Annotated in this window: 212 protein-coding genes, 4 tRNA genes, 3 rRNA genes and 1 pseudogene (2 of these 220 running past the window's edge); 139 read left to right on the top strand and 81 right to left on the bottom strand. The window is 57.8% G+C overall.

Translation table 11 applies throughout. The annotated features are described in order from the left end of the window. Window positions 1–542, bottom strand: partial view of a 5'-methylthioadenosine/S-adenosylhomocysteine nucleosidase gene (mtnN, locus tag C1N56_RS15645; protein ID WP_136546859.1) — the 5' portion only. The gene continues 157 nt to the left of window position 1, outside the view; only the first 542 of its 699 coding nucleotides appear in the window; its start codon is at window positions 540–542; its stop codon lies off the left edge, out of view. A 98-nt stretch (window positions 543–640) separates the two neighbouring features. Between mtnN and dgt the strand changes: the two genes are divergently transcribed. From dgt to C1N56_RS15630, 3 genes are all read left to right on the top strand, one after another. Beyond that, window positions 641–2,134 (top strand): dGTPase, encoded by a 1,494-nt coding sequence (dgt, locus tag C1N56_RS15640; protein ID WP_150360720.1) that lies wholly within the window; start codon window positions 641–643, stop codon window positions 2,132–2,134. A 136-nt stretch (window positions 2,135–2,270) separates the two neighbouring features. Then, entirely contained in the window at window positions 2,271–3,710 is a 1,440-nt protein-coding gene (gene degP / locus C1N56_RS15635) for a serine endoprotease DegP (protein ID WP_058759526.1), read from the top strand. Window positions 3,711–3,910: 200 nt separating this feature from the next. Next, on the top strand, window positions 3,911–5,068 hold the full coding sequence (locus C1N56_RS15630; RefSeq protein WP_394516848.1) for a CdaR family transcriptional regulator: 1,158 nt from the start codon (window positions 3,911–3,913) through the stop codon (window positions 5,066–5,068). Between the two features lie 38 nt (window positions 5,069–5,106). Here the strand turns inward: C1N56_RS15630 and C1N56_RS15625 are convergent, their stop codons facing one another. From C1N56_RS15625 to map, 4 genes are all read right to left on the bottom strand, one after another. After that, on the bottom strand, window positions 5,107–5,499 hold the full coding sequence (locus C1N56_RS15625) for a DUF3461 family protein (RefSeq protein ID WP_010616197.1): 393 nt from the start codon (window positions 5,497–5,499) through the stop codon (window positions 5,107–5,109). 294 nt (window positions 5,500–5,793) lie between these two features. Continuing rightward, entirely contained in the window at window positions 5,794–6,618 is an 825-nt protein-coding gene (gene dapD, locus C1N56_RS15620; RefSeq protein WP_021507493.1) for a 2,3,4,5-tetrahydropyridine-2,6-dicarboxylate N-succinyltransferase, read from the bottom strand. A 172-nt stretch (window positions 6,619–6,790) separates the two neighbouring features. Further along, window positions 6,791–9,445 (bottom strand): bifunctional uridylyltransferase/uridylyl-removing protein GlnD, encoded by a 2,655-nt coding sequence (glnD, locus tag C1N56_RS15615; protein ID WP_021507492.1) that lies wholly within the window; start codon window positions 9,443–9,445, stop codon window positions 6,791–6,793. A gap of 197 nt (window positions 9,446–9,642) precedes the next feature. Then, window positions 9,643–10,437, bottom strand: a complete 795-nt coding sequence (gene map / locus C1N56_RS15610) for a type I methionyl aminopeptidase (protein WP_021507491.1) — start codon at window positions 10,435–10,437, stop codon at window positions 9,643–9,645. 319 nt (window positions 10,438–10,756) lie between these two features. On the opposite strand from map, the gene rpsB reads away from it, so the two are divergent. The 21 genes from rpsB to C1N56_RS15505 all read left to right on the top strand — a co-directional run bounded on the left by rpsB (window position 10,757) and on the right by C1N56_RS15505 (window position 34,893). Beyond that, window positions 10,757–11,476, top strand: a complete 720-nt coding sequence (rpsB, locus tag C1N56_RS15605) for a 30S ribosomal protein S2 (protein ID WP_031279692.1) — start codon at window positions 10,757–10,759, stop codon at window positions 11,474–11,476. A gap of 180 nt (window positions 11,477–11,656) precedes the next feature. Beyond that, window positions 11,657–12,508 (top strand): translation elongation factor Ts, encoded by an 852-nt coding sequence (gene tsf / locus C1N56_RS15600; RefSeq protein ID WP_058780470.1) that lies wholly within the window; start codon window positions 11,657–11,659, stop codon window positions 12,506–12,508. A 153-nt stretch (window positions 12,509–12,661) separates the two neighbouring features. Continuing rightward, window positions 12,662–13,387 (top strand): UMP kinase, encoded by a 726-nt coding sequence (pyrH, locus tag C1N56_RS15595; protein WP_010616191.1) that lies wholly within the window; start codon window positions 12,662–12,664, stop codon window positions 13,385–13,387. A gap of 148 nt (window positions 13,388–13,535) precedes the next feature. Next, complete coding sequence (gene frr, locus C1N56_RS15590; RefSeq protein WP_021507488.1) at window positions 13,536–14,093, top strand: ribosome recycling factor; 558 nt, start codon at window positions 13,536–13,538, stop codon at window positions 14,091–14,093. Window positions 14,094–14,208: 115 nt separating this feature from the next. Continuing rightward, window positions 14,209–15,411, top strand: a complete 1,203-nt coding sequence (gene ispC / locus C1N56_RS15585) for a 1-deoxy-D-xylulose-5-phosphate reductoisomerase (RefSeq protein WP_127833703.1) — start codon at window positions 14,209–14,211, stop codon at window positions 15,409–15,411. Between the two features lie 165 nt (window positions 15,412–15,576). Beyond that, window positions 15,577–16,329, top strand: a complete 753-nt coding sequence (gene ispU, locus C1N56_RS15580) for a (2E,6E)-farnesyl-diphosphate-specific ditrans,polycis-undecaprenyl-diphosphate synthase (protein WP_021507486.1) — start codon at window positions 15,577–15,579, stop codon at window positions 16,327–16,329. A gap of 18 nt (window positions 16,330–16,347) precedes the next feature. After that, window positions 16,348–17,205: a phosphatidate cytidylyltransferase gene (cdsA, locus tag C1N56_RS15575; protein ID WP_010616187.1), complete on the top strand. Its 858-nt coding sequence runs from the start codon at window positions 16,348–16,350 to the stop codon at window positions 17,203–17,205. A 12-nt stretch (window positions 17,206–17,217) separates the two neighbouring features. Next, window positions 17,218–18,567, top strand: a complete 1,350-nt coding sequence (rseP, locus tag C1N56_RS15570; protein WP_058759530.1) for a sigma E protease regulator RseP — start codon at window positions 17,218–17,220, stop codon at window positions 18,565–18,567. Between the two features lie 51 nt (window positions 18,568–18,618). Then, on the top strand, window positions 18,619–21,030 hold the full coding sequence (gene bamA, locus C1N56_RS15565; protein WP_021507483.1) for an outer membrane protein assembly factor BamA: 2,412 nt from the start codon (window positions 18,619–18,621) through the stop codon (window positions 21,028–21,030). Window positions 21,031–21,143: 113 nt separating this feature from the next. Beyond that, entirely contained in the window at window positions 21,144–21,641 is a 498-nt protein-coding gene (gene skp, locus C1N56_RS15560) for a molecular chaperone Skp (RefSeq protein ID WP_021507482.1), read from the top strand. Window positions 21,642–21,644: 3 nt separating this feature from the next. Further along, window positions 21,645–22,670 (top strand): UDP-3-O-(3-hydroxymyristoyl)glucosamine N-acyltransferase, encoded by a 1,026-nt coding sequence (gene lpxD, locus C1N56_RS15555; protein WP_021507481.1) that lies wholly within the window; start codon window positions 21,645–21,647, stop codon window positions 22,668–22,670. 194 nt (window positions 22,671–22,864) lie between these two features. After that, a complete protein-coding gene (gene fabZ, locus C1N56_RS15550) occupies window positions 22,865–23,320 on the top strand; it encodes a 3-hydroxyacyl-ACP dehydratase FabZ (protein ID WP_013507953.1) in 456 nt (151 codons plus the stop codon). A 3-nt stretch (window positions 23,321–23,323) separates the two neighbouring features. After that, window positions 23,324–24,112 carry an acyl-ACP--UDP-N-acetylglucosamine O-acyltransferase gene (gene lpxA / locus C1N56_RS15545; RefSeq protein ID WP_021507480.1) on the top strand — a complete coding sequence of 263 codons (789 nt, stop codon included), beginning with the start codon at window positions 23,324–23,326 and terminating at the stop codon, window positions 24,110–24,112. A 3-nt stretch (window positions 24,113–24,115) separates the two neighbouring features. Next, window positions 24,116–25,264 (top strand): lipid-A-disaccharide synthase, encoded by a 1,149-nt coding sequence (gene lpxB, locus C1N56_RS15540; RefSeq protein ID WP_058759532.1) that lies wholly within the window; start codon window positions 24,116–24,118, stop codon window positions 25,262–25,264. After that, window positions 25,257–25,883: a ribonuclease HII gene (gene rnhB, locus C1N56_RS15535; protein ID WP_058759533.1), complete on the top strand. Its 627-nt coding sequence runs from the start codon at window positions 25,257–25,259 to the stop codon at window positions 25,881–25,883. Before lpxB ends, rnhB begins: the two co-directional genes overlap by 8 nt. 31 nt (window positions 25,884–25,914) lie before the next feature. Then, on the top strand, window positions 25,915–29,397 hold the full coding sequence (gene dnaE / locus C1N56_RS15530) for a DNA polymerase III subunit alpha (RefSeq protein ID WP_058759534.1): 3,483 nt from the start codon (window positions 25,915–25,917) through the stop codon (window positions 29,395–29,397). A 12-nt stretch (window positions 29,398–29,409) separates the two neighbouring features. Further along, window positions 29,410–30,369, top strand: a complete 960-nt coding sequence (accA, locus tag C1N56_RS15525; RefSeq protein ID WP_021507476.1) for an acetyl-CoA carboxylase carboxyl transferase subunit alpha — start codon at window positions 29,410–29,412, stop codon at window positions 30,367–30,369. 231 nt (window positions 30,370–30,600) lie between these two features. After that, window positions 30,601–32,751 (top strand): lysine decarboxylase LdcC, encoded by a 2,151-nt coding sequence (locus tag C1N56_RS15520; protein WP_058770580.1) that lies wholly within the window; start codon window positions 30,601–30,603, stop codon window positions 32,749–32,751. 75 nt (window positions 32,752–32,826) lie between these two features. Further along, window positions 32,827–33,216: a VOC family protein gene (locus C1N56_RS15515; protein WP_058770579.1), complete on the top strand. Its 390-nt coding sequence runs from the start codon at window positions 32,827–32,829 to the stop codon at window positions 33,214–33,216. A gap of 54 nt (window positions 33,217–33,270) precedes the next feature. After that, the gene (gene tilS, locus C1N56_RS15510; RefSeq protein ID WP_104094479.1) at window positions 33,271–34,569 is read left to right on the top strand and encodes a tRNA lysidine(34) synthetase TilS; all 1,299 of its coding nucleotides are present in this window, start codon (window positions 33,271–33,273) and stop codon (window positions 34,567–34,569) included. Window positions 34,570–34,584: 15 nt separating this feature from the next. Next, window positions 34,585–34,893, top strand: a complete 309-nt coding sequence (locus C1N56_RS15505) for a c-type cytochrome (protein ID WP_031279691.1) — start codon at window positions 34,585–34,587, stop codon at window positions 34,891–34,893. A gap of 39 nt (window positions 34,894–34,932) precedes the next feature. Here the strand turns inward: C1N56_RS15505 and rof are convergent, their stop codons facing one another. Then, window positions 34,933–35,196 carry a Rho-binding antiterminator gene (gene rof, locus C1N56_RS15500; RefSeq protein ID WP_021507471.1) on the bottom strand — a complete coding sequence of 88 codons (264 nt, stop codon included), beginning with the start codon at window positions 35,194–35,196 and terminating at the stop codon, window positions 34,933–34,935. Then, entirely contained in the window at window positions 35,183–35,383 is a 201-nt protein-coding gene (locus C1N56_RS15495; protein WP_021507470.1) for a YaeP family protein, read from the bottom strand. Before C1N56_RS15495 ends, rof begins: the two co-directional genes overlap by 14 nt. A gap of 216 nt (window positions 35,384–35,599) precedes the next feature. Between C1N56_RS15495 and arfB the strand changes: the two genes are divergently transcribed. Beyond that, window positions 35,600–36,010: an alternative ribosome rescue aminoacyl-tRNA hydrolase ArfB gene (gene arfB / locus C1N56_RS15490; RefSeq protein WP_021507469.1), complete on the top strand. Its 411-nt coding sequence runs from the start codon at window positions 35,600–35,602 to the stop codon at window positions 36,008–36,010. Window positions 36,011–36,042: 32 nt separating this feature from the next. Here the strand turns inward: arfB and proS are convergent, their stop codons facing one another. From proS to metN, 6 genes are all read right to left on the bottom strand, one after another. Beyond that, complete coding sequence (proS, locus tag C1N56_RS15485) at window positions 36,043–37,761, bottom strand: proline--tRNA ligase (protein WP_394516847.1); 1,719 nt, start codon at window positions 37,759–37,761, stop codon at window positions 36,043–36,045. Between the two features lie 91 nt (window positions 37,762–37,852). Continuing rightward, entirely contained in the window at window positions 37,853–38,560 is a 708-nt protein-coding gene (gene tsaA, locus C1N56_RS15480; protein ID WP_282954705.1) for a tRNA (N6-threonylcarbamoyladenosine(37)-N6)-methyltransferase TrmO, read from the bottom strand. Further along, window positions 38,557–38,958 (bottom strand): Rcs stress response system protein RcsF, encoded by a 402-nt coding sequence (gene rcsF / locus C1N56_RS15475; RefSeq protein ID WP_021507466.1) that lies wholly within the window; start codon window positions 38,956–38,958, stop codon window positions 38,557–38,559. Before rcsF ends, tsaA begins: the two co-directional genes overlap by 4 nt. A gap of 127 nt (window positions 38,959–39,085) precedes the next feature. Next, entirely contained in the window at window positions 39,086–39,901 is an 816-nt protein-coding gene (locus C1N56_RS15470) for a MetQ/NlpA family lipoprotein (protein WP_021507465.1), read from the bottom strand. Window positions 39,902–39,938: 37 nt separating this feature from the next. Next, window positions 39,939–40,592, bottom strand: a complete 654-nt coding sequence (locus C1N56_RS15465; protein ID WP_021507464.1) for a methionine ABC transporter permease MetI — start codon at window positions 40,590–40,592, stop codon at window positions 39,939–39,941. Then, window positions 40,585–41,616, bottom strand: coding sequence for a methionine ABC transporter ATP-binding protein MetN (gene metN, locus C1N56_RS15460; protein ID WP_058759540.1), 1,032 nt, complete (start codon window positions 41,614–41,616; stop codon window positions 40,585–40,587). The genes C1N56_RS15465 and metN overlap by 8 nt, the downstream gene beginning before the upstream one ends. Before the next feature lie 200 nt (window positions 41,617–41,816). Between metN and gmhB the strand changes: the two genes are divergently transcribed. The 7 genes from gmhB to dkgB all read left to right on the top strand — a co-directional run bounded on the left by gmhB (window position 41,817) and on the right by dkgB (window position 49,096). Further along, window positions 41,817–42,377 (top strand): D-glycero-beta-D-manno-heptose 1,7-bisphosphate 7-phosphatase, encoded by a 561-nt coding sequence (gene gmhB, locus C1N56_RS15455; RefSeq protein ID WP_021507462.1) that lies wholly within the window; start codon window positions 41,817–41,819, stop codon window positions 42,375–42,377. A gap of 405 nt (window positions 42,378–42,782) precedes the next feature. After that, window positions 42,783–44,324, top strand: a 16S ribosomal RNA gene (locus tag C1N56_RS15450). Between the two features lie 88 nt (window positions 44,325–44,412). Then, window positions 44,413–44,487 (top strand) — tRNA-Glu (locus C1N56_RS15445). 214 nt (window positions 44,488–44,701) lie between these two features. Further along, window positions 44,702–47,605: ribosomal RNA gene (locus C1N56_RS15440) — 23S ribosomal RNA — on the top strand. A 224-nt stretch (window positions 47,606–47,829) separates the two neighbouring features. Further along, window positions 47,830–47,945, top strand: a 5S ribosomal RNA gene (gene rrf / locus C1N56_RS15435). Together the 16S, 23S and 5S rRNA genes with 2 tRNA genes alongside form the textbook arrangement of a ribosomal RNA operon. A gap of 100 nt (window positions 47,946–48,045) precedes the next feature. After that, window positions 48,046–48,122 (top strand) — tRNA-Asp (locus C1N56_RS15430). 170 nt (window positions 48,123–48,292) lie between these two features. Beyond that, on the top strand, window positions 48,293–49,096 hold the full coding sequence (gene dkgB / locus C1N56_RS15425; RefSeq protein ID WP_394516846.1) for a 2,5-didehydrogluconate reductase DkgB: 804 nt from the start codon (window positions 48,293–48,295) through the stop codon (window positions 49,094–49,096). Window positions 49,097–49,108: 12 nt separating this feature from the next. Here the strand turns inward: dkgB and yafC are convergent, their stop codons facing one another. Continuing rightward, window positions 49,109–50,017: a DNA-binding transcriptional regulator YafC gene (gene yafC, locus C1N56_RS15420; protein WP_125310440.1), complete on the bottom strand. Its 909-nt coding sequence runs from the start codon at window positions 50,015–50,017 to the stop codon at window positions 49,109–49,111. 100 nt (window positions 50,018–50,117) lie between these two features. Between yafC and C1N56_RS15415 the strand changes: the two genes are divergently transcribed. Both C1N56_RS15415 and C1N56_RS15410 read left to right on the top strand, forming a co-directional pair. Continuing rightward, window positions 50,118–51,296 carry an MFS transporter gene (locus C1N56_RS15415; protein ID WP_058758033.1) on the top strand — a complete coding sequence of 393 codons (1,179 nt, stop codon included), beginning with the start codon at window positions 50,118–50,120 and terminating at the stop codon, window positions 51,294–51,296. A gap of 148 nt (window positions 51,297–51,444) precedes the next feature. Continuing rightward, the gene (locus tag C1N56_RS15410; RefSeq protein WP_394516845.1) at window positions 51,445–52,245 is read left to right on the top strand and encodes an endonuclease/exonuclease/phosphatase family protein; all 801 of its coding nucleotides are present in this window, start codon (window positions 51,445–51,447) and stop codon (window positions 52,243–52,245) included. A gap of 193 nt (window positions 52,246–52,438) precedes the next feature. On the opposite strand, the gene mltD is transcribed toward C1N56_RS15410, so the two are convergent. After that, complete coding sequence (gene mltD, locus C1N56_RS15405; protein WP_031279674.1) at window positions 52,439–53,815, bottom strand: murein transglycosylase D; 1,377 nt, start codon at window positions 53,813–53,815, stop codon at window positions 52,439–52,441. A gap of 71 nt (window positions 53,816–53,886) precedes the next feature. After that, window positions 53,887–54,642: a hydroxyacylglutathione hydrolase gene (gene gloB, locus C1N56_RS15400; RefSeq protein WP_211726394.1), complete on the bottom strand. Its 756-nt coding sequence runs from the start codon at window positions 54,640–54,642 to the stop codon at window positions 53,887–53,889. Between the two features lie 40 nt (window positions 54,643–54,682). On the opposite strand from gloB, the gene C1N56_RS15395 reads away from it, so the two are divergent. Next, window positions 54,683–55,417, top strand: a complete 735-nt coding sequence (locus tag C1N56_RS15395; RefSeq protein WP_021507307.1) for a class I SAM-dependent methyltransferase — start codon at window positions 54,683–54,685, stop codon at window positions 55,415–55,417. Here C1N56_RS15395 and rnhA read toward each other — a convergent pair. Further along, window positions 55,402–55,969: pseudogene (gene rnhA, locus C1N56_RS15390) on the bottom strand (ribonuclease HI). The gene C1N56_RS15395 and the pseudogene rnhA sit on opposite strands and share 16 nt — an antisense overlap. On the opposite strand from rnhA, the gene dnaQ reads away from it, so the two are divergent. After that, on the top strand, window positions 55,923–56,654 hold the full coding sequence (gene dnaQ, locus C1N56_RS15385) for a DNA polymerase III subunit epsilon (protein ID WP_211726393.1): 732 nt from the start codon (window positions 55,923–55,925) through the stop codon (window positions 56,652–56,654). The pseudogene rnhA and the gene dnaQ sit on opposite strands and share 47 nt — an antisense overlap. A gap of 134 nt (window positions 56,655–56,788) precedes the next feature. Further along, window positions 56,789–56,865, top strand: a tRNA-Asp gene (locus tag C1N56_RS15380). Window positions 56,866–56,965: 100 nt separating this feature from the next. Here C1N56_RS15380 and C1N56_RS15375 read toward each other — a convergent pair. After that, entirely contained in the window at window positions 56,966–58,459 is a 1,494-nt protein-coding gene (locus C1N56_RS15375) for an NCS1 family nucleobase:cation symporter-1 (RefSeq protein ID WP_021507305.1), read from the bottom strand. Window positions 58,460–58,603: 144 nt separating this feature from the next. On the opposite strand from C1N56_RS15375, the gene C1N56_RS15370 reads away from it, so the two are divergent. From C1N56_RS15370 to puuE, 3 genes are read left to right on the top strand one after another with little or no spacing between them, the layout of a single operon-like run. Continuing rightward, window positions 58,604–59,326, top strand: a complete 723-nt coding sequence (locus C1N56_RS15370; RefSeq protein WP_058769324.1) for a GntR family transcriptional regulator — start codon at window positions 58,604–58,606, stop codon at window positions 59,324–59,326. Further along, window positions 59,323–60,054, top strand: coding sequence for an allantoin racemase (gene hpxA, locus C1N56_RS15365; protein ID WP_021507303.1), 732 nt, complete (start codon window positions 59,323–59,325; stop codon window positions 60,052–60,054). Before C1N56_RS15370 ends, hpxA begins: the two co-directional genes overlap by 4 nt. 35 nt (window positions 60,055–60,089) lie before the next feature. Beyond that, a complete protein-coding gene (gene puuE / locus C1N56_RS15360; protein WP_021507302.1) occupies window positions 60,090–61,043 on the top strand; it encodes an allantoinase PuuE in 954 nt (317 codons plus the stop codon). Window positions 61,044–61,117: 74 nt separating this feature from the next. Here the strand turns inward: puuE and hpxZ are convergent, their stop codons facing one another. The 4 genes from hpxZ to C1N56_RS15340 are packed head-to-tail and all read right to left on the bottom strand — an operon-like array spanning window position 61,118 to window position 64,681. After that, window positions 61,118–61,501: an oxalurate catabolism protein HpxZ gene (gene hpxZ / locus C1N56_RS15355; RefSeq protein ID WP_058758028.1), complete on the bottom strand. Its 384-nt coding sequence runs from the start codon at window positions 61,499–61,501 to the stop codon at window positions 61,118–61,120. Window positions 61,502–61,503: 2 nt separating this feature from the next. Beyond that, window positions 61,504–62,901 (bottom strand): AtzE family amidohydrolase, encoded by a 1,398-nt coding sequence (locus tag C1N56_RS15350; RefSeq protein ID WP_058776025.1) that lies wholly within the window; start codon window positions 62,899–62,901, stop codon window positions 61,504–61,506. Continuing rightward, window positions 62,898–63,083, bottom strand: a complete 186-nt coding sequence (gene hpxX / locus C1N56_RS15345; protein WP_010616983.1) for an oxalurate catabolism protein HpxX — start codon at window positions 63,081–63,083, stop codon at window positions 62,898–62,900. Before hpxX ends, C1N56_RS15350 begins: the two co-directional genes overlap by 4 nt. An 11-nt stretch (window positions 63,084–63,094) precedes the next feature. Next, window positions 63,095–64,681, bottom strand: a complete 1,587-nt coding sequence (locus C1N56_RS15340) for a gamma-glutamyltransferase family protein (protein WP_141496655.1) — start codon at window positions 64,679–64,681, stop codon at window positions 63,095–63,097. 192 nt (window positions 64,682–64,873) lie between these two features. Between C1N56_RS15340 and hpxU the strand changes: the two genes are divergently transcribed. The 10 genes from hpxU (at window position 64,874) to katG (ending at window position 74,638) form a co-directional block, all read left to right on the top strand. Further along, a complete protein-coding gene (gene hpxU / locus C1N56_RS15335) occupies window positions 64,874–65,713 on the top strand; it encodes a MurR/RpiR family transcriptional regulator HpxU (protein ID WP_058758024.1) in 840 nt (279 codons plus the stop codon). A gap of 194 nt (window positions 65,714–65,907) precedes the next feature. After that, a complete protein-coding gene (locus C1N56_RS15330) occupies window positions 65,908–66,693 on the top strand; it encodes a transporter substrate-binding domain-containing protein (RefSeq protein WP_031279673.1) in 786 nt (261 codons plus the stop codon). Window positions 66,694–66,705: 12 nt separating this feature from the next. Next, complete coding sequence (locus C1N56_RS15325) at window positions 66,706–67,374, top strand: amino acid ABC transporter permease (protein ID WP_021507296.1); 669 nt, start codon at window positions 66,706–66,708, stop codon at window positions 67,372–67,374. After that, window positions 67,371–68,027: an amino acid ABC transporter permease gene (locus C1N56_RS15320; protein ID WP_394516844.1), complete on the top strand. Its 657-nt coding sequence runs from the start codon at window positions 67,371–67,373 to the stop codon at window positions 68,025–68,027. Before C1N56_RS15325 ends, C1N56_RS15320 begins: the two co-directional genes overlap by 4 nt. Further along, window positions 68,008–68,739, top strand: coding sequence for an amino acid ABC transporter ATP-binding protein (locus C1N56_RS15315; protein WP_215786505.1), 732 nt, complete (start codon window positions 68,008–68,010; stop codon window positions 68,737–68,739). The genes C1N56_RS15320 and C1N56_RS15315 overlap by 20 nt, the downstream gene beginning before the upstream one ends. A 21-nt stretch (window positions 68,740–68,760) precedes the next feature. Next, window positions 68,761–69,996 (top strand): pyridoxal-phosphate-dependent aminotransferase family protein, encoded by a 1,236-nt coding sequence (locus C1N56_RS15310; protein ID WP_058781166.1) that lies wholly within the window; start codon window positions 68,761–68,763, stop codon window positions 69,994–69,996. Next, entirely contained in the window at window positions 69,993–71,252 is a 1,260-nt protein-coding gene (hpxK, locus tag C1N56_RS15305) for an allantoate amidohydrolase (protein ID WP_394516843.1), read from the top strand. Before C1N56_RS15310 ends, hpxK begins: the two co-directional genes overlap by 4 nt. 12 nt (window positions 71,253–71,264) lie before the next feature. Then, on the top strand, window positions 71,265–71,759 hold the full coding sequence (gene uraD, locus C1N56_RS15300; RefSeq protein ID WP_021507291.1) for a 2-oxo-4-hydroxy-4-carboxy-5-ureidoimidazoline decarboxylase: 495 nt from the start codon (window positions 71,265–71,267) through the stop codon (window positions 71,757–71,759). Then, complete coding sequence (gene uraH, locus C1N56_RS15295) at window positions 71,756–72,091, top strand: hydroxyisourate hydrolase (RefSeq protein WP_021507290.1); 336 nt, start codon at window positions 71,756–71,758, stop codon at window positions 72,089–72,091. The genes uraD and uraH overlap by 4 nt, the downstream gene beginning before the upstream one ends. Before the next feature lie 348 nt (window positions 72,092–72,439). Next, complete coding sequence (gene katG, locus C1N56_RS15290; RefSeq protein ID WP_394516842.1) at window positions 72,440–74,638, top strand: catalase/peroxidase HPI; 2,199 nt, start codon at window positions 72,440–72,442, stop codon at window positions 74,636–74,638. 41 nt (window positions 74,639–74,679) lie between these two features. On the opposite strand, the gene C1N56_RS15285 is transcribed toward katG, so the two are convergent. The 4 genes from C1N56_RS15285 to fadE form a co-directional block, all read right to left on the bottom strand. Continuing rightward, window positions 74,680–75,120 carry a helix-turn-helix domain-containing protein gene (locus C1N56_RS15285; protein WP_230201085.1) on the bottom strand — a complete coding sequence of 147 codons (441 nt, stop codon included), beginning with the start codon at window positions 75,118–75,120 and terminating at the stop codon, window positions 74,680–74,682. 118 nt (window positions 75,121–75,238) lie between these two features. Further along, entirely contained in the window at window positions 75,239–76,009 is a 771-nt protein-coding gene (locus C1N56_RS15280) for an amidohydrolase (protein ID WP_132466332.1), read from the bottom strand. Further along, complete coding sequence (locus C1N56_RS15275; protein ID WP_394517484.1) at window positions 75,997–77,157, bottom strand: pyridoxal phosphate-dependent aminotransferase; 1,161 nt, start codon at window positions 77,155–77,157, stop codon at window positions 75,997–75,999. Before C1N56_RS15275 ends, C1N56_RS15280 begins: the two co-directional genes overlap by 13 nt. 183 nt (window positions 77,158–77,340) lie before the next feature. Further along, window positions 77,341–79,791 (bottom strand): acyl-CoA dehydrogenase FadE, encoded by a 2,451-nt coding sequence (gene fadE / locus C1N56_RS15270; RefSeq protein WP_058776018.1) that lies wholly within the window; start codon window positions 79,789–79,791, stop codon window positions 77,341–77,343. Window positions 79,792–80,020: 229 nt separating this feature from the next. On the opposite strand from fadE, the gene lpcA reads away from it, so the two are divergent. After that, window positions 80,021–80,599, top strand: coding sequence for a D-sedoheptulose 7-phosphate isomerase (lpcA, locus tag C1N56_RS15265; protein WP_021507284.1), 579 nt, complete (start codon window positions 80,021–80,023; stop codon window positions 80,597–80,599). A 48-nt stretch (window positions 80,600–80,647) separates the two neighbouring features. Continuing rightward, entirely contained in the window at window positions 80,648–81,415 is a 768-nt protein-coding gene (locus C1N56_RS15260) for a class II glutamine amidotransferase (RefSeq protein WP_127833720.1), read from the top strand. Here the strand turns inward: C1N56_RS15260 and dpaA are convergent. Further along, window positions 81,386–82,129: a peptidoglycan meso-diaminopimelic acid protein amidase gene (gene dpaA, locus C1N56_RS15255; RefSeq protein WP_021507282.1), complete on the bottom strand. Its 744-nt coding sequence runs from the start codon at window positions 82,127–82,129 to the stop codon at window positions 81,386–81,388. The two genes, C1N56_RS15260 and dpaA, sit on opposite strands and share 30 nt — an antisense overlap. Window positions 82,130–82,373: 244 nt before the next feature. Between dpaA and dinB the strand changes: the two genes are divergently transcribed. Then, on the top strand, window positions 82,374–83,429 hold the full coding sequence (gene dinB, locus C1N56_RS15250) for a DNA polymerase IV (protein WP_058758014.1): 1,056 nt from the start codon (window positions 82,374–82,376) through the stop codon (window positions 83,427–83,429). A 109-nt stretch (window positions 83,430–83,538) separates the two neighbouring features. Here dinB and pepD read toward each other — a convergent pair whose 3' ends face one another. Then, the gene (pepD, locus tag C1N56_RS15245; protein ID WP_394516841.1) at window positions 83,539–84,999 is read right to left on the bottom strand and encodes a beta-Ala-His dipeptidase; all 1,461 of its coding nucleotides are present in this window, start codon (window positions 84,997–84,999) and stop codon (window positions 83,539–83,541) included. Between the two features lie 254 nt (window positions 85,000–85,253). On the opposite strand from pepD, the gene gpt reads away from it, so the two are divergent. The 3 genes from gpt to crl all read left to right on the top strand — a co-directional run bounded on the left by gpt (window position 85,254) and on the right by crl (window position 87,591). Beyond that, a complete protein-coding gene (gpt, locus tag C1N56_RS15240) occupies window positions 85,254–85,712 on the top strand; it encodes a xanthine phosphoribosyltransferase (RefSeq protein WP_021507279.1) in 459 nt (152 codons plus the stop codon). 120 nt (window positions 85,713–85,832) lie between these two features. Next, the gene (gene frsA / locus C1N56_RS15235) at window positions 85,833–87,080 is read left to right on the top strand and encodes an esterase FrsA (protein WP_394516840.1); all 1,248 of its coding nucleotides are present in this window, start codon (window positions 85,833–85,835) and stop codon (window positions 87,078–87,080) included. A gap of 109 nt (window positions 87,081–87,189) precedes the next feature. Beyond that, the gene (crl, locus tag C1N56_RS15230) at window positions 87,190–87,591 is read left to right on the top strand and encodes a sigma factor-binding protein Crl (RefSeq protein ID WP_021313042.1); all 402 of its coding nucleotides are present in this window, start codon (window positions 87,190–87,192) and stop codon (window positions 87,589–87,591) included. 81 nt (window positions 87,592–87,672) lie between these two features. On the opposite strand, the gene ompC is transcribed toward crl, so the two are convergent. Then, the gene (gene ompC, locus C1N56_RS15225) at window positions 87,673–88,755 is read right to left on the bottom strand and encodes a porin OmpC (protein ID WP_021507277.1); all 1,083 of its coding nucleotides are present in this window, start codon (window positions 88,753–88,755) and stop codon (window positions 87,673–87,675) included. A 246-nt stretch (window positions 88,756–89,001) separates the two neighbouring features. Between ompC and proB the strand changes: the two genes are divergently transcribed. The 10 genes from proB to C1N56_RS15175 all read left to right on the top strand — a co-directional run bounded on the left by proB (window position 89,002) and on the right by C1N56_RS15175 (window position 96,649). Further along, the gene (gene proB / locus C1N56_RS15220) at window positions 89,002–90,105 is read left to right on the top strand and encodes a glutamate 5-kinase (protein WP_021507276.1); all 1,104 of its coding nucleotides are present in this window, start codon (window positions 89,002–89,004) and stop codon (window positions 90,103–90,105) included. 10 nt (window positions 90,106–90,115) lie between these two features. Continuing rightward, complete coding sequence (gene proA / locus C1N56_RS15215; protein WP_394516839.1) at window positions 90,116–91,369, top strand: glutamate-5-semialdehyde dehydrogenase; 1,254 nt, start codon at window positions 90,116–90,118, stop codon at window positions 91,367–91,369. Window positions 91,370–91,722: 353 nt separating this feature from the next. After that, on the top strand, window positions 91,723–92,454 hold the full coding sequence (locus C1N56_RS15210) for a S24 family peptidase (RefSeq protein ID WP_031279669.1): 732 nt from the start codon (window positions 91,723–91,725) through the stop codon (window positions 92,452–92,454). 412 nt (window positions 92,455–92,866) lie between these two features. Next, window positions 92,867–93,145, top strand: a complete 279-nt coding sequence (locus C1N56_RS15205) for a transcriptional antitermination N peptide (RefSeq protein WP_021507273.1) — start codon at window positions 92,867–92,869, stop codon at window positions 93,143–93,145. A gap of 178 nt (window positions 93,146–93,323) precedes the next feature. Further along, on the top strand, window positions 93,324–93,791 hold the full coding sequence (locus C1N56_RS15200) for a lysozyme family protein (RefSeq protein ID WP_059011010.1): 468 nt from the start codon (window positions 93,324–93,326) through the stop codon (window positions 93,789–93,791). A 2-nt stretch (window positions 93,792–93,793) separates the two neighbouring features. Further along, the gene (locus tag C1N56_RS15195) at window positions 93,794–94,138 is read left to right on the top strand and encodes a DUF7940 domain-containing protein (RefSeq protein WP_031279668.1); all 345 of its coding nucleotides are present in this window, start codon (window positions 93,794–93,796) and stop codon (window positions 94,136–94,138) included. Next, window positions 94,135–94,428, top strand: coding sequence for a hypothetical protein (locus C1N56_RS15190; RefSeq protein WP_136547604.1), 294 nt, complete (start codon window positions 94,135–94,137; stop codon window positions 94,426–94,428). Before C1N56_RS15195 ends, C1N56_RS15190 begins: the two co-directional genes overlap by 4 nt. After that, the gene (locus tag C1N56_RS15185; protein WP_125310414.1) at window positions 94,376–94,579 is read left to right on the top strand and encodes a hypothetical protein; all 204 of its coding nucleotides are present in this window, start codon (window positions 94,376–94,378) and stop codon (window positions 94,577–94,579) included. Before C1N56_RS15190 ends, C1N56_RS15185 begins: the two co-directional genes overlap by 53 nt. A gap of 50 nt (window positions 94,580–94,629) precedes the next feature. After that, the gene (locus C1N56_RS15180; protein WP_394516838.1) at window positions 94,630–96,375 is read left to right on the top strand and encodes an amylovoran biosynthesis protein AmsF; all 1,746 of its coding nucleotides are present in this window, start codon (window positions 94,630–94,632) and stop codon (window positions 96,373–96,375) included. Window positions 96,376–96,573: 198 nt separating this feature from the next. Then, window positions 96,574–96,649: transfer RNA gene (locus tag C1N56_RS15175), tRNA-Thr, on the top strand. A gap of 193 nt (window positions 96,650–96,842) precedes the next feature. Here C1N56_RS15175 and C1N56_RS15170 read toward each other — a convergent pair. The 4 genes from C1N56_RS15170 to C1N56_RS15155 all read right to left on the bottom strand — a co-directional run bounded on the left by C1N56_RS15170 (window position 96,843) and on the right by C1N56_RS15155 (window position 101,445). Beyond that, window positions 96,843–97,490: a hypothetical protein gene (locus tag C1N56_RS15170; RefSeq protein WP_127833723.1), complete on the bottom strand. Its 648-nt coding sequence runs from the start codon at window positions 97,488–97,490 to the stop codon at window positions 96,843–96,845. A gap of 385 nt (window positions 97,491–97,875) precedes the next feature. Next, window positions 97,876–98,346: a hypothetical protein gene (locus tag C1N56_RS15165; protein ID WP_394516837.1), complete on the bottom strand. Its 471-nt coding sequence runs from the start codon at window positions 98,344–98,346 to the stop codon at window positions 97,876–97,878. Window positions 98,347–98,451: 105 nt separating this feature from the next. Beyond that, the gene (locus C1N56_RS15160; RefSeq protein ID WP_394516836.1) at window positions 98,452–99,522 is read right to left on the bottom strand and encodes an acyltransferase family protein; all 1,071 of its coding nucleotides are present in this window, start codon (window positions 99,520–99,522) and stop codon (window positions 98,452–98,454) included. Between the two features lie 504 nt (window positions 99,523–100,026). Then, window positions 100,027–101,445 carry an aldehyde dehydrogenase family protein gene (locus C1N56_RS15155; protein WP_394516835.1) on the bottom strand — a complete coding sequence of 473 codons (1,419 nt, stop codon included), beginning with the start codon at window positions 101,443–101,445 and terminating at the stop codon, window positions 100,027–100,029. Between the two features lie 104 nt (window positions 101,446–101,549). Between C1N56_RS15155 and C1N56_RS15150 the strand changes: the two genes are divergently transcribed. Further along, complete coding sequence (locus tag C1N56_RS15150) at window positions 101,550–102,467, top strand: LysR family transcriptional regulator (protein ID WP_336701387.1); 918 nt, start codon at window positions 101,550–101,552, stop codon at window positions 102,465–102,467. Between the two features lie 9 nt (window positions 102,468–102,476). On the opposite strand, the gene C1N56_RS15145 is transcribed toward C1N56_RS15150, so the two are convergent. Further along, complete coding sequence (locus tag C1N56_RS15145; protein ID WP_394516834.1) at window positions 102,477–104,375, bottom strand: flagellin N-terminal helical domain-containing protein; 1,899 nt, start codon at window positions 104,373–104,375, stop codon at window positions 102,477–102,479. A 1,202-nt stretch (window positions 104,376–105,577) separates the two neighbouring features. On the opposite strand from C1N56_RS15145, the gene C1N56_RS15140 reads away from it, so the two are divergent. From C1N56_RS15140 to C1N56_RS15125, 4 genes are all read left to right on the top strand, one after another. Then, window positions 105,578–106,555, top strand: coding sequence for a glycosyltransferase family 2 protein (locus tag C1N56_RS15140; protein WP_059011021.1), 978 nt, complete (start codon window positions 105,578–105,580; stop codon window positions 106,553–106,555). 16 nt (window positions 106,556–106,571) lie between these two features. After that, window positions 106,572–107,879 (top strand): oligosaccharide flippase family protein, encoded by a 1,308-nt coding sequence (locus C1N56_RS15135; RefSeq protein ID WP_394516833.1) that lies wholly within the window; start codon window positions 106,572–106,574, stop codon window positions 107,877–107,879. Next, on the top strand, window positions 107,876–108,871 hold the full coding sequence (locus tag C1N56_RS15130) for a glycosyltransferase family 2 protein (RefSeq protein WP_394516832.1): 996 nt from the start codon (window positions 107,876–107,878) through the stop codon (window positions 108,869–108,871). The genes C1N56_RS15135 and C1N56_RS15130 overlap by 4 nt, the downstream gene beginning before the upstream one ends. Window positions 108,872–109,270: 399 nt before the next feature. Beyond that, entirely contained in the window at window positions 109,271–110,560 is a 1,290-nt protein-coding gene (locus C1N56_RS15125; RefSeq protein WP_394516831.1) for an HAAAP family serine/threonine permease, read from the top strand. A gap of 99 nt (window positions 110,561–110,659) precedes the next feature. On the opposite strand, the gene C1N56_RS15120 is transcribed toward C1N56_RS15125, so the two are convergent. Beyond that, on the bottom strand, window positions 110,660–112,216 hold the full coding sequence (locus tag C1N56_RS15120) for a methyl-accepting chemotaxis protein (RefSeq protein ID WP_136547420.1): 1,557 nt from the start codon (window positions 112,214–112,216) through the stop codon (window positions 110,660–110,662). 525 nt (window positions 112,217–112,741) lie between these two features. Here C1N56_RS15120 and C1N56_RS15115 point away from each other — a divergent pair. Next, a complete protein-coding gene (locus tag C1N56_RS15115) occupies window positions 112,742–113,071 on the top strand; it encodes a hypothetical protein (protein ID WP_394516830.1) in 330 nt (109 codons plus the stop codon). A 121-nt stretch (window positions 113,072–113,192) separates the two neighbouring features. Here C1N56_RS15115 and C1N56_RS15110 read toward each other — a convergent pair whose 3' ends face one another. Together C1N56_RS15110 and dbpA are read right to left on the bottom strand one after the other, a co-directional pair. Further along, window positions 113,193–114,155, bottom strand: a complete 963-nt coding sequence (locus C1N56_RS15110) for a chemotaxis protein (RefSeq protein WP_021507259.1) — start codon at window positions 114,153–114,155, stop codon at window positions 113,193–113,195. Window positions 114,156–114,296: 141 nt separating this feature from the next. Further along, window positions 114,297–115,676, bottom strand: a complete 1,380-nt coding sequence (dbpA, locus tag C1N56_RS15105) for an ATP-dependent RNA helicase DbpA (RefSeq protein ID WP_394516829.1) — start codon at window positions 115,674–115,676, stop codon at window positions 114,297–114,299. Between the two features lie 391 nt (window positions 115,677–116,067). Here dbpA and C1N56_RS15100 point away from each other — a divergent pair, with 391 nt between their 5' ends. After that, the gene (locus C1N56_RS15100; protein WP_010618157.1) at window positions 116,068–116,265 is read left to right on the top strand and encodes a hypothetical protein; all 198 of its coding nucleotides are present in this window, start codon (window positions 116,068–116,070) and stop codon (window positions 116,263–116,265) included. 109 nt (window positions 116,266–116,374) lie between these two features. Here the strand turns inward: C1N56_RS15100 and C1N56_RS15095 are convergent, their stop codons facing one another. Further along, a complete protein-coding gene (locus C1N56_RS15095) occupies window positions 116,375–117,736 on the bottom strand; it encodes an amidohydrolase family protein (protein WP_394516828.1) in 1,362 nt (453 codons plus the stop codon). Window positions 117,737–117,825: 89 nt separating this feature from the next. Continuing rightward, entirely contained in the window at window positions 117,826–118,686 is an 861-nt protein-coding gene (locus C1N56_RS15090) for a LysR family transcriptional regulator (protein ID WP_031279666.1), read from the bottom strand. 87 nt (window positions 118,687–118,773) lie between these two features. Here C1N56_RS15090 and C1N56_RS15085 point away from each other — a divergent pair, with 87 nt between their 5' ends. The 6 genes from C1N56_RS15085 to yniD all read left to right on the top strand — a co-directional run bounded on the left by C1N56_RS15085 (window position 118,774) and on the right by yniD (window position 124,473). Continuing rightward, window positions 118,774–119,946 carry a cyanate transporter gene (locus tag C1N56_RS15085; protein ID WP_394516827.1) on the top strand — a complete coding sequence of 391 codons (1,173 nt, stop codon included), beginning with the start codon at window positions 118,774–118,776 and terminating at the stop codon, window positions 119,944–119,946. A gap of 227 nt (window positions 119,947–120,173) precedes the next feature. Next, window positions 120,174–121,823, top strand: coding sequence for an L-lactate permease (gene lldP, locus C1N56_RS15080; RefSeq protein ID WP_394516826.1), 1,650 nt, complete (start codon window positions 120,174–120,176; stop codon window positions 121,821–121,823). Next, on the top strand, window positions 121,820–122,605 hold the full coding sequence (gene lldR, locus C1N56_RS15075) for a transcriptional regulator LldR (RefSeq protein ID WP_058757996.1): 786 nt from the start codon (window positions 121,820–121,822) through the stop codon (window positions 122,603–122,605). The genes lldP and lldR overlap by 4 nt, the downstream gene beginning before the upstream one ends. Then, on the top strand, window positions 122,605–123,795 hold the full coding sequence (gene lldD / locus C1N56_RS15070) for an FMN-dependent L-lactate dehydrogenase LldD (protein WP_394516825.1): 1,191 nt from the start codon (window positions 122,605–122,607) through the stop codon (window positions 123,793–123,795). The genes lldR and lldD overlap by 1 nt, the downstream gene beginning before the upstream one ends. 62 nt (window positions 123,796–123,857) lie before the next feature. Continuing rightward, the gene (locus C1N56_RS15065) at window positions 123,858–124,286 is read left to right on the top strand and encodes an OsmC family protein (RefSeq protein ID WP_021313986.1); all 429 of its coding nucleotides are present in this window, start codon (window positions 123,858–123,860) and stop codon (window positions 124,284–124,286) included. 79 nt (window positions 124,287–124,365) lie between these two features. After that, window positions 124,366–124,473, top strand: coding sequence for a small membrane protein YniD (gene yniD, locus C1N56_RS15060; protein ID WP_021507251.1), 108 nt, complete (start codon window positions 124,366–124,368; stop codon window positions 124,471–124,473). A gap of 111 nt (window positions 124,474–124,584) precedes the next feature. Here yniD and C1N56_RS15055 read toward each other — a convergent pair whose 3' ends face one another. Both C1N56_RS15055 and C1N56_RS15050 read right to left on the bottom strand, forming a co-directional pair. Continuing rightward, on the bottom strand, window positions 124,585–124,824 hold the full coding sequence (locus C1N56_RS15055; RefSeq protein WP_021507249.1) for a hypothetical protein: 240 nt from the start codon (window positions 124,822–124,824) through the stop codon (window positions 124,585–124,587). Window positions 124,825–124,935: 111 nt separating this feature from the next. Next, window positions 124,936–125,259, bottom strand: a complete 324-nt coding sequence (locus C1N56_RS15050; protein ID WP_125310664.1) for a hypothetical protein — start codon at window positions 125,257–125,259, stop codon at window positions 124,936–124,938. 58 nt (window positions 125,260–125,317) lie between these two features. Between C1N56_RS15050 and C1N56_RS15045 the strand changes: the two genes are divergently transcribed. The 5 genes from C1N56_RS15045 to C1N56_RS15025 all read left to right on the top strand — a co-directional run bounded on the left by C1N56_RS15045 (window position 125,318) and on the right by C1N56_RS15025 (window position 129,190). Continuing rightward, window positions 125,318–125,503 carry a hypothetical protein gene (locus C1N56_RS15045; RefSeq protein ID WP_021507248.1) on the top strand — a complete coding sequence of 62 codons (186 nt, stop codon included), beginning with the start codon at window positions 125,318–125,320 and terminating at the stop codon, window positions 125,501–125,503. Window positions 125,504–125,710: 207 nt separating this feature from the next. Beyond that, entirely contained in the window at window positions 125,711–126,019 is a 309-nt protein-coding gene (locus C1N56_RS15040; RefSeq protein ID WP_031279665.1) for a PTS sugar transporter subunit IIB, read from the top strand. Window positions 126,020–126,107: 88 nt separating this feature from the next. Next, window positions 126,108–127,424, top strand: a complete 1,317-nt coding sequence (locus C1N56_RS15035) for a PTS sugar transporter subunit IIC (protein ID WP_394516824.1) — start codon at window positions 126,108–126,110, stop codon at window positions 127,422–127,424. Then, window positions 127,424–127,738 carry a PTS lactose/cellobiose transporter subunit IIA gene (locus tag C1N56_RS15030; RefSeq protein WP_010618140.1) on the top strand — a complete coding sequence of 105 codons (315 nt, stop codon included), beginning with the start codon at window positions 127,424–127,426 and terminating at the stop codon, window positions 127,736–127,738. The genes C1N56_RS15035 and C1N56_RS15030 overlap by 1 nt, the downstream gene beginning before the upstream one ends. A gap of 12 nt (window positions 127,739–127,750) precedes the next feature. Next, window positions 127,751–129,190 (top strand): glycoside hydrolase family 1 protein, encoded by a 1,440-nt coding sequence (locus C1N56_RS15025; RefSeq protein WP_394516823.1) that lies wholly within the window; start codon window positions 127,751–127,753, stop codon window positions 129,188–129,190. 51 nt (window positions 129,191–129,241) lie between these two features. Here C1N56_RS15025 and C1N56_RS15020 read toward each other — a convergent pair whose 3' ends face one another. Next, window positions 129,242–130,621, bottom strand: a complete 1,380-nt coding sequence (locus C1N56_RS15020) for an NAD-dependent succinate-semialdehyde dehydrogenase (RefSeq protein ID WP_394516822.1) — start codon at window positions 130,619–130,621, stop codon at window positions 129,242–129,244. 152 nt (window positions 130,622–130,773) lie between these two features. Between C1N56_RS15020 and C1N56_RS15015 the strand changes: the two genes are divergently transcribed. After that, window positions 130,774–131,661, top strand: coding sequence for a LysR substrate-binding domain-containing protein (locus C1N56_RS15015; RefSeq protein ID WP_394516821.1), 888 nt, complete (start codon window positions 130,774–130,776; stop codon window positions 131,659–131,661). Here C1N56_RS15015 and C1N56_RS15010 read toward each other — a convergent pair. Both C1N56_RS15010 and C1N56_RS15005 read right to left on the bottom strand, forming a co-directional pair. Further along, the gene (locus tag C1N56_RS15010; RefSeq protein WP_146068673.1) at window positions 131,656–132,675 is read right to left on the bottom strand and encodes a LacI family DNA-binding transcriptional regulator; all 1,020 of its coding nucleotides are present in this window, start codon (window positions 132,673–132,675) and stop codon (window positions 131,656–131,658) included. The two genes, C1N56_RS15015 and C1N56_RS15010, sit on opposite strands and share 6 nt — an antisense overlap. A 93-nt stretch (window positions 132,676–132,768) precedes the next feature. Further along, window positions 132,769–133,416, bottom strand: coding sequence for a CPBP family intramembrane glutamic endopeptidase (locus tag C1N56_RS15005; protein ID WP_021507241.1), 648 nt, complete (start codon window positions 133,414–133,416; stop codon window positions 132,769–132,771). A gap of 532 nt (window positions 133,417–133,948) precedes the next feature. Between C1N56_RS15005 and C1N56_RS15000 the strand changes: the two genes are divergently transcribed. Then, on the top strand, window positions 133,949–134,248 hold the full coding sequence (locus C1N56_RS15000; protein WP_058758053.1) for an I78 family peptidase inhibitor: 300 nt from the start codon (window positions 133,949–133,951) through the stop codon (window positions 134,246–134,248). 250 nt (window positions 134,249–134,498) lie between these two features. Then, complete coding sequence (locus C1N56_RS14995; protein ID WP_021507239.1) at window positions 134,499–134,816, top strand: hypothetical protein; 318 nt, start codon at window positions 134,499–134,501, stop codon at window positions 134,814–134,816. Between the two features lie 12 nt (window positions 134,817–134,828). On the opposite strand, the gene C1N56_RS14990 is transcribed toward C1N56_RS14995, so the two are convergent. Then, a complete protein-coding gene (locus C1N56_RS14990) occupies window positions 134,829–135,080 on the bottom strand; it encodes a biofilm development regulator YmgB/AriR family protein (RefSeq protein ID WP_021313231.1) in 252 nt (83 codons plus the stop codon). 393 nt (window positions 135,081–135,473) lie between these two features. Here C1N56_RS14990 and C1N56_RS14985 point away from each other — a divergent pair, with 393 nt between their 5' ends. Beyond that, a complete protein-coding gene (locus C1N56_RS14985) occupies window positions 135,474–136,772 on the top strand; it encodes a multidrug efflux MFS transporter (protein WP_394516820.1) in 1,299 nt (432 codons plus the stop codon). On the opposite strand, the gene C1N56_RS14980 is transcribed toward C1N56_RS14985, so the two are convergent. Both C1N56_RS14980 and C1N56_RS14975 read right to left on the bottom strand, forming a co-directional pair. Further along, window positions 136,705–139,797 (bottom strand): beta-galactosidase, encoded by a 3,093-nt coding sequence (locus tag C1N56_RS14980; protein WP_394516819.1) that lies wholly within the window; start codon window positions 139,795–139,797, stop codon window positions 136,705–136,707. The two genes, C1N56_RS14985 and C1N56_RS14980, sit on opposite strands and share 68 nt — an antisense overlap. 489 nt (window positions 139,798–140,286) lie before the next feature. Then, on the bottom strand, window positions 140,287–140,439 hold the full coding sequence (locus C1N56_RS14975) for a hypothetical protein (protein ID WP_155519908.1): 153 nt from the start codon (window positions 140,437–140,439) through the stop codon (window positions 140,287–140,289). A gap of 18 nt (window positions 140,440–140,457) precedes the next feature. On the opposite strand from C1N56_RS14975, the gene iraP reads away from it, so the two are divergent. The 4 genes from iraP to C1N56_RS14955 all read left to right on the top strand — a co-directional run bounded on the left by iraP (window position 140,458) and on the right by C1N56_RS14955 (window position 143,887). Continuing rightward, window positions 140,458–140,712 carry an anti-adapter protein IraP gene (iraP, locus tag C1N56_RS14970; RefSeq protein ID WP_021507236.1) on the top strand — a complete coding sequence of 85 codons (255 nt, stop codon included), beginning with the start codon at window positions 140,458–140,460 and terminating at the stop codon, window positions 140,710–140,712. Between the two features lie 85 nt (window positions 140,713–140,797). After that, window positions 140,798–141,103, top strand: coding sequence for a PsiF family protein (locus C1N56_RS14965; RefSeq protein WP_058757988.1), 306 nt, complete (start codon window positions 140,798–140,800; stop codon window positions 141,101–141,103). Between the two features lie 199 nt (window positions 141,104–141,302). After that, window positions 141,303–142,214 (top strand): lipid A hydroxylase LpxO, encoded by a 912-nt coding sequence (lpxO, locus tag C1N56_RS14960; RefSeq protein WP_021507234.1) that lies wholly within the window; start codon window positions 141,303–141,305, stop codon window positions 142,212–142,214. A gap of 146 nt (window positions 142,215–142,360) precedes the next feature. Next, window positions 142,361–143,887, top strand: coding sequence for an FAD-dependent oxidoreductase (locus C1N56_RS14955; RefSeq protein WP_394516818.1), 1,527 nt, complete (start codon window positions 142,361–142,363; stop codon window positions 143,885–143,887). A 116-nt stretch (window positions 143,888–144,003) separates the two neighbouring features. Here C1N56_RS14955 and proC read toward each other — a convergent pair whose 3' ends face one another. Next, a complete protein-coding gene (proC, locus tag C1N56_RS14950; protein WP_021507232.1) occupies window positions 144,004–144,816 on the bottom strand; it encodes a pyrroline-5-carboxylate reductase in 813 nt (270 codons plus the stop codon). 144 nt (window positions 144,817–144,960) lie between these two features. On the opposite strand from proC, the gene C1N56_RS14945 reads away from it, so the two are divergent. Beyond that, window positions 144,961–145,404 carry a YaiI/YqxD family protein gene (locus C1N56_RS14945; RefSeq protein ID WP_010616571.1) on the top strand — a complete coding sequence of 148 codons (444 nt, stop codon included), beginning with the start codon at window positions 144,961–144,963 and terminating at the stop codon, window positions 145,402–145,404. Here C1N56_RS14945 and C1N56_RS14940 read toward each other — a convergent pair whose 3' ends face one another. Then, a complete protein-coding gene (locus C1N56_RS14940) occupies window positions 145,405–146,091 on the bottom strand; it encodes a DUF2076 domain-containing protein (RefSeq protein ID WP_058775202.1) in 687 nt (228 codons plus the stop codon). Window positions 146,092–146,423: 332 nt separating this feature from the next. Between C1N56_RS14940 and aroL the strand changes: the two genes are divergently transcribed. Both aroL and C1N56_RS14930 read left to right on the top strand, forming a co-directional pair. Next, window positions 146,424–146,948: a shikimate kinase AroL gene (gene aroL / locus C1N56_RS14935; protein ID WP_021507230.1), complete on the top strand. Its 525-nt coding sequence runs from the start codon at window positions 146,424–146,426 to the stop codon at window positions 146,946–146,948. 110 nt (window positions 146,949–147,058) lie between these two features. Then, on the top strand, window positions 147,059–147,250 hold the full coding sequence (locus C1N56_RS14930; RefSeq protein ID WP_021507229.1) for a YaiA family protein: 192 nt from the start codon (window positions 147,059–147,061) through the stop codon (window positions 147,248–147,250). Between the two features lie 76 nt (window positions 147,251–147,326). On the opposite strand, the gene C1N56_RS14925 is transcribed toward C1N56_RS14930, so the two are convergent. After that, on the bottom strand, window positions 147,327–147,521 hold the full coding sequence (locus C1N56_RS14925; protein ID WP_132466392.1) for a hypothetical protein: 195 nt from the start codon (window positions 147,519–147,521) through the stop codon (window positions 147,327–147,329). A gap of 17 nt (window positions 147,522–147,538) precedes the next feature. On the opposite strand from C1N56_RS14925, the gene C1N56_RS14920 reads away from it, so the two are divergent. From C1N56_RS14920 to ppnP, 5 genes are all read left to right on the top strand, one after another. Then, window positions 147,539–148,297, top strand: coding sequence for an IclR family transcriptional regulator (locus tag C1N56_RS14920; RefSeq protein WP_058757986.1), 759 nt, complete (start codon window positions 147,539–147,541; stop codon window positions 148,295–148,297). 182 nt (window positions 148,298–148,479) lie between these two features. Continuing rightward, entirely contained in the window at window positions 148,480–150,039 is a 1,560-nt protein-coding gene (locus C1N56_RS14915; RefSeq protein WP_394516817.1) for an OPT/YSL family transporter, read from the top strand. 15 nt (window positions 150,040–150,054) lie between these two features. Next, the gene (locus tag C1N56_RS14910; protein ID WP_058775205.1) at window positions 150,055–150,987 is read left to right on the top strand and encodes a DUF1177 domain-containing protein; all 933 of its coding nucleotides are present in this window, start codon (window positions 150,055–150,057) and stop codon (window positions 150,985–150,987) included. Window positions 150,988–150,989: 2 nt separating this feature from the next. Then, the gene (locus tag C1N56_RS14905; protein ID WP_152391567.1) at window positions 150,990–151,667 is read left to right on the top strand and encodes an AroM family protein; all 678 of its coding nucleotides are present in this window, start codon (window positions 150,990–150,992) and stop codon (window positions 151,665–151,667) included. A 104-nt stretch (window positions 151,668–151,771) separates the two neighbouring features. After that, entirely contained in the window at window positions 151,772–152,056 is a 285-nt protein-coding gene (ppnP, locus tag C1N56_RS14900; RefSeq protein ID WP_010616577.1) for a pyrimidine/purine nucleoside phosphorylase, read from the top strand. A gap of 195 nt (window positions 152,057–152,251) precedes the next feature. Here the strand turns inward: ppnP and rdgC are convergent, their stop codons facing one another. Next, the gene (rdgC, locus tag C1N56_RS14895; protein WP_394516816.1) at window positions 152,252–153,163 is read right to left on the bottom strand and encodes a recombination-associated protein RdgC; all 912 of its coding nucleotides are present in this window, start codon (window positions 153,161–153,163) and stop codon (window positions 152,252–152,254) included. A 147-nt stretch (window positions 153,164–153,310) separates the two neighbouring features. Between rdgC and mak the strand changes: the two genes are divergently transcribed. Beyond that, window positions 153,311–154,222 carry a fructokinase gene (mak, locus tag C1N56_RS14890; RefSeq protein ID WP_021507130.1) on the top strand — a complete coding sequence of 304 codons (912 nt, stop codon included), beginning with the start codon at window positions 153,311–153,313 and terminating at the stop codon, window positions 154,220–154,222. Between the two features lie 61 nt (window positions 154,223–154,283). Here mak and C1N56_RS14885 read toward each other — a convergent pair whose 3' ends face one another. The 3 genes from C1N56_RS14885 to eat form a co-directional block, all read right to left on the bottom strand. Continuing rightward, window positions 154,284–155,216, bottom strand: a complete 933-nt coding sequence (locus C1N56_RS14885; RefSeq protein ID WP_278707836.1) for a LysR family transcriptional regulator — start codon at window positions 155,214–155,216, stop codon at window positions 154,284–154,286. Between the two features lie 122 nt (window positions 155,217–155,338). Then, window positions 155,339–156,337, bottom strand: a complete 999-nt coding sequence (locus C1N56_RS14880; protein ID WP_260641410.1) for an aldo/keto reductase — start codon at window positions 156,335–156,337, stop codon at window positions 155,339–155,341. 209 nt (window positions 156,338–156,546) lie between these two features. Beyond that, on the bottom strand, window positions 156,547–157,911 hold the full coding sequence (gene eat, locus C1N56_RS14875; RefSeq protein ID WP_031279644.1) for an ethanolamine permease: 1,365 nt from the start codon (window positions 157,909–157,911) through the stop codon (window positions 156,547–156,549). Window positions 157,912–158,178: 267 nt separating this feature from the next. Here eat and C1N56_RS14870 point away from each other — a divergent pair, with 267 nt between their 5' ends. Further along, window positions 158,179–159,183, top strand: a complete 1,005-nt coding sequence (locus tag C1N56_RS14870; protein WP_058757981.1) for a phosphotransferase enzyme family protein — start codon at window positions 158,179–158,181, stop codon at window positions 159,181–159,183. A 164-nt stretch (window positions 159,184–159,347) separates the two neighbouring features. Beyond that, complete coding sequence (locus C1N56_RS14865) at window positions 159,348–160,487, top strand: AraC-like transcriptional regulator QhpR (RefSeq protein ID WP_058757980.1); 1,140 nt, start codon at window positions 159,348–159,350, stop codon at window positions 160,485–160,487. Here the strand turns inward: C1N56_RS14865 and C1N56_RS14860 are convergent. Beyond that, complete coding sequence (locus C1N56_RS14860) at window positions 160,369–160,749, bottom strand: cell envelope integrity TolA C-terminal domain-containing protein (protein ID WP_233210676.1); 381 nt, start codon at window positions 160,747–160,749, stop codon at window positions 160,369–160,371. The two genes, C1N56_RS14865 and C1N56_RS14860, sit on opposite strands and share 119 nt — an antisense overlap. A gap of 200 nt (window positions 160,750–160,949) precedes the next feature. On the opposite strand from C1N56_RS14860, the gene C1N56_RS14855 reads away from it, so the two are divergent. From C1N56_RS14855 to C1N56_RS14845, 3 genes are read left to right on the top strand one after another with little or no spacing between them, the layout of a single operon-like run. After that, entirely contained in the window at window positions 160,950–161,627 is a 678-nt protein-coding gene (locus tag C1N56_RS14855; RefSeq protein WP_021507138.1) for a CsgG/HfaB family protein, read from the top strand. Window positions 161,628–161,638: 11 nt separating this feature from the next. After that, window positions 161,639–161,995 (top strand): DUF4810 domain-containing protein, encoded by a 357-nt coding sequence (locus tag C1N56_RS14850; protein ID WP_021507139.1) that lies wholly within the window; start codon window positions 161,639–161,641, stop codon window positions 161,993–161,995. After that, window positions 161,992–162,648, top strand: a complete 657-nt coding sequence (locus C1N56_RS14845; RefSeq protein ID WP_021507140.1) for a DUF799 domain-containing protein — start codon at window positions 161,992–161,994, stop codon at window positions 162,646–162,648. The genes C1N56_RS14850 and C1N56_RS14845 overlap by 4 nt, the downstream gene beginning before the upstream one ends. Before the next feature lie 45 nt (window positions 162,649–162,693). On the opposite strand, the gene C1N56_RS14840 is transcribed toward C1N56_RS14845, so the two are convergent. Beyond that, window positions 162,694–166,371 (bottom strand): AAA family ATPase, encoded by a 3,678-nt coding sequence (locus C1N56_RS14840; RefSeq protein ID WP_394516815.1) that lies wholly within the window; start codon window positions 166,369–166,371, stop codon window positions 162,694–162,696. Further along, window positions 166,368–167,585: an exonuclease subunit SbcD gene (gene sbcD, locus C1N56_RS14835; RefSeq protein WP_136547694.1), complete on the bottom strand. Its 1,218-nt coding sequence runs from the start codon at window positions 167,583–167,585 to the stop codon at window positions 166,368–166,370. Before sbcD ends, C1N56_RS14840 begins: the two co-directional genes overlap by 4 nt. A 197-nt stretch (window positions 167,586–167,782) precedes the next feature. On the opposite strand from sbcD, the gene phoB reads away from it, so the two are divergent. The 6 genes from phoB to proY all read left to right on the top strand — a co-directional run bounded on the left by phoB (window position 167,783) and on the right by proY (window position 175,165). Next, a complete protein-coding gene (gene phoB, locus C1N56_RS14830) occupies window positions 167,783–168,472 on the top strand; it encodes a phosphate response regulator transcription factor PhoB (protein ID WP_021507143.1) in 690 nt (229 codons plus the stop codon). Window positions 168,473–168,487: 15 nt separating this feature from the next. Beyond that, entirely contained in the window at window positions 168,488–169,801 is a 1,314-nt protein-coding gene (phoR, locus tag C1N56_RS14825; protein WP_021507144.1) for a phosphate regulon sensor histidine kinase PhoR, read from the top strand. 18 nt (window positions 169,802–169,819) lie between these two features. Then, window positions 169,820–170,746 (top strand): PstS family phosphate ABC transporter substrate-binding protein, encoded by a 927-nt coding sequence (locus C1N56_RS14820; protein WP_132466411.1) that lies wholly within the window; start codon window positions 169,820–169,822, stop codon window positions 170,744–170,746. Between the two features lie 165 nt (window positions 170,747–170,911). Then, window positions 170,912–172,018: a cobalamin-independent methionine synthase II family protein gene (locus C1N56_RS14815; protein ID WP_394516814.1), complete on the top strand. Its 1,107-nt coding sequence runs from the start codon at window positions 170,912–170,914 to the stop codon at window positions 172,016–172,018. Window positions 172,019–172,420: 402 nt separating this feature from the next. Next, window positions 172,421–173,740, top strand: a complete 1,320-nt coding sequence (gene brnQ / locus C1N56_RS14810; RefSeq protein ID WP_021507147.1) for a branched-chain amino acid transporter carrier protein BrnQ — start codon at window positions 172,421–172,423, stop codon at window positions 173,738–173,740. Window positions 173,741–173,809: 69 nt separating this feature from the next. Further along, on the top strand, window positions 173,810–175,165 hold the full coding sequence (gene proY, locus C1N56_RS14805; RefSeq protein ID WP_058775216.1) for a proline-specific permease ProY: 1,356 nt from the start codon (window positions 173,810–173,812) through the stop codon (window positions 175,163–175,165). Window positions 175,166–175,207: 42 nt separating this feature from the next. Here the strand turns inward: proY and C1N56_RS14800 are convergent, their stop codons facing one another. The 4 genes from C1N56_RS14800 to C1N56_RS14785 all read right to left on the bottom strand — a co-directional run bounded on the left by C1N56_RS14800 (window position 175,208) and on the right by C1N56_RS14785 (window position 180,222). Next, entirely contained in the window at window positions 175,208–177,160 is a 1,953-nt protein-coding gene (locus tag C1N56_RS14800) for an acyltransferase family protein (RefSeq protein ID WP_394516813.1), read from the bottom strand. Window positions 177,161–177,436: 276 nt separating this feature from the next. Beyond that, a complete protein-coding gene (locus C1N56_RS14795; protein WP_394516812.1) occupies window positions 177,437–178,672 on the bottom strand; it encodes a histidine-type phosphatase in 1,236 nt (411 codons plus the stop codon). After that, window positions 178,669–179,478: an inositol monophosphatase family protein gene (locus C1N56_RS14790; protein WP_021507151.1), complete on the bottom strand. Its 810-nt coding sequence runs from the start codon at window positions 179,476–179,478 to the stop codon at window positions 178,669–178,671. Before C1N56_RS14790 ends, C1N56_RS14795 begins: the two co-directional genes overlap by 4 nt. Before the next feature lie 162 nt (window positions 179,479–179,640). Continuing rightward, window positions 179,641–180,222 (bottom strand): ACP phosphodiesterase, encoded by a 582-nt coding sequence (locus C1N56_RS14785; protein ID WP_394516811.1) that lies wholly within the window; start codon window positions 180,220–180,222, stop codon window positions 179,641–179,643. 104 nt (window positions 180,223–180,326) lie between these two features. Here C1N56_RS14785 and queA point away from each other — a divergent pair, with 104 nt between their 5' ends. The 5 genes from queA to secF are packed head-to-tail and all read left to right on the top strand — an operon-like array spanning window position 180,327 to window position 185,771. Beyond that, window positions 180,327–181,397 (top strand): tRNA preQ1(34) S-adenosylmethionine ribosyltransferase-isomerase QueA, encoded by a 1,071-nt coding sequence (queA, locus tag C1N56_RS14780; RefSeq protein ID WP_211725163.1) that lies wholly within the window; start codon window positions 180,327–180,329, stop codon window positions 181,395–181,397. Window positions 181,398–181,436: 39 nt separating this feature from the next. After that, on the top strand, window positions 181,437–182,561 hold the full coding sequence (gene tgt / locus C1N56_RS14775; protein WP_021507154.1) for a tRNA guanosine(34) transglycosylase Tgt: 1,125 nt from the start codon (window positions 181,437–181,439) through the stop codon (window positions 182,559–182,561). Between the two features lie 25 nt (window positions 182,562–182,586). Continuing rightward, entirely contained in the window at window positions 182,587–182,919 is a 333-nt protein-coding gene (yajC, locus tag C1N56_RS14770; protein ID WP_021507155.1) for a preprotein translocase subunit YajC, read from the top strand. Window positions 182,920–182,944: 25 nt separating this feature from the next. Continuing rightward, the gene (gene secD, locus C1N56_RS14765; protein WP_071813591.1) at window positions 182,945–184,792 is read left to right on the top strand and encodes a protein translocase subunit SecD; all 1,848 of its coding nucleotides are present in this window, start codon (window positions 182,945–182,947) and stop codon (window positions 184,790–184,792) included. A 10-nt stretch (window positions 184,793–184,802) separates the two neighbouring features. After that, the gene (secF, locus tag C1N56_RS14760) at window positions 184,803–185,771 is read left to right on the top strand and encodes a protein translocase subunit SecF (protein ID WP_058769379.1); all 969 of its coding nucleotides are present in this window, start codon (window positions 184,803–184,805) and stop codon (window positions 185,769–185,771) included. 64 nt (window positions 185,772–185,835) lie between these two features. Here secF and C1N56_RS14755 read toward each other — a convergent pair whose 3' ends face one another. Both C1N56_RS14755 and lysM read right to left on the bottom strand, forming a co-directional pair. After that, on the bottom strand, window positions 185,836–186,408 hold the full coding sequence (locus tag C1N56_RS14755) for a SadB/YajI family lipoprotein (RefSeq protein ID WP_394516810.1): 573 nt from the start codon (window positions 186,406–186,408) through the stop codon (window positions 185,836–185,838). Window positions 186,409–186,423: 15 nt separating this feature from the next. Further along, window positions 186,424–186,861, bottom strand: a complete 438-nt coding sequence (gene lysM, locus C1N56_RS14750; protein ID WP_058769381.1) for a peptidoglycan-binding protein LysM — start codon at window positions 186,859–186,861, stop codon at window positions 186,424–186,426. A 171-nt stretch (window positions 186,862–187,032) separates the two neighbouring features. Between lysM and nrdR the strand changes: the two genes are divergently transcribed. From nrdR to pgpA, 6 genes are all read left to right on the top strand, one after another. Beyond that, window positions 187,033–187,482, top strand: a complete 450-nt coding sequence (nrdR, locus tag C1N56_RS14745) for a transcriptional regulator NrdR (protein ID WP_031279647.1) — start codon at window positions 187,033–187,035, stop codon at window positions 187,480–187,482. Window positions 187,483–187,485: 3 nt separating this feature from the next. Beyond that, window positions 187,486–188,589, top strand: coding sequence for a bifunctional diaminohydroxyphosphoribosylaminopyrimidine deaminase/5-amino-6-(5-phosphoribosylamino)uracil reductase RibD (gene ribD, locus C1N56_RS14740; protein ID WP_394516809.1), 1,104 nt, complete (start codon window positions 187,486–187,488; stop codon window positions 188,587–188,589). Window positions 188,590–188,682: 93 nt separating this feature from the next. Then, on the top strand, window positions 188,683–189,153 hold the full coding sequence (gene ribE, locus C1N56_RS14735) for a 6,7-dimethyl-8-ribityllumazine synthase (protein ID WP_021507162.1): 471 nt from the start codon (window positions 188,683–188,685) through the stop codon (window positions 189,151–189,153). Window positions 189,154–189,172: 19 nt separating this feature from the next. Continuing rightward, window positions 189,173–189,592 carry a transcription antitermination factor NusB gene (gene nusB, locus C1N56_RS14730; RefSeq protein WP_031279648.1) on the top strand — a complete coding sequence of 140 codons (420 nt, stop codon included), beginning with the start codon at window positions 189,173–189,175 and terminating at the stop codon, window positions 189,590–189,592. 46 nt (window positions 189,593–189,638) lie between these two features. Continuing rightward, a complete protein-coding gene (gene thiL / locus C1N56_RS14725; protein ID WP_021507164.1) occupies window positions 189,639–190,616 on the top strand; it encodes a thiamine-phosphate kinase in 978 nt (325 codons plus the stop codon). Window positions 190,617–190,641: 25 nt separating this feature from the next. After that, window positions 190,642–191,094 (top strand): phosphatidylglycerophosphatase A, encoded by a 453-nt coding sequence (gene pgpA, locus C1N56_RS14720; RefSeq protein ID WP_370586268.1) that lies wholly within the window; start codon window positions 190,642–190,644, stop codon window positions 191,092–191,094. A 183-nt stretch (window positions 191,095–191,277) separates the two neighbouring features. Here the strand turns inward: pgpA and C1N56_RS14715 are convergent, their stop codons facing one another. The 4 genes from C1N56_RS14715 to xseB form a co-directional block, all read right to left on the bottom strand. Then, entirely contained in the window at window positions 191,278–192,252 is a 975-nt protein-coding gene (locus tag C1N56_RS14715; RefSeq protein WP_021507166.1) for an aldo/keto reductase, read from the bottom strand. Window positions 192,253–192,319: 67 nt separating this feature from the next. Next, window positions 192,320–194,185 (bottom strand): 1-deoxy-D-xylulose-5-phosphate synthase, encoded by a 1,866-nt coding sequence (gene dxs / locus C1N56_RS14710; protein ID WP_021507167.1) that lies wholly within the window; start codon window positions 194,183–194,185, stop codon window positions 192,320–192,322. A 19-nt stretch (window positions 194,186–194,204) separates the two neighbouring features. Continuing rightward, window positions 194,205–195,104 (bottom strand): (2E,6E)-farnesyl diphosphate synthase, encoded by a 900-nt coding sequence (ispA, locus tag C1N56_RS14705; protein WP_260641422.1) that lies wholly within the window; start codon window positions 195,102–195,104, stop codon window positions 194,205–194,207. Further along, complete coding sequence (gene xseB, locus C1N56_RS14700) at window positions 195,104–195,346, bottom strand: exodeoxyribonuclease VII small subunit (protein WP_058757966.1); 243 nt, start codon at window positions 195,344–195,346, stop codon at window positions 195,104–195,106. The genes ispA and xseB overlap by 1 nt, the downstream gene beginning before the upstream one ends. 234 nt (window positions 195,347–195,580) lie before the next feature. On the opposite strand from xseB, the gene thiI reads away from it, so the two are divergent. Further along, a complete protein-coding gene (gene thiI, locus C1N56_RS14695) occupies window positions 195,581–197,029 on the top strand; it encodes a tRNA uracil 4-sulfurtransferase ThiI (RefSeq protein WP_021507170.1) in 1,449 nt (482 codons plus the stop codon). Between the two features lie 140 nt (window positions 197,030–197,169). Here the strand turns inward: thiI and yajL are convergent, their stop codons facing one another. Together yajL and panE are read right to left on the bottom strand one after the other, a co-directional pair. Further along, on the bottom strand, window positions 197,170–197,781 hold the full coding sequence (yajL, locus tag C1N56_RS14690; protein ID WP_058757964.1) for a protein deglycase YajL: 612 nt from the start codon (window positions 197,779–197,781) through the stop codon (window positions 197,170–197,172). Next, window positions 197,735–198,655, bottom strand: a complete 921-nt coding sequence (gene panE / locus C1N56_RS14685) for a 2-dehydropantoate 2-reductase (protein WP_058757963.1) — start codon at window positions 198,653–198,655, stop codon at window positions 197,735–197,737. The genes yajL and panE overlap by 47 nt, the downstream gene beginning before the upstream one ends. Before the next feature lie 127 nt (window positions 198,656–198,782). On the opposite strand from panE, the gene C1N56_RS14680 reads away from it, so the two are divergent. After that, on the top strand, window positions 198,783–199,274 hold the full coding sequence (locus C1N56_RS14680; protein WP_021507173.1) for a YajQ family cyclic di-GMP-binding protein: 492 nt from the start codon (window positions 198,783–198,785) through the stop codon (window positions 199,272–199,274). Here C1N56_RS14680 and C1N56_RS14675 read toward each other — a convergent pair. Beyond that, on the bottom strand, window positions 199,271–201,037 hold the full coding sequence (locus C1N56_RS14675; RefSeq protein ID WP_394516808.1) for a sigma-54-dependent Fis family transcriptional regulator: 1,767 nt from the start codon (window positions 201,035–201,037) through the stop codon (window positions 199,271–199,273). The two genes, C1N56_RS14680 and C1N56_RS14675, sit on opposite strands and share 4 nt — an antisense overlap. A 262-nt stretch (window positions 201,038–201,299) precedes the next feature. Here C1N56_RS14675 and C1N56_RS14670 point away from each other — a divergent pair, with 262 nt between their 5' ends. Both C1N56_RS14670 and adhP read left to right on the top strand, forming a co-directional pair. Continuing rightward, on the top strand, window positions 201,300–202,820 hold the full coding sequence (locus C1N56_RS14670) for an acetaldehyde dehydrogenase ExaC (protein ID WP_021507175.1): 1,521 nt from the start codon (window positions 201,300–201,302) through the stop codon (window positions 202,818–202,820). Between the two features lie 30 nt (window positions 202,821–202,850). Next, window positions 202,851–203,891, top strand: a complete 1,041-nt coding sequence (adhP, locus tag C1N56_RS14665) for an alcohol dehydrogenase AdhP (RefSeq protein WP_058757960.1) — start codon at window positions 202,851–202,853, stop codon at window positions 203,889–203,891. A 56-nt stretch (window positions 203,892–203,947) separates the two neighbouring features. On the opposite strand, the gene C1N56_RS14660 is transcribed toward adhP, so the two are convergent. From C1N56_RS14660 to C1N56_RS14625, 8 genes are all read right to left on the bottom strand, one after another. Beyond that, window positions 203,948–205,312 (bottom strand): MFS transporter, encoded by a 1,365-nt coding sequence (locus C1N56_RS14660; protein ID WP_031279651.1) that lies wholly within the window; start codon window positions 205,310–205,312, stop codon window positions 203,948–203,950. A gap of 203 nt (window positions 205,313–205,515) precedes the next feature. Continuing rightward, the gene (gene cyoE, locus C1N56_RS14655) at window positions 205,516–206,403 is read right to left on the bottom strand and encodes a heme o synthase (RefSeq protein ID WP_021507178.1); all 888 of its coding nucleotides are present in this window, start codon (window positions 206,401–206,403) and stop codon (window positions 205,516–205,518) included. A gap of 13 nt (window positions 206,404–206,416) precedes the next feature. Next, on the bottom strand, window positions 206,417–206,746 hold the full coding sequence (locus C1N56_RS14650) for a cytochrome o ubiquinol oxidase subunit IV (RefSeq protein WP_022549333.1): 330 nt from the start codon (window positions 206,744–206,746) through the stop codon (window positions 206,417–206,419). Continuing rightward, complete coding sequence (locus tag C1N56_RS14645) at window positions 206,746–207,360, bottom strand: cytochrome o ubiquinol oxidase subunit III (RefSeq protein WP_021507179.1); 615 nt, start codon at window positions 207,358–207,360, stop codon at window positions 206,746–206,748. The genes C1N56_RS14650 and C1N56_RS14645 overlap by 1 nt, the downstream gene beginning before the upstream one ends. Beyond that, window positions 207,360–209,342 carry a cytochrome o ubiquinol oxidase subunit I gene (cyoB, locus tag C1N56_RS14640; RefSeq protein WP_021507180.1) on the bottom strand — a complete coding sequence of 661 codons (1,983 nt, stop codon included), beginning with the start codon at window positions 209,340–209,342 and terminating at the stop codon, window positions 207,360–207,362. The genes C1N56_RS14645 and cyoB overlap by 1 nt, the downstream gene beginning before the upstream one ends. A gap of 4 nt (window positions 209,343–209,346) precedes the next feature. After that, window positions 209,347–210,270 carry a cytochrome o ubiquinol oxidase subunit II gene (gene cyoA / locus C1N56_RS14635; RefSeq protein ID WP_031279652.1) on the bottom strand — a complete coding sequence of 308 codons (924 nt, stop codon included), beginning with the start codon at window positions 210,268–210,270 and terminating at the stop codon, window positions 209,347–209,349. 438 nt (window positions 210,271–210,708) lie between these two features. After that, a complete protein-coding gene (gene ampG, locus C1N56_RS14630; RefSeq protein WP_394516807.1) occupies window positions 210,709–212,196 on the bottom strand; it encodes a muropeptide MFS transporter AmpG in 1,488 nt (495 codons plus the stop codon). A 55-nt stretch (window positions 212,197–212,251) separates the two neighbouring features. Continuing rightward, window positions 212,252–212,830, bottom strand: coding sequence for a lipoprotein (locus C1N56_RS14625; RefSeq protein ID WP_021507183.1), 579 nt, complete (start codon window positions 212,828–212,830; stop codon window positions 212,252–212,254). A gap of 269 nt (window positions 212,831–213,099) precedes the next feature. On the opposite strand from C1N56_RS14625, the gene bolA reads away from it, so the two are divergent. The 9 genes from bolA (at window position 213,100) to C1N56_RS14580 (ending at window position 223,488) form a co-directional block, all read left to right on the top strand. Further along, the gene (bolA, locus tag C1N56_RS14620) at window positions 213,100–213,414 is read left to right on the top strand and encodes a transcriptional regulator BolA (RefSeq protein WP_058757958.1); all 315 of its coding nucleotides are present in this window, start codon (window positions 213,100–213,102) and stop codon (window positions 213,412–213,414) included. A 303-nt stretch (window positions 213,415–213,717) separates the two neighbouring features. Then, window positions 213,718–215,022 carry a trigger factor gene (gene tig, locus C1N56_RS14615; protein WP_021507185.1) on the top strand — a complete coding sequence of 435 codons (1,305 nt, stop codon included), beginning with the start codon at window positions 213,718–213,720 and terminating at the stop codon, window positions 215,020–215,022. Window positions 215,023–215,358: 336 nt separating this feature from the next. Further along, window positions 215,359–215,982 carry an ATP-dependent Clp endopeptidase proteolytic subunit ClpP gene (clpP, locus tag C1N56_RS14610; protein ID WP_010616837.1) on the top strand — a complete coding sequence of 208 codons (624 nt, stop codon included), beginning with the start codon at window positions 215,359–215,361 and terminating at the stop codon, window positions 215,980–215,982. A 127-nt stretch (window positions 215,983–216,109) separates the two neighbouring features. Continuing rightward, entirely contained in the window at window positions 216,110–217,381 is a 1,272-nt protein-coding gene (gene clpX, locus C1N56_RS14605) for an ATP-dependent protease ATP-binding subunit ClpX (RefSeq protein ID WP_021507186.1), read from the top strand. Window positions 217,382–217,570: 189 nt separating this feature from the next. Beyond that, on the top strand, window positions 217,571–219,925 hold the full coding sequence (gene lon, locus C1N56_RS14600; protein WP_021507187.1) for an endopeptidase La: 2,355 nt from the start codon (window positions 217,571–217,573) through the stop codon (window positions 219,923–219,925). Between the two features lie 212 nt (window positions 219,926–220,137). Beyond that, window positions 220,138–220,410 (top strand): nucleoid-associated protein HU-beta, encoded by a 273-nt coding sequence (gene hupB / locus C1N56_RS14595; protein WP_014606441.1) that lies wholly within the window; start codon window positions 220,138–220,140, stop codon window positions 220,408–220,410. 237 nt (window positions 220,411–220,647) lie between these two features. Next, window positions 220,648–222,516, top strand: a complete 1,869-nt coding sequence (ppiD, locus tag C1N56_RS14590) for a peptidylprolyl isomerase (RefSeq protein ID WP_394516806.1) — start codon at window positions 220,648–220,650, stop codon at window positions 222,514–222,516. Between the two features lie 139 nt (window positions 222,517–222,655). Beyond that, window positions 222,656–222,979: a ComEA family DNA-binding protein gene (locus C1N56_RS14585; RefSeq protein WP_021507189.1), complete on the top strand. Its 324-nt coding sequence runs from the start codon at window positions 222,656–222,658 to the stop codon at window positions 222,977–222,979. Between the two features lie 101 nt (window positions 222,980–223,080). Further along, window positions 223,081–223,488 (top strand): acyl-CoA thioesterase, encoded by a 408-nt coding sequence (locus C1N56_RS14580; RefSeq protein WP_058769390.1) that lies wholly within the window; start codon window positions 223,081–223,083, stop codon window positions 223,486–223,488. A gap of 44 nt (window positions 223,489–223,532) precedes the next feature. Here C1N56_RS14580 and queC read toward each other — a convergent pair whose 3' ends face one another. Continuing rightward, complete coding sequence (gene queC, locus C1N56_RS14575) at window positions 223,533–224,228, bottom strand: 7-cyano-7-deazaguanine synthase QueC (RefSeq protein WP_394516805.1); 696 nt, start codon at window positions 224,226–224,228, stop codon at window positions 223,533–223,535. 26 nt (window positions 224,229–224,254) lie between these two features. Further along, window positions 224,255–225,970, bottom strand: a complete 1,716-nt coding sequence (locus tag C1N56_RS14570) for an SgrR family transcriptional regulator (protein WP_238561126.1) — start codon at window positions 225,968–225,970, stop codon at window positions 224,255–224,257. 93 nt (window positions 225,971–226,063) lie between these two features. Between C1N56_RS14570 and cof the strand changes: the two genes are divergently transcribed. Beyond that, window positions 226,064–226,885, top strand: a complete 822-nt coding sequence (cof, locus tag C1N56_RS14565; protein ID WP_058757954.1) for an HMP-PP phosphatase — start codon at window positions 226,064–226,066, stop codon at window positions 226,883–226,885. A 34-nt stretch (window positions 226,886–226,919) separates the two neighbouring features. On the opposite strand, the gene C1N56_RS14560 is transcribed toward cof, so the two are convergent. Next, window positions 226,920–227,954, bottom strand: coding sequence for a PLP-dependent cysteine synthase family protein (locus C1N56_RS14560; RefSeq protein ID WP_058769393.1), 1,035 nt, complete (start codon window positions 227,952–227,954; stop codon window positions 226,920–226,922). A gap of 115 nt (window positions 227,955–228,069) precedes the next feature. On the opposite strand from C1N56_RS14560, the gene C1N56_RS14555 reads away from it, so the two are divergent. Both C1N56_RS14555 and C1N56_RS14550 read left to right on the top strand, forming a co-directional pair. Continuing rightward, window positions 228,070–228,531 (top strand): Lrp/AsnC family transcriptional regulator, encoded by a 462-nt coding sequence (locus C1N56_RS14555; RefSeq protein WP_021507196.1) that lies wholly within the window; start codon window positions 228,070–228,072, stop codon window positions 228,529–228,531. A 24-nt stretch (window positions 228,532–228,555) separates the two neighbouring features. Then, on the top strand, window positions 228,556–228,567 hold the beginning of the coding sequence (locus C1N56_RS14550) for a SmdA family multidrug ABC transporter permease/ATP-binding protein (protein ID WP_166719926.1). Its footprint extends 1,758 nt past the window's final position; 12 of the gene's 1,770 nt are visible here — the first part of the coding sequence; it begins with the start codon at window positions 228,556–228,558; its stop codon lies off the right edge, out of view.

Below are 228,567 nucleotides of genomic sequence, written 5' to 3'. Positions count from 1 at the left end.
ACGTGACCAATCGCCGTGGCTTCCATCTCTACCGCAATCGCCTGCGGGAAGGTGCTGCGGATACGCTCCAGCGGCGCGGCGCCATTGATAAAGGCGTCACCGCTGACCACCAGACCGCGCACCGCGTTGAGATCCAGCTGTTTGATCACCTGCTCTGCGACGGCAATCAGCGCGCTGTCCGCGACAAACGCCGCCGGGCAGCCCGCCATCTGACCAGGCTCATAGCCAAAAGCGGTGACATCGGCATCGTGATAACGCACTTCATCGGACACCACGATATCGCCCACCTGTAGGGTTGGCGCCAGACCGCCTGCGGAACCGGTGTTGATCACCAGATCCGGTTTGCACAGCTCCAGCAGCAGCGTGGTACCCAGCGCCGCCGCGGTTTTGCCGATGCCCGATTTCAGCAGAGCCACCTCAACGCCGTTGAGCGTACCGGTGTAAATTTCGCAGCCGGCCAGCGTCAGCGTCTGACGGTTTTCAATTTTGTCACGCAGCAGTGTGACTTCCTGCTCCATCGCGCCAATAATGCCTGCTTTCATAAAGAATCTCGCTGTAGTTATGGATGTATAAGGCTAAAGTGAGGCATAGTCTAACATGGCTCAAAGGGGATCAATTCAGGAAAAAATAAGGGGTAACAATGGCGACGATCAATTTCAGGAAGAAGATCAGTTTCACCCGCCCTTATACAAGCCGCAAAGATCCCGAAGGCGAATACTTTATTACCCGCCACTTTGAAAGCGATCGTGGACGCATTATTAATTCTGCCGCGATTCGCCGTCTGCAACAAAAAACCCAGGTGTTTCCGCTGGAGCGGAATGCGGCCGTGCGCTCGCGCCTGACCCATTCGCTTGAGGTGCAGCAAACCGGGCGTTACATCACCAAAGAGATTCTGCATACGCTGAAAACCCAGGGCGGCGGGCTGGCGGCTTACGGCCTCGATGGCTTTGAGGGCGCGGTCGAGAGCCTGGTGGAGATGGCCTGCCTGCTGCACGACGTCGGCAACCCGCCGTTTGGCCATTTTGGTGAAGCGGCGATCAATGACTGGTTTGATGACAACCTGCCGGCCGAACTGGTGGATCCGCTGGTGGCGGGCGTGGCGGATGACGCGCAGCGTGCCGATTTCGACCGGTTAAATGCAATGATTCGTCAGGATTTGTGCCATTTCGAAGGGAATGCGCAGGCCATTCGGCTGGTGCATACCCTGCTGCAGCTAAATCTTAGCTATGCGCAGGTAGCGTGTATTTTAAAATACACCGCGCCGGCGTGGTGGCAGGGCGATAAGCCGGCGGAGTTCAGCGTGTTAATGAAAAAGCCGGGTTTCTATTTATCCGAACGTGAATATGTGGCCGATCTCCGCGCGGCAACGGATATACCTGAGCACCACCGTTATCCGCTGACCTGGATAATGGAAGCGGCTGACGATATCTCCTATTGTATTGCCGACCTTGATGACGCCGTAGAAAAAGACATCTTCACCGTCGATACGCTCTATCATTCTTTGCTCAACGCCTGGGGTCCGGTGAAATCCGGCGACGCGTTCAGCCGCACCATTAATGAAGCGTGGAAAGAGGCCAATCAGAAAAAGCGTCGCAGTATTAGCGATCAATTTTTCATGTCGCTGCGGGTCAACGTCCAGAGCGTGCTGGTCAGCCATGCGGTGCGCCGCTTTGTTGATAATTTACCTGCCATTTTTGCCGGCAGCTTTAACCATGCGCTGCTGGAAGATGACGGTGATGAAGGGCGCCTGTTAAAATTATTTAAAACCGTGGCGCGCCAGCAGGTGTTTAATCACCCTGAAGTTGAGCAGCTGGAATTACAGGGTTATCGGGTCATTAAAGGATTACTGGAAATTTATCAGTCGCTGATGCAGCTCGATTATGAACAGTTTACCACGTTAATGAATGAGGATTTTCTCGCGAAACATCCGATCGAAACCCGACTGTTTCATAAACTTTCCGGTAAACATCGTAAAGCTTATCAGCAACAGATGCGTAACCTGGTGGTGCAGCATAAATATCAGCGATTGTTATGGGAACGTTATTATCGCTCGCGGCTGATTCAGGACTATATCAGCGGGATGACGGACAATTACGCCTGGGATGAGTATCGTCGGTTGATGGCGGTGGAATAAGCGCAGTTTTGTAAAGACGAAGAATAAATTTTTACCTTTGCCCAATACTTTATCAGGAACTTCGCGCTAAAAACTTAATCTCATCATCACGACCACAGCAATGGTCTGCACGTTAATTTCAGAGAGACACAGACGAATGAAAAAAAGCACATTAATGTTAAGTGCGCTGGCGCTTAGTCTGGGCATGGCGTTAAGCCCTGTCAGTGTTTTCGCGGCGGAGACAGCGTCTTCCTCCAGTCAGCAACTGCCCAGCCTGGCACCCATGCTGGAAAAAGTGATGCCTTCCGTGGTCAGTATCAGCGTGGAAGGCAGCACCACGGTGAAAACCCCGCGCATGCCGCAGCAGTTCCAGCAATTCTTTGGCGATAATTCCCCGTTCTGTCAGGACGGATCGCCGTTCCAGGGTTCACCCATGTGCCAGGGCGGCGGCGGTGACGGTAGCGACGATGGCGCCAACGCGCAGAAGCAGCAGTTCCGCGCACTCGGTTCCGGCGTAATCATCAACGCCGACAAAGGCTATGTGGTTACCAACAACCACGTAGTAGATAACGCCACCAAAATTCAGGTACAGCTGAGCGATGGCCGTCGCTACGATGCTAAGGTCATCGGCAAAGATCCGCAGTCTGACATCGCGCTGATTCAGCTGCAGGATGCGAAAAACCTGACGGCAATTAAGATCGCAGACTCCGACAATCTGCGCGTCGGTGATTACACCGTGGCCATCGGTAACCCGTACGGCCTGGGCGAAACGGTCACGTCCGGCATCGTCTCAGCGCTGGGGCGCAGCGGCCTTAACGTCGAAAATTACGAAAACTTTATCCAGACCGATGCCGCCATCAACCGCGGCAACTCCGGCGGTGCGCTGGTTAACCTGAACGGCGAGCTGATCGGTATTAACACCGCGATCCTCGCACCGGACGGCGGCAACATCGGTATCGGCTTTGCCATCCCGAGTTCCATGGTGAAAAACCTGACCGCGCAGATGGTGGAGTATGGCCAGGTGAAACGCGGCGAGCTGGGCATTATGGGCACCGAGCTCAACTCCGAGCTGGCTAAAGCGATGAAAGTGGATGCGCAGCGTGGCGCCTTTGTCAGCCAGGTGCTGCCAAACTCCGCGGCGGCGAAAGCCGGTGTGAAAGCGGGCGATGTGGTGGTTTCCATGAACGGTAAAGCGCTGACCAGCTTTGCGGCGCTGCGTGCAGAAGTCGGCTCGCTGCCGGTCGGCACCAAACTGCAGCTGGGTCTGCTGCGCGATGGCAAACCGCTCAACGTGACGGTTGAGCTGCAGCAGAGCTCACAGGATAAAGTGCAGTCCGCGACGATTTACACCGGCATTGAAGGCGCCGATCTCAGCAACGTCGACAGCAACGGCCAGAAGGGCGTGCGCGTTGACAGCGTGAAAGCCGGCAGCGCTGCGGCACGTATCGGCCTGAAGAAAGGCGATGTGATCCTCGGTGTGAACCAGCAGGCGGTAAGCAACCTTGGCGAGCTGCGTAAAATCCTCGACACCAAACCGTCGGTGCTGGCGCTCAACGTCAAGCGCGGCGACAGCAGCCTCTATCTGCTGATGCAGTAATCCTTTTATTGGTCTCTCAGGCGAGCTTCGGCTCGCCTTTTTTATTGCCTGTATGCTGCTGCGCCCCAGTCATCTGTGCCTTCCCAGTGTGACCGCTGCCGCAATTCCGGTAATCGCCCTGCGGCTATGTGCAGTTGCACAATGCCAGGGGCAATCTGGATGCGTATTCTGTCGGTTCGTCCCGAATTCTGGAGTGTTTGATGGCCACCTATCATCTTGATGCGCGACTGGCTCAGGATATCGTTGCCCGCACCATGAAAATTATCGATAGCAATGTCAATGTGATGGATGCGCGCGGCCGCATTATTGGCAGTGGCGATCGCGAGCGTATTGGCGAATTGCACGAGGGCGCGCTGCTGGTGCTGTCACAGGGCAGGGTGGTTGATATTGACGAAGCGGTGGCTAAACACCTGCACGGCGTGCGGCCGGGCATCAATTTGCCGCTGCGCATTGATGGCGACATCGTCGGCGTGATTGGCCTCACCGGCCAGCCCAGCACGTTACGCCACTACGGCGAGCTGGTGTGCATGACGGCAGAGATGATGCTGGAACAGGCGCGCCTGCTGCATATGCTGGCGCAGGACAGCCGCCTGCGCGAGGAGCTGGTGCTGAACCTGATCCGCAGCGATACGCTGTCGCCGGCGCTGAACGAATGGGCGCAGCGACTGGGCATCGATCTCAATCAGCCGCGCGTGGTGGCGGTGGTGGAAGTGGACAGCGGACAGCTGGGGGTCGACAGCGCAATGTCGGAGCTGCAGCAATTACAGACGCTGCTGACCACGCCCAATCGCGACAACCTGATCGCCATTGTTTCGCTCACCGAAATGGTGGTGCTGAAGCCAGCGCTGAATGCCCATGGCCGTTACGATCAGGACGATCATCGCCGCCGCGTCGATCAACTGCTGCAGCGCATGAAAGAGAGCGGTCAGGTGCGGATGCGCATCGCGCTCGGCAATTTCTTTACCGGGCCCGGCAGCATTGCGCGCTCTTATCGCACCGCCCGCACCACCATGATGGTGGGCAAACAGCGCATGCCGCAGCAGCGGAGCTTCTTCTATCAGGATCTGGTGCTGCCTGTACTCCTGGATAGCCTGCGCGGCGGCTGGCAGGCCAGCGAGCTGGCACGTCCGCTGGCAAAGCTGAAGAGTATGGACAATAACGGTTTGCTGCGGCGCACGCTGGTTGCGTGGTTCAGTCATAACGTGCAGCCGAGCGCCACAGCGCGCGCGCTGTTTATTCATCGCAATACGCTGGAGTACCGCCTGAACCGCATCTCGGAACTGACCGGCCTTAATCTGGCGAACTTTGACGATCGGCTGCTGCTGTATGTGGCGCTGCAGCTTGATGAGCAGGCATAAAAAAGGCCAGCAGCAGCTGGCCTGAGAAGCGGCGGGAATTAGCGACCGTTGCGGGTCAGCTGATCGAGATCGGATTCGATTTCGGCGATTTTGTTCGACACCACGTTCTCCAGATGGCGCAGATCGGCGAGGATTTTGCGCTTCAGATCCACTTCTACCTGATCGCGCTGGCAGATCTGATCCAGCTCGTCGATCACGTAACGCAGGTTAGGGCTGATTTCCTGAATCTCTTTATAACCCTGGGTGGTGTGATCGGCCACCACGGTTTTGCGCTGACGCGGGTATTTAAACTTCACGCTTTTGGCGAAGAACTCGCCCTTGTCTTTACGGAAGTAGATTTTCAGGATGTCGTTGTTGGCTTCCTGACGCAGGCTGTAGCGGTCAATGTCTTCAGGATTGCTGATACCTAAGCTTTTCAGGTTGTCGTACATAGCGTTTATATTCCATCTGAGAGTGAGTGAGCGCGCAGGATTATCATCATCATTCGGCTGCGTAATAAGCGCAACGAACCGAACGCTTACGGCATACTTAATCAACTGTAGACACAAAAACCGGGATGAACAGTGCGCGACCGGAGTTAACTGGCGCGGATTATGACCTGTTTGAAAAACAAACGCACCTGTTAATTCGCGGCGCGAAACAGGTAATAGCGGTAGAAGTGTAAAGAAAAAATGACGGGCCTGAATACAGGCCCGTGGCTATAAAAATAAGCGGGAAGAAAAAACTTAATCGATGGTACGCAGCAGTTCGTTGATGCCGGTTTTTGCCAGCGTTTTCGCGTCAACTTTCTTCACGATCACCGCACAGTACAGGCTGTAGCTGCCATCTTTAGACGGCAGGTTACCGGAAACCACCACCGAACCTGCCGGTACGCGACCGTAGTGCACTTCACCGGTTTCGCGGTCATAAATTTTGGTGCTCTGGCCGATGTAAACGCCCATGGAGATCACCGAGCCTTCTTCGACGATCACGCCTTCAACGATCTCAGAACGGGCACCGATAAAGCAGTTATCTTCGATGATGGTTGGATTGGCCTGCAGCGGTTCCAGTACGCCGCCGATGCCGACGCCGCCGGACAGGTGCACGTTTTTACCAATCTGCGCACAGGAGCCGACGGTGGCCCAGGTGTCTACCATGGTGCCTTCATCGACATACGCGCCGATGTTGACATAGGACGGCATCAGCACGGTGTTGCGCGCGATGAATGCACCCTGACGCACTGCGGCCGGTGGCACGACGCGGAAGCCGGCGCTTTTAAAGCGCGCTTCATCCCAGCCGGCAAATTTCATCGGCACTTTGTCGTAGAAGCGGGTCTCTGCCCCGTCGATCACCTGGTTGTCGTTGATACGGAACGACAGCAGTACCGCTTTTTTCAGCCACTGATGCGTTACCCATTCGCCGTTGATCTTTTCTGACACGCGCAGTTCACCGCTGTCCAGCAGGCCAATCACCTGGTTGATCGCTTCACGGGTGGCGCTGTCCACGCTGGTCGGCGTAATGTCGGCGCGGCGTTCAAAGGCAGATTCGATAACGCTCTGTAACTGTTGCATATTTAATTCCTGAGTCTGTCATTGCGGATGCACGCCAGCTGGCGTGCAGAGTAAAATTATCGGGCAAACATCCTTCATGCTGCAGAACGGTGGCGCGCCCATTGCGGCGAGATCCACGGATAGGCCGGGTCACCAGGCCAATGCATCGGCAACGTGAAGAATGGAAGCCGGGTCACATTTTATCGTTTGGATTAAGTACCTCTGTCAACCGTTGTTGCAGCACGGAGCGCATTTCGGCATCCAGCGCACGTCGTTCGCTGTTGGCAAGGATGAACAAATCCTCCACCCGTTCGCCGATGGTGCTGATGCGGGCGCCGTGCAGCGAAACACCGAGGTCAGCAAATACTTCGCCGACGCGCGCCAGCAAACCTGGCTGGTCCAGCGCCACCAGCTCCAGATAGCTGCGGCGGTCGGTATGGGTGGGCAAAAAGTTGACTTCGGTATCGACGCTGAAGTGTTTCAGACGTGACGACGGCCGGCGCGTACGCGGTGGCACCCACTGCGTTTGGGTGATCGCCTGCTCCAGCGCCTGGATAATCAGCGGATGGCGATCCGCTGCCAGCGGACTGCCGTCCGGCTCCAGCACAATAAAGGTGTCCATGGCCATGCCGTCGCGGCTGGTAAAGATCTGCGCATCGTGCACGCTCAGATTACGGCGGTCGAGCTCTCCGGCTACGGCGGCAAACAGGTAAGGGCGATCCGGGCTCCAGATGAAGATCTCGGTGCCGCCGCGCGTGGCCTGCGGGCTTACCAGCACCAGCGGTTTGCTAAGGTCATGGTTGATCAGATGCCGCGCGTGCCACGCCAGCTGGTTGGGCGTATGGCGCAGGAAGTAGTCGGCGCGGCAGCGGCTCCAGATATGGTGCAGGCGCTCTTCGTTGAGATTCTCCATGCGCAGCAGCGCCAGCGCCTGCAGCCGGTGATGACGCACGCGCTCGCGCAGATCCGGGCTGTTCTCCATACCGCGGCGCAGCTGTTTTTCGGTGGCGAAGAACAGCTCACGTAGCAGGCTCTGTTTCCAGCTGTTCCACAGGCTTTCATTGGTGGCACAGATGTCGGCAACCGTCAGGCAGGCCAGATAGCGCAGCCGGTTTTCATTTTGCATCACTTCAGCAAACTGCTGAATCACTGTAGGATCCTGAATGTCGCGACGCTGAGCAGTCACCGACATCAGCAGGTGATGACGCACCAGCCACGCCACCAGCTGCATTTCGCGCGAATTGAGGCCGTGCAGCTCAGCAAAGTCCAGCGCGTCCTGCGCGCCAAGAATCGAGTGGTCGCCACCGCGCCCTTTGGCGATATCGTGCAGCAGCGCGGCCATCAGCAGCAGCTCCGGCTGCGGTAGACGCGGCCACAGCTCGACGCACAGCGGGTGCATCGGGCGCGTGGCTTCGTCGGCAAAACTTTCCAGCTTCTGCAACACGCGGATGGTGTGCTCATCCACGGTGTAGGCGTGGAACAGGTCGAACTGCATCTGGCCGACAATGTTGCCCCACAGCGGCGTATAGGCCCACAGTACGCTGTGGCGATGCATCGGCAGCAGCGCGCGCTTTACCGCGCCTGGATGGCGCAGAATCGCCATAAAGGTGCGGCGCGCTTCGGGGATCTGACACAGCGGCTGTTGCAGATGACGGCGGGCGTAGCGCAGCTGGCGCAGCGTGGTGGAATAGATGCCGGTGATGGTTTCGTTACGCACCATCACGTAAAACATGCGCAGAATCGCCTGCGGCTCGCGCTCAAACAGCGTGGGATCGCGCAGGTCAATCAGATTACCGCGCAGCTGAAAATCCTCATCAATGCTGCGCGGCTTCTCGGTGGTCGACAGCGCCAGAATGGCTTCGTCAAACAGCTGCAGCAGCATCTGGTTCAGCTCGCCGATACGGCGCGTGACGCGATAGAAATCTTTCATCATGCGCTCAACCGGCTCATTGCCTTCACCGCCATAGTTGAGGCGCTGTGCCACGTTGAGCTGGCGATCGAACAGTAAGCGGTTATCGTAGCGCGGCAGCGTCAGGTGCAGCGCGAAACGGATGCGCCAGAGAAATTCCTGGCACTCATTGATCTCATTGCGTTCGGCTTCAGTGAGAAAGCCAAAGCCGACCATCTCATCCATGGTGGTGGCGCCAAAGTGGCGGCGCGCGACCCACTGCAGAGTATGAATGTCGCGCAGCCCGCCCGGGCTGCTTTTGATATCCGGTTCGAGGTTGTAGCTGGTGCCGTGATAGCGCTGATGGCGTTCCAGCTGCTCCTCAATTTTGGCGGCGAAGAAGCGTGACGACGGCCAGAAACCGTCGCTGAAAATATTCTTTTGTAGTTCGAGAAACAGCGCCACGTCGCCGGTCAGCATGCGCGACTCAATCAGGTTGGTGGCGACGGTGAGATCCGACAAGCCCTCCAGCAAACACTCTTCCAGCGTGCGTACGCTGTGGCCGACCTCCAGCTTGAGATCCCACATCAGCGTCAGCAGTTCTGAGGTGCGCTGCGCGGCAGCTTCGTCCAGTGGCTGACGGCTCAGGATCAGCACGTCGATGTCCGACAGCGGATGCAGCTCACCGCGGCCATAGCCGCCCACCGCCACCAGCGCGATCTCTTTCATCTGGTCAAAGCCAAACAGTCGCCATAGCCGGCGCAGCAGGCGATCGATAAACAGCGTGCGCGCATCAATCAGCGATTCGATATCGCTGCCAGCGTCAAAAGCGCTGCCCAGATGCTGCTGGAACTGTTCAAGATACTGTTTGAGTTTGTCGCGCGTCAGCGCGTCGTCTGGCCAGCTGGCGGGGGAATCGGTCAGGCCTTTGTGTACTGCTTCGGTCACGCTACCACTCATCAACATGCCTCTTCTGCGCCATAAAAAGCGGGCTTAACGCCGTGATGCCGTTCAGTTAGTCACCGTCCGTGACACCACCGCAGTAGCGGCGCGGGTTAACGCGCAACTGATGGCGCCGCTACGGGAGGTGCAGGGATGGGTGAACCTAAACTGACAGGCGTTCGTTTTGAGCCGGCCTGTTATCCTGATGACGAGCGTTACGCGTTGTTTTCCAGCACCGCTGGAATAGTGTCGTCTGCGCGCAGCGTCAGGATTTCACAGCCGTTTTCCGTCACCACAATAGTATGCTCATACTGTGCGGACAAGCTGCGATCTTTGGTTTTCACCGTCCAGCCATCTTTCATGGTGCGGATGCGATAATCACCGGCGTTTACCATCGGTTCGACGGTAAACGTCATGCCAGCCTGCAGCACCACGCCGCTGTCGTCGGCATCGTAATGCAGCACCTGCGGCTCTTCATGGAAGCCTTTACCGATGCCGTGTCCGCAATACTCGCGGACCACGGAAAAATCCTGTGCTTCCACGTATTTCTGAATCGCCCGGCCCAGTTCACGCAGGCGAATGCCCGGCTTCACCAGACGCAGCGCAATGTACAGGCTCTCCTGCGTAACCCGGCACAGGCGCTCGCCCTGAATCGTCGGTTTACCGACGATGAACATCTTTGACGTATCGCCATGGTATTCATCTTTGATCACCGTGACGTCGACGTTAACGATATCGCCGTCTTTCAGCACGCGATCGTCGCTGGGAATACCGTGACATACCACTTCGTTGACCGAAATACACACCGATTTCGGGAAGCCGTGGTAGCCGAGACAGGCTGAAATGGCCTGCTGCTTTTCGGTGATGTGCTGGTGGCACAGACGGTCAAGCTCGCCGGTGGTGACGCCCGGCACGACGTGTGGAGCGATCATCTCCAGCACTTCTGCAGCCAGACGGCCCGCCACGCGCATTTTTTCGATTTCTTCTGGGGTTTTGATTGAAATGGCCATTAAATAATCCGCAATCGCCGCAATTTTCGACAATAATGAGTTCTGTGGCAGTCATGTTAGCAGTCAGCAAATGGGCTGCCAAATCGGGATTACAGCCTGCCGCTCATGCTAACAACTGTTGGCGTATTCCTGCGCATTGTGGTATAAAGCGCGCCGACGATTCTCTGTCACCTCGTATGAGAGGGGGCAGGAAACGCATAAATCTCATTATGTGTACTAAAACACACATGTATCGACACGTACGCCGGGGTGCCTCGTAAGAGGTCGGTTGTATGGGATACATGGAGGCCCAACCCCAAACAAACTTTTAGAGGTAATCATGGCAACTGTTTCCATGCGCGACATGCTCAAGGCTGGTGTTCACTTCGGTCACCAGACCCGTTACTGGAACCCAAAAATGAAGCCATTCATTTTCGGTGCGCGTAACAAAGTTCACATCATCAACCTTGAGAAAACCGTACCAATGTTCAACGAAGCCCTGGCTGAGCTGAACAAGATCTCTTCCCGTAAAGGTAAGATTCTGTTTGTTGGTACCAAGCGCGCTGCTGCCGAAGCGGTAAAAGAGTCTGCACTGAGCTGCGACCAGTTCTTCGTTAACCACCGCTGGCTGGGTGGTATGCTGACCAACTGGAAAACCGTTCGTCAGTCAATCAAACGCCTGAAAGATCTGGAAACTCAGTCTCAGGACGGTACTTTCGACAAACTGACCAAGAAAGAAGCACTGATGCGTGCTCGTGAGCTGGCCAAGCTGGAAAACAGCCTGGGCGGTATCAAAGATATGGGCGGTCTGCCGGATGCACTGTTCGTTGTTGACGCTGACCACGAACACATCGCAATCAAAGAAGCAAACAACCTGGGTATCCCGGTATTTGCTATCGTTGATACTAACTCTGATCCAGACGGCGTTGATTTCGTTATCCCAGGTAACGACGATGCGATCCGTGCTGTAAGCCTGTACCTGACTGCCGTTGCCACTACCGTGCGCGAAGGCCGTTCACAGGACCTGGCTGAGCAGGCTGAAGAAGCTGCTGAAGCTTAATAAGGTTCGCTCTTTCTGAGAGCCCTTAGACATCAGATGTGATCTGTTAAGGGGCCGTGAAGGCCCCTTTATTTATCTCACTTAGTCACGCACCCTGTTCGGGCTGGCGGGGCAAGTAAATTTTCCGCAACAAGTTTCTGACAGTGTGAAAGCACTGCGAGACGAATCGAGGATTCTGGAATGGCTGAAATTACCGCTGCACTGGTAAAAGAACTGCGCGAGCGTACTGGCGCAGGCATGATGGACTGCAAAAAAGCGCTGACCGAAGCGAACGGCGACATTGAGCTGGCGATCGAGAACATGCGTAAGTCTGGTGCAATCAAAGCTGCTAAGAAAGCAGGCAACGTGGCTGCTGACGGCGTGATCAAAACCAAAATCGCTGACGGCTACGCCGTGATTCTGGAAGTGAACTGCCAGACTGACTTCGTGGCAAAAGATGCCGGTTTCCAGGCCTTTGCTGACAAAGTGCTGGACGCTGCTGCTGCCGGTAAAGTGACTGATGTGGAAGTTCTGAAAGCGCAGTTCGAAGAAGAGCGCGTGGCACTGGTTGCGAAAATCGGTGAGAACATCAACATCCGTCGTGTTGCTGTCCTCGAAGGTGCTGAGCTGAACGGCTATCTGCACGGCGCACGTATCGGCGTACTGGTTTCTACCACCGGCGCTGATGAAGAGCTGAGCAAGCAGATTGCGATGCACGTTGCTGCCAGCAAGCCAGAGTTCGTGAAGCCAGAAGATGTTTCTGCTGACGTGGTTGAGAAAGAGTACCAGGTTCAGCTGGACATCGCGATGCAGTCTGGCAAGCCAAAAGAGATCGCTGAGAAGATGGTTGAAGGCCGTATGAAGAAATTCACCGGCGAAGTCTCTCTGACCGGTCAGGCTTTCGTTATCGATCCGAGCAAAACTGTTGGCCAGGCGCTGAAAGAGAAAGGCGCTGACGTGATCAACTTCATCCGCTTCGAAGTGGGCGAAGGCATTGAGAAAGTCGAATCTGACTTTGCAGCCGAAGTTGCTGCCATGTCCAAACAGTCTTAATGGTTTGCAGGAACCGCCGAGAGGCGGTTCTTTTTTGTCTGCGTTTTGGCGCAGCAATTTTCAGTCTCATCCCAATAGCTTTTCTCACGCGCTAAGCGGATGATCGATCAGATTTAACTTCTCATTCATCTTATCTTCCAGGAAGAATTGACCATGGCGACCAACGCAAAACCTGTATATCAACGTATCTTACTGAAACTGAGCGGCGAAGCACTGCAGGGTGCCGAAGGTTTTGGTATCGACGCGAGCGTGCTTGACCGTATGGCGCAAGAGGTGAAAGAGCTGGTTGAGCTGGGCATTCAGGTGGGTGTGGTAATTGGTGGCGGTAACCTGTTCCGTGGCGCGGGTCTGGCGCAGGCAGGTATGAACCGCGTGGTCGGCGACCACATGGGGATGCTGGCGACCGTGATGAACGGCCTGGCAATGCGTGACGCACTGCACCGTGCGTACGTCAACGCGCGCCTGATGTCGGCGATTCCGCTGAACGGCGTATGTGATAACTACAGCTGGGCAGAAGCCATCAGCCTGCTGCGCAATAACCGCGTGGTGATTTTCTCTGCCGGTACCGGCAACCCGTTCTTTACCACCGACTCAGCGGCCTGCCTGCGCGGCATCGAAATCGAAGCGGACGTGGTACTGAAAGCTACCAAGGTCGACGGCGTCTACTCAGCCGACCCGGTGAAAAATCCGGATGCCACGCTGTATGAACAGCTGACCTACGGTGAAGTGCTGGAAAAAGAGCTGAAAGTGATGGATCTGGCCGCCTTTACGCTGGCGCGCGACCATCAACTGCCGATCCGCGTCTTCAATATGAACAAGCCTGGCGCGCTGCGTCGCGTGGTGATGGGTGAAAAAGAAGGCACCCTGATTACGCATTAATACCCGACGCAGGATAAAATAAGGTATATTCTGTTGGCGCGCTGCACTGCTGTCGCGCAGCATTCAGGATGATCGATGTTTATCGATACCGTTTCCGTTCCGCTGCGTCCGGAAGTGGCCAGGTCAAACCGAATCCAAGGGTTTCAACGTGATTAACGATATTAAAAAAGATGCTGAAACGCGCATGGACAAATGCGTGGAAGCATTCAAAAACACCATCAGCAAAGTGCGCACCGGTCGTGCTTCGCCTTCACTGCTCGACGGCATCGTTGTGGAATATTACGGTACGCCAACGCCGCTGCGTCAGCTGGCCAGCGTCACCGTTGAAGATTCACGCACGCTGAAAATCAACGTGTTCGATCGCTCAATGGGTCCGGCAGTCGAGAAAGCCATCATGGCTTCTGACCTCGGCCTCAACCCAAGCTCAGCCGGTAGCGACATTCGTGTTCCACTGCCTGCGCTGACCGAAGAGCGTCGTAAAGATCTGATCAAGGTTGTGCGTGGCGAAGCCGAGCAGGGTCGTGTTTCCGTGCGCAACGTGCGCCGTGACGCGAACGACAAGATCAAGGCGCTGCTGAAAGACAAAGAGATCAGCGAAGACGACGAACGTCGCTCGCAGGACGAGATCCAGAAAATGACCGACGTTCGCATCAAACACGTTGATGCGGCGCTGGCCGAGAAAGAGAAGGAACTGATGGAATTCTGATTCCGTCATTTGCCTGACAAAACGCCGTTCAGAGACGTAGTACGACTCTGGCGGCGTTTTACATTGTGCCCGGCGTACGCGCGGGCGCGCACCACGACTTCACAGGGACAGCACCATGAAGCGATTAACTCTGCTGGGTTCGACCGGCTCAATTGGCACCAGCACGCTGGCGGTAGTGGCGGCGCATCCTGAGCTCTATCAGGTGACTGCGCTGGTGGCCGGTCAGAATGTGGCGCTGATGGCCGAACAGTGTCAGCAATTTAAACCGCGCTACGCGGCGATGTCCGACGACGCTTCCGCTGCGGCGCTGCGTGAACGACTGAAAGCACTCAACATGGATACGGAAGTGCTCTCCGGCGTTCAGGCCGCCTGCGAACTGGCCGCACTGGATGAGGTCGATCAGGTAATGGCCGCCATTGTGGGCGCTTCCGGCTTACAACCGACGCTGGCCGCCATTCGCGCCGGCAAAACCGTCCTGCTTGCCAATAAAGAATCGCTTGTCACATGCGGCCGTTTGTTTATGGAGGCGGTACGCCAGCATCAGGCGCAGCTGCTGCCGGTCGACAGCGAGCACAACGCCATTTTTCAGAGTTTGCCCGCTTCCATACAGCATCAGTTGGGGTACGCTGATCTGCGGGAGAATGGCATCGAGTCGATTCTCCTTACGGGATCGGGTGGTCCTTTTCGTGACACGCCATTAGCCGAGCTGGCCGCTATGACGCCAGATCAGGCCTGTGCGCATCCGAACTGGTCAATGGGGCGTAAAATCTCCGTTGATTCGGCCACCATGATGAATAAAGGTCTTGAATACATTGAAGCCCGCTGGCTGTTTAACGCCACCGACGCACAAATGGAGGTCATCCTGCATCCGCAGTCGGTGATTCACTCCATGGTGCGATACTGCGACGGTAGCGTGCTGGCGCAGCTGGGTTCACCCGATATGCGCACGCCAATCGCCCACAGCATGGCCTGGCCGGCACGTATTACCGCAGGCGTAACGCCGCTTGATTTCACCCGAATGAAGGCGCTGACGTTTGCTGAGCCGGACTACGCACGCTATCCCTGCCTGAAGCTGGCAATCGATGCATGCGCAACCGGACAGGCGGCCACCACCACGCTGAACGCAGCCAATGAAGTCGCGGTAGCGGCATTTCTGCAGCATCAGATTCGCTTTACCGATATCGCGGCCATCAACAGTGAAGTGCTGGCAACCCTGCAGTGTCAGGAGCCGGGCAGCGTGGATGACGTGATGGAGATTGATCGGATCGCACGCGTGCGGGCCACGGCGTTGCTGCCGCGCTTTCGTTTAGCCGGTTGATGGTGGCGCTATTTGTTCGCTCAGGGTGAAAATGGTATAGTCGCTCGCTCGCGTTTTACGGCCCGACATTGTTTCGATGTCATCCGGTGAGGTTACCGGCGTTTGCCGCAGGCGCAATGTATTCAGAAACCACAGCATTTCTGATGAAAGGAATTATTACGCGTTATGTCGTCCAACAATCACAATACAATCGATGACGGGTCGTACTGCACGCCACGTCACGTGGCCATCATTATGGATGGTAATGGTCGCTGGGCAAAAAATCAGGGCAAACTGCGTATTTCAGGCCACAAAGCCGGGGTAAAATCAGTACGCCGGGCCGTCAGCTTTGCGGTCAGCAACAAGCTGGAAGCGCTCACGCTCTATGCGTTCAGCAGTGAAAACTGGAGCCGACCGGTACAGGAAGTGACGGCCTTAATGGAATTGTTTGTCTGGGCGCTCGACAGCGAAGTCAAAAGCCTGCACAAGCACAATGTGCGTCTGCGCATTATTGGTGATATCAGCCGTTTCAATAACCGCATTCAGGAACGCATTCGCCGCGCCGAGGAACTGACTCAGCAAAATGATGGACTCACCCTCAACATTGCTGCCAACTATGGCGGCCGTTGGGATATTATCCAGGGTGTAAAAAAACTGGCTGAACAGGTTCAGGAAGGACTGCTACGTCCTGACCAGATAACTGAAGAAAGTCTGGCTCCGCATCTGTGTATGCAGGAGCAAGCGCCGGTGGATTTAGTGATAAGGACCGGGGGAGAGCATCGGATCAGCAACTTCCTGCTGTGGCAGATCGCCTATGCTGAGTTTTGGTTTACCGATGTTCTCTGGCCTGATTTTGATGAACACGTTTTTGAAGGTGCACTGAATGCATTCTCTCTGCGGGAGCGACGCTATGGCGGCGCTGCACCAGGCGGCGCCTGAGCAACCTGGGGGTAACCTTTGCTGAAGTCTCGTCTGATCACCGCGTTTATTCTGATTCCGCTGGTGATCGCTGCTCTGTTTTGGTTGCCGCTGTCCGGTTTTGCGATTACCACCATCATCATCTGCATGCTTGCCGCCTGGGAGTGGGGGCAGCTGGCGGGGATGGCAACGCGTCAGCAGCGTATCTGGCTGGCGGTGCTATGCGGCCTGCTGCTGGCGGTGATGCTGTTCACCCTGCAACCCTATCAACGTAATCTGCACCAGTTCCAGATGGAGAGCTCGCTCTGGGCCTCGCTGGGCTGGTGGATTGTCGCGCTGTTTCTCGTGCTGTTTTATCCGGCCTCCGCTGCGCTGTGGCGCGCATCGCGTCCGCTGCGCCTGCTGTTTGGCGTGCTGACCGTGGTGCCGTTCTTCTGGGGCATGATGGCGCTGCGCCAGTATCACTATGACACCGACCATTTCGCCGGCGCCTGGTGGCTGCTGTTCGTGATGTTCCTCGTCTGGGGCGCGGATTCCGGTGCTTACATGTTTGGTCGTCTGTTCGGCAAGCATAAGCTGGCGCCGAAAGTCTCGCCGGGCAAAACCTGGGAAGGCTTCTTTGGCGGACTGCTGTCATCGGCGATTATCGCCTGGCTGTTTGCGCTGCTGGCCCCGCTATCGGTGGCGCCGGGCACGCTGATTATCTGCGCCGTGATTGCCACGCTGGCCTCCGTGCTGGGCGATCTCACGGAAAGTATGTTCAAACGTGAAGCCGGTATCAAAGACAGCGGTAACCTGATTCCGGGGCACGGTGGTATCCTCGATCGCATTGATAGCCTGACAGCCGCGGTGCCGGTATTTGCCTGCCTGCTGCTGCTGGTGTTCCGCACCCTCTGAGGATAAGCGACGATGTTGAGCATACTCTGGAGTTTTGTCGCCTTTATCGTGGCGCTCGGCGTGCTGATTACGGTGCACGAGTTCGGCCACTTCTGGGTGGCGCGTCGCTGCGGTGTCAAAGTAGAACGCTTCTCGATCGGTTTCGGCAAAGCCCTGTGGCGTCGCACTGACCGCCAGGGCACGGAATACGTGATCGCGCTGATTCCGCTCGGTGGCTACGTCAAAATGCTCGACGAGCGCGTAGAGAGCGTGCCCGCTGAGCTGCGTCATCAGGCCTTCAACAATAAAACCGTGCTGCAGCGTGCCTCAATCATTGCCGCCGGTCCCATCGCCAATTTCATCTTTGCCGTGTTTGCCTACTGGGTGGTGTTCATCCATGGTGTGCCGGGTGTTCGCCCGGTGGTCGGCGAAATTATGAGCGGTTCCGTCGCGGCAGAAGCGCAAATTACCTCCGGCATGGAACTTAAAGCGGTTGACGGTATCGAAACGCCTGACTGGGATGCTGTGCGCCTGGCGCTGATCGGTAAAATCGGCGACAGCAGCGCCACGCTGACCGTGTCACAGTTTGGTCAGCAGGCGACGCAGCAGAAACAGCTCAATCTGCGTGACTGGCAATTTGAACCGGACAAACAGGACCCGGTGGTCGCTTTAGGTATTCGACCGCGCGGGCCGCAAATCGAAACCACGCTGGCAGAAGTGCAGGCACGTTCACCGGCAAGTGCTGCCGGTTTGCAAGCCGGCGACAGGATCGTTAAAGTCGATGGTCAGCCATTAACGCAATGGCAGGTTTTTGCGGCTCAGGTTCGGGATAATCCCGGCAAAAACATGGCGCTGGAGGTTGAGCGTAACGGTGAACCGTTAACGCTGACGCTAACGCCGGAAGCGAAACCGGGCAACGCAGCGGAAGGTTTTGCCGGGGTGATCCCGCGTGTGATCCCGCTGCCGGATGAGTACAAAACGGTAAAACAGTACGGACCTTTCGCCGCGATTGGTGAAGCCGGTGTCAAAACCTGGCAACTGATGAAGCTGACGGTTTCGATGCTGGGCAAGTTGATAACCGGGGACGTCAAGCTGAATAACCTGAGCGGGCCAATTTCGATTGCGCAGGGTGCCGGATTATCAGCTGAATATGGGGTGATTTATTACCTGATGTTCCTCGCGCTGATTAGCGTCAACTTAGGGATCATCAATCTGTTCCCTCTGCCGGTTTTAGATGGTGGACATCTGCTCTTTCTGGCGATCGAAAAGATCAAAGGTGGACCGGTGTCCGAGCGAGTTCAGGACTTCAGTTATCGCATCGGCTCAATTTTGCTGGTGCTTTTAATGGGGCTTGCACTTTTCAATGATTTCTCTCGCCTGTAATCGCTGGAACGCAGACAGGCGCGGGATGTGTTAGGAAAACGCATAACAACGATGGCGATGAAAAAGTTGCTCATAGCGTCGCTGCTGTTTAGCAGCGCCACCGTTTACGGTGCAGACGATTTCGTAGTGAAGGACATTCATTTCGAAGGTCTACAGCGAGTCGCCGTCGGCGCGGCTCTGCTCAGCATGCCGGTACGCGTCGGTGATACGGTGAATGATGATGACATCAGAAACACCATTCGCTCACTGTTCGCTACCGGTAACTTTGAAGATGTCCAGGTTCTGCGTGACGGCACCACCCTGATTGTTCAGGTGAAGGAACGTCCGACCATTGCCAGCATCACCTTCTCCGGTAACAAAGCGGTGAAAGAGGATCAGCTGAAGGAGAACCTTGAGGCCTCCGGTGTGCGCGTCGGCGAAGCGCTTGACCGCACCACGCTCTCTTCCATCGAGAAGGGGCTGGAGGACTTTTACTACAGCGTCGGTAAATATACCGCCAGCGTCAAAGCCATCGCGACGCCGCTGCCGCGTAACCGTGTCGATCTGAAATTCGTCTTCCAGGAAGGCGTCTCGGCCAAGATCCAGCAGATCAACATTGTCGGCAACAAAGCGTTCAGCTCAGACGAACTGATCTCCCGCTTCCAGCTGCGCGACGAAGTGCCGTGGTGGAACGTGGTGGGCGATCGTAAATACCAGAAGCAGAAACTGGCGGGCGATCTCGAAACCCTGCGCAGCTTCTATCTGGATCGCGGTTATGCGCGTTTCAATATTGATTCCACGCAGGTAAGCCTGACGCCGGACAAGAAAGGCATCTACATCACCGTCAATATCACTGAAGGCGATCAGTACAAGATTGCCGGCGTGATCGTCAACGGCAGCATGGCGGGCCACTCGGCGGAAATTGAGCACCTGACGCAGATTCCTAACGGTGAGCTGTATAACGGCACCAAAGTCACCCAGATGGAAGATGACATCAAGAAGCTGCTGGGCCGTTATGGCTACGCCTATCCACGCGTGGTAACGCAGCCGGAAATCAACGATGCGGATAAAACCGTTAAGCTGCACATCAACGTTGATGCCGGTAACCGTTACTACGTGCGTAAAGTGCGTTTTGAGGGTAACGATACTTCGAAAGATGCCGTACTGCGCCGCGAAATGCGTCAGATGGAAGGCGCATGGCTGGGCAGCGACCTCGTCGATCAGGGCAAAGAGCGCCTGAACCGTACCGGTTACTTCGAAACCGTGGACGTTGATACCCAGCGCGTTCCGGGCTCGCCAGACCAGGTTGACGTGGTTTACAAAGTCAAAGAGCGTAACACCGGTACCTTCAACTTTGGTGTGGGTTACGGTACTGAGAGTGGCGTCAGCTTCCAGGTCGGCGTGACCCAGGAGAACTGGCTCGGCACCGGTAATACCGTCGGCATCAGCGGTACCAAGAACGACTACCAGACCTACGCAGAATTCTCACTCACCGATCCGTACTTCACGGTGGACGGTGTGAGCCTCGGCGGCCGCCTCTTCTACAACGACTTTAAAGCGGATGATGCTGATCTCTCCGACTACACCAACAAGAGTTACGGTGTGGACGGTACGCTCGGCTTCCCGGTTAACGAAAACAACACGCTGCGCGTTGGCTTAGGTTATGTGCACAATGACCTGTCCAACATGCGTCCGCAGGTGGCGATGTGGCGTTACCTTGACTCGGTGGGTCGTCATCAGGGGCTGAATGATGACGGTGATTTCTCTGCGGATGACTTCACCTTCAACTACGGCTGGACGTACAACACGCTCGATCGTGGTTTCTTCCCGACGCGCGGTAACCGTACCAACCTGAACGGTAAAGTGACCATTCCGGGCTCTGATAACTCGTTCTACAAAGCGACGCTGGACACCCAGCAGTACGTGCCGCTGAACCGTGATGGCACCTGGGTGGTGCTGGGTCGTGGCCGTGTTGGCTACGGTGACGGACTCGGTGGCAAAGAGATGCCGTTCTATGAGAACTTCTACGCCGGCGGTTCCAGCACCGTGCGTGGCTTCCAGTCCAACACCATTGGTCCGAAAGCCGCTTACCTGAACGATCGTTCGTCGAGCTGTAATCTGACCGATCCGGACGGCATCTGTAAGTCTGACGATGCGGTGGGCGGTAACGCCATGGCGATCGCCAGCCTTGAGCTGATTACGCCAACGCCGTTCCTGAGCGAGAAATATGCAAACTCAGTACGTACCTCGGTATTTATGGATGCCGGTACCGTCTGGGATACCAAGTGGCAGAACACCGCGGAAACCCGCGCGGCGGGCATTCCGGACTACAGCGACCCGAACAACATTCGCGTCTCTGCCGGTCTTGCGCTGCAGTGGATGTCGCCACTTGGACCACTGGTGTTCTCCTACGCACAGCCAGTGAAAAAAGTCGAGGGAGACAAAGCAGAACAGTTCCAGTTTAACATCGGTAAAACCTGGTAAGGTTCTGAGCACGGAAGCAGAGTCGTAGTACGGCATCGCGCCGGCGCCAGACGGGAGCCGGACGATGCCAACACTGTGTCGCTGACACAAACGTTGATGGTAAGGAGTTTATAGTGAAAAAGTTGTTGTGTGCCGCAGGTCTGGGTCTTGCTTTAGCGGTTTCCGCGGGCGTTCAGGCTGCTGACAAAATTGCAGTGGTAAACGTGTCCAGCATTTTCCAACAGTTACCGCAACGTGCGACCGTTGCTAAACAGCTGGAAAACGAATTCAAGGGCCGTGCCACTGAGCTGCAGAGCCAGGAGCGCGATCTGCAGACTAAAATGCAGAAACTGCAGCGTGATGGTTCAACCATGAAGGCCAGCGACCGCAGCCGCATGGAAAAAGACATCATGTCACAGCGCGAAGCATTCTCGACGAAAGCGCAGGCTTTCGATCAGGATAACCGCCGTCGTCAGATGGAAGAGCGTAACAAACTGCTGAGCCGTATTCAGGACGCAGTGAAGAAAGTGGCGGACAGCGAAGGGTATGACGTGGTAATCGACGCCAATGCCGTTGCCTATGCTTCTAACGCGAAAGACATTACTGCTGACGTGCTGAAACAGGTTAAATAATCGATGTCATCAATTCGACTGGCTGATTTAGCCCAGCAGTTGGATGCAGAATTGCACGGAGATGGCGATATCGCCATCTCCGGCATTGCTTCTATGCAATCCGCCACCCCTGGTCAAATCACTTTTCTTGCCAACAGCCGCTACCGCGAGCAGCTCGCACAGGTTCAGGCCTCAGCCGTGGTGCTGACGGAAGCGGATCTGGAGTGGTGTAAAACCGCCGCGCTGGTGGTGAAAAACCCTTACCTGACTTATGCCCGTATGGCACAACTGCTGGACACCACGCCGCAGCCCGCGCAAAATATCGCGCCCAGCGCCGTGATCGATCCGAGCGCGAAGCTGGGGAACAATGTCTCGGTGGGCGCTAACGCGGTCATCGAGTCCGGCGTTGAGCTGGGTGATGACGTGGTGATTGGCGCCGGCTGCTTTGTCGGCAAGCGCACGCGCATTGGCCGTGGTTCCCGTCTGTGGGCCAACGTTACGGTTTATCATGAGATTCAGATTGGTCAGGATTGTCTGATTCAGTCTGGCACCGTGATTGGTGCCGATGGTTTCGGTTATGCTAACGACCGCGGCAACTGGGTGAAAATTCCTCAGCTGGGCACCGTGGTGATTGGCGATCGGGTAGAAATTGGTGCCTGTACCACGATCGATCGCGGTGCGCTGGATAACACTCTGATCGGCAATGGTGTTATCATAGACAACCAGTGTCAGATTGCGCATAACGTCGTGATTGGTGATAACACCGCGGTTGCCGGTGGTGTGATCATGGCGGGTAGTCTGAAGATTGGGCGTTACTGTATGATTGGCGGAGCCAGCGTCATTAACGGCCATATGGAAATCTGTGACAAAGTGACGGTAACCGGCATGGGCATGGTCATGCGTCCCATCACAGAGCCTGGGGTATACTCATCGGGTATTCCGCTGCAACCCAACAAAACCTGGCGTAAAACGGCAGCGCTGGTGATGAACATCGATGACATGAGCAAACGCTTAAAAGCCATCGAACGCAAGGTCGGCAAAGACGACTGAGTACATCCCGGCTCTACCCGCTTTCATAATAAAGCAGCGTACCTTCTTTCACCTCGGGGTTAACCAGAGTGCGGCAGCAGGTATCATGGTAAGCGAAACGCCACTGAACTGATTTGCGGCCTGCGAAAGATCATTTTGATCGGTGCAGGCCGTGTTATTGTTGCCATCAGATTTTTTAGGACAGGAAGAGTATTTTGACAACTGAAACGCATACTCTGAAAATTGAAGAGATTTTAGAACTGCTGCCGCACCGCTATCCGTTTTTGCTGGTTGACCGCGTGCTGGAATTTGAAGAGCATAAATACCTGCGTGCGGTAAAGAACGTTTCTGTTAATGAACCGTTTTTCCAGGGACACTTCCCTGGTAAACCGATTTTCCCAGGCGTTCTGATCCTGGAAGCGATGGCGCAGGCGACCGGTATTCTGGCGTTTAAAAGCGTTGGAAAACTGGAACCGGGCGAGCTGTACTATTTCGCCGGTATCGACGAAGCCCGTTTCAAGCGTCCGGTAGTGCCGGGCGACCAGATGATCATGGAAGTCACCTTCGAGAAGACCCGCCGTGGCCTGACGCGCTTCAAAGGCGTGGCAACCGTAGACGGTAAGATTGTCTGTGAAGCGACCATGATGTGTGCCCGTAGCCGGGAGGCATAATTAGTGATTGATTCAACCGCCAGCATCCATCCAACGTCCATCATTGAAGAAGGTGCGGTGATCGGCGCCAACGTCCAAATCGGTCCGTTTTGTGTTGTCGGAGCGAACGTGGAAATTGGCGAAGGCACGGTGCTGAAATCGCACGTGGTGGTGAATGGCCACACGCGTATCGGTAAAGATAACCAGATCTACCAGTTCGTTTCGATTGGCGAAGTGAATCAGGATCTGAAATATGCCGGTGAACCGACCCGCGTTGAAGTCGGCGATCGCAACCGCATCCGCGAGAGCGTCACTATTCATCGTGGCACCACGCAGGGTGGCGGCCTGACCAAAGTCGGCAGTGACAACCTGCTGATGGTCAATGCGCACATTGCTCATGACTGCGTGATCGGCAATCGCTGTATTCTGGCCAACAACGTAACGCTGGGCGGCCACGTTACCGTGGATGATTTTGCCATCATCGGCGGCGTGACGGCGGTGCACCAGTGGTGCACCATTGGTGCCCACGTGATGGTAGGCGGTTGTTCCGGTGTCGCGCAGGACGTGCCGCCGTACGTGATTGCGCAGGGCAACCATGCCACGCCGTTCGGTGTCAATATCGAAGGCCTGAAGCGTCGTGGCTTCAGCAAAGAAGCACTGCACGCCATTCGTAACGCGTACAAGCTGCTGTACCGCAGCGGTAAAACGCTGGATGAAGTGAAGCCGGAGATTGAAGAACTGGCCAAACTTCATAGCGAAGTGCAGCCTTTCTACGACTTCTTTGCCCGTTCTACCCGTGGATTGATTCGTTAATTCATGTCAGTGCGTCCCTTAACGATTGCCCTGGTCGCCGGAGAAACCTCCGGCGATATTCTTGGTGCCGGATTGATTCGTGCGCTAAAAGCGCGCCATCCTGACGCGCGCTTCGTTGGCGTTGCCGGTCCGCTGATGCAGGCCGAAGGCTGCGAAGCCTGGTACGAGATGGAAGAGCTGGCGGTAATGGGCATCGTTGAGGTGCTTGGCCGCCTGCGCCGTTTGCTGCACATCCGCAAGGATTTAACCCAGCGCTTTACCGAGCTGCGGCCGGATGTCTTCGTCGGCATCGATGCCCCGGATTTCAACATCACGCTGGAAGGCAACCTCAAGCGTGCCGGCATTCGCACCATTCATTACGTCAGTCCCTCCGTGTGGGCCTGGCGACAAAAGCGCGTGTTCAAAATTGGCCGCAACACTGATCTGGTGCTGGCGTTTCTGCCTTTTGAAAAAGCGTTTTACGATCGCTACAACGTGCCGTGCCGCTTCATCGGGCACACCATGGCCGATGCGATGCCGCTGCAGCCGGACAAACTGGCCGCGCGGCGTGAATTAGGCATTGCTGATGATGCGCTGTGCCTTGGCCTGCTACCGGGCAGCCGCGGCGCGGAAGTGGAGATGCTCAGCGCCGATTTCCTGCGCGCTGCACAGCTGCTGCGCCAGCGCTATCCGGCGCTGGAGATCGTGGTGCCGCTGGTTAACGCGAAGCGGCGCGCGCAGTTCGAGCAGATCAAAGCCAGCGTCGCGCCGGAATTGCCAATGCACCTGCTGGATGGCAAAGGGCGCCAGGCGATGATCGCCAGCGACGCAGCGATTCTGGCTTCCGGCACTGCAGCGCTGGAGTGCATGCTGGCGAAATGCCCGATGGTGGTGGGCTATCGTATGAAGCCGTTCACCTTCTGGCTGGCGAAGCGGCTGGTGAAAACCCCGTACGTTTCGTTGCCTAACCTGCTGGCCGGCCGTGAGCTGGTGCAGGAGCTGCTGCAGGAGGAGTGCCAGCCTGCAGCGTTAGCCGCGGCGCTGGAGCCGCTGCTGCATGCCGGTCCGGAGCGTGACGCGCTGCTGGCCACTTTCACCCAATTGCATCAGCAGATTCGCTGGAACGCCGACGAACAGGCGGCGGATGCGGTACTGGAGATTGCCAATGGCTGAATTTATCTATCCTGACGCCCGGCTGATTGCCGGCGTTGATGAAGTCGGACGTGGCCCGCTGGTCGGTGCCGTGGTGACCGCCGCCGTGATCCTCGATCCAGCGCGGCCGATTGCCGGCCTGGCAGATTCCAAAAAGCTGTCTGAAAAGCGCCGCCTTGCGCTGTTTGATGAAATCAAAGAGAAAGCGCTGGCGTGGAGCCTGGGCCGCGCTGAACCGGAAGAGATTGATCAGCTGAACATCCTGCACGCCACCATGCTGGCGATGCAGCGCGCGGTTGCCGGTCTGCATATTGCACCGGATTTTGTTCTGATTGATGGCAACCGCTGTCCGGCGCTGCCGATGCCGTCGCAGGCGGTGGTGAAGGGCGATAGCCTGGTGCGGGAAATTAGCGCCGCCTCGATCATCGCCAAAGTCACGCGCGACCGCGAAATGGCCGAGCTGGACCTGCTGTTTCCGCAGTACGGTTTCGCCCAGCACAAAGGCTATCCGACCGCGCTGCACATGGAAAAACTGACGCAGTTTGGTGCCACACCTCACCACCGCCGCAGCTTTGCGCCGGTGCGTAACGCCCTGATTGATGCTGATGTGCTGGCCGCGCGCCAGCCGACTACGCTTTAATAGCCTGACGCTGTTTTAACCGGAAACTGATATGGCTGAACCTCGTTTTATACATCTGCGCGTACACAGCGATTACTCCATGGTTGATGGTCTGGCCAAGACCGGGCCGCTGGTAAAAAAGGCGGCCGCGCTCGGCATGCCAGCCATTGCCATCACCGACTACACCAACCTGTGCGGGCTGGTGCGCTTTTATGGCAGCGCGCACAGCGCCGGTATCAAACCGATCGTCGGGGCCGACTTCCAGGTGGCCAGCGATTTGATGGGCGATGAGCTGACGCAGCTCACCGTGCTGGCGGCTAATAACACCGGTTACCAGAATCTGACGCTGCTGATTTCGCGCGCTTACCAGCGCGGTTACGGTATCGCCGGACCGATTATCGATCGCGACTGGCTCCTGGAGCTGGGCGAAGGGTTGATTCTGCTGTCGGGCGGACGGCGCGGTGACGTCGGTCGCAGCCTGCTGCGCGGCAATAACGCGCTGGTGGCGCAGTGCCTGAGTTTCTATCAGCAGCATTTCCCTAACCGCTACTATCTGGAACTGACGCGTACCGGCCGGCCAGACGAAGAGGCCTATCTGCACGCCGCGGTTGAGCTGGCGATTGCTGAATCGGTGCCGGTGGTGGCCACCAATGAAGTCTGCTTCCTCAACGAAGAAGATTTCGATGCCCATGAAATCCGCGTGGCGATTCACGACGGCTACACGCTGGACGATCCTAAACGTCCGCGCAACTACAGTCCTCAGCAATATATGCGCAGCGAAGAGGAGATGTGCGAGCTGTTCTCGGACATCCCGGAAGCGCTGGAAAACAGCGTAGAGATTGCTAAGCGTTGTAACGTCACGGTGCGCCTCGGCGAATATTTCCTGCCGCAGTTCCCGACCGGCGACATGTCGACCGAAGATTTCCTGGTGATGAAGTCGCGCGAAGGGCTGGAGGAGCGCCTGGCGTTTCTCTTCCCGGATGAGCAGGTGCGTGCTGAACGCCGGCCGGAATATGACGAGCGTCTCGACATCGAGCTCAACGTCATTAACCAGATGGGCTTCCCCGGCTACTTCCTGATCGTGATGGAGTTTATCCAGTGGTCGAAGGATAACGGCATTCCGGTCGGGCCGGGACGTGGTTCCGGTGCCGGTTCACTGGTGGCCTATGCGCTGAAAATTACCGATCTCGATCCGCTGGAGTTTGACCTGCTGTTCGAACGTTTCCTTAACCCGGAACGTGTCTCGATGCCCGACTTTGACGTCGACTTCTGCATGGAAAAACGTGACCAGGTGATCGATCACGTGGCTGAGATGTACGGCCGCGATGCGGTGTCGCAGATCATCACCTTTGGTACCATGGCGGCGAAAGCGGTGATTCGCGACGTTGGTCGGGTGCTGGGGCATCCGTACGGCTTTGTTGATCGCATCTCAAAACTGATCCCGCCGGATCCGGGCATGACGCTGGAAAAAGCGTTCCAGGCGGAACCGCAGCTGCCGGAGATCTACGAAGCTGACGAAGAGGTCAAAGCGCTGATCGACATGGCGCGCAAGCTGGAAGGGGTCACGCGTAACGCCGGCAAGCACGCCGGTGGCGTGGTCATTGCGCCGACCAAAATCACCGATTTTGCGCCGCTGTACTGCGATGAGAACGGCCAGTTCCCGGTCACCCAGTTCGATAAAAACGACGTGGAATACGCCGGACTGGTGAAGTTTGACTTCCTCGGCCTGCGCACGCTGACCATCATCGACTGGGCGCTGAAGATGATCAACCCGCGGCGTGAAAAGCAGGGTTTACCGCCGATCGATATCGCCGCCATCCCGCTGGATGACAAAAAAAGCTTCGACATGCTGCAACGCTCGGAAACCACCGCGGTGTTCCAGCTTGAATCGCGCGGCATGAAAGATCTGATCAAGCGACTGAAGCCGGACTGCTTCGAAGATATGATCGCACTGGTGGCGCTGTTCCGTCCGGGGCCGCTGCAGTCGGGCATGGTCGATAACTTTATTGACCGTAAGCACGGCCGTGAAGCCATCTCCTACCCGGACATTCAGTGGCAGCATGAGAGCCTGAAGCCGGTGCTGGAGCCGACCTACGGCATCATCCTCTATCAGGAACAGGTGATGCAGATTGCCCAGGTGCTGTCCGGCTATACGCTGGGCGGCGCGGATATGCTGCGTCGTGCCATGGGTAAAAAGAAGCCGGAGGAGATGGCCAAGCAGCGTTCGGTGTTCCAGGATGGTGCTGAGAAGATGGGCATCAACGGCGAACTGTCGATGAAAATCTTCGATCTGGTGGAGAAATTCGCAGGCTACGGCTTTAACAAGTCGCACTCTGCTGCTTATGCGCTGGTCTCATATCAGACGCTGTGGCTGAAAGCACACTATCCGGCCGAGTTCATGGCGGCGGTGATGACCGCCGATATGGATAACACCGAGAAGGTGGTTGGACTGGTGGATGAGTGCTGGCGCATGGGGCTGAAAGTGCTGCCGCCAGACATTAACTCCGGGCTCTATCCGTTCCACGTCAACGATGACGGGGAGATCGTGTACGGCATCGGCGCCATCAAAGGCGTGGGTGAGGGGCCGATCGAAGCGATCCTCGAAGCGCGTAATCAGGGCGGCTACTTTAAAGAGCTGTTTGATCTCTGCGCGCGCACCGACACCAAAAAGATCAACCGTCGCGTGATGGAAAAACTGATCATGTCCGGCGCGTTCGATCGTCTTGGCCCGCACCGCGCGGCGCTGATGAGCGCGCTGGGTGACGCCCTGAAGGCGGCGGATCAGCATGCCAAAGCCGAAGCGACGGGACAGGCGGATATGTTCGGCGTGCTGGCGGAAGAGCCCGAGCAGGTTGAGCAATCTTATGCGGCCATTACGCCGTGGCCGGAGCAGGTGCAGCTGGACGGCGAGCGTGAGACGCTCGGTCTGTATCTCACCGGTCATCCTATCAATCAGTATCTGAAAGAAATTGAGCGCTACGTTGGCGGCATGCGCCTGAAAGACATGCATCCAACAGAACGTGGTAAAGTGACCGTTGCGGCCGGGCTGGTGATTGCCGCCCGCGTCATGGTCACCAAGCGCGGCAACCGAATTGGTATCTGTACTCTTGACGACCGCTCTGGCCGTCTCGAGGTGATGTTATTTACCGATGCGTTAGATAAATACCAGCAGCTGCTGGAGAAGGACCGTATCCTGATCGTCAGTGGACAGGTCAGCTTTGATGACTTTAGCGGTGGGCTTAAAATGACCGCCCGGGAAGTCATGGACATCGACGAAGCGCGGGAAAAATACGCGCGCGGACTTGCTATCTCGCTGACGGACAGGCAAATTGATGACCAGCTTTTAAACCGTCTCCGCCAGTCTCTGGAGCCTCATCGCTCCGGGACCATTCCGGTGCATCTCTATTATCAGAGAGCAGATGCGCGGGCGAAGCTGCGTTTTGGTGCAGCGTGGCGTATTTCGCCCAGCGATCGTTTACTCAACGATTTGCGGTCGTTAGTAGGGTCGGAGCAGGTGGAACTGGAGTTTGACTAAAACAGGAACATTATGAGTCTTAATTACCTGGATTTTGAACAGCCAATCGCTGAACTGGAAGCGAAAATCGACTCGCTGAAATCGATTGGTCGTTCGGATGAGAAACACGATATTAATCTGGATGAAGAAGTGCAGCGTCTGCGCGAGAAAAGCGTCGAGCTGACCCGTAAAATCTTCTCCGATTTGGGTGCATGGCAGGTTGCGCAGCTGGCGCGCCATCCGCTGCGTCCTTATACGCTGGACTATGTCCGCAATGCGTTTGACGATTTTGACGAGCTGGCCGGTGACCGCGCCTATGCCGATGATAAAGCCATTGTCGGCGGCATCGCTCGTCTGGATGGGCGTCCGGTGATGGTCATTGGCCATCAGAAAGGCCGCGAAACCAAAGAGAAAATCCGGCGTAACTTCGGTATGCCAGCACCCGAGGGCTACCGTAAAGCGCTGCGTCTGATGGAGATGGCCGAGCGCTTTAAGATGCCACTGATCACCTTCATCGACACGCCGGGTGCCTATCCGGGCGTGGGCGCGGAAGAGCGCGGTCAGTCTGAAGCGATTGCCCGCAACCTGCGCGAGATGTCAGGCCTGAAGATCCCGGTGATCTGTACCGTGATCGGCGAAGGCGGCTCCGGCGGCGCGCTGGCGATTGGCGTTGGCGATAAAGTGAATATGCTGCAGTACAGCACCTATTCGGTGATCTCACCGGAAGGCTGTGCATCAATTCTGTGGAAGAGCGCCGACAAAGCACCACTGGCCGCAGAAGCGATGGGCATCACCGCCGGACGTCTGAAAGAGCTGAAGCTGATCGATTCGATCATCCCGGAACCGCTGGGCGGCGCGCACCGTCATCCGGTGGACATGGCGGCAGCGCTCAAGCAGCAGCTGCTGGCCGATCTGGCCGATCTCGATGTGCTGAGCACGGAAGAGCTGCTCAACCGCCGTTATCAGCGCCTGATGAGCTACGGCTACGCGTAAGCGCCGAAAAGCCTTCACAGAAGCGGACCCCGGTCCGCTTTTTTTATGCCTGTTTGTACCTCAATGCGCACCCTGGGAAAAACCGGGTAGTAATCCTGTAGGGTCGCCATTCATGGCGACCTGAGATGCATCGCTGACAAACATCAGGCCAACAACGGCGCGATTCCGGAACATTCACCCGCCACTTTTCGCTATCCTTATTCCGTGCCACAACACCACAGGAGGTGAGCATTGAATATTATTGCGATCATGGGACCGCACGGCGCGTTCTACAAAGATGAACCGATTCGCGAACTGGACGCGGCGCTGAAGCTGCAGGGTTTCCAGACCGTTTATCCCAACAATGCCAGCGACCTGCTGAAACTGATTGAACACAACCCGCGCGTCTGCGGGGTGATATTTGACTGGGACGACTACAGCCTGGCGCTGTGCAGCGACATCAATCAGCTTAACGAATCACTGCCGCTGTATGCCTTCATCAACACCCATTCGCAGATGGATGTCAGCATTAATGAAATGCGCATGGCGCTGCACTTCTTCGAATACGCGCTCAACGCCGCTGACGATATTGCACTGCATATCCGGCAGTACACCGATGAGTACATCGACAAAATTATGCCGCCGCTGACCAAAGCGCTGTTCACCTACGTCAAAGAGGGGAAATACACCTTCTGCACGCCGGGCCACATGGGCGGTACGGCGTTTCAGAAAAGCCCGGTCGGCAGCCTGTTCTATGATTTCTTCGGCGCCAACACGCTGAAAGCGGATGTTTCGATCTCGGTCACTGAACTGGGCTCGCTGCTCGATCACACCGGTCCGCACCTCGAAGCAGAAGAGTATGTGGCGCGCACCTTTGGCGCTGAGCAGAGCTATATGGTCACCAACGGCACGTCGACCTCGAATAAAATCGTCGGAATGTACGCCGCACCGGCCGGCAGCACGGTATTGATTGACCGTAACTGCCACAAATCGCTGACGCATCTGCTGATGATGAGCGACATCATCCCCATCTGGCTCAAACCAACGCGCAACGCGCTGGGCATTTTGGGTGGCATCCCTAAGCGCGAATTCACCCGCGACAGCATCCAGCAGAAAGTTAACGATACCCCGCGCGCCAGCTGGCCGGTGCATGCGGTCATCACCAACTCAACCTACGACGGCCTGCTGTATAACACGCAATACATCAAACAGACGCTGGACGTGCCGTCCATCCATTTCGATTCCGCCTGGGTGCCATACACCAATTTTCACCCTATCTACAGCGGCAAAAGTGGCATGAGCGGCGAGCGCATTCCCGGCAAAGTGATCTATGAAACCCAGTCGACCCACAAACTGCTGGCGGCGTTCTCACAGGCGTCGCTGATTCACATCAAGGGCGATTACGATCACGACACCTTCAACGAAGCCTACATGATGCACACCACCACCTCGCCGAGCTACGCGATCGTCTCTTCGATTGAGACCGCAGCGGCGATGCTGCGCGGTAATCCGGGCCGGCGGCTGATTAATCGCTCGGTGGAGCGCGCACTGCATTTTCGCCGCGAGATCCAGCGGTTGCGCGAAGAGTCTGACGGCTGGTTCTTTGATATCTGGCAGCCGGAACAGGTGGATGAAGCCGAATGCTGGCCGATTCAGCCGGGCGACGAGGCGTGGCACGGCTTTACCCACGCCGATCGCGATCATATGTACCTTGATCCCATCAAAGTCACCATTCTCACGCCGGGCATGAGCGAACTGGGCCAGATGGCGGAAGAGGGCATTCCGGCCGCGCTGGTGGCGAAATTCCTCGACCAGCGTGGCATCGTGGTGGAGAAGACCGGACCGTATAACCTGCTGTTCCTGTTCAGCATTGGCATCGATAAAACCAAAGCGATGAGCGTGCTGCGCGGGCTGACGGAGTTCAAACGTGCCTACGATCTCAACCTGCGGGTAAAAAACATGCTGCCGGATCTCTATGCTGAAGATCCTGACTTCTACCGTAATATGCGCATCCAGACGCTGGCGCAGGGCATTCATCAGCTGATCCTGCAGCACGATTTGCCGCGTCTGATGCTGCGGGCATTTGACGTTCTGCCGGAGATGAAGATGACGCCGCACCAGGCGTTTCAGCGGCAGGTGCAGGGACAGGTGGAAACCGTGGACATTCGCGAGCTGGTCGGGCGGATTTCAGCCAACATGATCCTGCCTTATCCGCCAGGCGTGCCGCTGGTGATGCCGGGCGAGATGATTACCGAACAGAGCCGGGCGGTGCTGGATTTCCTGCTGATGCTCTGTACCATCGGGCGGCACTATCCCGGCTTTGAAACGGATATTCACGGTGCCACGCTCACCGACGACGGTCGCTATCTGGTGCGCGTGCTGCGCGACGAGCCTGCGCGCTAACTTCAGATAATTGCATCTTTTCAGCGCCGCGCCGGGCACGTAGGCTAAGCGGCTCAGAATACTTTCGGAGCCGCTATGCTGCAGATAAAACAGATCCACCACATCGCCATTATTGCCACCGATTATCAGCGCAGTAAGGCGTTTTACTGCGACGTGCTGGGCTTTGAGCTGCTGGGTGAATACTATCGCGCTGAGCGCGACTCATGGAAAGGCGATCTTGGCCTTAATGGCGTCTATACCATTGAGCTGTTCTCGTTTCCTGCGCCGCCGCCGCGCGTCAGCGGGCCGGAAGCGTGCGGGCTGCGCCATCTGGCGTTTTGTGTGGATGATGTCGAACAGTCGGTTGCCGCGCTGGCAGAAAAGGGCGTGGTGTGCGAGCCGATCCGCATCGATGCTCTCACCGGTAAAGCCTGCACCTTCTTCCCCGATCCGGATGGTTTGCCGCTGGAGCTGTATCAGGCGTAAAATAGCGCGCGCAGTGAGCCGCAATCCGGCGGTTCACCTCAACGGAATGCGTGCATGTCCTTTTCTCATCTTGCTGCGCTGCTGCCAGCCGATGCCCGCTGCGTGCTGGCATTCAGCGGCGGGCTCGATTCCAGCGTCCTGCTGCATCAGTTAGTGAGCTGGCAACGCCAGCAGCCGCAGCTGCGCGTGCGCGCATTACACGTGCATCATGGTTTAAGCCCCAACGCCGATCGCTGGGCGGCGCACTGCCAGCAGCAGTGTCAGCAGTGGCACATTCCCTGCGAGGTGCTGCGCGTGCAGGTGGATGCTCGCGCCGGCGGGATCGAAGCCGCAGCCCGCACGGCGCGCTATCAGGCGTTATTTAGTCATCTGCAACCCGGTGAGTACTTACTTACTGCTCAGCACCTCGATGACCAGGCTGAAACGCTGCTGCTGGCGCTGAAACGCGGCAGCGGTCCGGCTGGTCTGGCGGCGATGCCGCAGCAGCGGCAGGTTAACGGCCACTGGCATCTGCGCCCGTTGCTCAACCTCAGCCGTCAGCAGCTTGAAGCTTACGCTGTCGGGCACCAGCTGGACTGGATTGACGATGAGAGCAACGCTGACCGTCGCTACGATCGCAATTTCCTGCGCCAGGACGTGCTGCCGCTGCTGCAGGCGCGCTGGCCGCACTTCAGCGCGGCCAGTGCCCGCAGCGCAGCGCTATGCGGTGAGCAGGAGCAACTGCTGGATGAGCTGCTCAGCGAGCAGCTGGCGCAGCTGACCGATGCCCAGGGCGCACTGCATTTTCCGCCGCTGCTGGCCTGTAGCGAGGCACGGCGGCACGCGCTGCTGCGGCGCTGGATTAGCGAACGTGGTGGCGCAATGCCCGCGCGCGACGCGCTGCAGCGCATTACCGACGAGGTGATGCACAGCCGTGAAGATGCGCAGCCGTGTCTGCGCTTTGGCGCGCACGAACTGCGGCGCTACCGGGAACGGCTTTACTGGCTGCCGCGACAGCACTCACTGAGTCAGCACTCGCTAACCTGGCAGCCGCAGACGCAGCCATTAATTTTGCCTGATGGGCTGGGTGAACTGCGCGCCATTCCGGCGCAGGCGGAACTGCGCCAGCCGGCGGCGGATGAGCAGGTTATTGTGCGCTTTCAGGCCCACGGCTATCACCATGTTGTCGGCCGGGCTGGTGGTCGCGAAATGAAAAAACTGTGGCAGGAGCTGGGCGTCCCGCCGTGGCAGCGCGAACGCATTCCGTTGATTTACTACAACCAGACGCTGATTGCTGCGCCGGGGCTGTTTGTCACCCGCGCAGGCGCGGCGGGCGAGACGCAAGGCTGGCAGGCGATCTGGTCAACACCCTAAAAAGGAACAGCAATGATGAAACAGTGGATTGTCGCGGCGCTACTGGCTGCTGCGCTGCCGGCGTTTGCGCAGGGCGACGTCAAGGCTGGCGCGCAGAAAGCCGCCAGCTGTATGGCGTGCCATGGCGCGGAAGGTAAGAGCGCGGTGCCGCTTTACCCTAATCTGGCCGGGCAGCATGCGCCCTACCTGCTGCATTCGCTGCAGGCCTACAAAAAAGGCGAGCGCAGTGGCGGTCAGGCAGAGGTGATGAAAGCCTTTGTGGCCGGGTTGAGCGATCAGGATATGGATGATTTAGCGGCGTACTACGCTTCGCTGCAGCCTTAAGCGAGGTGGGCGGGAATAGCTTTCCCGCCCGGGGAGAGATTATTCGTCTTCGCTGACGATAACGGTGCCCAGCTCAGGATGGCTGAAGCTGGCGATGTGGTCGAGGCGCAGCTCGCGCGTTTCACCGGAGAGGTCGACCGCAAGATACTCGACGTTTTTACGTGAGACCATGTCCACGGCTTTCGCTTTCAGCTGGTCGCCGTTTTTGAGCTCCAGCGACAGCGTCCAGTGTTTGGTACAGGCGAGCTCGAGGTTGTCGTAGTCATCACAGTTGATGGGTTTGTAGGCTTCATTCGTCAACATAGTCGCTCACCAATAAGTTTGCAGCGGCATACGCTGCCTGTTCCCTGACAGAAGAGTTTAGCGCAGAATTAGCGGCAATATCATTGAGTGCTTTCAGTGCGCATCCGATCGCGTCTGGCACATACCCCAGGTCGCCGCTGCCAATCCCGGCATACTTCTGGCGAACTAACTCACAATACTTTTGCACATACACCTCCTCAGCAGAGCATCAATACTCTGGTTGATATGCGACTATATCACAGGGGTTCGCTGGAAATCAGCCAGGGGGCGCAGGGAAGGTGGCAAAGAAAGGGCAAAAAGTGACAGCCAGCACTGGTCTCAGCCAGCCTGGCGGCGCACAAAAGGTTAAGTTGATGAACAGGTTATTTCCGGATACAACCGCGCTGATAACGGCAGGTGGCAGATGATTGTGCTGTCACGTAGTGTTTCAATTGCGGACAATGAAGTGGAGCTCAGTGCCATTCGCGCTCAGGGCGCGGGCGGCCAGCACGTCAATAAGACGTCGACCGCTATCCATCTGCGTTTCGATATTCACGCCTCGTCGCTACCGCCGTTTTATAAACAGCGGCTGCTGGAGGCGAACCACCATTTGATCAGCGCCGATGGCGTGGTGATTATCAAAGCGCAGGAGTATCGCAGCCAGGAGATGAACCGCGAGGCGGCGCTGCAGCGGCTGATCAACCTGATACGCGAGCTGACGACGGTGGAGAAAGTGCGCCGCGCGACGCGCCCGACGCGGGCGTCCAGAGAGCGGCGGCTGGAAGGTAAATCACGACGCAGCAATGTGAAGGCGCTGCGCGGCAAGCTGCGCTAAAAAAAACGCCTCCGGCAGGAGGCGTCAGGGGATTACTTGTTGAGTGCGCGGCTGAGGAAGTCGACGATGTCGTGCTGCTTAATCATCTGCTTCTCGCTGACGGCGCGGGCTTTGTACTCGATCTCCTGGTTATCCAGGTTGCGGTCGCCAATCACGATAGTGTGCGGTACGCCGATCAGTTCCATATCGGCAAACATCACGCCCGGACGCTCTTTACGATCGTCAAGAATGACGTCGATGCCTTTGGCGCGCAGCTCGTTGTACAGCTGTTCCGCCAGCTCTTTCACGCGGAAGGATTTGTGCATGTTCATCGGCAGAATCGCCACTTCGAACGGTGCCAGCGCTGCAGGCCAGATAATCCCGCGCTCGTCGTGGTTCTGTTCGATAGCCGCCGCCACGACGCGGGTGATACCGATACCGTAGCAGCCCATGGTCATGATCTGATTGCGACCATCTTCACCCTGTACCGCTGCCTTCATCGCATCCGAATATTTGGTGCCGAGCTGGAAGATGTGGCCGACTTCAATGCCGCGCTTAATCATCAGCACGCCTTTGCCATCCGGGCTCGGATCGCCTTCTACCACGTTACGAATATCTTCTACGCGTGCTTCTGGCAGATCGCGACCCCAGTTAATGCCGGCATAGTGCTGGCCATCAATGTTGGCGCCTGCCGCGAAGTCACTCATTTTTGCCACGGTGCGGTCAGCAATCACCGGGATGGTCAGACCGACCGGACCGAGAGAGCCAAAACCGGCACCGATGGCGGCGCGAATCTCTTCCTCGCTGCCCATTTCCAGTGGCGCGGCCACGATGTCCAGATGCTCGGCTTTGATTTCGTTGAGCTCGTGGTCGCCGCGTAACAGCAGCGCAACCAGCGAATGACCGCTCTCTTCGCTGGCTTTCACGACCAGCGTTTTCACCGTTTTTTCTACCGGGATCTGGTGCTGTTCGACCAGCTCGGCGATGGTCTTCGCGTTTGGCGTGGCGAACTGCGTCAGCGCCTGCGTTGCCGCCGGGCGCTCACCGGCAGGTGCCAGCGCTTCGGCTTTCTCAATGTTGGCCGCGTAATCGGACTCGCTGGAGAAGATCACATCATCTTCACCACTCTGCGCCAGCACCTGGAACTCATGCGAGCCGCTGCCGCCAATCGAACCGGTATCGGCCTGCACGGCGCGGAAATCCAGCCCCATGCGGCTGAAGCTCTGGCTGTAGGCGCGGTACATCGCATCGTAAGTTTCCTGCAGCGACTCCTGCGAGGTGTGGAATGAGTACGCATCCTTCATGATAAATTCGCGCGAACGCATCACGCCAAAACGCGGGCGTACTTCATCACGGAATTTGGTCTGGATCTGATAGACGTTGAGCGGCAGCTGCTTATAGGAGCTCAGCTCGTTGCGGATCAGGTCGGTGACCACTTCTTCATGGGTCGGACCCAGCACGAACGGACGTTCGTGGCGGTCTTTAATGCGCAGCAGCTCCGGGCCGTACTGCTCCCAGCGACCGCTCTCTTCCCACAGATCGGCTGGCTGAACCACCGGCATAGAGATCTCAATCGCACCGGCGTTGTTCATCTCTTCGCGCACGATGTTTTCAACTTTTCGCAGCACGCGAATACCGGTCGGCAGCCAGGTATAGAGACCGGAAGCCAGTTTGCGGATCATACCGGCGCGCAGCATCAGCTGGTGGCTGATCACTTCAGCATCGGAAGGCGTCTCCTTCAGGGTGGAGAGCAGATATTGAGTAGTACGCATTAATTTACGATTCCAGTTGTACGGAAGGATACGAACAAAAAATTTGCTGGCGGCTAGTGTACCAGCGAGATCCGTCACTCAAAAGCTTGTTTTAGCGCGGATCGAGCGCGATCACCTCGGTTCCCGCCGCGTCAATGCGCCAGCGCACATTAAAGTCGAGCAGCCAGGCGGCATATTCACGGCCAGGGCTTTCACCTTTGCGATAAGCGGGACGCGGATCCTGCGCCAGCACTTCAGTGATAAAGCGCGCCAGCTGCGGGTAATCGCGTTGCTGCTGTTGCAGCTGTTGCTGCGCCTGCGCGGAGAAACGCACCGGCATGCTGGCGTCGGGCGCGCTCTGGGCGAACCCCGCGCGCGCCTCAGGCAGCGCTTCGGCGAAGGGCAGGTAAGGCTTGATATCCACCACTGGGGTGCCGTCCACCAAATCGAGGCTGCCTAATTGCAGAATCACCTGTTGCTGCTCGCAGCGGATGCCTTTGAGCTCAACCAGCGACATGCCGATAGGATTGGGGCGAAAGGTCGAGCGGGTGGCAAATACGCCCATGCGGGCATTACCGCCGAGGCGCGGCGGGCGTACGGTTGGGCGCCAGCCGCCGGCCATGGTCTGGTGAAAGACGAACAGCACCCACAGATGGCTGAATGCCTCCAGTCCACGCACCGCTTCAGGCTGATTGTACGGCGCCAGCAGATGCAGTTCGCCACCGCCGTCCTGCACCAGACCCGGCTGGCGCGGTACGGCAAATTTCTCTTTCCACGGCGAACGGATCACGCCGATTTGCGCAAAGGCAAATTCACTCATTGATTGGAGACTTTCAGCGCGGAACCCTGGCATACCGCCTGGCGATAGCAGCCTGGCGTGCTGGAGACAATTTCACACTTGTGCAGCAGCACGGCGTTGGCTTTCATGCCGGCCGCTTTAATCTGCAGGCGTTTACGCGCGGTATTGAGGTTCGGCGGTGAGTCCTGGGTGCTGCTCTGGCAATCATCACCCGACACTTCGCCCAGATCGCGGAACGGATTGCTGACCAGATCGGTCGCATCGGTATAGATCTTAACCGGGGCCGGACGCGCAGCCGGTTTGCGCTGAGGTTCGCTGGTTGATTGCTGCGGGCGAGACGGAGCACTGCTTATTGGGTGATATTCACGCACGCACCCGGTCAGCATCAATGCCAACAAGCAGAGCGGTAAAAAACGCATGGCAACATCCTCATGTAATATAAAGTGGCGTTATTGAAACAAGGACGACCAGAAATAACAAGTCAGCTGCCACATGCTGAAATAGAAAGGGCGGCCGAAGCCGCCCTGCACCGCATGAAAGGGATAATTACCAGCCTTTCACTGCGCCGCCGTTGAAGATTTTGTTGGCGGCTTCAGACACTTCGTCTGACTGATAAGCCTCAACAAACTTCTTCACGTTCTCCGCGTCTTTGTTGTCTTCGCGGCTAACGATCAGGTTCACGTACGGCGAGTCTTTATCTTCTACGAAGATGCCGTCCTTCGCCGGGGTCAGGCCAATCTGGCTGGCGTAAGTGGTGTTGATCACCGCCAGCGCAATTTGCTGATCGTCGAGTGAACGTGGCAGCTGTGGCGCTTCCAGCTCAACAATCTTCAGGTTCTTTGGATTCTCAGTGATATCCAGTGAGGTTGGCAGCAGGCCCACGCCATCTTTCAGTTTGATCAGGCCCACTTTCTGCAGCAGTAGCAGAGAACGACCGAGGTTGGTTGGATCGTTCGGGATAGCGATCTGCGCACCGTTCTGCAGCTCATCCAGCGATTTGATTTTTTTCGAGTAGCCGGCAATCGGATAAACGAAGGTGTTGCCGACCGGCACCAGTTTGTAACCGCGGTCTTTGATCTGCTGATCGAGGTACGGCTTGTGCTGGAAGGCGTTAACGTCAATATCGCCTTTGCTCAGCGCTTCGTTAGGCAGCACGTAATCGTTAAAGGTAACCAGTTCAACATCGAGACCGTATTTCTCTTTCGCGACTTTCACGGCAGTTTCCGCAACCTGCTGTTCAGCCCCGACAATCACACCCACTTTAATGTGGTTGGGATCTTTCTCTTTCTGATCGCATCCTGCCAGCGCAATCGCGCCAATCAGAGCACCCACAGCGGCAATCTTTTTAAATGTGAAAGACATATCCTTTCCTTAATAGAGGACTATTGATGTTGTTTGCTTATTTATGTGACACCGCACGCACGATGCGGTCACCACAGAACTGAATTAAATACACCAGCACCACCAGCAAAATCAGCACGGTATTCATCACGGTGGCGTTATAGCCGATGTAACCATACTGATAGCCAATCTGGCCCAGACCGCCCGCGCCCACAGCACCACCCATGGCGGAGTAGCCCACCAGGGTAATCAGGGTAATTGTAGCGGCATTCACCAGCCCTGGCAGCGCTTCCGGCAGCAGCACCTTACGCACGATCTGCAGCGGTGTGGCACCCATGGCGCGCGAGGCTTCAATCAGTCCGGTCGGCAACTCAAGCAGCGCGTTCTCGACCATACGGGCGATAAACGGCGCTGCGCCCACGGTCAGCGGAACGATGGCCGCCTGCAGACCAATGGAGGTGCCAACGATAGCGCGGGTAAACGGAATCATCCACACCAGCAGGATAATGAAAGGAATAGAACGGAAAATATTGACGATGGCTGACAGCACGCGATACAGCGCAGTGTTGGCCAGAATCTGCCCCGGACGCGTGACGTACAGCAGTACGCCAACCGGCAGGCCAAGCACAAAGCCAAAGAAACCAGAAACGAAGGTCATCATCAGCGTTTCCCAGACGCCACGCGTCAGTAACCACAGCATCGCTTCAGACATAACCCAGCACCTCTACTTTCACATGATTTTCTTTCAGCCAGGCAATCGCGGCTTGTGTATCTGTTTCACTGCCGTCCATTTCGGCCAGCATGATGCCGAACTTCACGCCACCGGCGTAATCCATCTGGGCACTGATAATGTTGTTATTGACGTTGAAACGGCGCGCGGCTTCTGACAGCAGCGGCGCATCCACCGATTTACCGGTGAACTCCAGTCGCAGCAGCGGCACGCTCTCGCTGCCCGCGCTCGCCTGCATGCGCTGCTGGTAATCATCCGGAATATCCAGATGCAGCGTTGACTGAATAAACTGCTGGGCCAGGGGCGTTTTCGGGTGGGAGAACACTTCGCTGACGCTGTCTTTTTCAATCAGTTCGCCGTTGCTGATCACCGCTACCTGATCGCAGATGCGTTTCACCACATCCATCTCGTGGGTGATCAGCAGAATGGTGATACCGAGACGACGGTTGATGTCTTTCAGCAGCTCCAGAATCGAACGGGTGGTGGCCGGGTCCAGTGCGCTGGTGGCTTCATCACACAGCAGGACCTTCGGATTGCTGGCCAGCGCACGGGCAATCGCGACGCGCTGTTTCTGACCGCCGGACAGATTCGCCGGCCAGCTGTCGTGTTTGTCCGCCAGACCGACCAGCTCCAGCAGTTCGCTGACGCGCTTTTTGATCGCCTCGCGTGACAGGTTACCCAGCTCAAGCGGCAGCGCAACGTTGCCCGACACGGTGCGGGAGTTCATCAGGTTGAAGTGCTGGAAGATCATGCCAATCTGGCGGCGCGCCAGCGTTAACTGCCCGGAAGAGAGCGCGGTGAGATCCTGACCGTCAACCAGCACGCGACCGGATGTCGGGCGCTCCAGCAGATTGACGCAGCGGATGAGCGTACTTTTACCGGCACCGGATGAACCGATGACGCCATAAATTTGTCCGGCAGGCACGTGCAGGCTAACGTTTGACAACGCCTGAATAGTGCGTGAACCCTGCTGGAACACTTTGGTGATATTTTCGAGTTTAATCATTAGTTTAATTGTTAGTTTAATTGTTATCGTGTTGCGTTGTCCGTGGTGTATCGGTCTTCGCGCCGCCGGGGCAGGCGAAATCTGGATGGATGGTAAGGCATCCAGACGGCTAAATCAATCAAAGTCATTCAATCTGCCATTCTCACGGTACGCGCAATCATGCGATACTGCGCGGCACTATTTGCAGCAGGAGTTTCTACGTGGCGAACCCAGTCCCGGCTATTTTTCTCGATCGTGATGGCACCCTGAATGTCGATCACGGCTATGTTCATGAGATCGATAATTTTCAGTTTATTGATGGCACCATTGAAGCGCTGCAGGCGTTAAAGAAGATGGGCTACGCGCTGGTGCTGGTGACCAACCAGTCTGGCATCGCGCGCGGCATGTTTACCGAAGATCAGTTTATGCAACTCACCGAGTGGATGGACTGGTCGCTGGCCGATCGCGATGTCGATCTCGACGGCATCTATTTCTGTCCGCATCTGCCTGATGCAACGGTCGTGGAGTACCGCCAGACTTGCGATTGCCGCAAGCCGCAACCGGGCATGCTGCTTTCGGCGCAGAAACACCTGAACATCGATATGGCAGCTTCTTATATGGTGGGCGATAAGCTGGAAGATATGCTGGCAGCAAAGGCGGCAGGCGTGGGAACCAAAGTGCTGGTGCGCAGCGGTAAGCCAGTCACCGCCGAAGGCGAAGCGGCCGCGGACTGGGTAATTGATAGTCTCGCAGAGCTGCCGGCGCGCATGAAAAAGGCCTGAAATCAGGCCTTCTGCACAAATCTTAAGCGAACAGTAAAAAAGTTGAAATTTGCACTTGCGCTTCCATAAGTTCGCCCTATAATGCGCCACCACTGAGACGGCAAAGCGGCAACGCAGGCGGCTCAGCAGGGTGTGAAGTGATTCACCCCGCCGGAGAAAAACGCTGAAAAAAGTGTTTGACTCTGAAGGAGGAAAGCGTAATATACGCCACCTCGCGACAGCAGGCCGAACGCCGCGTCGCACCGCTCTTTAACAATTTATCAGACAATCTGTGTGGGCACTCGCAGGATTGATATCAGCGTCTCCGGACGTAAAAAATATCAAGTCTTTGCTGAGTGAACACGTAATTCATTACGAAGTTTAATTCACAGAGCATCGCTGCACTCGTTGCAGCAAATCAAACTTAAATTGAAGAGTTTGATCATGGCTCAGATTGAACGCTGGCGGCAGGCCTAACACATGCAAGTCGAACGGCAGCACAGAAGAGCTTGCTCTTTGGGTGGCGAGTGGCGGACGGGTGAGTAATGTCTGGGAAACTGCCCGATGGAGGGGGATAACTACTGGAAACGGTAGCTAATACCGCATAACGTCGCAAGACCAAAGTGGGGGACCTTCGGGCCTCACACCATCGGATGTGCCCAGATGGGATTAGCTAGTAGGTGGGGTAATGGCTCACCTAGGCGACGATCCCTAGCTGGTCTGAGAGGATGACCAGCCACACTGGAACTGAGACACGGTCCAGACTCCTACGGGAGGCAGCAGTGGGGAATATTGCACAATGGGCGCAAGCCTGATGCAGCCATGCCGCGTGTATGAAGAAGGCCTTCGGGTTGTAAAGTACTTTCAGCGGGGAGGAAGGCGGTGAGGTTAATAACCTCGCCGATTGACGTTACCCGCAGAAGAAGCACCGGCTAACTCCGTGCCAGCAGCCGCGGTAATACGGAGGGTGCAAGCGTTAATCGGAATTACTGGGCGTAAAGCGCACGCAGGCGGTCTGTTAAGTCAGATGTGAAATCCCCGGGCTTAACCTGGGAACTGCATTTGAAACTGGCAGGCTTGAGTCTCGTAGAGGGGGGTAGAATTCCAGGTGTAGCGGTGAAATGCGTAGAGATCTGGAGGAATACCGGTGGCGAAGGCGGCCCCCTGGACGAAGACTGACGCTCAGGTGCGAAAGCGTGGGGAGCAAACAGGATTAGATACCCTGGTAGTCCACGCCGTAAACGATGTCGACTTGGAGGTTGTGCCCTTGAGGCGTGGCTTCCGGAGCTAACGCGTTAAGTCGACCGCCTGGGGAGTACGGCCGCAAGGTTAAAACTCAAATGAATTGACGGGGGCCCGCACAAGCGGTGGAGCATGTGGTTTAATTCGATGCAACGCGAAGAACCTTACCTGGCCTTGACATCCAGAGAACTTAGCAGAGATGCTTTGGTGCCTTCGGGAACTCTGAGACAGGTGCTGCATGGCTGTCGTCAGCTCGTGTTGTGAAATGTTGGGTTAAGTCCCGCAACGAGCGCAACCCTTATCCTTTGTTGCCAGCGATTCGGTCGGGAACTCAAAGGAGACTGCCGGTGATAAACCGGAGGAAGGTGGGGATGACGTCAAGTCATCATGGCCCTTACGGCCAGGGCTACACACGTGCTACAATGGCGCATACAAAGAGAAGCGACCTCGCGAGAGCAAGCGGACCTCATAAAGTGCGTCGTAGTCCGGATTGGAGTCTGCAACTCGACTCCATGAAGTCGGAATCGCTAGTAATCGTAGATCAGAATGCTACGGTGAATACGTTCCCGGGCCTTGTACACACCGCCCGTCACACCATGGGAGTGGGTTGCAAAAGAAGTAGGTAGCTTAACCTTCGGGAGGGCGCTTACCACTTTGTGATTCATGACTGGGGTGAAGTCGTAACAAGGTAACCGTAGGGGAACCTGCGGTTGGATCACCTCCTTACCTGAAGATACTTTCCCGCGAAGTGCTCACACAGATTGTCTGATAGAAAAGTAACGAGCAGGACGGCTGCGAAGTCGTGACACTTTGTGTCCCCTTCGTCTAGCGGTTAGGACTCCGCCCTTTCACGGCGGCAACAGGGGTTCGAATCCCCTAGGGGACGCCACTGCTTGGTGACAGGTGAAAGGTGTCTCCACAGAATATCTCAAAACTGACGGTAACGTCGTGTTTGAGATATTGCTCTTTAACAATCCGGAACAAGCTGAAAATTTGAAACGACGCGTCGTGTTCATTCTCCGTAATAAGAATGAAATGGCGATGCGTTCGGGTCTCTCAAATGCTTGCAGTCCGCAGCGTTGCAAAACGCCTGTGGGTTGTGAGGTTAAGCGACTAAGCGTACACGGTGGATGCCCTGGCAGTCAGAGGCGATGAAGGACGTGCTAATCTGCGAAAAGCGACGGTAAGGTGATATGAACCGCTACAGCCGTCGATGTCCGAATGGGGAAACCCAGTGCACTTGTGCATTATCGTTAACTGAATACATAGGTTAACGAGGCGAACCGGGGGAACTGAAACATCTAAGTACCCCGAGGAAAAGAAATCAACCGAGATTCCCCCAGTAGCGGCGAGCGAACGGGGAGCAGCCCAGGACCTGAATCAGCTTGTGCATCAGTGGAAGCGTCTGGAAAGTCGCGCGATACCGGGTGACAGCCCCGTACACGAAGATGCATGAGTTGTGAGTCCGACGAGTAGGGCGGGACACGTGGTATCCTGTCTGAACATGGGGGGACCATCCTCCAAGGCTAAATACTCCTGACTGACCGATAGTGAACCAGTACCGTGAGGGAAAGGCGAAAAGAACCCCGGCGAGGGGAGTGAAACAGAACCTGAAACCGTGTACGTACAAGCAGTGGGAGCCTACTTGTTAGGTGACTGCGTACCTTTTGTATAATGGGTCAGCGACTTATATTCTGTAGCAAGGTTAACCGCATAGGGGAGCCGAAGGGAAACCGAGTCTTAACCGGGCGTTAAGTTGCAGGGTATAGACCCGAAACCCGGTGATCTAGCCATGGGCAGGTTGAAGGTTGGGTAACACTAACTGGAGGACCGAACCGACTAATGTTGAAAAATTAGCGGATGACTTGTGGCTGGGGGTGAAAGGCCAATCAAACCGGGAGATAGCTGGTTCTCCCCGAAAGCTATTTAGGTAGCGCCTCGTGAACTCATCTCCGGGGGTAGAGCACTGTTTCGGCTAGGGGGCCATCCCGGCTTACCAACCCGATGCAAACTGCGAATACCGGAGAATGTTATCACGGGAGACACACGGCGGGTGCTAACGTCCGTCGTGAAGAGGGAAACAACCCAGACCGCCAGCTAAGGTCCCAAAGTCATGGTTAAGTGGGAAACGATGTGGGAAGGCACAGACAGCCAGGATGTTGGCTTAGAAGCAGCCATCATTTAAAGAAAGCGTAATAGCTCACTGGTCGAGTCGGCCTGCGCGGAAGATGTAACGGGGCTAAACCATGCACCGAAGCTGCGGCAGCGACACTATGTGTTGTTGGGTAGGGGAGCGTTCTGTAAGCCGCTGAAGGTGTGCTGTGAGGCACGCTGGAGGTATCAGAAGTGCGAATGCTGACATAAGTAACGATAAAGCGGGTGAAAAGCCCGCTCGCCGGAAGACCAAGGGTTCCTGTCCAACGTTAATCGGGGCAGGGTGAGTCGACCCCTAAGGCGAGGCTGAAAAGCGTAGTCGATGGGAAACAGGTTAATATTCCTGTACTTGGTGTTACTGCGAAGGGGGGACGGAGAAGGCTAGGTTATCCGGGCGACGGTTGTCCCGGTTTAAGCGTGCAGGTGTGAAGACCAGGCAAATCCGGTCTTCTTTAACACTGAGGCGTGATGACGAGCCGCCACGGCGGTGAAGTAACTGATGCCCTGCTTCCAGGAAAAGCCTCTAAGCTCCAGGTAACACGAAATCGTACCCCAAACCGACACAGGTGGTCAGGTAGAGAATACCAAGGCGCTTGAGAGAACTCGGGTGAAGGAACTAGGCAAAATGGTGCCGTAACTTCGGGAGAAGGCACGCTGGCGCGTAGGTGAGGGGACTTGCTCCCGGAGCCGAAGCCAGTCGAAGATACCAGCTGGCTGCAACTGTTTATTAAAAACACAGCACTGTGCAAACACGAAAGTGGACGTATACGGTGTGACGCCTGCCCGGTGCCGGAAGGTTAATTGATGGGGTTATCCGCAAGGAGAAGCTCTTGATCGAAGCCCCGGTAAACGGCGGCCGTAACTATAACGGTCCTAAGGTAGCGAAATTCCTTGTCGGGTAAGTTCCGACCTGCACGAATGGCGTAATGATGGCCAGGCTGTCTCCACCCGAGACTCAGTGAAATTGAAATCGCTGTGAAGATGCAGTGTACCCGCGGCAAGACGGAAAGACCCCGTGAACCTTTACTATAGCTTGACACTGAACATTGAGCCTTGATGTGTAGGATAGGTGGGAGGCTTTGAAGCGCGGACGCCAGTCTGCGTGGAGCCAACCTTGAAATACCACCCTTTAATGTTTGATGTTCTAACGTAGGCCCGTGATCCGGGCTGCGGACAGTGTCTGGTGGGTAGTTTGACTGGGGCGGTCTCCTCCCAAAGCGTAACGGAGGAGCACGAAGGTTGGCTAATCCTGGTCGGACATCAGGAGGTTAGTGCAATGGCATAAGCCAGCTTGACTGCGAGAGTGACGGCTCGAGCAGGTGCGAAAGCAGGTCATAGTGATCCGGTGGTTCTGAATGGAAGGGCCATCGCTCAACGGATAAAAGGTACTCCGGGGATAACAGGCTGATACCGCCCAAGAGTTCATATCGACGGCGGTGTTTGGCACCTCGATGTCGGCTCATCACATCCTGGGGCTGAAGTAGGTCCCAAGGGTACGGCTGTTCGCCGTTTAAAGTGGTACGCGAGCTGGGTTTAGAACGTCGTGAGACAGTTCGGTCCCTATCTGCCGTGGGCGCTGGAGAATTGAGGGGGGTTGCTCCTAGTACGAGAGGACCGGAGTGAACGCACCGCTGGTGTTCGGGTTGTCATGCCAATGGCACTGCCCGGTAGCTAAGTGCGGAAGAGATAAGTGCTGAAAGCATCTAAGCACGAAACTTGCCCCGAGATGAGTTCTCCCTGACCCTTTAAGGGTCCTGAAGGGACGTTGAAGACGACGACGTTGATAGGCCGGGTGTGTAAGCGCAGCGATGCGTTGAGCTAACCGGTACTAATGACCCGTGAGGCTTAACCTTACAACGCCAGAGGCGTTTTGGTCTGAGAGACAGAAAGAATTTTCAGCTTGTGACGGATAAAGAATCAGCTTTGTTCTGCGGACGCGAGTCCGGAGGATTTTGCGCTGAGGCGAGGCGGCAGGCCGGAGGAAAGGAAGGAGCATACACGAGTATGTGACTGACTTTACGAGGGCGGCCAACGCGGCATCAGTGCGAAAGACGCGGGACAGGGCACAAAGAATTTGCCTGGCGGCAACAGCGCGGTGGTCCCACCTGACCCCATGCCGAACTCAGAAGTGAAACGCCGTAGCGCCGATGGTAGTGTGGGGCCTCCCCATGCGAGAGTAGGGAACTGCCAGGCATCAATTTAAGACCCCTAATCGGGTCGTGACCTTCCCGGTGACGCGGAAAGGGCGAAACACCTGAAATCAGCGACGGTCTGAAATCAGTACAGAATCGGTGGAGCGGTAGTTCAGTTGGTTAGAATACCTGCCTGTCACGCAGGGGGTCGCGGGTTCGAGCCCCGTCCGTTCCGCCACTTAAATTGAGAAGCCCTGACTGCAAAGTCAGGGCTTTTTCATGTCCGCTAAAAACCCGCCATTGTTGAGTAAAACGCAAAATTCCTCTGCTCATAAGCGGATTTTTCAGCAACAATAATCCTGCCACAATACGCCTCATCGCAACATTCAACGCAATGATGAGGAAAACATGACAATCCCCGCTTTTGGTTTAGGAACATTTCGTCTGCAGGACGATGTCGTTATTTATTCAGTGAAAACCGCACTGGAACTCGGTTATCGTACTATCGATACCGCTCAAATTTATGAAAACGAAGCTGCCGTAGGTCAGGCTATTGCTGAAAGCGGCGTGGCACGTGATGAGCTGTTTATCACCACTAAAATCTGGATTGAGAATCTCGCCGCCGACAAACTGATCCCCAGCCTGCAGCAGAGCCTGGCGAAACTGCGTACCGACTATGTCGATTTGACGCTGATCCACTGGCCATCGCCGGGTGCAGCGGTATCAGTCAAAGAGAGCATGCAGGCATTGATTGCAGCGAAAGAGGCGGGACTGACGCGTCAGATTGGTATCTCTAACTTCCCGATTGCCCTGATGAAAGAGGCCATTGCCGCTGTGGGCGCAGAGAACATTGCGACCAACCAGATTGAGCTGCACCCGTTCCTGCAAAATCGCCAGGTCGTGGACTTCGCGAAACAGCAGGGCATTCATATCACTTCATACATGACGCTGGCGTATGGCGAAGCGTTAAAAGAACAGGTGATAAAGCAGATTGCGCAGAAACATCAGGCCACACCCGCGCAGGTCGTCCTGGCGTGGGCACTGGCACTGGGTTATGCCGTGATCCCCTCCTCAACCAAACGTGAGAACCTGGCCAGCAATATGGCGGCGCAGGATCTGAAACTGGATGCGGACGACATGGCGCAGATCGCCGCGCTGGATCGCCAGCAGCGTCTGGTCAGCCCGGAAGGTCTGGCACCAGACTGGGATTAATTCTCCCATGCATCAGCCCTGCACGCGCCAGGGCTGATCTCTGACCCACTCGCTGAGAAAATCAATAAAGGCCCGCACGCGCTGGCTCACCCCTAAATCGCTGTAATACACCGCATTAAAAGGCATCTCAACCGGTACCGACTGGTGCGCCAGCACCTCAACAAAAGTGCCCGCCGCAATTTCCGCATTCACCATGAAGTCCGACAGACAGGCGATACCCTGATCGTTAAGGCACAGCTGCTTAATCGTCTCTCCGCTGTTTGATGACATCGCCGCGTCAATTTCATACAGATCGCTGCCATTGGCCGACACGGGCCAGCGATTAAGACGAGGCGTCTCGACAAAACCGAGGCACTGATGATGTGCCAGCGCCTCCACCGACGCCGGCGTACCATATTTCGCCAGATAAGCTGGCGTAGCGACCATTTTACGATAGCTGGTGAACAGCAGCCGGGCACGCAGCGTGGAGTCGGTTAAATCCCCGGCACGAATAGCGACATCCACTTTACGATCGATCAGGTTAATAAAGCTTTCAGAGGAGATTAGCGATAGCGTGACCGCCGGATAGCGCTCGCGAAAGGGTTTAATCATCGGCATCAGCAGGTTAAGGATCACCGGTGTAGCCGCGTCGATGCGCAGCACGCCCTGTGGCGCCTGCTGGCGCTCAATCAGCTCATTCTCTGCTGTCGCCATCTCAAGGATCAGCTTCTGCACGCGCCGGAAATAGAGTTCGCCTTCATAAGTCAGCGCCAGCTGACGGGTGGTACGCGTCAGCAGCGACACGCCAAGCTTGTTCTCCAGCTTCTTCACCGTGCGGCTCACCGCTGAATTGGCCATCTGTAACTGCTCCGCTGCACGGCTAAAACTGCCGCTTTCTACCACAGCGATAAAGACTTTTAACTCCTCTGAAGATGCCTTCATTATGCCTCCTCAGGCAAAAGTTTATTGTTACTTTGCTTCTTTTTGTTATTAAAGCACGAGTCGATAATGGCGCCCATCAAAACATTATTGGGAGTCAACCATGCCACTTGCACTCTGGGCGCTGACCATCAGCGCCTTCGCTATCGGAACCACCGAGTTTGTTATCGTCGGGCTGATTCCGACCATCGCTGAACAGCTCAGCATTACGTTACCTTCTGCCGGGATGCTGGTATCCATCTACGCGCTTGGCGTGGCCGTCGGCGCGCCAGTGCTGACCGCCTTAACCGGCAAGCTGCCGCGCAAGCAGTTGCTGATGGGTCTGATGGCGCTGTTTACCGTCGGTAATCTGGTGGCCTGGCTGGCACCCAACTATGAAACGCTGGTGATGGCGCGTCTGCTGACCGGACTGGCGCACGGCGTTTTCTTCTCCGTCGGCTCAACCATTGCGACCAGCCTGGTAAGCAAAGAAAAGGCTGCCAGTGCGATAGCCATCATGTTTGGCGGCTTAACCGTGGCGCTGGTCACCGGCGTACCACTTGGCACACTGATTGGTCAGCATTTTGGCTGGCGTGAAAGTTTTCTGGCGGTCTCTCTGCTGGGTGTGATTGCACTGGTCAGCAGTATGATACTGGTACCGCGTAACATCGCACAGCCGCCTGCCACCTCCCTGGCACAACAGGCCGCGGTGATGATTAATCCGCGTTTGCTGCTGATTTACGCGATTACTGCGCTGGGCTACGGTGGCATCTTTACCACCTTTACCTTCCTGGCACCGATGATGCAGTCACTGGCCGGTTTCTCGCCGACCGCCGTCAGCGGCGTGCTGCTGGGGTACGGTATTGCGGTGGCGATCGGGAATATCTGGGGCGGCAGGCTCGCCGATCGCCGCGGGGCGGTACCGGCGCTGACGCTGATTTTTATCGCGCTGGCCATTCTGTTAGTGGTATTTCAGTTCACCGCCAGCATGCATTACCCCGCGCTGCTCACGGTGCTGGTGATGGGCGTCTTTGCCTTTGCTAACGTACCGGGCCTGCAGGTTTACGTGGTGCAAAAGGCCGAACACTATGCGCCAGGCGCAGTTGATGTCGCGTCCGGGCTGAATATCGCGGCCTTTAATATTGGCATCGCACTGGGTTCAACCGTCGGCGGTCACATCGTGGAACATTACGGTCTGGCGCAGACGCCATGGGTGGGTGCCGTCATCGTGTTTGCGGCTCTGCTGCTGGTCCGCCTCAGCGGCCAGCTGGATAAGCCACGCGCGGCAGCCATCATTGAATAAGCCACACAACAGCCTGCCGCATGGCGGGCTGTTGCCGTTGCTGGCTGTGAGGCGAATTCCGACAATCAATAACAGCAATTGAAACCCCGCGCTAAAATCCCTATAACAGTCAGGTGAAGTTGTAGTCGTAAATCAGCCAGGCGGGACAGTGCGAAAAAAAACTTATGCAATGCGGTATGTAGCAGGTCAGCCTGCTGAGCGGATTTTTCCGCCAGGGGCGATGCTGCATCTTGGGCAGGCGTTACCGCCCGGTGCACCGCTGCCAGCCGACCCAACCCTGCGCGTGCTGGTGTGGAATATCTTCAAACAGCAGCGGGCAGACTGGATGTCAGTACTGCAGGGCTTCGGTAAAGATGCCCATCTGGTACTGCTGCAGGAGGCGCAGACCACACCGGAACTGGTGCAGTTCGCCACCAGTAATTATCTGGCGGCCGATCAGGTACCGGCCTTTGTGCTGCCACAACACCCCTCTGGCGTCATGACGCTGGCTTCTGCCCATCCGGTCTACTGCTGTCCGCTGCGTGAACGTGAGCCGCTACTGAGGCTGTCTAAATCCGCTCTGGTCACTGCCTATCCGCTTCCCACCGGCGAAATGCTGATGGTGGTGAACATTCATGCGGTCAATTTCAGCCTCGGCGTTGATGTGTACAGCAAACAGCTGGGGCCGATTGGCGAGCAAATCCAGCATCATCGCGGGCCGGTGATCATGGCCGGCGACTTCAATGCCTGGAGCCGCCAGCGTATGAATGCGCTCTACCGCTTTGCCCGTGAGATGGTGCTGCGCGAAGTAAACTTTACTGATGATCATCGGCGCAAGGCCTTTGGCCGCCCGCTGGACTTTGTCTTTTACCGCGACATGAAAGTCAGCGAGGCGTCGGTGCTGGTGACGCGTGCCTCTGACCATAATCCTCTGCTGGTTGAATTCAGTCCCGGCGCGACTAAACGTTAAGCCAAGTGCGGCGCGCCAAAGGCGAATGATTCACAGCGCTGAAGCCGCATCCTGCTCAATAAACCACTTCAGACCGCTACAGGCATGGCGCAACGGCGAAATTAACGAGGTTTACGCGTGAGTGTGTCTGACTGCGGGAAAGGGAAAAGGTAAATAATGAAAAAGGCTGACAAAAGTCAGCCTTTTCGGTGCATCAGGTATCAGGTGTTGCGCTATTCTTCACAAACAGCGTCAGCTTGTCGCCGGGCTGAATGTCTTTAGCGTCACTGTTCCAGCGCATCACGTCTTTGGTGTTAACACCGTGACGTTTGGCGATACTGGCAAAAGAATCACCCTTACGTACACGGTAGGTGATGCTGTTGCCGTTATCCGCCAGCTGCGACGCGCCAGCTTTGCTGCCAACGGTCAGTGTCTGACCGATGCGTACTGACGCGCTGCGCAGGTTATTCTGCTGCTTCAGTGCACTAACGCTCACACCAAGCTTACTGGCAATGCCCGATAAGGTGTCGCCTTTGCGGACCTTATAGCTATTGCCTGCAGCGCTGACTTTCGCCAGCTCGCCGGGCTGTACCGCAGCAATATCACCGGAAGCCAGCGAATTGCGCAGCTGAGCCACGTTGGACTTTGGCACCATAATATAGTGCGGTCCGTTTGGCGCGGTGGTGCCGTTTTTATACCCGGCATTGAATGTCTTCAGCTTGCTGAGCGACATACCGGCCATATCTGCGGCCTGCGTCAGTTCAATCTGCTGTCCCACTTCAACGCGAGCCAGTGCACGGCTCTCATTGGCGGTTGGCAGCTTAATACCGTAACGCTTGCTGTTCTTGAGAATATCACTCAGGGCCAGCATTTTAGGTACGTAAACCGTGGTCTCGCGTGGCAGCGATAAATGCCAGAAGTCGGTCGGCTTACCGCGCGCCTTGTTCTGTTTCATCGCCTTCAGCACACGTCCTTCACCGCTGTTATAGGCGGCGATGGTCAGTAACCAGTCACCGTCAAACATGCCGTTCAGACGCTGCATCATATCCAGCGCAACTTTGGTTGAGGCCACCACATCGCGGCGTCCGTCGTACCATTGGTTCTGTTTCAAACCATAGTTTTTGCCCGTTTGCGCAACGATCTGCCAGATGCCAGCGGCATTCGCAGAAGAGGTTGCGTGTGGGTCAAAAGCGCTCTCCACTATGGGTAGCAGTACCAGTTCCATCGGCATTTTACGTTTCTGTATCTGCTCGACAATCCAGTACATGTACGGCTCTGCCCGTAATGTTACATCGTGGAGATAGCTCTTATTTTTTAAGTACTTTGTTTTTTGTTCGCGGATTCGCGGGTTTTCCGGAATCCCCATCTTCAACTCGTCACTAATGTGATTCCAGAGATCAGTGTCTTCTGCGAGGCTGGTTCCATCATCTTGCCAGCGCGGCGACAACAAGCGATCTCCGTACTTTCCATTTTCACCTTGACCAGCTGAAGACAGACTCTGTGCATGCTGTACCGGGATACTGGCGTCATTCCTTGATGCCTGACATCCAACCAGCAAGACCGAGGCGAGTAATATCGCTTTAGCCTTCATGTGTGTGTCAATAGTTCGCTTAAAAGACGAGCAACTATACGTTAGCGACCGGCACAACACAACCAGAAATATCAAAAACGGTCTTTCTTCTCGCGTAGATCGGCAAAAGTCAGCCATAACGGAGCCGACGACACATTAATGCCTAAAGCCTTTTGCAAATCAGGATCTTGCGTACGCAGGAATAAATTTATTTCACGCTCCAGCGCCAGTTTTGTTGGCAAAGTAATGCGATTTTCTGCGCGTAAGTCCTTAATTTGCTGATACCTTGCCAAAATTTTCGGGTCCTGAGGCAGAATAGCCGCAGCAAACTTCATATTGGATAAAGTGTATTCATGCGCACAGCAGATAAGCGTATCGGCAGGAAGTTGATTAAGCGCCTGAAACGACTCAAACATTTGCTGCGCAGTGCCTTCGAACAGTCGTCCGCAGCCACCCGAAAACATCGTATCGCCACAGAAAAGATAAGGTGAGCTGAAATATGAGATATGTCCTAAAGTGTGTCCAGGCGTTGCGATGACGCGGAAATTTAGCCCGAGCAGCGTAAATTCATCACCGTCACTGAGAATAGTGCGCGCGCCTTTATCGGCGGTCTCCTGCGGACCATAAACCTCAAGTTGTGGATAGTGCTCCAGCAGTTCGCTAACGCCGCCCACGTGATCGCGATGATGATGGGTCAGCAGAATGGCCTGCGGCTGCCAGTGATTGGCGTGAATTTTTTCCAGCACCGGTCGGGCTTCACCCGGATCGACGATCAGACAGTGCCCCTGTTCATCGCTCAGTGTCCAGATGTAGTTATCCTGCAACGCGGGAATACTGGTAAGATTCATAAACACCTCTCAGGTCGTAGAAAAAGGAAAATGGTAGAGCATGAAGCCAGCGAAAACACGCCAAATCCTGACTGCGCCGCGCTCCTGGCAGGATATGCCCTGGGGCGACTATTTCCGCGACGCGTTAACCCAGCAACTGCAACCGTATCTCGGCAAGCTGTACGGCTTTCATATGCTTAAAATTGGCAGCCTCAGCGCAGAAATCAATACCCGACAGTGTGCCATATCGCATCAGGTTAATGTGGGCGATGAGGGCGATGGGCTGCACGTCATCGCCAGCGCAACGCAGTTGCCGTTTGAAGCCAAATCGATAGATGCCTGTCTGCTGGCGCACACGCTGGCCTGGAGCCAGGATCCGCACCGCGTACTGCGCGAAGTGGATCGTGTACTGATTGATGACGGCTGGATGATTATCAGCGGCTTCAATCCGTTTAGCCTGCTGGGCATCAGTAAAGGCCTGCCCGGATTACAGCGCCGCGCACCGTGGAGCGGACGGATGTTCAGCCAGGTGCGCCTGCTCGACTGGCTGAGCTTACTCAACTATGAAGTGGTGTATCGTACGCGCTTTCAGGTGGTGCCGTGGCACCGCCAGGGCGGCAAGATGATCAGCACGCACCTGCCGGCGCTGGGCTGTCTGAATATCGTGGTTGCGCGTAAGCGCACCTTCCCGCTGACGCCGGGCAAAGTGAAGATGATGCCCGGCAAAACCCAGTTACGGCCAGCGGTCAATGCCACGCGGCAGTTTCGTGAAGCCAGCGATCAGGACTCAACCTGATAGCCAATATCGTCGAGGGAAGGATTGCCGGCAGCGCTGCGTGCCAGTTCATCACAGCGTTCGTTCTCCGGATGACCGGCATGGCCTTTTACCCACTCCCACTGAATCTGATGAGTGCTGAGCGCCGCGTCGAGTCGCTGCCACAGATCAACGTTCTTCACCGGCTTCTTTTCTGCGGTTTTCCAGCCGCGCTTTTTCCAGTTGTGAATCCAGCTGGTGATCCCCTGGCGCACGTACTGGCTGTCGGTGCTGAGCACCACGTCACACGGCTGGGTCAGCGCTTCCAGTGCCACAATGGCCGCCATCAGCTCCATGCGATTATTGGTAGTAAGGCGATAGCCGGCGCTGAATAATTTCTCGTGCTGGCGGTAGCGAAGAATGGCGCCGTAGCCGCCGGGACCGGGATTGCCCAGGCAGGATCCATCGGTGAATATTTCTACCTGTTTGCGCATCTCTGGTAGACTTCCTTCTGACAAAACGCCAAGTCTGACATAAAACGAGTCCTATGAGCACTGCAAATAACCGCCAGATCGTCCTCGATACCGAAACCACCGGCATGAACATGATCGGGGTGCATTACGAAGGACATCGCATCATTGAAATCGGTGCGGTTGAGGTGATCAACCGTCGCCTGACCGGCAACAACTTCCATATGTATCTCAAGCCCGATCGGCTGGTGGATCCGGAAGCGTTCGGCGTACACGGTATTGCCGATGAATTCCTCGCCGATAAACCGACCTTTGCGCAAATCGCCGACGAATTCCTCGATTATATTCGCGGCGCGGAGCTGGTGATCCATAACGCTTCGTTCGACATCGGCTTTATGGATTACGAATTTTCCATGCTGCAGCGCGACATCGGCAAGACAGAAACCTTCTGTCAGATCACCGATAGCCTGGCGATGGCGCGTAAAATGTTCCCGGGCAAGCGCAACAGCCTGGATGCGCTGTGTAACCGTTTCGAGATCGACAACAGCAAACGTACGCTGCACGGCGCTTTGCTTGATGCCGAGATTCTGGCCGAAGTGTTCCTCACCATGACCGGCGGCCAGACCTCGCTGGCGTTTTCGATGGAAGGCGAGCAGAGCAATGAGGTGGCAGGTGAGCATATACAGCGCATCGTTCGTCCGGGCGCCGGCCTGCGCGTGGTTAGCGCCAGCGATGAAGAGATAATGGCGCATGAGAGCCGGCTCGATCTGGTGCAAAAGAAGGGCGGCAACTGCCTGTGGCGCGCCTGAAACCGCTGATTTTGCGTGGAAAAGCGTCGTTAAGCTGAAAAAACCGGCAAACGAGAGATTCCCCTGCAAAAAGCGTTGACGAGGGATGAGGCTGCCATTAATATGCGCCTCGTTCCCGACGGGGAACAAAGCGCGGAGCGGTAGTTCAGTTGGTTAGAATACCTGCCTGTCACGCAGGGGGTCGCGGGTTCGAGCCCCGTCCGTTCCGCCAATCTCTTTAAAGAAGCCGATGCAGCAATGCATCGGCTTTTTGCTTTTCTAAATCATACCCATCTGGTGTACGGTCGCCATTCATGGCGACCGCCAGCGCATTAATCCTTCTGTACCGCCACTTCCGCACGATAGGTGGCTTGCGGCACCTCACGTTCAGCACGCGCCAGCCAGCGGTAGCAGCCAGCGCCCAGCGCCACGCCGATGAACCAGCTGAAGTTCGCCACCGCGTGCAGGGACGGAATAAAGCTAATCACCAGACAAATGCCGACGGAAGGCAGCAGTGCAGCAATCGCTTTCGGATTGAAACCGCCGCGGTACCAGTAGCGGCCTTTTGGCGTATCGTTGAACAGGTCATCAACGTATACCTTGCTGCGTTTGATCAGGTAGAAATCGGCGATCAGAATGCCAAACAGCGGCCCGATAAACGATCCCAGCACATCCAGCGTGTAGTGAATCAGCTCCGGCGACTGGAACAGATTCCACGGCGTCAACAGCACTGAACCCACGGCGGCAATCATGCCACCGGCGCGGAAGCTGATCTTCTGCGGTGAGCAGTTAGAGAAATCAAACGCTGGTGAAACGAAGTTCGCCACGATATTGATGCCGATGGTGGCAGTAATCATGGTCAGCAGCCCGATAGCGACCGCCACATCGTTGCCTACCATGCTCACGGTTTCAATCGGATCGGTGATCATTTTGCCAAACAGCGACTGAGTACCCGAGACAATGACCACGGTCACAATCGAAAACAGCAGGAAGTTGAACGGCAGGCCCCAGCGGTTGCCGCGGCGAATCTCACCCATGCTTTTGCCGTAGCGCGAGAAGTCACCAAAGTTGAGCAGCGGGCCGGAGAAATAAGAGACCACCAGCGCGGTCGCGGTAATCATCTGCCAGGTTTGCTCGCCCGCGCTCAGTGATTTACTGGCCAGGGTGAAGGAGATACCGTCAAAACCGGTTTTGTATACAATCCAGCCCGCCAGCGCCACCATCACCACGTAGACCGCCGGACCGGCGATATCGATAAAGCGTTTAATCGCGCTCATGCCGTGCCAGAACACCATCGCCTGCAGCAGCCACATGACGCCGAAACAGCACCAGCCAAGCTGCGACAGGCCGAGCCAGCTGCTCTGCGTCATGCTGCTTAACGACGGGTAGAACTTCAGCAGCACCAGCATCAGCGCATTCGCCGCCAGATAGGTCTGAATGCCGTACCAGGCGAAGGCGATCAGCCCGCGAATCACCGCCGGGATGTTGGCCCCGAACACGCCAAATGCCTGACGCGAAATCACCGCATAAGGCACGCCGGCCATCTGGCTCGGCTTTGCCACCAGGTTAGCGCACAGCTGCACGATGCAAATTCCCACCAGCAGACACAGCAGCACCTGCCAGCTGGCCAGACCGAGGGTGAAGAAGCTGGCCGCCACTACATAACCCCCCATGCTGTGCACGTCCGACATCCAGAACGAAAAAATGTTGTACCACGACCAGCTCTGGTTGCGGGTCGGCGCCAGGTCGTCGTTACACAGACGCGGGCTGTAATGGGCGTTGGCTTCAGAGGCCACCGCAGAGGTCACTTCAGAATGATTTGGCATGAAACCTGCTCCTCTTAACTTCATGGAAAAATAATGACAGCGTGAAACGGTATTGCAGGATCCAGGCCAGAATTGATTTCTTGTATACAAAAAATGAATTTCACGTATACGATGTCTGCATACAGTCACTTGCCGGAGCGGGTAATGAAGAGTGAAACAGGCCTGAAAACGGCTGCCGATCTGAATGACAGAGACGAACCTATCTATCAGGCGTTGCTGAACGCCATCGTGGAGCACCAGCTGCCGCCGGGCAGCAAATTGCCGGAAGAGGCGCTGTCGGAGGTGTTTGGCGTCAGCCGTACCGGCATTCGTAAGGTGCTGCAGCGCCTCGCGGCGGTGCAAATGATCACCCTGTCGCCCAGACGTGGTGCACAGGTGGCGACGCCGGGCGTGGAGGAAGCGCGCGACATCTTCGCCACGCGCAGCCTGCTGGAGTGCGCCAACCTGCCGGCGGTGCTGGCGCATCTGCAGCCGCCGCATCTCGCCGCGCTGAGTGGCTTAATTGCCGACGAGCAGCAGGCGCACCAGCAGCATGACGGGGCCGCCGCCATCCGTCTGTCTGCGGCTTTTCATATCCAGCTGCAGGCGATTTCCGGCAACCAGGTGCTGACTGACATGGTGACGCGCCTGACGCAGCGCTCCTCACTGGTGATCGCCGCTTACGGTGCACCGTGGCAGCGTGGCTGTCGTTGCGATCATCACGATCGGCTGGTGGATCTGCTGCGGCAAAACGATCTGCCGGCGTTAACTACGGCGCTGCAGCATCACTTCGAACATATCGTCGCCAGCCTGCACTTTGAACGCAGCGGCGAAACCCTGCCTGATTTCACCCGGTTATTTGCCGGTCATAAAGGAGCGGCATCATGAGCCTGATCCAGGTGATCAACCCGAATACCAGCGCCGCCATGACGGCGACCATCGGTGCAGCGGCGCGCGCCGTGGCCGCACCTGGCACGGAGATTGTGGCGGTGTGCCCGAGCGAGGGCGTGCCCTCCATTGAAGGACACTTTGATGAAGCGATTGCCGCGGTGGGCGTGCTGGAACAGGTAAAACGCGGCAAAGAGCAGGGCGTCAGCGGCCATATCATCGCCTGCTTTGGCGATCCGGGACTGCTGGCGGCGCGCGAACTGGCGAGCGGACCGGTGATTGGCATCGCCGAAGCGGCGATGCACACCGCGACGCTGGTGGCGACGCGCTTTTCGATTGTCACCACGCTGCCGCGCACGCTGGTGATCGCCCGCCATCTGCTGCAGCAGTACGGATTCAGCCATCACTGTGCCGCGCTGCACGCTATTGATCTGCCGGTGCTGGCGCTTGAAGACGGCAGCGGCGTCGCGCAGGAGAAAGTGCGCGAGCGCTGCCTGCAGGCGAAACGTGAAGATGGCAGCGGCGCGATTGTGCTGGGCTGCGGCGGCATGGCGTCGCTGGCGCAGGATCTGACCAAAGAGCTGGGCCTGCCGGTGATTGATGGCGTCAGTGCGGCGGTGAAAATGGTCGAGTCATTACTGGCGCTGGGCTTTGGTACCAGCAAACACGGCGATCTGGCTTACCCGATTAAAAAACCGCTCAGCGCGGCATTTCAGCACCTAAACTAAGGGCTGGTTGAGGACTGATGACAGGAACTTGCAGAATGAGTGATGTATCTGAAAAGAAAGAGTACAGCTTCAACAAAAATTATCCGCGCGATCTGATTGGCTATGCGGGCCAGCCGCCGCACGCGCAGTGGCCGGGTGAGGCGCGGGTGGCGGTGCAGTTCGTGCTCAATTATGAAGAGGGCGCTGAAAACAATGTGCTGCACGGTGACGCGGGCTCTGAGCAGTTTCTCTCCGACATCATCGGTGCCGCCAGCTATGCCGATCGCCACATGTCGATGGATTCCCTGTATGAGTACGGCTCGCGTGCCGGTTTCTGGCGCATCCATCAGGAGTTTCAGCAGCGCGGCCTGCCGCTGACCATCTTTGGCGTCGCGATGGCGCTGGCGCGGCATCCGCAGATTGTCGAGGCCATCAAAGCCGCCGATTACGATGTGGTCAGCCACGGCTGGCGCTGGATTCACTATCAGGGGATGGATGCCAAAACCGAGCGTCAGCACATGCAGCAGGCAGTGGACGTGCTCACCGAGTTATTCGGTAAAGCGCCCACCGGCTGGTATACCGGGCGCGACAGCCCCAATACGCGGCGGCTGGTGGTCGAGCAGGGCGGCTTCAGCTACGACAGCGATTACTACGGTGACGATCTGCCGTTCTGGACGCAGGTCACCTGTCAGGACGGCACGGTGAAGCCGCATTTGATCATTCCCTATACGCTGGAGTGCAACGACATGCGCTTCGCCACGCCGCAGGGATTCAACACCGCCGAGCAGTTCTATACCTATCTGCGCGATACCTTTGATGTGCTGTATGAAGAGGGCGCGACGGCGCCGAAGATGATGTCGATTGGCATGCACTGCCGTCTGCTGGGGCGTCCGGGGAAATTCCGCGCGCTGCAGCGTTTCCTCGACCATATTCAGCAGCACGACAAGGTGTGGGTGTGCACGCGTCAGCAGATTGCCGATCACTGGATGAAGACGCATCCGGCTGCCTAAGCGGCCTTACTTTCCACCGATGTCAGGTCGTTTTTGCCCTCTCTTGTCAGGAGAGGGCAACACTCGCGCCCGCCTCAGCTCATCAAACTCACCTGCGCCGCCACGATGCGCCAGCCGCACGGCAGCCGTACCCAGGTCTGCTGCTGACGGCCGATCTTCTCTACGCCCTCGCGGGTGAACTCGGTGCTGCACACCGCATAGTCATCGCCAAAGGTGGTGATGACCGTATTGCGCAGCGTGCGATCGAGCCCCTTTGACGGACGCGCCGCGCGAAAGGCGCGAATCTCCTCAATCCCGTACAGATTCTCTCCGGCACCGAGTCGCACCGTACGCGCATCGTGCCAGAACAACTCGTCCAGCACGGCGACATCATTGCTCACCAGCGCCTGCTCGTAGCGGTAAAACGCGGCGGTGACTTCAGCCAGTATCGCCGGACGATCGATATGTTCAGGTGTCATCTTCAGGCATCCATAAAAGAGGTTTGTGGCAGCGTCACACCCTGCTGCTGCAGTGCCCAGGCGGCGCGCAGCGCCAGCTGTTCGTTAAACGGCGCAGCAATCAGTTGCAGGCCAATCGGTAAGCCGCTGGCGGTGAGCAGCGGTACGCTACACACCGGCAGGCCGAGGAACGAAATCGGCTGCGTGAGCATGCCCATGCTGGCGCGTGTCGGCAAATCCTGACCGTTGATGTGAATGGTTTCCTGGCCGATGGTGGTGGCGGTACAGGGCGTGGCCGGGGCGATCAGCACGTCATAATGGTCGAACAGCGGCAGCACCTGCTGCTGGAAGTGACGGCGGAAACGCTGGGCCTGCACATACCACGCGGCGGGCAGCATCGCGCCAGCCAGCAGGCGTTCGCGTGAATTCGGCTCAAAGCGTTCTGGCTGGGTGCGCAGCGCCGGCAGATAGTGATTGCCGCCTTCCGCAGCGGTCATGATAAACGCGGCCGAGCGCGCCAGTTCGGCCTGGGGCAGCGTCACTTCTTCTGTCGCGCCGAGCGCGCGGGCCGCTACCGCCACCGCCGCGCGCGCCTCATCGCTGCACCAGTCAGCAAAAAAGCCGCCCAGCACCGCGCTGCGCAGCTTTTCGCTGCCAGCAGAGAGCCTGTCACTGACCGGTTCCGCAGGCCGCGCCGCCTGAAACGCATCGCTGGCGTCGCCGCCCTGCAGCGCATCGTAGACCAGACTCAAATCTTCCACCGAGCGGGCAAACGGACCGATGTGGTCGAGGCTGGCGACAAACGGATGGCTGCCGCTGCGCGACAGACGACCAAAGGTGGGTTTCAGGCCGAAAATGCCGCACAGCGAAGCAGGCACGCGAATCGAGCCGTTGGTGTCGGTGCCGAGTGAAAAATGCACCAGCCCGGCGGCGACGGCCGCTGCGGAACCGCCGGACGAGCCGCCGGCCACGCGTGACAGATCGCGCGGGTTGCGGGTGGCACCATAATGGGTGTTCTCGGTGGTAAAGCCGTAGGCGTAGGCGTCCATATTCAGCATGCCGGAGAGCAGCGCGCCGCTCTGCTGCAGCTTAGAGACCGCCCACGCATCCTGCTGCGCCACCGGCCGCTCGCTGAACAGGCTGGCACCGGCAAGCGTGCTGTGACCGGCGACGTCAAACAGGTTTTTTACCGCATAGGGAATGCCAGCCAGCACCGGCAGCGGCTCGCCGCGCTGACGCTGCTGATCCAGCCGATCGGCTTCCCGCAGCATGCGCTGCGCGGTGACGGCGGTCCAGGCGTTAATGGCCGGGTTATGCTGTTCAATGGCAGCCAGCGTCTGTTGTGCGATGTCGCGCGCGCTGAGATCGCCCTGCGCCAGTGCCTGCTGCAGCTGGCTTATCGATAAGGCTGCCAGCGTCATGGATGAAATACTCCCGCCACTTCCAGGCGATCATCCAGCGGCAGCGCCATCAGCGGCTGCGCCATCGCGGCGATACGGTTAAACTGCGTTAGCAGCTCGGCGCGGCGCGTGTCGTCCAGCTCCAGCGCCAGAATCTGCTCCATTTGGGCGATATAGGTTGCCCAGTCCGGTTGTGCACTCATGATTTTCTCCGTTAAAAACCGGCAGCGCTGCCGTTGCTGCGCGGATCAAACGCGCCTTCCAGCATGCCATTGTTGTGTCTGACGATGGCGCCGGCGTGGCCCACCACTTCACTGTATTCAGCCAGCAGTTCGACTTCATGACCGAGCGCGCGCAGTTGCTGCACGGTTTCAGGCGCGATGCGCGCCTCCAGCTTGAGGGAGTCCGAGGATTGGCCCCAGGTGCGGCCAAGCAGCCAGCGCGGTGCGCTGACCGCCTGCTGCAGCGGCTGGCCCTGAATGACATAGCGGGTAAAGATCGCCGCCTGGGTTTGCGGCTGGCCATCACCGCCCATCGAGCCGTACACCAGCGTGCGGCCATCTTTCAGGCGTGCCGCCGCTGGATTGAGCGTATGGAACGGCTGTTTGCCCGGTGCCAGCGTCAGCAGGTGATCCGGCTGCAGGCTGAACGCCGCGCCACGGTTTTGCCAGGTAATACCGGTGCCGGGCAGCACGACGCCGCTGCCAAATTCGTGGTAAATGCTCTGGATAAAGGAGACCGCCAGGCCGCTGCTGTCCATCACCCCCATCCACACGGTATCGCCCGGTCCGCGTCCGGTGCCCCAGGGCGCGGCGCGATCGTCCTGCACCTGCGCGGCCAGCGTGCCGAGATGATCGGCATTCAGCAGCGACTGCACATCAATCGCCATGTGACGCGGATCGGTGATGTGTTGATCACGCAGGGCAAAGGCCTGTTTGGTGGCTTCAACGATGCGGTGCACCGTCTGTGCTTCACTGGCGTCGGCCATCGCCAGACGATCGGTGATCCCGAGGATCGCCAGCGATACCAGCCCCTGCGTTGGCGGCGTCATGTTCCAGATATCGCCTTCGCTGTGCGCGAGGTGCAGCGGCGTGCAGCGCCGGGCACGCTGCCGGTGTAAATCGTCCAGCGTAATCGGCATGCCGAGCGCGCCCATTTCGCGCGCCAGATGGTGCGCCAGCTCACCGCGATAAAAGCTCTCCAGCCCTTGCTCGCTCAGCACGCTCAGCGTCTGCGCCAGCGCCGGCTGGGTAAAACGACTGCCGGCGGTGGGCGGTGCGCCATCAGGCAGAAAGGTGGCGGCAAAACCGGGCTGATGTTGCAGCTCATGCTGTTTTGCCGCCGTCGCTGCCGCCTGCGAGGCGGTGACCGGAATGCCATCGGCCGCATAGCGAATCGCATCGCGCAGCAAACGGCTCAGCGGCAGCGGCGTCGCGCCCAGTTCGTGCGCCAGCGTCAGCGCTTCCTGCCAGCCGCTGACGGTGCCGGCGACCGTCAGTGCCGCTTTAGGGCCGCGATGCGGAATATGGCTCTCACCGTGATAGAAGTCGGGGTGCGCCAGCGAACCGGCGGCGCCGCTGGCATCGATAGCAATCGGATCGCCACCGGGCGGCACCACCAGCCAGAAGCCGTCGCCGCCGAGGCCATTCATGTGTGGGTAAACCACCGCAATGGTCGCCGCGGCGGCCACCATGGCTTCCAGCGCGTTGCCGCCTTCACGCAGAACTGCCAGTGCGCTTTCGCTGGCAAGGTGATGTGGCGTCACCGCCATGCCCATCGGGGCCATATTGCTTTGAATCATAGTGAACTGTTCCCGGATTATTCTTTTGTAGCGGCGCGATTTAGCGCGCTGGATAGGGAAAACAAGCGCAACAAATTGCGCCGCTACCAGTCTGTGTCAATGGTAAAGCAAGAGCCGTTCCAGTTTTGGTGTTACGCCAGCCTGGATCGATTTATGCTAGCTTGTGATGAAACGAAAGTTACAGGACCGATGATGAAACAGCTCGATGAACGCCTTCGCAGTCACTATCCGCAACTGTCGCCGCAGGAGCAGCGCATTGCTGACTTTGTGTTTGACCATTTTGATGATCTGATTAGCTATAACAGCGCTGAGCTGGCGCGGCTCAGCGGCGTATCAAAGGCCACGGTAAGCCGGCTGTTCAAACGCCTCGGCTATGAAAAATACAAAGACATGCGTGACGAGCTGCGCACCCTGCGCCAGAGCGGAATGCCGCTGACCGATAACCGCGATGCGGTGCAGGGCAACACGCTGCTGTCGCGTCATTACAAGCAGGAGATGGCGAACCTGACGCAGTGGGTCAACAGCATTGACGCCCGGCAGTTTAGCGAGGTGATTGCTGCGCTGGGCACCGCGCGGCGGGTGTTTATCATTGGGATGCGCAACGCGTATCCGGTGGCGCTGCACCTGCGTCAGCAGCTGTTGCAGGCGCGCGCCCAGGTGCAGGTGTTGCCGCAGCCAGGCCAGACGCTGGGCGAAGAGTTGGTGGACATGACGCCGGAAGATGTGGTGGTGGTGATGGCGTTTCGCCGCCGGCCACGCATCATCCGTCCATTGATGCAGCAGCTGCAGCAGAGCGGCATCCCGGTACTGGTGCTGTGCGAACCCCAGGCGCAGGGCATTCTCACCCTGGCGCGCTGGCAGCTGTGCGCACCGCTCGACAGCGTTTCCGCCTTTGACAGCTACGCCTCGGCAATGAGCCTGATCAACCTGCTGGCCAACGCGCTGCTGCACGAAATGCTGTCGCAGGGGCGTCAGCGCATCCATCAGATTGCCGATCTTTACCAGCAGCTCGACGAGCTGGAACACCGCTAAAGGGCACCGTTTTGGTGCTTTGCACCTTTTTTGATCGCGTCTGCTAACGGGGTGCTCCCCGTTAAGATGCGCCCTTAATCGCCTTAAATCCTCCGCTTAGCCGCTGCGTTTGCTGCCCGTTGTGGTTGGCACATTAGTTGCAAATCAATTTATCAAGAATCTTTTGTTTCACCATTAACTCACCGGGGTGCATAATGAACAAAGTATTACTGGCAGTAGCAGGGGCAGCATTGCTGCTGGCGCAGGCAGGCAGCGCCATGGCCGATCAGCTGCAGGATATCCAGAAGCGTGGCGTGATTCGCGTGGCGGTGCCGCAGGACTTCCCGCCGTTTGGCTCGGTCGGTACCGATTTGCAGCCGCAGGGCTATGACATCGACATGGCGAAATACCTCGCGAAGCAGATGAAACTGAAGTTGCAGCTGGTGCCGGTGACCAGCGCCAACCGCGTACCGTATCTGCAGACCGACAAGGTTGACCTGGTGATCTCCAGCATGGGCAAAAACGCCGAGCGCGAAAAAGTGATCGACTTCAGCCGCGCCTACGCACCGTTCTTCCTCGGCGTGTTCGGCCCGAAAGGCGAGACGCTGAAAGATGCGGCGGCGCTGAGCGGTAAATCGATTGGCGTGACGCGCGGTGCGGTAGAGGACATGGTACTGAGTGATGTTGCTCCGAAAGATGCTCAGGTGAAGCGCTACGAAGATAACAACACCACGCTGTCCGCCTATCTCTCCGGTCAGGTGCAGTATGTCGCCACCGGTAACCTGGTGGTCGCGGCGATTGCGCGCCAGAACGCGGAAAAAGCCCCGGTGCCGCAGTTTATGCTGAAAGATTCACCGTGCTTTATCGGCCTGAAAAAGAATGAGCCAGCGCTGAAAGAGAAAGTGAACGCACTGATTGAGCAGGGTATTAAAGACGGCACGCTGAACAAGCTGTCGGAAGAGTGGCTGAAAGCGCCGCTGCCTGCCAACCTCGGCGCATAACAGGAACGGCCAATGATTGGGCAACTTAACTTTGCAGATCTCTGGCCGCACTGGCCAGAGCTGCTGGCCGGACTGTGGGTCACGGTGCAGCTTACGGTGCTGGCGACGGTGGGCGGTGTCGGACTGGGTATTCTCGGCGCGGCACTGCGCAGCGGCAAACCGGGCTGGGCCAGCCGCCTGTGGGGCATCTACGTCGAGTTGATTCGCAACACGCCGTTTGTGGTACAGCTGTTTTTTATCGTGTTTGGTCTGCCCAATCTCGGTCTGAAACTAACGGCGGGTGAAGCGGCATTGCTGGCGATGCTGATTAACCTTGGCGCCTACAGCACTGAAATCATCCGTGCCGGCATCCAGGTGACACCGCGCGGGCAGTGGGAAGCCGGGCGCGTGCTCGGGCTGAGCCGCACGCAAACCTTCATCCGCGTGGTGCTGCCGCCCTCGCTGCAGCGCATTTATCCGGCGCTGGTCAGCCAGTGCATTATTGTGATGCTCGGTTCGTCGGTGGTGTCGCAGGTCTCGTATGAAGAGCTGACGTTTGCCGCCAACCTGATTCAGTCGCGCACCTTTTTGAGTTTTGAAGTTTATCTGGTGACCACGCTGATCTATCTGGCGTTGTCGATTGCCATGCGTCAGCTGCTGCTGGCGCTGGGTCGCAAATGGTTTGGAGCGCAGCCGGCATGACAACGTTTACTGACTGGGACATCCTGCGCAACCTGCTGCTGGCGGCGCGCTGGACGATTTTGCTGTCGCTGGTGGCCTTTTTCGGCGGCACGCTGGTAACACTGCCGCTGCTGTTTCTGCGTCTGCTGCAGCGTCGCTGGCTCACCCGCCTGATTCGCTGTTATACCGAGCTGTTTCAGGGCACGCCGCTGCTGATGCAGCTGTTTCTCGCTTTCTTCGGCGTCGGCCTGTTCGGCATCGACGTCGCGCCCTGGACGGCGGCGTCACTGGCGCTGACGCTGTATACCAGCGCGTTTTTACTGGATATCTGGTACGGCAGCATTCGCGCGCTGCCAAAAGGGCAGTGGGAAGCGTCGCGCTGCCTCGGCCTGAACTTTGGCCAGACACTGTATCGCGTGGTGGCACCGCAGGCGATCCGCATCGCCATCGCGCCGACCGTCGGCTTTGCCGTGCAGGTGATCAAGGGCACCGCGCTGGCGTCGATTATCGGCTTTATCGAGCTGACCAAAGCCGGCACCATTCTCAACAATGTGACGTATCAGCCCTTCAAGGTGTTTGGCCTGGTGGCGCTCGGTTACTTCCTGATGTGTTATCCGCTGTCACGTTACAGCCAGTACCTGGAGAAAAAATTCAATGCCGCTCATCACCATTAATCAGGTCCAGAAGTACTACGGTGATAACCACGTACTGAAAGGGGTCGATCTGGATATCGACAACGGCGAAGTGATCTCCATCATTGGCCGCAGCGGATCTGGCAAAAGTACCCTGCTGCGCTGCATGAACGGGCTGGAAGGCTATCAGGAAGGCAGTATTAAACTGGGCGGCATGACGATTACCGATCGTGAATCGCAGGCGCGTGAAATCAGCCGCTCGGTAGGCATGGTGTTTCAGAACTTTAACCTGTTTCCGCACATGACCGCGCTGGAAAACGTGATGCTGGCACCGCGCCGCGTGCTGAAAAAGAGCGAGGCGGAGTGCCGCACGCTGGCCACGCAGATGCTGGAAAAAGTCGGGCTCGGCGAGCGCCTCCATTACTACCCGGCCAACCTGTCGGGCGGTCAGCAGCAGCGCGTGGCGATTGCCCGCGCGCTGGCGATGCAGCCAAAAGTTTTACTCTGTGACGAAATCACCTCGGCGCTCGATCCGGAACTGGTGGGTGAAGTACTGAAAGTGCTGGAGCAGCTGGCCGCCGAAGGCATGACGCTGATTCTCGTCACCCATGAAATGAACTTCGCCCGCGACGTGGGCGACCGCGTGGTGTTTATGCATCAGGGACGCGTGTGGGAGCAGGGTGACAGCAAAACGCTGTTTGCAAATCCACAAACCGCCGAGCTGAAGCAGTTTATTTCGACCGTGCGTCTGTAACCGAACAATAAGGAACCCCTCATGGATATCAGCCAGTTCTCGCAAATCAATCCGCCACAGCGTCTGCTGATGGGACCGGGCCCGATCAACGCCGACCCGCGCGTGCTGCGCGCCATGTCGAGCCAGCTGCTTGGGCAGTACGATCCGGCGATGACGCACTATATGAACGAGGTGATGGCGCTGTACCGTGGCGTATTCCGCACTGAAAACCGCTGGACCCTGCTGATTGATGGCACCTCACGCGCCGGTATCGAAGCCATCCTGCTGTCGGCGATTCGTCCGGGCGATAAAGTGCTGGTGCCGGTGTTCGGCCGCTTCGGCCATCTGCTGTGCGAAATCGCCCGTCGCTGCCGCGCGGAAGTCCATACCATTGAGGTGCCGTGGGGCGAGGTATTTACCCCGGATCAGATCGAAGATGCGATCAAAAAAGTCAAACCGCGCCTGCTGCTGACGGTGCAGGGCGATACCTCAACCACCATGCTGCAACCGCTGGAGCAGCTCGGTGCGATTTGTCGCCAGTACGGCGTGCTGTTGTACACCGATGCCACCGCATCGCTGGGCGGCAACCCGCTGGAAACCGATGCCTGGGGGCTGGATGCGGTCTCTGCCGGGATGCAGAAATGCCTCGGCGGTCCGTCCGGCACCTCGCCGATCACTCTGAGCCCGCAAATGGAAGCGGTGATCCGTCAGCGTAAGTGCGTGGAGCAGGGCATCCGTACCGACGCACATCAGGATGGCGTCGACGAGATGATCTACTCCAACTACTTCGATCTCGGCATGATCATGGATTACTGGGGACCGGAGCGGCTCAACCATCATACCGAAGCCACCTCGGCGCTGTTTGGCGCACGCGAATGTGCCCGTCTGATCCTGCAGGAAGGGCTGGATAACGGCATCGCGCGTCACAAGCTGCACGGTGATGCGCTGCTGAAAGGTATTCAGGGCATGGGGCTGGAAACCTTTGGCGATCTCAGACACAAGATGAATAACGTGCTTGGCGTGGTGATCCCGCAGGGCATCAACGGCGACCAGGTACGCAAATTGATGCTGGACGATTTCGGCATTGAGATTGGCACCTCGTTCGGTCCGCTGCACGGCAAAGTGTGGCGCATCGGCACCATGGGCTACAACGCGCGCAAAGATTGCGTGATGCTAACGCTGAGCGCGCTGGAGTCCGTGCTGAATCACGTCGGTTTCCGCACTACTCAGGGCGCGGCGCTGCAGGCTGCCTGGGACCACTACGGGAGCCACGCATGAGTCATAGCCTGATGAGCGCCGGTGAGGCGCAGTCAGCGGCGGCGCGGGTGATGGCGCGCTGTGACGCGCTGGCAGCAATCAGTGAGAGCGAAGAGGGGCTGACCCGCGTCTATCTGTCGCCGGAGCAGGTGCGCGCCAACGCGCGCGTTGCTGAGTGGATGCAGGCGGCGGGCATGCACACCTGGCAGGATGCGGTCGGCAATATCTGCGGACGCTACGAGGCGGCAGAGCCGGGTGCACCGGCGCTGCTGCTCGGCTCGCACCTTGATACGGTGCGCAACGCCGGACGTTACGACGGCATGCTGGGCGTGCTGAGCGCCATCGAAACCGTACAGTGGCTGCACGACCATCAGCAGCGCCTGCCGCTGGCGATTGAAATCGTCGGCTTCGGCGATGAAGAGGGCACGCGCTTTGGCATCACGCTGCTCGGCAGCCGCGGCCTCACCGGCAGCTGGCCGGAAAGCTGGGTGTCGCATCCGGACGGCAACGGCATTACGGTGGCGCAGGCGATGCAGGACCTCGGCCTGGACGCAGCGCTGATCCCGCAGGCGGCACGTGAGGTGAGCGACATTGTGGCTTATCTCGAACTGCACATTGAGCAGGGACCGTGCCTCGAACAGGAAAATCTGGCGCTCGGTGTGGTGACAGCGATTAATGGCGCGCGCCGCCTCAACTGCCGCTTCACGGGTGAGGCGGGTCATGCCGGCACGGTACCGATGATCCACCGTAAAGACGCGCTGGCAGCGGCAGCCGAGTGGATGGTGTTCGTTGAACAGGCCACGCAGGATCAGGATGCGCAGCTGGTGGCTACGGTGGGCACGCTGAGCTGTCTGCCGGGCGCCGTCAACGTTATTCCTGGCGAAGTGCAGCTGTCGCTGGACGTGCGCGGACCGCAGGATGAACCGCTGGAACGTCTGCTCTCCAGCCTGCTGACCCAGGCGGAAGCTATCGCGCTGCGGCGCGGGCTCAGCTTCAGCGCTAACGAGTACTATCGCATCGCGGCCACCGCCTGTGATACGCGGCTGCAGCAGGCGCTGAGCCATGCGGTAGAAACCGTACAGGGGCGCAGTCTGGCGCTGCCGAGCGGAGCCGGTCACGACGCGATCGCGATGGCTGAGCGCTGGCCGGTGGGCATGCTTTTTGTGCGTAACCATCGCGGTATCAGCCATCATCCGGCGGAATCTGTGCAGGTGGCCGATGTGGCGCTCGGCGTGCAGGCCTTTCTGCAGGCGGTATGCGATCTGGCGCGCAGCTAAAGGAGCCGGGAAATGGATCTGAACGATTTTAATCAGGCGAGCGTCGCGCAGGCGCAGGCGGCGATTGCCCACTGCGTGGCGATTCCCGCCTGGCAGCAGGCGCTGGTGGCGGCGCGGCCGTTCGCCAGCCTGACGGCGCTGTACACCACTGCGCAACAGCTGGCGCTGGCGTGGCAGGGCGACGCCTTGCAACAGGCGCTGAGCGCCCATCCGCGCATCGGCGAAAAAGCGCAGGGCGCGGGTAAAGAGGCCGCGCTGTCGCAGCAGGAACAGGCGGCGATGCAGCAGGCTAACGGTGCGCTGCAGCTGGCGATGCTGGCCGGTAATGAGCGCTATGAGCAGCGCTTCGGCCGGGTGTTTCTGATTCGCGCCAAAGGGCGCAGCGGTGAACAGATGCTGGCGGAATTGCAGCGCAGGCTCAACAATGATGAGGAGACTGAGCAGCAGGAAGCGCTGGCGCAGCTGCGGGAAATTACCCTGTTACGGCTTAAGGAGAGCATTACATGAGCACCATCACCACCCATATTCTCGACACCGCGCTGGGCAAACCGGCGATTGGCGTCGCGATGTCGCTGGAGCAGAACAGCCCTGAGGGATGGCTGCCAGTGGCCGAGGGCGAAACCGACAGCGACGGGCGCATCAAAGATCTCACGCCTGAACCGCTGGCGCCGGGCCACTATCGCTTAACCGCGGAGATCGGTGACTATTTCGCCGCCGACGGGCGTGATGCGCTGTATGTGAGCGCGCAGATTGATTTTGTGATTGGCTCCGCCGGCAGCCATTATCACCTGCCGTTCCTCATTTCCCCATGGTCGTGGTCGACTTACCGCGGGAGTTGATCCAGGTCGCCATAAATGGCGCGCCTGTAAAATCGTTATGCGGTTCCGTAGGGTGCGCATTGATGCGCACCGGCATGATGCTGTCAATTTTTGCTCACCTGTGTGACCGTTAGTCATGATGGCGACCCGGCAAAGTCGTGGTGCGGTTCCGTAGGGTGCGCATTCATGCGCACCGGTATAACCCGATCCATCATGAGGTGTATCTATGCGCCCTGAAATTCGTGCTCTCTATCACAAACCTTGCGCTTGAAAGCCAGTAACTATCAAAACCTTCGGTCCATCCAAATATATTCTGCAACACGGTGCGGTTATCTTAACCGGACAACGTGAAGCCAATGGAGCCGAGAAATGAGCACGCCCGAAAATAATGATAATGCAGCCGCCTCAGGAAAATGCCCCTTTCATCATGGAGCATCGGAAGAGAAAAGCGTTTTAGCGCGTGGCGCCGGAAGCGGGACCACTAACCGCGACTGGTGGCCAAACATGCTGCGCGTCGATCTGTTAAACCAGCATTCCAGCCGTTCTAACCCCCTCAGTGACACTTTCAACTACCGTGAAGAGTTCAGCAAGCTGGATTACGCCGCGCTGAAAGCCGACATTCGTGCGCTGCTGACCGACTCGCAATCCTGGTGGCCTGCCGACTGGGGCAGCTACATCGGGTTGTTTATCCGTATGGCATGGCACAGCGCCGGCACCTACCGCACCATCGACGGTCGCGGCGGTTCCGGACGTGGCCAGCAGCGCTTTGCGCCGCTCAACTCCTGGCCGGATAACGTCAGCCTCGACAAAGCGCGTCGTCTGCTGTGGCCGGTGAAACAGAAGTATGGCCAGAAAATTTCCTGGGCCGATCTCTACATTCTTGCCGGTAACGTGTCGCTGGAAAACGCCGGCTTCCGTACCTTTGGTTTTGGTGCCGGTCGTGAAGATGTCTGGGAACCGGACATGGACGTGGACTGGGGACATGAGACCGAATGGCTGGCGCACCGCCATCCGGAAAGCCTGGCAAACGCGCCGCTCGGTGCGACGGAAATGGGCCTGATCTACGTGAACCCGGAAGGTCCGGAAGCCAGCGGTGATCCGCGCTCGGCGGCCCCGGCGATTCGCGCTACCTTCGGCAACATGGGCATGAACGATGAAGAGATCGTCGCGCTGATTGCCGGCGGTCACACGCTGGGTAAAACGCACGGTGCCGCTGCGGCCAGCCACGTGGGCGTCGATCCGGAAGCCTCGCCGCTGGAAGCGCAGGGTCTGGGCTGGCACAGCAGCTACGGCAGCGGTGCCGGTGCCGATGCCATCACTTCCGGTCTGGAAGTGGTATGGACGCAAACCCCAACGCAGTGGAGCAACTACTTCTTCGAGAACCTGTTCAAATATGAGTGGGTACAAACGCACAGCCCGGCGGGCGCGATTCAGTTCGAAGCGGTTGATGCCGAAGCGATTATCCCGGATCCGTTCGATCCAGAGAAAAAACGCAAGCCGACCATGCTGGTCACCGACCTGACGCTGCGCTTCGATCCGGAGTTCGGGAAGATTTCGCGTCGTTTCCTTAACGATCCGCAGGCGTTCAACGAAGCCTTCGCCCGTGCCTGGTTTAAACTGACGCACCGCGATATGGGGCCAAAAGCGCGCTACCTCGGTCCGGAAGTGCCGAAGGAAGATCTGCTGTGGCAGGATCCGTTACCGCAGGCCACGCATCAGCCGACGCCGGATGACATCACCGATCTGAAAGCAAAAATTGCCGCTTCGGGTCTGAGCGTCAGCCAGCTGGTCTCTGCGGCCTGGGCGTCTGCTTCCACCTTCCGTGGCGGCGATAAACGCGGCGGCGCGAACGGTGCCCGTCTGGCGCTGGCACCGCAGAACGGCTGGGCGGTCAACGCCAGCGTCTCCCGCGATGTGCTGCCGGTGCTGCAGAAGATTCAGCAGGAGTCAGGTAAAGCATCGCTGGCGGATGTGATTGTGCTGGCGGGCAGCGTCGGGATTGAGCAGGCGGCAGCAGCGGCAGGTGTCGCAGTGCAGGTGCCGTTCACGCCGGGCCGCGTGGATGCGCGTCAGGACCAGACGGATGTCGAGTCATTCAACGTACTGCAGCCGCTGGCCGATGGTTTCCGTAACTATCGCCGCGTACAGGGCGGTTCTTCCACCGAAACCCTGCTGCTGGACAAAGCGCAACAGCTGACGCTGAGCGCGCCAGAGCTGACGGTACTGCTGGGTGGTCTGCGCGTGCTGGGCACCAACTTCGACGGCAGCGCGCACGGCGTGTTTACCGATCGCGTGGGCGTGCTGAGCAACGACTTCTTCATCAATCTGCTGGATATGCGCACCGCATGGCGCGCCACCGATGAGAGCGCTGAGCTGTTCGAAGGCCGCGATCGTCAGAGCGGAGAAGTGAAGTACAGCGCCACCCGCGCCGATCTGGTGTTTGGTTCTAACGCCATCCTGCGCGCGCTGGCGGAAGTTTACGCCAGCAGCGATGCGAAGCAGAAGTTCGTTAACGACTTCGTGGCCGCCTGGACCAAAGTGATGAACCTCGACCGGTTCGATCTGTAATCCCCTGAGCCGCAGCGTCATGCGCTGCGGCTCATTCCTGCTTATGCCTCACGAAATGCCTCAAACGGCAGATTAAAGCGTCGCGCCAGCGCCGCCTTATGCTTATCCGTTAATCTGCGCTCGCCTTTCAGAATGCGATTCACATACGAACGCTGACCGATTTCTGCCACGAAAGAGGATTGATTCAGACCGTGCTGGTCCATTAGTACCCGCAGCAGCGCCACGCCACCCGGCAGCGCCTGAGTGCGTGCATTAAACGCGGCAAATTCCGCTGCGGTTTCTTCATACTTCGCGACTTTAACGGCCAGCATCTCGATCAGCGGATGCCCCGGCTGATGCTCAACCAGGTATTCCACCAGTTCAAGCGCCTGTTCATAATCGGCTCTGGACTGACTCCCGCCCAGCAGCGGCACGGCTTTAATCAGATTGTTGGAGGCCTGAATCGCTTCGCTAAACACTTTCCCTGAGATAATGTGCATCATTCCCTCGAACTGTTCCAGGGTGGAAACATTGTAACGCACAACATAGAATGTTTCCACACAGGAAACAACAGGGCAGGAGGATATGTGGAAGCCGCATCGCAGGGATGCGGCTAAAAGATTACTTCAGCGTATATTCATCGGCGTCGCGCCAGGCCGGGAAGCGCTCGCGATAGTCACGCAGCGCCTCCAGTGACAGCTCGGCATCGAGGCGCGCGCGGGCGAAGGGTTCAGCGGCCGCGAGGATCTCACCCTGCGGCGAGATAATCCGGCTGTCGCCGCTGTATTGATGCTGATTGCCGTCACTGCCGACGCGGTTACAACCGGCTACATAGGCCTGATTCTCAATGGCGCGCGCCAGCAGCAGCGCCTGCCAGTGCAGCGCGCGCGGTGCCGGCCAGTTGGCGACGTACAGCGCCAGATCGTAATCATTCTGGTTGCGCGAAAACACCGGGAAGCGCAGGTCGTAGCAAATCTGCGGCAGAATACGCCAGCCGCGCCAGTGGAACACCTTGCGCGTTTCACCGGGCACATAGTGCTGGTGCTCATTGGCCATGCGGAACAGATGGCGTTTGTCGTACTGGTGCAGCGTGCCGTCGGGCTCCACCAGCAGGAAACGGTTTACCGCGCCCTGGTCGCTCTGAATCGCCGCGCTGCCGCCGACCAGGGCATTCAGGGCTTTGGCATGACCGTGCAGCCACGCCACTACCTGATCCTGCGGCAGCGAACTGGCCGCCGCCTCCATGGCGAAGCCGGTGGTAAACATCTCCGGCAGCAGGATGACATCGCGGCCCGTCAAGCCCTGCAGCACCTCATCAAAATGACGCAGGTTGGCCGCGCCATCCATCCAGCTCAGGGTTTCCTGTAATACGGTAAGTTTTAAAGCTGACATAAACGCTCCGCAGCGGCGTCGAGCGTCGCTTCCTGTTTAGCAAAGCACAGGCGAATGAGCTTGTGCGGGAAAGGGTCCGCGCAGAACACCGACAGCGGAATCGCCGCCACGCCCACTTCGCGGGTTAACCACTGGCAGAAACTGACATCATCCAAATCGGAAATGGCGCTGTAATCCACCAGCAGGAAATAGGTGCCGGCACAGGGCAGCACCTTAAACCGGCTGGCGGCCAGCGCCTGCGTCAGGCGGTCACGCCGGGCGCGATAGAATGCCGGCAGCGCATCAATATGTTCCGGCTGCTGGCGCAGCATATCGGCAATCGCCAGCTGCGCCGGGGTATTCACTGAAAAAGTGAGATACTGATGCACTTTGCGGATTTCGGCGCTGATCGCCGCCGGAGCGATGCAGTAACCCACTTTCCAGCCGGTCATATGAAAGGTTTTGCCGAAGGATGAGACTGCGATGGCGCGCTGACGCAGGTCGGCATGTGCCAGCACGCTGGCATGGCCCTGCTCATCAAAACAGATGTGCTCATAGACTTCATCGCTGAGCACATAAATTTCCTGTCCGGCGATCGCCTGCCACAGCGCGGCGTAGTCGCTGGCGTGCCACACGGTGGCGGACGGATTATGCGGCGTGTTGACGATCACCAGCCGGGTGCGCACGCTGAGCAGGCTGCTGAAGACCTGCCAGTCGACCTGAAAAGCGGGCGGCTGCAGCGCGATGCGTTTCAGCACGCCGCCGGCCAGCTGAACCGCCGGCGCATAGCTGTCGTAGCTGGGATCAAAGCAGATCACCTCGTCGCCCGGCCGCACCAGCGCGGTGATCGCGGCATACAGCGCTTCGGTTGCGCCCGCCGTCACGGTGATGTCGCTGTTGATATCCGGCCGGTGACCGTACATATCTGCGGTTTTATCGGCGATCGCCTCGCGCAGCGGCAGGGTGCCAATCATCGGCGCGTACTGGTTAGCGCCTTCGCTGACGTGATGTGTCAGGCGCTGCTGCAAATAGCGCGGGCCGTCAAAATCGGGAAAGCCCTGTGACAGATTGATGGCGTTGTGCTGGGCGGCGAGGGCGCTCATTTGGGTAAAAATGGTGGTGCCGAGCGCCGGTAGTTTGCTCTCGGGGATCAGGTTGGGCTGCGTCATCATCGGGTGCCTTAAGCGCGAATGTCGTTGCGGAGTAACCTTGTGCTGCAGCCACTATAAACAGGATGTTAACACTTGGCAATCGAGACGCTTAGACGTCTAAACGTGGCTGGCACAGACGCTGAGTGCGCTTATCCGCTGCCGCAGGCCATAAAAAAGCCTCCGGCTGGAGGCTTTGTGCGGTTACGCCGCTTCGCTGGGGCGGGCGCTCGGTTTGGGTTTGCTGTCCGGTTTGGCCACCGCCAGCGCCTCGGGCGCAAAATCATCCACGTTGATGGCCTTCAGCCGGCTGGCTTCGGCTCGCGTCAGCACCTTCGCTTCACTCTCGTCAATCCAGCCTTCTTTCAGCGCGCGCTGGGCCAGCGCATCCAGCCGGGTGAAGGAGAAGTGTTTTTTCTGCTGCTGACACAGACGATCGTGAATCACTTCCGCCGCCATCACATCCTGCAGCGCCTGCTCCAGCTGACCGGCCGGGTTGTGCTCACTCGGCGTCAGATACTGGCCGCGGCCCAGACGGGTGCGGGTTGCGGACGGCAGCTGCAGCATTTTGGCCAGCTTATGATCCAGTTTATCGGACGGTGCCGGGCAGTGTTTGCCGCCGGCGAAAATCACCAGCCGCAGCGCACCCGCAACCAGGCGATTCGGGAAGTTGCGCAGCAGATCGTCCATCGCCACTTCCGCCTGATGCAGCGCATCCTGCACGCCCCAGTGCACCAGCGGCAGATCCGCCTCGTTGCGGCCTTCATCGTCATAGCGTTTCAGCGTGGCGGATGCCAGATACATCTGGCTCAGCACATCGCCGAGGCGTGCCGAAATACGTTCGCGACGTTTCAGGCTACCGCCCAGCACCGCCATCGACACATCCGACAGCAGCGCAAGGTTGGCGCTCAGGCGGTTCAGCTGCTGATAGTAGCGGCGGGTCGCGTCACGGGTTGGCGTAGCGCTGGTGCGGCCGCCGGTCAGGCCAAGCCACAGGCTGCGCACTTTATTGCTGCCGACGTGGCCGATATGGCTGAACAGCGCACGGTCAAAGGCGACGAGATCGTTCTTCGCGGCGGCGTTCATCTCTTCCAGCACCCACGGATGGCAGCGGATTGCGCCCTGGCCAAAGATAATCATGCTGCGCGTCAGGATGTTCGCGCCCTCAACGGTGATGGCGATCGGGGCGCCCTGATAGGCACGCGCCAGGAAATTGTTCTCGCCAAGCATGATGCCTTTACCGCCGGCGATATCCATTGCATCAATGATGGCGCGCTGGCCGCGATGGGTGCAGTGGTATTTAACAATCGCTGACAGCACCGCCGGTTTTTCGCCCAGCATAATGCCGCTGGTGATCAGCGTCGCCGCCGCGTCCATCACGTAAGCGTTACCGGCGATGCGCGCCAGCGGCTCCTCAATCCCTTCCATTTTACCGATAGAGACTTTGAACTGGCGGCGAATGTGCGCGTAGGCACCGGTCGCCAGCGCCAGGCTTTTCAGGCTGCCGGTGGCGTTAGACGGCAGGGTAATGCCGCGTCCTACCGACAGGCACTCAACCAGCATACGCCAGCCCTGACCGGCCATCGCCGGACCGCCGATGATGTAATCGATCGGCACAAAGATATCTTTGCCGCGCGTCGGCCCGTTCTGGAACGGCACGTTTAGCGGGAAGTGACGTCTGCCAATTTCAACGCCTGGCGTATGGGTCGGGATCAGCGCACAGGTAATACCCAGCTCTTCGGTTTCGCCCAGCAGATGATCGGGGTCGGAGAGCTTAAAGGCGAGGCCGAGCACGGTGGCAATCGGCGCCAGGGTAATGTAGCGCTTGTTCCAGGTCAGGCGCATGCCCAGCACCTGCTGGCCCTGCCAGTCGCCCATGCACACCACGCCGGTATCCGGAATGGCGCCGGCGTCGGAGCCCGCTTCCGGGCTGGTCAGCGCAAAGCAGGGGATTTCATCGCCGCGCGCGAGGCGTGGCAGGTAGTGATCTTTCTGCTCATCGGTACCGTAATGCTGCAGCAGTTCACCCGGACCCAGCGAGTTCGGCACGCCGACGGTGATCGCCAGGATCCCGGACACGCCTGCCAGTTTTTGCAGCACACGCGCCTGCGCGTAAGCGGAAAACTCCAGACCGCCGTACTCTTTTTTGATGATCATGGCAAAGAAGCGGTGCTGCTTGAGGTAAGCCCACAGCTCCGGCGGCAGATCGGCCATTTCATGGGTGATTTCGAAGTCGTTAGCCATGCGGCAGGCTTCTTCCACCGGGCCATCCAGAAACGCCTGTTCCTCTTCGGTCAGGCGCGGCTGCGGATAGTTGTGCAGTTTCTGCCAGTCCGGTTTGCCGCGAAACAGATCGCCTTCCCACCAGGTGGTGCCGGCGTCGATCGCCTCTTTTTCGGTGCGCGACATCGGCGGCATCACCTTCTGGAAGCTGTGCAGAGCCGGCTTAGAGAACATGCTGCGGCGCATCGCCGGCAGGTTGAAAGGCAGCAGAATTATGGCCAGCGGCAGCAGCAGCCACGGCGTCCACAGACCGGTGGCGGCCAGTGCCGCGGTCCACAGCAGCACAATCGCACTGCTGAGCCGCAGTGAAACCTGATGGTAGAAGAGGGCGCTAATTAACACCAGCGTCGCGATGATCGAGGCAAGCAACATAATGAACCGCTCCGTAAGTTGTAAGAGGTCTGACCTGTTAGTGATAAGGTTTAGAGCAGCGCACGAAATTTATCAATCTGTTTACATCGCAATTACAACCGAACTCACAAAATCGCGCCGGCAATTGGACGTCAGCGCGGCGTCGCGCTTTTCCCTGCTGCGGGCGCTTTGCGGCTCTGGCCCATTCCGTTAAACTTGCTGGGTCAATTTTCCTCTAAAGGACATCCCTATGTATCAGGACATTATTCGCTCAGAACTCAATGAAGCCGCCGATACGCTCAATAAGTTCCTGAGTGATGAAGCCAACATTCACGCCATTCAGCGCGCAGCCGTGCTGCTGGCCGACAGCTTCAAAGCCGGTGGCAAAGTGCTCTCCTGCGGCAACGGCGGCTCGCACTGCGATGCCATGCACTTCGCTGAGGAGCTGACCGGGCGCTACCGCGAAAATCGTCCTGGCTATCCGGCCATCGCCATTTCGGATGTCAGCCATCTCTCCTGCGTCAGCAACGATTTTGGCTACGACTACGTGTTCTCCCGCTACATCGAGGCGGTCGGGCGCGAGGGCGATGTGCTGCTGGGGCTGTCCACTTCGGGTAACTCGGCCAACATCATCAAAGCCGTAGAAGCCGCGCGCGCCAAAGGCATGAAAGTGATTACCCTGACCGGCAAAGACGGTGGCAAAATGGCCGGTACGGCCGATATCGAAATTCGCGTGCCGCACTTTGGATATGCCGATCGCATTCAGGAGATTCACATCAAAGTGATCCACATCCTGATGCTGTTAATCGAAAAAGAGATGGTTAAGTGATGACGTGCTCCTCCCGCGCCCGCGGGAGGTTCTGATAAGGCGGTTGCTATGTGCGAATTGCTCGGGATGAGCGCCAATGTCCCCACGGATATCTGTTTCAGTTTTACCGGTCTGGTGCAGCGTGGCGGTGGAACCGGGCCGCACAAAGATGGCTGGGGCATCACCTTTTACGAAGATAAAGGCTGCCGCACCTTTAAAGATCCGCTGCCGAGCTACAACTCGCCGATTGCCCGCCTGGTGCAGGAGTATCCGATTAAGTCGCACTCGGTGGTGGCGCATATTCGTCAGGCCAATCGTGGCCAGGTATCACTGGAAAATACCCATCCGTTTACCCGCGAACTGTGGGGCCGCAACTGGACTTACGCGCATAACGGCCAGCTAAAGGGCTATCGCCAGCTGGAGACCGGGCATTTCCGTCCGGTAGGCGAAACCGACAGCGAAAAAGCGTTTTGCTGGATTCTGCATAAGCTGGCTGAGCGCTATCCGCGCACGCCGGGCAACTGGCCGGCGGTGTTTCGCTATGTGGCGGAACTGGCGACGGAGCTGCGCCAGAAGGGCGTATTCAATATGCTGCTGTCTGACGGACGCTATTTAATGGCCTTCTGCTCAACCAATCTGTACTGGATTACGCGCCGCGCGCCGTTTGGCAAAGCGAAGCTGCTCGATCAGGATGTGGAGATTGATTTTCTGCAGCAGACCACGCCGAAAGACGTGGTGACGGTGATTGCGACGCAGCCGCTGACCGGTAATGAAACCTGGCACCGCATCGTGCCAGGTGAGTGGGCATTATTTTACCTGGGTGAGCGCCAGGAATGATTTCGACGCCGCTTCCGGCGTGGTCATGACCGGCGTGTTGTTCACCGCATACTGACCGGTTGCCGTCACGTTGACCGTTGGCGGCACGTGGTATTTGGCGAAGTAAGCATAGCCCGGCTGCAGTTCACGCCAGAAGCTGATGTAAGTCGAGTAACGATGGCGCTGCATGTTGCTGTCGGTCATGCGGAACGGGAAGATGTTGACCTGCACATCCTGCTGACCGTTACGCAGCGCGGCGTTCACGTAAGTGAAGATCTCATCCATCGATGCGTTGGTCATGGCATAGCAGCCCACCGACACGCAATCGCCGTGAATCATCAAATAGTTACCGTTATAGCCTTTGGCGCGATCGTACTGATTCGGGAATCCGGTATTGATGGCGCGATAAAAACGGCTGTCCGGCTTGAGCTGATTCATCTTCACGTTATAAAAGCCTTCCGGACTTTTAAAATCGCCCTGACGACGTTTCGGCCCGAGGCCGCCGGAGAAGTTACAGATGCGATAGCTGTCCAGCAGTCGATATTCATTACCGATTTTGCCGTACAGTTCCAGCGTACGCTCTTCCTTGAAGATCTGAATAAATACCGGTGTACCCAGTAATTGTTTCTTTAACTCTTTGCTCACCGGAGCCAGCGGCTGCATTGGCTCAGGCGTCATTGCCCAGCTCAGGAGCGGCATAAGAATCATCGCAAACAATAATGCGATTCTGCCCATTCTGTGTGTACCTTGAAGTGAAGAGGAACGCTGACGCAGTGCGTCACTGTATTGCATTATCGGAAATATCCGCTACCGCAGCGCAACATTATCATTGTCTGGCGTTTAATCAAGCCGGAGTCCGAGAAAATGGTGCAATCCTAAAGGGAATACGACCACAAATTTGTAAACTTTAATCGCACGCGCCACAAATATTGCCGTTGTTTTTCTCTGCTGTATACTTATCCAGTATCCGGAGGGGCGTATGCGCAAAATCATTCATGTCGATATGGACTGCTTTTTCGCGGCAGTGGAAATGCGCGACGATCCTTCATTACGTGATATCCCGATTGCCATCGGCGGCAGCCGCGTGCAGCGCGGCGTAATCAGCACCGCCAACTATCCGGCGCGGAAATACGGTGTGCGCAGCGCGATGCCGACCGCCACGGCGCTGCGCCTCTGTCCCCATCTGAAACTGCTGCCCGGCCGCTTTGACGCCTATAAAGAAGCCTCGCAGCAGATTCGCGCCATCTTTACCCGCTATACGCCACTGATTGAGCCATTGTCGCTGGATGAAGCCTACCTGGACGTCACCGACAGTGAACACTGCCAGGGATCGGCCACGCTGATGGCGCAGGCGATTCGCGCCGATATCCTGCGCGAAACCGGCCTGACCGCGTCCGCCGGCATTGCGCCGATCAAGTTCCTCGCCAAAATCGCCTCAGACATGAACAAGCCAGACGGCCAGTATGTGATCACGCCGCAGGCGATGCCGGACTTTCTGCTGACGCTGCCGCTGAGCAAGATTCCCGGCGTCGGTAAAGTGGCCACCAAAAAGCTGGAAGAGATGGGACTGCGCACCTGCGCTGACGTACAACAGGCCGATCTGGCGCAGCTGCTGAAGCGCTTTGGAAAATTTGGCCGCGTGCTGTGGGAGCGCAGCAACGGCATCGACGATCGTGACGTAGTGGTGGAGCGCGAACGCAAATCGCTGGGAGTCGAGCGTACGCTGGGCGAGGACATCCATCACTGGGAGCAGTGCCTGGAGATTATTGATTTTCTCTACGCCGAACTCGATCGCCGTCTCAGCGCGATCCGCCCGGATAAGCAGATTGCACGTCAGGGCGTAAAGCTGAAGTTCAACGATTTCCAGCTCACCACCCAGGAGCATGTCTGGCCGGTGCTGAATAAAGACGACATGATCGCCGTAGCGCGTCAGGCCTGGGACGAACGCCGCGCCGGACGCGGTGTGCGGCTGGTGGGGCTGCACGTCACGCTGGTAAATCCGCAGCTGGAGCGCCAGCTGGTGCTGGGGTTGTAATGGCTGAGCTGCCGCTGGAAGAGCGCTACAGCGCGGTTGCCTGACGCGGCACCGTTACCGTAAATAAAAAATCCTGCCCGGGGGCAGGATTTTTTTTATCGCAACGGCGTTACGCTTTTTCCGGTACCACGTTCAGCAGCGCGGTCAGCAGTTTCCAGTACAGACCGACGCTGTCGATGTGCACCTGCTCGTCCGGCGAGTGCGGACCGGTGATGGTTGGTCCAATCGACACCATGTCCATGTCCGGATACGGTTTTTTGAACAGACCGCACTCCAGACCGGCGTGAATCACCTGAATGTTTGGCGTCTTACCAAACAGCGCTTCATAGGTCTTACGCGTCAGCGCCATGATGGGCGAGTCGGCATCCGGCTGCCAGCCCGGGTAACCGCCTTTCGGCGCGGTTTTCGCCCCGGCCAGCGCACCCAGCGAAGTCAGGGTTTCGACCACCCAATCTTTACCGGTGTCGATCAGCGAGCGAATCAGGCAGATGATCTCGGCGCTGTCCTGCTCCATGGTGACCACGCCGACGTTAAGCGAGGTTTCCACCACGCCTTTCGCCACGTCCGAGTTGCGAATCACACCGTTTGGCGTGCTGTTCAGCAGGTTAATGAAGCGATCGCGGCTGTCTGCGGTCAGCGCCTGGCCCTGATGCGCCAGCGGCTCGCTCAGCACGGTGACGTTCTTCTCTTTACTGCCCAGCTCATTCTGCAGCGTGGCCTGGAAATGGGCGGCAGCAGACTTCAGCGCATCCACTTTATGGCTGTCGATGGCCAGCGTAGCGAACGCTTCGCGCGGAATCGCGTTGCGCAGCGTACCGCCGGTGAACTCAATCAGACGGATATCCAGCTCAGCCGCGTGCAAGGCAAGGAAGCGCGCCAGCAGCTTGTTGGCGTTGCCGAGACCAAGATGAATGTCCGCGCCGGAGTGGCCACCTTTCAAACCTTTCAGCGTCAGCTTCAGGGTTTCGAAACCGGCAGGCACGGCCTCGCGGCTCAGCGGCAGGGTAGTGATAAAGTCGATACCCCCGGCGCAGCCCATGTAGATCTCACCTTCCTCTTCCGAGTCGGTGTTGATCAGGATGTCCGCCTGCAGCCAGTTTGGTTGCAGGCCAAAGGCGCCGTCCATGCCCGACTCTTCGGTCATGGTCAGCAGCACTTCCAGCGGACCGTGGGTCAGGCTGTTGTCAGCCAGCACCGCCAGCGCAGAGGCCATACCGATACCGTTATCCGCACCCAGCGTGGTGCCGCGCGCTTTCACCCACTCGCCATCAACGTACGGCTGAATCGGGTCTTTGGTGAAGTCGTGTACCGTGTCATTGTTCTTCTGCGGCACCATATCGAGGTGCGCCTGCAGCGCCACCGGAGTACGGTTTTCCATGCCTGCGGTAGCAGGTTTACGAATCAGGATATTGCCGACCTGATCGCGTTCAACCCAGAAACCTTGCTCTTTAGCCCAGCCAACAACGTATTCGGCCAGCGCTTCTTCATGGTAAGAAGGGTGCGGAATCGAGCAGATTTTTGCGAAGATATCCCACAGCGGCTGCGGGGAAAGTTGAGACAATTCAGACACAACGCGTCTCCTGTGTCAGCGCGGCGGACATACCGCTCGCACGCGGGTTTCCAGTGAAAGATCGCCGTCAGCACATCTGACGTGATGGGCCAGAGAATATCACTGTTTCCTGCCGGGTGCGCCATCGGGCGCGCTAAAAACCTGCAACCGATGTGACGGGTGCTGGTTTTTAACGCGTCAGATCCTTATAATCTCGCGCAACCTTTTCCCCCTTGCATATTTTTAAGCCAATCTCATTGGCCGGGATTCCTTTTATGAGCGAAAAATACGTCGTTACCTGGGACATGCTGCAGATTCATGCCCGTAAACTGGCCCAGCGCCTGCTTCCTGTGGAACAGTGGAAAGGCATCATCGCGGTCAGCCGCGGTGGTCTGGTTCCGGCATCGCTGCTGGCGCGTGAACTGGGGATTCGCTACGTCGATACCGTGTGCATCTCCAGCTACGATCACGATCACCAGCGTGAAATGAAAGTGCTGAAGCGCGCAGAAGGCGACGGTGAAGGTTTTGTGGTCATCGACGATCTGGTGGATACCGGCGGTACCGCGCAGGCGATTCGTGATATGTATCCAAAAGCGCGTTTCTGCACCATCTTCGCCAAGCCGGCTGGCCGCGCGCTGGTGGACGACTACATTGTCGATATTCCGCAGAACACCTGGATCGAGCAGCCGTGGGACATGGGCGTGGTGTACATTCCGCCGATTGTAAAAAGCTGATTGATGCAACGCAAACAACGCCCGGTTATGCCGGGCGTTGTGCTTTCTGCGCCTCGCGCCCGTGCGGCGGGTGCAGTACACTCTTAGCCATCTATGCGACTGCCGCAGGAGAAGCTTAAGATGGCCGAGAAAAATCTCAGCGAAGAACTGTTCAAACCCCGCTTCAAACACCCGGAAACCTCCTCGCTGGTGCATCGCCAGCACCACCCGACGGCGCAGGTGCACAATGCCCTGGAAGGCGATACCCAGCGCGGCTGGTATCGCATGCTGAATAAGCTGCTGTGGACGTGGCGCGGCCTGGCGCCGCAGGAGATCAGCGAAGTGCTGGCGCGCATTGCCGTCAGTAAATTTGAACACACCGACGAAACGCTGCTGGACACGGTGATTGGCTATCGCGGCGGCAACTGGAACTATGAGTGGTCGAAGCAGGCGGCGCTGTGGCAGCAGCGTGCAATGCAGAACGCCGATCACGATGAGGCCGGCCAGCAGTGGCTGCATGCCGCCAGTCTGTACAGCCTGGCCGCGTATCCCTACATTAAAGGTGATGAGCTGGCGGATCAGGCGCAGGTGCTGGCGAATCGCGCTTATGAAGAAGCCACCCAGCGCCTGCCCGGCGAGCTGAAATCCCTGACCTTTCCCATCAGCGGCGGCAGTCCGGTCACCGGCTTCCTGCATATGCCGGCCCAGGCCAGCGCGCCGTATCCCACCGTGCTGCTGTGCGGCGGTCTCGACTCGCTGCAGAGCGACCATTACCGGCTGTTTCATGATTATCTGGCACCGCGCGGCATCGCCATGCTGACGCTGGATATGCCGTCGGTGGGTTTCAGCAGCAAATGGACGCTCAATCAGGACACCAGCCAGCTGCATCAGCAGGTGCTGCGCGAGCTGAGCAATGTGCCGTGGATTGACCACACGCGTGTGGCGCTGTTCGGTTACCGCTTTGGCGCCAACGTGGCAACGCGACTGGCTTACCTTGAGGTGCCGCGTCTGCGCGCGGTGGCGTCGCTCGGGCCGATGGTGCATCACGTGTTTGTCGATGCACAGCGCCAGCAGCAACTGCCGGATATGTATATGGACATGCTTGCCAGCCGGCTGGGCATGTCGTCGACCTCCGACAGCAATCTGCGCATCGAGCTCAACCGCTATTCGCTCAAAGTGCAGGGCCTGCTGGGCCGCCGGACGCCGGTGCCGATGCTGGCCGCTTACTGGCCCAACGATCTGTTCAGCCCGGAAGAGGAGGCGCAGCTGATCGTCAACTCCTCGGCGCAGGGCAAGGCGCTGGCGATTCCCGCCACGCCAGTGTTTGCCAGCTTTGATAAGGCGCTCAATCAGATTTGCGACTGGCTGGCAAAACAGTTGCAGCACTAACTGGCGAAATACGCAGACTCTGCTACAACTTATCTTCGGGAAAATACGTGCGGTGGCGTTTTGCCGCCGCGCTGCGTTTTATACGGTTTATTTGAGGGAGAGAGTTAGCATGACGTTACCGAGTGGTCACCCCCGTAGTCGCCTGCTTAAGCGCTTCACCGAATTGGGGCCGTACATCCGTGAAGGACAGTGTGAAGAGACGCGTTTCTTCTTTGATTGCCTGGCAGCGTGCGTCAACGTCAAACCGGCGCCGGAAAGCCGCGAGTTCTGGGGCTGGTGGATGACGCTGAACGCCTATGAAGATCACTTCACCTACGAATATCACTTCGGCCTGTTTGATAAAGACGGCGACTGGAGCGTGGCCGCCATCAAGGGCAAAGAGAACAATGAGAAAGTGGAGAGCACGCTGCGTAATTTCCACGAGCGCCTGAAAGCCACGCTGCATGAGTTTAAGCTTGATCTCAGGCCCGCGGCGGGGTTCAAAGAAGAGCCGGTTAAACTCAGCGCCTGAACCTGAGTCAGACCTGAATAAGAAAGAGCCGGTGATGAGCCGGCTCTTTTTTTACAGACACAGACAGGGTAATGCTGAAGCTTAGAACTGGTAGGTCAGACCGACCGCCACCACGTCATCGCTGTTGATGCCCAGCGGGTTGTTGTCATCCAGCTGGTTGATTTTGTAGTCAACCATGGCCGACATGTTTTTGTTGAAGTAGTACGTCATCGCCACGTCGACATATTTCACGATGTCCGCATCGCCAATGCCTTCAATGTCTTTGCCTTTGCTCTGCACGTAGCCCAGCGATGGACGCAGACCGAAGTCGAACTGATACTGTGCAACCACTTCAAAGTTCTGCGTTTTATTCGCCACGCCGCCTGTGATTGGCGTCATGTTACGGGTTTCAGAGTAGGTCGATGCCAGGTAAATGCTGTTCGCATCATATTTGATGCCCGCGCCCCAGGCTTCCGCTTTGTCACCACGGCCCAGACGGGTCGCCACGTCCTGCGAGTTGGTACGGTCAGCAGAGGAGATCGCACTCATCAGGCTGACACCGCTATCGCCGAGGGTGTAACCCAGTGACGCACCGTAACCGTCGCCGTTCTGCTTAGGAATCTCTGAACGGCCGTTGGCGCTGGTGGAATCGTTCTTGCCCTGATACTGCACCGCGAAACGCAGGCCATCAACCAGACCGAAGAAATTGCTGTTGCGGTAAGTAGCGACGCCAGAAGTACGGCCCAGCATGTAGGTGTCGGTGTAGGCGCTGTCGCCACCGAATTCTGGCAGCACGTCGGTCCATGCCAGCACATCGTAAACCACGCCGTAGTTACGACCGTAATCAACAGAGCCGTAGTTACCAAACTTCAGACCGGCAAAGCCCAGACGGGTTTTGTTACCGATGTTAGCGTCGGTGTTGGTTTCCGCGCGGTTACCCTGGAACTGATATTCCCACTGACCGTAGCCGGTCATCAGGTCGTTAATCTGCGTCTGCCCTTTGAAGCCGAGACGGATGTAAGTTTTGTCGCCGTCAGCGGCTGCGTTGTCGCTGAAGTAGTGCATGCCTTTCACACGACCGTACAGATCCAGTTTGTTACCGTCTTTGTTATAAACTTCTGCGGCTTGTGCGGTTGAGGCCAGAGCCAGCGCGGAAACGATGAGTGCCAGTGTGCTTTTCTTCATTTTGCTATCAATCCCAATGAGTAAAATTTGTTGTACCCGTGAAAAGGTTTGTAAAACACGGGACGTTTTACCGACTGGCAATGAAGGTTTTATGACATTTTTTCTGATTTCTTGTTAATCGCGAACTTTTGGTCTACCCGCTTGTCAGGCGTTTTTTGTGCTTTTCCCCTTGCCGCTGTTGGCTTCCTTGCTGACTCCTGTTAAAACGTCCCTTCGCAGATTTTTTTCTTACATGGCAGGAAAAACATGAGTGGCAGTCAGACCCTGGTGGTCAAATTGGGTACCAGCGTCCTCACCGGCGGATCGCGCCGGCTGAACCGGGCGCATATGGTGGAGCTGGTTCGGCAGTGTGCACAACTGCACGCCGCCGGTCATCGCATTATCATCGTCACCTCAGGCGCGATTGCCGCCGGTCGCGAACACCTTGGTTACCCGGAACTGCCACCGACCATCGCCTCAAAGCAGCTGCTGGCTGCGGTGGGGCAGAGCCGTTTAATCCAGCTGTGGGAGCAGCTGTTCTCCATCTACGGTATCCATATCGGGCAGATGCTGCTGACGCGCGCCGACATGGAAGATCGTGAACGCTTCCTCTACGCGCGCGATATGCTGCGCGCGCTGCTCGACAACCATATCGTGCCAGTGATTAACGAGAACGACGCGGTGGCAACCGCGGAAATCAAGGTCGGCGACAATGACAACCTGTCCGCGCTGGCGGCGATGCTCGGCGGTGCCGATAAACTGCTGCTGCTGACCGATCAGCCAGGTCTGTTTACCGCCGATCCGCGCACCAATCCCGAGGCAGAACTGATCAGCGATGTGCATCAGATTGATGATGCGCTGCGCACGCTGGCTGGCGGCAGCGTCTCCGGTCTCGGCACCGGCGGCATGGCCACCAAACTGCAGGCGGCGGATGTCGCCTGCCGCGCCGGCATTGACGTCATCATTGCGGCCGGCAGCCGCCCGGATGTGATCGGGGATGTGCTGCACGGCAAACCGGTGGGGACGCGCTTCCACGCGCAGCAGTCACCGCTGGAAAACCGCAAGCGCTGGATCTTCGGCGCGCCACCGGCGGGTGAGATCACCATAGACGACGGCGCGCTGGCGGCGGTGCTGGAGCGCGGCAGTTCGCTGCTGCCGAAAGGCGTCCGTGACGTGCAGGGCAATTTCTCGCGCGGCGAAGTGATCCGCATTCGTAACCTGCAGGGGCGCGACATCGCCCACGGCGTCACGCGCTATAACAGCGATGCGATGCGCATGATCGCCGGTCATCACAGTCAGGAGATTGGTGAGATCCTCGGTTACGAATATGGCCCGGTTGCGGTGCACCGCGACGATATGATCGTCAGTTAAGGAGCGGATAATGTTAGAACAGATGGGTAAAGCGGCGCGTGAGGCGTCGTACAAACTGGCGGAGCTCTCCACCGAACAAAAAAATCAGGTACTGCTGACTATCGCCGATCGGCTGGAAGCGGAAAGCGCCGACATTCTGGCGGCTAACCAGCAGGATCTGGCCGATGCGCGCACTAACGGCATGAGTGCGGCGCTGCTCGATCGTCTGACGCTCAACCCGCAGCGCCTGAAAGGCATCGCGGATGACGTGCGCCAGGTGTGCCGTCTGGCCGATCCGGTTGGCCAGCTGATTGACGGCGGGCTGCTCGACAGCGGCCTGCGCATTGAACGACGTCGCGTGCCGGTCGGCGTGATTGGGGTGATCTACGAAGCGCGCCCGAACGTCACGGTCGACGTGGCGTCACTGTGTCTGAAAACCGGCAACGCGGCGATTCTGCGCGGCGGCAAAGAGACCTGGCGCACCAACGCCGCCACAGTGCGGGTGATCCAGAACGCGCTCACTGAACATGGTTTACCGGCAGCAGCGGTGCAGGCGATTGAGAACCCGGATCGCGAACTGGTGAATCAGCTGCTGAAGCTGGATCGCTACGTTGACATGCTGATCCCGCGTGGCGGCGCCGGGCTGCACAAGCTGTGCCGCGAAAATTCCACCATTCCGGTGATCACCGGCGGTATCGGCGTGTGCCATCTCTATCTCGACGAAACCATGGAGACGGACGCCGCGCTGGAGGTGATTGTTAACGCCAAGAAGCAGCGTCCCAGCGCCTGTAACTCGCTGGAAACCCTGCTGATTCATCGCGGTCAGGCTGAGCGTTTCATTCCGGCGTTTCTGCAGCGTATGGCGCAGGAGAACATTGCGCTGCACGCCGACGAAAACGCGCTGGCGCTGCTGCAGCAGGGGCCGGCCAGCGTGGTGGCGGTGCAGATGCACCAATACGACGATGAGTGGCTGTCGAACGATCTGAACGTCAAGCTGGTGGCGGACCTCGATGAAGCGGTCGCGCACATCCGCGCGCACGGCACCCAGCACTCCGACGGCATTCTGACGCGCAGTATTGGCAACGCCAATCGCTTCGTGAATCAGGTCGACTCATCGGCAGTGTACGTCAACGCCAGCACCCGCTTTACCGACGGCGGCCAGTTCGGTCTCGGCGCTGAAGTGGCGGTCAGTACGCAGAAACTGCATGCGCGCGGTCCGATGGGCCTCGAAGCGCTCACCACCTACAAATGGATTGGCTGGGGCGACGATACCCTGCGCCGTTAGTTTTCTCTCCGGCATCATAATGGGCACCTGACGCGGTGCCCTTTTTGATCGCTTTCGATCCAGTTATTTCCAGAGCTTTTCGTTTTATTCCTGTCATCTGTGGCGCGCCTGCGGCTTTTCGCCCATTTTTTGCTGTGGGTGCTGGTCTCAGCGTTACAGAACAATCCTGAAAACCCCAGCCAGAACAAGCTGTCAGAGATTCATTACTGGTTTCCACCAGGGCGAAGAGGATAATGATCGTCCAGCTTTATTGATAAAAGCGGTTGGGTAGTAAACTAGCGGTAATATAAAATGAACTGGTAGCAAAAATGAAAATAACATTCAGTCTTTTACTGATGGCAGACTATTAACTGATGGTTAAAAAAGAGAGTACGAGACAAGCTTTTACTGCCAGGCTGATTGCCGCATGCGAGAGCGCGGGAATTGTCGGACATGGACGGAACAAACAGGTCGCTCAGGCACTGCAACAACGGGGATGCAGGATCTCAACTCCAGGGGTCTGGAAATGGTTTAACGCGCAATCCATTCCGGATGACAGTAATCTGCTGGCGCTCAGCCAGCTGTTAGGCGTGCGCGTGGAGTGGCTGCAGTTCGGCATGGAAAAACCGGATGTGGCGCTTGCCCGTCAGCGCCTGATCGATCCGCAGCACATGTTCCGCGTCGAAAGCCTGGACATCGGGCAACGCAGCGCACAGGGTATTGTCGCGCGCGACGAACTGGTCGAGACCATTCAGGCGATTGAATACGGTCTGGATGAGGCGCGCGTGCTGTTTAACGGTCGTCCGGCCGAAAATATCCGGCTGATTGCCCTGAACAGTGACTCCATGGCCGGTACTTTTGCTCCGCGCGATCAGCTGTTTGTCGATATCAGCGTGCACCGCTTCGACGGCGACGGCATCTATCTGTTCAATCTCGACAACCAGCTCTACCTCAAGCGGCTGCAGTTACAGCACAAGAAGGTGGCGGTGATCTCCGACAACAAACGCTACGAGACCTGGTACCTGACGCTGGACGAAGCGGCGTCGCTGCAGGTGATTGCCCGCGTCATCATGAGCCAGGCGCGTGACTATCAGATTCTGGGCTGAGCAGCAGTGCGTTAACCGGCAAAAAAATAATCCGGCTGAAATCAAAAATTTAACTGTCGGTAAATAAAAAATTAACTGTCAGTGTTTGCCAATGCATTAGAACCTGTTAATAATTTGACCATAGATGGACGACATCTCTGCTCCCGGATGAGCCCGCTCTTAAACAATTGAGGCGCTGCACAAGCGCGAGACAACCCACCCAAAGTCAGTGAATTTTGGGATGGGGTGGATACGCACTTAGCAGCGTCGTCAGTTGTCCTCTGCTTTCACTCTCCTCTGCTTATACCTGGCCGTTTTTTACGGCCGGGCAAGCCAGTTGCGGGTGATTGCAGAGGGGCCACGGACGTCCCGGTCTGTGCCGAATCGCCGTGCTCACCACCCCATCGCCAAAGACTCATTCACAGGAGGAGTTATGGCGATTATTCAATATGGCAAATCAGTCTTTAGCGGAAACGCGCGCACCCGTCGCCACCGGCGGCGTCAGCCGCTCAGCCGCCTGAAGCGCAGCATCGACAGTGCCCTGGGCCTGGAGTGTGATGAGATCACCCTGCGCACCGCCGAGCGCATCTGCCAGCGGGAAATCCGCTCCCGGGTAGACCGCGCAGTACTGGCGCCTACGCGGCCCTGCAACGACAACCCCAGCTTTGATAACTGCTGTTTGCCCCACGTTCATCTGTACGCCGTGCGTTAATTCTCTGCTGTTTTCCCAGTTCTGAACGGAACGTTTCACCTTTCCTCACTGTTTAGTTGCGCTTGAGCGTTGCGCTTAACGGCTGCCTGTCGCCCGGCGCAACCGATCAGCGAGGTTTATGTGTTGTGGTTATTTGCGCAGCTTTTCATGCCGTTGCGCCCGTCAAAGAGGAACCGTTATGAGCCAAATCATTGCCATTTTGAATTTCGAAGAGGGATACCGCGAAGCGCCTTACCTCGACACGCAGGGGTTTCCCACCGTTGCGGGCGGTATTCGCATCGGGCCGAAAGGCGCGTCGCTCAGCCACTATATCTTCCGCGTGCCGCGCCGCGTTGGCGACGTGTGGAAGCAGTGCATCGTTGAGGGCAAGGTGCAGGAGATGCAGCAGCGCGCGCTGCTGCAGCAGGCACTGAGTCAATGCAATGAAGCGCGCAGCGATGTGCTGATCAGCATGGCCTACCAGATGGGCGTTGACGGTCTGGCGCTGTTTCGCGGCATGCTCACCGCGGTGACGCAACGCGATTTCGACGCGGCGGCGAACGCCATGCTCGACAGCCTGTGGGCGCGGCAAACTGCGGGGCGCGCCCGGCGTCATGCCGAAGTGATGCGCACGGGCACCTACGACATTTATCGGGGGCTGTTATGAACATGCGCTGGCTGTTGTTCGTTATCGCCGTACTGGCGGCCATCATCCTGCTGCTGTTGCTGCAGCGCTTCACCACGCTGGAGTTTGTTAAACACGCGCGCCTGCTGTTTAAAACCTGGTCGGTGTGGCTGGCGTCGCTGGGTTCGATGCTCAGCGCCTGGGTGCAGTCTTTTCCCTCGTCAGCGCTGGATGCGTGGAACGCGCTGCCGGCGGATATCAAAGAGATCCTGCCGCACAACTATCTCGGCCTGATCGGCGCCTTCATGGTGGCGATGGGCGTACTGGCGCAGTTCGTACGTCAGAAGAACCTGGTGGAGCAGAGAAAAACGCTGGAGGACAAACCATGAGCTTTCTTCTTTCTCAGCTTGCCGGCAGCTGGCACTGGCTGGCGGCGATTGGCGGCGTGATTGCCGCGCTGATTGCCAGCTACGCCGGCGGCAAAAAAATCGGCAAGGTGCAGCAGCAGGCGAAAGCTGATGTTGCGCAGGCCAAAAAGACCGCCGCGCAGGCGGTTGAAGTTAATCAGCAGCAGCAACAGCTGCGTGAGGAGGCCAGACGTGTGGAAACCCGCAACGGTAATCTTGATGACGCTGCTGCTCGTGACAAGCTGCAGCAGTCGAAATACCACCAACCCTGAGGCGCCCGTCGTTATCGACTCCGCCTGTTCGTTATTTTCCCCGATTTACACCCACGGCAATGACGCCGAACGCATGGACATTCGCACCGTGCGCGCCATCAACAACCACAACGATCTCTGGGACCAGCACTGCCGCCCGGCGGCGCACTGACGCTGTTCTCTCGCTTTGTATTGCAAACCTGAAATGCCGAGGAGGCTAAGATGATCGAAGTTAACTCTTTTGCTGAACTGCGTACCACTGTGCCGGCCAAAAACGGCGATCTGGCGTTCCTGCGCCGCTATAACCCGGACTCCACCTTCCGTGGCGGCGGTGATTTCACCGGCTTTATCGGCACCACCACGGCCGCCGATGACGGCGGTACGCTGGCGGTCGGCAATGGCTTTTACTGGAAACGCGTGATCAACGATCCGGCCGACGTCAACGTCTACCACTTCGGCGCGAAAGGGGACGGTTACGCTAACGATACCGACGCCTTTAACCGCATGCTGGCGTGGACGCAGGGCTACAGCGGTAATATCCGTGACCTGCCGGTGCGTTTCCCGGGCGGTAAATTCCTGATTAACCCGATCGACATCAGCGCTACCGAGATCGCCTTTTTTGGTCTGCAGGGGGATGACGTGGAGCTGGGTTCGCTGCCGCGCACCACCATCATCTCCGACAAAAGTGCCAGCACGGTGTTCAAAGTGAAGGCACGGCGGACCGCGATCAAAGGCATCACCTGGCACGGTCAGGCATCGGCCGACGTCACCACCAACAAAGGTACCATTACCGCCGAGATGTGTACCAACGTGCAGCCGTTCTTCGAAAACACCTGCATCGAAGGCACCACGTTAAATATTTACTGTTTCCGCGCGCAAAACAGCGGCGGCACGGTGATTAAAGCGCTGGATACGCTCGACAGTAAATTTGACCAGATCTACACGCTGTGGACCTATGGCCGGGTGTTTGACATTGGCTGGTCGAACTCGCCAAACGGCAAGTGGGACCACTCAACGGCTATCGAGATCTGCAACTGTAACTTCCAGACCGGCTATGGCGACGCCACGCTGTACATGCCGCGCGTGACGCAGGGCATCATGCGTAACGTGTGGATTGAGCACACGCGTAATCCGGGCGATCTGTCGGACGGTGCCTGGAGCATTGATACGCTGAACATTGAGGATTGCGGCACGCCGTTCAATCTCAATAATGCGCGCGTCATCATGCGCCAGATTGGCCTGCAGTCCGGAGCGAAGATCTCGAACGATCTGGCGGGCACGCGCTGGCTGTCGACCTTTGACTACGGCTATCGCCGCGAAGAGCATCACGGCACGCTGATCACCGGCTCATTCCGCGCGGGCTATTACAGCGGCCACAAAGTCACCAACAATACCGACACCGATAACTGGTATCGCCTTGGCCAGCTGTTCTTCCCGACGGCGAATCAGCAGTGGGTGATGGAGCTAATTGGTAAAGCCGACGCCACCCAGCCAACCGGAACGGCCGCCTCGCCGGTCAATCTGGCGGGCACCGGGAAAACGTGGATTAACCTGCAGCGGCTGGAAACGGTATGGGCTGACGCCTGCCATATGGGGCAGCCGGCGGTGCTGGATATTCGCTACAGCCGCGTCGGCACCACGTATGCCGTGGTGTGGGTGAAGCTGCGCGCCAACAGCGGCGACACGCTGATTAACCTGAAGACTACCGGTCCGACGCGTTTTGAAGCCGGCTCATGCTCGCTGTTCCAGCCTGATTTCTCGGTGGTGACGGATACCACCAAAATGGGCACCCTCAAACCGGCGGCGCGCTTTGGCCTGCACAATGGCGTCGCGGGTATTGGGGCTAACGAGAAAGGCGTGCTTACCGTCGCGACGGCAGCAGGTACGCCGACCAATAAAACCACGCCGACGGGCTTTGTGCTGGTCAATATCAACGGTGTCGATCGTAAGCTTCCTTATTACGATTGAGGCCAGCACCTTTTGGCGAGGCTGCGGCCTCGCCTTTTTTTGTGTCTGGCGCGAGAGGGCGCTATTCGCGGCGGTTTCTCCGCGTCAAAATCGTAAGACCAGCCCGGGTGATGCTGAAAAACGCAGCACTTAACCGGCACCATCTTGACTCATCCCCCCGATTTTTCTATGTTTACTCCCCGTAGTTCCCGCCTCAATGCCGGTATAGCTCAGTTGGTAGAGCAGCGCATTCGTAATGCGAAGGTCGCAGGTTCGACTCCTGTTTCCGGCACCACACAACCAAACCTTAAACATCAAGCCGACCAGTCAGGTCTGATGTAGCTACGTTTTATCACGAGTTTTTTGATTCATCAGACAGTATCAACGTAATTGGCACGGCTGATGCCTTAGCCGCTAGCAGACACAATATAAGGGCGGTCGTTAGCTTTTTCGTGTTCATTCCTCAGTTAGATAATAAGAGAATCCTTTTAAAGCTGCGTTTCTGAATTCACCTGTGAATACCAGTTACCCAAATCCAAATTAACGCGCTGTGTATCATGCGGTGCGGCTATGGCTAAAAACTCATCCCGCTTACCCCACCATTCGTTAATGATAAATTGTATGTGGTTGAGCGATAACCAGTGTCCGTCCTTAGTGCTCAAATCATGATTTACTGGAGCAAGTACGGCAATTGCCAGCAAGCCAAAGATCACCCTATCAGAAATTTGCACACTACCCGGCGCGGCTATCAAACTTGTGCTGTTAGTATCACCGTGGAGCACATCAGGCATTAATTCGAAACCCTCAGGTAGATCGTCACCGTGACCATGTGCACAGCGGTGGACACCATAAATTACCTCAGCTGTGTCAGGCCATTCGTCAGGCTTTTGGTCCGCAGAGATCTTAACAGGCCACTTTATTTGCTCAATGTCTAAACCAGGAAAAGACATTGGACGGAGGATAGAGTAGTTTTCGCGCAACGTTGTTATAAATCTCGTGCGGTGTCGGTACATTTCCGGGTGCGTTTTTTTCGAAGTACCATCAACGGCCATACATGCGTGTAGCATTGCGCCGTTCAAGTCGCCGATCAAAAAGTCGTCAATAGACTTACCTACCGAATAGCCAATACCGGCCATAAATCCCCCTCGTTAACTATTTAATTAAACCGCTCTATCACTCTGTGACATCATAAATACACCTCGATGTGAGCAATGTTTTCATCTCTATTTAAATATCTCGAAGCGTTAGATTTAAAAAATAATATGTCAAATATTATAGATGTATTGAGTGGGAAAGAGAATGCACTATTTATGACTATCAACAAAAAAATTAGGGTTTTATAAGCTCGTTATAATAGAATTTGAGTCAGATGCTTATTTCGGTGGTGATGATGGTGGCTTAAGATTACCATCATAATGAATTTTCTTTTTTCATTGTAAATTTAAAATTATTTCCAGTTTCGTTAATAACTTCCAGCGTCAGCTGACCCTCTGTATGCTTTGTTATTTTATAAGCCTGGTTTTATCCATTGGCCATATCATCTTCAATAGTTGGTAATTTTTTATTGTTAATCATTTCCATTTTAATTGGGTCAACTTCAAGGTTATTAAATACCAGCTTAACAGGCCTTGTTTTCAAAATATTTAAAGATGTAATTAACTCCTTATCATATAGTTCCCAGTCTCCTGCACCATCAGAAAGATAATCAATAAATATATCCTTTCCTGAAGCAGATGAGTTAATGGATATATTACCGTGGAAGTTATATTTTCCATTTGAAAAAAATGTTGTTTTGCCATTAACCCTAACGGTATTTCCTTTTTCAGTATAAGAATAGTCAGAGAGCCAGCTTCCCATGATATTGTCATGTCTCTGAGTGGAAGGGCCAGTCGGGTTGTAGTGAGCATAGATTGCGAATGCTGTCGCAATAATCCCACATAAAGACCCCATCACGCCTAAAGTTTTAAGGAATGCAATTTTTTTCAATTTCATGAAATATCACCCATAAAATATACATCATTATAGGGGTAATTTTATCATCATATGGATGTGTTTAACATAGTTAATTAAGCCTTAACTCATCGTGCTAAAATTTTCTTATTTTCTATTTCTATACCTTAATTTTCTAAGGCTGTCATTAATGGGTTTTTCATAGAAGTGATAAAGTATGCAACTTATTCCTATCGTTATACCCATCGTGAAGGCCATGAAGAAAAATGTCGAAGCCATGCTGTCCAGATTATATTTATAATTATTGCTTGCCACGTAAATGCAAATCTGGTGTATCATATATAGCGAGAATGAGGCTTCACCTAAAAAAACTACTGGCCTGTAACTTATGACCCGTGAAATTACTCCCTTTCCATAAGAAAAAATGTAGACGATAAACATCATCGGTATGAGATAAAACAGGTCGTAACGGTACTTCATGCCAACGTTTTTCATGCCATAAGCCATCGCGGCTGTCAGGATGATTAGCGATCCAAACTCCATAGCGGTGGCAAATTTATCTCTGACAATTAACTTACCCGTATCGTATAAACGAAATAGTAGCATTCCGGCCATAAAATCAATTACGCGAAATGCAGGGTTGATGTAATAAGTCCATCCAACGTATTTAGCTGTGTCCGGGATAGCGATCATGTGGTAAACAATCAGCGCTAACATCATCCCAAAAAAAATGATTAATTGCTTGTTGTTCAGTGTCACCAGAAATATAAAGGCAACATAGAAAAACATCTCAGCTGACACGCTCCACGATACCCCGTTAAAGCTAAAAAAATACTGTGGATCTGGAATCAAGCTTTGTACTAAAAAGAGGTTGTAGGCGAACTGATCGAGATGTATTAAACCATAATTATATGAAGGTATATAAAAATATATAGCAATAAAGAGAGTTATGATATGTACCGGGTATAATCTTGCTATACGATTATAAAGGAAATCTGAGACTTTAAATTCCCGTGCTTTGCAATGCTGTTTATGACTATAGGAAATAATAAATCCAGACAGGACATAGAAAAAGGTTACTCCGACAAAACCTTCAAAAAGAATTGAACTAAACCAATTGATTATATGGTTTTTTGAGTCATTCAGCATATGAAAGTGATGCAAAAAAACGCCAAAGGCAGCAATAAACCTTAGTGAAGTTAGAGAATTCAACCTCATTATAATCCCTTTAGTTAATCATCTTGCAGACATAACCAGGTCCTATCGTCTTTTAGGTTTCGCAGAGGTTGCTTATTGCCCAGGACTGCGTTGCATAATTGAGTAACGCTTGTGTTTATTTAAATCAACAGGCGCGACAGTACCGTTTTGTGAAGAGTTGAATGCTAATGATCATCTTCAGGTAATATATTGATCGTTATCAAAAGGAGGCGAAATAAGCGCCGGCGAAGGGCGGGCGCGTACAGTATCAATAAATATTGAGCTAAGACGTAAGTGCTGTTAGAAAGCCGATGAGTGTAGATAGTCACGAAAAACCGGCGCGGTGGCCGGGTTCAAAGATCAGCAAGGGCGACGTCTCTGGCTGCAAATCTCAAATCCCCACGCATAGTGAACAACTCATGGTACGGGGATGTGATGAATGAACTGATTTTTATTCAGGCAGATGCTCAATGATATCTCTTATTGAGCGCCGCAGTGTGATCAACTGCGGCGTTCATATCTTCCTTAACCAGCAATCAGCGCCCTTGGTTCCAGAAACGCGCTGATACCCGCCTGACCCATCTCCCGGCCTATGCCAGAGTGGCGGAAACCGCCGAACGGCGCGCGTGGTTCGTGAGCCAGCGTGTTGATCATCACGCGGCCGGCGATCAGCTGTTCTCCTACGTTGCGCGCATGCTGTTCATCCGCACCGATCACCAGTGCCGACAGGCCGTAATCGCTGTCGTTGGCCATGGCGATGGCTTCGGCTTCATCGCGGTAGGTCAGGATGCTCAGCACCGGGCCAAAAATCTCTTCGCGCGCCAGCGGCATTTCATTGGTGACATCGCTGAACAGCGTCGGGCGGATATACCAGCCGTGGTGCAGCCCGTCCGGGCGGCCGCTGCCGCCGGTCAGCAGGCGCGCGCCCTGTTGTTCGCCAAGCGCAATATAGTGCTGCACGCGCTGCCACTGCTTCTCGTTGACCATCGGCCCGATGGTGGTGCGCGTGTCAGCCGGATCGCCGGAGACCTCCGCAGCGACCGCCGCCGTCAGCGCCTGTTCGAACTCGGCCTTGCGCTGCTCCGGCACCAGAATACGCGTGCCGGCAATACAGGCCTGGCCGCTGTTGATAAAGCCAGCCTGAACCGCCAGCCCGGCCGCCTGCGCGGCATCGGCATCCGGCAAAATCAGCGTCGGTGATTTACCGCCCAGCTCCAGCGTGACGCGTTTAAAAGTGTCGGCGGCGCTACGCAAAATCGCTTTGCCGGTGGCGGTCGAGCCGGTGAAGGAGATTTTCGCCACCTGCGGACTGCGGCTCAGGGCTTCACCGACGCTGGCACCGCGTCCGGTGACGATATTAAACACCCCCGCAGGCAAACCGGCGGTGTGTAGCGCCCTGGTGATCACCTGGGTCTGCAGCAGGCTGAACTCGCTGGGTTTGATCACGGCGGTACAGCCTGCGGCAATCGCGGTTGCCAGTTTGTGGCAGATAAAGCCCGCGTTGCTGTTCCATGGTGTGATCAGGCCGGCAACGCCGAGCGGCAGCATCTGCACCTGCGCGCGGCCTGCCTGTTGTACAAACGGATAGCGTTTCAGCTCTTCAATTACCTGCAGAATCACATCAGCCGGATAGCGGCTCATCCACTCGGAGCGTGCGGTGGGCGCGCCGTACTCCTCAAGGATCGCCGCACGCAGCTCGCTTTCGGCGCGGTTAACCGCATGGTACATCTGTTCCAGCAGGGAAATGCGCTGCGCCACCGTGGTCGCGGCGAAGGCGGGAAACGCCGCCGCGGCTGCCGCAATCGCGCGTTCAGCATCCTGCGCATCGGCCAGACGCGCTTTACCGATTACGCTGCCGTCGGCAGGTTTGATAATATCCAGCCATTCATCGCCGTCAGGAGTGACAAACTGGCCGTTGATATAGATGTGTTCAATCATGTGCATGGCTATGCTCCTTTGCATGTTGCGTGGCGGCAAAATAGCACGCACCACCGGCGGCGATAATCCGCCTCCGCCTGCAAAGGGTATTGCGCAAAACGGAATAATTGATGAACCGGACAGGTCTGACTGAACTGGAAATTGTGCTGGCGGTCGCGCGGCGCGGCACCTTTAAAGCGGCGGCCAGCGAGCTCGAGATGTCGCCTTCGGCGGTGACCAATGCGGTTGCCGCGCTGGAGAAACGACTGGGCGTGCGGCTTTTCAACCGCACCACGCGCAGCGTCGCGCTGACCGATGCCGGACGGCGTTTCAGCGAGAAAATTGTGCCAGCGCTGGCGATGATCCGCAGCGCGGCTGAGGAAGCCGGCAGCGATCCGGGCGATCCGGCCGGTATGCTGCGTCTCAACGTGCCGCCGGAGAGCAGTGCACTGTGGTACGCATCGATATTGCTGCCGTTCCTGCAGCGCTATCCACGCATTCGCGTCGATATTTACAGCCAGAAAGAGCGGGTGGATATCGTGGCCGACGGCTTCGATGCCGGCATTCGGCTGGCAGAGGACGTGCCGGGCGATATGATTGCCGTCAGGCTGACGCCGGAAATGCGCATGATTGTGGTGGCCGCGCCAGCTTACCTCGCACACGCGGGCACACCGCAGACGCCAGAGGCGCTCGATCAGCATCAAACCCTGTGTATGCGCATGGCGGACGGCAGCGTTTACCGCTGGGAGCTGAGCCAGCAGCAACAGCGTTATCGGTTGCAGGGCGAGCCGCGTATGGCGGCCAGCGACATGAGCGCCATCCACCAGGCGGCGCTGGCGGGTCTGGGCATTGCCTGCATGACGGAACAGCAGGTTGCGGCGGATGTGCAGGCGGGCCGACTGGTGCACCTCTTGCCCGGCTGGCAGGTGCCCCTCGGTGCGCTCTGCCTCTACTATCCGGGACACCGGCTGGTGCCGCCGGCACTGCGGGCGCTCACCGACTTTGTGCGTGAGCAGCGTGATGCTTCTGCCTCATCTGAAGCCGGATGACGTCCTTTATCAGGCGTTCAGTAACTTCAGCACCTGCTGCGGCAGCTGATTAGCCTGCGCCAGCAGGGCGCTGCTGGCCTGCTGCAGAATTTGCTGGCGCGACAGGCTGGAGACTTCCGTGGCGTAATCCGCATCCTCAATACGGGAGCGCGATGCCGCAATCGCGGCGGTCGCGTTACCCTGCAGCGTTTGCGCCGAGAGCAGCCGGTTAGCAACGGCGCCCAGGCGGGTGCGCTGACTGTCGATTTGCCCGATAGCGCGATCCAGCGTGGCAAGCGGATCGTCCGGATGCTTCAGGCGGATCTCTGAACCGGTCTCGGCCACGCGCAGCGTCGTAAAGTTGGTGGAGGCATCGGTCACTGACGACAAAGCCGCCTGGAAGTAAATCTGCACGTCACCCACGCCCTGCAAGGTTTTCAGCATCAGGTTGCCGCTGCTGTCACTGCGGACGAAGGTGGCGGTTTTATCCAGATTGCCGTTCGGCACATCCATGTAGTAATTGCCGTCGGCGTCGAGTTTCAGCACATCATTACTGCTGTTGCCATCGACATCGGTATAGCGCACATCCACATTGGCCGGATCGAGCGTGATGTAAGAGGTGCCGGTCACGCTGTTTACCGCACTGAAGCTGTTAATGCTGCTGGCGCTGGTCGCGACGATGCTCAGGGCATTACTGGTGCCATCCGAGGTCGCGCTGACGGCGGCGTTGTAATACTGGTAGTTACCGCCGCCGTTATCCACTTCCATTACATACTGCCCGCCGCTGGTGCGCAGCAGACGGCCATTGCTCACCGCGTTGCCGCTGGCATCGCTAAAGCTAAGGCTGGCGGTGCTGGTGTCGATCGCTGGCGTGTCGGTCACCGTGGTCGGCAGGGTGGCGAAATCGCTGTCGGATTTGGCGGCACCGCCGGTCATGCGTGCCGTTACCGCGCCGCTGCTGCCAAAGCTGAGCGTGGCCGGATACCAGCGGTTGTTCTGCTCAATATAATACTGGCCATTATCCTGCGTTAACGTGGCTGCGGGCGTGGTGCTCAGCGCGCTGCCGCTGCTGTCCTGAAAATTAACCGCCGGGATGGTGCGCGACGCAATGCTGCTGACGTTGCTGTACAGCGGCGCCGGATTGCTGCGGCTAATCGAGACGTTACCGGCAGCCGTGGCGGTGTCCCAGCGCGCACTGACGGCGGCCAGATAATAGACCGGCTTGCCGTCGGCGTCGCTGCTCTGCACGTACTGGCGGTTATCACCACTACTGCGCACCAGCTGCGGTGAGCCGCTGGCGGGCACATAGTTTACGGTGATCGCCGGGTTGCTGAACGCCATATTGGTGGCGAGGCCGGTGAGGGTAGTGACATTGGTCACTTTGCCGCTGATGCCGCTGATCACCAAATCCTTAAGTCCCAGCGCCTCCACGCTGAAGCCGGGCGCCGACAGGTCGAGACTGATTTTCTCGTTGTCATTAGCGCCAACCTGGAATCCCAGCTTACCGGCGCTGCCATCCAGCAGCCTGATGCCGTTAAAGCTGCTGCTGGTGTTGAGCCGGTCAATCTCTTTCAGATTGAGGTTAATCTCTGCCTGGATGGCGTCCGAGTCGCTCTGCGAATTGGTGCTATTTAATCCCTGAACCGCCAGCTGGCGAATCCGCTGCAGGCGGTTATTGATCTCATCCAGCGCGCTTTCCGCGGTTTCGACCAGTGACAGGCCGTCACCGGTATTACGCTGCGCCACCGCCAGGCCGTTCTGCTGGCTGCTAAAACGGTTACCAATCGCCTGACCTGCCGCATCGTCACGCGCGCTGGTGATGCGCATACCCGACGATAAATGGCGGATCGCATCGCCCAGCGCCGCGCCACTTCTGGCAGATTGCTTGCTGGCGTTGAGGGCAGACAGATTGGTTTGCAGGCTGATCATTTCCGGGCTCACTGATAAATACACTGATAGCGTTATCGGCATTTACCGGCTTTCTTTAAAAAAATATTTGGCCTAAGTCACGTCAGCGAAGCGCTGATTGTTAAAATAAGCAGCATGAAATCGCGCTAAGTTGAGTTTGTGGTGCGGTAAGGATCTGTATTTTTCTGCACGACGCTAATTTATAGAGGCAGCGCTTGACGACTACTAAAAATAGCAGGTCAGCAGAATGAATAAAGATTATTACTGCTTAAGCGGGACGGCGAGGGCGTAACCCATTGCGATAACAACCGCTTAGGATGCTACTGGACTTATCCGCCGGTTTCCCTGCTCTTATTCCTGGTCAGCAGCGCGCGCCGCCCTTATCAATCGCCGCGGTTGCGCTTTATCCATGCTAATCAGTCAGCGTGAAATAAGGCGGCGGGGCGGGTGAGTAAATTCCGTTTTGGTCTGGAAGGCATTGACCTTATAACTGCGCCTGGTAAGAATGCGGTAAAAGTTTTGAATCAGATCGCAATTTTTGGCCTTGTGCCATTTGCAGTCCGGCTGCGATAGCCGGACTGAATTAACGCCACTTGCACCCCGCGCCGCGCAACACACATCGCGGCGTAATAAAAGTGCAGGGCATACAGCAAATATCGTTAATGTCGTGACGCTCGTTGCGAAGGCCCGTCGAAAGATGCACCTTTTCAACCGCGGTCGGCAGTTCCCGTTCTCCTGATGCGGCAAAAAATAGCTGGAGAGGTAGCGCCGATCAGGATAACGAATAAACCTCTATCTGATAAATGTTTTACCCGGCAGCAACGCAATAAATACGTTGCTGTGCAGGAGATGTTGGGGCTAACTGGCTGATAAATAACTGAACTCTGCGGAGTGCAGCGCCCCTTCTTTACGCCTGAAAATGCACCAAAGAGAATTCCAGCACGCTGGTCGCTGTAAGCCAGGGGCGGTAGCCTGCGGTTTTTAACCTTTAAATCGCCAGATAAACCTGACCTGAATATATAGCGAAATTCTTATCTGGCGCCAGCGAAAAATAGTCTTATTCCGGCGGTCATATTTTGCTGAGGAAACTCTGAAAACAGCGGTGTATTAATGTTAAGCCGCATGAAAGCATAGGCCGTTAAACGTTAAGCATTAACGGTTCAGTATCGATTTTTATTTGTCACGGCGGGTTCAACCCCCAATAAATTATGTTTTGAGGTCATATGCAAACTCCCGTTAACGACGTGCTGATTAGCGTCATTGTGCCGGTGTATAACGCCGCAGCTTATCTGGAAAGATGCATCGACAGCCTGCTGCAGCAGGATGAGGTTCGCTTTGAGGCCATTTTTATTAATGACGGCTCCAGCGATGACTCGCTGGCGATCCTGCAGCGCTACGCCGGTTATCCGCAGTTTCACCTTATCAGCCAGGCCAACGCGGGCGTCTCGGCGGCGCGCAACCGGGGCATTCGCGCCTCGCGCGGCCGGCTGCTGTGTTTTTTAGACGCCGATGACTTTCTGCCGCCCCAGGCCTTCTCGACGTATGTGCGGCTGATGAGTGATGAAACGGCGATGGTGGTGGGCGAGTCACAACACTTCAACCCGGACGGCGCACCGCTGGATTTTCCCGCCAACCGTGAGCAGGCGCACGCGCTGTCGGTGTCGGCGGCGATTAACGATCTGCTCTATTACCACCCGCGCCACGGTATCTGCGACAAGGTGTTTCGCGGCGATGTCATTCGTCAGCACCGGCTGCGGTTCAACGAAGAGATTGCCAATTTCGAAGACCTGCTGTTTGTCATGAACTACCTGCATCTGCAACAGGATCGCCAGGTAGTGATGACGCAGCGGGTGGTTTATCACTACGTCAAATCCACGCACTCCGCCACGCGTTCGGCGCTGCGGGAAAAACATTTCTCTTTTGCCCGCTCGTTCAGCGGCATGAAAGCATTTTTATCGAGCCAGCATTATCGCTGTTATTACCACCTCTATTTAAAAGTCACGGCGTCCTACATCCACAAAGGGCTGCACAGCGACAGCCTGAGCCGCGCCTTTATTGATGAATACATCACGCTCTATCGCCGCAGTTTCCGCAGCTGGTGCTCCGCCGGACCGCTATTAAATCCGTGGAGCCTGTACTTTGCGCTGTTTTTCATTAGCCCGCGCCTGGTTTCACGGCTGCGCCGGCTGGCAGAGAAATAATCGCACCGGAGGCGTTGTGAAAGACAAATTAAAAAACTCCATGTGGATGATTGCCGAAAAGCTGATTGCGGTATTCGGCCTGATCTTTGTCACCTCCTACGTGGCGAAATACGTCGGGCCCACCACCTTCGGCATTATCTCCATCGCCATGCTGGTATTTCAGTTTATTCAGACCATCGCACTGATGGGCAGCGATGTGATTTTGCTGAAACGCATCGCGCAGAATCATCACTCCGGCCTGCGCCTGATGATGGCGACCTTCCTGCTGGTACTGGTGCTGTATTGCGTGCTGTCGATTGTTGGCATGGCGATTATGGAAGAGGAGTGGAACGCCGACGCGCTGGTCTTTATCTGCGCGGCAGCCATTGCCTGCCTGTTCTCATCCATTGACCTGGTCAATATTTACAACGAAGCGAGGCTCAACGCGCGTCTCAATGTGATTGCCAACGTCATCGGTCTGGCGATCAGCCTGACGGTGCGCTTTCTGATCTCCTATTACCAGCTGGAACCGGCCTGGCTGGCGATTCCGATTGTGCTCGCCACCTTTATTCCTTTCACCATCAAGTTAACGCTGTTTCTGCTGTATGAGCGGCGTGCACCGCTTCCGGCGCTGCGCCACGTGAAAAAGTATTCGCGCTACATGCTGGTGTCCGGCATGTCGCTGATCTTCTCTGCGATTGCCGTTGCGCTCTATACCCGCGTGAATCAAATCAGCGTCTCTTATTTTCTCGGCGTGAAAGAGGCGGGCATTTTTTCCGTGGCGCTGACGTTGTCGACCGCCTGGGTATTTTTACCCAGCGCGCTGCTGGCGTCGTTTTATCCGGCATTTTTTGCCGAGCGGAATGACCAGCAGGCGATCGTCAAAGCGCAGAAACTGCATCTGCTGGTGATTGGCGTTTCCGCTGCGGTAATTGTGGCGATCTGGCTGCTGTCGGGCTGGTTTATTCGTGACTTCTACGGTGAGCAATATCTTGATGCCGTCGCGCCGACGTTATTACTCAGCCTCGGTGCGATGTGCGCGGTGCTGAGCAGCGTCATGGATCGCTTCATCATTAAATATAACGGCTATCGCTATCTGGTGAAGAAAACCTTCGCGGTATTAGTGATTTGCCTGCTGTCGTCGCTGCTGCTGGTGCCGCATTTCGGCTTAACCGGTGCCGCCATGAGCGTGGTATTAACCGAGTTTTTATCGTTCTCCCTGCTGAATTACTTTTTCCCGGCACAGCCGGTCATGCGTATTCATCTGATCTTTTTCAACCCCAGGAAACTATGGCAGCTCTTTAGCACTATCAAAACCTCAGACAGTAAAGAGAGTTTATCATGAATGAAAAAACGCTATTTAGTATTATCATTCCCGTCTATAACGCGCAAAACACTATCCGGCGTACGCTGCAAAGCGTATTAAATCAAACCTTCAGTAGCTATGAAATAATTGTTGTCAACGATGGCAGTCGCGATAACAGTGCCAGAATTTTGCAGGAATTTGCTCACTATCCGCAGGTTACGGTGCTTAATCAAATTAACGCAGGCGTCAGTGCGGCTCGTAATAGCGGGCTGCAGCAGGCCAGCGGGGAATATGTCCTGTTTCTCGATTCGGATGACTGGGTTGACGATAACTTTCTGATGAGTTTCAAACTCAATCTCAATGCCTGGCCGGCCGAAGCGGTGGACTTAATGGTCGGCAATCTCAACGACAACCGTATCGGCAAAGTCTCGCAGGCGGGATTCTTCAGCCAGCAGGATATTCCTTACGTGCTGGGCGAGCTGGAGATGAGCGACAACATTGGCTATCTGCATAATAAATGTTATCGCCGCCAGATTATTGACGATCTTCATCTGCGCTTCATGGAAGGCGTCTCGATGAGTGAGGACCTGCTGTTTAACCTGAAGTTTTTCAGCTGCGTCAGTAATTTTCTCATTACCCCAGGCGCGGCTTATCACTATGAGGATGTGGCGGGATCGCTGTCGAAACGTAAAGTGCAGTACAGCGAACTGAAAGTGCGTAAACAGTCGCTTACCGATTTGTACGATTCGATTGTGGAAAAGTACGCGTCGGGTAATCTCGACCATTTTTTAAAAGCGATCTCGAAACGCGTGCTGGCACTGGATATGCAGATTGTCACCGCCATGTATCACGCCTCGTTTTCACCTGCCGATATTGCGCAGGAAATTAATCAAATCAAGCGCGGAAAATATTCTAAAGGTATTTTTACGCTGCTGAATAAAAATGAAAAACTGAAGTACATGATTATCAATTTGAATACTATCACAGCGTACTATTTCCTTTACGCCCTCTACAGAATGCGGGCGTTCTGATTTTCAATTCTCCCGGCGTTATCCTCTGGCGAAGTACAGCATTGCCCGAGGCTAGCTGCCGGGGGAGTTTCCTTCACAGCGCTCTGCTGCTGGCAACATCCCCGCACTTCATTCTCCCGCTCACGTCCACTTCGCGCTGTGTCTTGCACTCCTGACGCTTCTCAGGTCAAATAGCGCCCCAGGCAATCGATTGCGTGCGTGTTTTGTGCGTTATTGTTGCTTTTATCGCCATCTCGCGCATTTTTACCGCCTTTGTGATGCATGTCTTGCGTTGCGGCAATCCACGCCGGGCAAAAACGGGTAGCATAGGCGCGTTTTGTTAAGCGACCGCACGCTGCAGGCCGCCGCGAATTTTTAGCCGTCGTTCCGGCTGCATTTGAGACAATTTTGGAGAGACAGATGGATAACTCACAAACCGGTACCCTTGGTACGGTGGAGGCGGCAGCAACCGGCTGGCGCAAGAGTGATACGGTGTGGATGCTGGGCCTGTACGGCACCGCGATTGGCGCAGGGGTACTGTTTCTGCCGATTAACGCCGGCGCGGGTGGGTTGATTCCATTACTCATCATGGCGATTCTCGCCTTCCCGATGACCTTCTTTGCGCACCGTGCGCTGACGCGCTTTGTGCTCTCCGGCAAAAATCCCGGTGCGGATATCACGGACGTAGTGGAAGAGCATTTCGGTGTCGGCGCCGGTAAGATCATCACGCTGCTCTACTTCTTTGCCATCTACCCGATCCTGCTGATGTACAGCGTAGCGATCACCAATACCGTGGACAGCTTTATTGTGCACCAGCTCGGGCTGGTATCGCCGCCGCGTGCGCTGCTGTCGCTGATTTTGATCGCTGGCATGATGACGGTGGTGCGCTTCGGCGAGCAGATGATTGTCAAAGCGATGAGCGTGCTGGTGTTTCCGTTTGTGGCAGTGCTGATGTTGCTGGCTGCGTATCTGGTGCCGCACTGGCACGGTGCGGCGCTGGAGACCTTATCGTTTGCGCAAAGCGGTAGCGACAGCAGTATCTGGATGACGCTGTGGCTGGCGATTCCGGTGATGGTGTTCTCCTTCAACCATTCGCCGATTATCTCGTCTTTTGCCGTGGCGAAACGCGCCGAGTACGGTGCCGGCGCGGAGAAGAAGTGTTCACGCATTCTCGCCAGCGCCCATCTGATGATGGTGGTGACCGTGATGTTCTTTGTGTTCAGCTGCGTGCTGAGCCTGTCGCCCGCCGATTTACAGGCAGCAAAGGCGCAGAACATCACCATTCTGTCCTATCTGGCGAACCACTTTAACGTGCCGATGATTGCCTGGATGGGGCCGATTGTCGCCATCGTGGCGATCACCAAATCGTTCCTCGGCCACTATCTGGGCGCGCGTGAAGGCTTCAACGGCATGGTGGCGAAGTCGCTGCGCAGCCGCGGCAAAACCATCACGCCGCAGAAAATGAATCGCCTGACCACGCTGTTTATGCTGCTGACCACCTGGCTGGTTGCCACACTGAACCCGAGCATTCTCGGCATGATTGAGACGCTGGGCGGGCCGGTGATTGCGATGATTCTGTTCCTGATGCCGATGTACGCTATTCATAAAGTCCCGGCGATGCGCCAGTACAGCGGCAAAGTCAGCAACCTGTTTGTGGTGCTGGTGGGGATTCTGGCGATTTCATCCATCGCTTATTCGCTGATGAATTAACAGCAGGGCGCGGTGCGCCGGACCCGATGCGCACCGCCAAGACAACGCCTGCGACACTGAACGGCCCCGTCTGACGCATGCAGATCGGGGCTGTCTGTTTTAAACCGCAGCGGTTTTAAACACGCTCATCGACTGCGCCAGACGATCGGCCTGCTCCTGCAGCGCCTGAGACGCAGCGGACGCTTCCTGCACCAGCGCGGCGTTCTGCTGCGTCACCGCTTCCATCTGCGTAATGGCCTGATTGATTTCACTGATGCCGCTGCTCTGTTCGCTGCTGGCGATGGTGATTTCGCTCATGATCTCCGCCACGCTGCTTACGCTATTGACGACCTCACCAATGGTCGAACCGGCGTGCGTCACCAGACGGCTGCCTTCATCCACCTTCGCCACTGAGTCTTCAATCAGCACTTTGATCTCTTTCGCCGCGGAGGCAGAGCGCTGCGCCAGGTTACGCACTTCGGTGGCGACGACGGCAAATCCGCGACCCTGTTCACCAGCGCGCGCCGCTTCGACCGCCGCGTTGAGCGACAGGATATTGGTCTGGAAGGCGATAGAGTCGATCACGCTGATGATATCGACAATCTTCTTCGAGGAGAGGGCAATCGCCTCCATCTTCACAATCACCTGCTCCATCACTTCACCGCCTTCTTTGGCGACGCCGGAAGTTTTCGCCACCAGCGAGTTGGCTTCGCGCGCATTGTCGGCGTTGTGCTTCACGGTAGCGGTCATCTGCTCCATCGCGGACGCCGTCTCTTCCAGCGAGCTGGCCTGCTGTTCAGTGCGCGAAGAGAGATCGATGTTGCCGCTGGAGATCTGGCTGGACGCCACGGCGATGGTGTCGGATCCGGCGCGTACATCGGAAACAATGGTCAGCAGGTTATCGTTCATCGCCTGCAGAGCCTGCATCAGCGCGCCCGTTTCATCTTTGCTGCGTATTTCAATGCGCGAGCTGAGATCGCCGGCAGCCACTTTGCTGGCGATGGTCACCGCTTCATTCAGCGGATGCACAATCGAACGGGTCAGCAGCCAGCCCATCACCACGGCAGCGAGAATGGCGAGCGCGGAGAACACCAGCGTGACTTCAATCGCCGTGGTGCCATCGTCGATAATGCCGGCGCCTTCCTGCTGGAGCTGCGAGGACTGGGAATCAGCAAATGCCACCGCCAGGTCGAGGTAGGCATTCTGCACGGCGGTAATTTTTTTCAGTACGTAGTAGCTGGCGTCATCGGCTTTACCGGCCCGCACCAGATCCAGCACCTCATTTTTCTGCTGTTCAAACTGCTGACTGGCAGCCAGCAGGCTGGCAATTTTCTTCTTGCCCACGGCGGTAATCTGAATCGCTTCGATCTTCTTCATCGCCGCGTTGGTACGGGCGGTGGCGTCTGCCAGCTGCTGAAAGCGCTGCACGTTGAACTGCGGTCGGGTGGTATCGATGACGATGCCGCGCAGGTATTTGATCTGATCGTTGACGCCATCGCGCACGTCAAAGCCGAGCCGCACTTTTACATAGCGATCTTCCACAATCGAAGTAATGCCGCTCTTAATGTTGTTGATCTTCATGATTGAGGTGATACCAATCACCACCAGTAGTGCCACCACTAAGCCAAAGGCGATGCCCAGACGGACGCCGACCTTCATATTCTTTAAGCTCAACATTGGATCTCCCCGCAATGCCAGAATGCTGTTGTATTAAAATGGAAACGCAGACGATGGGTCTGCAATATGTCGATGATGTGTAAAGGAAAGATTTTTTGCCATTGCGACGAGACGGGTCTGGCGCCACCAGCGCAGGCGCTAAAGTTATCGGTTGCTAATGTTTTAACTTTAATTTTTTAGGGATTTGTCACAAAACGGTTAAGAGGTCTTAAGGTTGATTAATCACTGGTCGTAATTAGCTGGCGTCACGGCCTGTGCCGGTGCGCAAAATTGCGCACCCTACAAAAACGCGCAGAGGCGGATGCGATATCTGCATTATCCCGTCGCACAAACCGTAGCGGCGCGATTCATCGCGCATTTTATTTCCCGCACCGCGGCGGAATGCGCAATAAATTGCGCCGCTACCACCCGTGCGGTCATCAGCGGCATCACATGAAAGGAATATTAGTCACCCGTGCGGTTATCAGCGGCATCTTATGAAAGGAATTTCTGCGCGATACGTCGCGCCATCATGATTCATTGCGGATGGGATATCTGCATTATCCCGTCGCACAAACCGTAGCGGCGCGATTCATCGCGCATTTCATTTCCCGCACCGCGGCGGAATGCGCAATAAATTGCGCCGCTACCACCCGTGCGGTTATCAGCGGCATCACATGGAAGGAATATCTGCGTGACACGTCGCGCCATCATGATTCATTGCGGATGGGATATCTGCATTATCCCGTCGCACAAACCGTAGCGGCGCGATTCATCGCGCATTTCATTTCCCGCACCGTGGCGGAATGCGCAATAAACTGCCCCCTGCAAAAAACGCGCAGAGACCCTGTAGGGTCACCATTCATGGTGACCTAAGACGATTAATAGATCAGTAAGACAGGATAAATACGTCGTTACGGTAACGCTGCTGAAGGCAGGCGAGCGGGCACAAAAAAGGCGCGAACATCGCGCCTGAGGGGATAATCGGTGTAAGCGCTTAGCGCTTCTTCTCCAGCACGCGATAAATCACGCTGGAAAGCTCGTTGATTTCAAACTTAGCGACGTAACCGTCAGCGCCCACTTTGCGCACGTGATCTTCGTTGGCGCTGCCTGAGAGCGAAGAGTGAATCACCACCGGAATCTGCCGCAGCGCGTCGTCGCGCTTGATGTTACGCGTCAGGGTAAAGCCGTCCATCTCCGGCATTTCGAGGTCGGTCAGCACCAGCGCGATTTTGTCGTGAATCGACTCGCCGTTAGCCTGCGCTTCTTTCTGCATCTCGCTGATTTTAATCCACGCTTCAAGCCCGGTATTGTGCATGATGGCCGGAATGCCCATGCTTTTCAGCCCCTGTTCCAGCAGCTGACGCGCCACTTTGGAGTCTTCAGCAACAATCGCTACCTGGCCGGGTTTAAGGTTGAAATTCTTCGCCGTCTCTTCGCTCGGCTCGACGCCACGCACCGACGGAATGATGTCATACAGAATCTGCTCGACATCGAGCACCAGTGCCAGATTGTTGCTCTGACCGTCGGTGTCCAGACAGGCGATGCTGGTGATGTTACGGCTGCCGATACCCGCTTCCGCCGTGTGCACCTGATTCCAGTCGAGACGCACAATGTTCTCCACCGATTCCACGGCAAATGCCTGGGTGCTGCGCGCGTATTCGGTCACCAGCAGCAGGTTGAGGCCGGTTTCCGGTTTGCAGCCGGTTACTGCCGGCAGGTCGATCACCGGAATAAACTGGCCGCGAATGCTGGCCATGCCGAGCAGCGGTGAATTCATGCCAGCGGCGCGGGTAATCGTCGGCATCGGCACAATTTCACGCAGTTTAAATACGTTGATGCCGTACAGCTCAGACTTGCCTTTCAGCCGATCGGAACCCAGCCGGAACAGCAGCAGTTCGAACTTGTTAGAAAGCGCAAGGTTGGCGCGTTCATCGATCTCTTTCTGAAAATTATCCATTGTGGCCTCGGGGCAGAATCTGGGCGGAGTAAAGGGCAGGGCAATAGCGCCATGATTAACTTATCGGCAGCGGAGGAAAAAAATGAAGGGAAGGGCGATGAAAATTTAGCGTAAGGGCGATCGCCCTCACGCTCACAACAGTTACTTCAGCAGAATCGCGCGCACGCTTTTGCCTTTGATCTTGCCCTCTTTCAGTTTGATCAGCGCTTTCTTCGCCTGCGCGGCGTCGATGGCGACATACGCATGGGTCGGGGTGAGATCGATTTTACCGATCTGATCGCCGCTGAAACCGGCTTCACCGGTCAGGGCGCCCAGAATATCGCCGGGACGCATCTTGGCTTTACGCCCACCGTCAATGCACAGCGTCATCATCGCCGCCGGCAGCGGCTGTGCGCCTTTGCCTTTCAGCGTGCTGGCCGGCTGCCAGTTGAGCTTCTGCTGCAGGTAATCTTCCAGCGCATGAGCGCGCACCATTTCGTCGGCCGCTACAAAGCTGACCGCCAGCCCCTGTTCGCCGGCGCGGCCGGTACGGCCAATGCGGTGAATGTGCACTTCCGGATCCCACGCCAGCTGGAAGTTAACCACCAGCGCCAGCGATTTAATGTCGAGGCCGCGTGCGGCGACGTCGGTGGCGATCAGCACGCGGATGCTGCCGTTGGCAAAGCGAATCAGCACGCGTTCGCGATCGCGCTGTTCCAGATCGCCGTGCAGCGCCAGCGCGCTGATCTGGCGATCGTTGAGCGCGGCCGCAATCTCATCGCATTCCCGTTTGGTGTTACAGAACACCACGCAGGAAGCCGGTTGCTGCTGGCTGAGCAGGGCGCTGAGCAGGTTGATACGCTCGCTGGCGCTGGCTTCAATAAACTGCTGCTCAATCGCCGGCAGTTCCGACTGCGCTTCGGTCGCTACTGCCAGCGCATCGCGCTGAAAGCGCTGACTCAGGCTGGCAATGATATCGGGCCAGGTGGCCGAGAACAGCAGCGTCTGACGCGAATCCGGCGTAAAGCCAATGATGGCTTCCATATCGTCGCGGAAACCCATCTCCAGCATGCGATCGGCTTCGTCCAGCACCAGGCTCTGCAACTGACTCAAATCGAGATTGTCACGCTTGAGATGATCGAGGATGCGCCCCGGCGTGCCGACCACAATATGCGGCGCATGCACCAGCGAGTCGCGCTGCGCACTCATTGGCTGGCCGCCGCACAGCGTCAGGATCTTGATGTTGCGGGTGAAGCGCGCCAGCTGACGCAGCACGTTGCTGACCTGATCGGCCAGTTCGCGCGTCGGGCACAGCACCAGCGCCTGGGTATGAAAACGCCCGCTGTCGATGCGGTTCAGCACGCCAATACCGAAGGCGGCGGTTTTACCGCTGCCGGTTTGCGCCTGCGCCCGCACATCGCGTCCGCTAAGGATGGCCGGCAGGGAAGCGGCCTGGATCGGCGTCATGGCGTCGAAGCCCATCTCGCGCAGGTTGTCGAGCTGGCTGGCAGGCAGTTGCGTCAGGGTAGAAAAAGCAGTCACAGGAGCATCTCTGATAGTAGCAGGAATAGCGGCGGCCAGTCTGGCAGAAAGGCGGGCTATCGGCAACGGCAATTGCGGCAATAATCACGCGATGAAATTAGTCAGCCGTTGCGCTTTGTCAGGTCAATGATGAGGTGCAACTATCGCAAAGTTTTAATGAATGTTCCGAATTTCACACGAGGCAGCACGAACGGTAAAAACGCTTTTTCGAGGGAAAAAATGATATTAGCCGCAGCAATACGGCATTATCGCGGCACGTTGCGGTGATTTTCAGTGATATTTCGCTTATATGTTAGGCGTTATTCGGAAAATCTGAGTAAAAATCCTAACCGCTTTGCTTTATATTTAGCGCGCCATTTGGCAATTAATAATTACTTCAGAGGTCACCTCATTGAGTCACTATGTCCAGGGACAAAACGAAGACGTTCTGAAAATCGTCGGCCGCGCCGTGCTAACGCTGCATCTGCATGGAGAGACGTTATCCTCCGATAAAGTCAGCTCCATGATTGCCTGTTATGCGGAAGAAGAGCCTGTTAATGACGATGAGCACCAGCGCCTGTATGCGCTGGCGATTCAGATGTTGTCTTAAATCCAGCATTATCATCGGGCTTGCCGCGCCGGTGTCACCTTCCAAAGCCTCCTGCGGGAGGCTTTTTTGTGGCCGGGTCTGGCGTGCTGGTGCTGGCTGCGATGCGCCTTCAGGCGCTGAATACCGGCGTGCCGCGCTGGAACGTAGCGCGCACCGGCGCAATGCGCGCCACGGCTTCCGCCGAGCAGCTGGCGTCGACCAGCATCATACTGGCTTCATCCTGCTGCTGCGGCCACTGGCGCTCCCCGCTATTGGCGAGCGGCAGAATGCCGCCGGTGGCGATATGCAGCGCGCGGCTCAGGCCAAACTCATCCGATCCGCGATACAGCTGGGCATACAGATTGGCTTTCTCCAGCATGCTGCCGGTACCGAACGGCGACCAGTGATCAATCACGCTGTCGGTGCCGGTCATCACCGTCACGCCGGCTGCCTGCAGCTGCGGCAATGGCATCGTCAGCTTGCCAATCGGAATCGTTGACGCCACGCTCATCTGCTGTTCGGCCATGCCAGCGATAATCTCATCCAGCGCCTTACCTTCCAGCGTGGCGAGCGCGAAACCGTGGCTCAGCGTCACTTTGCCTTTCAGCTGCGGGTTACGGGCGATAGTGGCGATCATGTACTGAATGGCTGCCACGCCGGCGGCGCTGGTCTCATGCAGATGAATGTCCACGCCGCGATCGTAATCGAGCGCGATGCGGAACATCGCATCAAGTGAAGCCTGCATGGCGCCGTCCACGTTAGTGGGATCCAGCCCACCGACATACTGCACGCCGAGCTGCATCGCCTCGCGCATCAGACCATCGACCTGCGAATGCAGCAAACCATGCTGCGGAAAGGCGACGATCTCACAGCGAAACGCCGGATGGTTGGCCAGCGCCAGCTGCAGATGTTCGAGACTTTTCAGGCCACTGACTGGATCGATGTTGCAGTGGCTGCGCGCTTCGGTGCTGCCTTTACTTTGCAGCAGGCCAATCAGCGCTTCGGCGCGCGCCTGCGAGGTTGGCAGCAGCTGGGGAATCAGCACCTGCTCGCGCGCAATCATATCCATGATGGTCTTGCCCTGCCGCGGGCGCGGTGCCTGCCACGGTCCGCCGTAGAAGGTTTTATCCAGATGGATGTGCATGTCCCGCGTGCGCGGTAACAGCAGCGCACCGCCGGCATCCCACTGCGGCAGGGCAGGCTGGCGCGCCTGGCCGGCGGCGCTAATGGCGCTGAACTTGCCTTCTTTAATGGTGATGTCGTACAGCGCAGTGCGGGTGGCGACTATCTCCGCGCCGTCGCGCTCAAATCCCTCTTCGAGGCGCACATTCAGCAGCTGATAGTGCGCCACGGCAGGCGGCGGGGTGGACGAGACCGGTGGTGTGTCGGGACGGGCGGCGCTGCTCATGCCAGCCATCATCAGGCTGCCTGCGGCAGTAAGGCGCACGCCGTGGCTGAGGAAATCACGGCGGCTGGAAGCGGTCAGAGGCATCGGAAACTCCAGGCAAAAGGAAAAAACCTAATCTGGCAAAACCGACGCCGCCGCGCTGCGATATTTCCCACTGCCAGGCAGTGGAAAAATCACTGCCACTGTAGCTGGCAGAATTGCACCAGCGCAGCGGCCAGCGCCTGTTGCAGCGCATCCTGCGGCTTACGGCAGAACAGCGCCAGCTCGAAATGGCTGATCACTGGTAAACCCTCAGCGCTGCCCAGCACGCGGTGACCGGGCAGGCGGCAGCTGGCGGGCAGCAGCGTCAGGCCGAGACCGGCGGCGCTGGCGCTGGCGAGGGCCACCAGGCTGGCGCTGCTGTAGCTGATGCGCCAGCTGCGGCCGAGCGCATCCAGCGTCTGACACATCTCTTCGCGATACAGCCCCTGCTGCGGAAACACCACCAGCGGCAGCGGCGTCTGGTCAAAGCAGGGATGTTCGGCACTGTCCAGCCACAGCAGCGGCTCGGGCCGGGCGGCCAGCGGGCGATCGCCGCCCGGCTGCTTGATCAGCATCAGATCCAGCTCTTCGCGCTGCCATGCGCGATGCAGATCGACGTACATGCCGCTCATCACGTCAAGACGCAGCTGCGGATGCTGTCGGCTGAATCCGGCCAGCAGGCTGGCGGTCGGGGCGGCAAAATCCTCCGGCACGCCAATGCGCACAATGCCGTCGCGCCACTTATCGCTCAGCACATCGTGCGCTTCGCCGTTAAGGGCGATGATGCGCCGCGCGTAGCCGAGCAATTTTTCTCCCTCTTCGGTCAGCGCCACCTGATGTGAGGTGCGCTGTAACAGCGCTTTACCCACCATCTCTTCCAGCCGCCGCACCTGCTGACTGACCGTCGACTGCGACAGGTGCACACGCTCGGCGGCGCGGGTAAAGCTGGCGGTCTCGCACACCGCCACAAAGCTTAATAGCTGCTGCGGCGTAAACATTGGCTGACGATTCATTTATCCACTGCCCATCATGGTGTTATTTCATTTCCAAATAGTACTGTCTGCTGCGATGCTGACAACCTTTTCACTGCAGGATGGGTTATGAACCGACATGCCAATACGTTAACGCTGGCTGCGCTGGTGCTGGCCGGGCTGAACATGCGCCCGCTGCTGACCTCGGTCAGTCCGCTGCTGGGCCAGTTGCGCCACAGCCTGCATCTGTCAGGGCTGGCCGCCTCGCTGCTGCCGGCGGTGCCGATGGTGATGATGGGCGCGGTGGCGCTGTTCAGCGCCAGGCTGATGCAGCGCGTGGCCTTAAAGCCCTTACTGCTGGCCGGGCTGACGCTGCTGCTGCTGGCGCTGGCGGCGCGCGGCGTAATCAACAGCGGCAGCGGGCTGGTGCTCAGCGCGCTGTTTGCCGGCATCGGCGTCGGCGTGGTGCAGATGGCGATGCCGGGACTGATTCGACAGCGTTTTAGCCGGCGCAGCGCGGCGGTTACCGGGCTGTGGGCGGGCGCGCTGATGGGCGGCGGTGGACTGGGCGCGGCGCTGTCGCCGTGGCTCAGCGCGCAGCTTGGCGTACCGCTGGCGCTCAGCGGCTGGGCGCTGCCGGTGCTGCTGGCTATCCTGCTGTGGCTACTGGTGCGCGTGCCTGCCGCGCCGGATGCCGCACAGGTAACGCTGCCGCCGCTGTGGCGTAAGCCGCGCGCCTGGTCGCTGGCGCTGAGCTTTGGCCTGGTCAACGGCGGCTATGCCACCTGCGTGGCCTGGCTGCCGGATGCGTATCACCGGCTGGGCTGGTCGGCGCAGGCCGGCGGCTCGCTGCTGGGCGTGATGATTCTGAGCCAGGTTGCCGGCGCGCTGCTGATGCCGCTGCTGGCGCGCGGTGCCGATCGCCGTCCGCAACTGATTGTCAGTCTGCTGTGTCAGCTGGCCGGGATGAGCGGGTTTCTTTTTGCGCCGCTGCTGGCGCCGTGGCTGTGGGCCGCCATCGCCGGCTTCGGTCTCGGTGCCGCGTTCCCGCTGGCGATGGTGCTGGCGCTCGATCATCTGCCGCAGCCGCAGGCAGGCGCGCGGCTGGTGGCCTTCATGCAGGGCGCAGGATTCATCATCGCCGGCTGCATGCCGTTTATTGCCGGTCAGTTGCAGGTGCTCACCCACAGTTTTGCCAGCGTATGGCTGATGCAGGGCGTCGTGACGCTGGGGCTGATCGGACTCAATCTGCGTTTTCATCCGCGCAGCTATGCACGCGCCTTTGGTGCGGCTGCGCGCTGATTGGTCCTACCAATGTTATAAAAATGTAGCCACATGGTCACATAACACGAAAAATCACGCCTGTCGCGTTGCTTTGGGTTAACAATGCATTAACTATCTGGAGCCAGAAAGCCCGTCAGCCGCAATGTGGTCCTACCAATTGTGGTGCGGAACCGGGCAACAATCTGCGGCGCACGCCTGCTTTTGCCGATGCGCCGCATCCCTCTGGTGACCTCTGGAGAAACGGCATGCAGGTGTGGCAACAAAACTACGATCCGCTCAACAATTTGTGGCTATCCAGCCTGGTGGCGGTGATCCCGATTGTTTTTTTCTTCTTCGCGCTGATTAAGCTCAAGCTGAAGGGCTATCAGGCCGGTACGATCACCGTGGTGCTGGCGCTGCTGGTGGCGCTGTTGCTGTACGGCATGCCGGTGCCCCAGGCGCTGGCGTCGGTGGCGTATGGTTTTTTATACGGCCTGTGGCCGATTGCCTGGATCATCGTGGCGGCGGTATTTGTCTACAAGATCTCGGTGAAAACCGGCCAGTTCGATATCATTCGCGCCTCGATTCTCTCCATCACGCCAGACCAGCGTTTGCAGATGCTGATCGTCGGCTTTTCGTTTGGCGCGTTTTTAGAGGGCGCGGCAGGCTTTGGGGCACCGGTGGCGATCACCGCCGCACTGCTGGTCGGGCTGGGCTTTAATCCGCTCTATGCCGCCGGCCTGTGCCTGATCGTCAACACCGCGCCGGTGGCGTTCGGCGCGATGGGGATTCCGATCATCGTCGCCGGTCAGGTCACCGGGCTGGACAGCTTCCAGATTGGCCAGATGGCGGGACGCCAGCTGCCGTTTCTCACCCTCATCGTGCTGTTCTGGATCATGGCGATCATGGATGGCTGGCGCGGCATCAAAGAGACCTGGCCGGCGGTGATGGTGGCAGGCGGCTCGTTTGCCATCGCCCAGTACCTCAGCTCTAACTTCCTTGGCCCGGAGCTGCCGGACATTATTTCGTCGCTGGCTTCGCTGATCTGCCTGACGCTGTTTCTGCGCCGCTGGCAGCCGGTGCGCATCTTCCGCTTTAAAGAGCCCGCGCCAGAGACTGCGCCCTCAGGGACGCAACGCTACACGCTGGCGCAGATTGTGCGTGCCTGGATGCCGTTCCTGTTCCTTACCGCGACCGTTACGCTGTGGAGTATTCCGCCGTTTAAAGCGCTGTTCGCTAAAGGCGGCGCGCTGTATGACTGGGTGTTTAGCGTGCCGGTGCCGCTGCTGCACGAACTGGTGGCACGCATGCCGCCGGTAGTGAGCGCAGCAACGCCGTATGCGGCGCTGTTCAAATTTGACGTGGTTTCCGCTACCGGCACCGCGATCCTGCTGGCGGCGCTGATTTCGGTGATTTTCCTGCGTATGAAGCCGGCGGCGGCGCTGCGCACCTTTGGCGAAACCCTGAAGGAGCTGGCGCTGCCGATCTACTCCATCGGCATGGTGCTGGCCTTTGCGTTCATCTCAAACTACTCCGGGCTGTCGGCCACGCTGGCCCTGGCGCTGGCGCACACCGGCCAGGCCTTCACCTTCTTCTCGCCGTTCCTCGGCTGGCTGGGCGTCTTTCTGACCGGCTCCGATACCTCTTCTAACGCGCTGTTCGCCGCGCTGCAGGCGACCACCGCGCAGCAGATTGGTGTGTCGGATGTGCTGCTGGTGGCCGCCAATACCACCGGTGGTGTTACTGGTAAAATGATTTCGCCGCAGTCGATCGCCATCGCCTGCGCCGCCGTGGGGCTGGTGGGGCGCGAGTCCGATCTGTTCCGGTTTACCGTTAAACACAGCCTGATTTTTACCTGTATGGTCGGCGTGATCACCACGCTGCAGGCGTATGTCTTTACCTGGATGATTCCATGACTGAACCCACACCGCGGCTGGCGGATACGCTGCGCGCGCGTCTTAGCGCCTGGATTGAAGAGCATCAGCTGAAACCCGGCATGCGTTTACCTTCGGAGCGTGCGCTGGCCGCCCGCTTCGGCGCGTCGCGCTCGTCGGTGCGTGAGGCCATCCAGCAGCTGATCAGCAGTGGCGTGCTGATCAGTAAACGCGGCGGCGGCACCTGGCTGTGCGAGCCGCAGGAGCCGTGGTCAGAACAGCGCATCGTTGAGCCTATTCGCCAGCTGCTGGCCGCCGACCCTGACTACCGCTGGGATATTCTTGAGGCGCGCCACGCGATTGAGGCCAGCACCGCCTGGCACGCCGCGCAGCGCGCCACCGAGGCGGATAAAGAGCGGCTGCGCTATGCCTTTGACGCGCTGATACAAATGAACGACTGCGACGATCCCGAACTGGCCGCGCAGGCGGATCTGCGCTTCCACCTCGCCATTGCCGAAGCCTCGCATAATCTGGTGCTGCTGCAGACCATGCGCGGATTTTTCGATCTGCTGCAATCCTCCGTGCTGCACAGCCGCCAGCGTATGTACACCCAGCCGGTGATTTTCAACCAGCTCAACGCCCAGCATCAGGCGATGTTCGATGCGGTGATGGCGGGCGACGCCGACGCGGCGCGCCAGGCGGCGATGGATCACCTCGGCTTTGTTCACACCACCATGAAAACGCTGCATGAAGACGAAGCGCGCCAGGCCCGCATCACGCGGTTACCGGGCGCCACGCAGGCTACCCGTAAGGAAGACAACTGATGATTATTTCTGCTGCCAGTGACTATCGCGCCGCGGCGCAACGTATCCTGCCGCCATTCCTGTTTCACTATCTGGACGGCGGGGCCTACGCAGAACATACCCTGAAGCGCAACGTGGCCGATCTCTCTGACGTGGCGCTGCGTCAGCGCGTGCTGAAAAACATGGCTGAGCTGAGTCTGGAAACGCGGCTGTTCAATGAAACGCTGTCGATGCCGGTGGCGCTGGCGCCGGTCGGCCTGTGCGGCATGTACGCGCGACGCGGTGAAGTGCAGGCGGCACGTGCGGCAGCCAATCGCGGTATTCCGTTTACCCTGTCGACGGTGTCGCTGTGTCCGATTGAAGAGGTGGCACCGGCGATCGCTCGCCCGATGTGGTTTCAGCTCTATGTACTGCGCGATCGCGGCTTCATGCGCAACGCGCTGGAGCGGGCCAAAGCGGCAGGCTGCTCGACGCTGGTGTTCACCGTCGATATGCCAACACCGGGCGCGCGCTACCGCGATGCGCACTCCGGCATGAGCGGCCCGCATGCCGCGCTGCGCCGTTACTGGCAGGCGGCCACCCATCCGCAGTGGGCGTGGGACGTCGGGCTGCACGGTCGTCCGCACGATCTCGGCAATATCTCCACTTATCTGGGGAAAGCCACCGGCCTGGAAGATTACATCGGCTGGCTGGCGAACAATTTCGACCCGTCGATCTCGTGGCAGGATCTGGAGTGGATTCGCGAATTCTGGGAAGGGCCGATGGTGATCAAAGGCATTCTCGACCCGGAAGATGCGCGCGATGCGGTGCGTTTTGGCGCCGATGGCATCGTGGTCTCCAACCACGGCGGACGTCAGCTGGATGGCGTGCTGTCGTCGGCGCGCGCGCTGCCGGCCATCGCCGACGCGGTGAAGGGCGACATCACCATTCTGGCCGACAGCGGCATTCGTAACGGGCTGGATGTGGTGCGCATGATCGCGCTGGGGGCTGACAGCGTGTTGCTGGGACGCGCGTTTATCTATGCGCTGGCGACGCACGGCCAGCGCGGCGTGGAGAATCTGCTAAGTCTGGTTGAGAAAGAGATGAGGGTGGCGATGACGCTGACCGGCGCGAAAACCATTGCGGACATTACCCAGGATTCGCTGGTGCAGGCGAATGCATTGCTGAGCGAAGCCGGACTCAGCCCGGCGCGCCCGCACGCGGTGCGCTAAGCCAGGCAAAGCGCCGGCTCTTGTCTATACTGAATAGCTGTCTGACTAACAGGAGGAATGACATGACCATTCATAAGAAAGGATCGGCCCATTGGGAAGGCGACATCAAAGGCAAAGGCACGGTTAGCACTGAAAGCGGCGTGCTCAGCAACCAGCCATACGGTTTTAACACCCGTTTTGAAGGCGAGAAGGGCACCAATCCGGAAGAGCTGATTGGCGCGGCACACGCCGCCTGCTTCTCCATGGCGCTGTCGCTGATGCTGGGCCAGGCCGGTCATCCACCGAAAAGCATCGACACCACCGCCGATGTTTCACTGGACAAAAAGGGCGACGGCTTCGCCATCACCAAAATTGCCCTCAACAGCACCATTGCGCTGCCGGGCATCGATGATGCCAAATTTGATGAAATCATTCAGAAAGCCAAAGCCGGCTGCCCGGTGTCTCAGGTGCTGAATGCCGAAATCACCCTCGACTATACGCTGAATAATTAATCGCCCTCACGGGTGACCAGCGGTAGACTATGCGATGCGCCTGCGGGCGCATCGTTGCTTTCTGCTGTCTGGAGGAAACATGGCAAAAAAACTGGCTGCGACAAAACACTGGAAGATGATTGTGGTGTTGCTGTGCATCTGCGGCGCGCTGATGCTGATTCGCTGGGCGGCGATGATATGGGGCTAAAGGATTGGGTATGCCGCCACAAGCTCGGGGTGCTGGTGATGATTATTCTGGTGCTGGAACTGGTGCACTACCTGCTGACAGCCTCGTGGCTGCCGTGGCAGTTCTGACGCCTCAGGCATATTCGCCGTCATGCTCATGCTGGCGCAGATTGCGCACGCTGCTGCGCGCAATGCGGTAGGCCTTGCGCGGATCGCCCGCGACAAATTCAAAGGTGGGCGAATAGTAAAACGGCAGCCAGCCGCCGAAGCCGCTCTCCCACTCCCAGCGCACCGGACAGGGCCAGAGAATGCCGTCATACAAAATGTAATAAACCCAGCGTCCGTTGGGACGACGGGGGCGAGTTTTTTTCATGGGATTCACAACTGTAATAGTGTAAAGCAGCTTATATTTTGAACGCTGCGGGCCCAGGTTGCAATGCCGTCTGGCTGTTTTTTATGCAATTGGTGACGCACTGGCACCGAATTAACGGTGCACTTCCCCACAAAGCAGCACCACGTTCGGCCGGACTTTATGGATGCGATCGGCCATCTGTTCGCAGGCCACTTTCGTGGGGTAAATCCGCTCCGACACCGGCAGGGCATCACAGGCATCGTGGCCGCAGGCGCTCACTAACAAGACAAAACCAATCAACATAACCGACTCCTTCTGCACCATTCCCGTGGTACGGAATGCGTGGCTGTGTGTTCCTTTTTTTGATCCAGTATAGCTAAACGCCTCAGGCGTCAATGAACAGCCTGAGCGGCTTTTTTGTCCGAACAGGATGATGATAACCAGCGCCGCGCCCATTAGCAGCACAATCTGGGCTAAACTGTGCGGCACTGACAACAATAAGGAGTGATATCTGATGTCTCATGAAATTGCCCATCCGGCCAGCAGCCCAAAACAGGCCGCCCTGCAACTGGTCATCGAACTGGTGCGCGCCGGTAAACTGAGCCCGCTGCACGGCGATGCCTCCAATATGATCTCCATCTACGAACAGTTCAAGGCACACTTCGAAGCCGACAAGCAAAAAGATTCCGCCATCTCCTGACGTTCTGCCCCGGTGGCGCGCTGTGTCTGGCCGCGCCACTGTTCCCCGACTTTCACATAATCTCTTCCGTTTATTATTGCATCCCGATTAAATTTGCAGCGCGCTTTTTGATATTTCTCACAGATCCGTAACGCAAATCTGAAACCGGTTGCAGAAAATCTTTAGCGCGGGTATTCGTTAATTAAACCCCACACTGAGGATTGAATGATGCCAAAGATTTTACTCTGCTGCGCCGCCGGGATGTCCACCAGCATGGTGGTGCAGAAAATGGAGAAGGCCGCCAAAGAGAAGGGCGTCGAGGTTGAGATAAAAGCCGTTGGCATTGAAGAGTTTAACGATCAGATCGCGAACTTTGACTGTTGCCTGCTCGGGCCGCAGATTAAATACAAACTGGCGGACTTCCAGCCGCTGGCGCAGCAGCTAAATAAGCCTATCACTGTGATTAATAGCATGGATTACGGCATGATGAATGGCGCGAAAATATTAGATGATTCGCTAAAGCTGATTCACGCCTGACGATTGTTTCGAAAATAAAATAATTGTTTACGCCTGTGCACCAATGCACAGGCTTATTCTGTTGTTGCCTGATGCAAGGAGCTCGCCGATGAGCAGCATAAGCGAATCGTTATTTGGTGTGATTGAAAACCGCATCAGCCCGCTGGCCGGACGCCTCTCCAGCCAGCGCCATGTGATTGCCATCCGCGATGGATTTATCGCCTCGATGCCGTTTCTGATTGTGGGCTCGTTTATGCTGCTGTTTGCCCATCCGCCGTTCTCAGCTGACAGTTCATGGGCGTTTGCCCAGTGGTGGCTCGGTATGGTGCGCGCGCATGAAGCGCAAATCATGATGCCGTATAACATGACCATGGGCATCATGGCGCTGTATATCGCCAGCGCTATCGCCTATAACCTGGCGAACAGCTACAAGATGAACGGCTTTATGGCGGCCAGCCTGGCGCTGATGGCGTTTCTGGTGGTGGCCGCGCCGCAGAGCAACGGCACGCTGCCGGTTGGCTCACTCGGCGGCGAGGGCATTTTCACCGCGATTCTGGTGGCGCTGTTCGCCACTGAGCTGATGCACTTCCTGCAAAAGCACAACATCGGCTTTAAGCTGCCGGAGCAGGTGCCGCCCAAAATTTGTCAGTCGTTCGATCTGCTGATCCCGATCATCGCCATCTTCATCACGCTGTTTCCGCTCAGCCTGTGGGTGCAGGCGCAGTTTGGCCTGCTGCTGCCGCAGGCGATCATGGCGCTGTTCGCACCGATTATCTCCGCCTCGGATTCGTTACCGGCGGTGCTGGTGGCGGTGCTGCTGTGCCACATGCTGTGGTTCGCCGGCATTCACGGTGCGGTGATTGTCGGCGGCATTCTGCAGGCGTTCTGGCTGACTAACCTTGGCCTCAACCAGCAGGCGCTCAACGCCGGTGAGCCAATCACGCACGTGTTTATCGAGCCGTTCTGGCAGTTTTTCATCGTTATTGGCGGCTCCGGTTCCACCATGGGGCTGGTGCTGCTCTACCTGCGCAGCCGCTCGGCGCATCTGCGCTCGATTGGCAAGCTGAGCATTGTGCCCAGCATGTTCAACATCAACGAGCCGGTCATCTTCGGTTCGCCGGTGGTGATGAATCCGATTCTGTTCATTCCGTTTATCTGCGCGCCGTTAGTCAACGCCACGCTCGCCTGGACAGCCACCAAAACCCACCTGATTAACCACGTGGTGTCGCTGGCCCCCTGGACCACGCCGGCACCGATCGGGGCGGCCTGGTCGACCGGCTGGGACTGGCGTGTCATCGTGCTGATTGCCGTGCTGGTAACCATCGCCACCCTGATTTACTACCCGTTTTTCAAAATTTATGAGCGGCAACTGCTGCAGCAGGAGCTTGAGCAGGCCGCCGCAGCGCAACCGGTTAAGGAGGCATGATGGAAATTGATGAGAGCACGGTCATGGAACTGATTATTCAGGCGGGAGAAGCGCGCTCCTGCTCAATGGAAGCGCTGCGCGCGGCGCGGCGCAAAGAGTGGCCACGCGCCGATGCGTTGCTGAGCGAAGCCAGCGAGGCGGCCAGAGCCGCGCACCGTATCCAGACCGAATTGATCGGTGCCGACGAAGGCTGCGGCAAAATTCCGGTCAATCTGATCATGGTGCATGCGCAGGATCATCTGATGAACGCCATGCTGTGCCGTGAACTGGCGGAAGAGATCATCCAGCTGCGGCGCGAGCTGGCTGCGGACTAACAAGGAGGCAGTATGCAACATCTTAACCCCGGTGCGTTTCCGCACGGCTTTCTGTGGGGCGCTTCAACCTCGGCGTATCAGGTCGAGGGCGCCTGGAACGAAGACGGCAAAGGGCCGTCGGTGATCGATAAAGGCCATTTTCCTGAGGGGATGACGGATTTCACCGTCACCAGCGATCACTATCATCGCTTCCGGGAAGATATCGCGCTGCTGGCGGAGCTGGGCCTGAAAACCTATCGATTCTCCATCGCCTGGAGCCGCATCTATCCGCAGGGAGACGGCGAGCTGAATCCGGCGGGCATTGCGTTTTATCAGCAGCTGATTGATGAAATTTGCCGCCACGGCATTGAGCCGCTGGTCACGCTCTATCACTTCGACCTGCCGTGGGCGCTGCAGCAGGATGGCGGCTGGTCAAACCGGCGCACCGTGGCCGCTTTTGAGCGCTTCGCCATCACCTGTTTCGAGCACTATGGCGACCGGGTGAAATACTGGCTGACCATCAATGAACAGAACATGATGATCCTCAAAGGCGAGGTGATTGGCACGCTGCCGGCCGGCACGGTGGATGCGCAGAAGACGCTGTATCAGCAGAATCACCATATGATGCTGGCGCAGGCCAAAGCGATGATTGCCTGTCACCAGCGCTTGCCGCAGGCCAAAATTGGCCCGGCACCGAACATCTCCTGTATCTATGCCGCCAGCGCCAGACCGGAAGATGTGCTGGCCGCCGATAACTTTTCAGCGATCCGCAACTGGCTCTACCTCGACCTGGCGGTGCACGGCCATTACAACAACGTAGTGTGGGCGTTTCTGCAGCAGCGCGGCTGGCTGCCGCACATTGAGCCGGAGGATATGGCGACCATCGCCGCCGGTCAGCCGGACTTTATCGCCTTCAACTACTATGCATCGGCCACCGTCAGTGCTGACATGCCTGAGGTCGCGCGCGGTGAGCTGAACAGCAAGCAGCAGGCCGACCAGCAGATGGCCGGCATCGACAAATCGGTGTACGTCGGCTGCAACAATCCGCATCTGCAGCAGAATCAGTTTGGCTGGTATATCGATCCGGTCGGTTTCCGCATTACCGCGCGGGAGATCTACGCGCGCTATCGCCTGCCGCTGATTGTCACAGAAAACGGTCTCGGTGCGTTCGACACGCTGGAGGCGGGCAACAAAGTGTATGACGACTATCGCATTGCCTATCTGCGCGAGCATATCACTCAGCTGCGGCTGGCAATTGCCGATGGCGTCGAGCTGTTTGGCTACTGTCCGTGGTCGGCCATCGATCTGGTCAGCACCCATCAGGGCATCAGCAAACGTTACGGCTTTATCTACGTTAACCGCGATGAACACGATCTGCGCGATCTGGCGCGCTATCGCAAGAAGAGCTTTTTCTGGTATCAGCAGTTGATCCGCAATAACGGCGCACAGCCTGATGCGGAGGTGGAATACTAACGCGCGGCGCGGCGGCATCCCGGCTGGGTCGCCGCCGCGCCAGCAGCGTGATTAGCGGTGTTGTCCCGCCATCAGCACATATTTTACCTGCACATACTCTTCAATACCGTAATGGCCGCCCTCACGGCCGTAGCCGGAGTGCTTGATACCGCCAAACGGCACTGACGCCGTACCGACTGAGCCGGAATTGAGGATCACCATGCCGGCTTCCAGTTTTTTCGACAGGCGGAAAGCGCGGCCAACGTCACGCGTCCACGCATATGCTACCAGGCCGTATTCGGTGTCGTTAGCGCAGCGAATCACCTGCTCTTCATCACTGAAACGGTACAGGGCAAATACCGGTCCGAAAATCTCGGTGTTGTGCACGGCAAACGAGGCGTCCAGATCGCACAGGATGGTGGGTTCATAGAACAGCCCGCCCTTCGCGTGTGGCTTGCCGCCGAGGCGCAGCGTCGCCCCCTGTGCTACCGCATCATCCACCAGCGCGGTGACTTTATCGAGCGCCATGCGGTTAATCAGCGGGCCAACCACAAATTCCTGCTGCATACCCTGATCGACGCGGATCTCACTGACTGTTTTCACCAGTTGCTGCACAAAGGCATCGTAAATCGCGTCATGCACAAAGATGCGGTTAGGCGAAATACACACCTGGCCGGAATTACGCAGTTTGGCGCTGACCAGCCCGGCCACGCTCTCTTCCAGCGGGCTGTCGGCGAACACGATAAACGGCGCGTTGCCGCCCAGCTCCATGGTCATCTTTTTCAGCGTGGCCCCGCACTGCTGCGCCAGCAGTTTGCCGACGCGGGTAGATCCGGTGAAGGAGATTTTGTGGATGCGCGTATCGCTGGTAAAAGCTTCGCCGATGGCTTGCGGATCGCCGGTCACCATCTCAAACACGCCCGCGGGAATACCGGCCTGACGTGCATACTCCAGCAGTTTATACGCGGTAAGCGGCGTCTCTTCTGCCGGTTTGATGATCATGGTGCAGCCTGCGGCCAGCGCGGTAGCGATTTTGCGGGTGATCATCATAAACGGGAAGTTCCACGGCGTGATGGCCGCGGTCGGGCCGACCGGCTCTTTTACCACCAGCACGGAGGCGTTAGCATCTTGCGACGGCAGGGTATCACCGTTGACGCGTTTGGCCTCTTCCGCATACCACTCAATAAAGCCGAGACCGTACTCGATTTCGCCCAGCGCTTCGCTCAGGCATTTGCCGTTCTCCCTGACCATCAGTTCAGCAAACAGGTGCTTATCGGCGCGTACCAGATCGTACCAGCCACGCAGCAGGTCGCTGCGCTGTTTCGCGCTTTTTGCCGCCCATGCCGGAAACGCGGCACAGGTGCGATCGATAGCGGCCGCGACCTCGTCGTGGCGCATGAACGGTGCTTCGCCGACGAGGCTGCCGTCGGCAGGATTGGTGACTTTAATCATTCCAGTGTGCTCCAGTGTCAGAATCAATGTGACAACATGGCAGTCAGCGTTATCGGGCTGGCTGCCGCTGTGCAGAAATGATGCGCGTCTGGCCTTTTCGCCACAATCGATTAAAATTGCTCCATCATTGAGAAAAACTGAACGGTTAACTGATGCGTGATTTGCCACCCCTGAATGCCTTGCTGGCGTTTGAATATGTCGCCCGTAGCGGCAGCGTGCGGGCAGCGGCTGATGGCCTGTCGGTGACGCCAGGCGCGGTGAGTCGTCAGATTCGTCTGCTGGAAGAGTACTTTGGCACGGCGCTGTTTCAGCGTCAGGGGCGCGGGCTGGTACTGACGCTGCCCGGCAATGCCTATTTTCTGCAAATCAGCCAGCACCTCGACGGTATTCGCCAGGCGAGCGCCACGCTGCAGCGCAATGCCGGCCGCACGGTCATCCGGCTGCACTCCTTCACCACCTTCGCCACCCGCTGGCTTATTCCGCGGCTGGCACAGTTTCAGCTGGCGCATCCGGCGATTGACGTGCGCCTGACGACCGCGTCGGAATGGGACGATACGGTGGATTGCGACGCGGCGATTCGGCTTGGTGACGGTACGTGGCCGCAGCAGCACGCCACGCCGCTGGTGAAAAACGTGCTGGTGCCGGTGTGTCGTCCGACGGCTGACCGGCGCGCCAGCATGCATCTGGCCGGGCTGGCGCAGCATACCCTGCTGCTGGTGCGCGGACGTCCTGATGACTGGCAGCGCTGGTGCGAAGCATTTGGCGTGGAAATGGACGCGCTGCCGCACCGGCGGCAGATGGAAAGTTCGGCGCTGGCCTATCAGGCCGCCATTGAAGGGCAGGGGATTGCGCTGGCGCAGCGCGTGCTGGTGGAAGCGGAGCTGAAGGCGGGCACGCTAATCGCCATGGAGGATTACCAGCTGGACTGTGGCCTGCACACCTATTACCTGGTGCGCCCGCAGGAGAGCGTTAAGGCTGCTACGCTACAGCAGCTGGAGCAGTGGCTGGTCACGCAGGATGACGGCGATCAGGCGTTATGAGCGGCGAAACGGTCCATCGGCCACGGAAGCGCGCTCAATCAGCCGTCCGCTGAACGGCGGCAGGGGCGCAATCGCTTCGCCCTCCAGCATCGCCACCAGCTGCGCCAGCGTGTGCTGAATCATCTCCGCCACCGGCACGTGAACCGTCGTGAGCGGCGGCAGGAAAAACTCTGCCATGCGAATATCATCAAAGCCCATCAGCGATACATCCTGCGGCAGCCGTTTGCCCGCCGCATTCAGCGCCAGCGCGGCACCAATCGCCATATCGTCATTGCTGGCCATCAGCGCACTGAACGGTACGCCGGCACTCAGCAGCTGGCGTGCCGCTGCCTGACCACTCTCCGGCGTCCACGCGCCCGGCAGTACGCGCGCCGCTTCATACGGCAGCTGATGGTCGGCCAGCGCCTGCTGATAGCCAGCCAGACGCGCGTCGGCGGTGGGCGATCCCGCCAGTCCGGTGATAAACGCGATATCATGGTGACCGCGCGCAATCAGGTAGTTCACCGCATCACGGGTATTTTGCTGATGCGAAGCCCAGACGCAGTTCGCCGCGTGCTGCGTCAGACGGCGGTTAACCACCATGATCGGGATATCGTGCTGGTCGATGATCGCTTCCAGCGCGGCGGTGTCGAGAAAACGCGGGTAGATAATGATGGCGTCGCAGCGCAGATCGAGCAGAAACTCGATTGCCGCGCGCTCATCGTCAGCGCTGGTTTTGCCATCGGCGAGGATCAGCTGGCGGCCATAGTTATTGGTCAGCGTGGCCGTCTGGTACAGCAGCTCGCTGAAATAGGGGCCGTTAAACAGCGAATGAGTGACGATCAGGCCGATATTCTGCGATTTTTGCGTCGCCAGACTGCGCGCCAGCAGATTCGGGCGGTAGCCGGTTTCCTCTATCGCCTGAAACACTTTCTGCTGCGTGGATTTGCTGACATAGCGGTTGCCCGCCAGCACGCGCGACACGGTGGCTTTAGAAACGCCCGCTTTGCGGGCCACATCCAGCATAGTAATCATCAGCGCTTCGACCATCATTCCTGCAGGCTAAAAAGCGATAGTACCTGAAAATGCAGGGAAATTAATGGCATCGTTAGCAAACAGTGAGGGGGATCAGGCGTAGAACCAGGCGGGCAGGATGGCTATCAGGTTATTCAGCGTATGCAGAAAAATCGGCAACGCCAGGCTGTTGCTGCGCAGACGCGCGTAGCACAGCAGCAGCGAGAACAGCGTCAGCGCAACGATGGTTTCCCAGTGCACGTATTGCGTGTGCAACGCGGCGAACAGCAGCGAAGTAAGCAACATGCAGGCAAAACGGCTTTTGGGCGCCCACAGCAAAAACGCCTGCAGCAGGAAGCCGCGGAACAGCACCTCTTCAAACACCGGCGCCAGCAGCACGGCGGTGAGCAGCAGAATCAGCATTGAGCTGCGTCCCTGCTGGCTCTGTTCAATCAGCCAGCCTTCCGGCTGCAGGAACTGCGTCTGCGCCACCATCAGCACAAACAGCGCGCCGATGAACAGCAGTGCCTGGCCGGGACGCAGAAAGCCCAGAGGAATGTCGCTGCGGCGCTGGCAGTAAAAACGGTACAGGGGATAGATCACGGCAAATTCAAACAGGCACAGCACTGGCACCAGCAAGCCGTTATTGCGCAGCGTCCCGTAATTGGGAAACAGCGTAATCAGCATGGTCACGAGGTAATAAACCACAAAGCTACCGACGTAAAACAGGGTCAACGTAACTTTGTCGGATTGGGTGTCCATAGGCGACTCAGCGGGCAGAGGAAGACGCATAGTAGCAACGGCGATCGGTGCTGTCGAGGTGCGTTTGCGGAGATTTTCGCCGGTTCAGATACGCCACAATCGCGGCGCTAACCGACCGCCTCATCGCAGGCGATGCGCGGCATGATGGCTTGCGCTTTCATCTGGCGAGCAGGCGGAGAGGGAACCGAATCACTTATCTGGCGCGGAGGATGCCGCTGGCACCGTTTGGTGCGCAACGGCAGAGAGAAAATTAACGAGGCTTAACGCACCCGGACGGCCACGAAGGTCACCACGATGGCGAAGCCGATAAAAATAGCCAGTTCCATCATTATCTCCTCAGAAAAGTCTTAGATAATTGTAGCGTCTGTCCGGGTGATTTTTAGACACAGCGTGCGATTAATCCGAAAATGTGAGCAGAAAATCGCGCCTTTTGTCACGCAATGCGACCAGTCTGCTGGAAAAATTTTCGCATCGGCGGCACGCTTTGTTACTCTCAGGAACCCGCTTGTTCATTATCCAGGAGGAGAAAATTGTGAACCATTATGGAAAAGCGCTGCTGCTGACGGCGATGCTCGCCTTAACGGCCTGTCAGTCAGCCAGTAAAACTGACAGCAGTCACGCCGTCAGCCACGATCCGGAAACCGACCAGTGCGGTGCCTCGCAGTATCAGAACTACCTCGGTCAGCCGCTGAGCGCGCTTGATACCCAGCGCTTTGCCGTACCGGTGCGTGCGATTCCATGGAACGGTGCCGCCACCATGGACTTCAATCTGCGCCGCCTGAATTTCCTCGGCGATCAGAACGGGAAAATTTCCCGGGTTTACTGCGGGTAACACCAAACGGACACGGCATTGTCATCGGGCTGTCACGGCGGCGGGCGAGGATAGCTGCGCATTACGGAGATTTCCTCGTCACTCTCGAATATGCAATGCTCGTCTTGTTTCTTCCCGCTACGGCGGGAATTTTTTTCGCTATAACCTGCCTGCTGCGCCATATTGCCCCCGCCATAGCGCGCGATGAATCGCGGCTCTGCGACGCCAGGCGTACAGGCAGCAATAACAGACTGACCTTACAGGAGTGACGATGAAATACCTGACCCGAACGCTGTGTTTGACGCTGCTGCTCAGCCCGCTGGCGCAGGCCTCAAGCGAGGCGGCATGGCAGCAACACGATAAAAACCTGCAGCAGGCGTGTGTGCAGGCCAGCGGTCTGAAAGCGGTGAAGGTGGTGGGCAAGCCGATCATGTACGACGACAGCGTTGGCTACGATGCGCTGTTGCTGGAAGGCCGCTATCCGCAAAAGCACATGAAAAATCAGCTGGGGCGGGAACTGTGCCTGTATCAGCGTCAGAGCGGTAAAGCAGTGGTCAGCGAAGCCGACCAGCTGCGGGTGGTGAAATAATCTCCGGGGCCGCTATTTTTGCGGCCCTGCTTCTAACAGCTGCGCCAGCAGGTTGCGGTAACTCTGCAGGCGCTGTTCATCGCCTTCCACTTCCAGCCGGGTAATCACGCGGGCAATCACCGCTTTATTGGTGGCGGGCTGGCCATCATCCATCAGCTCGCGCATGATGGCGGCCAGCAAATCGCTCTCGTGCGGCGCGTGCCAGGCGGGGCTGTTGAAATAGTCGGTAATCGCCCGACTGGCGCTGTCATGGTGCGTTCTCATAGCCGACCTCCGCAGAGACAACGAAGCCTGCCACCCACGACGGGCAGCAACTGAAAACCTGAATTAAGCATGCGGACTGTCCAGGACGGGCAGCGCCTCGCCAGTGATGACTGGTGATTTTTTAAACATAGATGCGGTGTGGAATATTGTCAGTAACGAATCGTCATATTTTTTCACGTTTGCCGTCTCTCGCGATGCGCTTATCGGGCCTTATGCCAGGTAACCGCACATAAAGACACTACAAAAGTGAGGCATTGCCCTATTTGCTGTGAGCAGAATCACGCCCGGCAGCGAAAAACTGCGTTTTCATCCTCATGCCATGTTTTGCCGTCCGGCAATGTTACGAGGTTGTTAGACTGAACCCTCGTTTCATTTTTTCTGACATCTGCGCTCATGCTACGCTCCATCGAATCCTGGAAGATCAATCTGATATCCGTCTGGTTTGGCTGCTTTTTTACCGGCCTGGCCATTAGTCAGATCATTCCTTTCCTGCCGCTTTACGTGGAAGAGCTGGGTATCCGTGGCGGCAACGCGCTCAGTATCTGGTCAGGCCTGACCTTCAGTGTCACCTTTATTGTTTCTGCCGCCGTGGCGCCGCTATGGGGCAGCCTTGCCGATCGCAAAGGGCGCAAACTGATGCTGCTGCGCGCTTCGTTTGGCATGGGCGCGGTGATGCTGCTGCAGGCGTTTGTCACTCAGGCGTGGCAGCTGTTGCTGCTGCGCGCGCTGATGGGACTGACGTCCGGTTATATTCCCAACGCCATGGCGCTGGTGGCCGCGCAGGTGCCGCGTGAGCGCAGCGGCTGGGCGCTGAGCTGCGTGTCGACCGGACAAATTGGCGGCGTGATCCTCGGGCCGATGATTGGCGGTCTGCTGGCCGACTGGCTGGGCCTGCGCATGGTGTTTATCGTTACCGCGGTACTGCTGATGGTCAGCTTTCTGGTGACGCTGTTTCTGATTAAGGAGACCGGCTACACGCCGGTGAGCAAGCAGGACAAACTGAGCGGACGCGAAGTAATGCGCAGCCTCGATAATCCACGTCTGATGTTCTGCCTGTTCGTCACCACCATGGTGATTCAGATGTGTAACGGTTCGGTGAATCCTATCCTGACGCTGTTCGTGCGTGAGCTGGCGCCGGATGCGCAGAATATCGCGTTTCTCAGTGGTGTGATTGCCGCGCTGCCCGGCGTGTCGGCACTCATCGCCGCACCGCGTCTCGGCAAACTCGGCGATCGCATCGGTACCCAGCGTATTTTGCTGGCGACCATGATCGCCTCGCTGCTGCTGCTGATTGCCATGTCGTTTGTCACCAGCGCCACGCAGCTGGGCGTCCTGCGCTTTCTGCTCGGCTTTGCCGATGGCGCGATGATGCCGGCGGTGCAAACCCTGCTGGTGCGTCATTCACGCGATAACGTCACCGGCCGTATTTTTGGTTATAACCAGTCTTTCATGTACCTCGGTAACGTCGCCGGACCGCTGCTGGGCGCAGCGGTCTCTGCCGCCACCGGTTACCGCTGGGTATTCTTCGCTACCGCAGTCGTCGTCCTGCTCAACGTGCTGTTGCTGCAGCGCTTCTATCGCCGGCCAAAAACCGAGCTGAAACCCCTTAGCCCGGCGACCGCCACTAAGCCGGCTGACGCAGCCTCAGCGCATAGTGCCAGCGCCGCTGAGAAAGCAAAAACTCCGGGCTGACGCTCGGGCTCCACGAATCGTCGCCGCCGACGCCCATATGGAAGCCGTCGAGATGCAGCCAGCAGCCGGGTTCGTCCTGCAGCAAATGGCGGTGTGAGGTGGCGCGCAGCTGCTCAAGGCTGTGGCGGCTGAGCGAGAAGGCGAAGTCGCCGCTGATCTGCCAGCTGCCGCTATCCAGCTGGCGCGTGCCGCAGCGCAAGCCATTCTCACCCGGAAAGACGTAGCCGGTGCTGAGCGCCGCCAGCGGCAGCTGCCAGCGTGAAAACTGCGCCGCCAGCTGGCGATCCGGATAGTTTTCATGAGGCCCCAGTCCCAGCCAGCTCACCTGGTGCGGGACCTGAGCCAGCTGGCAGCGCAGGCCGATGCGCGCGGGCGGCGGCAGACCGGCGGCCTGTTGTACATCGACGCTGATAGTCAGTTCGCCATCGCCGCTAATGCCATAACGCTTATGGCTGGTAAACAGGTGCTGACCCTCACCCAGTACGCGATGCCAGGTTTCAATCTGCACGCCGTGCTGCAGGCTGTCGACCTGCATCGCCAGCAACTCTGTTTGCAGCCGATCATAGCCCGCGCGTTTCCAGCGCTCGACCCAGGCGTTAGGGTCGATATTGGCAGCTTCGCTGGTGCCGATATCATTATCGATCGGTGCGCGAATAAAGCACTCCTCCAGCGGTGTCAGCATGGTTTCACGATCGTTCACCCACCACTGCAGCAGCGCGCCGCTGCGGCGACAGAAGTGCCAGCGCTGCGTGGGCAGCACCACCGCCACCAGATTGTGATTGGTTTCCAGCTGGGGCGCGCAGGCGCTGGCGCTGAGCGGCGGCAACGTAACCGGCAGTGCGGCCGGCAGCGCCCACTGATCCCAGGCCACGCGATGATCCGCCTCAGACCAGGGCGTGGCGGCGATCTGATGCACCGCGAGGTTGAGCCACGCTTCACCCTGCAGCGTTTCAGGCGCGGGCACGGTAAAGGTGTGGCTGCCTTCGGCATCGAGATCCAGCACCCATTCACCGCGCGCGAGGGTTACACCGTCCTGCTCAATCCACCAGCGCAGCCGTTCGTTGTCGCTGCGGCGGAATAAATATTCGCTGGTGACGGTCACGCGATACGCATCGCCGGGATCGCGCGTAAACCGGAAAAACTGCTGGGCGCGCTGTGCTTCAAACAGCGCCGGATGCGGCGTGCGATCGGCAAACACCAGCCCGTTCATGCAGAACTGGCGATCGTTGGGCGTGTCACCGAAATCGCCGCCGTACGCCTGCCACGGCTGGCCGTGTTCGTCATAACGCGTCAGGCTTTGATCGACCCAGTCCCAGACGAAGCCACCCTGCAGCCGCGGAAACTGGCGAAATGCCTGCCAGTATTTGGCAAAGCCACCAAAGCTGTTTCCCATCGCATGGGCGTATTCACACAGAATCAGCGGACGCGCTTCATCCGGCAGGCTGATCCATTTTTTCAGTGACCACTTCGGCACCGCCGGGAAGGGCTGGTCCTGATCGACGCGCGCATACATCGGGCACAGAATATCGGTGGCCGCCGTGTTGGCACCGCCGCCTTCATACTGTACCGGGCGCGTGCTATCGCTGCTTTTCACCCAGCGGTACAGCGCATCGTGCGTGCTGCCGTGGCCGGACTCATTGCCCAGCGACCAGATGATGATGCAGGCATGATTACGATCGCGCTGCACCATGCGCGTTACGCGTTCGCTATAGGCGGCAAACCAGCGCGGGTCGTCGGAGAGGCGGTTCATCGGCTGCATGCCGTGCGTTTCGATATTGGCTTCGTCAACCACGTACAGGCCGTACTCATCGCACAGCCGATACCACAGCGGATGGTTAGGATAGTGAGCGCAGCGCACCGCGTTAAAGTTGTGGCGCTTCATCAGTTCAATGTCCTGACGCATGCTGGCTTCATCCACCACCTGACCGCGTTCGGGATGGTGCTCATGACGATTAACGCCGCGTATCAGCAGCGGCTTACCGTTGAGGCACAGCTGGCCGTGCTCAATGCTGACGCGACGGAAACCCACATCATAAGCTTCGGCTTCAATCACCTCGCCGGCATCATCAAGCAGCGTGACTACCGCGCGGTAGAGATGAGGCGTTTCGGCGCTCCACAACAGCGGTTGTAGCACCGGCAACACCAGCAGGGTGCGTTCCGGATAGTGGCCACGTTCATCAATGATGGCGCTGCCCGGCGGCTGTTCGTGCTGCGCAATACAGTCGCCGTTGCGCCATAGCGTGACGCGCACCCGACACTGACTGAGCGGGCGCGCGCCGGCATGGATTTTGACACTCACCCGTAAATCGCCGCGCAGATATTCCGGGCTGAGCGCGGTTTCGATCTGCACATCGCTCAGGCGGGTGTCCGGTTTGTGCAGCAGCGTCACGTCGCGGAAAATGCCGCTCATGCGCCACATGTCCTGATCTTCCAGATAGCTGCCGTCGCTCCAGCGCAGCACCATGACCGCCAGACGGTTGTTTCCCGGCTGCAGCGCGTGACTGAGATCAAACTCGGCGGGTAAGCGGCTATCCTGTGAATAGCCCATCCACTGTCCGTTGCACCACAAATAAAAGGCCGAGCTGACACCATCAAAGATGATGCGCGTCTGTCCCTGGCTTAACCAGCCGTCATCAACTTTAAATGTGAGCGAGTAACATCCGGTGGGGTTCTCGCGTGGCACTAAAGGGGGATTGACCGGAATGGGATACTGCACGTTGGTGTAAATGGGCGCGTCGTAGCCGTGCAACTGCCAGTTGGCGGGCACCGGCAGCGTTGCGGCGTCCGGTAAGTCCTGTAGCAGCCAGCTGTGCGGCACCGCTTCCGGTGCGGTAAAATAGCTGAAGGCCCACTGACCACTCAGCCGCTGCTGCGCAGGTGAGGGATGGCCATCGCGCGCGCTGACTTCATCGCGCCAGCTGGCAAACGGTGGATGCGCGTCCAGGCGATGCAGGCTGGTGATAACCGGGTTTTCCCAGTCACGGCGCGCCAGCACTTCACTCAGAGAAACAGCCGCTAAGGTCATAGTGAGATCTCATTAATTGTATTGCGCTCACATTGCGTGAAATAGCGATAGCTGTAAAGACGCAGCGCGCAATTTTGTTACTGCGCGCACAGCGAGCAGCACTGACGTTTGCGGCACAGCGTTCGCTGTAACTTAAGCTGGCGTATTGAGCGGTCTGTGAGGCTTTTTTAGCGGTTTCTTGCCACTAAAACGTTAAGCGTGGTGAGCAGGCATGAATAGCGCCGGGTTGCGGAGCATTCTGTATTGTCGTGTTAACCGCCGCTTCATACACTCAGCGCAATTTCAGCAACCTGAGGTCAATATGATCCGTATCGTTAAGCTCGCTGCTGTTGTAGCGCTGGTGTCCGCGTTAAGCGGTTGTCTTTTTCCGCCGCCGGGCGGCGGCGGCGGAGGTTGGGGTGGTCCTGGCGGTGGCGGTCCCGGCCATGGGTATCAGGGTCCGCGTTAATTTAGCGCCAGTGCATAATTAATGTAGCGATGCGAAACGTTTTATCTGCGGCGTATTTTGTCAGTGAAACGTTTCGCCGTTATATATTGAATTTCAGCCACTTTTTTTACGCTTCGGCTAACCATTATTTTTCCTCTGGCCGGCAAAAATTCTTGTTGTTTTAATCCTGCCAATGCTAATTTTTGTTTTCCCATTCTGACTGAGTCCATCGCATGAAAAACCTGATTGCGGAACTCCTGCTCAAGCTGGCAGAAAAAGAAGAAGAGTCTAAAGAATTAGTGGTCCAGGTTGAGGCGCTTGAAATCGTGCTCACCGCCATGCTGCGCAGACTGGATGCCGCCCAGGTTAGCGACATCGCGGCGGGTATTGATCGCGCGATGCCGCCCGCCGCTTCCGTGCAGGAAAATCCGGACGCGCTGATGCTGCGTAATTACGTCGAAAAGTTGCTCAACCACCCGCGCGAATAATCCCGCCGTATGCGCATAGATTTTTTTCCGCTTTGCTTATTCCGTGCCATGCTTAACAGGCAATAATCACACGGAGAAACCGGCAATGAAATCGTGTCTTGTGGCAATAATGGCAGCAGGCCTGCTGCTGGCTGGCGGTGCGGGCGCGGCGGAGAAAACCGCGCAGCAGGAAAAAATGACGCTGTGTAATCAGCATGCAGGCGCGCAAAATCTGAAAGGCGATGCGCGTAAAAGCTTTATGAGCGAATGCCTGAAGAAAGACAGCAAAATGGGCAATATGACGCCGCAGCAGATGAAAATGAAAAGCTGTAATAGCGAAGCAGGAGAGAAAAAACTCAGCGGCGATGCGCGTAAAACCTTTATGAGCAGCTGTCTGAAGAAGAGTGCTTAAACCTCTGGCGGCCTGCGGGCCGCTTTTTTGTGTCCGCACTCGCAGGGTTAATGCGCGACGTATTTTTTCTGTCATAAACGGCACGCGTTGCCAAAACTTTACAAAATCCTTACATAAAATTCCATTTCTCCCCATCCAGTCTCTCTGACGCTTAACCGTGGCCAGAGCGGCTTTACGTGCAACATAAGGAACCTGTTGTATGGTCGCTGCGATCATTATTGGTGTATTTATTATTAGTGTGCTTTACGCCCACTCACGCGGCGTGGAAAAGCAAAAGTTTTCCCGTCAGTTATTTGATCACTCCACTTTTATGGCGCCGATCAATATGTTTATGACCGGGCTGTCGCGACTGCCGGCTAAACAGCCCTATTTTCCGGTTGAGGATTTTCCTGAGCTGCGTCAGCTGACCGATAACTGGCAGGTGATTCGCGATGAAGCCATTCGCCTGCAGGATCACATTAAAGCGGCGCAGACGCATAACGATGCCGGATTTAATACCTTCTTCAAGCGTGGCTGGAAGCGTTTCTATTTAAAATGGTATAGCGATGCACATCCGTCAGCGCGCGAACTCTGTCCGGTAACCACCGAACTGGTGAGCAACATTCCCGGCGTTAAAGCGGCCATGTTTGCTGAACTGCCGCCGGGCAGCCATCTGGGCAAACACCGCGATCCTTATGCCGGTTCGGTGCGCTATCACCTCGGGCTGCAAACGCCGAACGACGATCGCTGCTTTATTGAAGTGGATCGTCAGCGCCACAGCTGGCGCGACGGTCAGGCGGTGATTTTCGACGAAACTTACGTGCACTGGGCGCAGAATGAAAGCGAGCAGACGCGTATCATTCTGTTTTGCGATATCGAGCGGCCAATGAAATGGCGCTGGGCACAGGCGGTCAATCACTGGGTGGGCTCGACGTTAATGTCAGCAGCGGCATCGCCCAACGACGAAAACGATCGTACCGGCTTCCTCAACCGCATCTTCAAATACGTTTATGCGCTGCGCGATGCCGGTCAGAACCTGAAGAAACGCAATCGCCGGTTGTATTACTGGGTCAAACATGGACTGATTGTGGCGATTTTCGCGCTAATCATCGTGCCCAGCGTGTTCTTCTGATCCTTTCGTGCCGCTTAAAACGGCGGTTTAACAGTCAGTTAACCGCCGTTTCGCTTTGTTTCTCCTGCTAAATCCTCACGCTTTGCCACACTTACTCTTTGTAAGGAATTGTCGTATCAGACGAATAACCCCGAAGGAGGCGAACCGTGAGCTATCAATCTGTCGTGGAACTCAAAGCGCTGGCGCAGCGTAAACCCACTAAAGTGACCGTCAGCGAAACGGATATGGTGCTGATTCGCGACGGCGACCGCGTGCAGGCGCTGCAGGCAAAATGTCCGCACGCGGGCGCGCCGCTGGAGCAGGGCGCAGTGTGCGGCGACAAACTGGTGTGTCCGTGGCATAAGGCGGTATTTGAGCTGCGCGATGGCAAAATGTGCGAGCCGCTGGCGCTGGCCAATCTCAAACGCTATCCGGTGCGCATTGAACAGGGGCAGGTGCTGATCAATCCGCAGGCGATGTCGCCGGCCAGTGCGCCGGTAGCTCAGGGTGAAGCGCCGGTGTGCGTGATTCTCGGCTCTGGCGCGGCGGGCAGTGCCGCGATCTGGACGCTGCGCGATGAAGGCTTTAGCGGCCGTATTGTGCGTATCGAGCGTGAAAGCGACGCACCTTACGATCGCACCACGCTGAGTAAATTTGTCCCCTCCGGCAAGATGGCCATCGATGAGGTACCAAAGCTGCTGAAACAGGATGTGCTGGGCCCGGTGGTGTGGCTGCAGGGGGAGGTGGTGCAGCTGAAGGCGCAGGAGCAGACGCTGGTGCTGAAAGACGGGCAGCAGGTGAAGTTTGACCAGCTGCTGATCGCGACCGGCGGCGTGCCGCAGCCGCTTGATATCCCGGGCAAGGATCTGGATGGCGTGCACCTGCTGCGTTCACTGCGCCAGGCCGACACGCTGATTTCGCAGGTGGATGAGGCGCAGCAGCTGGTGATTATCGGCAACAGTTTTATCGGTATGGAAGTGGCCGGTGCGCTGCGTAACCGCGACATAGATGTCACGGTGGTGGCGCGTCATCCGCTGCCGTTTGCCAGCCAGTTCGGCGAAGAGATTGGCCACCATTTTTATGAGCTGCACCGCAGCAACGGCGTGAAATTTGTCGAGGGTGAACCGGAAGCGCTGACCGGCGAAGGCGCAGTGAGTGGCGTGCGGCTCAAAGATGGCAAAACCGTGCCAGCCAGCCAGGTGCTGTTTGCCACCGGCATTGTGCCAGCCACCCATTTTATTCACGACCTGCCCTTACAGAAGGATGGCAGCCTGCTGGCCGACAGTCAGTTGCGGGTCAGTGAAAACATCTGGGTCGCGGGGGATATTGCCAGCTATCTCACGCCGCGTGGCGTGCAGCGCATTGAGCACTATCGCGTGGCGCATCAGCAGGGGCGCATTGCCGCGCTGAATATGCTGGGCAAACGCATCATGTACGATCGCGCGCCGTTCTTCTGGACTGCGCATTACGGCACCCGCTATGAGTATCTGGGGCATGCAGAGGAGTGGGACGATTATCGCCTGCTGGGATCGCTGCAGGACAAGCGCTTTATCGCTTTTTACTGCCAGCAGGGCATGATTGCGGCAGTGTGTTCAGCCGGCATGTATACGCTCACCGCCGCGCTGGTGCATGAGATGCAGCAGCCAATGACGCTGGAACAAGGCCTGGCGCTGTTTGAAGCGTATCAGGGCTGATCCTGAAGCCAGCACCCAACAGTTCCCTCTCCCGCCTGCGGAAGAGACAAACGAGCACCCAACAGTCCCCTCTCCCGCCTGCGGGAGAGGGTTAGGGTGAGGGGAAACCCGCACCATCACTGCTTACTCAGCGCCTCGGACTTCGCCATGCACTGCTGCATCGCGCCCATCACCGCAGCGCGGAAGCCTTTTTCTTCCAGCACCTTCACCGCTTCAATGGTGGTGCCGCCCGGTGAGCACACCATATCTTTCAGTTCGCCAGGATGTTTGCCGGTCTCCAGCACCATCTGGGCAGAACCTTTTACCGCCTGCGCCGCAAACTGATAAGCCTGTGCCCGCGGCATGCCGCCCAGCACGGCGGCATCAGCCATCGCCTCGATAAACATAAACACGTAAGCCGGTGCCGAGCCGCTGACGCCCACCACGGCATGAATCAGATACTCGTTCACCACCGCCGCTTTGCCGAAACTCTCAAAAATGGTCACCACCTCGTCCACTTCCTGCGGTTCCACCAGCACGTTCGGCGTAATAGAGGTCATGCCTTCGTTGACCAGCGACGGCGTATTCGGCATCACGCGGATGATTTTACGGTCATGACCGAGTACCGCCGCCAGCGAATCCAGCGTCACACCTGCAGCAATCGACACCACCAGCGCATCTTTCTTCAGCTGGCCGGCCAGATCCTTGAGCACTTTGAGAATCACGTTGGGTTTCACCGCGCCAAACAGAATGTCCACTTCACGTGCCAGACTCTCGACGCTTTCCGCCGCCGTCACGCCATACTGCTGCGCCATCGCCTGGTTGGTGTCGGGTTTTCGATCGTGCACCCAGATATTGGCCGGGGCGATCTGCCCGCTGTTCACCAGGCCGCTGATGATGGCTTTCGCCATATTGCCGCAGCCGACAAACCCGATTTTCTTCTCCAGCATCGCTTTATCCTTTACGTGGTTCGGTTTTCTCAGTGGGTTAGCTTACGTCAGCGGCGGTGAATAACAAGTCGCGCACAAATAACATTTGCCATTCGCGGTCAGCGCGGCAAGATCGCAGGCATTGCCCGTTAATAAGGATTAAACATGTCGATTTGGGTGGATGCCGATGCGTGTCCCAATGTCATCAAAGAGGTGCTGTATCGCGCCGCTGAGCGCACCAAAGTCACCGTGACCTTCGTCGCTAACCAACCGCTGCGCGTACCGCCGTCGCCGTTTCTGAAAACGCTGCAGGTAGCTGCCGGCTTTGACGTGGCCGATAACGAGATTGTGAAACGCGTGCAGCCGGGCGAGCTGGTGATTACCGGCGATATTCCGCTGGCAGCAGAAGTGCTGGAGAAAGGGGCGGCAGCGCTAAATCCGCGCGGGGAGCGTTACAGCAGCGATACCATTCGCCAGCGTCTGACCATGCGCGATTTTATGGAAACGATGCGCGCCAGCGGCATTCAGAGCGGCGGCCCGTCGGCATTAAGCCCACGTGACCGCCAGCAGTTTGCTAACGAACTGGATAAATGGTTACGTCAGCGTTAATCAGACGAAGCTGTCGTCGTCGTCAAAATCACCGCCGCTGCCGAAATCGTTGAAATCATTGTTATCGGCAAAGCTGTTGTTGTCCCAGCCTGAATTGTCATTCAGGAAGGCATTGTTGCTGTCATTGCCGTTGAAGGTGTCCAGATTATCATCCACCTGTGGCAGCGCCGGTTCGTTGATGATATTGACGATCTCTTCCGGCTGCGAATGGTGGAACAGGCTGGTGAGCATGTCCGCCATCACCACACCGCCGGCCACGCCGACAGCCGTTTGCAGTGCGCCACCCAGGAAACCGGTACCGCGCGCCGGTGCAGCGTACTGCTGCTGAGGCGGTGCGGCATATTGTGGCTGTTGCGGTGCGCTGTTCCATGCCGGCTGTTGCGGCTGCGCCGGGCGTGAACCGCCGCCAAACAGACTCGACAGGAAACCGCCGCTGCTTTGCTGCGGGGCCTGCTGCTGCGCCTGCGCCAGACGGCTCTCCAGCTCCGATACCTGCGCGTTGAGCTTTTTCATCGCCGCTTCCTGAATCAGGATCGCCTGCGCCATGTAGTAGGGCGCACCGGGCTGGCTCTGTAAATGCTGATTGATTAACTGTTCGGCACCGGCATCACGCGGGCCGCTCTGGCTTTCTGCCTGTTTCAGACGGCTGAACAGGCTTTCAATAAGTTGTTGTTCCTGGCTCTGCATGGTGAACCTCCGGTTAGGCATAGCGTGTTGTTCTTCAGGCGACCAACAGGACGTCCGTTGCCTGAACTATAAAGCGTATATGCGGGCTGCGTGACAGAAAGTAAATCAGCGGCCTGGTAAGCAAATGTTGCCCCGCGCTTACAAATCGCCTGATGCACGAAATGCGCATCGTTTTTGCTTTAAAAATCAAAAGAATGGCATTAGCTATCGCTGAAATACGCGTAATTCGTGCTTCGCGGCTGGCTGATAAAATAAAATCCAGGTATCATGCGACGCATTATTGACCTGATGACGTTGCCCGCGCGGCAGACTACGGCGGAGGATGAGCCCGGATGTCATTACCCATCTATCTGATCGGCGCACGCGGTTGCGGTAAAACCACTATTGGCCAGGCGCTGTCGCAAGCGCTGGGCTATGCCTTTCGTGACACCGACCACCACCTGCAGCTCACCACACAGCGTAGCGTGGCAGAGATTGTGGCAACGGAAGGCTGGGACAGCTTTCGCGCGCGTGAAAGTGAATCGCTGCGGGCGGTTACCGCACCTGCCAGCGTAATCGCCACCGGCGGCGGCATGGTGCTGGCTGACGTCAATCGTCACTTCATGCGTGAGCATGGCCAGGTCATCTGGCTCAACGCACCCTCTGGCGTGCTGGCCGATCGGCTGGAGCGTCAGCCAGAAGCGGCACAGCGTCCGACCCTGACCGGCCGGCCCATCGCGGAAGAGATGGAAGATATCCTGCGTGAACGCGCGCAGCTCTATCGTCAGGCCGCGCACCATGAAGTCAACGCGATGCAGGCACCGGAGCAGGTGGTGGAACATATTCTGCAATCGCTGTCTCTCGCCCGCGCCAGCTAACTGCCTAAGAATTCTCCCTCTTTTTTACAGCGATCCTCGATTGTCTATACTGAATAGCAGGCAGAGGATCACCGCTGTCTGTGTGGAAACCTGACATAAGAGGGAAAACGATGCCAACCAGACCACCCTATCCGCGAGAAGCGCGCATTGTTGCCGTTGAAAAAGGGCAGGCGGGCAATACCGTCACCTGGTATGAATTACGGGCCGACCATCCACGTCCGGATACCTTAATTAGCGAACATAAATCGGAAGCGGAAGCGCAGGATGCCAAAGACCGCTATGAAGATGTGGAAAAAGAATAATCCCGGCGGGCAGGGATGCCCGCTTTAGCGTAATTACGTCCGGTCGCTAAATAGATTTTTTATTTTCCCTGATGCGCTAATTACGGCGATAAAAGCTGCCGTCTTTTCTGTTTAATCGCTCTCCTGCCTGATAACGTCTTTTTATTTTGCCTTTAGCCCTTATTTTCTGCTGCCTTAAATAGCCTGCGTTTTGTCCGGTGCAAAATTTGCGCTTGACCGATAAACCGTCGCGTTTTACTTTCGGGTTATCGATACAGGAACTCAGTTCCATATAGTGAAACCAGCGCCATGACCACACTCGAAAATGCCGCCGCCGTGCTTAAGCTGTTTCAGCGCTTTGGCGTGGCGCAGGGCCATCCCGGCCTGACCTTTACCGAGGTGGTGGAGGCGCTGGGGCTGCCGAAAAGTACCGTGTCGCGCCTGCTGGCGACCATGGAAAGTGAAGGCTTACTGGAGCGCGATCCCGACAGCCGCTGTTTTCAGATTGGCCGCGTGCTGTTGTCCGTTGCCGGGCACTATCTTTCGACACCGCTGATTGACAGCGCATCGGCGCCGATGGCGCGCCTGGCGGCCAGCAGCGGCTGCATGGGCTATATCTCGGTGCTGGACGGTGACGATGTGCTGGTGATGCGCATGTACCACGGTCGCTTCTTTACCCAGCTGGTGACGCCGCCTGGTACACGGGTGTCGGTTACCGGCACGTCGACCGGCCGCGTGCTGTTAGCGCAGCTGAGCGATGACGAGGTGCGCGCGCGCTTCAGCGATAACTGGCAAACCGCGTCGATCAATTCACCGCTGAATATCGATGCACTGTGCAAAGAGCTGGCGCTGATTCGTCAGCAGGGCTGGGCACTGGCACGCAATGAAACGCTGCCTGGCATTAGCTCGCTTGCCGTAGCGGTAACCAATAAACACCGCGGTGAAAGTGCCGCATTGTGTCTCTCATTTCTTTCGCAGGAAGCGGCCCCGGGTTATCCGGAAGCGCTGCTCAGCGAATTGCGCGCAACGGCTGCACTGATGGCCGAAAAATACGGCGCAGCGTCCTGAATAAAACAGGACAACCCTAATTTGATTTCAAGGCGTAATACTTCGCGCCACACCGGGGAAATAGCAGGTCTTCGGACCTGCTTATTTCAATAGTCAGGGAACGATGAATAAAACATTGAGGTTCCGCGTGTCGGGCACAATGTCATTGCGCGTTTTCTACAGGGTGAAAATACGGGGATAATATGCGTCTGGATAATCCAATAAAAAATATTGGCGTGGGACTGATGCTGGTTCTGCTGTCAGTTGCAGGGGCCATCATTGGGGTACAGCTGATCACAACTATTGGGGTAACGCCCAATACTTCTATTATCGGCGCGCTATTTGCCATGCTGCTGGCGCGCATTCCACTGCAGTGGTTTCGCCGCTACCGTTCGGTTGAAGTGCAAAACCTTGCACAGACCGCCATCTCTTCCGCTACCTTCGGCGCTGCCAACAGCCTGCTGATGCCGATTGCCGTGCCGTGGGCGCTGGGTGAGCCGCAGCTGGTGCTGCCGCTGTTTGTCGGCGTCAGCGCGGCCATGCTGCTGGATGCGTGGCTGCTGTATCGTCTGTTTGATACGCGCGTGTTCCCGGCCAGCAATGCATGGCCACCAGGCGTGGCAGCGGCAGAAGCGATCAAAGCCGGTGATAAGGGCGGTCGCCAGGCGTGGCTGCTGGTGGCTGGAATCGTGGGTGGCGTCGCGGGCTCAATGCTGAAAATCCCGATGTCCGCTTTTGGTACGGCATTCATTGGCAATATCTGGGCGCTGACCATGCTCGGCATCGGCTTCCTGCTGCGTGCCTATGCGCAACCGGTTGCCGGTATCGATATTAACGCGCTGTACATTCCGCACGGCGTAATGGTCGGAGCCGGTCTGGTGGCGCTGATTCAGGTGGTGCAGGTGATTCGCAGCCACCGTCACGACAACCTCAACGTCAGCCGCAGTGACAACGAAGTCAAACGCGCGCTCGGCCTGGGGACTGTCGGCTATATCGTGATCTCGGCGCTGCTGGCGCTGGGTGGCGGCTTGTGGAGCGAAATGGGCCTGCCGATGCTGCTGCTGTTTATTATCTACGCGGCCTTTGCCGCCTTCGTACATGAGCTGATCGTCGGCATCGCCGCGATGCACTCGGGCTGGTTTCCGGCCTTCGCGGTGGCGCTGATCACCCTGATCCTCGGCATCCTGCTCGGCTTCCCGCCGCTGGCGCTGTGCCTGCTGTGCGGCTTCACCGCGGCCACCGGTCCGGCCTTCGCTGATATGGGCTATGACCTGAAGGCCGGCTTTATTCTGCGCGGCAACGGGGCCGATGTGCAGCAGGAGCTGTGGGGCCGCCGCATCCAGCTGATCGCCGCGATGATCGCTTTCGTCATCGCAATTCCGGTGGTGTGGTATGCGCATAATCTATTCTTTGTCGACAACCTGCTGCCGCCGGTGGCGCGCGTTTACGCCAAAACCATTCAGGCCGGCGCGGAGCCGGGCATTGCCGGCAGCCTGCTGATGTGGGCGATTCCGGGAGCGATTATTCAGCTGATCGGCGGGCCTAAGCGCCAGCTCGGCGTGCTGTTAGCCACCGGTCTGTTAATCAACAACGCCGCCGCAGGCTGGGCGGTGCTGGTCGGGATTGCGTTACGTGTCCTGATCCTGCGCGTGTGGGGCGAGCGTGGACGTTCACCGATGGAGGTGATGGCCGCTGGATTCATTGCGGGCGACGCGCTGTACAGCTTCTTCCACTCACTTTTTGCCAGTAGCAGTAAGAAATAATCCAGGGATTTAGCGATGAGTTTACAGCAGACACTACAGGTTTTTGAGTTACTCGACAGCGCCTGCGTAGATGGCCAGCAGGTGGTCGATCTGTTTGCCGCCTATCCGGGCGTGCAAGCCAGCTTTAAGCGCGTCAGTGGGCCAAAAGGGCGCACCGATTTTGTGCGCATCGACATTCCGGGCGCTCAGGGCAAAAGCCGGGGCGGCAGCGCGCCGACGCTGGGGATCATTGGCCGTCTCGGCGGCATCGGTGCGCGCCCGACGCGCATCGGCATGGTGTCCGACGCCGACGGTGCGGTTGCTGCGGTGAGCAGCGCGCTGAAGCTGGCACAGATGCAGACCAAAGGCGACGTGCTGGCCGGCGACGTGATCGTAACCACGCATATTTGTCCGGATGCGCCGACCCGGCCGCACGAGCCGGTGGACTTCATGGATTCGCCCTGCGACGACATCACCATGAATGACAACGAAGTGGTTGCGGGCGTCGACGCGATTCTCTCTATCGATACCACTAAAGGAAACCGCATCCTCAACCATAAGGGCTATGCGCTGTCTCCCACGGTGAAAGAGGGCTACATCCTGCGCGTGTCGGAAGATCTGCTGCGCATTATGGAGATGACCAGCGGTCAGCCTGCAGTGACGTTCCCGATCACCACGCAGGACATCACCCCTTACGGCAACGGCGTGTATCATCTCAACAGCATCCTGCAACCGTCCACCGCCACTGATGTGCCAGTGGTGGGCGTCGCGATTTGTGCGCAATCCGTGGTGCCTGGCTGCGGCACCGGCGCCAGCCATGAAGTGGACATCGCGGCGACCGTGCGCTTTGCGGTGGAAGTGGCCAAAGAGTTTGGCCGTGAGACCTGCCAGTTTTATGACCCGCAGGAGTACGCGCTGCTGCTATCTTTGTATGGTAGCCTCAGCCACCTGCGCAGCCGGAAAGCCTGATGATGAAACCGTCGCTAGTAACCTTAACCATTGGCCAGTCACCGCGTAGCGATATTTTGCCGCTGCTGCAGGAGCATTTGCCCGCCGACGCCGTCGCGCATGCCGGTCTGCTGGATGGCCTGACGCTGGCTGAAGTGGAGCAGTTATACGCTCCCGCGCCGGGCGATAAAGTGCTGGTTTCGCGCATGAGCAGCGGCGAACAGGTACGGCTGGCGGCGGCCACTGTCGAACAGGGACTGCAGCGTAAAATTACCGCGCTGGAGCAGCAGGGTTACGACACCATTCTGCTGCTGTGTACCGGTGAGTTCGGCGCGCTAAAAACCACGTCGGCGCTGCTGCTGGAGCCGGATCGCATCATTCCGCCGCTGGTCAGCGCCATCGTACAGGCGCACAAAATCGGCATCGTGGTGCCGGTTGAGGAGCAGATCGCTGAGCAGGCCAGCAAATGGCGTAACCTGCAAAGCACGCCCTGTTTTGCCGTCGCCAGTCCATACCTGGCGCAGCAGAGCGAACTGATGGAAGCCGGACTGACCCTGCAGGAGCAGGGCGCTGATGTGGTGGTGCTCGACTGTATCGGTTATCACCAGAAACACCGCGATTTCCTGCAGAACATGCTGGGCATTCCGGTGCTGCTGTCGAATGTGCTGGTGGCGAAACTGGCGGCTGAACTGATCGTCTGATCGAGGCCGATCACAACTTGCGACGGGCGGCGCTAATTCGCGTGACAGATCAGCGAGTTCCCTTGTAATCTGCCGGTAACCCTAATGTGCTGTGAGGAAGTAACATGCTCAACGTAAGTGAGTATTTCGACGGAAAAGTGAAATCCATTGGTTTCGACAGCGTCACCATTGGCCGGGCCAGCGTTGGCGTGATGGCGGAAGGCGAATACACCTTTGGTACCGGCCAGCCGGAAGAGATGACGGTAGTGAGCGGCGCGCTGAAAGTGCTGCTGCCGGGCGAAGCCGAGTGGAAATGGTACGAAGCCGGATCGGTATTTAACGTGCCGGGCCACAGCGAATTCCATCTGCAGGTGGCAGAGCCAACGTCTTACCTGTGCCGCTATCTTTAAGCGTTAAAGCAGCATCCATTATCAACCGGTAATGCCTGTGCGGCGTTACCGGTTTTTTTATGCGTCAGCATGGGGTGTGGCCTGAGGTCAGCATAAATGCTGACCCTACAGGTATGAATCAGCATATTTGCAGGGGCGTCATTCATGGCGACCGTTAAACACACCCGTACTATCCTTCCAGCCGGCGATGTCCGCTTAACGCTGCGCTTCGCCGCCTAACGCTTCCACCAGATTGCTGATCAATGCCGCCAGCTCGCTGGTCATCAGAATGAAATCGGCATCAAAACGCTGGGTGAAATCATCGCGATCGATATCGTCATTCTGCTCGCGCAGCGTGTCGCTGAACTTCAGACGCTTCACCGAGGCGTCATCGGCGATCACCAGCTGAATACGCTCCTGCCAGTCGAGCGCCAGTTTGGTGACCACTTTACCGGCTTCGATGTGGGTGGCGATCTCGTCGGAAACCAGATCCTGCTTTTTACAGCGGATCACGCCGCCATCTTCCAGTATCGCCTTCAGCTCAGCCTCATCCATCAGGGTGAAACCCGCCGGCAATTCACCGGAGCGCACCCATTCGGTCAGCGTCAGCTCGATCGGATTTTCCAGCGTCAGCGGCACTACCGGCAGCGAGCCGAGGCTCTTACGCAGCAGCGCCAGCGTATCTTCCGCTTTCTTCGCGCTGGCGCAGTCGACGATGATCAGATTATTGACCGTGTCGATCCACATAAAGGTCTGACTGAAACGGCTGAAGGCGCGCGGCAGCAGGCTATGCAGCACTTCATCTTTCAGCGAATCCTTTTCGGTCTTTTTCAGCTTGCGGCTCTGTTCCGCTTCCAGCTTCTCAATTTTGGCTTCCAGCGCCTGCTTCACCACCGGCGACGGCAGAATTTTCTGCTCGGTGCGGGCGCAGATCACTATCTGACCGTTAATCACATGCGTCAGCGCTTCGCTGCGGTTGCCCATCGGCGAGACCCAGCCGGTTTTGGCCATGTCCTGGCTGCCGCACGGCGTGAAGGTGAAGGCGTCGAGCTGTTTTTCCAGATCGTCTGCGGACAGCGGGATGTCCCGATTCAGACGATAAACCATCATATTTTTAAACCACAACATCAGGATTCCTTACCGTGGGTGCGATCGGGCGCACAAGTCTAAAACAGTCAGCGCGCATGATAGCGAAACATCGGAGTGGTTTCATTGCCTTTCCCGATTCAGCCTTCTACTGTATCTGTCACCTGAACGAATAATGAGGAATAAATCGTGCGTATCGGTATTGATTTAGGCGGCACCAAAATTGAAGTGATTGCGCTGTCTGACCAGGGCGAGGAGCTGTTTCGCCACCGCGTGAATACCCCGCGTGACGACTACGCGGCCACGGTGCAGGCGATTGTCGATTTAGTCCTGCTGGCGGAAGCGCAGACCGGGCAGCAGGGGACGGTCGGCATCGGCATTCCCGGCACGATTTCTCCTTATACCCAGCGGGTAAAAAATGCTAACTCGACGTGGCTCAACGGCCAGCCGCTGGACAAAGATTTGGCGCGTGCGCTGAATCGTGACGTGCGCATCGCCAACGACGCGAATTGCCTGGCGGTTTCCGAAGCGGTTGATGGCGCAGGCGCAGGCCAGCCGCTGGTGTTTGCGGTGATCATTGGCACCGGTTCCGGCGCAGGCGTGGCCATCAACGGTGAATCACGCATTGGCGGTAACGGTAACGCAGGCGAGTGGGGGCACAATCCGCTGCCGTGGATGGATGAAGACGAACTGCGTTATCGCGCGGAAGTGCCGTGCTACTGCGGGCTGCAGGGCTGTATTGAGACGTTTGTCTCCGGCACTGGCTTCGCCATTGATTATCAGCGTCTCAGCGGACAGGCGCTGAAGGGCGCGGAGATCATCCGGCTGATCGAACAGCAGGATCCGGTGGCCGAGCTGGCGATGAGCCGTTATGAAACGCGGCTGGCCAAATCGCTGGCGCAGGTGGTTAACCTGCTCGATCCGGATGTGATTGTGCTCGGCGGCGGCATGAGCAACAACGATCGGCTGTACCAAACGGTGCCGACGCTGATGAAACAGTGGGTGTTCGGACGCGAGTGCGAAACGCCGGTGCTGAAAGCGGTGCACGGTGACTCCAGCGGCGTGCGTGGTGCCGCCTGGCTGTGGCCGGTGAAAGGGTAGCATCACGGCGCTTTATGCGTGCTTAACCCCTCTTCCAGCGGAAGAGGGCGGCCGAAGCGGGTCAGTTTTGTCTTAACTGACCGGCGTGACACACGATATCGTGCGCATGCAGCACGGCCGGCCGGTTTTCATTCAGTCGGATGGCGGCATAAATATCGATATGCAGTTTTTGCGCTTCATCGTCAGCCAGTGCGCGATAACACAACCCTTCCTGATGAAAGGTACATTTTGACTGCGGCATCAGGGCAAAGCCTTTTCCTCTGGCAATGTGTGTCAGCATAACCAGTGAATCATCGGGCTCTTTAACTCTTTTAAGCGGGGTGTGGAGCTGTGAAAACAAGCGTTCACATTTATCGTAGAATGACGGATTTGCGCTTCTGGCAAACCAGAACAGCGGTAAATCACCGATAGCTTCCAGCGAGACTTTTTCTTTCAGGCTGGCCGGATGTCTGGCCGGCATTGCTACCAGCAAAGGCTCACGACCGATCCACTGGTACTGCACGGTATCTTCGTGGCCGGTTGCCCTTTCGCCCGTCAGTACCAGGTCCAGGCGGTTTTTTGCCAGACACTGCAGCAACTGCGCAGACGTCAGATCGGGCGTTTCCACATCGTCGGCGGCGTCCAGTTTCAGCAGTTGCTGGTGAATGGGCGCAATCAGTGCAAAATTCAGCGTGCGGGTGAGGCCGATACGCAGGCGCTTTTCTGAAGAAAGCGAGCCAGGCTTGAGTTCATTCAGCGCCTGAAGGATCTTCTCCGCTTTGATTACCAGCGCCCGGCCAGCGTCCGTCAGACTGACGTCATGGGTGCTGCGGCTAAACAACGGCTGCTCCAGCACGGCTTCAAGGCGCTTAATCTGTCGGGTTAGCGGAGGCTGAGTCATTCTGAGCCGTTCGGCGGCCCGGCGAAAGTTCAGCTCGTGCGCAACCGCAAGAAAGCATTGAAGCTGTTTCACGCTGGGGAGATGGTTGCTGATCAGGTGTTCTGCCGTCGCCATAGAGTCCATCCGGGTAATCAAAGACGTTATTCTACCCCGCTAAAGATCAGCAGGATATGGGGTTAATCGGTCTGGCCGGCACTACGTCAGACATCCTGACCGGGCGTTACCCGGCCAGGGCTTCAGGCATTAATGCTTTTCATCCCTTCCTGAGAATAGCGCTCGCCCTTTATCTCAATATGCTGGTGGATAGCGTTCAGTAAGGCGATATCTGCCTGTTCCAGCACGATATCGGCGGCCTGCGCATTTTCCGCCAGATAGCGGGTCTGTTTCGTTCCCGGAATGGGGATCAGCTTGTCGTACTGCGCCAGTAGCCAGGCCAGCGCAATCTGCCCCGGCGTGCAGCTGTACTTTTCAGCAAGCGGGTGCACCGCGTCAAGAAGCTGGGCGTTATGGTCGAGGCTGGATTGACTAAAGCGCGCATTATTTTTGCGGAAATCACCCTCAGCGAAGTCGCTGTTATGACGATACTTTCCGGTCAGAAACCCTCTGCCCAGCGGAGAGTAGGGAACTAAACCTATACCCAGCTCTTTCACCACCGGCAGAATCTCAGCTTCGATATCGCGCGTCCACAGTGAATATTCGGTTTGCAGGGCAGTGAGCGGGTGAATGGCATGGGCCCGGCGCAGGGTTGAAGCAGAAACCTCACACAGGCCAATGTGGTTGATCTTACCCGCTTTAACGAGGCGGCTCAGGCATTCCATGCTCTCTTCAATCGGCGTAACCTGGCTCACGCGGTGAAGATAGAACAGATCGATGCGCTCAACGCCAAGCCTTTTAAGCGATTCATTACAGCAGCGGGTGATGTAGTCAGGTTGGTTGTTAATCGTCCGGGCATAAGCCTGGTCCGCAGGGCGATCGATTCCGCACTTGGTGGCAATGTTAAACTGCTCACGCGTGGTGTTATCCAGACCGGCAAGAAAGTGGCCAATCAGCCGCTCATTATGGCCCCGCCCGTACATATCCGCGGTGTCGATAAACGTGATATTCAGGTCGATAAGCGTGTGTAACAGCTGCAGTGAAGCGTGGTCGTCTGTCTGGCCATAAAATTCGCTCAGTCCCATGGCACCATAGCCGATCGAACTGACAGTCAGGGTTTGCGATAAATGTCGGGTGTGCATAGTGGCTCCTTTTGTGGTTTTTTTGATTGTTGCACCCCGATTACGCGTAATGAATTGTCATTTTCGTCATGCAAAAAAGGTATCACAGCAGCAAGACCGGAGCGGTGCTGTGGTGGGATGGATTTATCACGTGAGACAGAAAGAGACGGGTACACAAAGGGCTCTGTGTACCCGCCTCCGTTGCCTGAAGGGCAGGGGCGATGCGTTTGTTACTCACCGACCAGCATGGAATCCTGCGGTGCGCGCTCGCGCTGGGCTTTGGTGGCGAGGAAGTAAAGGTAGCCGAGCACCATGATCGCCACAAACAATCCGCCGATTACCGGGTTGAACCACAGCATCGCCACCAGACACACCAGCGACAGCACCAGTGCGATGCCCGGTACCAGCGGATAGCCCGGCGCACGGAAGCTGCGCTCCAGATCCGGTGCGCTGCGGCGCAGCTTAAACAGGCTCAGCATACTCATCAGGTACATCACAATCGCGCCGAACACTGCCATGGTGATCATCGCCGCCGTCAGCGTCATGCCCTGCAGATTGATCAGTCCGTCGCTGTAAATGGCGGCGATACCAATGGCACCGCCGGCGATGATGGCGCGGTGTGGCGTCTGGAAGCGCGACAGCTTCGCCAGGCTGGGCGGCAGATAGCCCGCGCGCGCCAGGGCAAAGAACTGGCGCGAATAGCCAAGGATGATGCCGTGGAAGCTGGCGACCAGGCCAAACAGGCCGATCCATACCAGCATATGCATCCAGTTAGAGTGCTCCCCGACGATCATCTTCATCGCCTGCGGCAGCGGATCGTTGATGTCCGACAGCTTGCGCCAGTCGCCCGCGCCGCCGGCCAGTAGCATCACGCCAATCGCCAGCACCACCAGGGTAAGAATGCCGCTGATATAGGCTTTCGGGATGGTGCGCTTCGGATCTTTGGCTTCTTCGGCCGCCATGGCCGCGCCTTCAATGGCGAGGAAAAACCAGATAGCGAACGGGATGGCGGCAAAGATGCCGGACAGCGCTGGCATGCCAAAATGATCGCTGCCAGCCCAGCCGTTGGCGGCGAAGTTAGCGACGCTGAAACCCGGCGATACCACGCCCATGAACACCAGCAGCTCCAGCACTGCCAGCACCGTCACCACCAGTTCGAACATCGCGGCCAGCTTCACGCCGAGAATATTCAGTGCCATAAACAACAGATAAGCCCCGACCGCCGCCGTTTTGGGGTTGAGATCGGGATACTGCACGTTGAGGTAGGCGCCAATCGCCATGGCGATGGCCGGCGGGGCGAACACGAACTCAATCAGCGTCGCCAGACCGGCAATCAGACCACCGGTTTCGCCAAATGCCCGACGGCTGTAAGCGAACGGCCCGCCAGCATGCGGAATCGCCGTGGTCAGTTCGGTAAAGCTAAAAATAAAGCAGGTATAAAGCGTGGCGATCAGCGCGGTGGTGATCAGGAATCCCAGCGTCCCGGCCACGCCCCAGCCATAGCTCCAGCCGAAATACTCACCGGAAATCACCAGTCCAACCGCAATACCCCATAAATGCAGGGTGCCCAGCGTGGGTTTTAGTTTGCCTGTCATCTTCATCTCCCCGTCATGCTTGTTGTGCGGCGTTGGCACCGCGCTATTGTGGGTTTGCGCTACAGTGAAGGGATAATGCCGCTGCCCGGGACGGGAAAACTTGACGCCGGCGCAGTGAGTTTTGTCCTCTGCGGTCAACTCGCTGCCAGAAAAAGCGCGGGCTGTACGCTGCGGTCAACTTTTGCTGTTCTGCGGTCAGGCAGTCAGGACGACCTCATCCCATGCTGATAACACTGGTTTATAGAGACTGATGCTGGAGAGTGATGAATGAGCGCCAAACAAGCCGAATCCCTGACCGATGCCGAGATCACCCTGCTGGCGCAACGTGCGCTGGCCTGCTATCCCGCCGCGCTGCACGGTGAGCTGCAATTACTGTGCCGTTCGGAGAACGCCACCTTTTTGCTGCGTGCCGGCGGCAAACGCTACGCGCTGCGCCTGCACCGGCCGGATTACCACAGCAAAGCGGATATTCTCAGTGAACTGATGTGGCTTGATGCGCTGCGCGAGACCGGCATCATGGTGCCGCAGGCCATCCCGGCGCGCGACGGTGAAAGCGTGCTGACGCTGACGCTGGCGGACGGCAGCACGCGTCATGCGGTGCTGTTCCACTGGATTGACGGCGAGATGCCGACCACCGACGTCGATCCCAAAGCCTTTCAGCAGCTCGGGACCATCACCGCGCGCCTGCATCAGCACAGCCGCAGCTGGCAGAAACCCGAAGGTTTTCAGCGCATTATCTGGGATCATCACACCATGGTCAGCGAGCACAGCCACTGGGGGCGCTGGCAGGATGCGCCGCATCTCGATCCGGCCGATCACGGCATTATCGCAGCGGCGGTGGAGCGTGCCGGGCAGGCGCTGGCGGAATTTGGTAAAGAGCGCGATCGCTACGGCCTGATCCACGCCGATCTGCGTCTGACCAATCTGCTGCTGCACAAAGGCGAAACCCGGGTGATCGACTTCGACGACTGCGGCATGGGCTGGTATCTGCACGATCTGGCGGCCGCGATCAGTTTCGTCGAGCACCATCCGCGTGCGGCGGAGTGGGTGGATAACTGGATCCTCGGCTATGAACGCGTGGCGCACATCAGCGATGCTGAGATGGCGCTGGTGCCGACGCTGCTGATCCAGCGTCGTATCCAGATGACGGCGTGGATGGGCACGCACGCCGATACCGAGATGGCGCTCAGCCTCGGGCCGCACTGGGCCAGCCATTCGGTGCGGCTGTGCCGTCGCTATCTTGAGAGCAGCCAGCTGCCGGTAGGCGCGTGACCTGCACCAGCAGAGGGCAGCGGCGCGCGCTGATGTGCTGATCGGGTGCCTGCGGATAGCGCGCGCTGGCGTTTATAGGCGCGCTGACGCGGGCGCGGTGACGCTGGTATGAAAATTGCTGGATCCCTTCATTCTGTTATCCGCGCGATCCCTGAGAGGTTCCCATGCAATCACTCATCTCTGCTGCTGATGCCTTCAGCGCGTTTGCCACACCCGCCAGCAACCGTGGCGTTCTGGCCGCGGCGGCGACTGGTCTGAGCGCCTTCATTACGGATAAAGGCGGCGATGTCGATCGCATCTTTGGCATCAGCGGTATCGATTCTGAACTGCTGGCCAGCCCGACACTGAGCCTCGGGCTGGTGAACTATTGCCGCGTGATGGAAGAAGCGGCGCGCCACTCCGGCTTTGATAACTTCGGTTTGCATTACGGCAGGCAGTTCAAACCGCAGTCATTAGGGTTAATTGGCTACATCGGACTGTGCTCGCCGACGCTGGAGCAGGCGCTGCACAATGTGGTGAACGCGTTTCCCTGGCACCAGCACGATACGCTGACGCGGCTGGTGGACAAGGGCGACTGCTGGCGGCTCGATTATCAGGTGCGCCACGGAGCGATCCTGGCACGCCGTCAGGATGCGGAGCTGACGCTCGGCATGTTCCTCAACCTGATTCGCCACGTGGCGGGCAAAAACTGGGCGCCGCGCGAGGTGCACTTTGAACATCCGCGTCCGGAGCAGTGGCACGAGCACTGCAAAGTGTTTGATGCGCCGGTCTGGTTCGATCAGCCGTTTAACTCACTGTTGATCGCGAAACGCGACCTGCAGCGCGCCATGCCGGAGCAGGATGCGATGCTGCTGATGGTGATGCAGGATGCCATTCGCCGCCTCAACAGCAGCGCCAGCGTGCAGAGCGTGGTCGAACAGGCGCGTTCACAGGTCAGCCTGACGCTCATTCAGGGCGAACCGGTACTGGAGGAGATCGCCGGCAAAATGGGGTTGTCGAGCTGGTCGCTGCAGCGACGCCTGCGCGAAGAGGGCATCAGCTTTAGCGCGCTGGTGGATAAGGTGCGCTGCGAAATGGCCACGCACTATCTGCAGCAAAGACAGCTGCCGATCTCGGAGATGGCGCTGCTGCTTGGCTATTCCGAGGTCAGCGCGTTTTCCCGCGCCTTCCGCCGCTGGTTCGGCATCAGCCCGCGCCAGTGGCGCCAGGATGGGCTGGTAAGTCAGGCCGGTGCGGCGCAAAGCCAAACCACGCTGGCTGGTCGCGCTGCGGCGGAGGCGGTAAGCCGCGCGACTGACCAATAAGCTGCCACGCGCGCAAACACAGCGCTTCGTCGCCCTGGGTTTGCGTCACCGCGTAGCGCCCACTGTTCTGCCACTCCAGGCGCACCCAGCACTGCTGTCCGGCATAGCGCGCCGCATCGTGAAACTGCTTATTGAGCTGCTGCTGCAGTGCTTCACTCCAGTGGCAGGCGGCGCTGTCAGCATCGCCCTGCGGCTGGCACTGATTGGCCAGGCTGGGGGCTGGCGCGGACACCTGCTGGCAGGCGCTGAGCCCCACCATCATCACTAACCCACCTGATAGTCTCGCTAATCGATTAATTAAATTCATTAATAAGCCTGCATTTTCGCTAAAGATTCCTGGCGCTGCTGCCGACAGTCTACAGACCGCAGCAGGGAATGCTATGGCATTACTCTGACTGTCGGCATAACCAGAATTTGCCGCCTGGTGGCGGTGTTATCCCTTCCTTTATTCATGGACCAGAAATGCAGAAGAAATATGCCTTTGCGGCACTCTCCTTGTTAAGCGCCGCGCTGCTCAGTGGCTGTGCCACCGAGTCGTCACGCGCTATCGACGCGCCTCAGGTTCGCGCCGCAAGCCAGCCGGCTTATCAGGGCGTGCGCAGCCCAATCGCGGTGGGACAGTTTGATAACCGTTCGTCATACATGAATGGGATTTTCTCCGACGGCGTTGATCGTCTGGGCAACCAATCCAAAACCATTCTGATCACGCATCTGCAGCAGACCAATCGCTTCAACGTGCTGGATCGCAGCAACCTGAAAGAGCTGCAGCAGGAAGCCGACTTCAAACACAGCCAGCAGAACATCAAGGGCGCTAACTACATCATCACCGGTGACATCACCGAGTTCGGGCGCAAAGAAGTGGGCGACCAGCAGCTGTGGGGCATCCTCGGGCGCGGTAAAAGCCAGATCGCTTACGCCAAAGTGAACCTGAATGTGGTGGATGTGACCACTTCAGAAGTGGTGTACAGCGTGCAGGGCGCGGGTGAATACCAGCTGTCAGCGCGTGAGGTGATCGGCTTTGGCGGCACCGCCAGCTATGACTCTACCCTGAACGGCAAAGTGATGGATCTGGCGATCCGTGAAGCGGTCGACCACCTGGTGGATGGCATCAATAATGGCGCATGGCGCCCGGTGAAATAAGGATATTGACGATGAAATTACTGCAACTGAGCGCCGCGCTGATCGCGGCAGGCGTGCTGGCCGGCTGTGCGCCAAAAGGACCGGAGCCGATCTACTACTGGGGTGATTACCAGCAGCAGGTCTACAGCTATTACCAGAAAGACAGCGATCCGCAGAAGCAGATTGATGCGCTGAATCTGGATATCGAAAAGGCCAAAGCGGTGAACAAGCCGGTAGCACCGGGTCTGCACGCCCAGCTGGGCCTGCTGTACGCCAAAAACGGCAATACGGATAAAGCTTTCAGCCAGTTCGCCCTTGAGAAGCAGCTGTTTCCGGAATCGGCGCCGTACATGGACTTTCTGATGAAGAAAAAAGGAGTGAACCAATGAAAAAACTGATTGCCGTGTGCGGCGTATTCGCGGCGCTGCTGCTGACCGGCTGTGCCCAGAATAAGAAACCGTATGACTACAGCGCCTTCCGTGCCAGTAAGCCGGCATCAATTCTGGTGCTGCCTGCCGATAACCGTGCGCCGGATATCAACGCCTCGCACAGCTTCACCTCGCTGGTGACCCAGCCGCTGGCGGAAGCGGGTTACTACGTGTTCCCGGTGGCGGTGGTGGAAGAGACCTTCCAGCAAAACGGCCTGAGCAACGGGCATGAAATTCAGGCGGTGAGCACGAAGCGCTTGCATGACATCTTCAACGCAGACAGCGCACTGTACATTTCGATTACCGATTATGGCAGCAGCTATCTGGTGGTTGATTCGGTGACCACGGTCTCGGCCACTGCCCGTCTGGTTGATCTGCGCAGCGGTAAAGAGCTGTGGCAGGGCATGGCCACCGCCAATGATTCTGAGAACAGCAACAACAGCAACGGCGGCATCATTGGCATGCTGGTGTCGGCGGCGATCAAACAGATCGCCAGCAACGCGGGTGACAAAGCGCACACCATTGCCGGTGTCACCAGCGCGCGTCTGTTAGCGCAGAACGAGCAGGGTGGTCTGCTGGCCGGTCCGCGCTACAAAGCGCCGGTTACGCGTTAATCTCGCTGGCGCGGCGATCAGCTGATCGCCGCGCCACTTCACGCATCACTCGCCCGGCAGCTCCAGTTTACTGTAGCCGAGCCCGTTCATTTTACGCACCCGGATCTGCACCGGGATACGCTCTTTCATCGCTTCCACATGACTGATCACGCCGATGGTTTTCCCGCTGGCGTTGAGCGCATCGAGCGCATCCAGCGCGGTGTCCAGCGTTTCGGCATCCAGCGTGCCGAAGCCTTCGTCGAGAAACAGTGATTCAATGCGCGTTTTATGGCTGACCAAATCGGACAGCGCCAGCGCCAGCGCGAGGCTGACGAGGAAGCTCTCGCCGCCGGACAGCGTACGCGTGTCGCGCGTGGCATCGGCCTGCCAGGTATCCACCACTTCCAGCTCCAGCTCATCGCTGACGCGGCGCTGCAATAAATAGCGGCCGTGCAGGCGATCGAGCTGGCGGTTTGCCAGCCACACCAGATGATCGAGGGTTAAGCCCTGAGCAAAGCGGCGGAACTTGTCGCCTTTGGCCGACCCGATCAGATCGTTGAGGCGGCTCAGCTGTGCCAGTTCCGCTTCGTCAGCGGCGATCTGCGCCAGCAGCGTTTGCTGCTGCTGACGCTGCCGGGTATCGCTGTGCAGCTGCTGCTGCGCTTCCCCCTGCTGGCGTGCGTTGTCACGCAGCGCCACGCGCAGCTGCTCCAGCCGGATGGCGATGGAGCCAGCATCGGCATCGCTGAGCGCAGCCGGGCGCTGCTGCTGGTGATCGCTCAGCCGCTGCGCCAGTCTGGCATGCAGCGCGGTGTGCTGCTGATGCTGCTGCTCCAGCGTTTGCAGCCGCTGGCGCAGCGTCTGCACCTCATCTTCCGCCAGCAGCGCGGCGCGCAGGGCGCTTTCGTCAGCGAAATCACTGAGCAGCAATGCCTGCCGGAAGGCGCTTTCGGCGTCCGCTGCGCGCTGCGCCAGCGTCTGCTGCTGGCTGACAATCTGTTCATACTGACCTTTCAGGCCGTGCAGTTCGCTTTGCGCCTGCTGCCAGCGCTGCAGCTGTTGCGCCAGCGCCTGGTCATGCTGTTGCAGCGTGGCGTGCTGCTGCTGACGCGCGTCCGCCACGCGCCGGTCGCCAAACAGCTGCTGGCGCTGCTGCTGCTGGGCCTGCTGCTGCTGTTGCAGGTGGTTAAGGGCTTGCTGCAGGCTGGCGACCTGCTGCTGTTCACGCGCCAGAGCGTGCTGCAGGCTGCTGCCTTCCGTTTCGCTTTTCGCCAGCTGCGGCTGTAGCTCAGCAAGTAACCGCTCACTTTCCTGCCACTGCTGCCAGCGCTGCTGCAGCGTTTGCAGCCAGCCGGCGCGCTCGGGCGCTGCCGGCAGGCTAAGTTGATGGGCAGCCAGCTGCTGTTCCAGCTGCTGCTGTTGCTGCTGCCATGCCTGCCGTTCACCGCTGACGCGCTGATCGATCTCATCCCGCTGCTGCCGGGCGCTGGCCAGCTGCTGCTGTGCCAGCTGTTGCTGCTGCTGATGTTGCTGCCAGCGCTGCTGCTGTTGCAGATGCGCGTCTTTGGCCTGCTGCAACGTGACGGCCGCCTGTTCACGCGCCTGCAACTGTTGCTGCTGGCGGGCTTCGAGCGCGTCCTGCTGCTGCTGCCAGGCGCTGAATTCTGCGTGCTGTTCAGCGCTGAAGGTAAGCGCCAGCTCACCGCACAGCGCCTGCCAGCGCTCGCGGGTGGCGGCGATCTGCTGGTCGAGATCGGCGATTTCCTGTTGCAGCGCCTGCTGTTGCTGCTGCGACAGTTTAAGCTGCTCGCCCCGCGCGGTGCCGGCTTCCCTGAGCTGCGCCACGTGCGTTTCCAGCGCCGCCTGCCGCTGCTGATTTTCATCTGGCTGCAACTGCTGGTAGCGGTCGATGGCCGGATGCTGGCAGGAGCCGCACAGCGGGCAGGGCTGTTCCGGCTGCAGCCGGGCCCGCTCGTCGGCCAGCTGAATAATGGTGCGCTCCAGCTCGCACAGGCGACGCACATCCAGCAGCGTCTGATGCTCGCGCTTGTACTCCTCGCGCAGCTGCTGCAACGCCAGCGCTTCCTGCTCAGCATGCTGCTGTAACTGCTGCAGTTTAAGCTGACGCTGCTGGCGCTGCGGCTGGAGCGTTTGCCACTGTGCCGCCAGCAGGCTGAGCTGCTGACGTGCGCCGCGCTGCTGCTGATGCTGCGCCAGCGCCGTCCGCAGCGCCGGGCTGGCGATCTCCGCTTCCAGCGAAGTAAGCACCTGCTCCGCCTGCTGGCGCTGCTGCTGTGCCGCGGCTTCTGCCTGTTGCAGCGGCTGTGCCGCCTGTTCGCGCGCCTGCAGCGCCTGCTGCTGCTGTTCGAGCTGGCTTTGCAGTTGTTGCTGCTGCGCGCTGAGCTGCGTCAGCGTTTGCTCACGCTCTTCAAGCCGGGCGAGTTCGGCCTGCCAGCGCGCCAGTTCGCCGCCCCAGCGGGCGACAGCGGCTTCACTCAGGCGAAACGCCTGCTGCTGCGCCAGCTGCTGTTGTAAGCGTTCACTTGCCTGCTGATGCTGATCCAGCGCCTGCTGGCTGAGTAACAGCGTTTTTTGCTGTTCGCTCAGCAGCGCCTGCTGCTGCTCAAGCTGCTGTGCACGGCTGGCGATCTGCTGATCGAGCGGGATCACCTGTTCGCTCAGCAGCGTCTCCAGCTGTTGCTGTTCGGCCAGCGCGCGTTCACGTGCCTGCTGTGCGGCCTGATAGTGGCTTTCACCCTGCTGCAGCGCCGCTTGCGCCTGTTGCTGTTGCTGCTGTAACTGCTGCGCCTGCTGGTTCAGTGTCTGCTGGTCGCGCTGCAGCTGTTCGCGCTGCTGCAGTTTGTCGCGCAGCTTCTCCGCCGGTTCAGCACGCGCCAGCCGCTGACGATCGCCTTCCGCCTGCTGCCAGGCCGTGGCGGCAGCCTGCAACGCCTGCTGCGCCTGCTGTTGCTCCGCGTTGAGCTGCTGCTGCTGCGTCAGCCACTGCTGCTGCTGCTGGGCCTGCGCCAGCTGCTCGCTCAGATCCTGTTCGGTGCGGGTCAGCTGCTCCAGCTGCTGCGCCAGTTCGGCGCGGCGGGCGTCGTCGAGCAACTGCACCGCACCGGCGCGGGCGCGCAGCGTGTCGAGTGCCGCGCGCGCCGTGCGCCAGCGCTCGTAGATCTGCATCGAGATGTGGCCGTAGATTTCGGTGCCGGTCAGCTCCTCCAGCAGCTCGGCGCGCTCGCCGGGTTTGGCATTGAGGAAGGCGGCAAACTGCCCCTGCGACAGCATCATAGAACGGGTGAAGCGGGCAAAATCGAGACCGGACAAGGTTTCGATGGCTTTGAGCTTGTCACCGACTTTATCGGCGACGATCTGGTTGTCCGCCACGCGCGCCAGTTCGACACGCGGCGCCTGCAGTTTACCTTCCGCCAGGCCGCGCGCGCGGTTCTGGCTCCAGAAGGCGCGCCAGGCTTCACCTTTGATCTCAAACTCCACTTCGGCGAGGCACTCAGCGGTGTCACGCGTCATCAGCTGATTTTCGCTCTGCGACAGGCCACCAAGGCGCGGCGTCTGGTGATAGAGCGCCAGACAGATGGCATCCAGCAGCGTGGTTTTACCCGCGCCGGTGGCGCCGGTGATGGCGAACAGCCCGTTGCTGGCAAACGGCTCGCGGCGGAAATCGATAAACCACTCGCCGCGCAGCGCGTTGAGGTTTTTAAAACGCAGCGTCAGAATTTTCATGCGCCCGGATCCTCCAGCGTCGCCAGCGTGCTGCGAAACAGCTGCGTTAACTGCGCGCGCTGTTCATCCTCCAGCTGCTCCTCCAGCGCCAGCCGGCGGGCAAAGACCTCTTCAACTTTCAGTTCGCTCAGGGTTTCGTTCTCCAGCCGCGCCAGGCTGCGCTGACGCTGATCGCGGCTGCGGCGCACCAGCAGCACCTCAACCGGCAGCGCGTCGGTTAGCTGTTCGATGCGGCGCTGCAGATCGCTCAGGTACTCCTGAGTGGTGATTTCGATATCCAGCCACACCGGCAGATCGCCTTCATAGGTGTGAAACGCGGTCAGTTGCTGTTCGATCTCCGCCATCGCGCCTTTTAACATCTGCATCGGCTGGAATGACGGAATAACCAGCGGTGTGACGGACTCCAGCCGGGTGCTAAATTCCAGCAGGAATACGCTTTTCTCACGTCCCAGCTCATCAAAACTGAGCGCAATCGGCGAACCGCTGTAGCGGATGTGATCGCTGTCGGCGATGCGCTGCGCGCGATGTATATGGCCCAGCGCAATGTAGTCGGCTGGCGGGAAGGCCTGCGCCGGAAAGGCGTCCAGCGTGCCGATGTAGATATCACGCACCGAATCGCTCTTGCTGACACCCACGGTGGTGAGATGCCCGGTGGCGATGATCGGCAGCGCGCTGTCCATGGCTTCGCGCTGCGCCACGGCGGCGGCATAACAGTGCTGATAGTGCTGCTCAATCGCCTGTAGCAGCGACAGCTGCTTATCGCGACCGGACTGACCCGCCTGGCTGCGCAGGATGTCGCGCGGACGCAGATAGGGAATGGCGCACAGCAGCGCCCCCGGCGTGCCGTCGCGCTGTTGCAGCGTCAGCACCTGCTGCTCGCCGCCGGGCGTGGCGCTGGTAATGACGCGGGTATTGAGGCAGGCCAGCAGCTCGCGCGATTCATTCAGCGTGGCGACCGAATCATGGTTGCCGGCCAGCACAATCAGCTGGCAGCCGCTGGGCTGCAGCGCCACCACGAAACGGTTAAACAGTTCGCGCGCGTAGCTGGGCGGCGAACCGGTATCAAACAGGTCGCCAGCGACGATCAGTGCATCCACCTGATGCTGCACAATCGCGGCCAGCAGCCAGTCGAGGAATTGCTGGTGCTCGGCGGCGCGGCTTTTGCTGTAAAAGAACTGACCGAGATGCCAGTCAGCGGTGTGAATAATTCGCATGAATGCTCCGTGCCTGCTATCGCAAAGCGGCAGTATAACCGCTTAACAACGCAATGAAAAAAAAGCGAAACCGGTTGTCACAATTGCGCTTTTTATCTGATTATCATGAGGTGGGTTTTTCATAAAAGTGTCACAAAACTGACGCATAATGGCGCCGCAAACCCCCGTGACATGCCGTCACAATCGCAGGAGTAATAATGGCTAAGCGCATTTTGGTTGTGGAAGACGAAGCTCCCATCCGTGAAATGTTATGTTTCGTGCTGGAACAAAACGATTACCAGCCGATTGAGGCTGAGGACTATGACAGCGCGATTGGCAAGCTGATCGAACCCTGGCCAGATCTGATTCTGCTGGACTGGATGTTACCCGGCGGCAGCGGCATTCAGTTCATCAAACATTTAAAGCGTGAAGCCATGACGCGTGATATTCCGGTGATGATGCTGACGGCGCGCGGCGAAGAGGAAGATCGCGTGCGCGGGCTGGAAGTGGGCGCCGATGATTACATCACCAAGCCGTTCTCGCCCAAAGAGCTGATGGCGCGCATTAAAGCCGTGATGCGCCGTATCTCACCGATGGCGGTGGAAGAGGTGATTGAGATGCAGGGGCTGAGCCTCGATCCCTCCTCGCATCGCGTGATGTCCGAAACCACGCCGCTGGAAATGGGGCCGACCGAATACAAACTGCTGCACTTCTTTATGACGCATCCAGAGCGCGTATACAGCCGCGAACAGCTGCTGAATCACGTGTGGGGCACTAACGTGTATGTGGAAGACCGCACCGTGGATGTGCATATCCGTCGTTTACGTAAAGCACTGGAAGTTTCCGGCCACGATCGCATGGTACAAACCGTTCGCGGAACAGGGTATCGTTTCTCTGCCCGCTACTAAACGGAGTCTTTTACCGTGCTGGAACGACTCTCCTGGAAGAGATTACTGACCGAGCTGGCGCTGGTGTGTCTGCCTGCGCTGGTGCTGGGTCTGCTGGTTGGCTATCTGCCGTGGTGGCTGTTACTGGCCGTGTGCGGCGTGCTGTTCTGGCACTTCAAAAATCTGATGCGGCTGTCGCACTGGCTGTGGATTGATCGTTCAATGACGCCGCCCACCGGGCGCGGCAGCTGGGAACCGCTGTTTTACGGCCTGTATCAAATGCAGTTGCGCAATCGCCGCCGCCGGCGCGAGCTGGGCAATCTGATCAAACGCTTTCGCAGCGGGGCTGAATCGCTGCCGGACGCGGTGGTGCTCACCACCGAAGAGGGCACCATTTTCTGGTGTAACGGTCTGGCCCAGCAGCATCTCGGGCTGCGCTGGCCGGAAGATAACGGCCAGAATATCCTTAACCTGCTGCGCTACCCTGAATTCTCCCGCTATATCCGCCAGCGCGACTTCAACAAGCCGCTGACGCTGGTGCTCAATAATCAGCATCACATGGAGTTCCGCGTCATGCCTTACAGCGAAGGGCAGTGGCTGATGGTGGCGCGTGACGTCACCCAGATGCACCAGCTGGAAGGGGCGCGACGTAACTTCTTCGCCAACGTCAGCCATGAACTGCGTACCCCGCTGACGGTGCTGCAGGGCTATCTGGAGATGATGGACGATGCCGGGATGAACGAGCGCACCCGCAGCAAGGCGCTCAGTACCATGCAGGAGCAGACGCGACGCATGGACAGCCTGGTGAAGCAGCTGCTGACGCTGTCACGCATCGAAGCGGCCCCCGCCATTGACCTGAAAGAGACGGTGGATGTGCCGACCATGCTGCTGCTGTTACAGCGCGAGGCGGAAACCCTCAGCCAGGGCCGTCACAGCATCCATTTCCACACCGATCCGCACCTGAAGGTGTTCGGCAATGATGAACAGCTGCGCAGCGCGATTTCCAATCTGGTGTATAACGCGGTGAACCACACGCCGGACGGCACGCGCATCGACATCAGCTGGTTGCGCACCAAACAGGGCGCCGAATTTAAAGTGTGCGACAACGGGCCCGGCATCAGCGAGGAGCATCTGCCGCGCCTGACCGAACGCTTCTACCGCGTGGATAAAGCGCGCTCGCGCGCCACCGGCGGCAGCGGGCTGGGGCTGGCCATTGTTAAGCACGCGCTCGGCCACCACACCACGCGGCTGGAGATCAGCAGCGTGCCGCATCAGGAAACCTGCTTCCGCTTCGTGCTGCCACCGCGCTTGATTGTGGCGAACGGAATCCGCGAGAATGTGGCGCAGTAAACGCCACCGGACTCTGTGATGAAATCGCTGCTGCTCTCTCTTTTATTACTGTGCCCGCTGCTGGCGACGGCTCAGCAAAGCATGCTGACCGGCAACCTGAGCAGCGTGGGCTCGGACACGCTGGGCTATCTGATGACGCTGTGGGGCGAAGATTTCAGCCGTCAGTCGCCGGGTGTCAACGTGCAGGTGCAGGCGGCGGGATCGTCGACGGCGCCGACCGCGCTGGCCGCCGGGGCCGCTCAGCTTGGCGCTATGAGCCGGCCGATGCAGGTGGATGAGCGTCAGCTGTTTATCGCGCGCTATGGCTATGCACCGCTGGCGGTGCCGGTGGCGATGGATGCGCTGGTGGTGGTGGTTAATCAGGACAATCCGCTGCCGTCCATCAGTCAGCCGCAGCTGGATGCGCTGTTCTCCGTGACGCGGCTATGCGGCGCACAGCAGGTGCCACAGCGCTGGGGCGATGTTGGCCTGCATACGGCGAACTGGGCAACGCGCAGTATTCAGCGCTTTGGCCGTAACTCCGCTTCCGGCACCTGGGGCTTTTTCAAGCAGCAGGCGCTGTGTCGCGGCGATTTCCGCGCTGACGTCGCGGAGTTTCCCGGCTCGGCGGCGGTGGTGCAGGCGGTCGCCAGCACGCCGAACAGCATCGGCTACGCCAGCTTTGGATTTCACCTGAGCGGCGTGAAAACCCTGCCAATCGTCACCGCCAGCGGCGACAGCGTTATGCCAGATGCCGAATCGATCCGCAGCGGCCGTTATCCGTGGTCGCGCCCGCTGTATATTTACGCTAACAAGGCGCCCGGCAAACCGCTGCCGCCGCTGGTCGCCGCCTTTCTGCAGCAGGTGCTCTCTGCGCAGGGCCAGCGCCGCGTAACGGAGGCCGGCTACCTGCCGCTGTCCGACAGCCAGATCGCGCAGGCGCGCGCGGCGATTGCGCAAAACTAATTCACGCTGACCGATCATGAATTTTTTTCACGTCCCCTGAATTTTCTTCTATTGCCGCCGGCAGGGCGGCATGTCACTCTTATGGACATATAGCCATCCAGATGGCCAAAAATAACCGTACGCAATTATACCCTGACGCAATTATGCGCCAGTGCAGGAGTGAATATGCAACGCAACACCGCCCCGTTCCGCGCCGATACCGTCGGCAGTTTTCTGCGTCCCGCTGCCATTAAGCATGCACGCGAGCAGTTCGCCAGTGGCACTCTCAGCGCCGACCAGCTGCGTCAGGTAGAAGACGATGCGATTCGCCAGGTGGTGGAGCAGCAGCGCGCCAGCGGTCTGCAGGTGGTGACCGACGGTGAATTCCGCCGCGCCTGGTGGCACTTTGATTTCTTTGGCCATCTGCACGGCGTCGAGCTGTTTGAGGCCGATCAGGGCATTCAGTTCAACGGCGTGCAGACCAAAGCGCACGGCGTGAAGGTCACCGGCAAAGTCGCTTTTAACCCGCAGCATCCGATGCTGGACCATTTCCGCTTCCTGCAAAGCGTGGCCGGCGATGCGGTGGCGAAAATGACCATTCCCAGCCCGAGCGTGCTGCACTTCCGCGGCGGCCGTAAAGTGATTGATGCCACGGTGTATCCGGATCTGGAGCAGTACTTCGCCGATCTGGCAAAGACTTACAAAGAGGCGATCAAGGCGTTTTACGACGCTGGCTGCCGCTATCTGCAGCTGGATGACACCGTGTGGGCGTACCTGTGTTCAGGCGATCAGCAGCAGCAAATCCGCGAGCGCGGTGAAGATCCGCAACAGCTGGCGCGCATTTATGCGCAGGTGCTGAATCGCGCGCTGGAAGATAAACCGGCGGATCTCACCGTCGGTCTGCACGTGTGTCGTGGTAACTTCCGCTCGACCTGGATCTCGGAAGGCGGCTACGAGCCGGTGGCGGAAATTCTGTTTGGCAGCGTGAACATCGACGCGTTTTTCCTCGAGTACGATAATGAGCGCTCCGGTGGCTTTGAGCCGCTGCGTTTCATCAAACCCGGTCATCAGCAGGTGGTATTAGGGCTGATTACCACCAAAACCGGCGAGCTGGAAGACGCTGCACAGGTAAAGGCGCGCCTGCAGGAAGCGGCGCAGTTTGTCAGCCTCGACCAGATTTGCCTCAGCCCGCAGTGTGGCTTTGCGTCAACGGAAGAGGGCAACAGCCTGACCGAAGCGCAGCAGTGGCAGAAGATTCGTCTGGTTGTCGACATCGCACAACAGGTGTGGTGATGCTGTAAAGTTGTGCAAACAGGCGCGTAAAGCGCGCCTTTTGTGCATCCCTGCGGCGTTTTCTGCAAGGATATCGCCCGCTTTGCAGAAACTTTAAGCAAATCATCTCAGGTGTTTTCCGACTATTTCCTGCTTATCCACTGCGTTCTGACGCTTTCCTGTTATATCCTTCTGGTTTTCCGATCCCGTATTGCCTTTCTTCGCTATAAACGTTTTAATTTGCGCCGTTGTCGATTCATCCCTCTGTGAACAGAAGAAAAGCAGTTTAAATCACCTGCGCTGTACCGATTCGGCCCGCATAACGCACTGGTCAAGCCAGTTAAGCCATTGTTTTCGCGCATTCAGGGGACAACACAAACCCAACTTCCACCGCAACATCAGCTACAGGCAGTACAGAAGTTTATGACACATCGTTTAACCTCCAGGGATATCCTGGCGCTGGGCTTCATGACCTTTGCCCTGTTCGTTGGCGCAGGAAACATCATTTTCCCGCCTATGGTCGGTATTCAGTCTGGTGAACATGTCTGGATTGCCGCCTTCGGCTTCCTGATCACCGCGGTTGGTTTACCGGTGATGACCGTGATCGCGCTGGCGCGCGTTGGCGGCGGTATTGATGCGCTCAGCTCACCGATTGGTAAAGCGGCCGGTCTGCTGCTCGCCACCGTGTGCTATCTCGCCGTCGGCCCGCTGTTTGCCACGCCGCGCACCGCGACCGTTTCATTTGAAGTCGGGATTGCGCCGCTGACCGGCGACGGCCCGCTGCCGCTGTTTATCTATAGCCTGGTGTACTTCGCGCTGGTGATCGGCATTTCGCTCTATCCGGGCAAGCTGCTGGACACCGTCGGCCACTTCCTCGCGCCGCTGAAAATTGTCGCGCTGACCATTCTGGGCGTCGCGGCGCTGCTGTGGCCGGCTGGCGGCATTTCGCCGGCCACCGCCGACTACCAGCGTGCGGCCTTCTCCAGCGGTTTCGTGAACGGCTATCTGACCATGGATACGCTCGGCGCGCTGGTGTTCGGTATTGTCATCGTTAATGCGGCGCGTTCACGTGGCGTGGAAGACAGCAAACTGCTGACGCGCTATACCATGCTGGCCGGCGTGATCGCCGGTGTTGGCCTGACGCTGGTGTACCTCAGCCTGTTCAAGCTGGGCTCCGGCAGCGGCGCGATTGTCGATCAGAACGCCAACGGCGCGGCGATTCTGCACGCTTACGTGCAGCAGACCTTCGGCGGCATGGGCAGCGTCTTCCTCGCCGCACTGATTTTCGTCGCCTGTATGGTCACGGCGGTTGGCCTGACCTGCGCCTGCGCAGAATTCTTTGCGCAATATCTGCCGTTGTCGTATAAAGCGCTGGTGTTTATTCTGGGCCTGTTCGCCATGCTGGTGTCGAACCTCGGTCTCAGCCACCTGATTCAGATTTCGATTCCGGTGCTGACGGCTATCTATCCGCCGTGCATCGTACTGGTGGTACTGAGCTTTACCCTGAGCTGGTGGAATCGCAGCACGCGCATCATTGCGCCAACCATGCTGATCAGCCTGCTGTTTGGTATCGTCGACGCCATCAAAACCACCAGCTTTAAAGATGCGCTGCCGCTGTTTAGCCAGCATCTGCCGCTGGCCGATCAGGGTCTCTCCTGGCTGCCGCCGTCGCTGGCGATGCTGGTGATTGCTGCGGTGGTTGATCGGGTGAAAGGGCGTGAGCAGGTTGCCGTTCACCAGTAAGCGACATCGCTGTTAATTCCGACCACGGGCTTGCCCGTGGTTTTTTCATTTCCACAGGTACTGTTTGTTATGCAAGAAACCAATAAGCTCAAACGCGGACTGAGCACGCGCCACATCCGTTTTATGGCGCTGGGATCGGCGATCGGCACCGGGCTGTTTTACGGCTCGGCAGATGCCATCAAAATGGCAGGCCCCAGCGTACTGCTGGCCTACATCATCGGCGGCGCCGTGGCGTATATCATTATGCGCGCGCTGGGCGAGATGTCGGTTAACAATCCGCAGGCCAGCTCGTTTTCACGCTACGCGCAGGATTACCTCGGACCGCTGGCGGGCTATATCACCGGCTGGACGTACTGCTTTGAAATCCTGATTGTGGCGATCGCCGACGTCACGGCTTTTGGTATCTACATGGGCGTGTGGTTCCCGGAGGTGCCGCACTGGATTTGGGTGCTGTCGGTAGTGCTGATCATTGGTGCCATCAACCTGATGAGCGTGAAGGTGTTTGGCGAAGTGGAGTTCTGGTTCTCCTTCTTCAAAGTCGCCACCATCATCATCATGATCGTGGCCGGTTTCGGCATGATTTTCTGGGGCATCGGCAACGGCGGTCAGCCGACCGGCATCCATAACCTGTGGACCAACGGCGGCTTCTTTGCTCACGGTATCGTCGGCATGCTGCTGTCCCTGCAGATGGTGATGTTCGCCTACGGCGGCATTGAGATCATTGGTATCACCGCCGGCGAAGCTAAAGATCCGGCGAAATCGATCCCGCGTGCCATCAACTCCGTACCGCTGCGTATTCTGGTGTTCTATGTCGGCACGCTGTTTGTGATCATGTCGATCTATCCCTGGAACCAGGTCGGTACCGCAGGCAGCCCGTTCGTGCTGACTTTCCAGCACCTCGGCATCGCCGCCGCCGCCTCCATTCTGAACTTTGTGGTGCTGACTGCCTCGCTGTCGGCGATTAACAGCGATGTGTTTGGCGTCGGCCGCATGCTGCACGGTATGGCGCAGCAGGGTCATGCGCCGAAGATGTTTATGAAGGTGTCGAATCGCGGCATTCCGTGGGTCACGGTGCTGGTGATGATGCTTGCCATGCTGGTGGCAGTGTACCTCAACTATCTGATGCCGGAAAAAGTGTTCCTGGTGATTGCCTCGCTGGCGACGTTTGCCACCGTGTGGGTGTGGATTATGATTCTGCTGTCGCAGATCGCGTTCCGCCACAAAATCGGCAAAGAGCAGGCCGGTAAGCTGCAGTTTGCTCTGCCGGGCGGCAGCGCTACGGCGTGGGTGGGGGTGCTGTTCCTTGCTTTTATCATCGCGCTGATTGGCTACTTCCCGGATACGCGTATCTCGCTGTACGTCGGGTTTGCGTGGATTGTTCTGCTGCTGCTGGCGTGGCCGCTGGCGAAGAAACGTAAAGCGTAAGAAGCTTTACCGCGGGCGAAGCGAGACTTCGCCCGCGGTGCATTACCAGTTTTTCCCCAGCGCCATCTCTCCGCCGTACGGATTCAGGTGATTGTTGTCGTACCAGAGCGGCATGCCCTGATGGGTGACCAGACAACCCTGCGCATTACACAATGTCTCCTGCAGTGACAACACGCGCACGCCGCGCTGCTGATAGTTCTTTAACAGCTCTGCCACCGATGCGTTTGGCATCTGCATCTGCTGCGTGCGTTCCGCCGCCAGCGCCGCGCCATCCTGCGCGCTGAGCCAGCTATTCAGGCTGCGGCGCAGCGGCATATTGCGGTTATGGCTGTAGCGCAGCGGATCGAGCGTGATGGTCGGCACATCGTCAATCAGGGTGATCTTTTTCCCCGCCGCCAGCAGCTGCGCCACCACGGTATCGAGCCCGCTTTTCAGCGCCTGCAGATTGTCCTGCGCCGGATCGCGGAGACTGCGGAATCCGCTGCCCGGCTGCTCGCTGAGGCCCGCCGCCCAGAACGCACTGATCACCACTTCGTCTATTTTATCGCTCAGGATGATCGGCAAAACCCGCTGATTAAAATCGAGGCACTGCTGTGCATGCTGCGGTTTTTGCGGCATCGCGCGCGTGGCGTCAAGCAGGAAAGGGCAGGAGGCTTTGGTCAGCTGAAACAGCGGTTTCTGCTGCCGCCGGGCGTAATCGGCGACGTTGGCCGCCAGCGCGGCGGCATGGCTGTCGCCAATCAGCGCTATCGCCGGTGTATCACTCTGCGGCTGGCACTGCGCATCGCGGGCGGGCCGCGTGGCGCCGTAATCCAGCAGGCAGGGATCGCGCTGGGCGGCGACTTTCCATTCGTCGCCGAGCATCACCGCTTCACTGACGCGCGATTTCAGGCCACCGCTCTGCCACAGCAGCACCATGGCACCGGCTGCCAGCAGCGACGAGGCGCAGTAGCCGGGGATCAGCCAGCGCGTACCGCTGCGCGCCCGACGGAATGGCTGTTCGACGAAGCGCCAGGAGAGCCAGGCGATGACCAGCGCAACGGCACAGATGCTCAACGCCTGCCAGATGCTGAGCGGTCGATCGCTGCAGATGCGTGCCAGACTGAGCAGCGGCCAGTGCCACAGATACCACGAGTAGGAAATTTTACCGATGAAGCGCATCGGCGCGTTCTCCAGCAGCCGCTGATTGAGCGGGCTGCGTGCACCGATCATCAGACAGGCCGCCAGCACCGGCAGCAGCGCCAGCCAGCCAGGAAAGCGATCGCTATGGCTGAGTAACAGCGTGGCACCGATGATCAACAGCCAGCCAGCAAGATGACAGAGGCTGGCCAGCCGGCCGGTGACGGGGCGGGGTTGCCACAGCGCCAGCAGCACGCCGGCACCCAGTTCCCAGGCGCGGGTTGGCAGCAGATAAAACGCCTGAGTGCTGGAGAGGGGCGTTAACCACAGGCAGCCGGCCAGCGACAGCAGGCTGAGCAGTAGCACCACGCCGGTCATTGTGCGCCGCAGCCGCACGGCCAGCAGCAGAACAAACGGCAGCACGATATAGAACTGCTCCTCAATGCCCAGCGACCAGGTCATCAGGAGCGGATTGAGATCGGCATCCGCACTGAAATAGTCGCCGCTCTTCAGTAACAGCATATTGGGCACCGAGAGAAACACCGCCATGCTGTATTTTGCCAGCTGGCTTAATTCCAGCGGTGATAACAGCAGATAACCGAGCAGCAGCAATACCATCAGCATAAAAAACAGGGCGGGTGCAATACGCCGGATGCGGCGTAAATAAAACTGATAAAACGAGAAGGTGCCGGCGGTAATTTCTTTACTGATAATACCGCCAATTAAAAAGCCGGAAATAACGAAAAATATATCGACGCCAATAAAGCCGCCCGGCACAGCGCTGACGCCGCAGTGGAACAGCACAACCAATATAATGGCGACAGCGCGCAGACCATCGATATCCGGACGATAGCGCAGCGAAACAGGTACAGACATAACAGGATCCCAGTTATTCAATGTTAATTTGTGATTTTATTACTGCGGGTAAAAATAGCTCGGCGCATCCTGTCGCCGAAAAATGTAAAAAGAGAAAGGTATTACTAAGGGATGATTGACCCGTGCAGCATATCGCAGTTTTTCAGCGTTAACGCTTTTAAGGGAAAAAAAAGAAAAGTCTCAGATAACCGTGCCCATCAGCTTGCAGTTTATTGCTGTAATTTCGCTGCAGGAATAAGCCGGCGTAATCTGTCTGGCTTAACCCGGTGGCTGGCATCAGGGATAGTCCACGGGGATTACCGCGCGCTGATCAATGGCGGTGCGCCAGTGCTCAAGCGTCGATTGATAAGGACACAGCGTGCCCACTGCCGTCTGGCGACAGTTTTGCTGATGCCACTCCTGGCGCAGCAGCGGGTGCTGCCGATCGATCGGCGTTAGCTGGCGCAGCGCATCCAGACTTTGCGCCTGAAAATAGACGCGCAGCAGCAGCGTCTGCGTCTGGTTATCGCGCCAGCGCTCAAACACCAGACTGCTGCCGGGCGGAATATTACCGCGCGCGTAGCCGGGCAGTTGCCAGCTGAAGCCGATCAGTGTGCGCAGCATGGCGATATTGGTGTCGTGTGCCACCAGCAGCAGCCAGCGGGTGGAGGGCGTCGCCGCATCGTCCTGCAGGTTGCGCACCACCGCGTCCAGCAGAATCGACGCACGCTTTTGCGCGATATACGGCACATCATTACTCAGATCGTAATTGGCGGTCAGCAGCGGCAGCAGGGCGCTAATCTGCTGCGCCCGGGTGATGTTGCCCCACGCCAGCTGGCTGAACGGCAGATTTTCGCTCCAGCCGAGCCGTAAGGTTTCGGCCATGCTGGCCAGCACGCTGAGACCCTGCACGTAAGTATGGCCGCTTTTACTCTGCTTCAGCTGCCAGGGGCGATCGAAGAACGGGCAATCTCCCACACACACCGCCTGCCTGAGCTGCTGCACGGCGGGCTGTAAACGCTGCTGCAGTGCGGCGAGATCGCCGGCGCGCGCCGCGACCGCTGCCCGCTCCGTGGCAGCATCCGTTTGGCCGAACGGCAGTTTTTCGCTCTGAAACAGCGGATCGACCGCCCCCGCGACGTGATGAACTGCCACATCGCAGCCAGGAAAGGCACCCTGCAGCAGCGCCTGCGCCGTGGCGCGGGTGCGCTGCAGCGGACTGGCACGCACGTAAATTTGCCCGGCATCGGGACAGCCGGCGCGCAGCAGGCCGAGCTGGCGATAGTGTTCACCCTGCCAGCGACCTTTATTCACGACCGCTGCATAACCGTGTGCGGTGAGTTCGCCGTCGGCGCTGCGCCAGCGCGGCCAGGCGCGCTGGGTGGCGGCTTCGATTTCCGTGCGGTTACCTGCGGTGGGAGGACGCACGCCGTGACGGCTGATCTCTACCACTTTTTCCAGCTGGTAGCGCGGCTGCGCCTGCGCGGTGAGCGCCAGCAAAGCCAGCAGCGCGCTCAGCAGCAGACGTGTCATAGCGTTGGCTGTGCCGGCAGCAGCGCTTTGAGCTGCGGATAGAGCACCGCGTTGGCCAGCAGCACCGGATTACCCTGTTGCAGGCCGTGGTGGCTGAGATAATCGTTGGTGACGCCGCCCGCTTCGCGCATCAGCACAATGCCGGGCAGGCCATCCCACGGATTCATATGCGCTTCGTAATAGCCAATCAGCCGGCCAGCGGCTGCCCAGGCGCTCATCAGCGCACCGGAACCGTTGCGGATAAACATGCCGCCCTGCGCCAGCAGCTGGCTGATAAAGGTGGTCAGCGGTTCAATCGGCTGGCTGTTCGAGCTGCTAAGGCCCAGCAGCCCCTGATCGAGCCGCTGCGCGCTGTGTGCCTGAATGCGCTTGTCATTCACCCAGGCACCTTTGCCGCGGCAGGCGTGGAAGGTTTCCTGATGATTAGGATCGCTGACTACGCCAATCACCGGCTGATCGTCACAGACAATCGCCAGCGAGACGCACCAGTTGTGCAGGCCGTTAAGAAAGCTGCTGGTGCCGTCAATCGGATCGATGACCCAGATAAAGCGCGCGCCGCTGACATCACCGCCGCTCTCTTCACCCAGCACCGCATCGTCAGGAAAACGCTCATGAATCAGGTGTTTTACCAGCAGCTCAACGTTGCGATCCGCCTCGCTGACCACATCCTGCAAATCCTTCTTGTGCTCCACCACCAGCTGATGGCGCTGCTGATACCACGCCAGCGCGCGGCTGGCAGCGGTCTTCGCCACCTCACAGGCATAGTGATAACGGGCATCTAATTCGGTTAGCGTAGCTGATGACATTTTTCCCTCTTATCATTCACTGGCAATCGACATGGCGAACCACGCCGGATAAAGCGCCATGGCTGTGTGACTGGCTTAACAAAAGTTAAGCAAGGCTTCATTAAGCCGCAGATGGCTGCGGCTGGCAAGGGGAGGCAATGCGGGGCAGCGGCAAATTGTGCTTCACAGCTGCCGGGCGCGCGCGGCGGCCATCAGGCGTGGATAGAACTGGAAAAACAGCGGTTCGAGCTGGGTGTAGTGGTCGACAAAATCCTGATAGGAGTCGCGCAGCGCCGCCAGCCGCGGCCGGCGATGCGCCATGCCGCTTAGCACGCGCGCCAGCCGCGCCGGGTCAGCATAGTGTTCAAACCAGCGTTCGCGCCACATTACCGCGTTGAGCTCGATAAAATCGCTCGGCGTGCCGGGCAACTGCGGCACAATGTCGCGCTCGGCGGCGGCGCTAAAGGCGGACAGCGACTGCGCCGGATGTAGCTGATCCCAGTGGCGCGCCAGGAAGTGGTCCCAGATCACGTCGAGGGTGATTGGCGCGACGCGGCGCGTTTCGGCGCGGAACAGCTGACGCGCGCTGCGCACTTCCGGCAGGTTATCGGTCAGCACATCAATGCGCCGGTGCAGGGCAATACCGGCCACCACTGGCTGCGGCCACTGCGCCTCAACGTTGCCGCGCACAAAGTCGGCCAGCAGATTACCCAGCAGTGAGCTGTCGGCCAGGGTTGCGAGGTGAAGGTGAGCAAGAAAGTTCATGGCGCATTATAGGCAGAATCACACCGGCGCAGCCAGTTGTTCAGAATTGCCCACTTTTCCGCTAAACTATGCCGCCTGTTTTTTGAGTCCTGAAGAAGTGATGCATGCGTGTAGCCGATTTTGCCTTTGAATTACCGGAATCTTTGATCGCCCACTATCCGCAGGCGCAGCGCAGCGGATGTCGCCTGCTGTCGCTGGATGGCCCGAGCGGGGCGCTGAACCATGGCGTGTTTACTGATGTGCTGGATAAGCTCAATCCGGGCGATCTGCTGGTGTTCAATAATACCCGGGTGATTCCGGCGCGCGTCTATGGCCGTAAAGCCAGCGGCGGCAAAATTGAGATGCTGGTTGAGCGCATGCTGGATGACAAACGCGTGCTGGCGCACGTGCGCGCCTCCAAAGCGCCGAAGCCGGGTGCCGAATTACTGCTGGGCGACGACGAAAGCGTCAAAGCCACCATGGTGGCGCGCCACGATGCGCTGTTCGAAATCGAGTTTGCGGACGAGCGCGCGGTGCTGGATATCCTGAACAGCGTCGGCCATATGCCACTGCCGCCGTACATCGATCGTCCGGATGAGGAAGCTGACCGCGAGCTGTACCAGACGGTGTACAGCGCGCGCCCCGGCGCGGTGGCAGCGCCGACCGCCGGTCTGCACTTCGATGAGCCGCTGCTGGCGGCGCTGAAGGCGAAAGGCGTGGAGATGGCGTTTGTGACGCTGCACGTCGGCGCTGGCACCTTCCAGCCGGTGCGCGTAGAGAACATCAACGATCACATCATGCACTCTGAATATGCCGAAGTGCCGCAGGACGTGGTGGACGCAGTGCTGGCGTGCAAAGCGCGCGGTAACAAAGTGGTGGCGGTGGGCACCACCTCGGTGCGTTCGCTGGAGAGCGCAGCGCAGGCCTGCCAGGATGGGCTGATCGCGCCGTTTTTCGATGACACGCAGATCTTTATCTATCCGGGCTATCGCTACCAGGTGATTGATGCGCTGATCACCAACTTCCACCTGCCGGAATCGACGCTGATTATGCTGGTCTCGGCGTTTGCCGGTTATCAACACACCATGGCGGCTTATCAGAGCGCGGTGGCGGAGCAGTACCGTTTCTTTAGCTACGGGGATGCGATGTACATCACCCGTAATCCACAGGCTCCCGACGAAATCGTTGGTGGCTGAGTAATCAGACTGTTTCTCTGATTATCGAAAGAGGTCAATGTGAAATTTGAATTAGATACCACCGACGGGCGCGCGCGCCGTGGCCGTCTGGTCTTTGATCGCGGCGTCGTGGAAACCCCGGCGTTTATGCCGGTCGGCACCTACGGCACGGTCAAAGGCATGACGCCGGAAGAAGTGAAAGAGACCGGCGCGCAGATCCTGCTGGGTAACACCTTCCACCTGTGGCTGCGTCCGGGGCAGGAGATCATGAAACTGCACGGCGACCTGCACGATTTCATGCACTGGCAGGGCCCAATCCTGACCGACTCCGGCGGCTTCCAGGTATTCAGCCTCGGCGATATCCGTAAGATCACCGAAGCCGGCGTGCATTTCCGCAACCCGATCAACGGCGACCCGATTTTCCTCGACCCGGAAAAATCGATGGAGATTCAGTACGATCTCGGCTCCGACATTGTGATGATCTTCGACGAATGTACGCCGTATCCGGCGGACTGGGATTACGCTAAACGCTCGATGGAGATGTCACTGCGCTGGGCGCAGCGCAGCCGCGACCGCTTTGACGCGCTCGGTAACAAAAATGCGCTGTTTGGCATTATTCAGGGCGGGGTTTACGAAGATTTACGTGATGTCTCGGTTAAAGGTCTGGTAGAGATTGGCTTTGATGGGTACGCTGTGGGCGGCCTGGCGGTGGGTGAACCGAAAGAGGACATGCACCGCATCCTGGAACACGTCTGTCCGCAAATTCCGCAAGACAAACCGCGTTATTTGATGGGCGTCGGCAAACCGGAAGATCTGGTGGAAGGCGTTCGCCGCGGTATCGATATGTTTGACTGTGTTATGCCAACGCGTAACGCGCGCAACGGCCATCTGTTCGTCACCGATGGCGTGGTGAAAATCCGCAATGCGAAATACAAAGATGACACCGCGCCGCTGGATGCGGAGTGTGATTGTTACACCTGTCGCAATTACACGCGTGCCTACTTGCATCATCTTGATCGCTGTAACGAAATACTGGGCGCACGTCTGAACACCATCCACAATCTGCGCTATTACCAGCGTCTGATGGCGGGTTTACGCCAGGCCATCGAAGAGGGTAAATTAGAGCACTTTGTTAGCGAGTTCTACCAACGGACGGGCAAAGCGGTTCCACCGTTAAACGTCTGATAATTCTATCAATGAGGGAAATTTAATGAGCTTTTTCATTTCTGACGCCGTGGCCGCAGCTGGCGCTCCGTCTCAGGGAAGTCCGTATTCTCTGGTGATCATGCTGGTGGTTTTTGGTCTGATTTTCTACTTCATGATCCTGCGTCCACAGCAGAAGCGCGCCAAAGATCACAAAAAGCTGATGGATTCCATCTCCAAAGGTGATGAAGTGCTGACCAACGGTGGCCTGGTGGGCCGCGTAACGAAAGTGGCTGAAACCGGCTACATCGCTATCGCCCTGAACGACACCACTGAAGTAGTGATTAAACGTGATTTCGTGGCCGCCGTTCTGCCGAAAGGTACAATGAAGGCGCTGTAATTTATTCTTCCCGAAGGGAACTGCCGTGTTAAACCGTTATCCTTTGTGGAAGTACATCATGCTGGTCGTCGTGATTCTCGTCGGCCTGTTGTATGCGCTTCCTAACCTTTATGGTGAGGATCCGGCCGTTCAGATCACTGGTGCGCGCGGTGGCGCCGCCAGTGAGCAAACGTTGGATCAGATCCAGACCGTATTAAAACAAGACAATATCCAGAGCAAATCCCTCGCGCTGGAAAATGGTGCCATTCTGGCCCGTTTCGCTAACACGGATATTCAGCTGCGCGCGCGTGAAGCCATCACCAATGCGCTGGGCGAAGATTTCGTCGTGGCGCTCAACCTGGCCCCTGCCACACCGCGCTGGCTGACCATGCTGGCCGCTGAACCGATGAAACTCGGCCTCGATCTGCGCGGCGGCGTGCACTTCCTGATGGAAGTCGACATGGATACTGCCCTCGGTAAGCTGCAGGAGCAGAACGCTGATGGCCTGCGCAGCGATCTGCGCGAAAAAAATATCCCTTACACCAACGTTAGCAAAATCGCTAACTACGGCACCGAAATACGCTTCCGCGACGGCGCCAGCCGTGATGCGGCCATCAGCTATCTGACGCCGCGCCATCGCGACCTGGTGATCACCAGCGCTGGCAGCGACACGCTGCGTGCGGTGATGACCGATGCGCGTCTGAGTGAAGCGCGCGAATATGCGGTGCAGCAGAACATCAACATCCTGCGTAACCGTGTGAACCAGCTGGGTGTGGCTGAGCCGCTGGTACAGCGTCAGGGCGCTGACCGCATCGTGGTTGAGCTGCCGGGTATCCAGGATACCGCGCGTGCTAAAGAGATTCTGGGTGCTACCGCAACGCTGGAGTTCCGCCTGGTCAACACCTCGGTGGATCCGAGCGCAGCTGCCAGCGGCCGCGTGCCGGGTGACTCGGAAGTGAAAAAGACGCGTGAAGGTCAGCCGGTGGTGCTGTACAAGCGCGTGATTCTCACCGGTGACCACATTACCGACTCGACGTCCAGTATGGATGAGTACAACCAGCCGCAGGTGAATATCTCGCTTGATGGCGCCGGCGGTAACATCATGTCCAACTTCACCAAGGACAACATCGGCAAGCCGATGGCGACCCTGTTTGTGGAGTACAAGGACAGCGGTAAGAAAGATGCGAACGGTCGTGCGATTCTGGTGAAGCAGGAAGAAGTGATTAACGTGGCGAACATTCAGTCGCGCCTCGGCAACAGCTTCCGAATTACCGGTATCAGCAACCCGAACGAAGCGCGTCAGCTGTCGCTGCTGCTGCGTGCCGGTGCGCTGATTGCGCCAATCCAGATTGTGGAAGAGCGGACCATCGGTCCAACCATGGGCCAGCAGAACATCACGCAGGGTCTCGAAGCCTGTCTGTGGGGTCTGATCGCCTCCATCATCTTTATGGTGGTGTTCTACAAGAAGTTTGGTCTGATTGCGACCAGCGCACTGCTGTGCAACCTGGTGCTGATTGTCGGCATCATGTCACTGTTACCGGGCGCAACGCTCACCATGCCGGGCATTGCCGGTATCGTGCTGACGCTGGCGGTGGCGGTGGATGCTAACGTGTTGATTAACGAACGTATTAAAGAAGAACTGCGTAACGGACGCTCGGTACAGCAGGCGATTCATGAAGGCTATAAAGGCGCCTTCTCCAGTATCGTCGACGCCAACGTCACCACGCTGATTAAAGTTATCATTCTTTATGCGGTCGGTACCGGCTCGATCAAAGGGTTTGCGATTACCACGGCTATCGGTATTGCGACTTCCATGTTCACCGCTATCGTCGGCACCCGTGCCATCGTTAACCTGGTGTACGGCGGCAAACGCATCAATAAGCTGTCTATCTGAGGAGTGCGTTGTGGCACAGGAATATAGTATTGAACAGCTGAACCATGGGCGTAAAGTCGTCGACTTTATGCGCTGGGACACGCTGGCCTTTATCATCTCCGGCCTGCTGATTGTGGCGTCCATCGCCATTATCGGTGTGCGCGGCTTTAACTGGGGGCTCGATTTCACCGGCGGGACGGTGATTGAGATCAACCTCGAGAAGCCGGCGGATCTGGATGCGCTGCGTGACGGGCTGGTGAAGGCAGGCTTTGAGGAGCCGCTGGTACAGAACTTTGGCAGCAGCCGTGATGTGATGGTGCGTATGCCACCGACCACCGGCAATGCAGGCCAGGAGTTGGGCAACAAAGTGGTTGCCTCGATCAACCAGACGACGCAGCAGAACGCGACTGTGAAGCGGATTGAGTTCGTGGGCCCGAGCGTGGGCAGCGATCTGGCGCAGGCCGGGGCGATGGCGCTGCTGTCGGCGCTGATTGCGATTCTGATCTACATCGGCTTTCGCTTTGAGTGGCGTCTGGCGCTGGGCACCGTGCTGGCGCTGGCGCACGACGTGATCATCACCTGCGGCATTCTGTCGCTGTTCCACATCGAGATCGATCTGACGATTGTGGCGTCGCTGATGTCGGTGATTGGTTACTCGCTCAACGATAAGATCGTGGTTTCCGACCGTATTCGTGAGAACTTCCGCAAAATCCGTCGCGGTTCTTCTTACGACATCACTAACGTGTCGCTGACCCAGACGCTGAGCCGTACGTTGATCACCTCGATCACCACACTGGCGATGATCCTGATCCTGTTCATCTTTGGTGGCGCGCTGCTGAAAGGCTTCTCGCTGACCATGCTGATCGGTGTCACCATCGGTACCATTTCGTCGATCTACGTGTCGTCCGCGCTGGCGCTGAAGCTGGGCATGAAGCGTGAACACATGCTGGTGCAGAAAGTGGAGAAAGAGGGCGCCGATCAGCCTTCGATTCTGCCGTAATTGTGCCGGAGAAATGAAACGGGCTGCCTGAGTGCAGCCCGTTTTTTTATGCCTGACGCCAGAGTTACTGGCCTGTGACAACCGTGCTGACGTCCGTCACCGCCTGCACATCATGCACGCGCACGTAGCCGGGCTGACCCGGTGCCAGCCCGCTGAGTCGCAGCGGTACGCTGACCGAATTGCGCGGCATCAGACTGGCGGGCACGGTAATGGTCTGGCTCAGGCTGTCGGCGTTCAGCGGCTTGCCGCTGGCGGGATCGATTTCGCCCCATACCACGCGGGCGCTGAGCGCCGGCACCGGCTTATCATCGGTTGAACGGATATTCAGGTTAGCGCGGCTGCCGCTGGCTTCCCCCTCAACGTGCGACAGCGACAGGCGCAGTTTACCCAGCTGCGTCTGCAGCTCTACCGGCGTATTCGCCTGCGGGAGTAACCATGCGCCCTGCGTCGACTGGCTGTTGAGCTGCCCCTGAATCTCCAGCGCGCTGGCCTGACTGGTCAGTTTGCGCATCTGCTGGTTGAGCTGGCTCACTTCCTGATGCAGCGCTTTGACCTGAGGTGAAGCGGGGGTGGAGCTGCAACCACTGAGCACCAGCGCAGCAAGCGCTGCCGGCACCCAAATCATCCTGAATGTCATGCAATGTCCTTCCGGTTATTTAGGGATACGTAAAACCTGGCCGGGATAGATCTTATCAGGATGCGTCAGCATTGGCTTGTTCGCTTCAAAGATCTTGTTGTATTCGTTCGGCGTGCCGTACACCTGCTTCGAGATAGCGCTCAGGGTATCGCCTTTTTTCACCGTGTAGAATTCGGCCTGCGCGGCGCTGTCACTGGTGGTGACGTTATCTTCCACTTTGGTGATGCCGGCCACGTTACCCGCCGCCACCAGAATCTTCTCTTTCAACTCCTGCGAGATACCGTCACCGCTGACCTTCACGGTATCGCCCTGGACATCGACTTTCACTTTATCGCTGTCGGGCAGGCCGAGTTGATTAATGTGCTCCTGCAGCTTTTTGCTCTGGTCATCGCCGCCTGACACCGCATCCCACAGTTTTTCACCCGCTTCTTTGACGAAATTGAATAAACCCATACATCCTCCTGTCATTAAGCCGGATTGGCTCTCTAAGCTTAGTAACTTTTCACGGTTTGCTGTAACCGTCAGGCGTCGCTGTGAGCCAGGTGGCGATTCTGCGCCCTGTATTTTGTTGCAACCGGGAACGCGCTACACTATCTGCCCCCAATTCTCGCGACAGGAAACGTCATGCATTGCCCATTCTGCTCCGCTGTGGACACCAAAGTGATTGATTCACGTCTGGTTAGTGAGGGCTCCTCAGTGCGCCGCCGCCGCCAGTGCCTGGTATGCCATGAGCGTTTTACCACCTTTGAAGTGGCCGAGCTGGTAATGCCGCGCGTGGTGAAAAGCAACGACGTGCGCGAACCCTTTAACGAAGATAAGCTGGCCAGCGGTATGATGAAGGCGCTGGAGAAGCGTCCGGTGAGCGCGGATGCCGTCGACAATGCGGTTAATCACATCAAAACCCAGCTGCGCGCCACCGGCGAACGTGAAATTCCCAGCAAGCTGATTGGTAACCTGGTGATGGAAGAGCTGAAGAAGCTGGATAAAGTCGCTTATATTCGCTTCGCATCGGTGTATCGCAGTTTTGAAGATATTCGTGATTTTGGCGAAGAGATCGCCCGCTTACAGGATTAATCCATGACCGATGCGCACTACATGGCGCGCGCGCTGGAACTGGCGCGGCGCGGACAATATACCACCACCCCGAATCCTAACGTCGGCTGCGTTATCGTGCGCGACGGCACGATCGTGGGCGAAGGCTGGCATCAGCGCGCCGGTGAACCGCACGCGGAAGTGCACGCGCTGCGCATGGCGGGCGACCACGCACGCGGTGCGACCGCATATGTCACGCTGGAACCCTGCAGCCATCACGGTCGGACGCCGCCGTGCTGCGATGCGCTGATTGCCGCCGGCGTCAGCCGGGTGGTCGCGGCGATGCAGGATCCTAATCCGCAGGTGGCCGGGCGCGGCTTGTATCGTTTACAGCAGGCCGGCATCGACGTGAGTCACGGCCTGATGATGAACGAAGCGGAAGGGCTTAATCGCGGTTTTCTCAAACGCATGCGTACCGGTTTTCCGTGGATTCAGCTCAAACTGGGTGCCTCGCTAGATGGCCGTACCGCCATGGCCAGCGGCGAAAGCCAGTGGATCACTTCCGCAGCGGCAAGGCGCGATGTGCAACGTTTACGTGCCCGCAGTTCAGCTATCCTTACCACCAGCGCCACCGTGCTGGCGGACAATCCGTCGCTGACGGTGCGCTGGGATGAACTGAGCGAGACCGTGCGCCAGCAGCTGGATGAGAGCCAGCTGCGTCTGCCGTTGCGGGTGGTGATCGACAGTCAGCAGCGCGTGACGCCGCAGCATCGTTTGATCGCCCAGCCCGGCGAAACCTGGCTGATGCGCACGGAGGCTGATGCACAAAGCTGGCCGCCGGGCGTGAGTCAGATTGAGGTGCCGCCGCGCGGTGAGCAGCTCGATCTGGTGGCGATGATGATGCTGCTCGGTCAGCGTCAGATCAACAGCGTGTGGGTCGAGGCCGGTGCCGGTCTGGCCGGTGCGCTGCTGCAGGCCGGCCTGGTGGATGAACTGATCGTTTATCTGGCACCGAAACTGCTGGGTAATGCCGCGCGCGGTCTGTGTGCGCTGCCGGGACTGGAAACGCTGGCCGATGCGCCAGCGCTGAATTTTAGCGACGTGCGTCAGGTTGGCGACGATTTACGGCTGACCCTGACACCGCGCTGAGCATGCACGGAAAAGCCTGAGCGCGTTGCCGAAGAGTATGATAGAATCCGCCCCCTTCTGCGGGGCCATAAAACAAACACCCAAAGGATATGTATGAAAGTTATCGAAGCTGCTGTTGCCACGCCTGATGCCAATATTGCCATCGTAATCGCGCGTTTTAACAATTTCATCAATGACAGCCTGCTGGACGGTGCAGTTGACGCGCTGAAGCGTATTGGCCAGGTCAAAGCGGAAAACATCACCGTGGTCTGGGTACCGGGCGCTTACGAGCTGCCGCTGGCGGCACGCGCCCTGGCGAAAACCGGCAAGCACGACGCGATCGTTGCACTGGGCACGGTGATCCGTGGCGGTACCGCACACTTCGAATACGTGGCGGGTGAAGCCAGCTCCGGCATCGCTCACGTAGCGATGAACAGCGAAATTCCGGTGACCTTCGGCGTCCTGACCACCGAAAACATCGAGCAGGCGATTGAACGCGCCGGCACCAAAGCGGGTAACAAAGGCGCCGAAGCGGCCCTGACCGCACTTGAAATGATTAACGTATTGAAAGCCATCAAAGCCTGATTTTTGTAAGGGGAATTTTGTGAAACCTGCTGCTCGTCGTCGCGCCCGTGAGTGCGCTGTCCAGGCGCTTTACTCCTGGCAGTTGTCTAACAACGACATTGCCGATGTGGAATACCAGTTTCTGGCGGAACAAGACGTCAAAGACGTCGATATTAGCTATTTCCGCGAACTGCTGGCCGGTGTGGCGACCAACAGCGCGTTCCTGGACGGCCTGATGAAGCCTTACCTGTCGCGCCAGCTGGAAGAGTTGGGCCAGGTAGAAAAAGCCATCCTGCGCATTTCGCTCTATGAACTGAGCAAGCGTGACGATGTGCCGTACAAAGTGGCGATCAACGAAGGTATCGAACTGGCCAAAGTGTTTGGTGCTGAAGACAGCCACAAGTTTGTTAACGGCGTGCTGGATAAAGCCGCTCCGCAAATTCGACCGAACAAAAAATAAGTGCAAAAGGCCGGCTCACCGGCCTTTTTTCATTGAGACCTGACTTATGTCCTGTGGTGAATTCGAACTGATCGCACGTTATTTTAACCGCGTCACCAGCTCCCGCCGCGATGTGGAGAAGGGAATTGGTGACGACTGCGCGTTACTTAACGTGCCGGAAAAACAGACGCTGGCCATCAGCACCGATACGCTGGTGGCGGGCGTGCATTTCTTACGTGATATCCATCCGGCCGATCTCGGCTACAAAGCGCTGGCGGTTAACCTGAGCGACCTGGCGGCGATGGGCGCCGATCCGGCATGGTTAACGCTGGCGTTAACCCTGCCCGAAGTGGATGAGCCGTGGCTGGCGGCGTTCAGCGACAGCCTGTTTGAGCTGCTGGATTATTACGATATGCAGCTGATCGGCGGCGATACCACGCGCGGGCCGCTCAGCCTGACGCTGGGCATTCATGGCCTGGTGCCGGCCGGCCGTGCGCTGAAGCGCGCCGGGGCCAAACCGGGTGACTGGATTTTTGTCACCGGCACGCTGGGCGACAGCGCTGCTGGTCTGTCGCTGCTGCAGCACCATCATCGCCTGAACGATCCGGCGGTGCATGAAGTGCTGATCAAGCGTCATCTGCGCCCGATGCCGCGCGTGCTGCAGGGCCAGGCGCTGCGCAATCTGGCGACGTCAGCCATCGATCTGTCCGATGGCCTGATCTCCGATCTCGGCCACATTCTCACCGCCAGCCGCGTCGGTGCCCGCATCAATCTGGATGCGCTGCCGCTGTCGGCTGCGTTGCGCGATCACTTTGAGCCTGAGCAGGTGCTGCGCTGGGCGCTGAGCGGGGGTGAAGATTATGAGCTGTGCTTTACCGTGCCGGAAGTCAATCGTGGTGCACTGGATGTGGCGCTGGGCCATCTTGGCGTGGCGTATACCTGCATCGGCCAGATCGCGCCGGAAGCAGAAGGGCTGACGCTGCTGGAGAACGGCAAGCCGCGCAGTTTCCATCACAAGGGATTTGATCACTTTGACGCTAAATAAAGATGTGGCCAAAAGCCGTCTGCGCATGGCCAATCCGTGGCACCTGCTGGCGACCGGTTTTGGCAGCGGCCTGAGCCCGATTATGCCCGGCACCGCCGGTTCGATTGCCGCCATTCCCTTCTGGTGGCTGATGACGCTGCTGCCGCTGCAGCTGTATTCGCTGCTGGTGCTGATAGGCATCAGTGTGGGTGTCTATCTGTGTCACCGCACCGCGCGTGATATGGGTGTGCACGACCATGGCAGCATCGTGTGGGATGAGTTCATCGGCATGTGGATTACGCTGATGGCGATACCGGCGATGAGCTGGCAATGGGTGCTCGCCGGCTTTGTGATTTTCCGTATTTTCGATATGTGGAAGCCGTGGCCGATTCGCTGGTTCGACCGTAACGTGCACGGCGGCATGGGCATTATGGTCGATGACATTATCGCCGGGGTCATTTCAGCGGCGATTTTGTATGGGTTGGGGCTGGTGCTTTAATGCGCCAGGTGCGCATGAATGCGCACCCTACAGAAAGCGTTGCCATGAATGCGTAGCCCACAGCAGGTCGCCAGGAATGCGTAGCCCGCAGGCAGGTCGTATGAATGCGTAGACCACAGGCAGGTCGCCATGCACGCGCTGCCTGTGACATCAGGTCGCCCTAAAGGCGACCTGACCGGACCGTTACTCGAATCCCACCACCGGATGTGGTTGGTAGACGCTCTCCAGCTCGGCGATATCGGTTGAACTCAGCTCCACGTCGACGGCTTTCACCAGCTCGGCAAACTGCTGCTCGCGCGAGGCACCAATAATTGGCGCGGTAACCACCGGCTTATGCAGCAGCCATGCCAGCGCCACCTGCGCGCGCGTTACGCCTTTGTCCGCAGCCACCGTTGCCAGCCGTTGCGCAATGGCCGCGTCATTCTCTTCGGTGCCGGTATAGAGTTTTTCCATTACGTTATCCGACACCGAACGCGCAGTGGTTTCTCCCCACGGACGCGTCAGCTTACCGCGCGCCAGCGGGCTCCATGGCAGCACCGCGATGCCTTCGCGCTGGCACAGCGGATGCATCTCCTTCTCTTCTTCGCGCTGAATCAGGTTGTACTGATCCTGCATACTGACAAAACGCGCCCAGCCATGCTGCTGCTGTAACTGCAGCGCCTGCGCAAACTGTGTGGCATGCATCGAAGAAGCCCCGATGTAACGCGCTTTGCCTGACCGCACTACCTGATCGAGCGCTTCCAGCGTCTCTTCAATCGGCGTGGCGTAATCCCAGCGATGAATCTGCAGCAGATCGACATACTCCATGCCAAGCCGCGTCAGGCTGTCATCAATCGACTGCAGAATATTGGTGCGCGACAGCCCCTGCGACAGGTTGCTCAGCGGAAAGTAGACTTTGGTCGCCACCACCACCCGATCGCGCTGCGCATAATCTTTGAGCGCGCGGCCGAGGATCTCCTCACTGCTGCCGTCGGAGTAGCTGTTAGCGGTGTCGAAGAAGTTGATGCCCGCGTCCAGCGCCTGCTTAATCAGCGGTCGGCTGCTCTCTTCCGGCAGCGTCCAGGCGTGATTACCGCGCAGCGGATCGCCATAGGTCATACAGCCTAAACAGAGACGTGAAACCTGCAGATCGGTCTGGCCTAAACGAACGGTTTTCATGAAGGGCTCCTGCTCTTATGCGTGGGGTTTTACCCTCAAGCATAGCAGCAGGAGCGGGGAAGGGCGGTTACTGCGCCAGCCAGGCGGCGATTTGCTGCTGGATGCCTGCGGCGTCCAGCTGATAATCCTGACGCACTTCTTCCTGCGTCCCCTGCGGAATGAACTCATCCGGCAGGCCGAGGTTAAGCACCGGCACGCGCAGGCGTTTCGCCATCACGTATTCGTTGACGCCGCTGCCGGCACCGCCTTTGATCGCGCCTTCTTCCAGCGTAATCAGCGCGTCGTGGCTGGCCGCCAGTTCGCTAATCAGGGCTTCATCCAGCGGCTTAACAAAGCGCATGTCGACCAGCGTGGCGTTGAGCGCGTCGGCGGCGGCCTGCGCTTCCGGCAGCAGAGTACCAAAGTTGAGGATGGCCAGCTGCTCGCCGCGACGCCGGATGACCCCTTTGCCAAGCGGCAGGCTGGCCAGCGGTTCCAGCGTGGCGCCGGTGCCGGTGCCGCGCGGATAGCGCACCGCGCTCGGGCCATCCTGATAGTGGTAGCCAGTGTAAAGCATCTGCCGGCACTCGTTTTCATCGCTTGGCGTCATGATCACCATACCCGGCACGCAGCGCAGATAGGCGATATCAAACGCCCCCTGGTGCGTCTGGCCGTCGGCCCCCACGATGCCACCGCGATCGATAGCAAACAGGACCGGCAATTGCTGAATTGCCACGTCGTGAATCACCTGATCGTAGGCGCGCTGCAGGAAGGTGGAGTAAATCGCCACCACCGGCTTGTAACCGCCGATGGCCATGCCCGCGGCAAACGTCACCGCATGCTGCTCGGCGATCGCCACGTCAAAGTACTGCTGCGGATAATCACGCGAGTAGCTCACCATGCCGGAGCCTTCGCGCATGGCTGGCGTCACGGCCATCAGCCGCGCATCGTCGGCGGCCATCTCGCTCAGCCAGTTACCAAAAATTTTCGAGTAGCTCGGCAGGCCCGGCGCGCTTTTCGGCAGCGAGCCGCTGGCCGGATCGAATTTCGGCACCGCGTGCCAGGTAATCGGATCTTCTTCCGCCGGCGCGTAGCCCTTGCCCTTTTTGGTCATGATGTGCAGGAACTGCGGCCCTTTCAGATCGCGCATATTCTTCAGCGTACTGACCAGCGTCAGCACATCGTGACCGTCGACCGGACCGATATAGTTAAAGCCCAGCTCCTCAAACAGCGTGCCCGGCACCACCATGCCTTTCAGGTGCTCTTCGGTGCGCTTCACCAGCTCTTTGATCGGTGGCAGCCCGCCCAGCACGCGCTTGCCGCCTTCGCGCAGGCGTGAATAGGTTTTCCCCGAGAGAATCTGCGCCAGGCGATTGTTCAGCGCGCCCACGTTTTCAGAGATCGACATTTCGTTGTCGTTGAGGATCACCAGCATGTCCGGCTTGATATCACCAGCGTGGTTCATGGCTTCAAACGCCATGCCCGCGGTAATCGCGCCGTCGCCAATAATACAGGCGGTGCGGCGACCTTTGCCTTCGCGTTCGGCGGCCACGGCCATGCCGAGACCGGCGCTGATGGACGTCGACGAGTGGCCCACGCTCAGCACGTCATATTCGCTTTCGCCGCGCCACGGGAACGGGTGCAGGCCATTTTTCTGGCGGATTGTGCCGATACGGTCGCGGCGGCCGGTCAGAATCTTGTGCGGATAGGCCTGATGGCCGACGTCCCACACCAGATGATCAAACGGGGTGTTGTATACATAATGCAACGCGACGGTCAGCTCGACGACGCCCAGACCCGAAGCAAAGTGGCCGGACGAGCGGCTCACGCTGTCCAGCAGATACTGACGCAGCTCGTCGCACAGGTCCGGAAGTTTTTCTTTAGGCAGTAAACGTAATTCCTGAACCGTGCCTGCTAACGCCAGTGTCGGGTATTTTGCAATATCAAAACTCATCAGAGACTCATTATATAAGTTATTTATCGCGTTCAATTATAAAGCTGGCCAGCGCCTGCAGAGCGGACGTGTCATACGACTGTGCCGCCAGCACCTCCAGCGCGCCCAGTGCTTCGCGATAGAGATCCTGCGCTTTGGCCCGCGCGTTATCCAGTCCCAGCAACGCCGGGTAAGTGCTTTTCCCCAGCGCCTGATCGGCTCCCTGGGTTTTGCCCAGAACGGCGGTATCGCCGACCACATCGAGGATGTCATCCTGCACCTGAAACGCCAGTCCGATGGCGTTGGCGTAGATATCCAGCTGCGGCAGCGCATCGCGGCCCGCGGCACCCGCAGTGAGGGCGCCGAGACGCACGGCGGCGCGGATCAGCGCGCCGGTTTTATGGCGATGGATCTGCTCCAGCTGGTTCAGGTCCACGGATTTGCCTTCGGCGGCTAAATCCAGCGCCTGGCCACCGCACATGCCGGCCACGCCGCTGGCCTGCGCCAGTTCGGAAATCATGGCAATGCGATCCTGCGGGCTTACGCCGGGCATCGGCTGGTCCGCAAGAATGGTAAACGCCAGGGTTTGCAGGGCATCGCCGGCCAGAATCGCCGTGTCTTCGCCATATTTGATATGGCAGGTTGGCTGCCCGCGACGTAACGCATCGTCGTCCATCGCCGGCAGGTCATCATGAATCAATGAGTAAGCGTGAATGCACTCCACCGCTGCGGCGGGGGCATCCAGGCTGGCCGCCTCGGCGCGCAGCATCTCGCCAGTGGCATACACCAGAAACGGGCGCAGGCGCTTACCGCCTAATAGTGCCCCATATTGCATGGCGTTCACCAGAGGAGAACTCTGAAAAGGAAGTGGATCTATTAAGCGCGTCAACGCCTGGTTCACGCGCTCATGGTAGGCGCGCTGCAGTTGCACGAAATCCATTACTCATTTTCCGGCGTGAAAGGGGCGAGCGGGGCGTCTTTGTCGTCGCTCAGCAGAATCTGCACGCGCTGTTCCGCCGCCTGCAGGGTTTGCTGGCCGCTGCGTGCCAGCTGTACGCCGCGCTCGAATTCATTCAGCGCCTCTTCCAGCGGCAGTTCGCCACTCTCCAGACGGCTGACAATCTGTTCCAGCTGCTGCAGTGCGTTTTCAAAACTCACGGGCGCTTCGGCTTTTTTCGGCATAATCAGTGTCGACTCACAGGTTGGGACATTATGTTGCAATCGGTCATGGTAGCCGACGGGCATTGATTAGCAAAATAATCAATGCGGCGAAGGTTGCTTACAGCAGTCACCCGACAAAGGTGATATACTTGCGCGCCTCGGATGCGGTGGCTGATGCCAACCCGCAATTATATGATTTTACCAGCTAAGTGTTGATGATTTTAGCACTTATTTGCCCAACGAAGCTGTGTCGCCATGAAGTTTATCATCAAGCTCTTCCCTGAAATCACCATCAAAAGTCAGTCGGTGCGCCTGCGCTTTATCAAAATTCTGACCGGTAACATCCGTAATACCCTGCGCACCCTCGACGAAGAGATCGCCGTGGTGCGCCACTGGGATCACATCGAAGTGCGCGCGAAGAAGGAAGCGCTGCGTGCCACCGTCACGGAAGAGCTGACGCGCATTCCCGGTATCCACCATGTGCTGGCGGTCGAAGACCGCGCCTATACCGACATGCACGATATCTTCGAGCAGACGCTGGCGCTCAACCGCGAGCGGCTGGAAGGCAAGAGCTTCTGCGTGCGCGTGAAGCGTCGCGGCAAGCACAGCTTTAGCTCGCAGGATGTGGAGCGCTACGTCGGCGGCGGTCTCAATCAGCACATTGAAAGCGCGCGCGTGCAGCTGAATCACCCGGATGTGACGGTGAATCTGGAGATTGAAGATGATCGCCTGCTGCTGATTACCGGCCGCTATGAAGGCCTGGGCGGCTTCCCGATCGGCACCCAGGAAGATGTGCTGTCGCTGATTTCTGGCGGCTTTGACTCCGGCGTCTCCAGCTATATGCTGATGCGCCGCGGCTGTCGTGTGCACTACTGCTTCTTTAACCTTGGCGGCGCGGCGCATGAAATCGGCGTGCGTCAGGTGGCGCACTATCTGTGGCAGCGTTTTGGCCGTTCACATCGCGTGCGTTTTGTCGCCATCAATTTTGAGCCGGTGGTGGGCGAAATTCTGGAAAAAGTTGATGACGGCCAGATGGGCGTGGTGCTGAAGCGCATGATGGTGCGTGCGGCGTCGATGGTGGCTGAGCGTTACGGCGTGCAGGCGCTGGTGACCGGTGAGGCGCTGGGCCAGGTCTCCAGCCAGACGCTGACTAACCTGCGTTTGATTGATAACGCGTCCGACACGCTGATTCTGCGCCCGCTGATCTCGCACGATAAAGAGCACATCATCAATATTGCGCGTCAGATCGGCACCGAAGACTTTGCCCGCACCATGCCGGAGTACTGCGGCGTGATTTCGAAAAGCCCCACGGTGAAAGCGGTGAAGGCGAAGATCGAAGCCGAAGAGCAGAACTTCGATTTCGACATTCTGCAGCGCGTGGTGCAGGAAGCCAGCAACGTCGATATCCGTGAAATTGCGGAGCAGACGGAAGAAGAAGTGGTGGAAGTGGAAACCGTGGCGTCATTCAGCGGCAACGATGTGGTGCTGGATATCCGTTCAATTGATGAACAGGACGACAAGCCGCTGGCGCTGACCGGCGTGGAAGTGAAATCGCTGCCGTTCTATAAGCTGAGCACTCAGTTCGGCGATCTCGATCAGAGCAGAACCTGGTTGCTGTACTGCGATCGCGGCGTGATGAGCCGGTTGCAGGCGTTGTATCTGCATGAGCAGGGTTTTAAGAACGTGAAGGTGTACCGTCCGTAACCGCGGGGGTGTTAAGCCTGGCGCGCCTGATTTCGGGTGCACGGGCAAAACCCGGTGCGCAGGAATGCGCACCCTGCAACCAACGCGACGAATAAAAATGTGCGCTGATCTCGTGGGGTCGCCATTGATGGCGACCTTTTTTATGCGCGCTCTTCAAATTCCTGATAATTATAAATCCCTGCCGCCAGCACCAGCTGTGACGCGACTTCACGCGCTTGCTCTTTATCCACCAACAGGTCAATCAGCTTCAGGGCAAAATCGATCGCCGTGCCCGGCCCCTGGCTGGTCAGCAGATTAACGCGCGGATCCCACACCACGCGGCGCTCCATCCATTTTTCTTCCGGAATGGTGTGCTTCAGGCCGGGAAAACCGGTCATGTTGCCCACCGGAAACAGGTCATGCGGCACCAGCACCGTGCCCGGCGCGGCACAGATCGCCGCGACAATGTTGCCCGCCAGATGGCACTGGCGTACCGTCTCCACCAGCAGCGGACTGTCGCGGAAGGTTTCAGCGCCTTTGAGGCCGCCCGGCAGGACGATGGCGGCAAAATCGTTATCCGCTACTTCCACCAGCGGTGCGTCAGCCAGCAGGCGTACGCCGCGGGAGCAGACAATCTCGCGCGTGCCGTCGCTCTCCACGCTGGCGGTGGTCACCTTCAGGCCGGCGCGGACCAGCAGGTCAATGGTGGTGACCGCTTCGGTCTCTTCACTGCCATGGGCCAGGCAAACCAGCACTGATGCGTTCGCGCTCATATTGGGACTCCTTGCGTTTAATCAGGTCGTACAGGCGGGTGTTTTCCGGCAGTGCAATCCCCTGCGCACGGGCGCGACGCAGCAGGTAGCCGGTAATGTAATCAATTTCAGTCTGACGCTGCGCACGCACATCCTGCAGCATTGAGGAGACGTTGGCGGCGGTGCTGTCGATGACGTCGTAAATAATGTCGCGCAGGTTATCCAGCGCAATGTGCTGGCCCTCGCGCTCCATCACCCAGGCCAGCTCCTCGCACAGCCGGTTAATCTGCTCCGGCCAGGCGCGCAGCGCGCCGTTCTGGCAGTCGTGCTCAACCGTCAGCGTGTTGATCACGCAGTTAACTGCCAGCTTGCGCCAGCTGGCAGACGCGATGTTATCGTGCCACGCCACGTCCGGCAGCGCCTGATGCAGAATATCGGCGATATCGCTCAGCGCCGCGCTTTCGCGGCTGGCAGGCCCGATGTGGGTGATACCCTGCGCGACATGTTTAATCACCGTGCCGTCGCGCATCGCCGCGTGCGTGGTGATGCCGCGCAGCAGCGGCTGCTGCACTTCTTTGAGCTCTTCGATGGTACCCATGCCGTTGTGCAGCAGCAGGATCGGCGCGTGGCGCGGCAGTACGCTTTGCAGGTTTTTCACCGCAGGGGAAACCTGTGGTGCTTTCAGGGTCACCAGTAGCAACTGGCTTTCGGCCAGAAACAGCGGATCGTTAGCGATGAAGGTGTGATTGCTGACGTGGCCCTGCGGATCAACCACGTTGACCGAACAGTACGGCTGCGGTACGCGCAGCCAGCCCTGAACGTCATGTCCCTGGCGTGCAAGGGCCGCGAGCCAGATTTGCCCCAGGGCGCCGCAACCCAACACGGTAATTTTCATTATGCCTCCCGCTGGCGGGTGGGTGAATGGGTGTCACACCCTTAATTATAGCTTTCCGCGTCGCGTGTTTTATTAGCGCGACAAGACGCGTATTATGCATGTCACTTTAGTATCAGGAGAAGAAAAGATGCCATCTTTCGATATCGTTTCCGAAGTCGAACTGCCGGAAGTGCGTAATGCGGTGGAGAATGCCAACCGTGAGATCTCAACCCGTTTCGATTTCCGCAACGTGAGCGCCAGCTTTGAGCTCAACGAAAAGAATGAGACCATCAAAGTCACCAGCGAATCGGATTTTCAGGTAAAGCAGCTGGTGGATATTCTGCGTGAAAAGCTGCTGAAGCGCGGCATTGAAGGCGCGGCGATTGAAGTACCGGAAGAGATTGTGCACAGCGGTAAAAGCTGGAGCGTTGAAGCGAAGCTGAAAAAAGGCATCGAAAGCGATGTCGCGAAGAAAATCGTTAAGCTGATCAAAGACAGCAAACTGAAAGTGCAGACGCAGATTCAGGGTGAAGAGCTGCGCGTCACCGGTAAATCCCGCGACGATCTGCAGGGTGCGATGGCGCTGGTGCGCGGTGGCAACTTGGGTCAGCCGTTCCAGTTCAAAAACTTCCGCGATTAATCCCCTCTGTCGCGTGCCGCACGACGATACAGCGTGCTGCGCGCGACCCCCAGCGCCTGCGCCGCTTTACTGATATTGCCGTCATAGCGCAGCAGCGTTTCACTGATCAGCTGTTCATCGTGGCGTTCGCGCAGCGGCGGTGCCGGCGGGCGGCGATACTCTGCCGGCAGGTGACTTTCCGTCAGCGTTTCGCCCTCATCGGCGAGCGCCAGCAGCACGCGCAGCAGACTGCGTAGCTGGCGCACATTGCCCGGCCATGACTGCTGCGCCAGCGCTGTCAGCAGCGCCGGAGACAGCTGTACGCCACGCTGCGCGGCCCCCAGCTCCTGCCATAAATCGCGGATAAACCCGGCGACGTTCGGCCAGGCGCGCAGCGGCGGAAGGGTCAGCGCGAACTCCTGCAGACGATAAAGCAAATCCTCACGAAATTCGCCGGCGGCCACGCGCTGGGCCAGATCGCGATGCGTGGCGCAAATCACGGCAAAATTCACCGGCCAGCTGCGACTGGAGCCGAGCGGCGCCACCTCTTTTTCCTGCAGCACGCGCAGCAAACGGGTCTGCAGCGTCAGCGGCATATCACCGATTTCATCCAGAAACAGCACGCCGCCATCCGCTTCGCGAATTTTGCCGATGTAGCCATTTTTACTGGCGCCGGTAAATGCGCCGGGCTGGTAGCCAAACAATTCGGATTCAATCAGCGCTTCGGGGATGGCGGCACAGTTGATGGCGACAAACTTGCCCGTGCGCCAGCGGCTTTGCTGGTGCAGCACGCGGCTGACATACTCCTTGCCGCTGCCAGTTTCACCATAAATGCACAGCGAAACGCCGGCATCCAGCAAGCGCAGCATTTTTGCGCCGTCAGCTCCCAGCACGCGCGGCAAGTCATGCGTGCGACTGTCCGGCACGCTGACATGGCTGCGCTGCGGCGCGCGCAGGCGGAACCAGTAGCGCTGCGCGCCAATGTCGACCGCGGCGGGAACGCTGTTGGCCTGCTGCTGCAGTTGTGGAAACAGCTGCTGAAACGTCAGGCTGGCAAAGCGATCGGCGCTGAGAGCCAGTTCGCGCATCGCCAGCCGGTTAGCTGCAGTCAGCACATTGTCAGAAAACACCAGCAGCAGTTCATCACTGGTGTCGATGCCCTGCGGCTGCGGATGCAGACTAAGCAGCCACTGCTGCGGATGCAGGCTCTGCTTCACCCACAGGTACTCGATCTGCTTTGCCGCTGCTTTCACCCGGTTCAGGGTATGCGGATGCGGAAAGTGTGCCGGACCCGAGATATCCAGCACGCCAGCTATCTGTCCGTTGGGCATCTGCAACGGCATCGCGGCACAGTACAGACCCTGATTGCGCGTCAGGAAATGCTGCTGGCCATCAATTTCACAGCCGTCATCAATCGCCAGCGCGGTGCCAATCGCATTGGTGCCGCGTCCGCATTCACTCCACAGATTACCGGGTGCCAGGGCAAAGCGCTGCGCTTTCTCCAGCGCCTGCATATCACCAAAGGTGTTCAGCACCAGCCCGCTGGCATCGGACAGGATCACCACCGACTGCGTCTCCGCCATCTGCTGCGCCAGCTGGCGGATGACCGGCTGCGCAAACTGCTGCAACCCGGCGTTGCTGGCCAGCACATCGGCCAGCTCGCCCTGACGCACGCGCGGGAAATCGTCGGCGCTGCGCTCTAATCCATACAGCTGGCTGCGGAACCAGGAGTCGCTTAACAGCGGGTTGGCGTGCACGGCAGACGCGGCTGAATTTCCCTGCATGAGTGACCTCAGAACGGCGTGTAAGTGTTGCGATATTGTAGCGCTCGGGTTTCTGCACTGTTGCGATACGCAACACAGATACAGTGTTTGTCCCGGAGAACAGACAGGGTTGCTGGCGGGGGAATGATTTTATTTGATTGATAAATAATGCATTTGTCGCTTTTGCGCCTGATGAGAAAAAACTGGCACGCGCGCTGCAATACCAACACAGGCAGTTGCGCTGCCTGTTCAGACCCTCTGACCTGATAATAAGGAGTTTGCGATGCGTTATGCACATCCCGGCACGCCCGGCGCGCTGGTCTCTTTCCAGGCGACCTACGGCAACTATATCGCCGGCAACTTCACCGAGCCGCTGAGCGGCCAGTACTTTATGAACACCTCGCCGGTAGACGGCAGCGATATCGCTCAGTTCCCGCGCTCCGACGCGCGCGACATCGATCTGGCGCTGGATGCCGCGCATCAGGCCGCCGATGCGTGGGGCAAAACCAGCGTACAGCAGCGCGCCAACCTGCTGCTGCAGGTGGCCGATCGTATGGAAGCCAGTCTTGAGAAGCTGGCGGTAGCGGAGAGCTGGGATAACGGTAAACCGATTCGCGAGACGCTCAATGCCGATCTGCCGCTGGCGGTCGACCATTTTCGCTACTTTGCCGGCTGCCTGCGCGCGCAGGAGGGCAGCACCGCTGAGATCGACGAAACCACGGTGGCCTATCACTTCCATGAGCCGCTGGGCGTAGTCGGACAGATCATCCCGTGGAATTTCCCGCTGCTCATGGCGGCGTGGAAGCTGGCACCGGCGCTGGCCGCCGGTAACTGCGTGGTGCTGAAACCGGCTGAGCAGACGCCGCTTGGTATTACGCTGCTGATGGAGCTGATTGGTGATCTGTTTCCACCGGGCGTGCTGAATGTGGTGCAGGGCTTTGGCCGCGAAGCCGGCGAAGCGCTGGCCACCAGCAAGCGCATCGCTAAAATTGCCTTTACCGGATCCACGCCGGTCGGGCGGCATATCATGGCCTGTGCGGCGGAGAACATCATTCCCTGCACCGTCGAGCTGGGCGGCAAATCACCCAACATCTACTTCGCGGATGTGATGTCGGGCGAAGAGGCGTTCATCGAGAAAGCGGTCGAGGGGCTGGTGCTGGGCTTCTTTAATCAGGGCGAAGTCTGTACCTGTCCATCGCGCGCGTTGATTCATGAATCGATCTACCAGCCCTTTATGGAGCGGGTGCTGGCGAAGGTTGCCACCATTCGCCGTGGCGATCCGCTCGATACCGACACCATGATCGGGGCTCAGGCTTCCCGCCAGCAATTCGACAAAATCCTGTCCTATATCAACATCGCCCGTGAAGAAGGCGGTCAGATTCTGACAGGGGGCGAGCGTGCGCATATCGCCGCGGAGCTGGATAACGGATTCTACATCCAGCCCACCCTGATCAAGGGCAGCAACCAGATGCGCTGTTTCCAGGAGGAGATTTTTGGGCCAGTGATTGGCGTCACCACGTTCCACGATGAGGCAGAGGCGCTCGCGATCGCCAATGAAACCCAGTTTGGCCTGGGCGCGGGCGTGTGGACGCGCGATACCAATCTGGCGTATCGCATGGGCCGCGGCATTAAAGCCGGTCGCGTCTGGACCAACTGCTATCACATCTATCCCGCTCATGCGGCATTCGGTGGCTACAAGCAGTCGGGCGTCGGGCGTGAAACCCACAAAATGGCGCTCAGCGCCTATCAGCAAACCAAAAATCTGCTGGTCAGCTATGGCACAGCGCCACTGGGGCTGTTCTGAGTCCGCATCCGTTCAAATGGAGAGTGAAAGATGAATATGCAAATCAAAACCACCATGAAAGCCGCGATTGTGAAGGCGTTTGGTGAACCGCTGGTGATTGAGCAGGTGCCGGTGCCGTCCGTTGGGCCGGGGCAGATTCTGGTGAAAATCGCCGCCACCGGCGTGTGCCACACCGACCTGCACGCCGCCGAAGGCGACTGGCCGATCAAGCCCAATCCGCCGTTCATTCCCGGCCATGAAGGTGTCGGGCAGGTGGTGGCCGTCGGCGAGGGCGTCAAACATCTCAAACTGGGCGATCGCGTCGGGGTACCGTGGCTCTACTCGGCGTGTGGCCACTGCGAGCACTGCCTCGACAGCTGGGAAACGCTGTGTCTGTCGCAGCAGAATGCCGGCTATTCGGTCAACGGCAGCTTTGCCGAGTACTGCCTGGCGGATGCCAACTACGTCGGCATCATTCCGGATAACGTTGAGTTTAATGAAGTGGCACCGATTTTATGTGCTGGCGTAACGGTTTACAAAGGCCTGAAGATGACCGATACCAAACCGGGTGACTGGGTGGTGGTTTCCGGCATCGGCGGTCTGGGGCACATGGCTATTCAGTATGCGGTGGCGATGGGGCTCAACGTGGCGGCGGTCGACATCGACGACGATAAGCTGGCGTTTGCAAAACGGCTCGGTGCCAGCGTGGTTGCCAATGCGAAGCAGGTCGATCCGGCGAAAGTGTTTCAGGAGAGCTTTGGCGGTGCGCACGGCGTGCTGGTGACGGCGGTCTCGCCAAAAGCGTTTGAACAGGCGATCGGCACGCTGCGTCGCGGCGGCACCATGGTGCTTAACGGCCTGCCACCAGGGAAATTCGATCTCTCGATCTTCGACATGGTGCTGGATGGCATCACGGTGCGCGGCTCGATTGTTGGCACGCGTAAAGATCTGCAGGAGGCGCTGGATTTTGCCGGTCGCCATAAGGTGAAAGCGAATGTCGCGGTTGAGCCGCTGACTAACATCAACGATATCTTTGCGCGCATGCACGCCGGCAAAATTGAAGGGCGTATTGTGGTGGATATGTCGCTGTAGTGACGCTGAGCGGACCGCGTGGCGCCAGAGCATCGCGGTCCGCTGTGGCTAAGTCATTAACTGCTGGCGAGCAGCGCCTCCAGCTCCACGCGGCTCGTCACTTTGCTGTCAATTTTAATGTAAGCACTTTTCTCTTCCGGCACGATAAACACCGACGCCACGCCGGGCTGCGCGCGCAGCCGCTTCTCCAGATTCGGTACCGCCAGCACCGCATCGCTCAGCACCAGGCGCAGGCTGCTGACGTACGGCGGCTCCTGCATCGACATGGCGACAAACAGCCATGCAGCAGCCACTATCGCGCCGACCAGAAACACCGTTTGCGCATCGAAGTGGCCGAAAATCCAGCCGCCCAGGCTGCCGCCAATCGCGACGCCAATAAACTGGCTGGTGGAATAAATCCCCATGGCCGTGCCTTTGTAGCCCGCCGGCGACTCTTTGCTGATCAGCGACGGCAGAATCGCTTCCATCAGGTTAAAGGCAAGGAAAAACAGCTGCACGCCAATCACCAGCGTCCAGAAGTGGCCTGCGGCGCCCCACAGCACAATTTCCGCGATGATGATCAGCGCCACGCAGCCGACAAACACCCGCTTCATGCGGCGTTTTACCTCGGCATAGATAATAAACGGCACCACGGCGACAAACGCCACCAGCATGGTCACCAGATACACTTTCCAGTGTTCAGCCGCCGGGAAGCCCGCCTGTTCAAACTGGCCCGGCAGCGCGACGAAGCTCGACATCAGTAAAATGTGCAGACAGAGAATGCCGATATTCAGCTTCAGCAATTTGGGATTGGCCAGCACTGCGCGAATGCTGCCTTTGACCATGCCGGATTCGCGGTTCAATACGTGGCCCGGCGCATTGGGCACTACCAGCAGGGTGATCACGATACCCAGGCTGGCGAGCAGGGCAATCATCCAGAACAGCGCGTGCAGACCCAGCGCGTGCGTGACAATCGGGCCGACCACCATGGCAATCGCAAAGGTAACGCCGAAGCTGATGCCGATAAACGCCATCGCTTTGGTGCGGTTCTGTTCACGGGTCAGGTCTGACAGCAGCGCCATCACCGCCGCGGCAATGGCACCGGAGCCCTGCAGCGCACGACCAAGGATAATGCCCCAGATGGAGGTGCTGGTGGCGGCAATAAGGCTACCAAGCACAAACAGCAGCAGGCCACCGACAATCAGCGGCTTGCGGCCGATACGGTCGGACAGCAGACCAAAGGGGATCTGAAACACGGCCTGCGCCAGACCATAAATACCAATTGCCAGACCGATCAACGTTTCGCTGGCGCCCTGTAAAGCCATACCGTAAGTGGTCAGTACCGGCAGGACCATAAACATTCCCAGCATGCGCAGGGAAAAAACTGTGCCTAAACCCCATGTTGCCCGAAGCTCAACTGGTGTCATTCTATTATCGTTCATTCCAACCTCTGTAAGTTTATGCCCCTGGGACTTCAGGTTGCAGCGGCACAGGTTGCGCGCCCTTATCTGCGACCCGGCTCACCGGGGCATGCAGCGCTTATTTTAGAAAGCAGGGCAGGGCGGGTAAAACAATTGTTTTTAAGCAGTGGTAACAAAAAGAAAGGGCGCGAAATTCGCGCCCTTGTCCGGAGTAACGGTCTGACTTACCAGACGTAAGTCAGCAGGTCCTTAGAGGCCGGGGCCATAAAGTCCACCGACATCATCACGCTCAGCGCAGTGATGGCGACAATGGAGAACACGAACAGTTTACGCGCCCAAACTTTGTCGTTTGAGGTTTTGTAACCTGACAGTGCCATACCCAGCCACCACACGCTGACGGCGGCAGCCACCACCAGATATTTGTAGCCAGCATAACCGCCCAGCGACAGCATCAGCGTGGCAATCATGAACGCCAGGATGTACAGCGTAATATGATTTTTCGCCACGGAGATGCCTTTCACCACCGGCAGAACCGGAATATTGGCGGCCTGATAATCTTTGAAGCGGAAGATGGCAATCGCGTAGGAGTGCGGCATCTGCCACAGGCTAAAGATAGCCAGTAAGATTAACGCGCCGGCATCAAACTGGTTGGTCACCGCGCAGTAGCCAATCACTGGCGGCGCAGCGCCAGAGAGGCTGCCAATCAGCGTGCCATAGACCGAATGACGCTTCATGTAGAGGCTGTAAATGCCGACATAGACGACGAAGCCCATCACCGCCAGCCACATGGCCAGCGGGTTAGCGCCAAAATACAGCAACGCAAAGCCAGCAATACCCAATGCGGTTGCATAAACCAGGCTTACTTTCGCCGAGATCAGGCCTTTGACCAGAACACGGTTCCGCGTTCTCTCCATTTTGATGTCGATGTCGCGGTCAATCACATTGTTGAATACACAACCGGATGCGACCACCAGCGAAACGCCCACCAAAGCGACGAGAAACAGGGGGTAATCAATGCTGCCTTTTGAAGCCAGCAGGAATCCACCGATCACAGAAATTAAATTGCCGAAAATAATTCCTGGTTTTGTTACTTGCAGGTATTGCTTAATCATTACGCGTGACTCTTTAGTGGGCCATCATGTTGTAGTTGAGGTTCCACATAATCCACAGTGAGCCAATCACCACAATCAGGATAATGACTGCGGAGAAGACAATGGCCACCATGTTCCAGCCACCCTCGGATTTGCTGTCCAGATGCAGGAAGTAGACCAGGTGCACCAGCACCTGAACCACTGCACACACCAGAACCACACCCAGAATGGTGCCGTGAGAAGCACTGCCATCCATCACCATCCAGAACGGGATCGCCGTCAGGATGATCGAGAGGATGAAGCCGATCATGTAAGACTTCACGCTACCGTGAGATGCACCATGTTCGTTTACAGAATGACTCATTACATGGCCCCCATCAGATAGACAACGGTGAATACGCAGATCCACACCACATCCAGGAAGTGCCAGAACAGGCTCAGACACATGATACGGGTGCGGTTGGTGGCGCTCAGACCGCGTTTAGCGATCTGGAACATCAGCACGGCCATCCAGATCAGACCAGAGGTCACGTGCAGACCGTGCGTACCGACCAGAGTAAAGAAGCCAGACAGGAAGCCGCTGCGGTCAGGACCGAAACCTTCCTTGATCAGGTGATGGAATTCATAGATTTCCATCCCGATAAATCCGGCACCGAACAGGAAGGTCAACGCCAGCCAGCTGATGACCGAACCTTTGTTCTGGTTGTTCATCGCAATCACTGCCATACCATACGTGATGGAGCTCAGCAGCAGCAGCGCGGTTTCAACCAGCACAAACGGCAGTTCGAAGATATCTTTACCTGCCGGGCCACCGGCAGTGTTGTTAACCATGACCGCATAGGTCGCAAACAGGGTTGCGAAGATAATGCAGTCACTCATCAGGTAGATCCAGAAGCCAAAGACTTTATTGGCTCCCGCATCGTGATGCCCATGCTCCGCATGGGCGTCGTGGTGGTGTTTAACGGTTTCAGTTGACATTATTTCAGACCTGCTTTGCTGATGTCATCAAAGTGCTTCTTCTCGATCTGCTCGATTTCAGCAACCGGTACGTAGTAATCCACGTCTTCATCGAAGCTCTTCACAATCCAGGTCACGATGGTGCCAAGGAAAGTAAGACCTGCCAGCCACCAGATGTGCCAGATCAGGGCAAAACCGAAGACTGTCATGAAGGCAGCGATAACAATGGCCGCGCCGCTGTTTTTCGGCATATGAATTTCTTCATATTTTTCTGGCTGCTTGTACGCTTCGCCTTTCTCTTTCATTTCCCAGAACGCATCACGCTCGTGGATATGTGGGATCACAGCAAAGTTGTAGAACGGCGGAGGTGAAGAGGTTGCCCACTCCAGCGTACGGCCGCCCCACGGGTCACCGGTCAGATCGCGGTTCTGCTCACGGTCACGTACCGATACCCAGAACTGGATAAGCTGGCACAGGATACCGCAGGCGATCAGCGCTGCACCGCCTGCTGCAACTACCAGCAGAGAGTGGAACTGCGGATCGATGTCCTGGCTCAGACGACGGGTCATCCCCATGAAGCCCAGCGCGTACAGCGGCATAAAGGCAACGAAGAAGCCGATGATCCAGAACCAGAAAGCACGTTTGCCCCAGGTTTCGTTCAGGGTGAAGCCGAAGGCTTTCGGGAACCAGTAGGTCACGCCAGCCATACAACCGAACACTACACCACCGATGATAACGTTGTGGAAGTGTGCAATCAGGAACAGGCTGTTGTGCAGCACGAAGTCTGCGCCTGGCACCGCCAGCAGTACGCCGGTCATCCCACCAACGGAGAAGGTGACCAGGAAGCCGATGGTCCACAGCATCGCCGAGTTGAACTCGATACGACCCTGATACATGGTGAACAGCCAGTTAAAGATTTTCACCCCGGTCGGAATCGCGATGATCATCGTCATGATACCGAAGAAGGCGTTAACGTTCGCACCGGCACCCATGGTGAAGAAGTGGTGCAGCCAAACGATGAACGACAGAACGGTAATGGCGATGGTTGCCCACACCAGCGAGGTGTAACCAAACAGACGCTTTTTCGAGAAGGTGGCCGTGACTTCAGAGAAGACACCAAACACCGGCAGAACGAGGATGTACACCTCCGGGTGACCCCAGACCCAGATCAGGTTGACGTACATCATCATGTTACCGCCCATATCATTGGTAAAGAAATGGAAGTCGAGGTAACGATCAAGCGTCAACAGTGCCAGCGTCACGGTCAGAACCGGGAACGCAGCGATAATCAGGACGTTAGTACACAGTGCTGCCCAGGTGAATACCGGCATCTTGAACAGGTCCATGCCCGGTGCACGCATCTTCAGAATGGTCACGAAGAAGTTGATACCGGTCAGCGTGGTACCAATACCGGAGAGCTGGAGACTCCAGATCCAGTAATCGACCCCGACGCCAGGACTGTATTCTGCCCCCGAGAGCGGTGGATAAGCCAGCCAGCCGGTCTGTGCGAATTCGCCCACACCCAGTGACAGGTTAACCAGGATCACACCGATAGCGGTGAACCAGAAGCTCAGGTTGTTCAGGAACGGGAAGGCAACGTCACGGGCACCGATTTGCAGCGGAACCGCGATGTTCATCAGACCCACCACGAAAGGCATCGCCACGAAGAAGATCATGATCACGCCGTGAGCGGTGAAGATCTGGTCGTAGTGGTGCGGTGGCAGTATGCCTGCTTCCCCGGCGGAAGCCATCACCTGTTGGGTACGCATCATTACCGCATCGGCAAAGCCGCGCAGCAGCATGACGAAGGCCATGATGATGTACATGATACCCAGTTTTTTGTGGTCGATGGAGGTTAACCATTCAGACCACAGATACTGCCATTTACCGAAATAGGTAATAGCAGCGATCAGCGCCAGACCACCAATGATGATACCGGCGACCGTAACCATGATAATGGGTTCATGGTAGGGCACTGCATCCAGTGTTAATTTTCCGAACATCGTATTATTCCTCGGCTCCCGCAGCTGCGGCGTGATTCATGTCCATGCCTTCGTGCGACATGTCCATTTTCCCGTGGCTCATCATGAACTTATCAATAACCTGCTTGAACAGTTCCGGATTAGCAGTTGAGAAATATTCCACCGGGTGATTTTCGCTTGGCGCAGCCAGTTTTTCGAAATCATCCATAGTGGTCAGCGTGTTAGGTGCCGCTTTAACTTTGGCAACCCACTGCTGGAATTCCGCATCGTCTTTGGTGGCAATGGCTTTGAACTTCATGCCAGAGAAACCGCGACCGCTGAAGTTAGCAGAGATACCGTCGAACGTACCTGGCTCGTTGGCGATCAGGTGCAGTTTGGTCTGCATACCCGCCATGGCGTAGATCTGGCTGCCGAGCGTAGGAATAAAGAAGGAGTTCATGACGGAGTTCGAGGTGATCTTGAAGTTCACCGGAGTATTTGCCGGGAAGGCAATCTGGTTGACGGTTGCAATACCCTGTTCCGGGTAGATGAACAGCCATTTCCAGTCCAGTGCCACTACGTCGATCTCAACCGGTTTCACGTCAGAGGCCAGCGGTTTGCTCGGCTCCAGCGCGTGGGTTGATTTCCAGGTCAGCACGCCGAGGAAGAGAATGATCAGGATCGGAATGGTCCAGACCACGGCTTCCACTTTGTTAGAGTGTGACCAGTTAGGGCTATACTTCGCGTTGGTATTGGTTGCCCGATATTTCCAGGCGAACACAACAGCCATTAAGACTGCCGGAATAACGACGATCATCATCAAGCCGAAAGCTGTCAGAATCAGTGAACGTTGCTCCAGTGCAATCTGTCCCTTGGGATTTAACAACGCACTATCGCAGCCGCTGAGTAATACAGCGCCTGCAATTAATGACAAAATCCCCAAACTTTTATTGTATTTCCTGAGTCTCATTTAACGACCTCAATGACAAAGGGCTCTATTGTCGTTTAAGTGTGCGCGCATTTTACGGGAAGGTTTATGCAGTGTAAACCAGCTTAAGGATGTGTCAGAAGGCTGTTGACACCTTTTGCTAAGGGTGTCACAGATGTTGCGCAGGGTGACAAATTATTAACTGCGACAAGCAGTTGGCGGCAATATAACAAAAACCAATGACATTAACCGCAGAGAAAACAGGGAAAGCATAAACCGGAGTTTTAATACTCATTTATTTAACAATTCTGCATCATTTTAGCGATGAAATTTCTACAAATTAATTGCTCACCGGATTTAAATATTACGCGGGATTGTTAATTTAATGTTTCTATTTCGCGTTAAAAAAAATGCTATCGCTTAAAATTCGCCGGGGGCTATTTTTAAGCGATTTATCCCCGTCTGGCAAATAGCGCAGCGTTAATGTGCACGATTTGACGCTGTTTTCCTTAATGCCAGCCAGTCGAGCATCACGCCGAGCAGCACCGCCAGCAGCGCCAGCGCCATCCCTGCCTCAAACAGATGGGTTGGCAGCGTCGCGCTGTGCCAGATATTCGCTGCACGCAGTGCCAGCGTCAGCAGCCAGAGCGCCAGCAGCGTACAGCCCGCCGCGAACAGGCGTACCGTCCAGCGATAACCCTGTGGCCACAGGCTGCGCTTCATGAATTCACCGCTGTGCTGCATTGCCTGTAGCGTGCCGCGACACGCCCACAGCAGCAGCAGGCCGGGTACGGCGGCCACCACGGTAAAGGCATAAAATACCGGCCAGCCCCATAGTTCGACCAGCCAGCCAGCCGCCGGACCGACATACACGCGTCCAACCGCTGACAGCGCTGACAGCAGCGCGAACTGCGTGGCCGAGAACGATTTGTTGCACAACGTCATCAGCAACGCCACAAAGGCGGCGGTGCCCATGCCGCCGCACAGGTTTTCGATAAATACCGCGCTGGCCATGCTCCACAGATGCGGTGGCGTTACCGCCAGCAGCCAGTAAGCGAAATTAGATACTGCCTGCAGCACGCCGAAGATCATCAGCGCGCGGAACAGGCTCAGGCGTTGCATCAGCACGCCGCCGTACAGCGCACCAATAATGGTCGCCAGCAGGCCAAGCGTTTTATTCACCAGACCGACATCACCGGCGCTGAAGCCCACGCCGCGAATCAGAAAGGTGGTGGTGAGCGAAGCGGCGAACGCGTCGCCCAGCTTGTAGAGAATGATTAAGGTGATCAGCAGCCAGGCGTTGTTGCGCTGAAAGAAATCCTTCAGCGGAAACGCGACGGCCTGACGCAGCGAGTGCGGCTCGCGCACCGGCGCCTCAGGTTCACGCGCCAGCAGCGTGGCGATCAGTCCGGGCACCATCAGCAGCGCCATCAGCCAGTAGGTGGCCTGCCAGCCGAGATAGCGATCCGCCAGCCACAACGCCAGGCCGCCGGAAATCAGCATCGCCAGCCGGTAACCGAGCACGGTAATCGCCGCGCCGCTGCCGCGCTCTTCCGGCGGCAGCACATCGGTTTTCCACGCATCAAACACAATATCCTGCGAGGCTGAGCAGAAAGCCACCAGCACCGCCAGCGCCGCCAGCAGGGTAAGGTCGCGTGACGGCTGCATAAAGCCCATCGCCACAATGCCGGCAATCAGCGCTAACTGCGTGACCAGCAGCCAGCCGCGCCGCCGGCCAAGAAAGGGCGGGGTATAGCGATCCATCATCGGCGACCACAGAAACTTAAACACGTAAGCCTGACCGACGAGGGAGAAGAAACCAATGGTTTTCAGGTCGACATTCTCTACCGTCATCCACGCCTGGAGCGTACCGGCGGTCAGCGCCAGCGGCAGACCGGAAGCGAAACCGAGCAGCAGCAGGACCGCAGCGTTACGTTGGGTAAAAATACGCAGATAGTGAGATGTCATAGCCAGCCTGAAATGAAGCCCGGTCAGCGGGGACCGGGCAGGTTACTGCGGAAAATTAACGCGCGTTTTGCTTGATGAAGTTATTGACGCTGGTGTCCTGCGCCATATCGGCAATCACGTCGCTCAGGGTCGAGTTAACCGCGTTGGTGATTTTATCGTTAGTGGCGCTGAAGGCACCCTCTACGCTGTAAGTCTGACGGTAGTTTTTCACCTGCTTGTTGCCGTTTTTCGCGGTAGCGATAATAGAGATATCCGCTTTGGTGGTGATGCTGTAACGCACGTTGCCCTGCGTGACATCGGCGTACAGGCCATTAACCACGATCTGCAGATCCACCGCGCCGTTCGGGCCAATCATGTAGCCGCGCGAGGTCATCTGCTTCTCCAGCACTTCCTGCAGCAGGAAACGCAGGTCACGTGACGGGGTCAGGGTGATCAGCTGGCCGTCGCGGTTCACTTTGGCCAGCGCCTGATCGCTGCGCTGATCGGCACCGTTAACGCTGACGGTAACGCCCATCAGGCTCGGATCCTGCTGTGGCAGCTGGATTTTTGGCTGGATGTTCAGCGTGGTGTTATTGCTGGCGCAGCCGGCCAAAATAAAGGCAGCCAGCAGAGGGAATAACAGTTTTTTCAACATACTCATTCTCGTTAGCATATGGGTTGGTTTGCAAAACTGCGGCCATCATAGCATTGCGGCACGGCGAAAAAAGCCCCGCACCAGGGGAAATTGATTGTAAAGGATTTTTTCGGACAGCCGGACGCGGTAACCGATTGACCGGCAGCCTCAGCAGGCTAAGATGCGCAGCGCAGCAGGATTTATTTCCTGCCAGACTGCGGGAAAGGTAAAAAAACCTACTAATATTTAAACAGATGGGGCACAGCGCTCGCCGTAGAGGAGTGTTAACAATGATTCGCGAACAAATAGAAGAAAAGCTGCGTAACGCTTTTGAGCCTGCACATCTCGAAGTGCATGACGAAAGCTATCGTCATAACGTGCCTGCCGGTTCTGAAAGTCACTTCAAAGTGGTGATCGTCAGCGACCTTTTCACCGGACAGCGCTTCCTGCAGCGTCACCGCGCCATTTATGGCGAGCTGGCAACCGAGCTGGCAGGCAGCGTCCATGCGCTGGCGCTGCATACCTACACGCGCAAAGAGTGGGATGGACTGCAGGATACCGTACTCGCCTCACCGAACTGTCGCGGTGCCGGTACGCTGGCCTGAGTTTTCCTCTCCAGCTTTCTCCAAAACGGCCTGCGGGCCGTTTTTTCTTCCCTCAATGATGCACAAACGCGATCTGCGGCGCAAAAAAGCAGCAAAACCGTTAAAAAGTGGTGAGTTTGCAGCCTCGACTCATTCCGGGGATGCCGCTATAATGCGGCGTCTATTTTTCCGGAATGTCTTCGGGACGCTTCTGGTGACAGGGATTAGGTTCTGCCTGCAGAGGCCGTCCCGGTTGTTGGATACGGCGCATTAATTGTGTGGTGTCTGAAGTTGACCGAGCACGTGATTTTTTGAGGTAACAAGATGACAGTTTCAGTAGAAACCACTCAGGGTCTGGGCCGTCGCATTTCGATTACTGTTCCTAAGGACAGCATCGAAAGCGCAGTGAAGAAAGAACTGGTGGAAGTGGCTAAGAAAGTCCGTATCGACGGTTTCCGTAAAGGCAAAGTGCCGGCTACCATCATTAATCAGCGCTACGGTGCCTCTGTTCGTCAGGACGTCCTGAGCGAGCTGATGACGCGTAACTTCGTTGACGCCATCATCAAAGAGAAGATCAACCCAGCTGGCGCACCGAACTACGTGCCGGGTGAGTATAAAGAAGGTGAAGATTTCACTTACGCGGTTGAATTCGAAGTGTATCCGGAAGTTGAGCTGAAAGGCCTGGATGCAATCGAAGTCGAAAAACCGGTGGTTGAAGTGACCGACGCTGACGTCGACACCATGCTGGAAACCCTGCAGAAGCAGCAGGCGACCTGGAAAGAGACCGATGCAGCGGCATCAGCAGAAGATCGCGCGACCATCGATTTCACCGGCTCTGTAGACGGCGAAGAGTTCGAAGGCGGCAAAGCGTCTGACTTCGTGCTGGCGATGGGTCAGGGTCGTATGATCCCAGGCTTCGAAGAAGGCATCACTGGCAAGAAAGCTGGCGACACCTTCACCATCGACGTGAAATTCCCGGATGACTACCACGCGGAAAACCTGAAAGGCAAAGATGCGAAGTTCGACATCGTGCTGAAGAAAGTGGAAACCCGCGAACTGCCGGAGCTGACCGCTGAATTCATCAAGCGTTTCGGCGTGGAAGATGGCTCCATCGAAGGTCTGCGCGCTGAAGTGCGTAAGAACATGGAGCGCGAGCTGAAAGGCGCTATCCGTAACCGCGTGAAGACGCAGGCGATTGACGGTCTGGTTAACGCGAACGAAATCGACGTGCCAGTGGCACTGATCGACAGCGAAATCGACGTTCTGCGTCGTCAGGCTGCACAGCGTTTCGGCGGCAACGAGAAGCAGGCGCTGGAACTGCCACGTGAACTGTTCGAAGAGCAGGCAAAACGTCGCGTTGTGGTCGGTCTGCTGCTGGGCGAAGTAATTCGCATCAACGAGCTGAAAGCCGATGAAGATCGCGTTAAAGCGCTGATTGAAGAGATGGCTTCTGCGTACGAAGATCCGCAGGAAGTGATCGAGTTCTACAGCAAAAACAGCGAGCTGATGAACAACATGCGCAACGTTGCGCTGGAAGAGCAGGCGGTTGAAGCGGTACTGGCGAAAGCCAAAGTGACTGACAAAGCCACTAACTTCCAGGAGCTGATGAACCAGACCTCTGCGGCCTGATTCGTGAGTTAACCCTGAGTGCTAAAGCCCGCGACCGCTGTGTCGCGGGCTTTTTCGTTTCTGGCGGAAACCAACTACATTTGTGCGCTATTTGACTAATTAATCGGCAAATTCTTCGCTAAGCTGTTTTTCCGTGTTAGCGAATGGGGAAAAGGTTGTTATGCTTGAAACAACTGGGCTGCATCCCCAGATACAGGGAGAATGCGTGAAAACAGTAAGACTGGCTGATTAACCGTCCTGTTATGTCGGAACGAGACCGCTGCGCATAGTTTTCGCCGCGCGCCTCGCGTAAAATCGGTACAGAATGTTGCCAATGAAATTTATCAGGAGACGGTAATGTCATACAGTGGCGATCGTGAATTTACTGCACCAACCAATGCGCTGGTGCCAATGGTGGTCGAACAAACCTCGCGCGGCGAGCGTTCTTACGACATCTACTCCCGCCTGCTTAAAGAGCGCGTGATCTTCCTGACCGGTCAGGTTGAGGATCACATGGCGAACCTGATTGTGGCGCAGATGCTGTTTCTGGAAGCTGAGAATCCTGAAAAAGACATTTACCTCTACATTAACTCGCCAGGTGGTGTGATTACCGCCGGTATGTCGATTTATGACACAATGAAGTTCATCAAGCCGGACGTGAGCACCATCTGTATGGGCCAGGCCTGTTCGATGGGCGCATTCCTGCTGACGGCGGGGACTAAAGGCAAGCGCTTCTGTCTGCCAAACTCACGCGTGATGATTCACCAGCCGCTGGGCGGCTATCAGGGCCAGGCGACGGACATTGAGATCCACGCGCGTGAAATCCTGAAAGTGAAGCAGCGTATGAATGAGCTTATGGCGGAACATACCGGCAAATCGCTGGAGCAGATTGAACGCGACACCGAGCGCGATCGTTTCCTCTCTGCCAGCGAAGCGGTAGAGTATGGCCTGGTCGACTCCATCCTGACGCATCGCCAATAAGACACATCTGTCTGCCCCTTACGCTATAGTTAACGGGTGCAGACAGGTGAGTTGCATGCATATCGGCCGTTGCTGTGCGGCCATTGCCGTACACCAATTAGGTCTGAGAACGAAAAGAGGTTAGCTGATGACAGATAAGCGCAAAGACGGTTCAGGTAAGTTGCTGTACTGCTCTTTCTGCGGCAAAAGCCAGCATGAAGTCCGTAAGCTGATTGCCGGGCCGTCAGTGTATATTTGCGACGAGTGTGTCGATCTGTGTAACGACATCATTCGTGAAGAGATTAAAGAAGTGGCCCCGCACCGCGAGCGCAGCGCGCTCCCGACGCCGCATGAGATCCGCCATCACCTTGACGATTATGTTATCGGTCAGGAGAAGGCAAAAAAAGTGCTGGCGGTGGCGGTGTACAACCACTACAAACGTCTGCGTAACGGCGACACCAGCAACGGGATTGAACTGGGCAAAAGTAACATTCTGCTGATCGGTCCAACCGGTAGCGGTAAGACCCTGCTGGCGGAAACGCTGGCGCGCCTGCTGGATGTGCCTTTCACCATGGCGGATGCCACCACGCTGACCGAAGCCGGTTATGTGGGCGAGGATGTGGAAAACATCATCCAGAAACTGCTGCAGAAGTGCGACTACGACGTACAGAAAGCGCAGCGCGGCATCGTGTACATCGATGAAATCGATAAGATTTCCCGTAAATCAGACAACCCGTCTATCACCCGTGATGTCTCAGGTGAAGGTGTGCAGCAGGCGCTGCTGAAACTGATTGAAGGCACGGTGGCTGCCGTGCCGCCGCAGGGTGGACGTAAGCATCCGCAGCAGGAGTTTCTGCAGGTCGACACCTCGAAAATCCTGTTTATCTGTGGCGGTGCGTTTGCCGGCCTCGATAAAGTGATTTCACAGCGTGTTGAAACCGGCTCCGGTATTGGCTTTGGCGCGACCGTTAAAGGTAAATCGCAGAAAGCCAGCGAAGGCGAGTTGCTGTCACAGGTTGAGCCGGAAGATCTGATCAAATTTGGTCTGATTCCGGAGTTCATTGGTCGTCTGCCGGTGGTGGCGACGCTCAACGAGCTGAGCGAAGAAGCGCTGATCCAGATCCTGCGTGAACCGAAAAACGCCCTGACCAAGCAGTATCAGGCGCTGTTTAACCTGGAAGGCGTGGAGCTGGAGTTCCGTGACGAAGCGCTGACGGCGATTGCGAAGAAAGCGAACTCGCGTAAAACCGGGGCACGTGGTCTGCGTTCTATCGTAGAAGCGGCGCTGCTCGAAACCATGTACGACCTGCCATCAATGGAAGGCGTAGAGAAAGTGGTGATCGATGAGTCAGTGATCGAGGGGCAATCTGACCCGATGCTGATTTACGGTAAGCATGAAGCCCAGGCTTCTGGCGAATAAATAATCAATTACACCACGTTGTTATCTTAAAAAAGGGGAAAATGTTTCCCCTTTTATTTTTCTCACCTCTGTGACATTGAATGTCGTGCAAGCATCCCCATATACTCATAATCCTGTGGGTCTAACTGCATACAGCCTGTATCACGCGGTTCCCATCACCTGGCGGACATTAAACTAAGAGAGAGCTCTATGAATCCTGAGCGTTCTGAACGCATTGAAATCCCCGTGTTGCCGTTGCGCGACGTGGTGGTTTATCCGCACATGGTAATTCCGTTGTTTGTTGGTCGGGAAAAATCGATTCGTTGCCTCGAAGCGGCGATGGATCATGACAAGAAGATCATGCTGGTTGCCCAGAAAGAGGCTTCAACGGATGAACCTGGTATTAACGATCTCTTCGCGGTAGGGACCGTTGCTTCCGTACTGCAGATGCTGAAACTGCCAGACGGCACCGTTAAGGTGCTGGTGGAAGGTCTTCAGCGCGCACACATCACCACTTTAGCGGACAATGGCGACCACTTTGTTGCCCAGGCCGAATACCTGATCTCGCCGGAAATTGAAGAGCGCGAGCAGGAAGTGCTGGTGCGTACCGCCATCAATCAGTTTGAAGGCTACATCAAGCTGAACAAAAAAATCCCGCCGGAGGTGCTGACTTCACTCAACAGCATCGACGACGCGGCGCGTCTCGCCGACACCGTAGCGGCGCACATGCCGCTTAAGCTGGCTGACAAACAGTCAGTGCTGGAGATGTCCGACATCAATGAGCGTCTGGAATATCTCATGGCGATGATGGAATCGGAAATCGATCTGCTGCAGGTTGAGAAGCGTATTCGCAACCGCGTTAAAAAGCAGATGGAGAAAAGCCAGCGCGAGTACTATCTGAATGAGCAAATGAAAGCGATTCAGAAAGAGCTGGGCGAGATGGATGATGCGCCGGATGAATACGAAGCGCTGAAACGCAAAATCGACGCGGCGAAAATGCCGGCCGAGGCGCGCGAGAAGGCCGAAGCCGAACTGCAGAAGCTGAAGATGATGTCACCGATGTCAGCGGAAGCCACCGTGGTGCGCGGCTACATCGACTGGATGGTGCAGGTACCGTGGAACGCACGCAGCAAGGTGAAAAAAGACCTGCGGAAAGCGCAGGAGACGCTGGATACCGACCATTACGGTCTGGAGCGCGTGAAAGACCGCATCCTTGAGTATCTTGCGGTGCAGAGTCGCGTCAGCAAAATCAAAGGGCCGATTCTGTGTCTGGTTGGACCGCCGGGCGTGGGTAAAACCTCGCTGGGACAGTCAATCGCCAAAGCCACCGGCCGTAAATATGTACGTATGGCGCTGGGCGGTGTGCGTGACGAAGCAGAAATCCGCGGCCACCGTCGTACCTATATCGGGTCGATGCCGGGCAAACTGATCCAGAAAATGGCCAAAGTCGGCGTGAAAAACCCGCTGTTCCTGCTGGATGAGATCGACAAAATGTCATCCGACATGCGCGGCGATCCGGCTTCAGCGCTGCTGGAGGTACTGGATCCGGAGCAGAACATTGCGTTCAACGATCACTATCTGGAAGTGGATTACGATCTGTCAGATGTGATGTTTGTGGCTACCTCTAACTCCATGAACATTCCTGCTCCGCTGCTGGATCGTATGGAAGTGATTCGTCTCTCCGGCTACACCGAAGATGAGAAGCTCAACATCGCTAAACAGCACCTGCTGCCGAAGCAGATCGAGCGTAATGCGCTGAAAGAGAAAGAGATCAGCGTTGACGATAGCGCCATTATCGGCATTATCCGCTATTACACCCGTGAAGCGGGCGTGCGTAGCCTGGAGCGCGAACTCTCCAAGCTGTGCCGTAAAGCGGTGAAAGCGCTGCTGATGGACAAAGCGAAAAAGAGCATCAAAATCAACGGCGAAAACCTCAAGGATTTCCTGGGTGTGCAGCGCTTTGACTACGGCCGTGCCGACAGCGAAAACCGTGTTGGTCAGGTTACCGGCCTGGCGTGGACCGAAGTGGGCGGCGATCTGCTCACCATCGAAACCGCCTGCGTGCCGGGCAAAGGCAAGCTGACCTACACCGGTTCACTCGGTGAGGTGATGCAGGAGTCAATCCAGGCGGCGCTGACCGTAGTCCGCGCCCGTGCGGAGAAACTCGGCATCAACGGCGACTTCTACGAGAAGCGTGACATCCACGTACACGTACCGGAAGGGGCGACGCCGAAAGATGGTCCAAGCGCCGGTATCGCGATGTGTACCGCGCTGGTCTCCTGTCTGACCGGTAACCCGGTGCGTTCGGACGTGGCGATGACCGGCGAGATCACACTGCGCGGTCAGGTACTGCCGATTGGTGGCCTCAAAGAGAAACTGCTGGCGGCGCATCGCGGCGGCATCAAAACCGTGCTGATCCCGGACGAAAACAAGCGCGATCTGGAAGAGATTCCACAGAACGTGATTGCCGATCTGTCGATCCATCCGGTGAAGCGTATTGAAGAAGTGCTGAGCCTGGCGCTGGAAAATGCCCCGTACGGGATGCAGGTTGCCACGGCAAAATAGTGATTAGCGACAAAAAGCGCTAAAAAGCGAAGCTGGCAGGCCAAATCGGGCTTGCCAGCTTTTTTTTGTGCCGCTAATTTAGGGGGCTGCTGGATCAACGATTAAGATGAATACCGTTGTTTCAGCTCCACAGGCTTGATATAACTGGCTGCGCGTTCGCACCGGGCGGGAAGCGCGGGTGCGAGTGAATAATAAAAGAGGGGATGAAGAGAGTGAATAAGTCACAGTTGATCGACAAAATTGCTGCAGACGCTGACATTTCTAAAGCGGCAGCGGGACGTGTGTTAGATGCATTCATGGGCTCCGTTTCTGACGCGCTGAAAGGCGGTGACGAAGTGGCACTGGTCGGTTTCGGTACCTTCTCTGTACGCGAGCGTGCTGCCCGCACCGGCCGTAACCCACAAACCGGTAAAGAAATCACCATCCCGGCTGGTAAAGTACCGGGCTTCCGTGCAGGTAAAGCACTGAAAGACGCCGTCAATTAATGACCGCTGACCTGTCCATCGAAGCATTTTCTTCCATGGATTGAGGACGAAAAAGGCGTTCTCATGTAACATACGGGCACATCATTTTTGATGTGCCTTTTTTTATCTTGATGCGCGACTTTAGCCGCTGGCTTCAGTCTCCGCATGGTTGCCAGCTGCCAGCCTGAACCGCAGCTGCACGATGATGACATCGTGTCAGAGCTTTACATCCACACTACAGCGGAGTGTTGTCATACCATGATGGACAATTTACGCGCGGCGTCGAACCATGTCGTGCTCAAGATCATTCTGGGATTGATCATCCTGTCATTCGTACTGACCGGGGTGGGCAACTACCTGATTGGCGGTAACAGCGATTACGCTGCCAAAGTGAACGGCCATGAAATTAGCCGCGGTGAGCTGGAACAGGCATTTAACAACGAGCGCAACCGTCAGCAGCAGATGCTGGGCGACCAGTTCTCGCAGCTGGCCAGCAACGACGGCTACATGCAGCAGATGCGCCAGCAGGCGCTGTCGCAGCTGATCGATCAGGCGCTGCTCGATCAGTACATCAAAGATCTGCACATTGGCATCAGCGACGATCAGGTGAAGCAGGCTATTTTCAATCAGCAGGCTTTCCAGACCAACGGTAAGTTCGACAACGCAAAATACAACGGCCTGATCGCCAGCATGGGCTTCAGTGCCGATCAGTACGCCGAAGCGCTGCGCAAGCAGCTGGCGACGCAGCAGCTGATCAACGCCATCGCCAATACCGACTTCATGCTGAAGGGTGAAACCAGCAAGCTGGTGGATCTGGTCTCGCAGCAGCGCGCGATTCGTCAGGCGGTGATTAACGTTAATGCGCTGGCCGCGAAACAAACTGCCAGCGACGACGAAATCAATCAGTACTACCAGCAGCATCAGAGCAGCTTTATGGCACCTGAGCAGTTCCGCGTCAGTTACATCAAAATGGATGCGGCCAGCCTGCAGGAGAACGCCAGCGAAGCGGATATTCAGAGCTGGTACGATCAGCACAAAGCCGATTATTCACAGCCGCAGCGCAACCGTTACAGCATCATTCAGACCAAAACCGAAGCCGATGCCAACGCAGTGCTGGATGCGCTGAAAAAGGGCGAGGATTTCGCCACGCTGGCGAAGAGCAAATCCATCGACCCAATCTCTGCGCGTAAAGGCGGCGACATGGGCTGGCTGGAGCCGAACACCACGCCGGATGAGCTGAAAAACGCCAACCTGACGCAGAAAGGCCAGCTGTCTGGCGTGATCAAGTCCTCAGTAGGTTTCCTGGTGGTGCGTCTGGACGATATCCAGCCAGAGCAGGTTAAACCGCTGGCGGAGGTGCACGACGCGGTGGCGGATAAAGTGAAGCAGGAAAAAGCCGTCGACGCCTTCTATAAGATGCAGCAGAAGGTGAGCGAAGCCGCCAGCAACGACAACGAATCTCTGGCGGGCGCCGCACAGGCATCTGGCCTGAAAGTGGTGGAAACGGGCTGGATCACCCGCGATAACGTGCCGGCCGATCTCGATTTCGATGCGGTTAAACAGGCGATCTTCAACGGTGGCCTGACCGGTCAGAACGGCGCGCCGGGCAACAACTCTGACATCATCAGCGTCGATGGCGATCGGGCGTTTGTGTTGCGCATCAGCGAGCACAAACCGGAAGCGGTTAAACCGCTGGATCAGGTCAAAGCGCAGATTGCCGACAGCCTGAAGCATGACAAAGCGACGCAGCAGGCCAAAGCGCAGGCAGACAAACTGCTGACCGAGCTGAAAGCGGGCAAACAGGACGCGCTGCAGGCGGCTGGCCTGACGCTGAGCGCCAGCAAAACCGTCGATCGCAACGCGCAGGATCCGGTGGCACAGGCCGCATTCAACCTGCCACAGCCAGCGGATAACCAGCCGTCGTGGGGTGTCAGCGAAGATATGCAGGGCAACGTGGTGCTGGTCGCGCTGGATAAGGTCAGCGCGGGCAACATGCCGCAGGCGCAGATCGACGAAATGGTGAAAGGCGTGACGCAAAACAACGCGCAGATTGCCTTTGAAGCGCTGCTGGAAAACCTGCGTAAAGAGGCGAAGATTAAGTACGGCGCCGCCGCACAAAACCAGTAAGCCTCACAAAAAAAGGTAAACTGCTGCAATACCGAAAGGCCGCTTCTGCGGCCTTTTCCATTTCTGATCATCGCCTTTTGAGTGCGTTTCTCGCTTGTGCCACCCTGCAGTGGCTGTCAAACACAAGGAGAAACACAGCATGGTTAAATCAACATTTCGTGCCTTTTGCATCACGCTGGCGCTGGGCGGCGCGCTCTGGACCAGCGGACTGGCGGCGGCGGAAAGCCCCAGTGAAACGCAGGCGACGCAGGTGTCCACGCCGCAGCCGGAACAGGTCAGCATCAATCAGGCCACGGCCGAGCAGCTGGCCGCCGCCATGAACGGTATTGGACTGAAAAAAGCGCAGGCGATTGTCAGCTATCGTGAGCAGTACGGGCCCTTCAGCGCCATCGAGCAGCTGAAAGAAGTACCGGGTATTGGCAGTGCGCTGGTGGAGCGGAACAGCGCGCGGCTGAAATTGTGAAGCGGCTCGCGACTCTGAAGGATTGCTAAAGCGGCCCATCAGGCTGTGCTATGCTCAACAGGTCCAACCAGTTGTCATTCACAGCCTGAACAGGAGCAATCATGCAAACCACCATCAAAGTGCGCGGCTATCATCTTGACGTCTATCAGCATGTGAACAATGCGCGCTACCTGGAATTTCTGGAAGAGGCGCGCTGGCAGTGGCTGGAAGATGCCGATGCCTTTCACTGGCTGCTGGAGCAACAGCTGGCGTTTGTGGTGGTGAATATCAACATTAACTATCGTCGTCCGGCGGTGCTGGGCGACGTGCTGCACATAGAGAGCGAGGTCTCGCAGCTCAACGGCAAAAGCGGCATTATTTTACAGCGGGTGGTGCTGGCGGGTGATAACACGCTGGTGGCGGATGCGGCGCTGACCTTCGTCTGCATCGATTTGCGCACGCAAAAAACCGTGCCGCTGGAAGGGGAGTTACGTGAACGCCTGGCGGCATTGATGACCGCGCCTTCCTGAGCTGGCATGCCCTGACAGCACGCCAGCCCGCAGCGCGGCCGCAATCAGCGCAGGCCGCTTTTCTGTTTCATCGCCGCCATCACGCTGGCCGCATTGGCCTGGTAATCGGCCAGGCCACGTGCGCGCAGGTGGCAGGCCGCGCACTCACCACAGCCGTCGCCTTTGACGCCGTTGTAGCAGGTTAGCGTCTCGGCACGCACCAGCGGCAGCTGCTGCCAGTAATCTGCCAGCGCCCAGGTTTCCGCTTTATTCAGCCACATCAGCGGCGTTTCGAAACGCACTTCGCGCGCCATGCCGAGGCTGACAGCGTTGTTCAGCGCTTTGACAAACTCATCGCGGCAATCCGGATAGCCGGAAAAATCGGTTTCGCATACGCCGGTAATCACCGCTTCGGCTTCCACCTGATAAGCATAAATCGACGCCAGCGTCAGAAACAGGATATTGCGCCCCGGCACGAAGGTGCTGGGCAGGCCGCTGGCCTGTGGATTGTAGGCTGGCACCGGAATGTTATCGCGCGTCAGGCTGCTGACCGCCAGTTCATTGAGCAGCGTTACGTCCAGCACTTTGTGCGCCCGCGCGCCGAGCTGATGCGCCAGCTCTGCGGCGACGCTGATCTCTTCGCGATGGCGCTGACCATAATCAAAGGTCACGCAGTGCACTTCATCATACTGCTGCAGCGCCTGAATCAGACAGGTGGTGGAGTCTTGTCCGCCACTGAATACGACAACGGCTCGTTTCATGTTTTCTTCCCCATAAATCAGTGCGCCTATGGTACTGGCTCCGGCGCGGGCTGAACAGCACCGCCTGCGGCAGGCGGCGGGATCCAGGCGCGGGTGAAATCGAACCAGCCCATGCTGTTAAGCTGAATACCTTCGACGCCTGGCGGAGCAAACACCTGGTAGCGATAGTTAAACAGCGGCAGCAAATGGCCGTCGCGCATCAGCTGCTGGAACAGCTGATGAATCGCGGCGCTGCGCAGTGCCGGACTGGGCTGACGGGCGATAGCGTGCAGCGGTGCCTGCAGTACCGCCGGACGCAGCGGTTGCCAGGCCGCATCATTTTCCAGCCAGTTCACCAGGGTAAACTGCGGCGCATCACCAATCAGACGGTCGCCCATGATGATATCGGCGTCACTCAGATCGATGTCGTCGCGCCAGCTTTTGACGTCGTGAAATACGCAGGTGAGGGTACAGCCCTGTGCCGCCAGCAGCGGCACCAGCGCCTGCGCCATGACGTGCAGTTCGATGGGCAGGTGATAATGCAGCGTCAGCGTTGCGGGCAGTGCGCCATCCGGGCGGTGCGGGGCGGGCAGCGGCCAGCCGGGCAGCAGTTCTGCGGTTGGCGTAATTAAGCCTTCATCCAGCGGCAGCTGCTGAATAACGCCGCTGTGCTGAATCAGCGCGAGCAGCGTTTTGGCCTGCGCCTGGCTGAAGCGAGCCGAGAAACGCGGCGCCAGATAACAGAAACCGAGACTGATGCTGCGATCCACCGGCCGCAGCGTGTCCAGCTCGTCGGGATCGCCAATCGCGATCTGCACCGGATGGCGACAGCTGGTGCCCAGCCCGCGATCGAACAGCTGCGGCGTAATCCAGTATTCCACCACCTGAATCAGCGGACGCTGATGGTGCCAGCGCGCATGGCTCTCCAGCCGCACCAGCTCGCGGGTAAAGTGCGTCAGGCGCCACGGTCCGCTGCCGATATCGGCATGTTCCGGATGCGGCAGCAGGCAAAACTGATGCGCCAGCCGCTGCGGCAGCCAGTAATCGCTGGTGCGCAGCCGGATACGCAGCGCCAGCGGATGTGGCGCATCGATGTGTTCCACCGCCGCCAGCAGGCGGCCGCCCTGCGGCGTCTGCATGATACGTTGCAGCTGCTGGACCAGCTGTGCCGCCTGCACTGGTTCGTCGTTGTGCCAGCTGAGGAGTGGCCGCAGCCAGAAATACCATTCGCGGCCCTGTGCATCGTGCTGCCAGTGATGTGCCAGATCGCCCTCGACATCATCCGCGTTAAAGCGCGTCAGGCCGGAAAAAATCTGGCGTACCAGATGCTGCTCGGCGCGTCCGGTGAGCTGCAGCGGATCCAGCGCCTCCATCGCGCGATAATAGGGAATGCGCAGCACCGGCGCCTGATTCTGCCACTGGCCGCCCATCAGTGGGCGCAGCATTTTCACCAGCCGTTCAGGCGCGACATCCAGTACCTGCAGTGCCTGTACCGCTTCACCGGCTGCCAGCTGCTGGCTGAGCAATTGCTGACGCAGCTGTTCGGGAGAGAGCAGAAAGCGCAATTCGCCTTGTTTACCGCGTCCCGCCGCACCGTGCCACTGCAGCCAGCCCGCCTGCTGCCACTGCCGCAGCAGGGTGCGCACGTGGCGCTCGCTGCAAAAGCAGTGCTGCGCCATGGCCGCAACGCTGATGCGCTGCGCTTCGCCCTGGCTAAGCTGCCACAGGCGCTGAAACTGATTAACCCGATGAAGCTGTCGCATGATTAAACCCGGAACAGTTTTTTGAAAGTATTCACTATTAGTTCCGTAATTACCAGGCGATAGTAAACCCCTCATTCAGACCGGAGAGTTGCTATGGCCCGCCTCGCGGCATTTGATATGGACGGTACACTGCTGCTGCCTACCCACCGTTTAGGTGCGGAGACGCTGCAGAGCCTCAACGCCCTACACCAGCGTGGCGTTACACTGGCGTTTGCCACGGGGCGTCACCTGCTGGATATGCAGGCAGTACGCCAGCAGATCACCTTGCCCGCCTGGCTGATCACCGGTAACGGCACGCGCATTCACGATGTCGAGGGCAGGCAGCTGTACGGCTGTGATTTAGCGCCGTCGGTGGCGGAAGAGGTATTGCACAGTCACTGGCAAACCCCCGCGTCGATCCACATCTTCAATGACGAAGGCTGGTTTACCGATAAACCGCTCCCGGGATTGCTGGAAGCGCATGCGATGAGCGGGTTTCACTATCAGCTGCGTGATTTGCGCCGCATGCCGGCACATGAAGTCACCAAGATCTGCTTTATCGCGCCGTATGAGATGCTGCTGGCGCTGAAGATTGAACTGCAACAGGCGCTCGGCGATCGCGCCAGCCTGTGCTTCTCCGCCAGGGAGTGTCTGGAAGTTTTACCGGTGGATTGCCACAAAGGCGCCGCGCTGGCGCGGCTGTGCCAGCATCTGTCGCTGTCGCTGGCGGATTGCATGGCATTTGGCGATGCGATGAACGACCGCGAAATGCTGGAGCGCGTCGGGCGCGGTTTTATCATGGGCAACGCCATGCATCAGCTGAAAACCTCGCTGCCCCATTTACCGATTATTGGCCATTGCGAGACACAGGCAGTGTCTCACTACTTAAATCACTGGATGACCACACCACACCTCGATTATTCCCCCGAATGCTGAGGCTTACAGTGAACCGGACAGGATGTCCGGTTTTTTATTGCAGCTCGCGCTGCCACGCCTGAATATCGCCGATCTGCTCAGCGACCCACTGCGGATTGTAATAGGTATCCGGATAGCGCTCGCCGCTGTCACACAGCAGCGTCACCAGCGCGGCGGATTGCCCCTGCGCGCGCAGCCGTTTTGCCACCTGCAGCATGCCCCAGAAATTGGTGCCGGTAGAGGCACCCGGACGCCGGCCGAGAATCTGCTCCAGCCTTAACATGGCCGCCACGGTGGCGCCATCGGGCACTTTCATCATTTCGTCAATCACATCCGGTAAAAACGACGGCTCAACGCGCGGGCGACCAATCCCCTCAATCAGGCTGCCACGCTCGCTGCGCAGCCTACGATCGCGGCTGTGCCAGTAATCGAAAAACACCGAGTGCTGCGGATCGACCACCAGCAGGCGCGTGTCGTGGCCCTGATAGCGGATGTAGCGCCCCAGCGTAGCCGAGGTGCCGCCGGTGCCGGCGCTCATGATCAGGGTGTGTGGCACCGGGAAAGGTTCATGCGCCATCTGGCGGAAAATGCTTTCGGCAATATTGTTGTTGCCGCGCCAGTCGGTAGCGCGTTCGGCATAGGTAAACTGGTCCATAAAATGGCCGTTGAGTTCACGCGCCAGACGCTCGGATTCGCTGTACAGCTGGCACGGATCGGCGACGAAGTGGCACTCCCCGCCGTAAAAGCGGATCAGCTCGATTTTGCGCCGCGCAGTGCTGGCTGGCATCACGGCGATAAACGGCAGGCCGAGCAGACGGGCAAAATAGGCTTCCGACACCGCGGTGCTGCCGGAGGAGGCTTCGATGATCGGCGTGTTTTCTCCAATCCAGCCATTGGCCAGACCATAGAGAAACAGCGAACGCGCCAGGCGATGTTTCAGGCTGCCGCTTGGATGGGTGCTTTCATCCTTAAGATAAAAGCGAATGCCGGGGAAATCGTCCAGCGTAAAACGGATCAGGTGCGTATCAGCGGAGCGCTGAAAGTCGGCGTTAATTTCATTGATAGCGTGGCGAACCCAGGGCGTTTGCATGGTGCGATTCCTGCAGCGAGATTGCGCTCAGTGTAAGGCACTGGCAGGAAAAAGAGGTTGCTAAAAGTTGGTTATAATCGGCAAATAAGAGAAAATTTTTCTCCTGAGGTGGCGAATGCTAGATAAAACTGACCGCACACTGCTGGCGCTGCTGCAAAAAGACTGCACGCTGTCGCTGCAGGCGCTGGCCGATGCGGTGAATCTCACCACCACGCCGTGCTGGAAACGCCTGAAAAAGCTGGAAGATGATGGCATTATTCGGGCGCGCGTCGCGTTGCTGGATGGTGAAAAGCTCGGCCTGTCGCTCACCGCCTTTATGCTGATCAAAACCCAGCAGCACAGCAGCGACTGGTTTCAGCAGTTTGTCGCGGTGGTACAGCAGATGCCGGAAGTGATGGCCTTTTACCGCATGGCGGGTGAGTACGACTACCTGCTGCGCATTCAGGTGGCCGATATGAAGAGCTACGACGCGTTTTACAAGCGTCTGGTTAACGGCGTGCCGGGGCTGATTGACGTCACCTCCAGCTTCGCTATGGAAGAGATTAAATACACCACCGCCTTGCCGGTAGCGCCCTGAACGGGCATTACAAGAGATTGTTTTGTGCGATTATTC

Source organism: Pantoea sp. SGAir0175, from assembly GCF_043547855.1.
The sequence above is the reverse complement of the archived record's forward strand: the minus strand, read 5'-3'. Positions and strand labels throughout refer to the sequence as shown.

Excerpts from the sequence above, each read along its gene's own strand:
- rnhB (WP_058759533.1), top strand. The coding sequence starts at position 25,257 with ATGGCTGAATTTATCTATCCTGACGCCCGGCTGATTGCCGGCGTTGAT.
- bamA (WP_021507483.1), top strand. The coding sequence starts at position 18,619 with ATGGCGATGAAAAAGTTGCTCATAGCGTCGCTGCTGTTTAGCAGCGCC.
- C1N56_RS14560 (WP_058769393.1), bottom strand. The coding sequence starts at position 227,954 with ATGCAAACGCCCTGGGTTCGCCACGCTATCAATGAAATTAACGCCGAC.
- eat (WP_031279644.1), bottom strand. The coding sequence starts at position 157,911 with ATGACAGGCAAACTAAAACCCACGCTGGGCACCCTGCATTTATGGGGT.
- gloB (WP_211726394.1), bottom strand. The coding sequence starts at position 54,642 with ATGAATCTTACCAGTATTCCCGCGTTGCAGGATAACTACATCTGGACA.
- C1N56_RS14625 (WP_021507183.1), bottom strand. The coding sequence starts at position 212,830 with ATGTTGAAAAAACTGTTATTCCCTCTGCTGGCTGCCTTTATTTTGGCC.
- C1N56_RS14850 (WP_021507139.1), top strand. The coding sequence starts at position 161,639 with ATGAAATTACTGCAACTGAGCGCCGCGCTGATCGCGGCAGGCGTGCTG.
- yajC (WP_021507155.1), top strand. The coding sequence starts at position 182,587 with ATGAGCTTTTTCATTTCTGACGCCGTGGCCGCAGCTGGCGCTCCGTCT.
- panE (WP_058757963.1), bottom strand. The coding sequence starts at position 198,655 with ATGAAAATTACCGTGTTGGGTTGCGGCGCCCTGGGGCAAATCTGGCTC.
- dgt (WP_150360720.1), top strand. The coding sequence starts at position 641 with ATGGCGACGATCAATTTCAGGAAGAAGATCAGTTTCACCCGCCCTTAT.
- xseB (WP_058757966.1), bottom strand. The coding sequence starts at position 195,346 with ATGCCGAAAAAAGCCGAAGCGCCCGTGAGTTTTGAAAACGCACTGCAG.
- C1N56_RS15505 (WP_031279691.1), top strand. The coding sequence starts at position 34,585 with ATGAAACAGTGGATTGTCGCGGCGCTACTGGCTGCTGCGCTGCCGGCG.
- yajL (WP_058757964.1), bottom strand. The coding sequence starts at position 197,781 with ATGAGCGCGAACGCATCAGTGCTGGTTTGCCTGGCCCATGGCAGTGAA.
- proS (WP_394516847.1), bottom strand. The coding sequence starts at position 37,761 with ATGCGTACTACTCAATATCTGCTCTCCACCCTGAAGGAGACGCCTTCC.
- rdgC (WP_394516816.1), bottom strand. The coding sequence starts at position 153,163 with ATGTTGTGGTTTAAAAATATGATGGTTTATCGTCTGAATCGGGACATC.
- uraD (WP_021507291.1), top strand. The coding sequence starts at position 71,265 with ATGGATCTGAACGATTTTAATCAGGCGAGCGTCGCGCAGGCGCAGGCG.
- C1N56_RS14670 (WP_021507175.1), top strand. The coding sequence starts at position 201,300 with ATGCGTTATGCACATCCCGGCACGCCCGGCGCGCTGGTCTCTTTCCAG.
- yafC (WP_125310440.1), bottom strand. The coding sequence starts at position 50,017 with ATGAAGGCATCTTCAGAGGAGTTAAAAGTCTTTATCGCTGTGGTAGAA.
- mltD (WP_031279674.1), bottom strand. The coding sequence starts at position 53,815 with ATGAAGGCTAAAGCGATATTACTCGCCTCGGTCTTGCTGGTTGGATGT.
- glnD (WP_021507492.1), bottom strand. The coding sequence starts at position 9,445 with ATGAGTGGTAGCGTGACCGAAGCAGTACACAAAGGCCTGACCGATTCC.
- proC (WP_021507232.1), bottom strand. The coding sequence starts at position 144,816 with ATGCTGGAGAAGAAAATCGGGTTTGTCGGCTGCGGCAATATGGCGAAA.
- ribD (WP_394516809.1), top strand. The coding sequence starts at position 187,486 with ATGACCGATGCGCACTACATGGCGCGCGCGCTGGAACTGGCGCGGCGC.
- C1N56_RS15150 (WP_336701387.1), top strand. The coding sequence starts at position 101,550 with ATGAACCGGACAGGTCTGACTGAACTGGAAATTGTGCTGGCGGTCGCG.
- C1N56_RS15465 (WP_021507464.1), bottom strand. The coding sequence starts at position 40,592 with ATGTCTGAAGCGATGCTGTGGTTACTGACGCGTGGCGTCTGGGAAACG.
- C1N56_RS14855 (WP_021507138.1), top strand. The coding sequence starts at position 160,950 with ATGCAGAAGAAATATGCCTTTGCGGCACTCTCCTTGTTAAGCGCCGCG.
- tig (WP_021507185.1), top strand. The coding sequence starts at position 213,718 with ATGACAGTTTCAGTAGAAACCACTCAGGGTCTGGGCCGTCGCATTTCG.
- lysM (WP_058769381.1), bottom strand. The coding sequence starts at position 186,861 with ATGGGTTTATTCAATTTCGTCAAAGAAGCGGGTGAAAAACTGTGGGAT.
- tilS (WP_104094479.1), top strand. The coding sequence starts at position 33,271 with ATGTCCTTTTCTCATCTTGCTGCGCTGCTGCCAGCCGATGCCCGCTGC.
- lldD (WP_394516825.1), top strand. The coding sequence starts at position 122,605 with ATGATTATTTCTGCTGCCAGTGACTATCGCGCCGCGGCGCAACGTATC.
- C1N56_RS14650 (WP_022549333.1), bottom strand. The coding sequence starts at position 206,746 with ATGAGTCATTCTGTAAACGAACATGGTGCATCTCACGGTAGCGTGAAG.
- C1N56_RS14870 (WP_058757981.1), top strand. The coding sequence starts at position 158,179 with ATGAGCGCCAAACAAGCCGAATCCCTGACCGATGCCGAGATCACCCTG.
- katG (WP_394516842.1), top strand. The coding sequence starts at position 72,440 with ATGAGCACGCCCGAAAATAATGATAATGCAGCCGCCTCAGGAAAATGC.
- pyrH (WP_010616191.1), top strand. The coding sequence starts at position 12,662 with ATGGCGACCAACGCAAAACCTGTATATCAACGTATCTTACTGAAACTG.
- C1N56_RS15200 (WP_059011010.1), top strand. The coding sequence starts at position 93,324 with ATGAGCCAAATCATTGCCATTTTGAATTTCGAAGAGGGATACCGCGAA.
- C1N56_RS15185 (WP_125310414.1), top strand. The coding sequence starts at position 94,376 with ATGACGCTGCTGCTCGTGACAAGCTGCAGCAGTCGAAATACCACCAAC.
- ppiD (WP_394516806.1), top strand. The coding sequence starts at position 220,648 with ATGATGGACAATTTACGCGCGGCGTCGAACCATGTCGTGCTCAAGATC.
- C1N56_RS14975 (WP_155519908.1), bottom strand. The coding sequence starts at position 140,439 with ATGGGAAAACAAAAATTAGCATTGGCAGGATTAAAACAACAAGAATTT.
- C1N56_RS15370 (WP_058769324.1), top strand. The coding sequence starts at position 58,604 with ATGAAGAGTGAAACAGGCCTGAAAACGGCTGCCGATCTGAATGACAGA.
- fadE (WP_058776018.1), bottom strand. The coding sequence starts at position 79,791 with ATGTTGCTTGCCTCGATCATCGCGACGCTGGTGTTAATTAGCGCCCTC.
- C1N56_RS15115 (WP_394516830.1), top strand. The coding sequence starts at position 112,742 with ATGGGATATCTGCATTATCCCGTCGCACAAACCGTAGCGGCGCGATTC.
- C1N56_RS14715 (WP_021507166.1), bottom strand. The coding sequence starts at position 192,252 with ATGAAAACCGTTCGTTTAGGCCAGACCGATCTGCAGGTTTCACGTCTC.
- puuE (WP_021507302.1), top strand. The coding sequence starts at position 60,090 with ATGAGTGATGTATCTGAAAAGAAAGAGTACAGCTTCAACAAAAATTAT.
- C1N56_RS14815 (WP_394516814.1), top strand. The coding sequence starts at position 170,912 with ATGCAACGCAACACCGCCCCGTTCCGCGCCGATACCGTCGGCAGTTTT.
- dnaQ (WP_211726393.1), top strand. The coding sequence starts at position 55,923 with ATGAGCACTGCAAATAACCGCCAGATCGTCCTCGATACCGAAACCACC.
- C1N56_RS15630 (WP_394516848.1), top strand. The coding sequence starts at position 3,911 with ATGGCCACCTATCATCTTGATGCGCGACTGGCTCAGGATATCGTTGCC.
- C1N56_RS14880 (WP_260641410.1), bottom strand. The coding sequence starts at position 156,337 with ATGCACACCCGACATTTATCGCAAACCCTGACTGTCAGTTCGATCGGC.
- C1N56_RS15160 (WP_394516836.1), bottom strand. The coding sequence starts at position 99,522 with ATGAGGTTGAATTCTCTAACTTCACTAAGGTTTATTGCTGCCTTTGGC.
- hpxU (WP_058758024.1), top strand. The coding sequence starts at position 64,874 with ATGAAACAGCTCGATGAACGCCTTCGCAGTCACTATCCGCAACTGTCG.
- lldR (WP_058757996.1), top strand. The coding sequence starts at position 121,820 with ATGACTGAACCCACACCGCGGCTGGCGGATACGCTGCGCGCGCGTCTT.
- clpP (WP_010616837.1), top strand. The coding sequence starts at position 215,359 with ATGTCATACAGTGGCGATCGTGAATTTACTGCACCAACCAATGCGCTG.
- C1N56_RS15205 (WP_021507273.1), top strand. The coding sequence starts at position 92,867 with ATGGCGATTATTCAATATGGCAAATCAGTCTTTAGCGGAAACGCGCGC.
- dxs (WP_021507167.1), bottom strand. The coding sequence starts at position 194,185 with ATGAGTTTTGATATTGCAAAATACCCGACACTGGCGTTAGCAGGCACG.
- accA (WP_021507476.1), top strand. The coding sequence starts at position 29,410 with ATGAGTCTTAATTACCTGGATTTTGAACAGCCAATCGCTGAACTGGAA.
- C1N56_RS15210 (WP_031279669.1), top strand. The coding sequence starts at position 91,723 with ATGGTTAAAAAAGAGAGTACGAGACAAGCTTTTACTGCCAGGCTGATT.
- C1N56_RS15325 (WP_021507296.1), top strand. The coding sequence starts at position 66,706 with ATGATTGGGCAACTTAACTTTGCAGATCTCTGGCCGCACTGGCCAGAG.
- C1N56_RS15470 (WP_021507465.1), bottom strand. The coding sequence starts at position 39,901 with ATGTCTTTCACATTTAAAAAGATTGCCGCTGTGGGTGCTCTGATTGGC.
- C1N56_RS15015 (WP_394516821.1), top strand. The coding sequence starts at position 130,774 with ATGCGTGATTTGCCACCCCTGAATGCCTTGCTGGCGTTTGAATATGTC.
- gpt (WP_021507279.1), top strand. The coding sequence starts at position 85,254 with ATGAGCGAAAAATACGTCGTTACCTGGGACATGCTGCAGATTCATGCC.
- C1N56_RS14930 (WP_021507229.1), top strand. The coding sequence starts at position 147,059 with ATGCCAACCAGACCACCCTATCCGCGAGAAGCGCGCATTGTTGCCGTT.
- C1N56_RS14570 (WP_238561126.1), bottom strand. The coding sequence starts at position 225,970 with ATGCGACAGCTTCATCGGGTTAATCAGTTTCAGCGCCTGTGGCAGCTT.
- C1N56_RS15195 (WP_031279668.1), top strand. The coding sequence starts at position 93,794 with ATGCGCTGGCTGTTGTTCGTTATCGCCGTACTGGCGGCCATCATCCTG.
- C1N56_RS15035 (WP_394516824.1), top strand. The coding sequence starts at position 126,108 with ATGAGCAGCATAAGCGAATCGTTATTTGGTGTGATTGAAAACCGCATC.
- C1N56_RS14755 (WP_394516810.1), bottom strand. The coding sequence starts at position 186,408 with ATGACATTCAGGATGATTTGGGTGCCGGCAGCGCTTGCTGCGCTGGTG.
- ispA (WP_260641422.1), bottom strand. The coding sequence starts at position 195,104 with ATGGATTTCGTGCAACTGCAGCGCGCCTACCATGAGCGCGTGAACCAG.
- C1N56_RS14920 (WP_058757986.1), top strand. The coding sequence starts at position 147,539 with ATGACCACACTCGAAAATGCCGCCGCCGTGCTTAAGCTGTTTCAGCGC.
- C1N56_RS14800 (WP_394516813.1), bottom strand. The coding sequence starts at position 177,160 with ATGTCTGTACCTGTTTCGCTGCGCTATCGTCCGGATATCGATGGTCTG.
- lon (WP_021507187.1), top strand. The coding sequence starts at position 217,571 with ATGAATCCTGAGCGTTCTGAACGCATTGAAATCCCCGTGTTGCCGTTG.
- C1N56_RS15090 (WP_031279666.1), bottom strand. The coding sequence starts at position 118,686 with ATGAATCGTCAGCCAATGTTTACGCCGCAGCAGCTATTAAGCTTTGTG.
- tsaA (WP_282954705.1), bottom strand. The coding sequence starts at position 38,560 with ATGAGTGAATTTGCCTTTGCGCAAATCGGCGTGATCCGTTCGCCGTGG.
- ribE (WP_021507162.1), top strand. The coding sequence starts at position 188,683 with ATGAAAGTTATCGAAGCTGCTGTTGCCACGCCTGATGCCAATATTGCC.
- lpcA (WP_021507284.1), top strand. The coding sequence starts at position 80,021 with ATGTATCAGGACATTATTCGCTCAGAACTCAATGAAGCCGCCGATACG.
- aroL (WP_021507230.1), top strand. The coding sequence starts at position 146,424 with ATGTCATTACCCATCTATCTGATCGGCGCACGCGGTTGCGGTAAAACC.
- C1N56_RS14905 (WP_152391567.1), top strand. The coding sequence starts at position 150,990 with ATGAAACCGTCGCTAGTAACCTTAACCATTGGCCAGTCACCGCGTAGC.
- ampG (WP_394516807.1), bottom strand. The coding sequence starts at position 212,196 with ATGACATCTCACTATCTGCGTATTTTTACCCAACGTAACGCTGCGGTC.
- sbcD (WP_136547694.1), bottom strand. The coding sequence starts at position 167,585 with ATGCGAATTATTCACACCGCTGACTGGCATCTCGGTCAGTTCTTTTAC.
- thiI (WP_021507170.1), top strand. The coding sequence starts at position 195,581 with ATGAAGTTTATCATCAAGCTCTTCCCTGAAATCACCATCAAAAGTCAG.
- iraP (WP_021507236.1), top strand. The coding sequence starts at position 140,458 with ATGAAAAACCTGATTGCGGAACTCCTGCTCAAGCTGGCAGAAAAAGAA.
- C1N56_RS14860 (WP_233210676.1), bottom strand. The coding sequence starts at position 160,749 with ATGATGGTGGGGCTCAGCGCCTGCCAGCAGGTGTCCGCGCCAGCCCCC.
- clpX (WP_021507186.1), top strand. The coding sequence starts at position 216,110 with ATGACAGATAAGCGCAAAGACGGTTCAGGTAAGTTGCTGTACTGCTCT.
- rcsF (WP_021507466.1), bottom strand. The coding sequence starts at position 38,958 with ATGCGTTTTTTACCGCTCTGCTTGTTGGCATTGATGCTGACCGGGTGC.
- C1N56_RS15180 (WP_394516838.1), top strand. The coding sequence starts at position 94,630 with ATGATCGAAGTTAACTCTTTTGCTGAACTGCGTACCACTGTGCCGGCC.
- C1N56_RS14845 (WP_021507140.1), top strand. The coding sequence starts at position 161,992 with ATGAAAAAACTGATTGCCGTGTGCGGCGTATTCGCGGCGCTGCTGCTG.
- C1N56_RS15065 (WP_021313986.1), top strand. The coding sequence starts at position 123,858 with ATGACCATTCATAAGAAAGGATCGGCCCATTGGGAAGGCGACATCAAA.
- C1N56_RS15320 (WP_394516844.1), top strand. The coding sequence starts at position 67,371 with ATGACAACGTTTACTGACTGGGACATCCTGCGCAACCTGCTGCTGGCG.
- C1N56_RS14580 (WP_058769390.1), top strand. The coding sequence starts at position 223,081 with ATGCAAACCACCATCAAAGTGCGCGGCTATCATCTTGACGTCTATCAG.
- C1N56_RS15285 (WP_230201085.1), bottom strand. The coding sequence starts at position 75,120 with ATGATGCACATTATCTCAGGGAAAGTGTTTAGCGAAGCGATTCAGGCC.
- C1N56_RS14985 (WP_394516820.1), top strand. The coding sequence starts at position 135,474 with ATGCTACGCTCCATCGAATCCTGGAAGATCAATCTGATATCCGTCTGG.
- C1N56_RS15315 (WP_215786505.1), top strand. The coding sequence starts at position 68,008 with ATGCCGCTCATCACCATTAATCAGGTCCAGAAGTACTACGGTGATAAC.
- C1N56_RS14940 (WP_058775202.1), bottom strand. The coding sequence starts at position 146,091 with ATGCAGAGCCAGGAACAACAACTTATTGAAAGCCTGTTCAGCCGTCTG.
- C1N56_RS15020 (WP_394516822.1), bottom strand. The coding sequence starts at position 130,621 with ATGATTAAAGTCACCAATCCTGCCGACGGCAGCCTCGTCGGCGAAGCA.
- C1N56_RS15350 (WP_058776025.1), bottom strand. The coding sequence starts at position 62,901 with ATGACGCTGGCAGCCTTATCGATAAGCCAGCTGCAGCAGGCACTGGCG.
- proY (WP_058775216.1), top strand. The coding sequence starts at position 173,810 with ATGCAAGAAACCAATAAGCTCAAACGCGGACTGAGCACGCGCCACATC.
- C1N56_RS15340 (WP_141496655.1), bottom strand. The coding sequence starts at position 64,681 with ATGATTCAAAGCAATATGGCCCCGATGGGCATGGCGGTGACGCCACAT.
- C1N56_RS15040 (WP_031279665.1), top strand. The coding sequence starts at position 125,711 with ATGCCAAAGATTTTACTCTGCTGCGCCGCCGGGATGTCCACCAGCATG.
- C1N56_RS14925 (WP_132466392.1), bottom strand. The coding sequence starts at position 147,521 with ATGGAACTGAGTTCCTGTATCGATAACCCGAAAGTAAAACGCGACGGT.
- C1N56_RS15130 (WP_394516832.1), top strand. The coding sequence starts at position 107,876 with ATGAATGAAAAAACGCTATTTAGTATTATCATTCCCGTCTATAACGCG.
- C1N56_RS14675 (WP_394516808.1), bottom strand. The coding sequence starts at position 201,037 with ATGCAGGGAAATTCAGCCGCGTCTGCCGTGCACGCCAACCCGCTGTTA.
- C1N56_RS15190 (WP_136547604.1), top strand. The coding sequence starts at position 94,135 with ATGAGCTTTCTTCTTTCTCAGCTTGCCGGCAGCTGGCACTGGCTGGCG.
- ompC (WP_021507277.1), bottom strand. The coding sequence starts at position 88,755 with ATGAAGAAAAGCACACTGGCACTCATCGTTTCCGCGCTGGCTCTGGCC.
- ispU (WP_021507486.1), top strand. The coding sequence starts at position 15,577 with ATGTCGTCCAACAATCACAATACAATCGATGACGGGTCGTACTGCACG.
- C1N56_RS15145 (WP_394516834.1), bottom strand. The coding sequence starts at position 104,375 with ATGATCAGCCTGCAAACCAATCTGTCTGCCCTCAACGCCAGCAAGCAA.
- arfB (WP_021507469.1), top strand. The coding sequence starts at position 35,600 with ATGATTGTGCTGTCACGTAGTGTTTCAATTGCGGACAATGAAGTGGAG.
- C1N56_RS15085 (WP_394516827.1), top strand. The coding sequence starts at position 118,774 with ATGAACCGACATGCCAATACGTTAACGCTGGCTGCGCTGGTGCTGGCC.
- C1N56_RS15125 (WP_394516831.1), top strand. The coding sequence starts at position 109,271 with ATGGATAACTCACAAACCGGTACCCTTGGTACGGTGGAGGCGGCAGCA.
- C1N56_RS15515 (WP_058770579.1), top strand. The coding sequence starts at position 32,827 with ATGCTGCAGATAAAACAGATCCACCACATCGCCATTATTGCCACCGAT.
- queA (WP_211725163.1), top strand. The coding sequence starts at position 180,327 with ATGCGTGTAGCCGATTTTGCCTTTGAATTACCGGAATCTTTGATCGCC.
- rof (WP_021507471.1), bottom strand. The coding sequence starts at position 35,196 with ATGTTGACGAATGAAGCCTACAAACCCATCAACTGTGATGACTACGAC.
- C1N56_RS14910 (WP_058775205.1), top strand. The coding sequence starts at position 150,055 with ATGAGTTTACAGCAGACACTACAGGTTTTTGAGTTACTCGACAGCGCC.
- C1N56_RS14915 (WP_394516817.1), top strand. The coding sequence starts at position 148,480 with ATGCGTCTGGATAATCCAATAAAAAATATTGGCGTGGGACTGATGCTG.
- C1N56_RS14785 (WP_394516811.1), bottom strand. The coding sequence starts at position 180,222 with ATGAACTTTCTTGCTCACCTTCACCTCGCAACCCTGGCCGACAGCTCA.
- phoB (WP_021507143.1), top strand. The coding sequence starts at position 167,783 with ATGGCTAAGCGCATTTTGGTTGTGGAAGACGAAGCTCCCATCCGTGAA.
- uraH (WP_021507290.1), top strand. The coding sequence starts at position 71,756 with ATGAGCACCATCACCACCCATATTCTCGACACCGCGCTGGGCAAACCG.
- C1N56_RS15275 (WP_394517484.1), bottom strand. The coding sequence starts at position 77,157 with ATGACGCAGCCCAACCTGATCCCCGAGAGCAAACTACCGGCGCTCGGC.
- lpxO (WP_021507234.1), top strand. The coding sequence starts at position 141,303 with ATGGTCGCTGCGATCATTATTGGTGTATTTATTATTAGTGTGCTTTAC.
- C1N56_RS15310 (WP_058781166.1), top strand. The coding sequence starts at position 68,761 with ATGGATATCAGCCAGTTCTCGCAAATCAATCCGCCACAGCGTCTGCTG.
- C1N56_RS15330 (WP_031279673.1), top strand. The coding sequence starts at position 65,908 with ATGAACAAAGTATTACTGGCAGTAGCAGGGGCAGCATTGCTGCTGGCG.
- C1N56_RS14645 (WP_021507179.1), bottom strand. The coding sequence starts at position 207,360 with ATGTCAACTGAAACCGTTAAACACCACCACGACGCCCATGCGGAGCAT.
- C1N56_RS15030 (WP_010618140.1), top strand. The coding sequence starts at position 127,424 with ATGGAAATTGATGAGAGCACGGTCATGGAACTGATTATTCAGGCGGGA.
- cyoE (WP_021507178.1), bottom strand. The coding sequence starts at position 206,403 with ATGATTAAGCAATACCTGCAAGTAACAAAACCAGGAATTATTTTCGGC.
- adhP (WP_058757960.1), top strand. The coding sequence starts at position 202,851 with ATGAATATGCAAATCAAAACCACCATGAAAGCCGCGATTGTGAAGGCG.
- rseP (WP_058759530.1), top strand. The coding sequence starts at position 17,218 with ATGTTGAGCATACTCTGGAGTTTTGTCGCCTTTATCGTGGCGCTCGGC.
- cyoB (WP_021507180.1), bottom strand. The coding sequence starts at position 209,342 with ATGTTCGGAAAATTAACACTGGATGCAGTGCCCTACCATGAACCCATT.
- hpxA (WP_021507303.1), top strand. The coding sequence starts at position 59,323 with ATGAGCCTGATCCAGGTGATCAACCCGAATACCAGCGCCGCCATGACG.
- lldP (WP_394516826.1), top strand. The coding sequence starts at position 120,174 with ATGCAGGTGTGGCAACAAAACTACGATCCGCTCAACAATTTGTGGCTA.
- C1N56_RS15280 (WP_132466332.1), bottom strand. The coding sequence starts at position 76,009 with ATGTCAGCTTTAAAACTTACCGTATTACAGGAAACCCTGAGCTGGATG.
- pgpA (WP_370586268.1), top strand. The coding sequence starts at position 190,642 with ATGGCCAATCCGTGGCACCTGCTGGCGACCGGTTTTGGCAGCGGCCTG.
- C1N56_RS15395 (WP_021507307.1), top strand. The coding sequence starts at position 54,683 with ATGAAGCCAGCGAAAACACGCCAAATCCTGACTGCGCCGCGCTCCTGG.
- queC (WP_394516805.1), bottom strand. The coding sequence starts at position 224,228 with ATGAAACGAGCCGTTGTCGTATTCAGTGGCGGACAAGACTCCACCACC.
- thiL (WP_021507164.1), top strand. The coding sequence starts at position 189,639 with ATGTCCTGTGGTGAATTCGAACTGATCGCACGTTATTTTAACCGCGTC.
- crl (WP_021313042.1), top strand. The coding sequence starts at position 87,190 with ATGACGTTACCGAGTGGTCACCCCCGTAGTCGCCTGCTTAAGCGCTTC.
- dinB (WP_058758014.1), top strand. The coding sequence starts at position 82,374 with ATGCGCAAAATCATTCATGTCGATATGGACTGCTTTTTCGCGGCAGTG.
- C1N56_RS15110 (WP_021507259.1), bottom strand. The coding sequence starts at position 114,155 with ATGGATAATTTTCAGAAAGAGATCGATGAACGCGCCAACCTTGCGCTT.
- dpaA (WP_021507282.1), bottom strand. The coding sequence starts at position 82,129 with ATGGGCAGAATCGCATTATTGTTTGCGATGATTCTTATGCCGCTCCTG.
- C1N56_RS14660 (WP_031279651.1), bottom strand. The coding sequence starts at position 205,312 with ATGAACGATAATAGAATGACACCAGTTGAGCTTCGGGCAACATGGGGT.
- ppnP (WP_010616577.1), top strand. The coding sequence starts at position 151,772 with ATGCTCAACGTAAGTGAGTATTTCGACGGAAAAGTGAAATCCATTGGT.
- degP (WP_058759526.1), top strand. The coding sequence starts at position 2,271 with ATGAAAAAAAGCACATTAATGTTAAGTGCGCTGGCGCTTAGTCTGGGC.
- nrdR (WP_031279647.1), top strand. The coding sequence starts at position 187,033 with ATGCATTGCCCATTCTGCTCCGCTGTGGACACCAAAGTGATTGATTCA.
- hpxX (WP_010616983.1), bottom strand. The coding sequence starts at position 63,083 with ATGAGTGCACAACCGGACTGGGCAACCTATATCGCCCAAATGGAGCAG.
- C1N56_RS15095 (WP_394516828.1), bottom strand. The coding sequence starts at position 117,736 with ATGCCTCTGACCGCTTCCAGCCGCCGTGATTTCCTCAGCCACGGCGTG.
- cyoA (WP_031279652.1), bottom strand. The coding sequence starts at position 210,270 with ATGAGACTCAGGAAATACAATAAAAGTTTGGGGATTTTGTCATTAATT.
- C1N56_RS15045 (WP_021507248.1), top strand. The coding sequence starts at position 125,318 with ATGTCTCATGAAATTGCCCATCCGGCCAGCAGCCCAAAACAGGCCGCC.
- C1N56_RS14680 (WP_021507173.1), top strand. The coding sequence starts at position 198,783 with ATGCCATCTTTCGATATCGTTTCCGAAGTCGAACTGCCGGAAGTGCGT.
- metN (WP_058759540.1), bottom strand. The coding sequence starts at position 41,616 with ATGATTAAACTCGAAAATATCACCAAAGTGTTCCAGCAGGGTTCACGC.
- dnaE (WP_058759534.1), top strand. The coding sequence starts at position 25,915 with ATGGCTGAACCTCGTTTTATACATCTGCGCGTACACAGCGATTACTCC.
- C1N56_RS15165 (WP_394516837.1), bottom strand. The coding sequence starts at position 98,346 with ATGAAATTGAAAAAAATTGCATTCCTTAAAACTTTAGGCGTGATGGGG.
- C1N56_RS14820 (WP_132466411.1), top strand. The coding sequence starts at position 169,820 with ATGAAATCGCTGCTGCTCTCTCTTTTATTACTGTGCCCGCTGCTGGCG.
- C1N56_RS14995 (WP_021507239.1), top strand. The coding sequence starts at position 134,499 with ATGAAATACCTGACCCGAACGCTGTGTTTGACGCTGCTGCTCAGCCCG.
- tsf (WP_058780470.1), top strand. The coding sequence starts at position 11,657 with ATGGCTGAAATTACCGCTGCACTGGTAAAAGAACTGCGCGAGCGTACT.
- C1N56_RS15140 (WP_059011021.1), top strand. The coding sequence starts at position 105,578 with ATGCAAACTCCCGTTAACGACGTGCTGATTAGCGTCATTGTGCCGGTG.
- proA (WP_394516839.1), top strand. The coding sequence starts at position 90,116 with ATGTTAGAACAGATGGGTAAAGCGGCGCGTGAGGCGTCGTACAAACTG.
- C1N56_RS14885 (WP_278707836.1), bottom strand. The coding sequence starts at position 155,216 with ATGGCGACGGCAGAACACCTGATCAGCAACCATCTCCCCAGCGTGAAA.
- C1N56_RS15025 (WP_394516823.1), top strand. The coding sequence starts at position 127,751 with ATGCAACATCTTAACCCCGGTGCGTTTCCGCACGGCTTTCTGTGGGGC.
- dapD (WP_021507493.1), bottom strand. The coding sequence starts at position 6,618 with ATGCAACAGTTACAGAGCGTTATCGAATCTGCCTTTGAACGCCGCGCC.
- C1N56_RS14945 (WP_010616571.1), top strand. The coding sequence starts at position 144,961 with ATGTCGATTTGGGTGGATGCCGATGCGTGTCCCAATGTCATCAAAGAG.
- ispC (WP_127833703.1), top strand. The coding sequence starts at position 14,209 with ATGAAGCGATTAACTCTGCTGGGTTCGACCGGCTCAATTGGCACCAGC.
- C1N56_RS15120 (WP_136547420.1), bottom strand. The coding sequence starts at position 112,216 with ATGTTGAGCTTAAAGAATATGAAGGTCGGCGTCCGTCTGGGCATCGCC.
- C1N56_RS15625 (WP_010616197.1), bottom strand. The coding sequence starts at position 5,499 with ATGTACGACAACCTGAAAAGCTTAGGTATCAGCAATCCTGAAGACATT.
- C1N56_RS14840 (WP_394516815.1), bottom strand. The coding sequence starts at position 166,371 with ATGAAAATTCTGACGCTGCGTTTTAAAAACCTCAACGCGCTGCGCGGC.
- yniD (WP_021507251.1), top strand. The coding sequence starts at position 124,366 with ATGGCAAAAAAACTGGCTGCGACAAAACACTGGAAGATGATTGTGGTG.
- lpxD (WP_021507481.1), top strand. The coding sequence starts at position 21,645 with ATGTCATCAATTCGACTGGCTGATTTAGCCCAGCAGTTGGATGCAGAA.
- C1N56_RS15055 (WP_021507249.1), bottom strand. The coding sequence starts at position 124,824 with ATGAAAAAAACTCGCCCCCGTCGTCCCAACGGACGCTGGGTTTATTAC.
- dkgB (WP_394516846.1), top strand. The coding sequence starts at position 48,293 with ATGACAATCCCCGCTTTTGGTTTAGGAACATTTCGTCTGCAGGACGAT.
- C1N56_RS15260 (WP_127833720.1), top strand. The coding sequence starts at position 80,648 with ATGTGCGAATTGCTCGGGATGAGCGCCAATGTCCCCACGGATATCTGT.
- bolA (WP_058757958.1), top strand. The coding sequence starts at position 213,100 with ATGATTCGCGAACAAATAGAAGAAAAGCTGCGTAACGCTTTTGAGCCT.
- C1N56_RS15050 (WP_125310664.1), bottom strand. The coding sequence starts at position 125,259 with ATGGGCGCGGCGCTGGTTATCATCATCCTGTTCGGACAAAAAAGCCGC.
- C1N56_RS15010 (WP_146068673.1), bottom strand. The coding sequence starts at position 132,675 with ATGATTACTATGCTGGATGTGGCCCGCAAAGCGGGCGTTTCTAAAGCC.
- C1N56_RS15170 (WP_127833723.1), bottom strand. The coding sequence starts at position 97,490 with ATGGCCGGTATTGGCTATTCGGTAGGTAAGTCTATTGACGACTTTTTG.
- C1N56_RS14980 (WP_394516819.1), bottom strand. The coding sequence starts at position 139,797 with ATGACCTTAGCGGCTGTTTCTCTGAGTGAAGTGCTGGCGCGCCGTGAC.
- frsA (WP_394516840.1), top strand. The coding sequence starts at position 85,833 with ATGGCCGAGAAAAATCTCAGCGAAGAACTGTTCAAACCCCGCTTCAAA.
- C1N56_RS15155 (WP_394516835.1), bottom strand. The coding sequence starts at position 101,445 with ATGCACATGATTGAACACATCTATATCAACGGCCAGTTTGTCACTCCT.
- map (WP_021507491.1), bottom strand. The coding sequence starts at position 10,437 with ATGGCCATTTCAATCAAAACCCCAGAAGAAATCGAAAAAATGCGCGTG.
- C1N56_RS14990 (WP_021313231.1), bottom strand. The coding sequence starts at position 135,080 with ATGAGAACGCACCATGACAGCGCCAGTCGGGCGATTACCGACTATTTC.
- C1N56_RS14790 (WP_021507151.1), bottom strand. The coding sequence starts at position 179,478 with ATGTCATCAGCTACGCTAACCGAATTAGATGCCCGTTATCACTATGCC.
- C1N56_RS15375 (WP_021507305.1), bottom strand. The coding sequence starts at position 58,459 with ATGCCAAATCATTCTGAAGTGACCTCTGCGGTGGCCTCTGAAGCCAAC.
- C1N56_RS14965 (WP_058757988.1), top strand. The coding sequence starts at position 140,798 with ATGAAATCGTGTCTTGTGGCAATAATGGCAGCAGGCCTGCTGCTGGCT.
- C1N56_RS14865 (WP_058757980.1), top strand. The coding sequence starts at position 159,348 with ATGCAATCACTCATCTCTGCTGCTGATGCCTTCAGCGCGTTTGCCACA.
- lpxB (WP_058759532.1), top strand. The coding sequence starts at position 24,116 with ATGTCAGTGCGTCCCTTAACGATTGCCCTGGTCGCCGGAGAAACCTCC.
- C1N56_RS14795 (WP_394516812.1), bottom strand. The coding sequence starts at position 178,672 with ATGACACGTCTGCTGCTGAGCGCGCTGCTGGCTTTGCTGGCGCTCACC.
- proB (WP_021507276.1), top strand. The coding sequence starts at position 89,002 with ATGAGTGGCAGTCAGACCCTGGTGGTCAAATTGGGTACCAGCGTCCTC.
- C1N56_RS15415 (WP_058758033.1), top strand. The coding sequence starts at position 50,118 with ATGCCACTTGCACTCTGGGCGCTGACCATCAGCGCCTTCGCTATCGGA.
- hpxZ (WP_058758028.1), bottom strand. The coding sequence starts at position 61,501 with ATGACACCTGAACATATCGATCGTCCGGCGATACTGGCTGAAGTCACC.
- cof (WP_058757954.1), top strand. The coding sequence starts at position 226,064 with ATGGCCCGCCTCGCGGCATTTGATATGGACGGTACACTGCTGCTGCCT.
- brnQ (WP_021507147.1), top strand. The coding sequence starts at position 172,421 with ATGACACATCGTTTAACCTCCAGGGATATCCTGGCGCTGGGCTTCATG.
- rpsB (WP_031279692.1), top strand. The coding sequence starts at position 10,757 with ATGGCAACTGTTTCCATGCGCGACATGCTCAAGGCTGGTGTTCACTTC.
- C1N56_RS14585 (WP_021507189.1), top strand. The coding sequence starts at position 222,656 with ATGGTTAAATCAACATTTCGTGCCTTTTGCATCACGCTGGCGCTGGGC.
- C1N56_RS14555 (WP_021507196.1), top strand. The coding sequence starts at position 228,070 with ATGCTAGATAAAACTGACCGCACACTGCTGGCGCTGCTGCAAAAAGAC.
- hpxK (WP_394516843.1), top strand. The coding sequence starts at position 69,993 with ATGAGTCATAGCCTGATGAGCGCCGGTGAGGCGCAGTCAGCGGCGGCG.
- C1N56_RS15005 (WP_021507241.1), bottom strand. The coding sequence starts at position 133,416 with ATGGACACCCAATCCGACAAAGTTACGTTGACCCTGTTTTACGTCGGT.